Source organism: Shimia sp. R9_2 (assembly GCF_017743735.1).
GTDB lineage: Bacteria > Pseudomonadota > Alphaproteobacteria > Rhodobacterales > Rhodobacteraceae > Shimia.
Genome location: NZ_JAGHRO010000004.1, coordinates 166428 through 394387, shown reverse-complemented (window position 1 = coordinate 394387; position 227960 = coordinate 166428). Strand labels below are relative to the sequence as shown.

Annotated in this window: 209 protein-coding genes and 5 tRNA genes (1 of these 214 only partly in view); 117 read left to right on the top strand and 97 right to left on the bottom strand. The window is 59.4% G+C overall.

Annotated elements, in window-relative coordinates:
- From accC to J7400_RS12785, 6 genes are all read right to left on the bottom strand, one after another.
- Positions 1–957, bottom strand: the 5' portion of a protein-coding gene (gene accC, locus J7400_RS12810; protein WP_209063796.1) for an acetyl-CoA carboxylase biotin carboxylase subunit. The gene continues 396 nt to the left of window position 1, outside the view; only the first 957 of its 1353 coding nucleotides appear in the window; the start codon lies at positions 955–957; the stop codon falls past the left edge of the window.
- A 10-nt stretch (positions 958–967) separates the two neighbouring features.
- On the bottom strand, positions 968–1471 hold the full coding sequence (gene accB, locus J7400_RS12805) for an acetyl-CoA carboxylase biotin carboxyl carrier protein (protein WP_209063793.1): 504 nt from the start codon (positions 1469–1471) through the stop codon (positions 968–970).
- 334 nt (positions 1472–1805) lie between these two features.
- The gene (locus J7400_RS12800) at positions 1806–2348 is read right to left on the bottom strand and encodes a helix-turn-helix transcriptional regulator (RefSeq protein ID WP_209063791.1); all 543 of its coding nucleotides are present in this window, start codon (positions 2346–2348) and stop codon (positions 1806–1808) included.
- A gap of 104 nt (positions 2349–2452) precedes the next feature.
- Positions 2453–2692 carry a hypothetical protein gene (locus J7400_RS12795; protein ID WP_209063789.1) on the bottom strand — a complete coding sequence of 80 codons (240 nt, stop codon included), beginning with the start codon at positions 2690–2692 and terminating at the stop codon, positions 2453–2455.
- Between the two features lie 263 nt (positions 2693–2955).
- Positions 2956–3585: a CoA transferase subunit B gene (locus J7400_RS12790; protein ID WP_209063787.1), complete on the bottom strand. Its 630-nt coding sequence runs from the start codon at positions 3583–3585 to the stop codon at positions 2956–2958.
- Between the two features lie 2 nt (positions 3586–3587).
- Positions 3588–4310 (bottom strand): CoA transferase subunit A, encoded by a 723-nt coding sequence (locus tag J7400_RS12785; protein WP_209063785.1) that lies wholly within the window; start codon positions 4308–4310, stop codon positions 3588–3590.
- A 250-nt stretch (positions 4311–4560) separates the two neighbouring features.
- Between J7400_RS12785 and J7400_RS12780 the strand changes: the two genes are divergently transcribed.
- Entirely contained in the window at positions 4561–5022 is a 462-nt protein-coding gene (locus J7400_RS12780; protein WP_209063783.1) for an NUDIX domain-containing protein, read from the top strand.
- Between the two features lie 99 nt (positions 5023–5121).
- Here J7400_RS12780 and topA read toward each other — a convergent pair whose 3' ends face one another.
- The 3 genes from topA to tldD form a co-directional block, all read right to left on the bottom strand.
- The gene (topA, locus tag J7400_RS12775) at positions 5122–7725 is read right to left on the bottom strand and encodes a type I DNA topoisomerase (RefSeq protein ID WP_209063781.1); all 2604 of its coding nucleotides are present in this window, start codon (positions 7723–7725) and stop codon (positions 5122–5124) included.
- Positions 7726–7904: 179 nt separating this feature from the next.
- Entirely contained in the window at positions 7905–9065 is a 1161-nt protein-coding gene (gene dprA / locus J7400_RS12770) for a DNA-processing protein DprA (protein ID WP_209063779.1), read from the bottom strand.
- Between the two features lie 133 nt (positions 9066–9198).
- Positions 9199–10620, bottom strand: a complete 1422-nt coding sequence (gene tldD / locus J7400_RS12765; protein WP_209063777.1) for a metalloprotease TldD — start codon at positions 10618–10620, stop codon at positions 9199–9201.
- 179 nt (positions 10621–10799) lie between these two features.
- Here tldD and coxB point away from each other — a divergent pair, with 179 nt between their 5' ends.
- From coxB to J7400_RS12710, 11 genes are all read left to right on the top strand, one after another.
- Positions 10800–11648: a cytochrome c oxidase subunit II gene (gene coxB / locus J7400_RS12760; RefSeq protein WP_209063775.1), complete on the top strand. Its 849-nt coding sequence runs from the start codon at positions 10800–10802 to the stop codon at positions 11646–11648.
- Between the two features lie 95 nt (positions 11649–11743).
- On the top strand, positions 11744–12682 hold the full coding sequence (cyoE, locus tag J7400_RS12755; RefSeq protein ID WP_209063773.1) for a heme o synthase: 939 nt from the start codon (positions 11744–11746) through the stop codon (positions 12680–12682).
- 2 nt (positions 12683–12684) lie between these two features.
- Positions 12685–12852 (top strand): hypothetical protein, encoded by a 168-nt coding sequence (locus J7400_RS12750; RefSeq protein ID WP_209063771.1) that lies wholly within the window; start codon positions 12685–12687, stop codon positions 12850–12852.
- Entirely contained in the window at positions 12852–13451 is a 600-nt protein-coding gene (locus J7400_RS12745) for a cytochrome c oxidase assembly protein (protein WP_209063769.1), read from the top strand. The genes J7400_RS12750 and J7400_RS12745 overlap by 1 nt, the downstream gene beginning before the upstream one ends.
- 48 nt (positions 13452–13499) lie before the next feature.
- Complete coding sequence (locus J7400_RS12740; RefSeq protein WP_209063767.1) at positions 13500–14300, top strand: cytochrome c oxidase subunit 3; 801 nt, start codon at positions 13500–13502, stop codon at positions 14298–14300.
- Between the two features lie 110 nt (positions 14301–14410).
- On the top strand, positions 14411–15097 hold the full coding sequence (locus J7400_RS12735; RefSeq protein WP_209063765.1) for an SURF1 family protein: 687 nt from the start codon (positions 14411–14413) through the stop codon (positions 15095–15097).
- On the top strand, positions 15094–16482 hold the full coding sequence (gene thrC, locus J7400_RS12730) for a threonine synthase (protein ID WP_209063763.1): 1389 nt from the start codon (positions 15094–15096) through the stop codon (positions 16480–16482). The genes J7400_RS12735 and thrC overlap by 4 nt, the downstream gene beginning before the upstream one ends.
- Positions 16479–17741, top strand: a complete 1263-nt coding sequence (locus tag J7400_RS12725) for a pitrilysin family protein (protein WP_209063761.1) — start codon at positions 16479–16481, stop codon at positions 17739–17741. Before thrC ends, J7400_RS12725 begins: the two co-directional genes overlap by 4 nt.
- Positions 17741–18331 carry a GNAT family protein gene (locus J7400_RS12720; protein WP_209063759.1) on the top strand — a complete coding sequence of 197 codons (591 nt, stop codon included), beginning with the start codon at positions 17741–17743 and terminating at the stop codon, positions 18329–18331. Before J7400_RS12725 ends, J7400_RS12720 begins: the two co-directional genes overlap by 1 nt.
- 179 nt (positions 18332–18510) lie before the next feature.
- Positions 18511–19332 carry an MBL fold metallo-hydrolase gene (locus J7400_RS12715; RefSeq protein ID WP_209063757.1) on the top strand — a complete coding sequence of 274 codons (822 nt, stop codon included), beginning with the start codon at positions 18511–18513 and terminating at the stop codon, positions 19330–19332.
- 73 nt (positions 19333–19405) lie between these two features.
- The gene (locus tag J7400_RS12710) at positions 19406–20809 is read left to right on the top strand and encodes an FAD-binding oxidoreductase (RefSeq protein ID WP_209063755.1); all 1404 of its coding nucleotides are present in this window, start codon (positions 19406–19408) and stop codon (positions 20807–20809) included.
- A gap of 116 nt (positions 20810–20925) precedes the next feature.
- On the opposite strand, the gene J7400_RS12705 is transcribed toward J7400_RS12710, so the two are convergent.
- Positions 20926–21465 (bottom strand): adenine phosphoribosyltransferase, encoded by a 540-nt coding sequence (locus J7400_RS12705; RefSeq protein ID WP_209063752.1) that lies wholly within the window; start codon positions 21463–21465, stop codon positions 20926–20928.
- A gap of 72 nt (positions 21466–21537) precedes the next feature.
- Positions 21538–21666: a hypothetical protein gene (locus J7400_RS21340; protein WP_280637739.1), complete on the bottom strand. Its 129-nt coding sequence runs from the start codon at positions 21664–21666 to the stop codon at positions 21538–21540.
- A gap of 110 nt (positions 21667–21776) precedes the next feature.
- On the opposite strand from J7400_RS21340, the gene J7400_RS12700 reads away from it, so the two are divergent.
- Positions 21777–22001, top strand: coding sequence for a hypothetical protein (locus tag J7400_RS12700; RefSeq protein WP_209063943.1), 225 nt, complete (start codon positions 21777–21779; stop codon positions 21999–22001).
- A gap of 36 nt (positions 22002–22037) precedes the next feature.
- On the opposite strand, the gene J7400_RS12695 is transcribed toward J7400_RS12700, so the two are convergent.
- From J7400_RS12695 to J7400_RS12680, 4 genes are all read right to left on the bottom strand, one after another.
- On the bottom strand, positions 22038–22667 hold the full coding sequence (locus J7400_RS12695) for a LysE family translocator (protein WP_209063750.1): 630 nt from the start codon (positions 22665–22667) through the stop codon (positions 22038–22040).
- 79 nt (positions 22668–22746) lie between these two features.
- Complete coding sequence (locus J7400_RS12690; RefSeq protein ID WP_209063748.1) at positions 22747–23586, bottom strand: hypothetical protein; 840 nt, start codon at positions 23584–23586, stop codon at positions 22747–22749.
- Between the two features lie 63 nt (positions 23587–23649).
- Positions 23650–24546, bottom strand: coding sequence for an S-methyl-5'-thioadenosine phosphorylase (locus tag J7400_RS12685; protein WP_209063745.1), 897 nt, complete (start codon positions 24544–24546; stop codon positions 23650–23652).
- A 312-nt stretch (positions 24547–24858) separates the two neighbouring features.
- Positions 24859–25431: an invasion associated locus B family protein gene (locus tag J7400_RS12680; protein ID WP_209063743.1), complete on the bottom strand. Its 573-nt coding sequence runs from the start codon at positions 25429–25431 to the stop codon at positions 24859–24861.
- Between the two features lie 335 nt (positions 25432–25766).
- Here J7400_RS12680 and J7400_RS12675 point away from each other — a divergent pair, with 335 nt between their 5' ends.
- The gene (locus tag J7400_RS12675; RefSeq protein ID WP_209063741.1) at positions 25767–27440 is read left to right on the top strand and encodes a SulP family inorganic anion transporter; all 1674 of its coding nucleotides are present in this window, start codon (positions 25767–25769) and stop codon (positions 27438–27440) included.
- An 80-nt stretch (positions 27441–27520) separates the two neighbouring features.
- Here the strand turns inward: J7400_RS12675 and J7400_RS12670 are convergent, their stop codons facing one another.
- The gene (locus J7400_RS12670) at positions 27521–27901 is read right to left on the bottom strand and encodes a DUF805 domain-containing protein (RefSeq protein WP_209063739.1); all 381 of its coding nucleotides are present in this window, start codon (positions 27899–27901) and stop codon (positions 27521–27523) included.
- A gap of 125 nt (positions 27902–28026) precedes the next feature.
- On the opposite strand from J7400_RS12670, the gene J7400_RS12665 reads away from it, so the two are divergent.
- Complete coding sequence (locus J7400_RS12665) at positions 28027–28938, top strand: AEC family transporter (protein ID WP_209063737.1); 912 nt, start codon at positions 28027–28029, stop codon at positions 28936–28938.
- Between the two features lie 167 nt (positions 28939–29105).
- Here J7400_RS12665 and J7400_RS12660 read toward each other — a convergent pair whose 3' ends face one another.
- The gene (locus tag J7400_RS12660) at positions 29106–29738 is read right to left on the bottom strand and encodes a CatB-related O-acetyltransferase (protein WP_209063735.1); all 633 of its coding nucleotides are present in this window, start codon (positions 29736–29738) and stop codon (positions 29106–29108) included.
- 21 nt (positions 29739–29759) lie between these two features.
- Positions 29760–30368, bottom strand: a complete 609-nt coding sequence (locus J7400_RS12655; protein ID WP_209063733.1) for a flavin reductase family protein — start codon at positions 30366–30368, stop codon at positions 29760–29762.
- A 93-nt stretch (positions 30369–30461) separates the two neighbouring features.
- On the opposite strand from J7400_RS12655, the gene J7400_RS12650 reads away from it, so the two are divergent.
- The 3 genes from J7400_RS12650 to J7400_RS12640 are packed head-to-tail and all read left to right on the top strand — an operon-like array spanning position 30462 to position 32978.
- On the top strand, positions 30462–30950 hold the full coding sequence (locus tag J7400_RS12650; RefSeq protein ID WP_209063731.1) for an N-acetyltransferase: 489 nt from the start codon (positions 30462–30464) through the stop codon (positions 30948–30950).
- A gap of 44 nt (positions 30951–30994) precedes the next feature.
- On the top strand, positions 30995–32152 hold the full coding sequence (locus tag J7400_RS12645; protein WP_247738777.1) for an amidohydrolase: 1158 nt from the start codon (positions 30995–30997) through the stop codon (positions 32150–32152).
- Positions 32153–32210: 58 nt separating this feature from the next.
- The gene (locus J7400_RS12640; protein WP_209063729.1) at positions 32211–32978 is read left to right on the top strand and encodes an EcsC family protein; all 768 of its coding nucleotides are present in this window, start codon (positions 32211–32213) and stop codon (positions 32976–32978) included.
- A 76-nt stretch (positions 32979–33054) separates the two neighbouring features.
- Here J7400_RS12640 and ptsP read toward each other — a convergent pair whose 3' ends face one another.
- From ptsP to J7400_RS12615, 5 genes are all read right to left on the bottom strand, one after another.
- Positions 33055–35298: a phosphoenolpyruvate--protein phosphotransferase gene (gene ptsP, locus J7400_RS12635; RefSeq protein WP_209063727.1), complete on the bottom strand. Its 2244-nt coding sequence runs from the start codon at positions 35296–35298 to the stop codon at positions 33055–33057.
- A gap of 387 nt (positions 35299–35685) precedes the next feature.
- A complete protein-coding gene (locus tag J7400_RS12630; RefSeq protein ID WP_209063725.1) occupies positions 35686–36921 on the bottom strand; it encodes an aspartate kinase in 1236 nt (411 codons plus the stop codon).
- 187 nt (positions 36922–37108) lie between these two features.
- Positions 37109–37753 carry an SDR family NAD(P)-dependent oxidoreductase gene (locus tag J7400_RS12625; protein ID WP_209063722.1) on the bottom strand — a complete coding sequence of 215 codons (645 nt, stop codon included), beginning with the start codon at positions 37751–37753 and terminating at the stop codon, positions 37109–37111.
- A gap of 20 nt (positions 37754–37773) precedes the next feature.
- A complete protein-coding gene (locus J7400_RS12620) occupies positions 37774–38244 on the bottom strand; it encodes a DUF1178 family protein (RefSeq protein ID WP_209063720.1) in 471 nt (156 codons plus the stop codon).
- Between the two features lie 87 nt (positions 38245–38331).
- The gene (locus J7400_RS12615) at positions 38332–38820 is read right to left on the bottom strand and encodes an NUDIX hydrolase (RefSeq protein WP_247738776.1); all 489 of its coding nucleotides are present in this window, start codon (positions 38818–38820) and stop codon (positions 38332–38334) included.
- Positions 38821–39584: 764 nt separating this feature from the next.
- Here J7400_RS12615 and mraZ point away from each other — a divergent pair.
- The 8 genes from mraZ to murD all read left to right on the top strand — a co-directional run bounded on the left by mraZ (position 39585) and on the right by murD (position 48791).
- Entirely contained in the window at positions 39585–40076 is a 492-nt protein-coding gene (gene mraZ / locus J7400_RS12610; RefSeq protein WP_280638009.1) for a division/cell wall cluster transcriptional repressor MraZ, read from the top strand.
- A gap of 2 nt (positions 40077–40078) precedes the next feature.
- On the top strand, positions 40079–41071 hold the full coding sequence (gene rsmH, locus J7400_RS12605) for a 16S rRNA (cytosine(1402)-N(4))-methyltransferase RsmH (protein ID WP_209063716.1): 993 nt from the start codon (positions 40079–40081) through the stop codon (positions 41069–41071).
- Positions 41072–41419: a cell division protein FtsL gene (locus tag J7400_RS12600; RefSeq protein ID WP_209063715.1), complete on the top strand. Its 348-nt coding sequence runs from the start codon at positions 41072–41074 to the stop codon at positions 41417–41419.
- Positions 41416–43200: a penicillin-binding protein 2 gene (locus J7400_RS12595; RefSeq protein ID WP_209063712.1), complete on the top strand. Its 1785-nt coding sequence runs from the start codon at positions 41416–41418 to the stop codon at positions 43198–43200. The genes J7400_RS12600 and J7400_RS12595 overlap by 4 nt, the downstream gene beginning before the upstream one ends.
- 22 nt (positions 43201–43222) lie before the next feature.
- Positions 43223–44704: a UDP-N-acetylmuramoyl-L-alanyl-D-glutamate--2,6-diaminopimelate ligase gene (locus J7400_RS12590; RefSeq protein WP_209063709.1), complete on the top strand. Its 1482-nt coding sequence runs from the start codon at positions 43223–43225 to the stop codon at positions 44702–44704.
- On the top strand, positions 44701–46143 hold the full coding sequence (murF, locus tag J7400_RS12585) for a UDP-N-acetylmuramoyl-tripeptide--D-alanyl-D-alanine ligase (RefSeq protein WP_209063707.1): 1443 nt from the start codon (positions 44701–44703) through the stop codon (positions 46141–46143). The genes J7400_RS12590 and murF overlap by 4 nt, the downstream gene beginning before the upstream one ends.
- Positions 46143–47225, top strand: a complete 1083-nt coding sequence (mraY, locus tag J7400_RS12580) for a phospho-N-acetylmuramoyl-pentapeptide-transferase (protein ID WP_209063705.1) — start codon at positions 46143–46145, stop codon at positions 47223–47225. The genes murF and mraY overlap by 1 nt, the downstream gene beginning before the upstream one ends.
- A gap of 159 nt (positions 47226–47384) precedes the next feature.
- Positions 47385–48791, top strand: a complete 1407-nt coding sequence (gene murD, locus J7400_RS12575; RefSeq protein ID WP_209063703.1) for a UDP-N-acetylmuramoyl-L-alanine--D-glutamate ligase — start codon at positions 47385–47387, stop codon at positions 48789–48791.
- Here murD and J7400_RS12570 read toward each other — a convergent pair.
- Positions 48788–49984, bottom strand: coding sequence for an NAD(P)/FAD-dependent oxidoreductase (locus J7400_RS12570; protein ID WP_209063701.1), 1197 nt, complete (start codon positions 49982–49984; stop codon positions 48788–48790). The genes murD and J7400_RS12570 overlap by 4 nt on opposite strands.
- A gap of 232 nt (positions 49985–50216) precedes the next feature.
- On the opposite strand from J7400_RS12570, the gene ftsW reads away from it, so the two are divergent.
- From ftsW to J7400_RS12495, 15 genes are all read left to right on the top strand, one after another.
- On the top strand, positions 50217–51383 hold the full coding sequence (ftsW, locus tag J7400_RS12565; RefSeq protein ID WP_209063699.1) for a putative lipid II flippase FtsW: 1167 nt from the start codon (positions 50217–50219) through the stop codon (positions 51381–51383).
- Complete coding sequence (murG, locus tag J7400_RS12560; protein WP_209063697.1) at positions 51380–52477, top strand: undecaprenyldiphospho-muramoylpentapeptide beta-N-acetylglucosaminyltransferase; 1098 nt, start codon at positions 51380–51382, stop codon at positions 52475–52477. The genes ftsW and murG overlap by 4 nt, the downstream gene beginning before the upstream one ends.
- A gap of 1 nt (position 52478) precedes the next feature.
- Positions 52479–53888 (top strand): UDP-N-acetylmuramate--L-alanine ligase, encoded by a 1410-nt coding sequence (murC, locus tag J7400_RS12555; RefSeq protein ID WP_209063695.1) that lies wholly within the window; start codon positions 52479–52481, stop codon positions 53886–53888.
- Positions 53889–53956: 68 nt separating this feature from the next.
- Positions 53957–54226: a DUF2484 family protein gene (locus tag J7400_RS12550; protein ID WP_209063693.1), complete on the top strand. Its 270-nt coding sequence runs from the start codon at positions 53957–53959 to the stop codon at positions 54224–54226.
- Positions 54223–54468, top strand: a complete 246-nt coding sequence (locus J7400_RS12545; protein ID WP_209063691.1) for a DUF2484 family protein — start codon at positions 54223–54225, stop codon at positions 54466–54468. Before J7400_RS12550 ends, J7400_RS12545 begins: the two co-directional genes overlap by 4 nt.
- Positions 54465–54791 carry a hypothetical protein gene (locus tag J7400_RS12540; protein ID WP_209063689.1) on the top strand — a complete coding sequence of 109 codons (327 nt, stop codon included), beginning with the start codon at positions 54465–54467 and terminating at the stop codon, positions 54789–54791. The genes J7400_RS12545 and J7400_RS12540 overlap by 4 nt, the downstream gene beginning before the upstream one ends.
- A gap of 96 nt (positions 54792–54887) precedes the next feature.
- Positions 54888–55814, top strand: a complete 927-nt coding sequence (gene murB / locus J7400_RS12535) for a UDP-N-acetylmuramate dehydrogenase (protein ID WP_209063687.1) — start codon at positions 54888–54890, stop codon at positions 55812–55814.
- Positions 55815–56052: 238 nt separating this feature from the next.
- The gene (locus J7400_RS12530) at positions 56053–56967 is read left to right on the top strand and encodes a D-alanine--D-alanine ligase (RefSeq protein WP_209063685.1); all 915 of its coding nucleotides are present in this window, start codon (positions 56053–56055) and stop codon (positions 56965–56967) included.
- Complete coding sequence (locus J7400_RS12525; RefSeq protein WP_209063683.1) at positions 56955–57848, top strand: cell division protein FtsQ/DivIB; 894 nt, start codon at positions 56955–56957, stop codon at positions 57846–57848. The genes J7400_RS12530 and J7400_RS12525 overlap by 13 nt, the downstream gene beginning before the upstream one ends.
- Positions 57845–59179: a cell division protein FtsA gene (gene ftsA / locus J7400_RS12520; protein WP_209063681.1), complete on the top strand. Its 1335-nt coding sequence runs from the start codon at positions 57845–57847 to the stop codon at positions 59177–59179. The genes J7400_RS12525 and ftsA overlap by 4 nt, the downstream gene beginning before the upstream one ends.
- Before the next feature lie 370 nt (positions 59180–59549).
- Positions 59550–61235 (top strand): cell division protein FtsZ, encoded by a 1686-nt coding sequence (ftsZ, locus tag J7400_RS12515; RefSeq protein ID WP_209063679.1) that lies wholly within the window; start codon positions 59550–59552, stop codon positions 61233–61235.
- 212 nt (positions 61236–61447) lie between these two features.
- A complete protein-coding gene (gene lpxC / locus J7400_RS12510; protein ID WP_209063677.1) occupies positions 61448–62371 on the top strand; it encodes a UDP-3-O-acyl-N-acetylglucosamine deacetylase in 924 nt (307 codons plus the stop codon).
- 108 nt (positions 62372–62479) lie between these two features.
- A complete protein-coding gene (locus J7400_RS12505; RefSeq protein ID WP_209063675.1) occupies positions 62480–63334 on the top strand; it encodes an outer membrane protein assembly factor BamD in 855 nt (284 codons plus the stop codon).
- Positions 63335–63368: 34 nt separating this feature from the next.
- On the top strand, positions 63369–65015 hold the full coding sequence (gene recN, locus J7400_RS12500) for a DNA repair protein RecN (RefSeq protein WP_209063673.1): 1647 nt from the start codon (positions 63369–63371) through the stop codon (positions 65013–65015).
- Between the two features lie 154 nt (positions 65016–65169).
- Complete coding sequence (locus tag J7400_RS12495; protein ID WP_209063671.1) at positions 65170–66858, top strand: chloride channel protein; 1689 nt, start codon at positions 65170–65172, stop codon at positions 66856–66858.
- 12 nt (positions 66859–66870) lie between these two features.
- Here J7400_RS12495 and J7400_RS12490 read toward each other — a convergent pair whose 3' ends face one another.
- From J7400_RS12490 to J7400_RS12455, 8 genes are all read right to left on the bottom strand, one after another.
- Positions 66871–67527, bottom strand: a complete 657-nt coding sequence (locus J7400_RS12490; RefSeq protein ID WP_209063669.1) for a DUF3299 domain-containing protein — start codon at positions 67525–67527, stop codon at positions 66871–66873.
- Positions 67528–67873: 346 nt separating this feature from the next.
- On the bottom strand, positions 67874–68218 hold the full coding sequence (locus J7400_RS12485; RefSeq protein WP_209063667.1) for a DUF427 domain-containing protein: 345 nt from the start codon (positions 68216–68218) through the stop codon (positions 67874–67876).
- A gap of 83 nt (positions 68219–68301) precedes the next feature.
- Complete coding sequence (locus J7400_RS12480) at positions 68302–70098, bottom strand: aminopeptidase P family protein (RefSeq protein ID WP_209063665.1); 1797 nt, start codon at positions 70096–70098, stop codon at positions 68302–68304.
- A 229-nt stretch (positions 70099–70327) separates the two neighbouring features.
- Positions 70328–72202, bottom strand: coding sequence for a cobaltochelatase subunit CobT (gene cobT / locus J7400_RS12475; protein WP_209063663.1), 1875 nt, complete (start codon positions 72200–72202; stop codon positions 70328–70330).
- Between the two features lie 96 nt (positions 72203–72298).
- Positions 72299–72715, bottom strand: a complete 417-nt coding sequence (locus J7400_RS12470; protein WP_209063661.1) for a hypothetical protein — start codon at positions 72713–72715, stop codon at positions 72299–72301.
- 221 nt (positions 72716–72936) lie between these two features.
- On the bottom strand, positions 72937–73923 hold the full coding sequence (gene cobS, locus J7400_RS12465) for a cobaltochelatase subunit CobS (RefSeq protein WP_209063659.1): 987 nt from the start codon (positions 73921–73923) through the stop codon (positions 72937–72939).
- Positions 73924–74116: 193 nt separating this feature from the next.
- Positions 74117–75679: an adenylate/guanylate cyclase domain-containing protein gene (locus J7400_RS12460; protein ID WP_209063657.1), complete on the bottom strand. Its 1563-nt coding sequence runs from the start codon at positions 75677–75679 to the stop codon at positions 74117–74119.
- A 164-nt stretch (positions 75680–75843) separates the two neighbouring features.
- A complete protein-coding gene (locus J7400_RS12455; RefSeq protein ID WP_209063655.1) occupies positions 75844–76467 on the bottom strand; it encodes a J domain-containing protein in 624 nt (207 codons plus the stop codon).
- Positions 76468–76541: 74 nt separating this feature from the next.
- On the opposite strand from J7400_RS12455, the gene J7400_RS12450 reads away from it, so the two are divergent.
- Positions 76542–76808: a BolA family protein gene (locus J7400_RS12450; RefSeq protein WP_209063653.1), complete on the top strand. Its 267-nt coding sequence runs from the start codon at positions 76542–76544 to the stop codon at positions 76806–76808.
- A 15-nt stretch (positions 76809–76823) separates the two neighbouring features.
- Here the strand turns inward: J7400_RS12450 and J7400_RS12445 are convergent, their stop codons facing one another.
- From J7400_RS12445 to J7400_RS12435, 3 genes are all read right to left on the bottom strand, one after another.
- On the bottom strand, positions 76824–77255 hold the full coding sequence (locus J7400_RS12445) for a DUF4177 domain-containing protein (protein WP_209063650.1): 432 nt from the start codon (positions 77253–77255) through the stop codon (positions 76824–76826).
- 49 nt (positions 77256–77304) lie between these two features.
- The gene (locus J7400_RS12440; protein ID WP_209063648.1) at positions 77305–77898 is read right to left on the bottom strand and encodes a class I SAM-dependent methyltransferase; all 594 of its coding nucleotides are present in this window, start codon (positions 77896–77898) and stop codon (positions 77305–77307) included.
- Between the two features lie 112 nt (positions 77899–78010).
- On the bottom strand, positions 78011–78523 hold the full coding sequence (locus J7400_RS12435) for a thioesterase family protein (RefSeq protein WP_209063646.1): 513 nt from the start codon (positions 78521–78523) through the stop codon (positions 78011–78013).
- A 552-nt stretch (positions 78524–79075) separates the two neighbouring features.
- Between J7400_RS12435 and J7400_RS12430 the strand changes: the two genes are divergently transcribed.
- Positions 79076–80605 (top strand): tetratricopeptide repeat protein, encoded by a 1530-nt coding sequence (locus tag J7400_RS12430; RefSeq protein WP_209063644.1) that lies wholly within the window; start codon positions 79076–79078, stop codon positions 80603–80605.
- Positions 80606–80837: 232 nt separating this feature from the next.
- Here J7400_RS12430 and gatB read toward each other — a convergent pair whose 3' ends face one another.
- From gatB to pepN, 4 genes are all read right to left on the bottom strand, one after another.
- Positions 80838–82346: an Asp-tRNA(Asn)/Glu-tRNA(Gln) amidotransferase subunit GatB gene (gene gatB, locus J7400_RS12425; RefSeq protein WP_209063642.1), complete on the bottom strand. Its 1509-nt coding sequence runs from the start codon at positions 82344–82346 to the stop codon at positions 80838–80840.
- 74 nt (positions 82347–82420) lie between these two features.
- Positions 82421–83752: a hypothetical protein gene (locus J7400_RS12420; protein WP_209063640.1), complete on the bottom strand. Its 1332-nt coding sequence runs from the start codon at positions 83750–83752 to the stop codon at positions 82421–82423.
- Positions 83753–83865: 113 nt separating this feature from the next.
- A complete protein-coding gene (locus J7400_RS12415; protein WP_209063638.1) occupies positions 83866–84300 on the bottom strand; it encodes a hypothetical protein in 435 nt (144 codons plus the stop codon).
- Entirely contained in the window at positions 84297–86858 is a 2562-nt protein-coding gene (gene pepN, locus J7400_RS12410) for an aminopeptidase N (protein ID WP_209063636.1), read from the bottom strand. The genes J7400_RS12415 and pepN overlap by 4 nt, the downstream gene beginning before the upstream one ends.
- A gap of 208 nt (positions 86859–87066) precedes the next feature.
- Between pepN and J7400_RS12405 the strand changes: the two genes are divergently transcribed.
- The 4 genes from J7400_RS12405 (at position 87067) to J7400_RS12390 (ending at position 92283) form a co-directional block, all read left to right on the top strand.
- Positions 87067–89199: a malate synthase G gene (locus J7400_RS12405; RefSeq protein ID WP_209063634.1), complete on the top strand. Its 2133-nt coding sequence runs from the start codon at positions 87067–87069 to the stop codon at positions 89197–89199.
- 51 nt (positions 89200–89250) lie between these two features.
- The gene (locus J7400_RS12400) at positions 89251–89676 is read left to right on the top strand and encodes a heme-binding protein (RefSeq protein ID WP_209063632.1); all 426 of its coding nucleotides are present in this window, start codon (positions 89251–89253) and stop codon (positions 89674–89676) included.
- Positions 89677–89741: 65 nt separating this feature from the next.
- Positions 89742–90521, top strand: coding sequence for a gamma-glutamyl-gamma-aminobutyrate hydrolase family protein (locus J7400_RS12395; protein ID WP_209063630.1), 780 nt, complete (start codon positions 89742–89744; stop codon positions 90519–90521).
- Between the two features lie 265 nt (positions 90522–90786).
- Positions 90787–92283 carry a diguanylate cyclase gene (locus J7400_RS12390; protein ID WP_209063627.1) on the top strand — a complete coding sequence of 499 codons (1497 nt, stop codon included), beginning with the start codon at positions 90787–90789 and terminating at the stop codon, positions 92281–92283.
- 57 nt (positions 92284–92340) lie between these two features.
- On the opposite strand, the gene J7400_RS12385 is transcribed toward J7400_RS12390, so the two are convergent.
- Positions 92341–93093, bottom strand: a complete 753-nt coding sequence (locus tag J7400_RS12385) for an SDR family oxidoreductase (RefSeq protein WP_209063625.1) — start codon at positions 93091–93093, stop codon at positions 92341–92343.
- A gap of 302 nt (positions 93094–93395) precedes the next feature.
- On the opposite strand from J7400_RS12385, the gene J7400_RS12380 reads away from it, so the two are divergent.
- The 13 genes from J7400_RS12380 to J7400_RS12320 all read left to right on the top strand — a co-directional run bounded on the left by J7400_RS12380 (position 93396) and on the right by J7400_RS12320 (position 105514).
- Positions 93396–93863 (top strand): isoprenylcysteine carboxylmethyltransferase family protein, encoded by a 468-nt coding sequence (locus J7400_RS12380; RefSeq protein WP_209063623.1) that lies wholly within the window; start codon positions 93396–93398, stop codon positions 93861–93863.
- A 134-nt stretch (positions 93864–93997) separates the two neighbouring features.
- Positions 93998–95569, top strand: coding sequence for a Re/Si-specific NAD(P)(+) transhydrogenase subunit alpha (locus J7400_RS12375; RefSeq protein WP_209063621.1), 1572 nt, complete (start codon positions 93998–94000; stop codon positions 95567–95569).
- A 13-nt stretch (positions 95570–95582) separates the two neighbouring features.
- Positions 95583–97022, top strand: coding sequence for an NAD(P)(+) transhydrogenase (Re/Si-specific) subunit beta (locus tag J7400_RS12370; protein WP_209063618.1), 1440 nt, complete (start codon positions 95583–95585; stop codon positions 97020–97022).
- 832 nt (positions 97023–97854) lie between these two features.
- Positions 97855–98220 (top strand): VOC family protein, encoded by a 366-nt coding sequence (locus tag J7400_RS12365; protein ID WP_209063616.1) that lies wholly within the window; start codon positions 97855–97857, stop codon positions 98218–98220.
- Positions 98221–98422: 202 nt separating this feature from the next.
- The gene (locus tag J7400_RS12360; protein WP_209063614.1) at positions 98423–99703 is read left to right on the top strand and encodes a DUF3422 domain-containing protein; all 1281 of its coding nucleotides are present in this window, start codon (positions 98423–98425) and stop codon (positions 99701–99703) included.
- A 291-nt stretch (positions 99704–99994) separates the two neighbouring features.
- Positions 99995–100276, top strand: coding sequence for an integration host factor subunit beta (gene ihfB, locus J7400_RS12355; RefSeq protein WP_209063612.1), 282 nt, complete (start codon positions 99995–99997; stop codon positions 100274–100276).
- Between the two features lie 3 nt (positions 100277–100279).
- Entirely contained in the window at positions 100280–100630 is a 351-nt protein-coding gene (locus J7400_RS12350) for a LapA family protein (RefSeq protein ID WP_209063609.1), read from the top strand.
- Between the two features lie 39 nt (positions 100631–100669).
- Positions 100670–101314: a phosphoribosylanthranilate isomerase gene (locus tag J7400_RS12345; RefSeq protein ID WP_209063606.1), complete on the top strand. Its 645-nt coding sequence runs from the start codon at positions 100670–100672 to the stop codon at positions 101312–101314.
- Positions 101315–101381: 67 nt separating this feature from the next.
- The gene (locus tag J7400_RS12340; RefSeq protein WP_209063604.1) at positions 101382–101747 is read left to right on the top strand and encodes a hypothetical protein; all 366 of its coding nucleotides are present in this window, start codon (positions 101382–101384) and stop codon (positions 101745–101747) included.
- Positions 101748–101842: 95 nt separating this feature from the next.
- On the top strand, positions 101843–103096 hold the full coding sequence (trpB, locus tag J7400_RS12335) for a tryptophan synthase subunit beta (protein WP_209063601.1): 1254 nt from the start codon (positions 101843–101845) through the stop codon (positions 103094–103096).
- 200 nt (positions 103097–103296) lie between these two features.
- Positions 103297–103554 carry a hypothetical protein gene (locus J7400_RS12330; protein WP_209063599.1) on the top strand — a complete coding sequence of 86 codons (258 nt, stop codon included), beginning with the start codon at positions 103297–103299 and terminating at the stop codon, positions 103552–103554.
- Positions 103555–104356: 802 nt separating this feature from the next.
- The gene (locus tag J7400_RS12325) at positions 104357–104986 is read left to right on the top strand and encodes a hypothetical protein (protein ID WP_209063596.1); all 630 of its coding nucleotides are present in this window, start codon (positions 104357–104359) and stop codon (positions 104984–104986) included.
- A 42-nt stretch (positions 104987–105028) separates the two neighbouring features.
- Positions 105029–105514 (top strand): helix-turn-helix transcriptional regulator, encoded by a 486-nt coding sequence (locus J7400_RS12320; protein WP_348540177.1) that lies wholly within the window; start codon positions 105029–105031, stop codon positions 105512–105514.
- 314 nt (positions 105515–105828) lie between these two features.
- Here J7400_RS12320 and J7400_RS12315 read toward each other — a convergent pair whose 3' ends face one another.
- Together J7400_RS12315 and J7400_RS12310 are read right to left on the bottom strand one after the other, a co-directional pair.
- Positions 105829–106149: an antibiotic biosynthesis monooxygenase gene (locus J7400_RS12315; RefSeq protein WP_209063592.1), complete on the bottom strand. Its 321-nt coding sequence runs from the start codon at positions 106147–106149 to the stop codon at positions 105829–105831.
- Between the two features lie 166 nt (positions 106150–106315).
- The gene (locus tag J7400_RS12310; protein WP_209063590.1) at positions 106316–106690 is read right to left on the bottom strand and encodes a DUF2237 domain-containing protein; all 375 of its coding nucleotides are present in this window, start codon (positions 106688–106690) and stop codon (positions 106316–106318) included.
- 113 nt (positions 106691–106803) lie between these two features.
- Here J7400_RS12310 and J7400_RS12305 point away from each other — a divergent pair, with 113 nt between their 5' ends.
- Positions 106804–108168: an FAD-dependent oxidoreductase gene (locus J7400_RS12305; protein WP_209063588.1), complete on the top strand. Its 1365-nt coding sequence runs from the start codon at positions 106804–106806 to the stop codon at positions 108166–108168.
- 65 nt (positions 108169–108233) lie between these two features.
- Here J7400_RS12305 and J7400_RS12300 read toward each other — a convergent pair whose 3' ends face one another.
- From J7400_RS12300 to J7400_RS12285, 4 genes are all read right to left on the bottom strand, one after another.
- Positions 108234–109400, bottom strand: coding sequence for a serine hydrolase (locus tag J7400_RS12300; protein WP_209063586.1), 1167 nt, complete (start codon positions 109398–109400; stop codon positions 108234–108236).
- Positions 109401–109472: 72 nt separating this feature from the next.
- Entirely contained in the window at positions 109473–110510 is a 1038-nt protein-coding gene (locus J7400_RS12295) for a DUF2332 domain-containing protein (RefSeq protein ID WP_209063584.1), read from the bottom strand.
- On the bottom strand, positions 110507–111226 hold the full coding sequence (gene pth / locus J7400_RS12290; protein WP_209063582.1) for an aminoacyl-tRNA hydrolase: 720 nt from the start codon (positions 111224–111226) through the stop codon (positions 110507–110509). Before pth ends, J7400_RS12295 begins: the two co-directional genes overlap by 4 nt.
- A 60-nt stretch (positions 111227–111286) precedes the next feature.
- On the bottom strand, positions 111287–112378 hold the full coding sequence (locus J7400_RS12285) for a fatty acid desaturase (protein ID WP_209063580.1): 1092 nt from the start codon (positions 112376–112378) through the stop codon (positions 111287–111289).
- 392 nt (positions 112379–112770) lie between these two features.
- On the opposite strand from J7400_RS12285, the gene J7400_RS12280 reads away from it, so the two are divergent.
- From J7400_RS12280 to J7400_RS12270, 3 genes are all read left to right on the top strand, one after another.
- The gene (locus tag J7400_RS12280) at positions 112771–113778 is read left to right on the top strand and encodes a DctP family TRAP transporter solute-binding subunit (RefSeq protein ID WP_209063578.1); all 1008 of its coding nucleotides are present in this window, start codon (positions 112771–112773) and stop codon (positions 113776–113778) included.
- Positions 113779–113880: 102 nt separating this feature from the next.
- Entirely contained in the window at positions 113881–114546 is a 666-nt protein-coding gene (locus J7400_RS12275) for a TRAP transporter small permease (RefSeq protein ID WP_209063576.1), read from the top strand.
- On the top strand, positions 114546–115925 hold the full coding sequence (locus J7400_RS12270; protein ID WP_209063574.1) for a TRAP transporter large permease: 1380 nt from the start codon (positions 114546–114548) through the stop codon (positions 115923–115925). Before J7400_RS12275 ends, J7400_RS12270 begins: the two co-directional genes overlap by 1 nt.
- 222 nt (positions 115926–116147) lie before the next feature.
- Here J7400_RS12270 and tpiA read toward each other — a convergent pair whose 3' ends face one another.
- The 5 genes from tpiA to J7400_RS12245 form a co-directional block, all read right to left on the bottom strand.
- Positions 116148–116891, bottom strand: coding sequence for a triose-phosphate isomerase (tpiA, locus tag J7400_RS12265; protein WP_209063572.1), 744 nt, complete (start codon positions 116889–116891; stop codon positions 116148–116150).
- Between the two features lie 79 nt (positions 116892–116970).
- A complete protein-coding gene (locus tag J7400_RS12260) occupies positions 116971–117369 on the bottom strand; it encodes an iron-sulfur cluster assembly accessory protein (protein ID WP_209063570.1) in 399 nt (132 codons plus the stop codon).
- A gap of 28 nt (positions 117370–117397) precedes the next feature.
- Complete coding sequence (locus tag J7400_RS12255; RefSeq protein ID WP_209063568.1) at positions 117398–117772, bottom strand: SUF system Fe-S cluster assembly protein; 375 nt, start codon at positions 117770–117772, stop codon at positions 117398–117400.
- A gap of 210 nt (positions 117773–117982) precedes the next feature.
- A complete protein-coding gene (locus tag J7400_RS12250; RefSeq protein WP_209063566.1) occupies positions 117983–118258 on the bottom strand; it encodes a hypothetical protein in 276 nt (91 codons plus the stop codon).
- Positions 118259–118262: 4 nt separating this feature from the next.
- The gene (locus tag J7400_RS12245; RefSeq protein WP_209063564.1) at positions 118263–119144 is read right to left on the bottom strand and encodes an SPFH domain-containing protein; all 882 of its coding nucleotides are present in this window, start codon (positions 119142–119144) and stop codon (positions 118263–118265) included.
- Between the two features lie 134 nt (positions 119145–119278).
- On the opposite strand from J7400_RS12245, the gene tgt reads away from it, so the two are divergent.
- A complete protein-coding gene (gene tgt, locus J7400_RS12240; RefSeq protein ID WP_209063562.1) occupies positions 119279–120409 on the top strand; it encodes a tRNA guanosine(34) transglycosylase Tgt in 1131 nt (376 codons plus the stop codon).
- A 13-nt stretch (positions 120410–120422) separates the two neighbouring features.
- Here tgt and J7400_RS12235 read toward each other — a convergent pair whose 3' ends face one another.
- Positions 120423–120677 carry a hypothetical protein gene (locus tag J7400_RS12235; RefSeq protein ID WP_209063560.1) on the bottom strand — a complete coding sequence of 85 codons (255 nt, stop codon included), beginning with the start codon at positions 120675–120677 and terminating at the stop codon, positions 120423–120425.
- Positions 120670–122223 (bottom strand): hypothetical protein, encoded by a 1554-nt coding sequence (locus tag J7400_RS12230; protein WP_209063558.1) that lies wholly within the window; start codon positions 122221–122223, stop codon positions 120670–120672. The genes J7400_RS12235 and J7400_RS12230 overlap by 8 nt, the downstream gene beginning before the upstream one ends.
- Before the next feature lie 357 nt (positions 122224–122580).
- On the opposite strand from J7400_RS12230, the gene lon reads away from it, so the two are divergent.
- Positions 122581–124983: an endopeptidase La gene (gene lon, locus J7400_RS12225; RefSeq protein ID WP_209063556.1), complete on the top strand. Its 2403-nt coding sequence runs from the start codon at positions 122581–122583 to the stop codon at positions 124981–124983.
- 179 nt (positions 124984–125162) lie between these two features.
- Positions 125163–126395: a hypothetical protein gene (locus tag J7400_RS12220; RefSeq protein WP_209063554.1), complete on the top strand. Its 1233-nt coding sequence runs from the start codon at positions 125163–125165 to the stop codon at positions 126393–126395.
- Between the two features lie 280 nt (positions 126396–126675).
- Here J7400_RS12220 and J7400_RS12215 read toward each other — a convergent pair whose 3' ends face one another.
- The 3 genes from J7400_RS12215 to phaZ form a co-directional block, all read right to left on the bottom strand.
- On the bottom strand, positions 126676–126933 hold the full coding sequence (locus J7400_RS12215) for a hypothetical protein (protein WP_209063552.1): 258 nt from the start codon (positions 126931–126933) through the stop codon (positions 126676–126678).
- A gap of 10 nt (positions 126934–126943) precedes the next feature.
- On the bottom strand, positions 126944–130636 hold the full coding sequence (locus tag J7400_RS12210) for a vitamin B12-dependent ribonucleotide reductase (RefSeq protein WP_209063550.1): 3693 nt from the start codon (positions 130634–130636) through the stop codon (positions 126944–126946).
- A 601-nt stretch (positions 130637–131237) separates the two neighbouring features.
- Positions 131238–132509, bottom strand: a complete 1272-nt coding sequence (gene phaZ / locus J7400_RS12205) for a polyhydroxyalkanoate depolymerase (RefSeq protein WP_209063549.1) — start codon at positions 132507–132509, stop codon at positions 131238–131240.
- A 108-nt stretch (positions 132510–132617) separates the two neighbouring features.
- On the opposite strand from phaZ, the gene phaC reads away from it, so the two are divergent.
- The 8 genes from phaC to J7400_RS12165 all read left to right on the top strand — a co-directional run bounded on the left by phaC (position 132618) and on the right by J7400_RS12165 (position 139275).
- Positions 132618–134411, top strand: coding sequence for a class I poly(R)-hydroxyalkanoic acid synthase (gene phaC, locus J7400_RS12200; RefSeq protein ID WP_209063547.1), 1794 nt, complete (start codon positions 132618–132620; stop codon positions 134409–134411).
- Positions 134412–134557: 146 nt separating this feature from the next.
- Positions 134558–135004, top strand: a complete 447-nt coding sequence (locus tag J7400_RS12195; RefSeq protein WP_209063545.1) for a phasin, PhaP — start codon at positions 134558–134560, stop codon at positions 135002–135004.
- A 129-nt stretch (positions 135005–135133) separates the two neighbouring features.
- Positions 135134–135688 (top strand): polyhydroxyalkanoate synthesis repressor PhaR, encoded by a 555-nt coding sequence (gene phaR, locus J7400_RS12190; RefSeq protein ID WP_209063542.1) that lies wholly within the window; start codon positions 135134–135136, stop codon positions 135686–135688.
- A gap of 153 nt (positions 135689–135841) precedes the next feature.
- Complete coding sequence (locus J7400_RS12185) at positions 135842–136339, top strand: HU family DNA-binding protein (RefSeq protein ID WP_247738773.1); 498 nt, start codon at positions 135842–135844, stop codon at positions 136337–136339.
- Positions 136340–136358: 19 nt separating this feature from the next.
- Positions 136359–136433, top strand: a tRNA-Val gene (locus tag J7400_RS12180).
- A 133-nt stretch (positions 136434–136566) separates the two neighbouring features.
- Positions 136567–137148, top strand: coding sequence for a histidine phosphatase family protein (locus J7400_RS12175; protein ID WP_209063540.1), 582 nt, complete (start codon positions 136567–136569; stop codon positions 137146–137148).
- A gap of 69 nt (positions 137149–137217) precedes the next feature.
- Positions 137218–137293: transfer RNA gene (locus J7400_RS12170), tRNA-Val, on the top strand.
- A 323-nt stretch (positions 137294–137616) separates the two neighbouring features.
- Complete coding sequence (locus J7400_RS12165; RefSeq protein WP_209063539.1) at positions 137617–139275, top strand: DMT family transporter; 1659 nt, start codon at positions 137617–137619, stop codon at positions 139273–139275.
- A gap of 82 nt (positions 139276–139357) precedes the next feature.
- Here J7400_RS12165 and J7400_RS12160 read toward each other — a convergent pair whose 3' ends face one another.
- Positions 139358–139549: a hypothetical protein gene (locus J7400_RS12160; RefSeq protein ID WP_209063537.1), complete on the bottom strand. Its 192-nt coding sequence runs from the start codon at positions 139547–139549 to the stop codon at positions 139358–139360.
- A gap of 225 nt (positions 139550–139774) precedes the next feature.
- Between J7400_RS12160 and J7400_RS12155 the strand changes: the two genes are divergently transcribed.
- Positions 139775–139851, top strand: a tRNA-Asp gene (locus J7400_RS12155).
- 66 nt (positions 139852–139917) lie between these two features.
- A tRNA-Asp gene (locus J7400_RS12150) sits at positions 139918–139994 on the top strand.
- A 139-nt stretch (positions 139995–140133) separates the two neighbouring features.
- Here J7400_RS12150 and J7400_RS12145 read toward each other — a convergent pair.
- Positions 140134–141516, bottom strand: a complete 1383-nt coding sequence (locus tag J7400_RS12145) for a M20/M25/M40 family metallo-hydrolase (protein ID WP_209063535.1) — start codon at positions 141514–141516, stop codon at positions 140134–140136.
- A gap of 224 nt (positions 141517–141740) precedes the next feature.
- Here J7400_RS12145 and hemA point away from each other — a divergent pair, with 224 nt between their 5' ends.
- The 3 genes from hemA to ispG all read left to right on the top strand — a co-directional run bounded on the left by hemA (position 141741) and on the right by ispG (position 145582).
- The gene (gene hemA / locus J7400_RS12140; protein WP_209063533.1) at positions 141741–142964 is read left to right on the top strand and encodes a 5-aminolevulinate synthase; all 1224 of its coding nucleotides are present in this window, start codon (positions 141741–141743) and stop codon (positions 142962–142964) included.
- Positions 142965–143075: 111 nt separating this feature from the next.
- Positions 143076–144284, top strand: a complete 1209-nt coding sequence (locus J7400_RS12135; protein WP_209063531.1) for a helix-turn-helix domain-containing protein — start codon at positions 143076–143078, stop codon at positions 144282–144284.
- Positions 144285–144451: 167 nt separating this feature from the next.
- Positions 144452–145582 carry a flavodoxin-dependent (E)-4-hydroxy-3-methylbut-2-enyl-diphosphate synthase gene (gene ispG / locus J7400_RS12130; RefSeq protein ID WP_209063529.1) on the top strand — a complete coding sequence of 377 codons (1131 nt, stop codon included), beginning with the start codon at positions 144452–144454 and terminating at the stop codon, positions 145580–145582.
- Between the two features lie 203 nt (positions 145583–145785).
- On the opposite strand, the gene J7400_RS12125 is transcribed toward ispG, so the two are convergent.
- The gene (locus J7400_RS12125; protein WP_209063527.1) at positions 145786–146532 is read right to left on the bottom strand and encodes a DsbA family protein; all 747 of its coding nucleotides are present in this window, start codon (positions 146530–146532) and stop codon (positions 145786–145788) included.
- A gap of 14 nt (positions 146533–146546) precedes the next feature.
- Entirely contained in the window at positions 146547–147893 is a 1347-nt protein-coding gene (locus tag J7400_RS12120; protein WP_209063525.1) for a M48 family metalloprotease, read from the bottom strand.
- Between the two features lie 41 nt (positions 147894–147934).
- Between J7400_RS12120 and J7400_RS12115 the strand changes: the two genes are divergently transcribed.
- The 5 genes from J7400_RS12115 to J7400_RS12095 all read left to right on the top strand — a co-directional run bounded on the left by J7400_RS12115 (position 147935) and on the right by J7400_RS12095 (position 154795).
- Complete coding sequence (locus tag J7400_RS12115; RefSeq protein ID WP_209063523.1) at positions 147935–149086, top strand: aminotransferase class I/II-fold pyridoxal phosphate-dependent enzyme; 1152 nt, start codon at positions 147935–147937, stop codon at positions 149084–149086.
- A gap of 188 nt (positions 149087–149274) precedes the next feature.
- A complete protein-coding gene (locus J7400_RS12110) occupies positions 149275–150537 on the top strand; it encodes an N-acetylmuramoyl-L-alanine amidase (protein ID WP_209063521.1) in 1263 nt (420 codons plus the stop codon).
- 149 nt (positions 150538–150686) lie between these two features.
- Positions 150687–151118, top strand: coding sequence for an NUDIX hydrolase (locus J7400_RS12105; RefSeq protein ID WP_209063519.1), 432 nt, complete (start codon positions 150687–150689; stop codon positions 151116–151118).
- 33 nt (positions 151119–151151) lie between these two features.
- Positions 151152–152000 carry a hypothetical protein gene (locus J7400_RS12100; protein ID WP_209063518.1) on the top strand — a complete coding sequence of 283 codons (849 nt, stop codon included), beginning with the start codon at positions 151152–151154 and terminating at the stop codon, positions 151998–152000.
- A 239-nt stretch (positions 152001–152239) separates the two neighbouring features.
- Positions 152240–154795: a PBP1A family penicillin-binding protein gene (locus J7400_RS12095; protein WP_209063516.1), complete on the top strand. Its 2556-nt coding sequence runs from the start codon at positions 152240–152242 to the stop codon at positions 154793–154795.
- An 86-nt stretch (positions 154796–154881) separates the two neighbouring features.
- On the opposite strand, the gene J7400_RS12090 is transcribed toward J7400_RS12095, so the two are convergent.
- Together J7400_RS12090 and J7400_RS12085 are read right to left on the bottom strand one after the other, a co-directional pair.
- Positions 154882–155997, bottom strand: coding sequence for a Hint domain-containing protein (locus J7400_RS12090; RefSeq protein WP_209063514.1), 1116 nt, complete (start codon positions 155995–155997; stop codon positions 154882–154884).
- Positions 155998–156414: 417 nt separating this feature from the next.
- Complete coding sequence (locus tag J7400_RS12085) at positions 156415–158244, bottom strand: sensor domain-containing diguanylate cyclase (protein ID WP_209063512.1); 1830 nt, start codon at positions 158242–158244, stop codon at positions 156415–156417.
- A 214-nt stretch (positions 158245–158458) separates the two neighbouring features.
- Between J7400_RS12085 and prfB the strand changes: the two genes are divergently transcribed.
- The 3 genes from prfB to J7400_RS12070 all read left to right on the top strand — a co-directional run bounded on the left by prfB (position 158459) and on the right by J7400_RS12070 (position 162175).
- A complete protein-coding gene (prfB, locus tag J7400_RS12080; protein ID WP_209063510.1) occupies positions 158459–159586 on the top strand; it encodes a peptide chain release factor 2 in 1128 nt (375 codons plus the stop codon).
- A 192-nt stretch (positions 159587–159778) separates the two neighbouring features.
- Positions 159779–161221: an amidase gene (locus J7400_RS12075; RefSeq protein ID WP_209063508.1), complete on the top strand. Its 1443-nt coding sequence runs from the start codon at positions 159779–159781 to the stop codon at positions 161219–161221.
- A 228-nt stretch (positions 161222–161449) separates the two neighbouring features.
- Entirely contained in the window at positions 161450–162175 is a 726-nt protein-coding gene (locus J7400_RS12070) for a DUF2189 domain-containing protein (RefSeq protein WP_209063934.1), read from the top strand.
- Between the two features lie 21 nt (positions 162176–162196).
- Here J7400_RS12070 and J7400_RS12065 read toward each other — a convergent pair whose 3' ends face one another.
- The 3 genes from J7400_RS12065 to J7400_RS12055 all read right to left on the bottom strand — a co-directional run bounded on the left by J7400_RS12065 (position 162197) and on the right by J7400_RS12055 (position 164559).
- The gene (locus J7400_RS12065) at positions 162197–162421 is read right to left on the bottom strand and encodes a hypothetical protein (protein WP_209063507.1); all 225 of its coding nucleotides are present in this window, start codon (positions 162419–162421) and stop codon (positions 162197–162199) included.
- The gene (locus J7400_RS12060; RefSeq protein ID WP_209063505.1) at positions 162418–163602 is read right to left on the bottom strand and encodes an aromatic ring-hydroxylating dioxygenase subunit alpha; all 1185 of its coding nucleotides are present in this window, start codon (positions 163600–163602) and stop codon (positions 162418–162420) included. The genes J7400_RS12065 and J7400_RS12060 overlap by 4 nt, the downstream gene beginning before the upstream one ends.
- Positions 163603–163743: 141 nt before the next feature.
- Complete coding sequence (locus J7400_RS12055) at positions 163744–164559, bottom strand: helix-turn-helix transcriptional regulator (protein WP_209063503.1); 816 nt, start codon at positions 164557–164559, stop codon at positions 163744–163746.
- Between the two features lie 265 nt (positions 164560–164824).
- Here J7400_RS12055 and J7400_RS12050 point away from each other — a divergent pair, with 265 nt between their 5' ends.
- Entirely contained in the window at positions 164825–165223 is a 399-nt protein-coding gene (locus J7400_RS12050) for a hypothetical protein (protein ID WP_209063501.1), read from the top strand.
- A gap of 192 nt (positions 165224–165415) precedes the next feature.
- Here the strand turns inward: J7400_RS12050 and ilvN are convergent, their stop codons facing one another.
- Together ilvN and J7400_RS12040 are read right to left on the bottom strand one after the other, a co-directional pair.
- Positions 165416–165979, bottom strand: coding sequence for an acetolactate synthase small subunit (gene ilvN, locus J7400_RS12045; RefSeq protein ID WP_209063499.1), 564 nt, complete (start codon positions 165977–165979; stop codon positions 165416–165418).
- 11 nt (positions 165980–165990) lie between these two features.
- Positions 165991–167745, bottom strand: coding sequence for an acetolactate synthase 3 large subunit (locus J7400_RS12040; protein ID WP_209063490.1), 1755 nt, complete (start codon positions 167743–167745; stop codon positions 165991–165993).
- A 304-nt stretch (positions 167746–168049) separates the two neighbouring features.
- On the opposite strand from J7400_RS12040, the gene J7400_RS12035 reads away from it, so the two are divergent.
- The gene (locus J7400_RS12035) at positions 168050–168433 is read left to right on the top strand and encodes a VOC family protein (RefSeq protein ID WP_209063488.1); all 384 of its coding nucleotides are present in this window, start codon (positions 168050–168052) and stop codon (positions 168431–168433) included.
- A 7-nt stretch (positions 168434–168440) separates the two neighbouring features.
- On the opposite strand, the gene J7400_RS12030 is transcribed toward J7400_RS12035, so the two are convergent.
- Together J7400_RS12030 and J7400_RS12025 are read right to left on the bottom strand one after the other, a co-directional pair.
- Complete coding sequence (locus J7400_RS12030; protein WP_209063486.1) at positions 168441–169100, bottom strand: response regulator transcription factor; 660 nt, start codon at positions 169098–169100, stop codon at positions 168441–168443.
- Positions 169097–170524 (bottom strand): cache domain-containing protein, encoded by a 1428-nt coding sequence (locus J7400_RS12025; protein WP_209063484.1) that lies wholly within the window; start codon positions 170522–170524, stop codon positions 169097–169099. Before J7400_RS12025 ends, J7400_RS12030 begins: the two co-directional genes overlap by 4 nt.
- Positions 170525–170772: 248 nt before the next feature.
- On the opposite strand from J7400_RS12025, the gene J7400_RS12020 reads away from it, so the two are divergent.
- The 4 genes from J7400_RS12020 to J7400_RS12005 all read left to right on the top strand — a co-directional run bounded on the left by J7400_RS12020 (position 170773) and on the right by J7400_RS12005 (position 175969).
- Positions 170773–171855 carry a TRAP transporter substrate-binding protein gene (locus J7400_RS12020; protein WP_209063482.1) on the top strand — a complete coding sequence of 361 codons (1083 nt, stop codon included), beginning with the start codon at positions 170773–170775 and terminating at the stop codon, positions 171853–171855.
- A gap of 118 nt (positions 171856–171973) precedes the next feature.
- Positions 171974–172888 carry a TRAP transporter small permease subunit gene (locus J7400_RS12015; protein ID WP_209063480.1) on the top strand — a complete coding sequence of 305 codons (915 nt, stop codon included), beginning with the start codon at positions 171974–171976 and terminating at the stop codon, positions 172886–172888.
- Between the two features lie 17 nt (positions 172889–172905).
- Positions 172906–175260, top strand: coding sequence for a TRAP transporter large permease subunit (locus J7400_RS12010; protein WP_209063478.1), 2355 nt, complete (start codon positions 172906–172908; stop codon positions 175258–175260).
- A 64-nt stretch (positions 175261–175324) separates the two neighbouring features.
- Positions 175325–175969, top strand: coding sequence for a hypothetical protein (locus tag J7400_RS12005; RefSeq protein ID WP_209063477.1), 645 nt, complete (start codon positions 175325–175327; stop codon positions 175967–175969).
- 242 nt (positions 175970–176211) lie between these two features.
- Here J7400_RS12005 and J7400_RS12000 read toward each other — a convergent pair whose 3' ends face one another.
- The 3 genes from J7400_RS12000 to J7400_RS11990 all read right to left on the bottom strand — a co-directional run bounded on the left by J7400_RS12000 (position 176212) and on the right by J7400_RS11990 (position 177859).
- A complete protein-coding gene (locus J7400_RS12000; RefSeq protein ID WP_247738772.1) occupies positions 176212–176691 on the bottom strand; it encodes an RDD family protein in 480 nt (159 codons plus the stop codon).
- A gap of 99 nt (positions 176692–176790) precedes the next feature.
- Entirely contained in the window at positions 176791–177216 is a 426-nt protein-coding gene (locus J7400_RS11995) for a DUF2852 domain-containing protein (RefSeq protein WP_209063475.1), read from the bottom strand.
- 175 nt (positions 177217–177391) lie between these two features.
- Complete coding sequence (locus J7400_RS11990; protein ID WP_209063473.1) at positions 177392–177859, bottom strand: YbaK/EbsC family protein; 468 nt, start codon at positions 177857–177859, stop codon at positions 177392–177394.
- A gap of 56 nt (positions 177860–177915) precedes the next feature.
- Between J7400_RS11990 and J7400_RS11985 the strand changes: the two genes are divergently transcribed.
- From J7400_RS11985 to J7400_RS11960, 6 genes are all read left to right on the top strand, one after another.
- Complete coding sequence (locus tag J7400_RS11985) at positions 177916–178302, top strand: nuclear transport factor 2 family protein (RefSeq protein ID WP_209063471.1); 387 nt, start codon at positions 177916–177918, stop codon at positions 178300–178302.
- A 130-nt stretch (positions 178303–178432) separates the two neighbouring features.
- Positions 178433–181231, top strand: coding sequence for a glutamine-synthetase adenylyltransferase (locus tag J7400_RS11980; RefSeq protein ID WP_209063469.1), 2799 nt, complete (start codon positions 178433–178435; stop codon positions 181229–181231).
- A 1-nt stretch (position 181232) separates the two neighbouring features.
- Positions 181233–181505, top strand: coding sequence for a hypothetical protein (locus J7400_RS11975; RefSeq protein WP_209063467.1), 273 nt, complete (start codon positions 181233–181235; stop codon positions 181503–181505).
- A gap of 173 nt (positions 181506–181678) precedes the next feature.
- Positions 181679–182353: a DUF6778 family protein gene (locus J7400_RS11970; protein ID WP_247738771.1), complete on the top strand. Its 675-nt coding sequence runs from the start codon at positions 181679–181681 to the stop codon at positions 182351–182353.
- 46 nt (positions 182354–182399) lie between these two features.
- Complete coding sequence (locus tag J7400_RS11965; RefSeq protein WP_209063465.1) at positions 182400–183620, top strand: class I SAM-dependent rRNA methyltransferase; 1221 nt, start codon at positions 182400–182402, stop codon at positions 183618–183620.
- A 24-nt stretch (positions 183621–183644) separates the two neighbouring features.
- Positions 183645–184190 carry a PIN domain-containing protein gene (locus tag J7400_RS11960; RefSeq protein WP_348540176.1) on the top strand — a complete coding sequence of 182 codons (546 nt, stop codon included), beginning with the start codon at positions 183645–183647 and terminating at the stop codon, positions 184188–184190.
- Positions 184191–184265: 75 nt separating this feature from the next.
- Here J7400_RS11960 and J7400_RS11955 read toward each other — a convergent pair whose 3' ends face one another.
- Positions 184266–184958: a M48 family metallopeptidase gene (locus J7400_RS11955; RefSeq protein ID WP_209063928.1), complete on the bottom strand. Its 693-nt coding sequence runs from the start codon at positions 184956–184958 to the stop codon at positions 184266–184268.
- Between the two features lie 107 nt (positions 184959–185065).
- On the opposite strand from J7400_RS11955, the gene J7400_RS11950 reads away from it, so the two are divergent.
- Positions 185066–185554, top strand: coding sequence for a GFA family protein (locus J7400_RS11950; RefSeq protein WP_209063463.1), 489 nt, complete (start codon positions 185066–185068; stop codon positions 185552–185554).
- Positions 185555–185578: 24 nt separating this feature from the next.
- Here the strand turns inward: J7400_RS11950 and J7400_RS11945 are convergent, their stop codons facing one another.
- From J7400_RS11945 to J7400_RS11925, 5 genes are all read right to left on the bottom strand, one after another.
- Positions 185579–186763, bottom strand: a complete 1185-nt coding sequence (locus J7400_RS11945) for a VWA domain-containing protein (protein WP_209063461.1) — start codon at positions 186761–186763, stop codon at positions 185579–185581.
- A 6-nt stretch (positions 186764–186769) separates the two neighbouring features.
- A complete protein-coding gene (locus J7400_RS11940) occupies positions 186770–186937 on the bottom strand; it encodes a hypothetical protein (protein ID WP_209063459.1) in 168 nt (55 codons plus the stop codon).
- A 6-nt stretch (positions 186938–186943) separates the two neighbouring features.
- Positions 186944–188320, bottom strand: a complete 1377-nt coding sequence (locus tag J7400_RS11935) for a DUF2927 domain-containing protein (RefSeq protein ID WP_209063457.1) — start codon at positions 188318–188320, stop codon at positions 186944–186946.
- The gene (locus J7400_RS11930; protein ID WP_209063455.1) at positions 188320–188784 is read right to left on the bottom strand and encodes a GNAT family N-acetyltransferase; all 465 of its coding nucleotides are present in this window, start codon (positions 188782–188784) and stop codon (positions 188320–188322) included. The genes J7400_RS11935 and J7400_RS11930 overlap by 1 nt, the downstream gene beginning before the upstream one ends.
- A 233-nt stretch (positions 188785–189017) precedes the next feature.
- Positions 189018–189857 (bottom strand): MoxR family ATPase, encoded by an 840-nt coding sequence (locus J7400_RS11925; protein WP_209063453.1) that lies wholly within the window; start codon positions 189855–189857, stop codon positions 189018–189020.
- Positions 189858–190041: 184 nt separating this feature from the next.
- Here J7400_RS11925 and dksA point away from each other — a divergent pair, with 184 nt between their 5' ends.
- The 5 genes from dksA to J7400_RS11900 all read left to right on the top strand — a co-directional run bounded on the left by dksA (position 190042) and on the right by J7400_RS11900 (position 194371).
- Positions 190042–190464, top strand: coding sequence for an RNA polymerase-binding protein DksA (gene dksA / locus J7400_RS11920; RefSeq protein WP_209063450.1), 423 nt, complete (start codon positions 190042–190044; stop codon positions 190462–190464).
- A gap of 72 nt (positions 190465–190536) precedes the next feature.
- Positions 190537–191718: an NAD(P)/FAD-dependent oxidoreductase gene (locus tag J7400_RS11915; RefSeq protein ID WP_209063448.1), complete on the top strand. Its 1182-nt coding sequence runs from the start codon at positions 190537–190539 to the stop codon at positions 191716–191718.
- Between the two features lie 140 nt (positions 191719–191858).
- Entirely contained in the window at positions 191859–193349 is a 1491-nt protein-coding gene (gene glpK, locus J7400_RS11910) for a glycerol kinase GlpK (protein ID WP_209063446.1), read from the top strand.
- 57 nt (positions 193350–193406) lie between these two features.
- Positions 193407–193934, top strand: a complete 528-nt coding sequence (locus tag J7400_RS11905; RefSeq protein ID WP_209063444.1) for an alkylphosphonate utilization protein — start codon at positions 193407–193409, stop codon at positions 193932–193934.
- Positions 193935–193996: 62 nt separating this feature from the next.
- Positions 193997–194371 (top strand): VOC family protein, encoded by a 375-nt coding sequence (locus J7400_RS11900; RefSeq protein ID WP_247738770.1) that lies wholly within the window; start codon positions 193997–193999, stop codon positions 194369–194371.
- 18 nt (positions 194372–194389) lie between these two features.
- Here J7400_RS11900 and dtd read toward each other — a convergent pair whose 3' ends face one another.
- The 3 genes from dtd to metF form a co-directional block, all read right to left on the bottom strand.
- Positions 194390–194824 (bottom strand): D-aminoacyl-tRNA deacylase, encoded by a 435-nt coding sequence (gene dtd, locus J7400_RS11895; RefSeq protein WP_209063441.1) that lies wholly within the window; start codon positions 194822–194824, stop codon positions 194390–194392.
- A 150-nt stretch (positions 194825–194974) separates the two neighbouring features.
- Positions 194975–195469 carry a PaaI family thioesterase gene (locus J7400_RS11890; protein WP_209063439.1) on the bottom strand — a complete coding sequence of 165 codons (495 nt, stop codon included), beginning with the start codon at positions 195467–195469 and terminating at the stop codon, positions 194975–194977.
- 70 nt (positions 195470–195539) lie between these two features.
- Positions 195540–196406 (bottom strand): methylenetetrahydrofolate reductase [NAD(P)H], encoded by an 867-nt coding sequence (gene metF, locus J7400_RS11885; protein WP_209063437.1) that lies wholly within the window; start codon positions 196404–196406, stop codon positions 195540–195542.
- Between the two features lie 98 nt (positions 196407–196504).
- Here metF and J7400_RS11880 point away from each other — a divergent pair, with 98 nt between their 5' ends.
- Together J7400_RS11880 and J7400_RS11875 are read left to right on the top strand one after the other, a co-directional pair.
- The gene (locus J7400_RS11880) at positions 196505–197410 is read left to right on the top strand and encodes a LysR family transcriptional regulator (RefSeq protein ID WP_209063924.1); all 906 of its coding nucleotides are present in this window, start codon (positions 196505–196507) and stop codon (positions 197408–197410) included.
- A 167-nt stretch (positions 197411–197577) separates the two neighbouring features.
- Entirely contained in the window at positions 197578–198612 is a 1035-nt protein-coding gene (locus tag J7400_RS11875; protein ID WP_209063435.1) for a Hint domain-containing protein, read from the top strand.
- Between the two features lie 220 nt (positions 198613–198832).
- On the opposite strand, the gene J7400_RS11870 is transcribed toward J7400_RS11875, so the two are convergent.
- Positions 198833–199873 (bottom strand): NADP-dependent oxidoreductase, encoded by a 1041-nt coding sequence (locus J7400_RS11870; protein WP_209063433.1) that lies wholly within the window; start codon positions 199871–199873, stop codon positions 198833–198835.
- Positions 199874–200057: 184 nt separating this feature from the next.
- Between J7400_RS11870 and J7400_RS11865 the strand changes: the two genes are divergently transcribed.
- Entirely contained in the window at positions 200058–200849 is a 792-nt protein-coding gene (locus J7400_RS11865; RefSeq protein ID WP_209063431.1) for an inositol monophosphatase family protein, read from the top strand.
- 71 nt (positions 200850–200920) lie between these two features.
- On the opposite strand, the gene J7400_RS11860 is transcribed toward J7400_RS11865, so the two are convergent.
- From J7400_RS11860 to putA, 3 genes are read right to left on the bottom strand one after another with little or no spacing between them, the layout of a single operon-like run.
- Positions 200921–201301 (bottom strand): GFA family protein, encoded by a 381-nt coding sequence (locus J7400_RS11860; protein ID WP_209063429.1) that lies wholly within the window; start codon positions 201299–201301, stop codon positions 200921–200923.
- On the bottom strand, positions 201298–202044 hold the full coding sequence (locus J7400_RS11855) for a rhomboid family intramembrane serine protease (RefSeq protein WP_209063427.1): 747 nt from the start codon (positions 202042–202044) through the stop codon (positions 201298–201300). The genes J7400_RS11860 and J7400_RS11855 overlap by 4 nt, the downstream gene beginning before the upstream one ends.
- A gap of 31 nt (positions 202045–202075) precedes the next feature.
- On the bottom strand, positions 202076–205492 hold the full coding sequence (gene putA, locus J7400_RS11850) for a bifunctional proline dehydrogenase/L-glutamate gamma-semialdehyde dehydrogenase PutA (protein ID WP_209063425.1): 3417 nt from the start codon (positions 205490–205492) through the stop codon (positions 202076–202078).
- 103 nt (positions 205493–205595) lie between these two features.
- Here putA and J7400_RS11845 point away from each other — a divergent pair, with 103 nt between their 5' ends.
- The 3 genes from J7400_RS11845 (at position 205596) to J7400_RS11835 (ending at position 206880) form a co-directional block, all read left to right on the top strand.
- The gene (locus J7400_RS11845; RefSeq protein WP_209063423.1) at positions 205596–206069 is read left to right on the top strand and encodes an Lrp/AsnC ligand binding domain-containing protein; all 474 of its coding nucleotides are present in this window, start codon (positions 205596–205598) and stop codon (positions 206067–206069) included.
- Between the two features lie 37 nt (positions 206070–206106).
- Positions 206107–206661 carry a tetratricopeptide repeat protein gene (locus J7400_RS11840; protein WP_247738769.1) on the top strand — a complete coding sequence of 185 codons (555 nt, stop codon included), beginning with the start codon at positions 206107–206109 and terminating at the stop codon, positions 206659–206661.
- A gap of 132 nt (positions 206662–206793) precedes the next feature.
- Positions 206794–206880: transfer RNA gene (locus tag J7400_RS11835), tRNA-Leu, on the top strand.
- Positions 206881–206948: 68 nt separating this feature from the next.
- Here the strand turns inward: J7400_RS11835 and J7400_RS11830 are convergent.
- From J7400_RS11830 to J7400_RS11820, 3 genes are all read right to left on the bottom strand, one after another.
- Positions 206949–207107 carry a hypothetical protein gene (locus tag J7400_RS11830; RefSeq protein WP_209063413.1) on the bottom strand — a complete coding sequence of 53 codons (159 nt, stop codon included), beginning with the start codon at positions 207105–207107 and terminating at the stop codon, positions 206949–206951.
- A gap of 225 nt (positions 207108–207332) precedes the next feature.
- Positions 207333–209048 carry a methionine--tRNA ligase gene (metG, locus tag J7400_RS11825; protein ID WP_209063411.1) on the bottom strand — a complete coding sequence of 572 codons (1716 nt, stop codon included), beginning with the start codon at positions 209046–209048 and terminating at the stop codon, positions 207333–207335.
- A 158-nt stretch (positions 209049–209206) separates the two neighbouring features.
- Positions 209207–210454 (bottom strand): MFS transporter, encoded by a 1248-nt coding sequence (locus J7400_RS11820; protein WP_209063409.1) that lies wholly within the window; start codon positions 210452–210454, stop codon positions 209207–209209.
- A gap of 141 nt (positions 210455–210595) precedes the next feature.
- On the opposite strand from J7400_RS11820, the gene J7400_RS11815 reads away from it, so the two are divergent.
- Complete coding sequence (locus tag J7400_RS11815; RefSeq protein ID WP_209063407.1) at positions 210596–211159, top strand: hypothetical protein; 564 nt, start codon at positions 210596–210598, stop codon at positions 211157–211159.
- A gap of 118 nt (positions 211160–211277) precedes the next feature.
- On the opposite strand, the gene J7400_RS11810 is transcribed toward J7400_RS11815, so the two are convergent.
- Positions 211278–212177, bottom strand: coding sequence for a hydrogen peroxide-inducible genes activator (locus J7400_RS11810; RefSeq protein ID WP_209063405.1), 900 nt, complete (start codon positions 212175–212177; stop codon positions 211278–211280).
- A gap of 110 nt (positions 212178–212287) precedes the next feature.
- Here J7400_RS11810 and katG point away from each other — a divergent pair, with 110 nt between their 5' ends.
- Positions 212288–214471, top strand: coding sequence for a catalase/peroxidase HPI (gene katG, locus J7400_RS11805; protein ID WP_209063403.1), 2184 nt, complete (start codon positions 212288–212290; stop codon positions 214469–214471).
- Positions 214472–214535: 64 nt separating this feature from the next.
- Here katG and J7400_RS11800 read toward each other — a convergent pair whose 3' ends face one another.
- Positions 214536–214979, bottom strand: coding sequence for a MarR family transcriptional regulator (locus J7400_RS11800; protein WP_209063401.1), 444 nt, complete (start codon positions 214977–214979; stop codon positions 214536–214538).
- Between the two features lie 102 nt (positions 214980–215081).
- Here J7400_RS11800 and J7400_RS11795 point away from each other — a divergent pair, with 102 nt between their 5' ends.
- Positions 215082–216512, top strand: a complete 1431-nt coding sequence (locus J7400_RS11795; RefSeq protein WP_209063399.1) for a multicopper oxidase domain-containing protein — start codon at positions 215082–215084, stop codon at positions 216510–216512.
- Positions 216513–216569: 57 nt separating this feature from the next.
- Here J7400_RS11795 and J7400_RS11790 read toward each other — a convergent pair whose 3' ends face one another.
- The 4 genes from J7400_RS11790 to xylF all read right to left on the bottom strand — a co-directional run bounded on the left by J7400_RS11790 (position 216570) and on the right by xylF (position 220759).
- Positions 216570–217496 carry a glucokinase gene (locus J7400_RS11790; protein WP_209063397.1) on the bottom strand — a complete coding sequence of 309 codons (927 nt, stop codon included), beginning with the start codon at positions 217494–217496 and terminating at the stop codon, positions 216570–216572.
- A 51-nt stretch (positions 217497–217547) separates the two neighbouring features.
- Positions 217548–218312, bottom strand: coding sequence for an ATP-binding cassette domain-containing protein (locus tag J7400_RS11785; protein WP_209063395.1), 765 nt, complete (start codon positions 218310–218312; stop codon positions 217548–217550).
- 22 nt (positions 218313–218334) lie between these two features.
- A complete protein-coding gene (locus tag J7400_RS11780; protein ID WP_209063393.1) occupies positions 218335–219600 on the bottom strand; it encodes a sugar ABC transporter permease in 1266 nt (421 codons plus the stop codon).
- 145 nt (positions 219601–219745) lie between these two features.
- A complete protein-coding gene (gene xylF, locus J7400_RS11775; RefSeq protein ID WP_209063392.1) occupies positions 219746–220759 on the bottom strand; it encodes a D-xylose ABC transporter substrate-binding protein in 1014 nt (337 codons plus the stop codon).
- A gap of 209 nt (positions 220760–220968) precedes the next feature.
- On the opposite strand from xylF, the gene J7400_RS11770 reads away from it, so the two are divergent.
- Both J7400_RS11770 and J7400_RS11765 read left to right on the top strand, forming a co-directional pair.
- A complete protein-coding gene (locus J7400_RS11770; protein WP_209063391.1) occupies positions 220969–222162 on the top strand; it encodes an ROK family transcriptional regulator in 1194 nt (397 codons plus the stop codon).
- Positions 222152–223693, top strand: coding sequence for a CRTAC1 family protein (locus J7400_RS11765; RefSeq protein WP_209063389.1), 1542 nt, complete (start codon positions 222152–222154; stop codon positions 223691–223693). Before J7400_RS11770 ends, J7400_RS11765 begins: the two co-directional genes overlap by 11 nt.
- Positions 223694–223711: 18 nt before the next feature.
- Here J7400_RS11765 and J7400_RS11760 read toward each other — a convergent pair whose 3' ends face one another.
- From J7400_RS11760 to xylB, 3 genes are all read right to left on the bottom strand, one after another.
- Positions 223712–225013: a cytochrome c peroxidase gene (locus J7400_RS11760; protein ID WP_209063387.1), complete on the bottom strand. Its 1302-nt coding sequence runs from the start codon at positions 225011–225013 to the stop codon at positions 223712–223714.
- Between the two features lie 81 nt (positions 225014–225094).
- On the bottom strand, positions 225095–226399 hold the full coding sequence (gene xylA / locus J7400_RS11755) for a xylose isomerase (protein WP_209063384.1): 1305 nt from the start codon (positions 226397–226399) through the stop codon (positions 225095–225097).
- Entirely contained in the window at positions 226396–227850 is a 1455-nt protein-coding gene (gene xylB, locus J7400_RS11750; protein ID WP_209063382.1) for a xylulokinase, read from the bottom strand. The genes xylA and xylB overlap by 4 nt, the downstream gene beginning before the upstream one ends.
- Between the last annotated feature and the right edge of the window lie 110 nt (positions 227851–227960).

Below are 227960 nucleotides of genomic sequence, written 5' to 3'. Positions count from 1 at the left end.
GGGCTCGCCTGCGGCCACGAGGATTTGCTCGCGCACAAGGTCGACACCAAAGATGCCTTCGGTCACCGGGTGTTCCACCTGCAGGCGGGTGTTCATTTCGATGAAATAGAACTCGCCGTTTTCATAGAGGAACTCGATGGTGCCCGCGCCGATGTAGTTGATCTTGGCAACCGCATCCGCACAGATTTTCCCGATGCGCGCGCGTTCTTCCGGTGTGATCGAGGGGCCGGGGGCCTCTTCAAACACCTTCTGGTGACGACGCTGCAGGGAGCAGTCGCGCTCGCCCAGATGCACCGCATTGCCCTTGCCGTCGCCAAACACCTGAATTTCGATGTGACGCGGGGTGGTGAGGTACTTCTCGATATAGACTTCATCGTTGCCAAAGGCGGCTTTGCCCTCGGCCCGTGCGGTCATAAACGCGCTTTCCATGTCCGCGGCGGTTTGCGCCACTTTCATGCCGCGACCACCCCCACCGGCGGTGGCCTTGATGATGACCGGATAGCCCATCTCTTCGCCAAGCTTCTTGGCCGCGGCCAGATCCGGCACACCACCGTCAGAGCCGGGCACGCAAGGCACGCCGAGTTTGATCATCGTGTCTTTGGCGGTGATCTTGTCACCCATCACACGGATGTGCTCGGCGGTTGGGCCGATGAAGGTCAGGTCGTGATCTTCGACGATCTGCACAAAGTTCGCGTTCTCAGACAGGAAGCCATAGCCCGGGTGGATCGCCTGAGCGCCGGTGACTTCGCAGGCCGCGATGATGGAGGCCATGTTCAGATAGCTGTCTGTGCCCGGCGCAGGGCCGATACAGATCGCCTCATCCGCCATCCGCACGTGCATCGCATCCGCATCGGCGGTGGAGTGCACCGCGACCGATTTGATGCCCATTTCGCGGCACGCACGGATCACGCGCAGGGCGATTTCTCCGCGGTTGGCGATCAGGATTTTGTCAAACATTACAGAACCCTTATTCGATGATCACCAGCGGCGCGCCGTATTCCACGGTGTCGCCATCTGCCACCAGAATGCGCTTCACGGTGCCGGATTTGGTGGCCGGGATGTGGTTCATGGTTTTCATCGCTTCCACGATCAGCAGGGTGTCGCCTTCGTTGACGGTCTGACCGACGCTGATGAAGGAGGCCGCGCCGGGTTCCGGCTGCAGGTACACGGTGCCAACCATCGGCGAAGTCACAGCGCCCGGGTGGCTTGCTGGATCTGCTTCTGCTGCGGCAGGGGCAGCGGCTGCCGCAGGGGCTGCCGCTGCGGCGGCTGGGGCTGCGGCTGCGGGGGCAGCGACGGCGACTTGGGCCGGTGCGGCGACCACTTGGGTCTGGCGGCTGACACGCACGTTCAGGCTGTCGTCCTCGCCATATTCGCGCATGACTTCCAGCTCGGTCAGGTCGTTTTCGCGCAGGAGCTCTGCCAGTGCAGAGATGAAGGCCACATCGGAGTCGTGATTTTTCTTGCTCATTTCCGTTTTCTATCCTCTTCGCGCAAAGCGCGGTTGAGTCTTATTCTGGTTTCCCTTGCGGCGCTTATAGAGAAAAAGCACCCTGTAGGAAAGCTGAACTGGCCTTTCAGATGGGGGGAAAAGACGTTGTTTTCCAGCCTTGAACGGGCTTTCGTGGCCAATTTTACGCGCAGCGCTGTCCTGAGATGTCAACGCAGCGCTGTCCGTGTGCAGTGACTCGGTGACGTTGGGTCACAATTTGACCTGTCAAATGGGCGCGCGTGCCGCAGATGTCGGGCAGTGTTGGCCTGTGTCGGGCAATGCAGCTGAGCGGCAAGAGCCGGCGCAGAGGGCGCTAGAGCGGCATGCCGGCAAGTTTCGCCACCAGTTCGGCCAGCTTGCGGGCGCCAAATTTGCGCAGCAGGCGGGCGCGGTATTCCTCCACCGTGCGATAAGACAGAGCCAGCTCCAGACCGATTTCCTTGGAGGTCATGCCGCGGCAGGTGAGGATGGCCACTTCGCGCTCGCGCTGGGTGAGCTCGACCACGGGGCGGTCCTCAGATAGGTCTGCAAAAGACCAGACGCTTTTCTGAAACGGGTTGTCGGGTGAGGTGGACTGGCCGCGTACGCGGCACCAAAACAGCGTGCCATCGCTGCGGCGCATCACGCGCTCATCACTGTAGCGCCCGGTGTCGGCAATGGCGGAATAGACCCGCTCGCCAATGGTCCGGTAGTCTTCCTGAGAGGCGTAGAACTCGGCAATGGAGCGTGCTGCGCAGGCCTCGGCAGACAGGCCAAACATCTCGCCAAAGCGCAGATTTGCGCGCGAAATGATGCGGTTCTGAAGAATGCAGAGCCCGACAGGGGCGTGATCAAAGGCCAGTGCGTGAAGTTCCATGGGGCGCAGTGATGGCACAGGTGTAGGGAAAGGGGAAGGGGGGCGTTAGGGCTTGGCTGTACGGCGTATTTCAGGTTTGGTTTTTGAGCAAAAAAAGAGGCCGATCAATCGCCTCCGTCGCCGTCTCCATCGCTGTCCCACGCACCGCCCGCTGCGGAGGGATCAGTGTAAGAGCTTCTCTCGCCGCCATGCCATTCTATCCAGACGTAGAGGCCGTCTTCTTGTCGTCGCAGGGATTTCCTCCGAACTCGGTTTTGATAAAGGGAGAAGGCGATGAAAGTGATCATCAAGGCGCCTTGAAAAAAATGGGATACCCAGCCGGTATCCGCACTGTAGCTCAGCATATGCTGTTTCCATCTGTTGTTTCGGAAGGTCAGACGAGAGCGCGTTGGGAAGCTTTGGCGAGGTCAGAGCAGTCCAACCCCTTTTGATCTTAGCAACCTGTAAAATCGAAACACGTCTCATTTCTGTCTCAATTGTAAGACGCGCAATGTAACGATCTCATGACAGGTGGCGAAGTGACGTGATGGCCTCGGGCGCACAGCATGAAAAAACGCCCCGCCAGAAGCTGGCAGGGCGTTGAGATCTTTGTAAAGTCGCGCGCTGTTTAGTTGACCAGCGTGGCCTCGGTTGCGGCGCGGAACTCTTCTTCCGTGACACCATCAGCCAGCTCCACGAGCTTCAGGCCGCCTTCAACCACATCGAGCACACCGAGGTTGGTGATTATGCGATCCACCACGCCTTTGCCGGTGAGCGGCAGGGTGCATTCCTTCAGCACTTTGGATTGGCCGTGTTTGTTGGCGTGATCCATCACCACCACCACACGGCCCACACCAGCCACCAGATCCATCGCGCCGCCCATGCCTTTCACCAGCTTGCCGGGGATCATCCAGTTGGCCAGATCGCCGTTTTCCGCGACTTCCATCGCGCCAAGGATGGCCATGGCGATTTTGCCGCCACGGATCATCGCAAAGCTCTGCGCGCTGTCAAAATAGGCGGTCTGCGGCAGCTCGGTGATGGTCTGTTTGCCAGCGTTGATTAGGTCTGCGTCCTCATCCCCCTCAACAGGGAACGGCCCCATGCCGAGCATGCCGTTTTCAGATTGCAGTGTGACTTCAACACCTTCGGGGATGTAGTTGGACACCAGCGTCGGGATGCCGATGCCGAGGTTCACATACCAGCCGTCTTGCAGTTCCTGTGCGGCGCGTGCCGCCATTTGATTGCGGTCCCAAGCCATTGTTATGCCTCCTCGCGCGGGCGCACGGTGCGCTGTTCGATGCGTTTTTCGTGATCACCCTGAATAATGCGGTGCACATAGATGCCGGGCAGGTGGATCGCGTCCGGATCCAGCGAGCCAGTGGGCACGATTTCCTCAACCTCGGCGATGCAGATCTTGCCGCAGGTGGCCGCGGGCGCATTGAAATTGCGTGCGGTTTTGCGGAACACCAGATTGCCGGTTTCATCGGCTTTCCAAGCCTTCACAATGGCCAGATCGGCAAAGATGCCCTCTTCCATGATGTAGTCTTCCATCGCGCCATCCAGCCCGGTGGGGAACTGCTTTTCCAGCTTGCCTTCGGCAATCACGGTGCCCACGCCGGTCTTGGTGAAGAAGCCCGGAATGCCCGCACCACCGGCGCGCATGCGCTCGGCCAGCGTGCCCTGCGGGTTGAACTCCAGCTCCAGCTCACCGGAGAGATACTGGCGCATGAATTCAGCGTTTTCGCCCACATAGGAGCTGATCATCTTTTTGACCTGTTTGGTCTGCAGCAGGATGCCGATGCCAAAATCATCCACACCTGCGTTGTTTGAAGCGAAGGTCAGATCTTTGACGCCGCTGTCTTTGATGGCGTCGAGCAGAAGCTCGGGGATGCCGCAGAGGCCAAAGCCGCCTGAGGCGATGAACATGCCGTCAGACAGCACGCCCTCAAGCGCGTCTGCGGCATTGGCATATACCTTTTTCATGGGTGTCTCTCTCCCTAGGGTCAGCAAATTGCGCAAAGTTGTGACGGCGCGTCACAAGGGAGTCAACGATCGCAGGGGCAAAGGCGTATTACTACGGGGGGCGTTTGCGGGACGGGGCGAGGGGCCAGCCCCTCGCGCTCCCCGGAGTATTTGGCGCAGAATGAAGTTTGGATGGGGGGTATATCAGATGTTGGTAAATGGGCGGTGACGGTGTTCACTGAGAAGGCCGCGCCACGAGGATATCTGAGCCATGCCAAACATCCCTATTTGCACCGATTTTGTCTCGCTGCTGGCGATCAGGACCACGGCGCGTGGGGCAGAGGTCTTGCTATTGAAACGCAATTCCTACCCTGCGGACAGCTGGTGTCAGGTCGCGGGGCGGATTGAGGCGGGGGAAACCGCGTGGCAAGCGGCGCTCAGAGAGCTGCGTGAGGAAACCGGGCTGGTGCCTTGTGCGCTCTATTCCGGCGACATTTGTGAACAGTTCTATGAGCCCAAGCAGGATGCGTTGATGATCGCACCGGTGTTTGTGGCGGTGATTGATCCGGAGGCGGAGGTTGTTTTGAACCACGAGCACAGCGCTTTTTGCTGGGCAAGTTTTGATGCGGCGCGGGAGATGGTTTCTTTCGGGGGGCAGCGGCGGGTGTTGCAGGCTGTGGAGGAGGAGTTTGTGAAACGCCTTCCGAGTTCTGACCTGCGGATCGAGATCTAAGGCCGGGCGCGTTCTGGTCCCCAAAAGGGTGCTCGGTTTTGCAGAGCAGGCCTCAAAAAACAAAAGGCCCCTCGTGGGGGCCTTTCTTTGGGGGGCAGCTTATTCTGTGTCAGCCGCTTTTTTTGTTGTGGTTTTCTTGGCCGCTGTCTTTTTGGCGGGCGCTTTCTTTTTCGCAGCGGCTTTCTTGGTGGCTGCTTTCTTGCGCGTGGGCTTTTTCTTGGCCGCTTTTTCCGCGATCCACTGGACCGCCTGTTCCATGGTCACGTCGGCCACTTCCACCTCTTTGGGGATGGTGGCGTTGACTTTTTCCCATTTCACATAGGCGCCGTAGCGGCCGTCCATGATGTTGACCGCGCCGCCGTCATCGGGGTGTTCGCCCAGCTCGCGCAGCGGTTTGGCGGCTGCGCCGCCGCCGCGACGGCCCGGGTTGTTGCGCTTTTCAGTCAGCAGCTCGACCGCGTGGTTCATGCCGATTTCAAAGACATCGTTGGGGTCTTTGAGGTTGGCGTAGACCGGCTTTGCGTCGTCGGGCAGCTGGTGCATAACGTAAGGGCCGAAACGGCCAAAGTTCGAGGTGATCATGCCGCCTTCGGGGTGCATGCCGATTTCACGGGGCAGGGACAGGAGCGTCAGGGCCTTGGCGAGGTCCATGTCGTCCTTGTTCCAGCCGCGGGGCAGGGAGGCACGTGGCGGCTTCTTGTTCTCAGGCGTTGGCTCACCACGTTGCACATAGGGGCCAAAGCGGCCAGCCTTGAGCCAGATTTCATCCCCTGCGTCTTCGCCAAGCACACGTTCATCGCCATCAGCGCCTTCGCCTGCAATCGGGCGGGTGTAGGTGCATTCGGGGTAGTTGCCGCAGCCGACAAAGCCGCCGGTGCGGGAGCTTTTGAGGTGCAGCTGGCCGTTGCCGCATTTCGGGCAGACGCGTGGATCGGAGCCGTCTTCGCGCGGCGGATAGAGCTGTGGAGCCAGTGCGTCATCCAGCACGTCGAGCACCTCGGAAATGCGCAGCTCGCTTGTTTCGCCGATGGCGGCGGAGAAATCTTTCCAGAAGCGCGCAAGCACGTTTTTGTAGTCGCGGTTGCCTGCGGAGACGTCATCAAGCTCTTCTTCGAGGTTCGCGGTGAACTCATAGCCGACATAGGTGCGGAAGAAGTTCAAAAGGAAGATCGTGACGATGCGGCCTTTGTCCTCTGGGAAGAGGCGGTTTTTGTCTTTGCGGACGTATTCGCGATCCTGAATGGTGGTGATCACGGAGGCATAGGTGGAGGGGCGGCCGATGCCGAGCTCTTCCATCTTTTTCACCAGTGTCGCCTCGGTGTAGCGGGGCGGTGGCTGGGTGAAATGCTGCTCCGGGGTCACGGTGCGTTTGTCGGCCTCTTCGCCCTGCATGATCTGGGGCAGGCGCTTGTCGTCGTCATCGACAACCTGATCGTCGCGGCCTTCTTCATAGACGCGCATGAAGCCGTCAAACAGCACCACCTGACCGGTGGCGCGCAGCTCGACCTGTTGATCGTCAGAGGCGATGTCGACCGTGGTGCGCTCCATGCGGGCGCCAGCCATTTGGCAGGCCAGCGTGCGCTTCCAGATCAGGTCATAAAGCTTGCGCTGATCGGCGTCGGTGACTTTCAGGTCATCGGGTTTGCGCATCATATCCGTTGGGCGGATACATTCGTGCGCTTCCTGTGCGTTTTTGGCTTTGTTTTTGTAGATGCGCGGCTCGGCGGGCACGTAGTCATCGCCATAAAGCGTCTGGATCGCGTCACGCGCTGCGGCCACGGCTTCGGGCGCCATGTCGATGCCGTCGGTCCGCATATAGGTGATGTAGCCGGCCTCATAGAGGCGCTGGGCGGCGCTCATGCACTGACGTGCGCCCATGGAGAATTTGCGGCTGGCCTCCTGCTGGAGCGTGGAGGTCATGAAGGGCGCAGATGGGTTGCGGGAGGCGGGCTTGGCCTCTACGCGCGCCACAGAGAGGTCGCGGGACTGGATCGCCTGCACGGCCAGTTCGGCGGCGGTGCTGTTTTCCAGCGCGTATTTGTCGAGCTTCTCGCCGCCCAGAACGGTGAGGCGGGCCTCAAACTCTTTGCCACGCGGGGTGGCGAGCAGCGCTTTCACGGACCAGTATTCACGGGCGTTAAACGCCTCGATCTCCATCTCGCGCTCAACGATGAGGCGCAGGCAAACCGATTGCACGCGGCCCGCAGAGCGCGCGCCGGGCAGTTTGCGCCAGAGCACGGGAGAGAGGTTGAAGCCCACAAGATAGTCGAGCGCGCGGCGGGCGAGATAGGCATCCACCAGCGGCTGATCCACCTGACGCGGGTTTTGCATGGCCTCGGTCACGGCGGTTTTGGTGATCGCGTTGAACACCACGCGAGACACAGGCGTGTCTTTCTTGATGGCGCGGCGTTTGCGCAGCGCTTCCTCAAGGTGCCAGCTGATCGCCTCTCCTTCGCGATCGGGGTCGGTTGCGAGAATGAGCGCGTTGTCTTCTTTCAGCGCATCGGCGATGGCTTTGACATGTTTGCGGCTGTCGGTGCCGACCTCCCATGTCATGTCAAATTCATTGTCGGTGTCGACCGAGCCGTCTTTGGCCGGGAGGTCGCGCACGTGGCCGTAGGACGCCAGAACAGTGTAATCTGAGCCAAGATACTTATTGATCGTTTTGGCTTTGGCTGGGGATTCTACGACAACTACTGGCATTCAATTTCCTCTCGACTCGGCGCGAGCCTTATGGCGGCGAAAAATGTGGGGCGAAAGGGGGGATTGTCAATCCATGGTGGTTTTTGTTGTTACTTTGAGGTGAACAGGGCGTGAGTGTGATGTGGGGTGCAGGGCATTTGCGTGCAAGGTTTGGGCGGCTGCACAAAACACATGCGGGCTCAGTTTTTGCAGAGCAACCCACCGGAGAGGCGGGTGATTTTGCCGCTGACCTCCAGATCCAGAAGCGCGGGTGTGAGCTTTTGCGGGGACAGAGAAAGGTCGCGCACCAGCTGATCTTCGCTGAGCGGCGAGGGGCCGAGGCGGCCCAGGATTTCAGAATGCAGCGCGGCGGTTTCACGCAAATTACGTTCGCGGCGCGGCGTGGGATCTGCGGGGATGTCGGCGGGTATGTCGGTGGGGGCGGCCTGTGGCTGTGCGCGCAGGGGCAGGGTGGTCAGCACCTCAAGCACATCCTCCGCACCGCGCACGAGCGTGGCCCCGTCGCGAATGAGGATATTGGCTCCGGCGGCGCGGGCATCAAAGGGATGGCCGGGCACGGCCAGCACGTCGCGGCCCTGATCGAGCGCTATGCGCGCGGTCAGAAGGCTGCCGGATTTGGAGGCGGCCTCCACCACCACAACGGCGCGGGTCAGGCCGGAGATGATGCGGTTGCGGGCCGGGAAGTGGCGGGCGCGGGGCTCCATGGCGGGGGGCTGTTCTGACAGGCACAGGCCCTGCGCGGCAATGGCGCCCGCAAGCGACAGGTTCTGCGCGGGGTAGGGACGGGAAAGACCGCCTGCGTAAACGGCGATGGTGCCGGTTTCCAGCGCGGCGGCATGGGCGGCGGCGTCAATGCCGCGTGCAAGGCCTGAGACAATGGTGAAGCCAGCCTCACCCAGCTCTTTGGAAAGACGCGCCACCATGCGCAACCCCAAGGAAGAGGCGTTGCGCGCTCCGATCACGGCGATGGTGGGTTTGTGCAAAAGGTCCACTTGCCCCTGCGCCCACAGCATTGGCGGAGCATCGGGAATGTCGGCCAGAAGCGCAGGATACTCCGGTTCGCCAAAAAAAATCGGCCGCGCTCCTGTGGCACGGCCGTCTTTCAGCTCTCGCTCTGCATCTTGATGGGAGGCGGCGCTATAGCGCGCAACACCAGCGGATCTGGCAATGCCCGGCAGCGCCTCCAGCGCAGCCTCCGCTGTGCCGTATTCTGTCATCAATCTGTGGAAAGTGGTGGCCCCGACGCGTCGGGATCGCAAGAGGCGAAGCCGCAGCAATCGCGCTTCCTCCGTGGTGGGTGGGATTTGGGGGTGAGTGGAAGAAATTCGATCTTCGGTCATCCGCAACTCCGCCTGCTTGCAAGAGAATGTTTATGTCTTCAGTGGTTAACAGGGCGTAAACCAACGCATGAAAATCGAATTTTTCTCAAAATTATTTTCTAGCTCTGATTGGAAGCCCTTGTTTTGTTGACGTTCAGGCAGCTGAGCCCCCGACGGTCAATCCGTCCATGAGAACAGTGGGTTGGCCGACGCCGACCGGAACCCATTGACCGGCCTTGCCGCAGTTACCCATGCCCGGGTCCAGTGCCATGTCATTTCCGAGCCCTTTGATCTGCATCATGGCGGTGGCGCCATCCCCGATCAGCGTGGCGCCTTTGACGGGCGCGCCGACTTTGCCGTTCTCCACGCGGTAGGCCTCGGTGCAGGAGAACACAAATTTGCCGTTGGTGATGTCCACCTGACCGCCGCCAAAGCCGACGGCGTAGATGCCATCTTTCAGCGAGGCCACCAGATCGGCCGGATCAGAGGTGCCGCCCTCCATATAGGTGTTGGTCATGCGCGGCATGGGCGCATGGGCGTAGCTTTCGCGGCGGCCGTTGCCGGTGGGGGCGACTCCCATCAGGCGTGCGTTTTGGCGGTCCTGCATGTAGCCCACGAGAATGCCGTCTTCGATCAGCGTGGTTTTGCCAGAGGGCGTGCCCTCGTCATCCACGGTGATGGAGCCGCGGCGGTCGGGTATGGTGCCGTCATCAATCACCGTCACGCCTTTGGAGGCGACCTGTTGGCCGATCATGCCGGCAAATTTGGAGCTGCCTTTGCGGTTGAAGTCGCCCTCAAGGCCGTGGCCCACAGCCTCGTGCAGAAGAATGCCGGGCCAGCCGGGGCCAAGCACCACTTCCATCGGGCCAGCGGGGGCTGGGACCGCAGAGAGGTTCACGCAAGCGATGCGCAGCGCTTCGCGGGTTTTGGCCTGCCAGTCCGCCGGATCGAGCAGACCGTCAAGGCCAAGCCGCCCGCCACCACCGGCAGAGCCGCTTTCGCGGCGGCCGTTTTCCTCAACGATCACGGAGACATTCACACGGGTCATTGGGCGCACATCTGTGATCTGGGTGCCGTCAGGGCGCAGGATCACCACTTCCTGATGAGAGGCAGCCAGAGTGGCAGAGACCTGAACCACACGCGGATCAAGATAGCGGGCAAAGGCGTCGATCTCGCGCAGGGTTTCGATTTTCACCGGGAAGTCGATGCCGCCAATGGGATCTGCATCCGTATAAAGCCTGCGGTTGGTGGGCGTGGGGCCTGCGGCCAATGTGCCGCCGCCCGCGCCAACGGCGAGCCTTGCGGTCTCTACCGCGCGCTTGATGGCGGATTCGCTGATCTCTGAGGCATGGGCATATCCGGAGACTTCGCCGTTCACAGCCCGCAGGCCGAATCCCTCTGCGGCGTCATAACTGGCGGTTTTCAGGCGTCCATCATCAAAAACCAAAGCTTCGGAGCTGCGACGCTCCAAAAACAGCTCTCCGTCTTCGGCGCCATCGGTGGCTGCGCGCAAAAGTCGCAGGGCGGTGCCCTCATCAACTTTATTTTCAAAGGGTTGGAAGTGGTTTTCGGCCATAGCCCATCATGCCTCTTAATTTGATCTAGATCAAAAAAGCGTCCGTTTGCCGCAAGCTTCGATCTTTATTTGAGTCTTAGAATATGGTTTCTAAGCCTAAAACAACAGCGGGGATGTGTTTGAGAGCACAGCGCTTCCGCACAATTGAAAAAACAATACGCAACCGATCAGGGTGAGACATGCGACTTCTATCGACATTCCTGGGCCTAACGGCAGCTATTTCAGCGTCCTCCGCGCTCGCGCAAAGTGCTGAGACCATTGGCAAGCCAGTCCCCAATGCCACAGGGTTCCAGCCCGCAGCGACCGAGCTGGCACGGCAAATCCAGTCTCTTGATTGGTTGATCCTGGTGATCATCACGCTGATCGTGATTTTTGTGACCGCGCTGATCGTCTACTGCATGGTGCGCTTCAACCGCCGCTCCAACCCGACGCCATCTGCGTTCACCCACAACACGCCGCTGGAAATTGCCTGGACGCTCGGTCCGATCCTGATCCTGCTGTTCATTGGTGTGAACAGCCTGCCGGTTCTGTTCAACCAGCAGGAAATCCCGGAAGGGGACGTGCACATCAAAGTAACCGGCTACCAGTGGTACTGGGGCTATGAGTACACCGACCACGAGTTCGAGTTTGACAGCTTCCTGTTGGGCAAAGAGGCGCTGGCGGATTACGGCTACAACGAAGACGAGTATCTGCTGGCAACCGACACCAAAGTGGTTGTGCCTGTTGGCAAGACCGTGGTGATGGATGTGACCGGCGCGGACGTGATCCACAGCTGGACCATCCCGTCCTTCGGCGTAAAGCAGGACGCGGTGCCTGGCCGTATCGCGCAGCTCTGGTTTGAAGCGGAGCGTGAAGGCATCTTCTTTGGCCAGTGTTCCGAGCTTTGCGGCAAAGACCACGCCTATATGCCGATCACGGTTCAGGTGGTGTCTGAAGAAGAATACAATGAGTGGCTGAAAGGCGCGATCGAGGAATATGCGGGCGACATGTCCACGCTGCCAGGCGTGCAAGTTGCTTCTGCTGACTGATCTTACTCAGGTGCGCGGCACGCTGCGCACCCTTCCAATACCAAGGCCATATCTGTAGGGGGTGCGCTCGGCGCACACCTCAGACGGAGACAAGAATGAGCGACGCAAGCATCAACACGCAAGCCGGCACCGGTGATGCAGAATTTGGCGACTATTTTGCGCTGCTGAAGCCGCGCGTGATGTCGTTGGTTGTGTTCACTGCTGCGGTGGGCCTGCTGGCGGCGCCCGGATCAGTGCATCCTTTTGTGGCCTTCTGCGCAATCCTGTTCATCGCCGTGGGCGGCGGCGCGTCTGGCGCGCTGAACATGTGGTATGACGCGGATATCGACCGTGTGATGAAGCGCACCCAGAGCCGTCCGATCCCTGCGGGCAAGGTGACTGAGGGAGAGGCGCTGGCCTTTGGCGTGGCGCTCTCCGGGTTCTCCGTTGTGATGCTGGGGCTAGCGGCCAATTGGATGGCTGCCGGGCTGTTGGCCTTCACCATCTTTTTCTATGTGGTGATCTACACCATGTGGCTGAAGCGCTGGACCCCGCAGAACATCGTGATTGGTGGTGCAGCTGGTGCTTTCCCTCCGATGATCGGCTGGGCCGTAGTGACCGGCGGGGTGTCCATTGAAAGCGTGCTGATGTTCACGCTGACCTTCATGTGGACGCCTCCGCACTTCTGGGCGCTGTGTCTGTTCATGAAGTCTGACTACAAAGACGCGGGCGTGCCGATGCTGCATGTGACCCATGGCCGCCGCGTGACGCGCAACCATATTCTGGTTTATACCCTGCTGCTGGCCATTGTGGCCATTGGCATGGGCTTCACCGATGTGGGCGGCCCGATCTATCTGACCACCGCGCTGGTGCTGAACGCGCTGTTTGTGCTCGGTGCCTTTGCGATCTGGCGTCGCGATGAGGCTGCCTCGGAAGCCGATGACTATGCGCGGGAAAAAGGGTTTTTCAAACTCTCGCTTCTATACCTCTTCTTGCATTTTGGGGCGATCCTCGCAGAGGTTGCTTTGGCCCCATACGGCTTGGGAGGCTGGTGAGCATGAGTTTTCGGGAGGAGCATGAACTACACAAGCGCAGATTTGGGCGGAACCTCGGGGTGGCGCTGGTGCTTCTGAGCTTCATTGTGATCGTCTTCGGCCTGACGGTCGTGAAGGTGACACGCGGCGATTATGAGCCGGAGAATGCCAGCATCCAGAGGGGGCAGTGATGGCGATGGACCCAAAAACGAAGACGCTGGTGCAGACCGTTGGCGTTGTGACGTTGATGGGCGCTCTCGCGTGGGCATCGGTGCCGTTTTATGACTGGTTCTGCCGGGTGACCGGATTTGGCGGGGTGACCAACACCGCTGAGGCGGGCAGTGATGTCATTCTGGACAGGACCATCAAAGTGCGGTTTGACGCCTCGCTCGATCGGGATATGCCATGGGATTTCAAGCCCATGCAGCGCGAGATGGAAGTGCGTATCGGCGAGACCGGACTGGCGTTTTACGAAGCCTACAACCCGACCGACCGTCCGGTGGCGGGCACCGCGAGCTACAATGTGGCGCCTTATGATGCCGGTGGGTTTTTCACCAAGATCGACTGTTTCTGCTTTGAGGAGCAGGTGTTACAGCCCGGGGAACGGGTGACCATGCCAGTGAGCTTCTTTGTGGATCCTGAGATCGTGGACGACCGCGACGCGAAATACATCAAGGTGATCACCTTGGGGTACACTTTTTATGAAACCGAATTGCCCGAGGAACTCGCCGCGCTGGCGGGGGAGGCTTCTGTCGATCTGACAGATGTGGGCGCAACTGAACGAAACTGACGGGCAAATCGACAAGAAAGCAAGCCGGCCAACGAGGGAATAACTATTATGGCGCACGCTAAAAATCACGATTATCACATTCTGGCCCCCTCCTGGTGGCCATTCCTGGGCTCTGTGGGCGGCTTCTTCATGCTTTTTGGGGCTGTGCTCTGGATGCATGACAGCGGCCCTTGGGTGTTCCTGATCGGTCTGGTGGCCGTGCTTTACGTCATGTTTGGCTGGTGGGCCGATGTGGTTGCGGAAAGCAAAGTTGGCGATCACACACCGGTTGTGCAGATTGGTCTGCGCTACGGCTTTATCCTGTTTATCATGTCTGAAGTGATGTTCTTTGCCGCTTGGTTCTGGACCTTCTTCAAACATGCGATGTACCCGATGGGGCCGGAAAGCCCTGCTGTGGATGGCGTGTGGCCACCTGCGGGCATCGAGACTTTTGACCCGTGGCACCTGCCGCTGATCAACACGCTGATCCTGCTGTGTTCCGGCTGTGCCGCCACCTGGGCGCACCACGCGCTGGCGCATGAAGACAACCGTGAGGACATGAAGTGGGGCCTGATCATCGCAGTGGCACTGGGCGCGATCTTCACCGTGTTTCAGGCTTATGAGTACAGCCACGCGGCCTTCGGCTTTGCCGGCAACATCTATGGCGCGACCTTCTTCATGGCGACCGGTTTCCACGGCTTCCACGTGGTTATCGGCACCATCTTCCTGCTGGTCTGCCTGCTGCGTCTGAACGCGGGCCATTTCACCAAGGAAAAGCACGTCGGTTTCGAGGCCGCAGCCTGGTACTGGCACTTTGTGGATGTGGTCTGGCTGTTCCTTTTCGCAGCCGTCTACATCTGGGGCCAGTAAGCCGCTCCGGTATACCGCGCCACAAAAGGTTGATCCTGTAGCGCGGATGAGATTAAAGCAAATCGCGGTGGGTGTTCCTGCCGCGATTTTTCTTTGAAAGGACCACCTCTTTGCGCCGTCTGATCCTGCCGCTGTTCTTTGGCATCTTGGGCACGGTTGTGCTGGTGTCGCTGGGCACTTGGCAGTTGCAACGGCTGACGTGGAAAGAGGGGGTTCTGGCCGACATCGCGGCGCGGATTGCAAGCGCGCCGGTGGCTTTGCCAGAGGCTGTGGATCCCGAGCAGGACCGCTATCTGCCGGTTGCCGTGCAGGGCAGGGTCACGGCGGATGAAATCCACCTGCTTGCCAGCACCCGTGAAGTGGGGGCGGTTTACCGGATTGTCAGCGCCTTTGAGACCGCCGATGGTCGCCGGATCATGGTGGATCGCGGCTGGGTGAAGGCGGAAAACAAAGAGATGGCGCGGCCGTCCTTTGATGCAGAGATCACCGGCAACCTGCACTGGCCGGATGAGCGGGACAGCTTCACCCCTGAAAATGATCAGGCGGTAAACATCTGGTTTGCCCGAGATGTGGCAGAGATGGCGGCAGCGCTGGATGCAGAACCGGTGCTGGTTGTGGTGCGCGAGATCAGCGAAAATGCGCCCAAAGTCACGCCGCTGCCGGTGGATGGCGCTGCCATTCCCAACAATCACCTTGAATATGTCATCACATGGTTCGGACTGGCGATTGTCTGGGTGGCGATGACGCTGTATTACCTGCGCCGGATGCGCAAAACCAAAAAGGCTGAAGAGACGTGAAATACATTTCGACCCGCGGAAACGCCCCGGAGCTGAGCTTTGAGGAGGCGATGCTGACCGGTCTCGCGCGTGATGGCGGGCTCTATGTGCCTGAGACCATCCCGACGCTGAGCGCGGAAGAGATCGCGGCCATGGCCGGGAAGACTTACGAAGAGGTGGCTTTCACCGTGATGCGCCCCTTTGTGGGTGATGCCTTCACCGATGAAGAGTTCAAAGGCATCATCGCGCGGGCCTATGCCAACTTCCGCCATGAAGCGCGCGCGCCGCTGGTGCAGCTGGCCCCCAACCACTTCCTGATGGAGCTGTTTCACGGCCCGACACTGGCGTTCAAAGACTTCGCCATGCAGCTGATTGGGCAGCTGTTTCAATTCTCGCTGGCGCGCCGCAATGAGCGTGTGACCATCGTGGGCGCGACCTCTGGCGACACCGGCTCTGCCGCGATTGAGGCCTTCCGGGGACTGGACAATGTGGATGTGTTCATCCTGTTCCCGCATGGCCGTGTGTCTGACATTCAGCGCAAGCAGATGACCACGCCTGAAGACAGCAATGTGCACGCCCTGGCGCTCGATGGTGACTTTGACGATTGTCAGGCGCGCCTGAAAGACATGTTCAACGATTTTGAGTTCCGCGACGGTGTGAAGCTGGCCGGTGTGAACTCGATCAACTGGGCGCGGGTGCTGGCGCAGGTGGTATATTACTTCACTTCTGCTGTGAGCCTTGGCGCGCCGCACCGCAAGGTGAGCTTCACCGTGCCGACCGGCAACTTTGGGGACATCTTTGCAGGCTATATCGCCAAGAAGATGGGCCTGCCGATTGACCGGCTGGTGATTGCGACCAACCAGAACGACATTCTGCACCGCACCATGGAAAGCGGGGCCTATACCAAAGAGGGTGTGACCCCGTCGATCAGCCCCTCTATGGATATTCAGGTGAGCTCCAACTTTGAGCGCGCGCTGTTTGATGCCTATGGCCGTGATGGCGGTGCCGTGGCGCAGCTGATGGAAGAGCTGAAAGACGGCTCCTTCGCGATCAGCCAGGGCGCGATGGAAGCGCTGCGCGAGAACTTTGACAGTGGCCGTGCCTCTGAAGAGGAGACCAACGCGACCATCACCGGGGCCTTTGGCGCCTGTGGTGAGGTGCTCTGTCCGCATTCTGCGGTTGGCGTGAAGGTTGCGAATGCCTATCTGGGCGAAACCCCCATGGTCACGCTGGCCACGGCCCATCCGGCAAAATTCCCGGATGCGGTGGAAGTGGCGATGGGGGCACGGCCCGCACTTCCGCCACATATGGCGGATATGATGGACAAAGAGGAGCGCGTGACCCGCGTTCCAAATGATCTCAAGGCGCTGGAAGCGCTGGTACAGGAACGGATTGCACAACGTTGACAGTTCAACTTCACACCCTTTCCAACGGGTTTCGCATCGCAACAGAACACATGCCGGGGCTGGAAAGCGCCTCGATTGGCATCTGGGTGAGCGCAGGCGGGCGCCATGAGCGCGCGCCGCAAAACGGCATTGCCCATTTTCTGGAGCATATGGCGTTTAAAGGCACCAAGCGGCGCAATGCGCTGGAGATCGCGGAGACGATCGAGGATGTGGGCGGCTATATCAACGCCTACACCAGCCGTGAGGTCACGGCCTATTACGCCCGCGTTCTGAAAGACGATGTGGCGCTGGCCATGGATGTGGTGGGCGACATTGTGCTGAACCCGATCTTTGATCCCAATGAGATCGAGGTGGAGCGCGGTGTGATCCTGCAGGAGATCGGTCAGGCGCTTGATACGCCGGATGATGTGGTCTTTGACTGGCTACAGGAGCGCGCATATCCGGATCAGCCGATTGGCCGCACCATTCTGGGCGAAGGCGACCACGTGCGCCGTTTTGGCCGCGAAGACCTCGCAGGGTTTGTGGCAGAGCACTACCGGCCCGAACGCATGATCCTTGCGGCAGCGGGCGGGGTAGACCACGAAGAAATCGTGCGCCTCGCAGAAGAGATGTTTGGCCATCTGGAGCGTGGACCGGCGATTGAGGTGGTTCCGGCGCAGTTTGCCGGTGGCGAATACCGCACCGAAAAGGCGCTGGAGCAGGCGCATTTTGCGATTGGATTTGAAAGCCCGGATTATTGCAGCCCGGATATCTACACGGCGCAGATCTATTCCACGGCGCTTGGTGGCGGCATGTCGAGCCGTCTGTTCCAAGAGGTGCGCGAGAAACGCGGCCTGTGTTATTCGATCTTTGCCCAGACTGGCGCTTATGCGGACACTGGCATGACCACGATCTATGCGGGCACCTCTGGCAGCCAGATTGCGGAGCTGGCCGAGATCACCATTGATGAGCTGAAGCGCGCGGCGGAGGACATGTCCGCCAAAGAGATCGCGCGCGCACGTACACAGATGAAAGCAGGGCTGCTGATGGGGCTTGAGAGCCCCTCAAGCCGCGCGGAACGTCTGGCGCGGATGCTGGCAATCTGGGGCAAGATCCCGGGGCTGACAGAAACCGTAGCGCGGATTGATGCGGTGAGCGACGCGGATGTGCGCGCCTTTGCCGAGCAGATGGCCACCAAGGCCCGCAGCGCCATGGCGCTTTATGGTCCTGTGTCCGATGCACCGGCGCTTGAGGCGCTGGAAGAAAGGCGTGCTGCCTGATGTTGATGACGCGGCGCAAGGTGCGGATCGAGACCGATCGGCTGACCCTGCGTCCGCCGATTCATGCGGATTTTCGCGAATGGGCCGCGCTGCGCAGCGAGAGTGAGGACTTCCTCACTCCATGGGAGCCGGTCTGGGCCAGCACCCATCTGAGCCGGAAGAGCTTTACCAATCGGGTCTACTGGGCGCAGCGGTCGATCTCCGGCGATACGGCGGTGCCGCTGTTTATCTTTCGCCGGGCGGATGAAACGCTGGTGGGGGCGATCACGCTCGACAATATCCGGCGCGGGCCTGCACAGGCGGGCACGCTGGGCTATTGGGTGGGGCAGGCCTTTGCCCGCAACGGCTATATGAGCGAGGCGATTGAGGCGGTGGTGCATCACGCGTTCACGCGGCTTGATCTGAGCCGCATCGAAGCCGCCTGTCTGCCTGAAAACGTCGCCAGCCGTGGGGTGCTGGAGAAATCCGGTTTCAAATACGAAGGTGTGGCGCAAAGCTATCTGCAGATCAACGGGCGCTGGCGGACCCATGTGCTTTACGCCGCGCTGCGCCATGACCGCCGTGGGCGCACTCTGGCGGGGCAGGTCTGAGGGCTTGGGCGCGTTTGGGGCTTTGCTCCCGCCACATCTGCGATGTGTATCCACACGAAAATGCTAAGTACCTAGAGGCAGAATGAAGGTGTCTCAGACAACCTGAAATGCAGGCGCGCGAGGTCGCGCGATTTCTGCTATGCTCCGGTTCAATGGCGAGCCACAGGGAGGCAGGCAGAATGCGAATTCTCATCGGATTGGGCGCGGCATTGGCGCTTTGGGTCGGAGCCGCAGAGGCGCAGGATCGACGGTCAAGCCATTGCATCGCTTTGGCAGAAGCACCGGGGATCACCTATCTGCACAAAGCTTCCTTTCGCGATCCAGTGGCCGAACATGCGGTGCGCATCAGCTATATCTCCCACGCCTCTTTCCTGATCCAGAGCCATGACGGCATTGACGTAGTGACCGACTACACCGGATTTCTGGGCGCCACGGATTTTGTGCCCGATGTGGTCACCATGAACCACGCGCACAGCACCCATTGGACCGCCAATCCCGATCCCGCGATCCCGCATGTTTTGCCGGGCTGGGGAGACTATGGGCTGGGCATTGAGCACCACCTTGATCTGGGCTCCATGCTGGTGCGCAATGTCTCAACCGACATTCGCAGCTATGGCGGGATTGAGGAAAAGGGCAATTCGATCTTTGTCTTTGAGGTGGCGGGGCTGTGCATTGGTCATCTGGGCCATTTGCATCACGAGCCAAATCCGGCGCAATACGCGGCCCTTGGGCGGATGGATGTGGTGATGGCGGCGGTGGATGGCGGCATGAGCCTTGATGTGGTGACCATGATGCGGGTGCTGCGCAATCTGAAAGCGCAGGTGGTGATCCCGATGCATTGGTTTGAGAGCTGGACGCTGGAAGCGTTTTTGACCGGCATGTCAGATGAATACCTTATTGAGCGCAATGCCGGGTCTTCGCTGACCGTGAGCCTGAGAGATTTACCGAAACAGCCGACCATCAAGGTGCTGATGCCCCGCTTTCTGCAGGACCCGGAGTGACGGCAAGCGGGGTGGCGCGCTCTTTGCAGGCTGTGCTCTGGACGAGGGAGGCAGGCTCCCGTAAGTCTTTGGCATGACATTACAAGCCGCCACCCCCGCCTTTGCTGACCGTCTCGCCACCACGCTGCCTGCAGACACCCTGCGTGCGCCTGATGAACGGTATCTGGAAGAGCCGCGGGGGCGGTTCTTTGGCGGTGGCGGTGTGTTGGCCCTGCCGCGCAGCACTGAGGAAGTCTCCGTCATTGTGAAAGCCTGTGCGGCGGTGCAGGTGCCGCTGGTGCCATATGGCGGCGGCACGGGGCTTGTGGGCGGGCAGATCAAAACCGAGGGACCGGCACCGGTGGTGCTGTCGCTTGAACGGATGAAACGCATCCGCGCCGTGCATCCGTTGGAGAATGTGCTGGTCGCGGATGGCGGTGCCATTCTGGCCGAGATCCAACAGGCTGCAGAGGCTGCGGACCGGCTGTTTCCGCTCTCGCTGGGCTCTGAAGGCTCCGCCCGGATTGGTGGCAATCTCTCGACCAACGCCGGTGGGCTCAACGTGCTGCGCTATGGCAATACACGCGACCTCTGCCTTGGGCTGGAGGCGGTGCTGCCCAATGGCGAGATCTGGAACGGGCTGACGCGGCTGCGCAAGGACAACACGGGCTATGACCTGCGCAATCTGCTGGTGGGGGCAGAAGGCACCTTGGGGGTGATCACCGGCGCGGCGCTGAAGCTTTTTCCGCGACCACGTTCGGTTGGCACGGCGATCTTGCAGGTCAGAGATCCGGAAGCGGCGCTGCGACTGCTCGCTTTGGCGCGTGATCAGGTTGGCGAAGGCGTGAGCGCCTTTGAGTTGCTGAGCGCTCAGGGGATGCATTTTGTGGCGGAGACCTTGCCGGATGTGCGCCTGCCGTTTGAGACGCCGCCCGCGTGGTCTGTGCTGATCGAGCTGGGCCTGCAAAACGGCGCGGATGCGGCGCTGGAGGCGTTGTTTGTGGCAGCACTGGAAGCGGGGCTGGTGCGCGATGGGCTGATCGCGCAAAGCGAAACGCAGCGCGCAGAATTCTGGAGCCTGCGGGAGCATATCCCGATTGCCAACAAGAAGATCGGCTCAGTGGCGAGCCATGACATTTCGCTGCCGCTGAGCGCCTTGCCGGATTTCATTGTGGAGGCGAATGCCAAGGTTGAGAGTTTTGGCCCATTCCGGATCAACTGTTTTGGCCATCTGGGTGACGGCAATTTGCACTACAATGTCTTTCCACCCAAAGGTGGCAACCGGCATGACTATGACAACATTCGCCACAGCGTGAGTGAGGCGGTCTATGACCTCGTGCACAGCTATGGCGGCTCGTTCAGCGCGGAGCACGGGGTAGGGCGGATGAAAGTCGCGGCCTTGCAGAAATACGGTGATCCCGCGCGACTGGCGGCGATGCGTGCCATCAAGGCGGCGCTGGATCCGGCCGGGATCATGAACCCCGGCGCGGTGCTTTAGGGCGCGCCAGGTTTCCTCTTGCCCCAAATATCCCGGGGTAGACACATCGCAGATGTGTCAGGGGCAGCGCCCCTCACTTTACGTAAGGGCGCGCCGCCTATCCGTTTTGGGTGGGCTCAGAGGCCTTCAAACTCGCAAAGCACGGAGACATCCATGCCCATGGCTTCGAGCTTTTCGCGGCCGCCGAGTTCGGGCAGGTCGATGATGAAAGAGCAGCTGATGATTTCGCCGCCCAGACGCTCGATCAGCTTGATGCCTGCCTCAGCGGTGCCGCCGGTGGCCAGCAGATCGTCCACCACCAGAACCTTTTCACCTGGCTGGATGGCGTCATCGTGGATTTCCACGATCGCTTCGCCGTATTCCAGTTTGTAATCCTGAGAGATGGTGGTGCCGGGCAGCTTGCCTTTTTTGCGGATCGGCACAAAGCCGACGCTCAGCTGGTGGGCAATCGCGCCACCGAGGATGAAGCCGCGGGCTTCAAGCCCGACCACCTTGTCGATGCGCGTGCCCGCATAGGGGTGCAGCATCTGGTCAATCGCCATGCGAAAGCCGCGCGGGTCGGCAAACAGCGTGGTGACATCGCGGAACATGATGCCCTCATGGGGGAAGTCCACGATGGTGCGGATGTAGTCTTTGACATTGGCGGCTTTGGGCATGAGGTCCCTCAAAAATGGTGCTTATGTGACGGCTCACATCTGCCCAATACCGCAAGATTTCGCAAGAGGAGGTTACTGACGTTTTGCCGAGCCTTTGTAGCGGCGCAGGCGGTACATGGCGTTGGTGAGCCAGCGGGCGTGCGGTTTGTGCCAATCCAAGCGATCATTCACCAACAGAGTTTTGGCGGTGTAGAGATTCATCGCATGTCCTTTCGTTAACTGCTTCTGCTTTTTAGAATTTTCTGGACTATGTATATTTAACGTATATACGCTTCTCAGGATATCAAGGTATTCCTTACCAGGGGGTTAAGGTGGCAGATCAAGGTGCATCAGAGGCAGGTGCTGCGTCTTCGAGCAAGAAGACAAAAGCGAAGGCCAAGGAAAAGTCCAAAGCCAAGAAGGACAGTCAGCTGATTTTGCGGCTTGATAAAGAAGAGCGCGACGCCTTCGTGGAGCTGTGCAAAGAGCTCGACACCAGCGCCGCGCGGGAGATCCGCGGGTTTATCCGCAAGTTTCTCAAGAAAAACAGCGCCTAAGGCGGGGCGCTTCGTCTGGGGTTATTGCCGGGTGCTTTAGCTTGCGCGCTTCAAGGTGGCCGTGAGCAGGCCCATACCCATGAGGGTTGCCCCACCCAGGCGGGTGAGAGTGCGTAACACGGCGGGGCGCGAAATGCGGCTGCGCATTTTGTCTGCCAGAAGCGCATAGGCCAGCGCGTTGAGCGCGGCGAGGGTGACAAAAGTTACGATCAGAATGGCGAATTGCGGCAGCATGGGCGCGGTCGGCGTGATGAACTGCGGCACAAAGGCGATGAAGAAGCCGATGCTCTTGGGGTTGAGGGCAGTGACGGCGGCGGCATGGCCAAACACGCCGCGCGCCGGAAGCTCGCTGCTTTTGGCGAGGTCGCCAAGATCGGTTGTGCCCGCACTGCGCAGCATCTTGAAGCCGAGCCACAGCAGGTAGACGGCCCCGACCCATTTCAGCACCGTGAAGGCGGTTGCGGAGGCCAGTACAATGGCGCCAAGTCCCAAGAGAGAGGCCGACATGGCGATCAGATCGCCCAAAGCGACACCGGCTGCCGTGGCCACCGCCACCTGCCGCCCTTGAGTGAGCGCGTAGCTCAGCACCAGAAGGATGGTGGGGCCGGGGATCAGCAAGAGCGCGGTGGAGGCCGCGACAAAGGTCAGCCAGAGATCAAAGGGCATGGGGCAACCTGATTTGAGGGTGATGTTGTGTTCGGGCAAGAAACAACATCACATCCGCGGCGTCCAGCGCAGATTGGGGTTAGGGCAGTTTGATGGCTTGGACATGCATCCAGTCAAAGTTCTTCTCGCGCCCGAGAGATAGCCAGCCTTCTTCTTCCCAGAAGCGCCAGAAATCGAGGCAGTCTGCGCGGGCGAGGCGGGCGCGATCCCAGCCCCATTTCAGCTTGTTGCGGCCCGGATCAAAATCGATCGCGCAAGCGAAGGAATGGGTCGACCATGTGGAGCCGCCGCGTTTTTTGCGCACGTTCAAGCAACCGCCATAGATGTCCAGACCGAGAAGTTCGCGCGCAGACTCGTCGTAATGCTCTGCGATGTTCGTGAGCACTTTTTCCAGGCTTTGGGCCACTTTGGGGTGGCAACCAATCTTGGTGGTTTTGACCGAGCGGTCCCAAGCGAGTTTCAGCGTCCAAGGCGCTCGCACGGAGGTGGTTGCCGGTTGCCCGCCGTTGTTGGGGTTGAAGTCAAAAAAGTCAAAGAGTTCAGCTTGTCCCGAGCGGTCTGTTGGCCAACCGTTTGGGTTGGCATTGAGCGGTTCAATGTCGCGGAAACTGAGAGGGCGTTCGCCGGTCTCTTTGAAAAATCGAAAGTCAGAATAGGCCGACTCTGTCATGGTGCCCCAGAGTCCATCAGCCGGGCCTGGATCAAACTCTGCGTCTTTGCAAATCAGTTGAAAGGCGGCGACCCGTTTGCGGGCCGCGCTCCAGCCGTCGGGCGATTTGCTCAAGTCGCTTTTGCGCGCTTCAATAAGGCCGCCGACGGATTTGTCGAGCGCTGCGTTGAGAGTACCGTTGATAGGGCCGGTGTACTTTCCAGCCCGATCCAATTCGTCTTGCAATATGCGAATGGCGCCTTGTTTCATAAGCGTTCTCCCAAAATAACTTGTCTGAAATTGGGAGGATCATAGCACAAAGCGCCCTGTGTTTTAAGCGACGGGGCTGAGGACCCGCCCGGCCACTGCGTTGAGTTTCTCGACCATGGCCGGGTCGCGTTTGTCCGGGGCTGTCAAAATCGCAAATTCCAGCGCGCGGTCACAGCCGTGTTCGCAAGGCGCACGATCGGCACCCAGAAGGGCGGGGAGGCGGCGCACCATGTTGCGGCCTTTGTCGGCGTTGCCCATCAGAATCTTGATGATCTCGGAAACATCCACCTCGCCGTGCTCGGGATGCCAGCTGTCATAATCGGTGACCATGGCGACAGAGGCATAGCAAAGCTCTGCTTCGCGGGCGAGTTTGGCTTCAGGCATGTTGGTCATTCCGATCACATCGGCGCCCCAGCTTTCGCGGTACATTTTGCTTTCCGCGAGTGTGGAGAACTGCGGGCCTTCCATGGCGAGATAGGTGCCGCCTTTGTGCACATTGATGCCCGCGTCTTTGGCCGCTGTGAAACAGGCTTCAGAGAGGCGTGGGCAGGTTGGGTGTGCAACGCTGACGTGGGCCACAAGACCGGGGCCAAAGAAGGATTTTTCACGTGCAAAAGTGCGGTCAATGAATTGATCCACAACAACAAAATCGCCCGGTGCCATCTCTTCGCGGAAAGAGCCTGTGGCGGAGACAGAGATCACATCGGTGGCGCCAAGGCGTTTGAGCGCGTCGATGTTGGCGCGGTAAGGTACCGAGGAGGGCGTGTGGACATGGCCGCGGCCGTGACGCGGCAGGAATGCCATTTTGACGCCATCCAAACGACCGGTGAGGATTTCGTCAGACGGGGTGCCGAAGGCGCTGTCTACCGCCTGCCATTTGGCGTCTTCCAGCCCATCGATGTCATAAATTCCGGAGCCGCCGATCACGGCGATCATGGTCTCTTTGGTGGCCTCAGTCATGGCTGTCTCCCAGTTCCAGATGTTGGAGGCAGTCTTGGGCGGCGGGCCGCGGAATTGCAAGGAAAAGGCGCGGGTGTTACCGCTCTGTCAGAGGCTTTGGTGCGCGCGCCATCACATGGCGCTGTTTAGATCACCGTCCAACAAATCTGCAACGACAGTATCGGATCACATAGGCCAGCCCGCGACCCTGGGTGGGGCTGAAGCCCCCTCCCATGGGGAGGGTCGGGGGCTGGACGGCTTCGCCGTCTGCGCGTTGGTGGAGACCGTGCGTGTCAGATTTTAACGTGCATGTCTGATTTTAAGGAGGATGCTTTAAGGCGTTTGCAACCCGCGCTCAGAAAGCTGGGCGACATAGTCCGTATAAGCGGCTTCAAAACCGGTGAGTGGCCATGTCAGATCCTGCGAGGTGCCGTGGCGGTCGCGGAAGGTGAAGCGCAGATCACCGCCGGTGCGCATTTCTTTGACCAGCGTATCGGCCGCTGCGCCATCAAAGCGGCAGCCAGCACCGGTGAGGCAGCCCACGCGGTTGGTGTGCCAGACGGAGGTTTGATCGCGCTCAATCCGGAAGTTGCCGGGGGCGGTCAAAGTGCCGAGTTCCATGCCAAATTCGATGTCATAGCCGCTCTCAGCCCCGGGGGTGAGGAAAAAGAACTGCGCGGCAAATTTGGGGTGTGGGGAGAAGACATCGACGCGGCGGATATAGCAGCGCTGGGCGAGCGTGCCGCTTTCGTCGCGCTCGTCACAGATGGTGTTCCAGATGTCGTGGATCTCATGATGGGTGACGCGCCAGTTGGAGGGGCGGTCGTTGCCGTCCTGATCCTGAGCGGCCAGGGGGGAAGTGGCCAGGGGGGAAGCGGCGAGAAGCAGTGCGATGAGCCAGCGCATGGTTGGTCCTTTGGCAAGACGGGTAGGGCGTGAGTGGTGGGGGCGTGAGTGGTGGGGGCGTGAGTGGTGGCAGTGTGAGTGGGCGAAACTGGCGACAGCTTCTCCCCAAAGGCGTGCATTGTCCAATCACGTGACAACAGGAGTTTGTGATCAGGGCCGCGCTGTGCGCCCGAGAGGATGCCGGTTTTGGCAGCAGAGCCAAGCCTATGTGCCCTTAAGCGTTGTGGAAATGCCCACCCGAGCCTGCGCCACAGGTGCCCGCTATTGTTTGCAAGGCTCAAACCCGTTAGGGAGGCCCCAACAGCGAACATTCCCTGACAGACGTAGGTAGCCATATGAGACGCGCGGCGTTGGCCATGCTGGCCAAGAATATTTCTCCTCCCAACCTTTCCATCATGCAAGATGAGGGGTTCACCCCGAGCCGGATCAAGACCGAGGTGCTTTCGGGCCTGACGGTTGCGCTGGCGCTGGTGCCTGAAGCGGTGGCCTTTGCCTTTGTGGCAGGGGTGCACCCGCTGGTGGGCCTTTATGCAGCCTTCCTTGTGGGCCTGATCACTGCGCTGATCGGTGGCCGCCCGGGCATGATCTCCGGTGCAACCGGCGCGTTGGCCGTGGTGATGGTCGCCTTGGTGGCCGAACATGGCGTGGAATACCTCTTTGCGACCGTGATCCTGATGGGGATCTTGCAGGTCTTTGCCGGAGTGATGCATTGGGGCAAGTTCATCCGCCTTGTGCCGCATCCGGTGATGTTGGGCTTTGTGAACGGTCTGGCGATCGTGATTTTCCTCGCGCAGCTGACACAGTTCAAAGATCCGGACACCATCGTGAACACAGGCCATGGCGCCGGTGGCGGTGAGTGGCTGGCCGGGCCGCAGCTGTTTATGATGCTCGGGCTGGTGGCGCTGACCATGGTGATCATCTGGGGGCTGCCCAAACTGACCAAAATTGTTCCGGCACCGCTGGCGGGCATTGGCATCACGGCGATCCTGGTGATTGGTCTTGGCATTGACGTGCCAACCGTTGGCGATATGGCTTCCATCTCCGGTGGTCTGCCGAGCTTCCACATCCCGTTTGGCGAAGGTGAAGGCATTTACCCACCTGCGATGCTGGCACCGTTCAACCTTGAAACGCTTTACATCATCCTGCCTTACGCGGTGATCCTCGCGGCGATTGGCCTGATCGAGAGCCTGCTGACCCTGAACCTTGTGGGCGAAATGACCGGCAAGCGCGGTGGCGCGAGCCAGGAATGTATCGCGCAAGGGACAGCCAATGTGGTGACCGGCTTCTTTGGTGGCATGGGCGGTTGTGCGATGATTGGTCAGTCGATGATCAACGTGAAATCCGGTGGCCGCACACGGATCGCCGGCATCGCGGCGGCGCTGTTTCTGCTGGCCTTCATCGTGGTGGCAAGCCCGCTGATTGAACGTATTCCGCTGGCCGCGCTGGTGGGCGTGATGTTCATGGTGGTGATCGGCACTTTTGCCTGGAACAGCTTCAAAATCATGCGCCGCGTGCCGCGTATGGATGCCTTTGTGATCGTGCTGGTGACGGTTGTGACCGTGCTGGAAGACCTCGCTGTGGCGGTGGTTGTCGGGGTGATTGTGAGCGCGCTGGCCTACAGCTGGCAGAACGCGCGTCGCATCCATGCCCACACCCGCGAGAGCGAGTCTGATCCCGGTGCGAAGGTCTATGAGATCGAAGGGCCGCTGTTCTTTGGTTCTGCGGATGGCTTTGCCGAGCTGTTTGAGATCGAGAGCGATCCGGCGCATGTGATCGTGGATTTTGCCCGCTCCCGTGTGGTGGACCAATCTGCGTTGCAGGCCATCGAGGCCGTGGCGGCAAAGTATGAAGAGGCGGGCAAGCAGCTGGTGCTGCGTCACCTCAGCCGGGATTGTCATGAGCTGCTGAGCAAAGCAGGCCACCTGATGGTGGATAGCGATGATGACCCGGAATATGAGATCGCTGTGGATTACTCGGTGCGCACGGGCGTGCTGAGCGGCGGACACTGACCGCTTCTGAGCGGAAACAGTGCAGAAAAGAAGAAGGGCTGGCCGATGGGCCAGCCCTTTTTGTTTGGAGAGGCTTTAGATTATGCGGCCTGAAGATCGCCACCGGCGGAACCGCCGAGTGGGTCCGGGCCGTAGCGGTTGTCGCCTTGTGTGCCAGGGACAAACAGAAGCGCGAGGGCAAACAAAATGCCGATGCCCGGAATGATGGTGATCAGGATGGCCCAACCGGTCCAGCCAAAGTCACGGCAGCGCTGGCTGCCAACGGCCCAGCTTGCCACGAAGAGCGGCAGGATCAGCACCAGAAGGATGAGGCCGAGGCCCGCGGTTGCCGTGGCCAAAGCGGCAATAACGGCACTAAGAACCATGGAGATGATCACCATGGTCAGAACGAAAAGGAAGTAGCTTTTGCGGTTGCGGCGACCGGAAAAGGAAAAGATATCTTGAAAGACGGGCTTGGACATTTCTGCTCCTAATAGTTGAATATTTTGGTCATTAATATTTTTTTAATACATGTGCTAGTGCAAATTCCCGTAAGTAAAACGCTCTAAAATCCGCTACACAGCTCGTGTAGGTCTTGGGAGGCATGATGCCGTTTTTTGCTATTCTGATCGGGCTGTTGCCGTCGTTTCTTCTGGTGGTTTTGGGCGGTGTGGTGCGCGGGCGTCTGTCGGAGAATGCCTGGCAGGGGCTGGACAAGCTCAACTTTGAAATCCTCTTTCCAGCGCTGCTGTTTGTGGCGGCCAGCCAGCGCCCGCTTGAGCTCGCGCAGGTGGCGGCGATTGCGCCCATCGTCTGGGGGCTGCTGGCGGTGGCGCTGGGCGTGGGCTATCTGGCGCGCCCGTTTGGGCCGGAGGCCTTTCGGGATTTTGCGGCCGGGTGGCAGACCTCCTGGCGGACCAATACGGCACTGGCGTTTATCGCGGTGGCCAACACCGACACGGCGGGCGCGGGCGCAATGGCTGTGGTGGTGGGCATGGGGGTGCCGATGGCCAATGCGCTGGCGGTGATTGTGCTGAGCCGGGGCGGCAGCCTTGGGCTCTGGGGGACGTTGCGCAAGGTGGCGCTGAACCCGTTTCTGCTGGCGTCGCTGAGCGGTGTGATCGTGGGCTTGTCAGGATTGCGCATTCCGGGGCCGGTGCTGGCACCATTGGAGTTGCTGGCGGCAGCGGCCATTCCGATTGCGTTGATTTCAGTGGGCGCGACGATGAATTGGGGGGCGTTGGCGCGGTTGGACCGGTTCAGCGGGGCGATATGTGCCGCCAAGCTGGTTGTGATGCCTGCAAGCGCGCTGGCGGTCGCTTCGGGCTTGGGGCTTGAGAGTGGCGTGGCCGCGGCCATGGTGATCTGGGCAGCCCTGCCCACCGCAAGTGCGGCGCATGTTCTGGCGGCGGGCTTTGGCGCGGATCGGGAGCTGGCGGCCACTTTGGTGGCGCAGACAACGCTGCTGGGTGCGGTGAGCCTGACGCTTTGGATCACCTTGGTGGAGGTGGTGTTTTAGCCCGGTACAAAGGCGCGAAGCGCCGCCGGGCATCGCCCGACCGACCGCATGGGCGGGCGATTTTGCAAGGTCTCGGCATCCTGAAAACGCCAGAATGGGTAGAGAGATAAAGTGTCAGTTTGGGCCAGAGGGTCGCCCACCCTCGGTCGGGCGATGCCCGGCGAAACTCAAGCGCGTTCTAGTGCTTCAACATCTCCCGCCATGATCGCGGGGACGGCGGCTTCGATCCGGTCCTGTGGCCAATCCCACCAAGCGACCTCCAAAAGACGGGCGATTGTGGCCTCGTGAAAGCGTTTGCGTTCCACTGTGCCGGGATTGCCTGTCACGATCCCATAGGGCGGGACTGAGCCACGCACCACCGCGCCTGCGCCAATGATCGCGCCATGTCCGATCTGCGCGCCGGGCAGCACCATTGCACCGTAGCCGAGCCAGACGTCATGGCCCACAATCGTGTCGCGCTTATCGGGCTGATAGCCTTCGGGCACGGTTTCGCCGAAAATCGGGAAGGGATAACAGCTCAGCCCATCCATGGCGTGATTGGCTGAGGCGGTGATGAAGCGCACCCCATGGGCGATCTGGCAGAATTTGCCGATCTGCAGCTCTTCCTGCGAGAAAGGGAAGAGGTAAGGGGCCAGATGGGTGGCCCAGTCCTCAGGCGGTGCAAAGTCGGAGGCATAGGTGAAGTCTCCGACCGAGAAGTTTGGCTGTTCAATCACGGCGGAGAGCAAAACCGTGCCTGCGTGGCATGATCCGTCCGGGAGCACGATGGGGTGCGGCTGGGTTGGATCGGGCAGGGGCATGGGGCTCTCCGTGTGTTGGGGTCAGCCTTGGCCGGGGCGGGCCAGCGTGAATGTGTTGTCGACCACCGAGTAATCCTTGTAGCCAAGGCGGGCGAGGGGGCGGAAGGTGGTCACGTCAAAGATGCCGTCCACAAGGCAGTCGTCGCGCAGATGCACGCCGGTGACTTCGCCCAGCACCATGAAGTTGTTTTCCCCCAAGAGCGGCACGATCTGGGTCATGCGGCACTCGAGTGAGGCCGGTGCACCGATGAGACGGGGGCAGGCGATGGTGTCGCACTCGGCCGCTTCAAGACCGGCTTTTTCAAACTCGTCCACGTCTTTGTCAAACCCATCGGTGGAGATGTTCATCGCATCGCGCATGTCAGAGGCAACGATGTTCACACAGAAAACTTCGGTGGCGCGGATGTTGGAGAGGCTGTCTTTGCCCTCGGCCTGATCGGGTTTTGCCCCGGTGGAGGCGAACATCACCTGCGGCGGGTTGTCCGCAAGGCCGTTGAAAAAAGAATAAGGCGCAAGGTTGCGCACGCCGTTTGTATCTTGCGTCGATACCCATGCAATCGGGCGCGGGGTGATGATCGCTTTGAACGGATTGTGCGGCAGGCCGTGGCCGTCCTTTGGCTGATAGAACATGAGGTTTCCCTTATTGGTTTGCAGGAAGTCGTAGCGCCATGTTAGGGGCGAGGGAACCGTAAAAAGACGTCACAATCGGGCAGGGAGCGGGCGGTGTTCACGCTGGCAGTGGAGACAGGTGAGGATTGGTGGGAGGTAGAGGCGCTGTATGACCTCTGCTTTGCGCCGGGGCGTGAAGCGCTGAGTTCTTACCGTTTGCGCGATGGGGTGGACCCTGTGGCCGGGCTGTCGCTGGTGGCGCGGGATGTGGATGGCATTCTGGCGGGCGCGATCCGGTACTGGCCTGTGAAGATTGGCGACGTAAAGGCCTTGCTCTTGGGGCCTGTGGCCGTGCACCCGACCCATCAGGGCGAAGGGCTGGGCGGTTTGCTGATTGAAGACAGCCTGAGCCGCGCCGCGCCCTTGGGCTGGGAGCGGGTGATGCTGGTGGGCGATGCGCCTTACTACCGACGCTTTGGGTTTGAGAAGCTTGCAGATGTTGTCATGCCGCCGCCGACCAACCCGGAGCGTGTGCTGGGGCGGGCGCTGGTGGACGGCTCCTGGGAGGACATCGCGGGGGATGTTGAAAGCGCGGCTGGCTGAGACTCAGGAAACGCGCAATTGGGGCCAAAATAGGGGGCAAACCCATGTCATATGAGCTGACCACCAAGCAGATTGCAGAGCTGACCGCGCTGCGCCACGCGCTCCATGAGACGCCTGAAATCTCCGGTGAAGAGGCGCAGACCGCCGCGCATATCGCGGAGGCGTTGCGCCAAGCGGGGGCGGACCAGATCTGGACCGGCCTTGGCGGGCATGGGGTGGCAGCGGCTTTTGAAGGCCAGGAGGCGGGGCCGACAGTGATGATCCGCTGTGAGTTGGATGGCCTGCCGATCCATGAGATGACCGATCTGCCTTACCGTTCACGCATTGATGGCAAAAGCCATGTGTGCGGGCATGACGGGCATATGACAATGGTGATGGGCTGCGCGCTTGCGCTGGTCCGCCGTCCGGCGCGCGGCCGCGTGATTTTGCTGTTTCAGCCCGCTGAAGAAACCGGCAGGGGCGCACCTGCGGTGGTGGATGATCCACGTTGGTCTGCGCTGAAGCCGGATTATGCCTTTGCCATTCACAATCTGCCGGGCTTGGCGCTGGGCACGGTCGGGCTTTGTGCGGGCACGGCCTGTTGCGCCTCACGCGGGATGCAGATCAGGCTGGCAGGCAAAAGCTCCCATGCGGCCATGCCGGAGGACGGCGTGTCCCCCGCAGGGGCGATGGCGGAGCTGATGACCGCATTGCCCGCGCTGAGCCGTGGGGCCGCGCTGGATGAAGCCTTTCGCCTTTGCACGCTGACCCATTGCAGCCTCGGGGAGCCGACCTTTGGCATTGCACCGGGCGATGGTGAGATCCGCTGCACGCTGCGTTGCGTGAGTGATGCCACCATGCAGGGGCTGATCGAAGAGGCGGAAGCAGCGGTGACGGAGGCCGCCGCGCGCCACGGGCTTCAGGCCGAGATCACCTGGCATGATGTTTTTGCCGCAACGGTCAATGCAGATGAGGCCGTTCAGCTGACACAGCGGTCCGCGCAGGCGACGGGGCTGGCGGTGGAGATGTTGCCGGAGCCGATGCGGTTTTCTGAGGATTTTGGCTGCTTCGGACTGGATGGAGCGACCGTGGCGATGATTTTTCTGGGCTCCGGAGAGGATCAGCCGCAGCTTCACAATCCTGACTTTGACTTTCCCGATGCTTTGATCCCGCGCGGCACACATCTGTTCCTCGACCTGATCACACAGCTGCTGGAGGCGTGAGCTTAAGCGGGCCTACAGCATAGGTTGAAGCCTTGGGCGGGATGCCTACCTATTCTTCATGACCAAAGTAGAGATTTTGCCGGACGCGCCGCTGTGCGAGATTGATCTGGAACGCGAGTTGGATGCGCTGGCCAAGCGGTATCAGGGCGCAAGCGGTCTTGGGATGAAGGTGCTGGGTGTGCTTGGCATCCCTGTGGGTGGCTTGCTAAAATCGCTGCCGCAAGAGGTGCAGACCGGGCTTGGCGGCGCGACGGAATTCGCGCTGACGCAGGCGGTGAAATGGGCCGATGGCAGCCGTGGGGTGATTAAGGACCAGCCGGATTGGATCAACGCCTCAATCACTGCGGCGCTGGGCGCGGCGGGCGGCGCGGGAGGCGTGACCTCGTCATTGGCGGAGTTGCCGATCACGGTGACAGTATTGCTGCGCGCCATTCAAGGCGTGGCGGTGCAACACGGGTTTGATCCGTCCAAAGAAAGCGTGCGCTTTGATTGCGTGCGTGTGTTGGCGGCCAATGGGCCGTTTGAGGAAGACCGCGGCGCGGATCTGGCGATGTTGGAGCAGCGCGCGGGGCTGGCGGTGGGCGGCGCCAAATGGGTGACATCGGTGATTGTGCCCCGTCTGGCGCCCGTGCTGGGGCAGAAGCTGGCAGCGCAGGCCGTGCCGGTGATTGGCGCCGCTGCCGGCGCGGCGACGAACTATGCCTACACCAGCTATTACCAAGACATCGCCCATGTGCATTTTGGCCTGCGCAAGCTGGCTGTGGAGGCGGATGTTGCACCGGACGTGCTGGTGGCTGGGATGCGGAAGCGGCTGGGGACGGACTAGGTCTTTCATTGGCCCGGAACAAAGGTGCGTAGCGCCCGACCGCCCCCACGGGCAGGCGATTCTCCGAGCCCAAGCCTTAATTTCCGTTGCGCAGATACTCCATCACGGCGGGCCGGACGGATTGGTCACCTTGTTCACGCGCCTGATGGATCACGCGGCGCACCTCGCTGAGGTCCACGCGGCGCAACAGGCTTTTGACCGGACCGATGGAGGCCGGGCGCATGGAGAGGTGGCGCAGCCCCATGGCGGCCAAGCAGACAGCCTCAATCGGGCGGCCTGCGTCTTCGCCGCAGAAGCTGAGCGGCGTGCCGGTGTCGATACAGCGGTTCACGATGCCCTCAAGGAAGGTCAGGAAGCTCACATTCAGCGTGTCATAGCGGCGGCGGACCCGTTCGTTTTCCCGGTCTGCCGCGAAGAAGAACTGCTTCAGGTCGTTGCCGCCGATGGAGAGGAAATCCACCTCCTCGTAGAACTTCTTGGGGGCAAAGCCGAGGCTTGGGGTTTCCAGCATCGCGCCCACTTCCAGCGTTTCGGGAAGAGGGTGGCCAAGGATGCGCTCGCGCTCCATCGCTTTGTCCACCTCAGCCCGGGCTGCGGTGTATTCCTCATATTGGGCGATGAAGGGGAACATGATGGTGAGCGGGCGGCCATTGGCCCCGCGCAACAGCGCCTGAAGCTGCATGCGCATAACGCCGGGTTTGTCGAGCGCGACACGCACGGCACGCCAGCCAAGCGCCGGGTTGGGCTCATCTTGGGGCGCCATATAGGGCAGCACCTTGTCAGAGCCGATGTCCAGCGTGCGAAACACCACGCGCTTGCCCTCTGCCGCATCCATAACCCGGCCATAAAGCTGCGCCAGTTCGGTTCGTTTGGGCATCTGGTTGCGGATCAGGAATTGCAGCTCGGTGCGGAACAGGCCGACCCCTTCCGCACCGGATGTGGGCAGGGAGGGCAGATCGGCCATGAGGCCTGCGTTCATGTGCAGATGCACCAGTTGGCCGTCCCGGCTTTCCGCATCCTTGTCGCGGATCGAGGCGTAGCGTTCCTGGGCCTGGGTCGCCATGGCGATCTTGTCGCGGAAGGCGGTGACCACCGTGTCATCCGGGCGCAGGTGCACAATGCCCTGATCCCCGTCGACCATAATGTGGTCGCCATTGAGCGCTTCGGTCGTGATTTTGTCGGCGTGGATCACCAGCGGGATCGCCAGCGCGCGGGCCACAATGGCGGCGTGGCTGCCAACAGAGCCCTCTTCGAGCACGATGCCTTTGAGCTTGCGGCCATATTCCAACAGTTCGCCGGGGCCGATGTTGCGGGCGATCAGGATCGGGTCAGAAGGCATTTCCGCCCCGGTTTCGCTGCCCTGACCGGTCAGGATGCGCAGCAGGCGGTTTGAAAGATCATCGAGATCATGCAGGCGCTCGCGCAGGTAGGCATCGGTCACCTGTTCCATGCGGGATCGTGCGGCGGATTGCTCCATCTCCACAGCTGCCTCAGCAGAGAGACCGCGGGAGATGTCCTGCTCCATGCGGCGCATCCAGCCTTTGGAATTGGCAAACATGCGGTAGGCTTCGAGCACGTCGAGCTGTTCTTTGTCGCCGCGCGCCGCCGTATCAAGCATCTTGTCCACGCCCACGCGCAGCTCTTCGACCGCATCATTCAAGCGCTTGAGTTCGACCTCGGGATCATCGGCCACGGGGTTGGTGACCACCACGCGCGGCTCATGCAGCCAGACATGGCCCTCAGAAGCCCCCTCCTGACCGGAGGTGCCGCGAAACATCTCTGATTGCTGGTGCAGGGCGCTCATGGCCGCGCCTTCGCCGATGAAGGCGCCAAGCTCGGTCATTTCCGCAAGCACCATGGCGACAACTTCCAGCGCGTAGACTTCGTCCAGCGAGAAGGTGCGCTTTTCCTTGGATTGCACCACCAAAACGCCAAGGTTGTCGCCGAGTCGCTGCACCGGCACACCGCAGAAGCTCGAAAAGATCTCTTCGCCGGTTTCCGGCATATAGCGGAAACCCTTGGCGTTGGGCGCGTCGTCGGTGTTGACCACGGAGGAGGCGCGAGCCACGCGGCCCACAAGCCCTTCGCCCACGCGCATGCGGGTCTGGTGCACCGCTTCGGGGTTCAGGCCTTCGGTGGCGCAGAGCTCAAGCGTTTCATCATCGCGAAACAGATAGATCGAGCACACTTCGGTGCCCATCGAACTGGCGATCAGGCTGGTGATCTTGTCGAGGCGTTCCTGACCGGCACTGTCTTCGGCCAAAGCGTCTCTGAGCCGCCCCAGCAGTTTGCGGCTTTCCGTCTGGGTGTCTTGCGCCATAAACGGTGTGGTCCTTGGTTGTCGCTCACCTTGCGAATAGACCACAACCGATGCGAATGCCAAATGGTTTATAGGCGTTCCCAAGCGGCAAATCGCTGCTGCGGCGCAGCAGGCAAATATGTATTTCGCTCAGATATTTGATGCCGATGCAGCTATCGCGCGCCTGAGAGGGGCGCTGAGCGTTGAAAACGCATGGATCAGGGGCAATGCTGCAGTGAAGCAAGTGACGCGGTGTCAGGGCTGAGGCGGTGCATGGCTGACGTGATTGTTTTTTGTGCAACGCGTTCATTTGATCGGCAAATTGCCCTTGGCCGCGAGCGCGTGCGGCAAAAGAAAAGGCCACGCCGGAGGGGGCGTGGCCTTCTTTTCGTTCTGGAGGGCTTAGCCTCAGGCTTTCTCAAGCTCAAAGGCGTCATGCAGGGCCTGCACGGCCAGTTCCATGTATTTGCGCTCGATCAGCACGGAGATTTTGATCTCGGAGGTGGTGATCACTTTGATGTTGATGCCTTCGTCAGACAGCACCTTGAAGGCCTTGGCGGCAACACCGGACTGGCTGCGCATGCCGATGCCGACCACAGAGACCTTGGCGACCTCTTCGTCGATGACCAGCTCGGCAAAGTTCAGGCCGCCGGAGGATTTCAACGCGTCCAGCGCGGCTTCGGCGCGTTTCACCTGATCGGTGGGCAGGGAGTAGGTCATGTCGGTGCGGCCATCTTCAGAGATGTTCTGCACGATCATGTCCACATTCACGCCCGCATCTGACAGGCAGCCAAAGATGATGGATGCGATGCCGGGGCGGTCGGCCACGGACAGCAGGGTCATTTTGGCTTCGTCGCGCGAATAGGCGACACCGGAGACGACGTTGGATTCCATAATTTCCTCCTCATCGCAGACCAGCGTGCCTGCTTCATCGGATTGTTCTTCAAAAGAGCTGAGAACCCTCAGCCGGACTTGGTTGCGCATGGCCAGCTCCACGGAGCGGGTCTGAAGGACCTTGGCGCCGAGGCTGGCCAGCTCGAGCATTTCTTCAAAGGCGATTTTGTCGAGTTTGCGCGCCTTCTGGCAGATGCGCGGGTCGGTGGTGTAGACGCCGTCCACATCGGTGTAGATGTCGCAGCGCTCCGCCTCAAAGGCGGCGGCAAAGGCCACGGCTGTGGTGTCAGAGCCGCCACGGCCCAGGGTGGTGATGCGGCCTTCCTCGGAGATGCCCTGAAAGCCTGCCACAACGGCAACACGCATGCCTTCGCCAAATTTGGCGTTGATGTTGTCGGTCGGGATTTCCTCGATGCGCGCCTGGCTGTGGGCGGAGGTGGTCTTGAGCGGCACCTGCCAGCCCTGCCAGCTGCGCGCCGGTACATCCATTTCCTGTAGGGTGAGCGCCATCAGGCCTGCGGTGACATTCTCGCCGGAGCTGACCACGGCGTCATATTCGCGTGCGTCATAAAGTGGGGAGGTTTCATCGACATAGCCCACAAGCTTGTTGGTTTCCCCGGACATGGCAGAGACGATGACGATGACGTCATAGCCTTTGGCCACTTCCACGCCGACGCGTTTGGCGGCGCGGCGGATGCGGTCAAGGTTGGCAACAGAGGTGCCGCCGAATTTCATCACAAGTACGGGCATGGCGCGTCCTTAAATCGTAAGTCGGAGGGGGTTTACGCGGTTGGGGGGCGAGAGGCAAGCTTGATTGACTTTATCGGCCCTTGAGGTGGGCGTGAGAGGCGGGGGCGGCATGAGGGGCCAGCCCCTCTGGCGCAGCGGACTGCGCCATTCACCCCGGGATATTTTGTGAATGAGAAGACTGGCGTGCTTAGTAGGCGTGGGCGCGGCCGTCCCAGGTTTCAAAGCAGCCGGTGGTCTCAAGAGACAGGGCGTCAAACCGGTTGATCAGGCCGGAGGCGCTTTCCTCCAAGGTGATGTCGGCCTGTGTGCCGCCCATATCGGTTTGCACCCAGCCGGGGTGGTAGATGCCAACGGCAATGCCGATGTGGGCCAGATCGGTTGCCAGATTGCGCCCCAGGTTGAGCGCGGCGGCTTTGGAGGCGCGGTAGATGTAGGAGCCCCCCGGCGCGCGGGTGTGGGAGGCCATCTGCGAGGAGATGATCGCGATTTTTGGCGCTTCAGAGAGTTGCAGGTTCGGCAGCAGGTTCTGCACGGTCAAAAATACGCCGGTGACATTGGTGGCAAAGCTGTCCGCCCACATGTCGGCCGGATAGCCGTCTGCGAGGTTTTGGCCCTTGTCCAGATAGACGCCGGCATTGCAGATCAAGAGATCGATGGGCTGGGCATCCAGTGCAGCGGCCATGGTGGCCTGACTGCTTGCGTCGCGCACATCCAGAGGCAGGAAATCCCCTCCGGCTCGGCTGGTGCCGGTGACTTTGTGACCTGCCTTGCGATAGTGATCAGAAAGCGTTGCGCCAATGCCTCGGTTGGCGCCGGTGATCACGATGTGCATGGGAAGGTCCTCTCTGAGTGTCAGTTGGTTTTGCGGCCGATGGAAAAGGGCAGGGGCGCGACCGGCACGCCCTCTTCGATCAGGGCCTTGGCTTCTTCGGGCTTGGCTTCGCCGTAAATGGCCCGCTCCGGCGCGCTGCCTTCGTGCATGGCGCGGGCCTCAGAGGCAAAATTCTTGCCGACATAATCGGAGTTGGCCTCAACATGCTGGCGCAGCTCGCGCAGGGCCTGCTCTGCCGGGGAGGCCGGAGCAGAGAGGGCGCCGGGGTTGGGCTTGGGCGCCTCTGCCGGTTGTTCCTGTGGTGCTGGCGTGGTGGCTGCTTTGCGCGCCGGGCGTACGCGGGGCGCCATCATTGCCTTGGTGACATCCGTGTTGCCGCATAGGGCGCAGGCGACCATGCCGCTGGCCTGAAGTTTGTCGAAGGCTTCTGCGGATTGAAACCAGCTGTCAAACCGGTGGTCGTTGGCGCATTTTAAGGTGTAGTTGATCATCGCGGTGGCGTGTCTTGGTCAGCTCTTGGGTGGCGCGAACATATGGTGCGTGTTTGGGGTGATCAAGCGTGGCGCGGCTGTTCGGGCCTATGGCCTTGCGCGTTTCTTGAGCTGTTTGGTGTCAAAGTTGCGCACGATCTCTGCCAGTTCCGGAATGCGGATGTGTTTGGCGGCCTTTTTCGGGCGCATCCATTTGCGGCGGCGCTGGCCTGCTTCGGGGTAGTGTTTGGCGAGTTTGTCGACCTCCAGAGCAAACGCCATCACGCGGATTTTCTGGCCGCGCAGCGGGCCGCGGGTTTTGCGGTAGCGGAACTGGCCAATGCTGTGCTTGCCGATCGCGCCGGTGATGCCGGCCTCTTCCCAGGCTTCCTGTGCCGCAGCTTTGTGGGGTTTCATCCCATCCATGGGCCAGCCCTTGGGGATGATCCATTGCTGGGTGCCGCGGGAGGTGACCATCAGGATCTGTGGTTTGCCCTTGCGGATGCGGTAAGGCAGCGCGGCAAATTGCAGGTTTTTCCCGGTTTTGCGGGCTTTCTGGATCATGGCCTCAAGGGCCGAGGGGGCGAGGAGGCCCATCAGCCAACTCCTTGGTTCACGACACGCGCATGAGAGCGTTTGTGAGGAAGGTAGCGCAGATTGGTGAGGGGGCAAGCGCATAGTCGTCGCAGCCCGCGATTTCTCGTGGAGGGTGTGGTTTGGGTCGCGTTTGGGACTTCATGGGACGCGTGGCCGGTGAAATGTGGGAATGAATGGGATCGATGGCGATTTTCATGGGAACTCACTGCGAATCACGTGGGCGTGACGGCGATTTGCGGGGGCGATGCGGTGCATTTTGAGGCGTTTTGAGCGCTAAATGAAAATTTTTTGGGATTTCTTGGGAAGTCGATTTCTGTGGATAAATCATACATTATTTGGTGTTCAAAGGTAAGTGTCTGTGGATATGTGGTGCTAGTCGAATCGATTGGTGTCAATTCAGCGCGATTTTTGAGGTGCGAAAATCGTGTATATAGACTCTGTGGGGCAAAATTTGTGTTGCCTTCCATAAATTCCCATGGCATCCCTAAACCCACGATGAGGACGGGAATAAACGAGGCGCTAAGACCTCAAATCCCAAGTCAGGTTTCATACAGGCACCCGCTTTCATCGAAAAAAAGAGATCCGGTGCGTGGGCGAGCAGAACATCCCCCCAGGTGGCACGCGCAACTGGACACCCGCACAAGCGGGACGAGGGCGGCGGATTGATCAGTGGCAGCAGATCAATCCGCCGTTTCGCTTCCGCCGGACCCATTCCGGGTGGTGGAGCAGGCAGAGGTTGAAAGGGGCCATAGGCAGTGGCGCTTATGTTTCGCGGCGAGAGCCGTAACAAGGTGGATACGAAGGGACGGATGTCGATTCCGGCCAAGTTCCGCCGTGTGCTTGAAGCAGGCGATCCTGACTGGAAAAGTGGCGCAAATCCCAACCTCGTGATCGTATACGGCGGCAAGACCCGCGATTATCTGGAGTGTTTCACGGTAGAGGCGATGGATGATGTGGTGGCCCGCATCATGAAAATGCCCCGTGGCAGCAAGAAGCGCCTTGCGCTCTCCAATCTCTATCTGACCCTGTCGATTGACGCCTCGGTGGATGACACCGGGCGGATCGTGCTGCCCAAAGAGCAGCGTGACAAGATCGGTCTCGCGGACATGGCGGTGTTTGCCGGTAAAGGCGACACCTTTGAGATCTGGAATCCGGAGACCTATGAAGCCACCCAGGCAGAAGCGCTTGAGGCGGATGACGATTTTGATCCGGATGCCGATCCTTCAATTTACCTTGATGGCGACGAGGGGTTCTAAGGATGGCGACCCCTGAAGATCCCGCCGCCAAACGCCCTCACATTCCTGTTCTGCTTGCGCCTTTGCTTCGCGCGGTGGCACCTGTTTCGGGGCGTTGGCTTGATGGCACATTTGGCGCGGGTGGCTATACCCGTGGGCTGATTGAAGCCGGGGCCAGCAAGGTCTATGGCGTGGACCGTGATCCGCTGGCCTTTGAGATGGCAGCCTCTTGGGTGGGCGGCTATGGCGATCAGATCGAGCTGGTGGCCGGTGTGTTTTCCAAGATGGATGAGTATGCCGAAGATCTGGATGGCGTGGTGCTCGACCTTGGGGTCAGCTCTATGCAGCTGGATCTGGCAGAGCGCGGCTTTTCCTTCATGAAAGACGGTCCACTGGACATGCGGATGAGTCAGGATGGACCTTCTGCCGCGGATCTTGTGAATGAGGCCGGTGAGGCCGAGCTGGCGGATATCATCTACCAGTACGGGGAAGAGCGGGCGAGCCGTCGGATTTCCAAGGCGATTGTGCGGGAGCGGGCGGCTGCGCCGATCACCACCACATTGCGTCTGGCGGAGATTGTCGAAGGTTGCTTGCCGCGCCCGAAGCCGGGGCAGAGCCACCCAGCGACACGCAGCTTTCAGGCGCTGCGGATCGCGGTGAATGATGAATATGGCGAGCTGTTCCGTGGGCTGATGGCGGCAGAGCGGGCGCTGAAGCCCGGCGGACTTCTGGCGGTTGTGACCTTCCATTCTGTGGAAGACCGCATGGTGAAGCGGTTCTTGCAGTCGCGCGCGGGCAAAACCGGCAACGTCAACCGCTATGCCCCTGAGACAGAACAGGAAAAGCCCGCGTTTGAATTGATCACCCGCAAGGCGGTTGGACCTGATCCGGAAGAGCTTGAAGACAACCCGCGTGCGCGCTCTGCGAAACTGCGGGTGGCGCGGCGCACCGATGCGCCAGCGGGTGAGATTGCGGGCAAGGCGATTGGAATGCCAACCCTTGGAGGGCGGAAGTAAATGCGGACGGTGTTGTTTGTTTTGGCGGCTGGTATGGTGATTGCGCTGTCCGTGTGGGCCTATCAGGAGAACTATCGCACGCAGGCGATGATCGGCGAGACCGAACGTTTGCAGCGTGAGATTGGCGAGGCGCGGGCGCGTCTGTCGGTGCTGAAGGCCGAGTGGGCCTATCTCAACCGCCCCGACCGTCTGCGCGATCTGGCCGAGATCAACTACAACGATCTGCAGCTTTTGCCGCTGCGCCCCAACCAGTTCGGGCGCGTGGAGCAGGTGGCCTATCCGGCCAGCGGCGTGCTGTTTGACATTGAGAATGCAGTTGAGGTCTCCGCTGAGGAGGTCACACCATGACACGCACACCGCTGAGACCGCTTGCGTCGATCCTGCGGGCGCGGGATGTGGGGGAGAACCCTGACAGTATTGAGCGCGCCAACCTGCGCGCGCGCCATGAGGAAATGCGCAGCAAGGGGCGTGCTCGTGCAGAGGGGCGTCTGCTGATCATGGCGGTTCTGTTCACCGGCGCGTTTATCACTGTGGGTGCGCGGATGGGCGTGGTCAGCATGTCTGAAGCCACCGAGCCGCGCACAAGCTATGCCGGGAGCCGCATTCAGGCGGAGCGCGCCGATATTGTCGACCGGCATGGGCGCATTCTGGCGACCAACCTTGAGACCCACGCGCTTTATGCGCAGCCACATCACATGATCGACAAGGAACGCGCCGCAAAGGAGTTGGTCGCGATCTTTCCGGATCTGGATGAAGAACGTCTGATTAAGGATTTTACAGGAAAGAGAAAATTCCTCTGGATCAAGAAGAAGATCAGCCCTGAGCAACAACAGGCTGTGCATGATATCGGTGAGCCGGGGCTGCTGTTTGGCCGCCGCGAAATGCGGCTTTATCCAAACGGGCGTTTGGCGGCGCATATCCTTGGCGGGGCGAGCTTTGGCAAGGAAGACGTGCATGACGCCGAGCTGATCGGTGTCGCGGGCGTTGAAAAGTACTTTGACGATGCGCTGCGTGATCCGGCCAATGGCGACAAATCGCTGACCCTGTCCATTGACCTCACCGTGCAGGCCGCGGCTGAGCGCGTGCTTTGGGGCGGCATGAAGCTGATGAATGCCAAAGGCGCAAGTTCTGTGCTGATGGATGTGAAAACCGGTGAAGTGATCTCCATGGTCAGCCTGCCGGATTTTGACCCCAACAACCGCCCGCGCCCTCCGGTGCAGGGGCAGGCGGCGGACAGCCCGCTGTTTAACCGCGCGGTGCAGGGGCTTTATGAGCTTGGCTCGACCTTCAAGATTTTCACCGCGGCGCAATCCATCGAGCTGGGGATTGCCGCGCCTGAGACGCTGATTGACACCAAAGGGCCGCTGCGCTGGGGCAAATTCCGCATTCGGGATTTCCGCAACTACGGTGCGCAGTTGACGCTGACCAAGGTGATCGTGAAATCCTCCAACATCGGCACCGCGCGGATTGCGCAGCTGATCGGGGCGGCGCGTCAGCAGGATTTCCTGCGCAACCTTGGTTTCTTTGAGCCGACACCGGTTGAGGTGGTTGAGGCGCGCGGCGCGCAGCCATTGCTTCCGCGCAACTGGTCTGAGCTGTCGACCATGACGATTTCCTACGGCCACGGCATGTCGGCCAGCCCGCTGCATCTGGCGGCTGGCTATGCGGCGATCGCCAATGGCGGCACCAAAGTCACGCCAACCCTGCTGAAACAGGATGATGTCGAAACCGGCCCGCGCGTGATGAGCGCAGAAAGTGCCGAAGCCGCGCGCACCATGTTGCGCAAAGTGGTGAGCGAGGGCACCGCCTCCTTTGGCGAAGTGCCCGGCTATGCGGTGGGCGGCAAGACCGGCACGGCTGATAAGCCGAAAGAAAACGGGCGCGGGTACTATGAGGACAAGGTGATCGCAACCTTTGCGGCGATGTTCCCGACCCATGATCCGAAATATGTGCTGATCCTGTCGCTGGATGAGCCGGTGGAAACCACAGGCGATGAGCCGCGCCGCACAGCAGGCTGGACCGCAGTCCCTGTGGCGGCTGAAATGATCGCGCGCGTCGCACCGCTTTTGGGGCTGCGTCCCGAAGTTGAACCCACGGAGTTGGCTGATATAACGCTGACATCAAACTAAGCCGAGCAAAGGCGGGGCACGGATGGCAGTGGGCGCAAAACATCTTTCTGAATTGGGCCTGACGGCCATTGGCGGGGCAAATCCGGCGATCACCGGCTTGGCGGTGGACAGCCGCGACGTGAAAGAGGGCTTTCTGTTCGCAGCGATGCCCGGCACGCGGGTGCATGGGGGCACTTTCATTCAATTTGCTTTGCGCATGGGCGCGTCTGCGATCCTGACCGACGCGGCGGGCGCAAAGATTGCGGAGCAGGAGCTGGCGGCAAGTGATGCCGCTGTGGTGATTGCGGAAGACCCGCGTCAGGCGCTGGCCTATACGGCGGCGCTGTTTTTTGGCGCACAGCCCGGCATTATGGCGGCGGTCACCGGCACCAATGGCAAAACCTCTGTGGCAACCTTCCTGCGGATGATCTGGCAGGAGATGGGGCTTGAGGCGGTGAACCTTGGCACCACCGGTGTGGAGGGCGATTTCACCGCTCCGCTGCATCACACAACGCCGGAGCCGATCACCCTGCACCGCACCTTGGCGGCTGCGGTGGAGGCGGGCATTGGCTTTGCTGCGATGGAGGCTTCTTCGCACGGTCTGGCGCAATGCCGTCTGGACGGGGTGCAGCTGAAGGCGGCGGGGTTCACCAACTTCACGCAGGATCACCTCGACTATCACGAGACCTTTGATGAGTATTTCAACGCCAAGGCCGGGCTTTTTGCGCGCGTATTGCCGGAAGACGGCACGGCGGTGATCAATGTGGATGACCCGCGCGGCATGGATATGGCGCTGATCGCGGGCGGACGGGGACAGGGCGTTCTGACCGTTGGCAAAGGCGACGCGGATCTCGCGCTCACAGCACAGAGGCTGGATGCGACCGGGCAGGATGTGCGCTTCACCTTTCGTGGCAAAAGTTATCAGACGCGGCTCAATCTGCTTGGCGGATTTCAGGCGGAGAATGTGCTCTTGGCGGCTGGTCTGGCTGTGGCCTGTGGCGCGGAGCCGGAGCGGGTGTTTGAGGTGCTGCATGAGCTGAAAGGCGTGCGCGGTCGGATGCAACTGGCGGCGACGCGGGCCAATGGGGCGGCGGTTTATGTCGACTATTCCCACACGCCTGACAGCGTGGCGACAGCGCTCAAGGCTCTGCGTCCCCATGTGATGGGCCGGCTCATCATTGTGGTCGGCGCAGGCGGGGATCGCGACAAAACCAAACGCCCGCTGATGGGGCAGGCGGCCGCAGAACACGCCGATGTGGTGTTTGTCACCGATGACAATCCGCGCAGCGAAGATCCTGCGGTGATCCGCGCAGCCGTGATGGAGGGCGCGCCGGAGGCCACCGAAGTGGGTGATCGGGCTGAGGCCATCCTGCGCGCGGTGGATGCGCTGGGGCCGGGCGATGCGCTGTTGATTGCGGGCAAAGGGCATGAGACCGGGCAGGAAATCGGCGAGGATATCCTGCCGTTTGATGATTGTGAGCAGGCCAGCGTGGCCGTGGCCGCTTTGGATGGAGGTCTGGCATGACGCTTTGGAGCTCTGTCGCCGCTGCCGAGGCAACCGGTGGGCGCAGCACGCGCGACTGGACCTGCAACGGTGTGTCAATTGACACGCGCACCCTTGAGGAGGGCGATCTGTTTGTGGCCCTCACCGCGGCGCGGGATGGCCATGAATTTGTGGCGCAGGCTTTGGAAAAAGGTGCGGCTGCTGCTTTGGTGAGCCGCATTCCGGACGGCCTCACGGAAGATGCGCCGCTGTTGATTGTCGACGATGTGCTGGAGGGGCTTGAGGCTTTGGGCTGTGCTGCACGCGCCCGCACAGAGGCGCGGGTTGTGGCGGTCACCGGCTCGGTAGGCAAAACCTCGACCAAGGAAATGCTGCGCGCCATGCTTGCGGGGCAAGGGCGCACCCATGCCTCCGTGGCGAGCTACAACAACCATTGGGGCGTGCCGCTCACCTTGGCGCGGATGCCCGAAGATACAGACTATGCGGTGATTGAAATCGGGATGAACCACCCCGGCGAAATCTCGCCGCTTGCCAAAATGGCACGGCCGCATGTGGCGCTGGTCACAACGGTTGCCGCTGTGCATCTGGAAGCTTTTGAGAATGTCGCGGGCATCGCACAGGAAAAAGCGGCGGTGTTTGACGGGTTGGAGCCGGATGGCATTGCCATCGTGAACGCGGATATCGACACCGCAGATGTGTTGCGCGCCCATGCGGCAGCCCTCGGATTTGGCAGGCAGGAGTTTGGCGAGAGCGCAACAGATTGGCAGCTGGGCGAGATCAAGCTGCAGGGCAATGTGACCGTGGCGCGCGCCAAGCAAGGCGACGAGGCGCTGCTCTTTAAAGTGCAAAGCGCAGGGCGCCATTTTGCGATGAATGCACTTGGCGCTTTGGCCTCGGTTGATGCGATGGGCGCAGATTTGGCGCTGGCGGTGGCTGATCTTGGCCGCTGGACCCCGTTTGTGGGGCGCGGCGCACGCGAAACGCTGGTGCTCGATCCGGTGGAAACTGACCGCACTCTGGAGCTGATTGATGAGGCTTATAATGCCAATCCAACCAGCCTTGGTGCCGCGCTTGAGGTTCTCGCCGCAGCAGAACCCAAAGACGGTATTGGCCGCATCGGCAAGGGGCGGCGGATTGCCTTTGTCGGGGACATGAAGGAACTGGGGGGCGAGGAAGTCGTCATGCATGCTGAGCTTGCGGCGCACCCGGCGATGGCTGAGATCGACATCGTGCATTGCGTTGGTCCGCTGATGCAGCACCTGCACGCCGCGCTGCCCGATGAGAAACGCGGGCTTTGGGCGGAGACCAGTGCGGAGCTGGCGGCGGAGGTGCGTCGGCTGGTTGATGCCGGTGATGTGGTCATGGCCAAGGGCAGCCTGTCGATGGCACTGGCGAAGGTGGTTGACGCCATCCGCAAACTGGGTCATCCCGCCCCGCAATCCAAAAACGAGGACCTGTAATGTTCTATTGGCTGACCGCGCTGTCGGATGGCGGTGATTTCTTCAACCTGTTCCGCTACATCACCTTCCGCGCGGGTGGTTCCTTCATGACGGCGCTGATCTTTGGCTTTATCTTTGGGCGTCCGCTCATCGATGTACTACGCCGCAAGCAGGGCAAAGGCCAGCCGATCCGCGATGACGGCCCCGAAGGGCATTTCGCCAAAGCGGGCACACCCACCATGGGGGGGCTGCTGATTGTGGGCGCTTTGGTCACCTCCACCCTGCTTTGGGCGCGTTGGGACAATAGCTTTGTCTGGCTCGTGCTGTTTGTCACGCTGGCCTATGGCCTCATCGGTTTTGCCGATGACTATGCCAAAGTGTCCAAGCAGAACACCAAAGGTGTGTCGGGCCGCGTGCGCCTGTTGCTGGGCTTTGTTATTGCAGGGATTGCAGGGGTTTGGGCGACATTCTTGCAGCCCGATACGCTGCAGTTTCAGCTTGCTGTTCCGATCTTCAAAGAGGTGCTCATTAACCTCAGCTGGGCCTATGTGCCTTTTGCCATGTTCGTGGTAGTGGGCGCGGCCAATGCGGTGAACCTGACCGATGGTCTGGACGGGCTTGCCATCATGCCGGTGATGATCGCCGCCGGCGCGCTGGGTGTCATTGCCTATGCGGTGGGCCGTGTCGACTTCACCGAGTATCTGGATGTGCATTATGTGCCGGGCACCGGTGAAATCCTGATCTTTGTGGCGGGTCTGATCGGCGGCGGTCTGGGCTTTCTGTGGTACAACGCCCCGCCCGCAGCGGTCTTCATGGGCGACACCGGCTCGCTGGCGCTTGGCGGCGCGCTTGGCGCGATTGCCGTGTCCACCAAACACGAGCTGGTGCTCGGCATCATTGGCGGCCTCTTTGTGGTTGAGGCGCTCAGCGTGATCATTCAGGTGCTCTACTTCAAGCGCACCGGCAAGCGGGTCTTTCTGATGGCGCCGATCCACCACCACTATGAAAAGAAAGGCTGGTCGGAGCCGCAGATCGTGATCCGCTTCTGGATCGTGGCTGTGATCCTCGCGATGATTGGTCTGGCGACGCTGAAGCTGCGCTAAACGGACCTTACAGGTGAGACAATGAGAGGCGTGCCGATTTTGGCGCGCCTTTTTGTTTCTCATTCTCCAAATATCCCCGCCGGAGGCATCCGACGTCTGCGGCTTGTGCCTCCCTCACGATCGAGGCACTGTTGGCGCGGAACTTTTTGGGGGTGTCGGATGATTCCAGTACAGGGCTTTGAGGGCGCGAAGGTCGCCGTTTTGGGCTTGGGGCGCTCAGGCCTTGCCACGGCGCGGGCGCTGCGTGCGGGCGGAGCAGAGGCGATCTGTTGGGACGACAACCCCAAAGCGCGCGAAATCGCAGAGAGCGAAGGGTTTCTCTGTGCCGATCTGCTCAAACAGAATGCCTTTGACGACATCGCCAGCCTGATCGTCAGCCCCGGCATACCGCATCTTTACCCAACGCCAAATCCCGTGGTGGCGGCAGCTTTGGAGGCGGGTGTCGCGGTGGACAATGACATCGGACTGTTTTTCCGCTCGTTCGCCAATGGCGGCTGGGAGATGTTTGAGACCATGCCCAAAGTGGTTGCGGTCACAGGCTCCAACGGCAAATCCACCACCTCCGCACTGATCCACCATGTGCTGAGCGAGGCCGGGCGGCGCACGCAGCTCGCAGGGAACATTGGACGTGGGGTGCTGGATCTGGACCCGGCGGAAGATGGCGATGTGATCGTGCTGGAGCTGTCGAGCTATCAGGCCGATCTCGCGCGCAGCCTCACGCCGGATATTGCCGTCTTCACCAACCTCAGCCCCGATCATCTGGATCGCCATGCGGGCATGGGGGGCTATTTCGCCGCCAAGCGCCGCCTCTTTGCCGAAGGTGGGCCGGATCGCGCTATTGTTGGCGTTGATGAGATCGAAGGGCGCTATATGGCAGCGCAGCTTTCAGAAGGCCCCTCTGATGACCGGGTGATGCGCATCTCGACCGATCGCAAGCTGTCTGGGCCGGGGTGGAACGTTTTTGCCCGAAAAGGATTTCTGAGCGAGTACCGCAAAGGGCGGCAGGCCGGCTCGATTGATCTGCGCGCCATCAAGGGGCTTCCCGGCGCGCACAATCATCAGAATGCCTGTGCCGCCTATGCGGTGTGCCGTGCGTTGGGCCTTGCGCCACGCGTGATCGAGGCCGGTTTTGCCAGCTTTGGCGGCCTGCCGCATCGCAGCCAGATTATCTCAGAGGCACATGGCGTGACCTATGTGAACGACAGCAAGGCCACCAATGTGGATGCGGCGCAAATGGCGCTGGCGGCGTTCAAAAAAATCCGCTGGATCTGTGGCGGGCTGGAGAAAGAAGGCGGTCTGGGCGATCTCGCTGAAAGCGCGGGCGAGGTGGTGAAGGCCTATGTCATCGGGCGTGAGGCGGCCAATTTTGCCATGCAGCTCAAAGGGGTTGAGGCCGAGGTCTGCACCACGATGGAACAGGCGGTGGCGCGCGCCGCGGCGGAGGCGCAGCAAGGCGAGACCGTTCTGTTGGCCCCGGCGGCGGCGAGTTTTGATCAGTACGACAGCTTTGAAAAACGCGGCGAGGATTTTGTGGCGCAGGTACAGGCGGCGACAGGCGCAGCTTAACCCCGCTTGGCCGCAATCGCCTGCCCTGCGGCCCAGCCCGAACTCCAGGCCCATTGGAAATTGAAGCCGCCGAGCCAGCCGGTGACATCCATGGCTTCGCCAATCACATAGAGGCCGAGCACGGCTTTGGCTTCCATGGTTTTGGAGGAGAGGCCGTCTGTGTCGATGCCGCCAAGGGTCACTTCGGCAGTGCGGTAGCCTTCGGTGCCTGAGGGCAGGAGCTCCCAGTTTTGCAGCTGGTCACAGAGCGCTTGCAGGGCAGCGTCGGACTGATCGGCGAGATTGCCGGACAGATCCATGGTCTCGCTGAGGTGATCCACCAAACGGGAGGGCAGCAGCGTGGCCAGCTCTGTGGTGAGATTGCGGCGGCCCTGTTCCTGACGGCGGTTGCGCAGGGTGTCAAACGGGCTGCCGTCTGGGAAGAGGTTCAGGGAGATCGGCTGACTTTCCCACCAATAAGAGCTGATTTGCAGCATGGCGGGGCCGGAGAGGCCGCGATGGGTGAAGAGCATGGCCTCCTCAAAGCTGGTGCCATTTGCCGCCGCACGCACCGGATGCGCCACGCCGGAAATGGCTTTGAAGCGGCCATCAGAGAAGGTGAAAGGCACAAGCCCCGCGCGGGTGTCTGTGACGGTCAGGCCAAACTGGCGCGCGACGTCATAAGCCAGCCCCGTTGCGCCCATTTTGGGAATGCTCTTGCCACCGGTGGCCAGCACGAGGTTGGTGCAGGTGAGGCTCTCGCGTTTGCCGCTCTTTTCGACTTCGACATTGAAGGTCGTGCCGTCATGGGTGACGTTGACGATCTGGGTTTCAAGCCAGAGCGCAGCGCCTGCTTGTGTCATCTCTGCCTGCAGCATCGCGATGATGTCTTTGGCGCTGTTGTCACAGAAAAGCTGTCCGAGGGTTTTCTCGTGATAGGCGATGCCGTGGCGCGCCACCATGTCGATGAAATCCCATTGCGTATAGCGGCTGAGGGCGGATTTGCAGAAATGGGGGTTGGCGGACAGGAAGTTTTCAGGGCCTGCATACATATTGGTGAAGTTGCAGCGCCCGCCTCCGGAGATACGGATTTTCTCGCCCGGCGCTTTGGCGTGATCCAGCACCAGCGTGCGTCCGCCGCTCTGTGTGGCGCACATCATGCCTGCCGCACCCGCGCCCAGAATGATGTTGTCCCAATGTGTCTGTCTGCTCATGTTGGCGGGGTGCCTGATGATGCGGCCTTGGTCAAGAGGGGCGCTGCCCCTGCCACATCTGCGATGTGGCTACCCCGAGATATTTTGAGAATGAGAAATCCCTGAGAGCTCTCTGGGGCTCAGAGGGCGGGTAAATCGGCCATCTCTATACTTTTCATAAAGCCTGTTGGGTGTTAGACTTTCACCCAGACCCGGAAAACGGGCGTTTTGAGGCAGAGATCGGCGTATTTCGATGACAGAGATGGTTTATGGCGCGTTGCCCGTTCGGGCGCGTGAGCCCGTGCTTCCGAAATGGTGGCAAACACTGGACAAATGGACGATGACATCCATTGTGTTGCTGTTTGTGATTGGCTTGATGTTGGGCATGGCAGCAAGCCCCCCTTTGGCGGCAAAAAACGGGTTTGAGCCGTTTCACTACGTCAAAAAACAAGCTTTCTTTGGCGGATTGGCGATGGTGACCATGGTTGTCACCTCGATGATGTCCCCCACATTGGTGCGCCGTCTTGCGGTGGTTGGCTTTGGCGTGTCCATGGTCGCGCTGGCGCTGTTGCCGGTGTTTGGCACGGATTTTGGCAAAGGCGCGACGCGCTGGTATTCGCTGGGGTTTGCCTCCTTGCAGCCGTCTGAGTTTCTGAAGCCCGGATTTGTGGTGGTCGCCGCCTGGTTGATGGCGGCCAATGAGGAAATCAATGGCCCTCCGGGACGGCGCTGGTCCTTCCTGTTGATGATGACTATTGTGCTGATGCTCGCCATGCAGCCTGACTTTGGCCAGGCCTGTCTGATCCTGTTTGGCTGGAGTGTGATGTATTTTGTCTCCGGGGCACCGATGATGCTAATTGGTGGGATCATCCTGTCGCTGATCCCGGTTGCGAATTTTGCCTATAACAACTCAGAGCACTTTGCCCGCCGGATTGACGGGTTTCTGGATCGCTCGGTCGATCCGACCACGCAGATCGGCTATGCCACGGAGGCGATCCGCGAAGGCGGACTGTTTGGCGTAGGTGTGGGCGAAGGGCAGGTGAAATGGTCCCTGCCGGATGCGCATACCGATTTCATCATCGCGGTGGCGGCCGAGGAATACGGGCTGATCCTTGTTTTTGCGATTCTTGCACTCTACGCGACCATTGTGCTGCGCTCGTTTTTCCGCCTGATGCGGGAGCGTGATCCGTTCATTCGGCTGGCGGGCACCGGCCTTGTGGCGATTTTCGGCGTACAAGCGCTCATCAATATGGGCGTTGCGGTGCGGCTATTGCCTTCCAAAGGCATGACTTTGCCGTTTGTGAGCTATGGCGGCTCTTCCCTCATCGCCGGGGGGATTGCAGTTGGCATGATTTTGGCGTTTACCCGCAGCCGTCCTCAAGGTGAGATCGGGGACATTCTGCGGGGGCATGGTAGATGAGTAGACAGCCACTTTTGGTGATTGCGGCAGGTGGCACGGGCGGCCATATGTTTCCGGCGCAGGCGTTGGCGGAGGTGATGCTGCGCAAAGGCTGGCGGGTCAAACTTTCCACGGATGCACGTGGCGCCCGCTACACCGGAGGCTTTCCCCATACGGTGGAGATTGAGGAGGTCAGCTCGGCCACCTTTGCGCGCGGCGGGGCGCTGGCCAAGCTGGCGGTGCCGTTTCGCATTCTTGGCGGCGTGTTTGGCGCTGCGCTGAAGATGCGCAAAGACCGGCCCGATGTGGTGGTCGGTTTTGGCGGTTATCCGACCATTCCGGCCATGGGGGCGGCCTGGTTGTTGAAGCTGCCGCGGATGATCCATGAGCAGAACGGTGTGCTGGGCCGGGTCAATCAGGTGTTTGCCAACCGTGTGGATGTGGTGGCCTGTGGCACCTGGCCAACGGCGTTGCCGGACGGTGTTGAAGGCACGCCGGTGGGCAACCCTGTGCGCAAGGCGGTGATGGATCGCGCGGGCGCAGGCTATATCGCGCCGGGGGATTACCCCATGTCGGTGCTGGTGATTGGCGGCAGTCAAGGCGCGCGCATCTTGAGTGATGTGGTGCCTGCGGCGATTGCCGCTTTGCCGTCTGACATCCTGGGCAACCTGCGCGTGGCGCATCAGGCGCGCGATGAGGATTTTGATCGGGTGTCGGCCTTTTACGCAGAGGCGGGCATTGCGGCGGATGTGCAGCCGTTCTTCACCGATGTTCCGGCACGGATGAGCGAAGCACAGCTGGTGATTTCACGTTCCGGCGCGAGCTCGGTGGCGGATATTTCCATCATTGGGCGGCCGTCGATCCTTGTGCCATTTGCCGCAGCGGCGGGCGATCACCAGACGGCCAATGCGCGGGGTCTGGCAGAGGCGGGCGGGGCGATTGTTGTGCCCGAGAGCCTTCTGACGCCGGAGTCACTGACCGAACAAATCACAACTATTTTGAGCAACCCGCAGGGCGCGAGCCAGATGGCGCAGGCCGCGCTGTCGGCGGGCAAGCCGGACGCGACTGAGGCGCTTGTGGCGCTGGTCGAGCAGCTGGCGAACAAGGACCAATAAGATGAACGCAGCAACCAAACTTCCCGGCGACGTGGGCGCCATCCACTTTGTGGGGATCGGCGGCATTGGCATGTCCGGCATTGCCGAGGTGCTGGTGAACCATGGCTATACGGTGCAGGGATCGGACCTGAAGACCACCAAGATCACCCAGCGTCTGGCAGGCATGGGCGCGACAGTGTTTGAAGGCCAGCGCGCGGAAAATCTGGAAAACGCCGAAGTGGTGGTGATTTCCTCTGCCATCAAACCGGGCAATCCGGAGCTGGATGAAGCACGCCGCAAAGGCCTGCCGGTTGTGCGCCGCGCGGAAATGCTGGCCGAGCTGATGCGGTTGAAATCGAACATCGCTGTGGCGGGCACCCATGGCAAGACCACCACCACCACCATGGTTGCGGCGCTGCTGGATCATGGTCATTTTGACCCGACCGTGGTGAATGGCGGGATCATTCACGCCTATGGCTCTAACGCACGTGTGGGCGAGGGCGAATGGATGGTTGTGGAGGCTGATGAGAGCGACGGCACGTTCAACCGTCTGCCTGCGACCATTGCGATTGTGACCAATATCGACCCAGAGCATATGGAGCATTGGGGCACCGAGGAGGCGCTTCATAAAGGCTTTTATGATTTTGTCTCCAACATTCCGTTTTACGGGCTGGCGGTCTGCTGCACCGATGATCCGGATGTGCAGACGCTGGTGGGCAAGATCACCGACCGGCGCGTGGTGACCTTTGGCTTCAATGCCCAAGCGGATGTGCGCGCGGTGAACCTGACCTATAAAGCGGGCGTGGCGCATTTTGACATCGCGCTGCAAGCTGAGGGCAAGGTGATCGAAGGCTGCACTTTGCCGATGCCGGGGGACCACAATGTGTCCAATGCGCTTTCGGCCGTGGCCATCGCCCGTCATTTGGGCATGAAGCTTGAGGAAATCCGTGCAGCACTCGCGGCCTTTGGCGGCGTGAACCGCCGTTTCACCAAAGTGGGCGAAGTGCTGGGTGGCGTGCCGGTGATTGATGACTATGGCCACCATCCTGTAGAGATCGCCGCCGTGCTGAAAGCCGCGCGGCAGGCGATTGGCGACAGCGGCGGTCGGGTCATTGCCGTGCATCAGCCGCACCGTTTCACACGCCTGCATTCGCTGTTTGAGGATTTCTGCACCTGCTTCAATGAAGCCGATGTAGTTGGCATTGCCGATGTCTTTGCCGCCGGTGAGGCCCCGATTGAAGGGGCAAGCCGTGATGATCTGATCAATGGGCTGGTGGCGCATGGGCATCGTCATGCGGTGCCCATCTCTGAGGAGAGCGATCTTGTCGCTTTGGTCAAAGACACCGCGAAACCCGGTGACATCGTTGTCTGCCTTGGAGCAGGGTCGATCAGCGCCTGGGCCAATGGGTTGCCGGGGCATCTGGGCGCATAAGCTGTGGTGGCTTGCGCGCGCCTCACAGCGCATTAGAGTGCCTCTGAAAGAGATATGAGGGACATGACGTGAGCCTATCTTTGACCCTTGCCTGCGTTTGGGTGCTGGCCGCCGCCGTGGTGGCCATGCTGCCGTTGCAGAAACAATTCGCCGTTGGCTGGGCCTTGTTTGTGGCCGCGATGATCCTGATTGCGGTGATCTTTTATGAGCATGGTTGGCTGTTTGGCGGGCTGGCGCTTTTTGGCTTTGTCTCCATGTTCCGCCGGCCGTTGAATTACTATCTGCGCAAATGGATGGGGCTGCCCGTCGAGAGCGACATTGCCGAGGCTGAGGAATGAGCCTGTCGCTGACCTGTGCCTTTGTCTGGCTGATTGCGGCCAATCTGCGTGCGATGTTTCCGTCCAAGGACAATCTCTGGTCCTTTGCTTATGTGATGATTGCGCTTGGTGTGCCGATTGTGATCGGCGTGGCCATTCAGCATAACATCTGGCTGGCGCTGGTGCTGGTGGGGATGGGCGCTTGGATCATGCGGTGGCCGGTGATCTACCTGTGGCGCTGGGTTAAAGGGAAGATCGAATGATCGCCGATCTGATCCTTGATGTGACCCTTGGGCTGAATGCGCTGGTCTGGTTTGCGGTGATGCTGATGCCGCTTTATGGCGCGATCACCGGATTTCGCCGCACCCGACCTCTGCTAAAACGCGCAAGTCTGATCCTGATCTGTCTGGCGGTTCTGCTGGCCTCGTTGCTGGTGACGCTCAGCACCTTTGACACCGTTTCTGATCCGGAGTCATTGGCGGCGCTTTATGCCTATAGCGGCTGGCTGTTGCTGGCTTTGCCAGGCGTGCTGGCGATGGGCTGGGGGCTGCATTTTGCAATCTTCCGACTGCGCAACCGCCCTTAGGCGGGAATTGGCGCCGCGCCAGAGGTCAGGGGCTTGCCGGGATAGGGTCGCTTCGGTATCGGTGCAGGGACCACAAGACCCCGAAGGACCCCTGACATGACTGATCTGCCCACACCGCGCGGCAAGCTAACGCCTGGCAAGGAACTGTCTGGGCTGACGTGGCTGCGTGTGGGTGGCCCGGCGGATTATCTGTTTCAGCCCGCGGATGTGCAGGATCTGGCGGATTTCCTCAAAGCGCTGCCCAAAGATGTGGCGGTTTTCCCGATGGGGGTTGGCTCCAATCTGATCGTGCGCGATGGCGGTTTGCGCGCCGTGGTGATCCGTATGGGGCGGGGCTTTAATGCCATCGAAATTGAGGGCAATCGCGTGCGCGCCGGTGTGGCTGCGCTGGATGCGCATGTGGCGCGCAAGGCGGCTGCCGAAGGCGTTGATTTGACCTTTCTGCGCACCATTCCCGGCGCGATTGGCGGGGCGGTGCGTATGAATGCCGGATGCTACGGCAGCTATACCGCAGATGTGTTTGTGCAGGCGACGGCTGTCACGCGCGAGGGCGAGATCGTGGCGCTCACCGCTGAAGACCTGAATTTCCAATACCGTCAGACCGACCTCCCCGAGGGCTGGGTGATTGTGGAAGCGGTTTTGGAAGGCCCATCCGGTGATCCGGAAGAGTTGGCCGCGCGCATGGAGACGCAATTGGCCAAGCGCGATGCGACACAGCCCACCAAAGACCGCTCCGCTGGCAGCACCTTCCGCAATCCGGCTGGCTTCTCCTCTACCGGGAAGGCGGATGATGTGCATGACCTCAAAGCCTGGAAGGTGATTGATGATGCGGGGATGCGCGGCGCACGCATAGGTGGCGCGCAGATGAGCGAGATGCATTCCAATTTCATGATCAATACCGGCGACGCCACAGCGGCAGATTTGGAAAATCTGGGCGAGGAAGTGCGAAAAAGGGTTTTCCAAAACAGCGGAATAGAGCTACAGTGGGAAATCATGCGGGTCGGGGAACCGTCCGCTGATTAACTTCTTACCAAATGCTTAATAACAGGCACAAAAAAGCGGTTTGAAGATATCACAACAAGGGCGCAAAGTCCGATAAAACAGGGCAAAGCCCGAACTGAGAGCAGGGCACAAAGCCCAATCCGAGCAGGCATCCCTTGCCTGAATAAAAATGCGGCTGAACAAGGCCGCGATAACGAGTCCGAAGGGCTCAAACCAAAACAGGGCCGAAAACGGCTCGGGACATTGAGGCACGTTGGGTATGTCAGAGCAGACAAACCCCAAAGTTGCAGTTGTGATGGGCGGACCCTCTGCAGAACGCGAGGTTTCGCTTTCCACAGGGCGTGAATGCGCTGCTGCGCTGCGGGAAGCAGGATATGAGACCGTCGAGCTTGATGCCGGGTCGGATCTTGTTGCGCGCCTTAAAGAGATTTCTCCGGATGTGATTTTCAATGCGCTGCATGGCCGCTGGGGCGAAGACGGCTGTGTGCAGGGCATTTTTGAATGGATGCGCATCCCCTACACCCATTCCGGTGTGCTTGCCTCGGCCCTTGCCATGGACAAGCAGCGCGCCAAAGAAGCTTTCAAAGCCGCCGGTCTGCCGGTGGTGGAAAGCGTGATTGCAGACAAAGCCGATGTGGGCGCGCGTCATATGATGGCACCGCCCTATGTGGTGAAGCCCAACAATGAAGGCTCCTCGGTCGGCATCTATATCGTCAACGCCGGAGCCAACACGCCGCCTAAACTGGCGGAGACCATGCCGGATGAGGTGATGGTGGAAACCTATGCGCCTGGCCGTGAATTGACGACAACCGTGATGGGCGACCGCGCGCTAGGTCTGACCGATATCATCACCGATGGCTGGTATGACTATGAGGCAAAATACGCCGAGGGCGGATCGCGCCATGAAATCCCTGCGCAGGTGCCGCAAGAGATCTATGACGCCTGCATGGAATATGCCGTGCGCGCGCACAATGCGCTTGGCTGTCGGGGTGTCTCGCGCACCGATTTCCGCTGGGATGAAGCACGCGGATTGGATGGGTTGATCCTGCTGGAGGTCAACACCCAGCCGGGCATGACCCCGACATCGCTGTCACCGGAGCAGGCGGCGCATTGTGGCATGTCTTTTGCAGAGTTCTGCAGCTGGATGGTGGAGGACGCCTCATGCGATCGCTGAGCGTGCCAAAGCGCAAAAAGCCGCGCCACGATCCGGCGCCGAGCCGGTGGGCCTATCGCTTTGAGCGGCTGATGCTGACGCCGTTCTTTCGCTTTTGCCTGCGTACGGTTGTGCCGTTTGCTGTTGTGGCTGGTGGTGCGCTGATCTATTTCTCTGACGAGGACCGTCGCGAGGCGCTGAGCCTTGCGATCAATGATCTGCGCCGCGAGATTGCGACACGCCCCGAGTTCATGGTCAGCGCGATGGCGATTGATGGCGCCTCCGATGGCACCTCCGAGGACATCCGCGATATTCTGTCGTTGAGCTTTCCGGTGAGCTCCTTTGATCTTGATCTGCCCGCCATTCAGGCGCGGGTCAGTGAGCTGCCGTCTATCGCAAGCGCCTCCGTGCGGGTGCGCACCGGCGGGGTGCTGCAGCTTGATATTGCCGAGCGCACGCCGGTTGTTGTTTGGCGCACCCATGAAGGGCTGACGCTTGTGGATCCGGATGGTCATGTGACCGGCCCGGCCGTGTCGCGCAATGCCCATGCGCAGATGCCGCTGATTGCGGGCGAGGGCGCTGAAGGTCATGTGCGCGAAGCGTTGGAGCTTTTTGCTGCGGCTGATCCGATCGCGGATCGTGTGATCGGCCTTGTGCGTGTCGGAGAGCGGCGCTGGGACGTGGTGCTGACCCGTGAGCAACGGATTTTGCTGCCGGAGCAGGGGGCTGTGCAGGCGCTTGACCGTGTGGTCGCGCTCAACAGCGCGCAGGAGCTTCTGGAGCGCGATATTTCGGTGGTGGACATGCGGCTGACCCGTCGTCCGACCATCCAACTTACAGAAAATGCCGTTGAGGACTGGTGGCGCACCAGTCAGATAACCTTGGGGACAACAGGACAATGACAGAGCTGTATCAAAGCCAGCGCGCCATGCGTGCGATGCGCAAAGCGGCCATGCAACGCGGTGTGATTGCGGTTCTGGATGTGGGAACGTCCAAGATCGCCTGTCTGGTTCTGCGCTTTGACGGCACGGATCGGCTCGCCAGTGTTGAGGGCATCGGCTCCATGGCGGGGCAAAGCGGTTTTCGGGTGATCGGCGCCAACACCATCATGTCCCGTGGTGTGAAATTTGGCGAAATCGACACCATGCAGGAAACCGAGCGCGCCATTCGCACGGTGGTGCAGGCTGCGCAGAAGATGGCCAAGATCCGCGTGGATCACGTAATCGCCTGTTTTTCCGGCGCGGAGCCGCGCTCTTATGGTTTGGACGGGCAGATTGATGTGCATGGCCAAATGGTTGGCGAGCAGGATGTGGCGCGCGTGCTTGCCGCCTGTGATGTGCCCGACTACGGCGCGGACCGCGAAGTTCTGCACGCACAGCCGGTGAATTTTGCGCTGGATCACCGCTCCGGTCTCAATGACCCGCGCGGGCAGGTGGGGCAGGTGCTGACCACCGACATGCATATGCTGACCGTCGACAAGGCGGCGGTGCAGAACCTTGTGCATTGTATCAAGCGTTGTGATCTGGAGCTCGCGGGGATTGCCTCCTCGGCCTATGTCTCCGGTCTGTCCGCACTGGTGGAAGATGAACAGGAGCTTGGCGCGGCGTGCATCGACATGGGCGGCGGGGCGACCAGCCTGTCGATCTTCATGAAGAAGCACATGATCTTTGCTGACACGGTGCGCATGGGCGGCGATCACGTCACCGGCGACATCTCCATGGGGCTTCAGGTGCCCATGGCCACGGCGGAACGGATCAAGACCTTCTATGGTGGCGTTGTGGCCACCGGGATGGATGATCGCGACATGATTGAGCTGTCCGGGGACACCGGCGATTGGGAGCATGATCGGCGCACGGTGAGTCGCGCAGAATTGATTGGAATCATGCGCCCGCGTGTCGAAGAAATCCTCGAAGAAGTGCGCGCGCGGCTCGATGTTGCCGGGTTTGAGCACCTTCCGAGCCAGCAAATTGTGCTGACTGGCGGCGGCAGCCAGATCCCTGGATTGGACGGCCTGGCCTCCAAAATCCTGGGTCAGCAGGTGCGCCTTGGCCGCCCGATGCGCGTGCATGGGCTGCCGCAGGCAGCGACCGGACCGGGCTTTGCCGCCACGGTTGGCATGTGCCTTTTTGCAACCCATCCGCAGGACGAATGGTGGGATTTCGACCTGCCGGTGGATCGCTATCACTCGCGCACCATCGGGCGCGCGGTGCGGTGGTTCCGGGAAAATTGGTGAGGCTTTAGTTGGGGATAAAGTGACGAAAGTGACTTTTTGGGGGTGACCTCTTCGGACTGCGCCGTTAAGGTTTTCGTAACCGCCAGAGAACGCGGATCAAGCAGGCCGAGCAGTGGTCTCCGATATCATAGTAGCCAGTCTCGTGACGCCAGAGGTGTCTCGGATGGTTCCGTAGTGTTGTGCTGCGCATGGATTGCCCCGCAAAATATCGCGGTTTCGGCAAGATGCCGCTAGTTTTATAATTTTTCCTCCACATTTTGTGGCGAAATGCGCTTTTTGGGATGACGATTCCGGAAAGCGTGTTTAATAATGTGTTGGAGTAGGCAGAAAATGGCCCGCTGTGGCGGGTAAACAACAGGCGGACAGTTCTATGGCTTTGAATCTGACGATGCCCGATGAGGGTGATCTGAAACCCCGTATCACCGTTTTTGGTGTAGGCGGCGCAGGCGGCAACGCGGTCAACAACATGATCGATAAAGCGCTGGAAGGCGTGGAGTTCGTTGTGGCGAACACCGACGCGCAGGCGTTGCAGCAGAGCAAATCTGACAGCCGTGTGCAGCTGGGCGTAAAGGTCACCGAAGGTCTGGGCGCTGGGGCGCGCGCAACCGTTGGCGCCGCGGCCGCTGAAGAAAGCATCGAGGAGATCGTGGATCACCTCGCAGGCGCACACATGTGCTTCATCACCGCAGGTATGGGCGGCGGCACCGGCACCGGTGCGGCACCGATCATCGCACAAGCCGCGCGTGAACTGGGTGTTCTGACGGTGGGTGTTGTTACCAAGCCGTTCCAGTTTGAAGGCGCCAAGCGTATGCGTCAGGCCGAAGAGGGCGTGGAGCAGCTGCAAAAGATGGTCGACACGCTGATCATCATCCCGAACCAGAACCTGTTCCGCCTCGCCAACGAAAAGACCACCTTCACTGAAGCCTTCTCCATGGCGGATGACGTGCTCTATCAGGGCGTGAAAGGTGTGACCGATCTGATGGTGCGTCCGGGCCTGATCAACCTCGACTTCGCGGACGTGCGCGCCGTGATGGACGAGATGGGTAAAGCGATGATGGGCACCGGCGAAGCAACCGGCGAAGATCGTGCGATCCAGGCGGCAGAGAAGGCGATTGCCAACCCGCTGCTGGACGAGATCTCCCTGCGCGGTGCCAAAGGTGTTCTGATCAACATCACCGGCGGTCACGACCTGACCCTGTTCGAACTGGACGAAGCGGCCAACCGCATCCGCGAGGAAGTGGACGCCGACGCCAATATCATCGTGGGCTCCACCATGGACGACACGCTGGAAGGTGGCATGCGCGTATCCGTTGTTGCCACTGGCATCGACGCTGCAGAAGCCAACGCGGCCATGCCGCTGCCGCGCCGCTCCATGAAAGCGCCGCTGCCACAGGCCGAAGTTGAAGCAGCACCGGCTGCCGCAGCCCCTGTTGAGCAGGCACCGGTTGCCGCACAGGCCGCACCAGCGGCTGCGCAACCTGCCGCAGCGGCCCCGGCAGAGCCATCCCTGTTCCCGCAGATGGACGCGCAGCGCGCCGCAGCGGAAGAGCAGATGGAAGACATCTTTGAAGCGCCAGCCGCACAGGCCGCAGCACCGGCCGCGCCGACCTTTGATGCCGCTTCCGCAGGTGCCGATGTGCCTCCACCGGCTTATCAGCCGACCGCCGCACAGCAGGTGCAGCCGCAGACGTTTGAGGAAGAAGAGCCTCAGGATTTCGTTGCGCCACAGCGTCCGGCTCCGGGCACACCGACACCACAGCTGATGCAGCGTCTGCAGGCCGCTGTTGAGAAAGCGCCCGCCGCACCGGCCCGTCCGGCCGCAGCAGCGCCTGTGCAGGAGCCGCGTGCCGAAGAGCGTCCGCGCTTTGGTATCAACTCGCTGATCAACAAGATGACCGGCCACGCTGCTGAGCAGCAACCAGCCGCACGTCCGGCACCTGCCGCACCAGTGGCGCGCCAGCAACCTGCGGTTCAGTCGCAGGCACCGGCCACGCAAATGGACGAAGATCAGGAGCGTATCGAAATTCCGGCCTTCCTGCGCCGTCAAGCGAACTGATTTATTCAGCTTAACACGTGAAGAGGTCGCCTTTCGCAGGCGGCCTTTTTCTTTTTGTTTGCAACGGCTTGTGTGGTTCGTGGCGGGGTTTTGCCGAACTGTTACAAACATGTTTCAGTCCGTTGCAAAGCTTTATTTGAGGTGACGGGCGGAACCAACTACCTCACTATTGCGGCCAAATGGGGTGTGCCGCGTAACCTTTGAGGATCACCGTGCAAGCCACTTTGAAAACACCAGTTCATTTCGTTGGAACCGGCCTACACTCCGGCGCTGAAGTGCACCTGACCGTGCGCCCGGCATCGGCAGATTACGGCATCTGGTTCAAGCGGACGGACATTCTGGTGGGCGATGCGATGATCCCGGCACGCTGGGATGTGGTTGAGCAAACCGCACTCTGCACCCGCATTCTCAACACCGCAGGTGTGGCTGTGTCCACCATTGAGCACCTGATGGCGGCTCTGGCGGGCTGTGGCATTCACAATGCGTTGATCGAGATCGATGCGCCTGAAGTGCCGATCCTTGATGGCAGTTCTGCGGAGTTTGTGCGTGGCTTTCTGAAAGCGGGCATCGTGAGCCAGCATGCGTCTGTCTGGGCCATCGAAGTGCTGAAGCCTGTATCGGTCACCCGCGGCGATGCGGTGGCCGAACTGCTGCCAGCAGATGAAATGCGCATCGATTTTCACATCGACTTTGTTGATGAAGCCATTGGTCAACAGACCAAGACCCTGAGCCTTGCCAATGGCAGCTTTGTGCGTGAGCTGTGTGACAGCCGTACCTTCTGCCGTCAGGCGGATGTCGAAGCCATGCAGGCCAATGGTCTGGCGCTGGGGGGCGACCCAACCGAGAACGCTGTGGTGTTTGACGGTGCTAAAGTCAGTGCGCAGGGTGGTCTGCGCCACTCCGATGAGCCTGTGCGCCACAAGATGCTGGACGCGATGGGCGATCTCTATCTCGCGGGTGCGCCTCTGCTGGCGCAGTATCGTGGCCACCGTGCCGGTCATGCGCTGACCAATGCGCTTCTGCGTGAACTTTTTGCGGATCCATCAGCATGGCGTCTGGTGGAATGCACGGCCGCACAGGCGGCACGTTTGCCTGGTGCGGGCGTGCATATGGGCGAGGTTCCTGCGGTCGCCTAAATGTGATTGCAAGATTTGAAGCCAAAGACGTTTTGCCCCGGAAAATTCTGTGCTAACAGCATTCTGGAAGGGTGGGTAAATCCCGCGATGAAGAAAAGGTTGAGCACTATGTCAGGCATCGGGTCGCGGGCACGTCTTCTGGGATCGGTTCTGGCACTGGCCGTTGTGGTGGCCTGTGGCGACAATGACGCAAGCGACGCACGCCGGGGTTTGATCGATCTGGAACAATTCACACCGGAACAGATTTACGAGCGTGGCGAATTTGAGCTTGCACGGAATCGCGGCACGGATGCGGCCTTCTTCTTTTCCGAGATTGAGCGGCTTTACCCCTACTCAGAGCTATCACAGCGCGCCTTGATCATGCAGGCCTTCTCTTATCACGCGGATAAGAGCTATCCCGAGAGCCGGGCAGCGGCGCAGCGGTATATCGACTTTTATCCGGCGGATGAGGATGCGGCCTACGCGCAGTATCTTCTGGCGCTGAGCTATTATGATCAGATCGACGAAGTGGGCCGTGACCAAGGCCTGACCTTTCAGGCCCTGCAAGAGCTACGCAAGGTCATCGAGATTTATCCGGACAGCGAATATGCCCGCTCGGCGGCGCTGAAATTTGATCTGGCCTTCGACCACCTCGCCTCCAAAGAGATGGAAATCGGCCGCTATTACCTGCGCCGGGATCACTATGCGGCGGCGATCAAGCGTTTCCGTGTGGTGGTAGAGGATTTCTCCACCACGACCCACACGGCAGAAGCGCTGCACCGTTTGGTTGAGGCGTATCTCTCGCTGGGTCTGGTGCAGCAGGCACAGACCGCAGGGGCCATTCTCGGTTACAACTTCCAGTCCACCGAGTGGTATGAAGACAGCTACAAACTGTTGACCGGACGCGGGCTTGAGCTTGAGGCCGCAGGCGACGGCTGGCTCAACCAGGTCTATCGTCAGACCTTGAAGGGGCAATGGCTGTAACGGCGCGCAGGTTGCGCCCTGCCAACTGACCCACATGCTGCGCTCTCTTGATATCCGCGATATGCTGATCATTGATCGGCTTGAGCTGGCGTTTCAGCCGGGCCTCAATGTGCTGACCGGTGAGACCGGGGCAGGCAAATCCATTTTGCTTGACAGTCTGGGCTTTGTGCTGGGCTGGCGCGGGCGTGCCGAGTTGGTGCGCGCAGGGGCGGAACAGGGTGAGGTTGTCGCAGAGTTTGATCTGCATGAAGGCCATCCTGCGCACGCCATTCTCGAAGAGGCTGGGCTGCCCGGGGGCGAAGAGTTGATCCTGCGGCGGGTGAACCGCACCGATGGCCGAAAGACGGCCTGGGTGAACGATCGGCGCGTGTCGGGGGAAGTGCTGCGGCGCTTGTCTGAGACCTTGGTGGAGCTGCACGGTCAGCATGATGACCGGGGTCTCTTGAACCCCAAGGGCCACCGCGACCTGCTCGATATTTTTGCGGATACCGAAAAACTGCGCGGCAAGACCCGCAGCACATGGAGCGCGGTGACCAAGGCGCGCAAGGCGTTGACCGCAGCCGAGGCAGCGCTGGCGGAGGCAAAAGCCGAAGAGGACTTCCTGCGCCATGCGGTGGCTGAGCTTGATAAGCTTGATCCCCAACCGGGAGAAGAAGCCGAGCTCGATACCCGCCGTCGCATGATGCAGGGTGCTGAGAAGGTGCGCGAGGACGTCAGCCGCGCCCATGCGGCGCTTGGCAATGGCGGTGCGGAGAGCGCCATGGGCGACGCCCTGCGCTGGCTGGATGGTGCTTTGGCGGAAACCGGCGGGGCTCTTGACGCGCCGGTCGCGGCATTGGAGCGTGCGCTCAATGAGGTGAGCGATGCGGTCGATGGCATCGAGCGCTGCCTGGAGGCGTTGGATTTCAACCCCCATGAGCTGGAAGAGATCGAAGAACGCCTGTTTGCGATCCGCGCTTTGGCACGCAAGCATGGCGAAGTGCCGGATGAGCTTGGCACATTTGCGCAAAACCTGCGCACGCGCCTGGCCGCTTTGGATGCGGGCGAGGGCAATATTGCGGCGCTGACCGCAGATCTTAATGCGGCAGAGAGCGCTTATGACGCCGCTGCAAACGCCCTTACCAAGGCGCGCCAGACCGCGGCCAAAGGGCTTGATAAGGCCGTCATGGCTGAGCTTGCGCCGCTCAAGATGGAGCGCGCGGTGTTTGAGATCCGCATCAGCGAAGGCGACGCCGGTCCGGAAGGCCGCGACGCGGTGGAGTTTGTGGTGGCCACAAACCCCGGCGCGCCGGCAGGCCCGCTGGCCAAGATCGCCTCGGGCGGTGAATTGAGCCGGTTCCTTCTGGCGCTGAAAGTATGCCTGACCAGCGACATCAGCGGCATGACCCTGATCTTTGACGAAATCGACCGTGGTGTGGGCGGCGCAACTGCGGATGCGGTGGGCCGACGCCTGAAGGCATTGGCCGATGGCGGGCAGGTGCTTGTCGTGACACACTCCCCGCAGGTGGCCGCGCTTGGCGCGCATCACTGGCGCGTGGAAAAGAGCGTGAAAAACAACCAGACCCTCAGCCGTGTGGTGCCTTTGAGCGCGGATGAGCAGATTGACGAAGTGGCCCGCATGATCTCTGGTGACACGATCACCAGCGAAGCCCGCGCTGCGGCCAGAGCCCTTCTGGGCTGACACAACGGGTCGCGCTGCCTCAGGCGTGGCAGCTGTCGCACAATTGTCCACATTCACGTGAAATGCGGCGCTTACCCCTTTGCTATGACAGCAAAACCCGCGTAGAGCAGAGAAGACCCCCTATGGGTCTGACTCCCGGAGATTTTGCGGCCCAATGGCGAAATCGGTTGGCTCCTTTCTGGCGGAAAGCGCTCAAGACGCGGCAAACACTTGTCGTGGAGGATGGCGCGTGCTGGTCACCAAGGGGCCAAGTCAGTTTCAGTTCTGGATCATCGCGCTTTGCATCGGGATTGCCGCCGGTTTTGCGGCTTTGTTCTTTCGCAAAGGCATCCATTGGCTGCAGTCCACGCTTTATGGCGCTGAGGATCTGACCAAGCTGCACAGCTTTGCCTACACGCTGCCATGGTACTGGCTGCTGGTGATCCCGACCGTCGGCGGCTTGGTGGTTGGATTGATCTTGCACCACTTCACGCCGGATGGGCGGGTGCGCTCTGTGGCGGATGCGATCGAAGGCGCCGCACTGCATGAAGGGCGCGTTGAGAAACGGGCCGGGATTGCCTCTGCCTTTGCTTCGCTCATCACCCTGTCCTCTGGCGGCTCCACCGGGCGTGAGGGCCCCGTTGTGCATGTGGCAGGCGTGATTTCCAGCTGGGTCAGCGACCGCATCAATGCCAATGGCATCACCGGGCGCGATCTGTTGGGCTGTGCGGTGGCTGCGGCGGTCTCTGCCTCCTTTAATGCGCCGATTGCCGGGGCGCTCTTTGCGCTGGAGGTGGTGCTGCGCCACTTTGCCGTGCATGCTTTTGCGCCCATCGTGATTGCCGCCGTGGCTGGCACGGTGATCAACCGGCTGGAGTTTGGCGATGTCACGGAGTTCATGCTCAACACCGGCACCGAGCTGCAATTCTATCAAGAGCTGCCCGCCTTCCTGATCCTTGGCGGGATTTGCGGACTGGCGGCTGTGGCGCTGATGTGGACGATCTTTTGGGCCGAAGACATGGCCAACCACGTGCAGGAAGAGCTGCGCATCCCACGGTGGCTGCGTCCGGCGATTTCGGGCATTTTGCTGGGCATTCTGGCGATCTGGTTCCCGCATATTATTGGCGTCGGTTATGAGACCACCTCTGCGGCCCTGACAGGGCAGTTGCTGTTGCATGAGGCGGTGGTCTTTGCGGTGTTGAAGGTGATTGCGGTCTCCATCACCATGGCGGGCCGTATGGGCGGGGGCGTGTTCTCACCTGCCTTGATGCTGGGCGCGCTGACCGGTTTGGCCTTTGGCATGATTGCCACGGCGATCTTCCCTGATGTGTCCGGCACCACCACGCTTTATGCGCTGGCCGGGATGGGGGCCGTGGCCGCCGCCGTGTTGGGCGCGCCGATTTCCACCACACTGATCGTGTTTGAAATGACCGGCGACTGGCAGACAGGGCTGGCGGTGATGGTGGCGGTTTCGATCTCCACCGCGCTCAGCTCCCGCCTTGTGGATGGGTCGTTCTTCCTCACCCAGCTGGAGCGGCGCAACGTGCATATCGCAGCAGGTCCGCAAGCCTATCTGCTGGCGCTTTGTGGCGTGGCCAAGGTCATGCGCAGCAATGATGATCCCAAAGCCGCCCCGGAGGAGCGCTGCTGGGAGATGGTTGCCGAGGGCTGTTATGTGAGCGGCAATGCCACGCTGGAAAGCCTGATGCCGATGTTTGAAGCCACAGGGGAGGCCTTTATCCCTGTGGTTACGGTGGTGGGCGAGGATGCCTCGCCAGAGCTGTTGGGGGCGGTCTTTCACGTGGATGCGCTGCGGGCCTACAACAAGGCGCTGGCGGAGACCGCAGCCGAAGAGCATTCCTGAGCGCAGGCGCGCTTACTCGTAAAACTCGACAGAGGTTGCCCGCAGTTTGTAGGTCGCGCTGACATCAGAATCTCCGTCGACCAGAAACAAAGAGCTTATCGTCGGATCGTTGCGCAGCTCGCCCGTTATCCAGACCGGGGTGTAAAGCCCCTCTGGCTCAAAGCCTTCGGGATAGCTCACATGCACAATCTGATTGGCAGGGGGCGGGGGCACGTGGATACAGGCGCCGACTGTTGGCACCAGCAGGAATTCGGTGGCCTTGTCGCCGTTCATCTCAAGCGGCAGCAGGTAGCCGGGCAGGCGGATGGACTGGCCAACCACCGCGTCATTGGGTGCGCTGGCCTCTGCCTCCAGCTGCGCCATGATGCGCAGGCGCTCAGACAGCAGGAAATCCACCTTCACACCCTGATCATATAGCACCCCACGCAGAGCTTTGGCGTCGGCGGCGGCGTCTTTGTCATTGTCCTCTTCGGCGATGGTGTCGAGCCGCAGCACGCGGGCGAGGTTTTCCATCTGTTCGTTGGTGAGAGTTTCAAAGGGGTTTTTGATCGGCGTGGTTGGTCCCACCAGATCATCCCAGCCCAGCTCACGCGGCTCTGAAGCAAGGCTTGCGGTGCTCAGGCCCGCACAGATCAGCGCTGCTGCGGCTGCGGTCAATAGCGGTTTCATCGTTGGTGTCCTCACACTCAAAGCCGTGTTGCCAGCCCATCTGCCAACGCCATGCGATATGCATACCAAGCTGGCAGAAAACCGGCCAAGAGGCCAAAACAAAAGATCGCGATCAGGAGGCGCAGATCCGACGCCGAGATCGTTGAAAAACCAATGCGGAAGCCGACAGACGGGTAGATGTTCTGCTCCTGTGCAGGGGCACACGTTCGCCAGCCTTTATGCAAAGCGACACCTGCGTGATCGCAGGTGTCTTCTTGTCCGGCCACCCTTAGGCAAGCCTCTCAGTCTTCATGCCCGCCATCGTTCCGGCCTTCTTGGCGAGAAGACTTGGGGCGGAAAGGTGAGATCAGACGCGCTCGACCGTCACCAAATCGGAGCCGTGAAAGGCAATATGAGCCTTGATCCGCTCGACCGCTTCAATCGGGGCCTCATAGCTCCAGGCGGCATCCTTGATGGTCGTGCTCTTGGTCACGATGGAATAATAGGAGGCGTCGCCCTTATGCGGGCAATGCGTGGTTTTTTCGCTGTCGTCCAGAAAGGCAGTCGCGATATCGGCGCGGGGGAAATAGATCACAGGGGCATGGCCCTCTTCGCTCAGCTCCAGTGCCGCGCTGCTTTCGCCCAAAATGGCGCCGCCAGCCCGCACAACCCAATTGCCGTCTGCCTTGCGAATGGTGATATTGCCGCTCATCAAATTTCCCCTTTTCCTCATCCTGTTGCCACTATCGCCGCTTTGTGACAGCGCTATGTCAGCTCAAACGACCTGCCGCACAGTCAAAGCGGCGCAGTTGCGCCATCCAACCACACATTCTCCTCTGGTGCGAGACGTGGTGACAAAAGCTGACGACACGTCGCATGGTAGTCATTGAGCCAGTCACGCTCATCAGCGCTCAGCATGTCGCGCACGATCAGCTCGCGGGAAATGGGGGTGAAGGTCAGGGTACGGAATTGCAGCATTTCGCGGTGATCGTCGCCACCGAGCAGTGCAGGGGCCTCCTCAACCACAATCAGGTTTTCGATGCGAATGCCAAAGGCACCGGGGCGGTAGTAGCCTGGCTCGTTGGACAGGATCATACCTGCCTCAAGCGGCACGTCGCTCACCCGGCTGAGGCGTTGGGGGCCTTCATGCACGCAGAGATACGCGCCAACACCATGGCCCAACCCGTGATCAAAATCCTGCCCGGCCATCCAGAGGGGCAAACGGCCAATGGCCTCGATATGGCTGCCGGCGACGCCTTTGGGGAAGCGCATGCGCGACACGGCGATCATGCCCTGCAGCACACGGGTGAAGGCCACTTTGGCCTCAGTGTCGACCTCGCCAACCGGCAAAGTACGGGTGATATCCGTGGTGCCATCGGCATATTGTCCGCCGCTGTCGAGCACCATCAGCTCGCCCTCTTGCAGCTGGCGGTTGGTGTCTTCCGTGACGCGGTAATGCATGATCGCGCCGTGCGGGCCGGAGCCGGCAATGGTCTCAAAGCTGATGTCCAGCAGCGCATTGGTGGCGCGGCGGCTGTCTTCCAGTTTGCGCACCACATCGATCTCGGTGAGGGCGGTTTTCTCCTGCGCGTCAAACCAGCTCAGGAAGGTGCTGACGGCCGCGCCGTCCCGCAGGTGCGCCTCCACCATGCCTGCAATTTCTGCGGCGTTTTTGCGCGCCTTTGGCATCACGCTGGGATCCTGATCATAGGCGATCTCTGCCGCGCTCTGGGCGACGGCGGCCTGCACTGCGATTGGTGCGCTTGCTTTGTCCAGTCGCACGGTGCCGCTAGATTTGGTCAGATGCGCAATAAAGCCCGCTGGATCATGCACACGCACCTCTGCGCCCAGATGGTCCTGAACCGCTGCAAGCTTTGCCTCTGCCATGAAAAGATCCACGTTGGCATCTGCGTTGAGGATGGCAAACCCATGGGCCAGCGGGTTGCGCGGAATGTCGGCGCCGCGGATGTTGAGCAACCAAGCGATGCTGTCCGGAAGCGTGATCACCGCAGCGTCATGGCCTGCGGAAGACAGCTCGGCGGCCAAACGGGCGCGTTTCTGGGCGTGGCTTTCTCCTGCAATATCAGCGGGATGGGCTTTTACGGCGGCCATTGGCGCGTCAGGCTGATCCTCCCAGATTGCGTCAATCGGGTTGGCCATGGGCACAAAGGTGATGTCGGTGCCAGCCACCGCTTTTTGCAGGGCTTCAAGCTGGCCGATGGTGTAGAGCCAAGGGTCAAAGCCAACGCGCCCCGCGCCCAGATGCTCCACAATCCAAGGCCCTGGCAGCACCTCAGGCCAGTCCACTGGGGTGTAGCAGTCCGCCACCTGTTCTTTGACCTGTGTGCGGTAGCGCCCGTCGACAAAAACACCGGCGATGTCGCTCAGCACCACGCAGAACCCGGCTGAGCCGGTAAAGCTCGTCAGCCAGGCCAGACGATCGTCACGCGGCGCGACATATTCCCCCTGATGGGCATCCGCGCGCGGCACCAGAAACCCGTCCAGCCCTTGCGCCTTCAGAACGCCGCGCAGTTTCTCAAGCCGGGCAGGGCCTTGTTCCGGGCGTGCGGTGACGTTGAAATCCTGAAACATGGTGAGGCTCCGTGGCTATAGGTTGAACGCGCGTTCAGTGATACGCAATCGCTCTGCAATGGCAAGTCAGTAAGAGGGGGAACTGGCATTGGGGGCGCGGGGAGGGGGCAGCCCCTCAGCCCCAGGATATTGGGTGGGACATTTGGCGTATGAGAAAACCGGCTTCTCATTCGTCAAATATCCCGGGGTGGGCACATCGCAGATGTGACAGGGGCAGAGCCCCTATCCCTTAACCCGCTTTGCGCATGCCCATCACACGTGCACGCGCACGCGGGTCGCTGTCAAACAGGGCCGCCAGCTGTTCAGTCATGGCGCCGGCCAGCTGTTCCACATCGGTGATGGTCACCGCGCGGTCGTAGTAGCGGGTCACATCGTGACCGATGCCGATGGCCAGCAGTTCAACAAGCTTGCGTTTTTCCACCATCGCAATCACGTCACGCAGGTGTTTTTCCAAATAGTTGGCCGGGTTGACCGACAGGGTGCTGTCATCCACCGGCGCGCCGTCCGAAATCACCATCAGGATTTTACGCTGCTCTGGCCGCATCATCATCCGCCGGTGCGCCCACTCCAGCGCCTCCCCGTCGATGTTTTCCTTGAGCAGGCCTTCTTTCATCATCAGGCCCAGATTTGGGCGCACGCGCCGCCATGGGGCGTCGGCGTGTTTGTAGATGATGTGGCGCAGATCGTTGAGACGACCGGGCTGTTGCGGACGGCCTTCATTGAGCCATTTCTCCCGGGCCAAACCGCCTTTCCAAGCGCGCGTCGTGAAGCCGAGGATTTCGACCTTCACGTTGCAGCGCTCAAGCGTGCGCGCAAGCACATCGGCGCAAATCGCGGCAATAGAGATCGGGCGGCCACGCATGGAGCCCGAGTTGTCCAGAAGCAGCGTCACGACAGTGTCGCGAAATTCGGTGTCATGCTCCATTTTGAAGCTCAGAGGTGTGGTCGGGTTGGCCACAACCCGCGCCAGACGGCCCGCATCCAGCGTGCCTTCCTCCAAATCAAACTCCCAGCTGCGGTTCTGCTGGGCCTGCAGGCGGCGCTGCAGGCGGTTCGCAAGGCGGCTCACCGCGCCTTTGAGCGGCTCAAGCTGCTGGTCGAGATAGGCGCGTAGGCGCTCAAGCTCGACAGGCTCGGCCAGATCTTCGGCTGCGATCTCTTCGTCGTTGGTGGTGTCAAAAACCACATAGTTCGGGTCAGCCTCAGACACCGGAGGGGGCGGCGGCGGATCAAGCGGAGCCTCGCCATCAGGCATTTCCGCCTCATCAGACATTTCGTCTTCGGCCATGTCATCCATTGTGACCTGAGCTTCGGACATGTCCTGCTGCTCTTCCTGAGACTGCTCAGGGTTGGCTTCCGCGTCTTCTTCGTCCTGATCGTCCTCGCCGGTGCTGTCCGGGTTGTCCTCTTCCTCGGATTCCGGTTCCGCCTCGTCCTGATCATCCTCAAGATCGTCGGGGTCGTCGCCAAGCTGGTCGCCGTAGCCGAGGTCGTCGATGATCTGACGGGCGAACTTCGCAAAGGCCTGCTGATCTGACAGAAGATCCTGCAGATCATCCAGATGTTCGCCAGCGTTTTGTTCGATATAGCCGCGCCACAGTTCCATCACATTGGCCGCCGCCGGGGGCAGATCGCGGCCGGTTGCCAGATAGCGGATCAGATAACCTGCGGCGGTGGCCAGAGGGGCCTGATCGCGGGCGGTGATCTCACCATAGCCGCGGCCTGCAGCCTCATGGCTGATCTTGACGTCAATATTGGTCGCGGTGCCCGGCATCTCGCGCGCGCCCATGGCCTCGCAGCGCGCGGTCTCCATCGCCTCATAGAGGTCACGTGCCATGCCTTGACCGGGCGCATAACGCAGGTGGGTCGCGTCATCGTGATATTTGTGCTGCAGCGCCAGCGCATCCGCCGTGCCGCGTGCCAAAAGCACCTCATCGCGGGTCATGCGACGGCTCACTTGCGGCAGGCGCACGCTGTCGCCGGAAATGCCGGAGGGATCAACCGTGTAGGTCACCGACAATTCCGGATCGTCGGCCATCACTTTGGTGGCCTCTGCCAAGGCCTTTTTGAACGGATCAGCGGGGTTGTCGGACTTCTTGATCATGCCTGTGATTAATCACGGGAGCGGCGGCATGTGCAAGGCGTGAATGCGATTTCCTATGGTCTGAACGTCGCGGCCAAAATGGCAACACTGCCACGCTCACAGCACCATGTTGCGGCAATCGGCAATACGCTGGACAAGCGCCGCCTCGGCGCGTTCTGCCACACCGCGATCAAAGCTGTAGAAAGAATGCGCGAGCAGACCGGCGACTTCGCTCCAGCCCTGCGCGCGCCACTGCACGGACACCTGCGTGCCATCCTCGTCTGGCAAGGCATCGGGCAACACCGCTTCAAGCATCAGATCAAAGGTTTCCACCAAGGCGGCATTGCCGTCGGCCTCGGGGTTTTGAACCGCACGCTGATGTGTGGTCAGCGCCGAGATGCGCCCGGAGCAGGTGGCAAAGGCCTGCGCTTGTTGGTGCGGCCAGATTGGCAAAGAAGATGCAGCGGTGCCCATGGTCAGCAGGGCGGCGCCACAGAGAAGGCTGCGGAAGGTCGTGCGTGCTGAATATGTCATGTAACAAGTTTATGACGCTTCGCCGGTCAGTCAATGCTGTATATACAAATGATAGTGCAAATATATCTCACGTATGGGTGAGTGTGCCTGAGGTATGGACGTTCTGTGGCTTCGATCTGGAGGCTTTGCTAAACGCGCAACATTCAAGCCGCAGGTTGGGCGTCATGCCAACAAAAAAAGCCGCCTCAAGGAGGCGGCTTCTAAAATCTCTGACAGCAGGCTTAGCCGAGGCTGACGCTGGCTGCGCTTTCTGGCAGTTCTTCGTCAAAGCAGCGCTGGTAGAACTCTGCAACGGTCTGGCGCTCCAGCTCGTCACATTTGTTCAGGAAGCTCAGGCGGAAGGCATAGCCGACATTGCGGAAGATTTCCGCGTTCGCGGCCCAGTTGATCACGGTCCGTGGGCTCATCACGGTGGAGAGGTCGCCGTTCATGAAGGCTGTCCGGGTCAGGTCTGCGACGGTGACCATCTGGTTCACAATCTTGCGGCCCTCAGCGGTGTTGTAGTGCGGCGCTTTGGACAGAACGATGGCGGCTTCAGCGTCATGGCTCAGATAGTTGAGCGTGCTGACCAGCGACCAACGGTCCATCTGGGCTTGGTTGATCTGTTGGGTGCCGTGATAGAGGCCGGTGGTGTCACCCAGACCAACGGTGTTTGCGGTGGCAAACAGGCGGAAGTAGGGGTTCGGCTTGATCACTTCGTTTTGGTCAAGCAGCGTCAGCTTACCGTCGGCTTCCAGCACACGCTGGATCACAAACATCACGTCCGCACGGCCCGCATCATATTCGTCAAAAACGATCGCAGTCGGGTTGCGCAGCGCCCATGGCAGGATGCCTTCGTGGAATTCAGTGACCTGCTTGCCGTCGCGCAGCTTGATCGCATCCTTACCGATCAGGTCGATACGGCTGATGTGGCTGTCGAGGTTCACACGCACACAGGGCCAGTTCAGACGCGCAGCAACCTGCTCGATGTGGGTGGATTTACCGGTGCCGTGATAGCCCTGAATCATCACGCGGCGGTTATGGCCAAAGCCTGCGAGGATCGCCAGTGTGGTTTCGGGATCAAACTTATAGGTCGGGTCGATTTCCGGCACACGGTCTGTACGCTCTTCAAAACCCTTGATTTTCATATCGCTGTCGATGCCAAAGACTTCGCGCAGATCAATGTCTTCAGTGGGCTTTGTGTTGCTGTCCATGATGCCGTCAGCCATGCTCGTTGTCCTTCCATGTGCCGCGCAATCAGGGGCGGCTGAAATCTACCGGCCTTTGGTGCATCAAATTGAAAAGGATCACAAGCGAAACCACAAAAAAGACGCGGCGTTGTGCATTGGCTGCAAGAGGCCGCTCTTTTGGCGCGCTATTGATCGGGCAATAGTGCCACCCAAAGGCGCTTGCGTTGCGCCTTTAAACCTCGTCCAGCGCGGCGCGCACTGCTGCTGTGATTTTCTCGCGGCTCGCAGCATCCAGCCCCTGCATTTCCACCACAAGCTTGTCGCCTTGCTCGGTGGCGCTGGCGGCGCGGCGGTTGGTGCCGTGGCGCAGCACACGATAGGGGGTGATGGCGCGCGAGATGCCTTTGAAGTGTTGTGGCTCCAGCGGCTCGGCATCGACCAGATCACGGGCATGGGCGTAGGTTTCATAGCTCATTACAATGCCGCCGGGCTCCGCAATGCCTTCCAGCCGCGCGGCAAGATTGGCCTCCGCGCCGATGATCGTGTAATCCATGCGGGTTTCTGAGCCGAAATTGCCCACGTTACAGTAACCGGTATTGAGCCCCATACGGGCGCGGAACGGGTGTTCCACGCCGCGTGCCCGCCAGATCTGTTCCAGCTCATCCAAACGTTGCTGCATTTCGAGCGCCATGCGCACACAGGCACGCGCGTCTTCGGACACGCCTTGGGTGGAGGGATCCCCCACAAAGGCAACAATCGCATCGCCGATAAACTTGTCGATGGTGGCACCGTGCTTGGCAGCGATCAGCCCCATTTCCGAGAAGTATTCATTCAGCAGCGCAGTCAGCTCTTCGGGCTGCATCCGTTCCGTGGTGGCGGTGAAGTCTTTGATGTCGCTGAAGAACACCGTCAGCTTTTTGCGCTCAGTGCTGATGGAGGCGTCTTTCTCCCCCTCAAATATCGAGCGGTAGACCTGCGGTTCCAGATATTTGGAGATTTTGAGGGAGACATCGGCCAGAAAGGCGTTGTTCTCTGTCAGCTCTTTGTTGGCGTCGCGGAATTTGCCGGCCAGTTGCAACTGGTGGCGGGCAAAGGTCACCACCAGAAAGCCAGCCACCAGCATATAGGTCAGCAGGAATTTGAATGAGCTCAGGTTCAGAGAAAGCGGCTGGCGTACATGCACGATTTGCAAGCCACGCACCGCTTCAGGAGGCCAAGAGGCTGCAGTGTCGGTGCCGCCAACCGCCACACAATCCGGGCAATCTTCAGCATGGATCAGCGGCGTCGCCATGGTCAGACGGTGACCAAAGAGGCCGCCTTGTTCCTGCACAAGATGAGGGCGCTTGTTGTCAGGATCACGCAGGGTGGTGAGCGCATTGCGTTCAAACGGGCTCAACTCTGAGGCTGATGCCTCGGTCCCCAAATCATCAAACACATAGCGGAAAGTCACACCGGGCAGGATTTCTGAAAAGCGTTCTGACAGCGCGATCGCGGCGGTTTCCGCTGACGGGACACCGGCGTCAAGCTGTTCCGGACCTGAGACCTCTTGACGGTAGAGCAATGTCGCCTGTTGTGCGCCATCTGCATCGCGCACAAAGACCTCAACATTGCTGGCGTAGTAGCTGCGGATATTGTCCATCAGCCGGTTCAGACCGGTCGCCTGCCGATGCAGGTTGTGGTGGGACAGGCTGTTCAAATCGAGCCACAGGGCCACAGGCAAAAGCGTGATCGCGGTGGCCGCCGCCAGATAGAGCTGTCTTGGGTGCGCTGTCAGGTGGTCGATCAGTTTCTGCATAAGTGTCCCCAACTGGATAAGGGTGGTGCGGCGGGTGGTGCGGCAAAGGCCTCTTGCCATCGTAGCGGGACTTTGGCGCGGGTCCACCGGTGAAAGAGCACAGGAGGACAAACGCAAAAGGCGCGGCCAATCGGCCACGCCCTTTGGTGAAGCTTGCCATGCAACTATTTGAAGTTGCGGCTTTCCTTGATCTGATCCCAGGCCCAGACAACTTCTTGAAGCTGCTCTTCCTGGCTCCGGTCGCCGCCGTTCATATCCGGGTGCAAAACCTTGATGAGCTTTTTGTAGGCTTTGCGCACCTCGGCCTTGGTCCAATGGTCTTTGGCGTCCAGAATTTCGATTGCGCGGCGCTCTGTCGGGGGCAGGCGCCGTCCACCGCCGCCACCTTTGCCGGGGTTCTGAGTGGCGTTGCCGCCCAGCACCTGATGCGGGTCTTCAATGCCCAGCCGCGCCCAAGCGCGTGTCTCTGGGTCAACAAACTTCTTGGTTTCGCGCTCCCAGACTTTGTCCTTGGAGTTCTGCGCGTTCATTTCGGCTTCGGTCTTGCCGTCAAAGAAGTTCCACTTGAGGTTATACTCGCGCACGTGGTCCTTGCAGAACCACTTGAATTCATCAAGCACATCCGGCGCGCGTGGGGCGCGGTAGGCGCCAGCCTCTTCGCAGCCGGGGTGCTCGCAGGTGCGGGTCGATGTCTCTGACGCACCAGTCATGCCACGGCGGCCGCGCGGGTTTTTCTTCTTCGCCGACTTCACGGACATATCGAAACCAAAGGGATCTGATTTGGTCATGAACTCACCTTTTCGACTCGGAGCAGAGAGTTTACCCTAACCAGAGGCAGATTGAAGAGGCTGGACGTAGAAAAATGAGCGTTGCACAAGAAATTCACAATAAGTTGGTGAGCGCTTTTTCGCCTGCTGAACTTGAGGTCGTTAATGACAGTGCGCGTCACGCTGGCCATGCGGGTGCCCCTGATGGCGGGGAAAGCCATTTTAATGTGCGTATCCGCGCATCGGCCTTTGCAGGCAAGTCCCGACTTGCGCGTCACCGCGCCATTCACGCGGCTTTGGGAGAGGCGCTGATCGGCCGTATTCACGCGCTGGCCTTGGACGTTGATACACCCAAAGACTAGGCGTTTGGCTGCCGCTCACTCTTGCTTGAGGGACTGCACGCCAGCACGCACCACTTCGTCCTGATCCCGCTCGGCAGGTTCCTCCGCATCTGTTTCCGGTGCTTCGGATACCGTGTCTTCCTGCGCATCAACCGCCTGATCGGCGGAGTCTTCTGACTGCTCCGGAGAGGGCAGTGCGGCGGGCTCCGGTGTTTCCGTCTCATCGAGCGGTTCCGTGAGGGCGGGGCGGCGATACACAAGAACCGTGCGATAGGTGGTCGAGGTGCTGGTCAACCCGCTGCGTTCTTCATGGGGCAGGGTTTCAGCGCGCACAAACTCCCATCCCTCACCGGCAAGGTAATTCATGTGCAGCTCAAGCGCATTGGCAAACCGGCCCTCAGGCCCTTTGATGCCTTTGCCCTTCTGTCCGCGGGTTGGGGAGGGGACCACCTTATATTCGTACGTCATATGTGTATTCCAGCGCCTAAAATAACTTGATCAGATCCGTCTGCGGCCGCTAGCCGCGCATTTTCTTGGGCAAGAGGCGCAGCCGCTCCGGGTAGTCGGGCACCTCTGCATGTTCTTTGAAGAGCGCCCAGCTGGGGAATTTGTCCTGCGGGTCGCGTTTCTTGGACAGGGCCGTGCGCATGACCGACTGACCGAGCTCTTTGGCCAGCGCGTCAACGCAGATCTGCACAAGCGGCCACTTCTTGTGGTAGTCATGCCCGGCGATCATGCCGCCGACTTTCACCTTGGCGAGCCAGTCAAACATGGTTTTGCCGCGCTCTTCGCCCGTATGGGCATAGCCATCAATATAGACAAAATCGAAGAACTCATCAGGGAAAGCATCAAGCGCGTCCTCAAAGCTCATGCGCAGCAGCCAGTAAGGCTTGCCCATCCCAACGTTTTTGAGCGCGTCGATGTATTCCTTGGTGTCGTGATGATCTCCGTAAAGATCCACACCATAGAGTTCTTTGAAAAGGCCGCTTTCCATCAATCGTTTGGAATACCAGCCCCTTGCGACGCCAAGTTCAATGCCGATCAGCCCGTCACGTTCCAGGAACTGCGGCAACTCTTTGCGCTCTTGCAGAATGTCGATCACGTCTACCATTTGAAGTCAGCTATTCACGTAATTTCACCAAGGGTCCAGCATGCAGGAGACCGTCTGCGGCCTTTGCGCCAAAACGTGGCGCGGCTGCATCGTCCTCATAAAGAGGCCTCACTTAAATCCGGTTGATTTTGCCGCGGTTTTTGCGGTTTTTTCGGCGAATGCCCATCTGCCGGCCGACCCGCTCCGGACGGCGCATTTTGCTATGGGCCTCCGCAAGCTTGGCAAAGTTGGCTCGTATGTCCTCAGGCATCGCGGTGACGTTTGGGCCGGACCGATCAATATGAAGCCCGAGACCTTCGCCTGTGGCCGCAAGCCAGCCATCTTCGTGCCAAAGCTCCTGATAGAAGTGGAAGCTTTTCTCATCATGATCGAGCAGCTGGAATGTCGCTTGCACCCAGTCGCTGACATACAGCTCACGGATATAGCAAAGGTGGAACTCTGCTGAGAAGGTCGTATTGCCCGTCGCGGTGCGATACTCCGCGTTCAATCCCAATTGGTCAAAAATCTGATCCACGCCGCGATCAAACAGAACATTATAAAACGCCATGTTCAGGTGGCCGTTAAAGTCGAGCCACTGCGCCTCGACAACCATCGGGGTGGAGAAAAATGGGGCCTTAAATGTCATGCTTAGGTTCCTCAAAACGTGGCAGAACTTATGCGGCGCTGGGGGCGATGCATCAAGAGAAAGTCGCCTTTTACGGGCGGACAAGCTGGCGGTTTTGATGCGAACAACGGTTCTGTCACGCGCAACTCTTCTGGAACAACGATCCGTAGATCGTGCCGTAGCTGAACACAATTCTGAGAGGAGTTTCAAATTGGTTAATTCGTGTCTTGATATAGGGCTGGGCCGCTCTATACCATCTCTCACTTATTGGAGCAGGTACATGACTTACTTAAGGTTTTTCTTTCCGTGGACGTCAGGAATAGCGCCCAAGATTGACGTATCTCTGCTCCGAAAGCAGATCCGCGCCACCTAACGCGCGATCTCAGGCTATGAGCGCTTTCGTCTCAGCGGGTGTTTGAATGAGACCCGCTGCAGAGGAGACACTCCCGCACTTTCTCTCAGGCACAGCCACCTCAAATGGTGCGTTTTTACCCAGGAGGACTTTGCGTCAGCGACACATGTCTTCGATACGCTGGCGTGTAACGGTACTAAGATTAAAGAGGAAATCACTGAATGTTTGACCTATCTTATGCGCGGTTTTGGTCCGCCGCTGCATTTTGTGCGATGGCAGGGGCGTCACAGCCCGCGCTGGCGCAAGACACCGCCATGAGCAGTGAGGCGGTCGCCTTGCAAGAGAGCTGTGAGGCGGGGGAAATGGAGAGCTGTTATGAGCTTGGCCATCTGTTCTACAGCGGCGAGGGTGTCGAGTGGGACGAAACCAAGGCTGCGGAACTTTATGTTCAGGCCTGCGACGCAGGGTTTGAGCGCAGCTGTGCAGATGCCGGATACATGTATCGCCACGCGCGCGGTGTAGAACTCGATTTGACACGCGCAGCGGGCTACGACGTGAGAGGGTGCGAAGCTGGAGAAGCTTGGGCCTGTACGTCGGTTGGTCGCAGCTATGAGCTTGGCAACCGTGTCGACGAAGGCGATGTTGCGCAGGATATCGCGAAGGCGGCACATCTGTACAATCTGGCGTGTGAAGGCGGTCGGGCCGAAGGCTGCGCATACCTCGGCATCTTGCAATCAGAGGGGCGCGGCGTTGCGCAAGACTATGATCTGGCGATAAAAAACTTTGAAGCGGCTTGCTATGATGCGGGCAATTCCCTTGCTTGTTCCAAGCTTGGGTTTCTTGCCATTGAAGGGGACGGGATGAAGCAAGACTTCACCCAAGCCACGATCCTGCATTCCTATGGGTGTGACAGCGAACAATGGGCAAGCTGTCGTGCGCTGGGGCAGGTTTATGAACATGGATACGTGGGAATTGAAAACAAACGTCTGGGACTGAGCAAGTATATCCAGGCCTGCGAAGGGCGCTATGGCTATGATGCTGAAGGCTGCGCCTATGCGGGTATCGTGTATGATTTCGGCAGAGGCGTTCCCGTGGATGACCAACGGGCGGTTCATTATTATGAACGCGGCTGCGAAGGTGGATCGGCCACTGGGTGCGCAAGTCTTGGTGGTGCCTATGCCAAAGGGGAAGGTATCGAGCAAGACCATGAAAAAGCACTGCATTACTCGGTGATGGGCTGTGAGTTGGGCAGTGAATATGGCTGTTTCAACAGTGGCCTCGCATACATGTTGGCAAACGGTGTCGAGGAAGATCCAGTGGTTGCGGCGAATTATTTTGATCAAGCTTGCCAAGGCGGCCACGTTTCGGGCTGCAGCAATCTCGGAACCGCTTATCGGGACGGGGACGGTGTAGAGCAGGACTTTCAGAGAGCGTATGAGCTCTATGAGTCCGCCTGTGAGAAAAATGATGGTCTCTCTTGCAGCAACATAGGCTGGCTCTATCGGAACGGCCAAGGCGTCGAGCGGGACTATGAAAAGTCGCTGGAGATCTTTCTGGACGCTTGTGAGAAAGACTATGCCCATGGCTGCTATGTGGTGGGTTTCCAGTATCTGAAAGGGGAAGGGGTCGACAGAGACAAAGAGGTCGCTGAGACCTACCTCAATCAAGGCTGTGAGATGGGCGAGGAATATGCCTGCGAACTGCTCGAAGACGAATTTGGTGGTTTCAGATTGAAAAAGAAGAAACGCTAAACTGTCTGACAGACCGGTATGCGGCCCGCTGGTTTTCACCGGCGGGCCGTTTTCTTTGGTGGTACCTCCACGCGGACGTGTTGGCGATGTTTCGGCTGCTATGCCTTCCCCAAAAGCGGGGCAGGTTTAGCGCGCAGGCGGTTGGTGCATTAACCTTTGAAATGCAAAAACGCGCCGGTTTTTACACCGACGCGTTAAAGTCGCGATACAGACGCAATACCGACGTTGCTGTTTAGCCGTTCAGCTTCTGCGCCACCAATTGGTTAACAGCCTTCGGGTTGGCCTTGCCGCCGGTGGCTTTCATGACCTGACCCACAAACCAGCCCGCCAGTTTCGGGTTCTGTTTGGCTTTCTCCACCTGAGCCGGGTTGGCTGCGATGATCTCATCCAGCGCCGCTTCGATTGCGCCGGTGTCGGTCACCTGCTTGAGGCCTTTTTCTTCAACGATCTTCGCAGGATCGTCTTTGGTTTCGATGTGGATCTCAAGCACGTCTTTGGCGATCTTGGTGCTGATTTCATCAGAGGCGACCATGGCAAGAATGGCGGCGTTGGCTTCGGGTGCGACCAGCTCCTGTGGGCGGACCTCAGCTTTATTGGCACGGCCCAGAACTTCGTTGATCACCCAGTTTGCGGTCTTCTTGCCGTCACCTTTGCCCACGGAGGCTTCAAAGTAATCGGCCAGATCAACCTCAGCCGTCAGCACGGAGGCATCATATTCGGTCACGCCGTAGTCTTTGATAAAGCGTGCTTTTTTCTGATCGGGCAGCTCCGGAAGGGTCTTGGCGATATCGTCCACCCAACTCTGTTCGATCTCCAGCGGCAGGAGGTCAGGATCGGGGAAGTAGCGATAGTCATGCGCTTCTTCTTTTGAGCGCATGGAGCGGGTTTCGTTTTTGTCCGGATCATAGAGACGGGTCTCCTGATCGACAGAGCCACCGGCTTCGACAATCGCAATTTGACGGCGGGCTTCATATTCGATCGCCGCCTGAATGAAGCGCATGGAGTTCATGTTCTTGATTTCGCAGCGGGTGCCGAGATGCGAGAAGTCCTGTGTTTCCATGTACTTCTCATACTGGCCCGGACGGCAGATGGAGACGTTCACATCTGCACGCAGGTTGCCGTTCTGCATGTTGCCATCACAGGTGCCCAGATAACGCAGGATCTGGCGCAGCTTGGTGACATAGGCGGCGGCCTCTTCGGGGCCACGAATGTCGGGGCGGCTGACGATTTCCATCAGCGCCACACCGGTGCGGTTCAGATCCACAAAGGACATATTCGGGTCCATGTCGTGCACGGATTTGCCGGCATCCTGCTCAAGGTGGATACGTTCAACACGCACCAAGCGTGCAACGCCGGGGCCCATGTCCACGAGGATTTCGCCTTCGCCGACAATGGGTTCATAAAGCTGGGAAATCTGGTAGCCCTGCGGCAGATCCGGATAGAAGTAGTTTTTGCGGTCAAAGGCGGATTTCAGGTGAATTTCGGCGTTCAGGCCAAGACCTGTGCGCACCGCTTGCTCCACGCAATACTCGTTGATGACAGGCAACATGCCCGGCATCGCGCTGTCCACGAAAGCCACATTGGCGTTGGGCTCTGCACCAAAGGTAGTGGAGGCACCGGAGAACAGTTTCGCATTGGAAGAAACCTGCGCGTGCACCTCCATACCAATGACCAGTTCCCAGTCATGTTTGGCACCCGCGATCACTTTGGGCTTGGGGGTCTCATATGTCAGGTCGAGCATCGCTCACGCTCCTTGAATATCTGGCTGGTCTGCGTTCTAGGCCAGCCGGAAGTGAGGAGCAAGGGGGCAGCCGCCTATGGGTTGGCCTGAGTGATGCCTTCGGGCGTGAAATGCACGGTTTGTCCGGCTTTCAGGCTGCTCATGAAAGGCATGGCCACGGCCTGAAGGGCCACATCGCGCCCCTTTTCAGAGAGGCGCTCTTTGGAAATCACACGTGAGGTGTTTTCAAAGCCGATTTCCGCATGGCCCCAAATCAACGGGTGAATTTCGCGCAGGTGGTCATGAACCACCATGTCAAAACCCTTGCGCAGAGCGGGCGGCAAGTCGCTGTTGAGCGCGCCGGTGTCATATTGCCCGCGGGCATATTGCCAGCTGCGATAGAGGTGGGCCGCCATGAGATTCGCCGCGTGTTGATCGCCTCGGCGTTTCAAGGCGTCGGAGACCCCATCAAGGAAGTATTCAATTTCAATGACTTCCAACCCGCTTGGGTCAACAAGCAGGGAGTCAAACCAAACCCAAGCATAGGCGCCTGCGCCCCATATGTCATAGGTTTGTGCCGCGATCCGGCGGGCTTGCAGGTCGAGCTGGTCAAAATCGCCGTACCAGCGGGGCAGCAGGTAGTTCCCCAAGGCCCGCATGTGCCGTGGGTTAAACGGGTCGAGCGCGATCAGCGATTCATATTCGGTGCAAAGCGCCTTTGTCGGGTCTTCCAACCCGGGGAGCAACGCGCAGCGGGCCGCTGACAGCGCGGAAGAGTGGTGGATCTTGGGGCAGAAGCGATCCAGAATTTCCGTTGCCCGCGCAAAATGGGAGTGAAACGCCTCGCGATTGATTTCCCGTGTGTCGTCTTTTGCGATTGCGCCGCGCCACGCCCAGCCGATGTCGATGTGCACATGGGCCACAACCAAGGCAATCGGATAGCTGTCAGGGAAGTCTTCCAGCAGATACTCCATGGCCTCGATGCCATGGAAAAAATCCGCGTCTGAGGCGGGTTTGCCGTGCAGCAGCGCATGTTCCGCCGCACGCACCACATCGGCGCGCGCACCAAACAGCATGAGCTCCGACAAGGGGGCACCGGATGTGGTGGCCGCGCGGTTCTGATCATGTGTGCGGATCAGATCTTCGAGTTCTTCCCAGCGCTCTTGCCGGGCAAGAAACTGGCCCTGCGCGCGGGTGTCTTCGCTCTCCACTTGATCTGGCGTTTCGGCGTTGACCGGAATTTGCAAGCGCGTGAGCAGGTCGCGGTAGGTCTGCTGAGTGTCAGAAGAGCGACCTGCTGCCTGTGTGGCGCGGGCAGGGGCAAAGGCCTCATTCAGCTTGCGCAGCGCTGGAGCCGCAAATGCGGACGCAGGGCGAACGTTTTGAGGTGTTCGCTTGCGTGTCCGTTCTTTGAGAAAGAATTTCATTGTGGCTCCGTGATCTAACAGAGCCCACTATGATTTCGCTTTCAGGCTAAAAAAGGGCATCAACTTGAAATCATGCCGTCAAGTCGGCGTCGATTTTCAAGCAAGGTTTGCGGCTAGATCAGCCGCAAGCGGTCATGTTCGACCGCAACGCCAAGTGTTTGCAATGCCGCCTCCAGATCTGCTCTGGGTGGTAAAACATCCTGTGGTATCCGCACCTTAGCGCCATCCTGCATGACAAATGTCATGCGAAAAGCCACGTTCAGGCGGGTCGCGATCTGGATGGATTTGATCTGCCCCAGCTCTATTTCCGCCTCCTGAGTGGCGTTTTTCCAGCGCACCCCGGCCTCAGAGAGGGCAAAATTTGCGACCGGATTAAAGAGCACATCCACCAGAGTGGGGAGCGCAAAGAGCGACAAGAAGGCGACGATGGCCCAATAGGCGCCTGTCAGCAGCATGCCGCCAAGCGCCATCACCGCCAAAATCAAGACGGTGATGCTGCGCGCGTTGCGGCCCTGCGCTCTGTGCGTGAGGATCGGCTCTGCTGTCATGCGTTTAGGATGCGGGTCACCATTTCGGTGGTGTCCCGGCTGAGGCCGTCTTGACCTGCGATGCGCTCAAGTTCGGTGCGGATTTTGCCCTGGCGTGTTTCATCATAGCGCTTCCATGTCTGGAAAGCGCTGCACATGCGGGCGGTGGTTTGCGGGTTCACCGGATCAAGCTTGATCAGCCAATCCGCCAGCAGGGTGTAGCCTGCGCCATCCTCAAAGTGGAAACCCGCGTGGTGCATGGCCAAAACGCCCATCACTGCGCGGAAGCGGTTCGGGTTTTTCCAATCAAAATCCGCGTGTTGGGTGAGCGCTTGAGCGGTTGTGGCGACATTTTCAGGCTTGGTCTGCATGATCTGCATGGAGAACCATTTGTCGATCACAAGGCGATCGTATTGCCACTGATCATAAAATGCGCTGAGCGCGTCCTCGCCTTTACCAGCATCAAGCAGTGCGCCAAGCGCGGAAAGTTGCAGAGTCATATTGTCCGCTGCATCATATTGCTTGGCGGCTGTTTCGCCACCGTCCAGACGTGTCAGCAGCGAGAGTGCAGCATTGGCAAGGCTGCGTTGACCGGCCGGGCCAGCATCCGGGCGATAGGGGCCTTCTACCTGATTGGCAGCATAAAGCGCGGGCAGCAGATCTGCGAAACTCTGTGCTTTGGCTTCGCGCAGGGCTTCGCTGGCGGCGTGGATGGCCGCAGGATCGGGTGTTTCGCCCATCTTGTGCAGGGTTGCGGCGAGTTCGGATTGGGACGGCTGGCCCAGCATCAGTGCGCGGTAGGCCGGATCAAGGCTGTCATCACGAAGAAGCGCTTTGAGGCCGTCAAGGTAGGCCGCGCTGGGCGCGTCGCCCTGCAGGATCGCTTTCAGCAGGCTGTCACGCGCCAGATCGCGACCGGCTTCCCAACGGTTGAAGGCGTCTGTGTCATGGGCCAGCAGGAACGCGCGGCGGTCATTGTCGATGTCATGGGTCAGCGTGACCGGCGCCGAAAAACCACGCAGAACGGAGGGGATCGGGCGGGTGGCGTGGCCGGGGAAGGTGAAGCTTTGCTCTTTTTCCGTCAGTTCAAGCACCTGCGTGGGCAGCACTTCGTCGCCGTTATCATTCAGAAGGCCAACTGCCACCGGGATAACCTGTGGTGCCTTTTGATCCTGCCCGGGTGTGGGCGCGCTTTTCTGGCTGAGGTGCAGCGTGAAGGTGTCGCCCTCATAGTCTTCGCGCACGGTCACCTCTGGCGTGCCGGATTGGGAATACCAGAGTTTGAATTGGCTCAGATCACGGCCCGTGCTGTCTTCAAACACCTGTATCCAGTCCTCAATGGTGCAGGCCTGACCATCGTGGCGGTCAAAATAAAGGTCGAGCGCCTTGCCGTAGGCCTCATCCCCAACCAGTGTTTTGAGCATGCCGATGACTTCGGCGCCTTTTTCATAGACGGTCGCTGTGTAGAAGTTGTTGATTTCCTGAAAGCTTTCCGGCCGCACAGGGTGGGAGAGCGGGCCCTGATCTTCCGGGAACTGGCGCGCACGCAGGGCGATGACGTCGTCGATCCGTTTGACCGGCTCAGAGCGCATGTCTGCGGTGAACTGGGCGTCGCGGAAAACGGTGAGGCCTTCTTTGAGACAGAGCTGAAACCAGTCGCGACAGGTGATGCGGTTGCCTGTCCAATTGTGGAAATACTCATGGGCGATGATCGCCTCGATGCGCTCAAAGTTGCCGTCGGTAGCGGTTTCCGGGGAGGCGAGCACGCAGGAACTGTTGAAGATATTCAGCCCCTTATTCTCCATCGCCCCCATATTGAAATCATCCACCGCGACGATGTTGAACTCATCAAGGTCATATTCGCGGCCATAGACCTCTTCGTCCCAGGTCATGGATTTTTTGAGTGCTTCCATGCCGAAGGCACATTTGTGCTCGTCACCCGGACGGACCCAGATGGCCAGCTTGACCGGTTTGCCGGACATGGTGGTGAAGCTGTCTTCATGCGCGATCAGATCGCCGGCGACCAAGGCAAAGAGATAGGCGGGTTTGGGCCAAGGGTCTGTCCAATTTGCAAAACCTGCGCCGCTTTCTGCGCCATTGCCGTTGGAGAGCATGACCGGTGTATTGTCGCCGTCAGCCTCGATCCGCACATCAAAGGTGGACATCACATCGGGGCGGTCGGGGTAATAGGTGATCTTGCGGAAACCCTCGGCCTCACATTGCGTGCAATACATGCCGTTTGACATATAAAGCCCCTCCAGTGCGGTGTTGGCCTGTGGGTTGATCTCGACCTCGGCTTCCCATGTGAAGGGTGCATTTGGCACGTCTGCCTCAATGCCCCCCGCGACAGGGCGTGTTGTCACAACGGTGCCGTCAACTTTGGCAGAAATCAGCGTAAGCTGTTCGCCATGAAGGAAAAAACGGTTGTCTGTTGCATCCGGATTTGGACGGAACCGGATTGTGGAAAGCACACGTGTCGCCGTTGGGTGCAGGCGGAACGTGAGCGCGACGCTGTCCACGATGAAGCCAAAAGGCGTGTAGTCTTTCAGGTAGATCGTTTGCGGCGCGGCGTCTTTCATAGGGCTCTCCATCCATTGATTGCCTCTTGGTGTAATCCATCCGTGGCTGCCTGCAAGGGCAGAGTGTATTGGATTTACTTACGAAGACAGGGGCGACTGTTCGGTTTTGCCTGAAAATATCTTTGGTAAAAAAAGATAACCAATTTTGTTGCCTATCGGAAACCCATGCACTAATTGAAGTTCATCACAAGCCAAATGGAGAGCCGCGATGACCGATCGGGTGGAGAAACACGGGCTGCAAATTGCGCAGGAACTCTATGATTTCATTGTAAATCAAGCGTTGCCGGGAACGGATGTTGCGGAGGATACCTTTTGGGAAGGGCTGAGTGCGCTTGCGCATGATTTTGGTCCTGAGAACCGCGCGCTGCTGCAAAAGCGCGAAGAAATTCAACAGAAACTGGATGGCTGGCATCTGGCTCACAAAGGCCAAGCGCATGATGCCGAGGCCTATAAAGCGTTTCTGACCGAGATCGGTTATCTGGTGCCGGAAGGCGCGGATTTCGCGGTTGAGACAGGCAATGTCGATCCTGAGATCGCGGCGATTCCCGGCCCGCAGCTGGTGGTGCCGATCACCAATGCACGCTTTGCGCTGAACGCGGCGAACGCGCGTTGGGGCAGCCTTTATGATGCACTTTATGGCACCGATGCGATGGGCGATCTGCCTGCCGGTGGCGGCTATGATGTGGAACGCGGTGCGCGTGTGATCGCCTGGGGCCGGGACTTCCTGGATCGCTCTGTGCCGCTGGCCGAAGGCTCCTGGAGCGATGTCTCTGCATTGAGCGTTGTCGAAGGTGCCCTGCAGCCTGCACTGAAAGACGCTGGCGCATTTGCCGGTCACGTGGGCGATGCCTCAGCTCCGTCGCGTATCCTGCTGAAAAACAACGGCCTTCACGTCATTGTCGAGATCGATCCGACCGGCAATATTGGTGCAACCGACGCGGCCAACATCAACGACATCACGCTGGAAAGCGCACTTTCCACCATCATGGACTGCGAAGATTCCGTGGCCTGTGTGGATGCGGAAGACAAGGTTGTCGCCTATGGCAACTGGCTTGGCCTGATGAAACGTGACCTCGCAGAAGAGGTTGCCAAAGGCGGCAAAACCTTCACGCGCGTGCTGAATGGTGACGTGACCTTTACCGCAGCGAACGGTGCGGAAAGCGTTCTGAAAGGCCGCTCGCTGATGCTGGTGCGCAACGTTGGCCATCTCATGACCAACCCTGCCATTCTGGATCGCGACGGCAACGAGATTGGCGAAGGCCTGATGGACGCTTTGGTCACAGTGCTGATCGCGATGCACGACCTGAAGCAAGAGGGCGGCAACTCGGTGCATGGCTCGGTTTACATCGTGAAGCCAAAGATGCACGGCCCCGAAGAGGTTGCCTTCTCTGACCGTATCTTTGCGAAGGTCGAAGATGTGCTTGGCCTGCCGCGCCACACGGTGAAAATGGGCATCATGGATGAGGAGCGCCGCACCTCGGCCAACCTCAAAGAATGTATCCGCGCGGCGAAGTCCCGTGTGGCCTTCATCAACACCGGCTTCCTTGACCGGACGGGCGATGAAATCCACAGCTCGATGGAAGCAGGCGCTTTCCTGCGCAAAGGCGAGATGAAGACCACCCCTTGGATCCTGTCTTATGAGGATCGCAATGTGGATATCGGTCTGGCCTGCGGTCTGCAGGGCAAGGCGCAAATTGGTAAAGGCATGTGGGCCATGCCGGATCTGATGGGCGCGATGCTGGAACAGAAGATCGGCCATCCGAAATCCGGCGCGAACTGCGCTTGGGTGCCATCGCCAACCGCAGCCACGCTGCACGCCACGCACTACCACGAAGTTGACGTGCTGGCACGTCAGGACGAGCTGAAAGCCGGTGGCGCACGCGGCACGCTGGATGACCTGCTGACCATTCCTGTGATGGACGGGCAAAACCTCTCTGAAGAAGAGATCGCGGCGGAAGTCGAAAACAACGCACAGGGCATCCTGGGCTACGTTGTGCGCTGGGTGGATCAGGGCATCGGCTGCTCCAAGGTTCCGGACATCAACAATGTTGGCCTGATGGAAGACCGCGCAACCTGCCGTATCTCCAGCCAGGGTCTGGCAAACTGGCTGCACCAGGGCATCGTGTCTCAGGAGCAGGTGATGGAAGCTATGCAGAAAATGGCGGCCGTTGTTGATGCGCAGAACGCCAATGATCCGCTTTACGTGGCGATGGCGCCGGGCTTTGACGGCGTGGCATTCCAGGCAGCATGTGATCTGGTCTTCAAAGGACGTGTGCAGCCATCGGGTTACACTGAGCCGGTGCTGCATGCGCGGCGCCTGGAACTTAAGGCACAAGCATAAAATTCAAGGTCAGGGCCATGCCCTGACCTTTCTTTATGGGAAGGAAACACCATGACAATCTCTCTGCGCCGCGCGCGTACAATCATCCGTAAGGCGTTGGAAAAAGGCCGTGAAATGGAACTCAAGCCACTGTCCGTTGTGGTTCTGGACGCAGGTGGCCACGTGCAGGCGTTTGAACGCGAAGATGGTGCCGCGCCCGGGCGCTTTGCCATCGCGCACGGCAAAGCTTACGGCGCTGTGATGCTGGGCATGGCGGGCACCGCACAGATGGCACGTGCCGAGCAGCAGGCTTATTTCATGGCGGCGGTAAACGGCGTTTATGGCGGTCAGGTTGTGCCTGTGCCGGGTGGCGTTCTGCTGCGTGACAAAAAAGGTGCTGTGATCGGCGCTGTGGGCGTGACCGGTGACACGTCTGATAATGATGCAATTGCTGCAATGGCAGGCATCGATGCGGTTGGTTTGACCGGCGAAATCTGATCGGGGCTTTCTCTTGAGCTGCGCAGCGCCTATGTTGAGCTGCGCAGCAAGACAAAGAGGCCTACATGACGCGTCCTGTCGTCGGGATTATCGGAAACCACCACCTTATCAATGACGAGTATCCGGCACATGCTGGCGGATCCATGAATTCCGAAGCGGTTTCAATGGTTTCGGGCTGCATGCCACTGCTTATCCCAGCGGACCCGCGCTACCTCTCGGTGGAGGAGTTGCTGGCCACATGTGATGGGTTTCTGCTGACCGGCGGCAGGCCCAATGTTCACCCAGAAGAATATGGCGAAGCGGCCACGGAGGCGCATGGTGCGTTTGACCGGGCGCGGGATTCGATTGTGCTGCCATTGGTGCGGGCTTGCGTGGAAAGCGGGCAACCGTTTTTTGGAATTTGCCGGGGATTTCAGGAGGTTAATGTTGCCATGGGTGGCAGTCTTTACCCCGAAATTCGCGATCTTCCCGGGCGAGACAACCACCGGATGCCTCCGGATGGGACGCTGGAAGAGAAGTTTGCCCTGCGCCATATTGTGACCTTCAGCGAGGATGGGCCGTTTCATAAGCTGATGGGCGCGCGGGAAGTGATGACCAACACGCTGCATGGTCAGGGCATCAAACGCGCCGGAAACCGTGTGATCATAGATGGTTACGCCCCTGATGGCACACCGGAGGCGATCTATATTGATGGCGCGCCGGGGTTCACCATGTCTGTGCAATGGCATCCGGAATGGGAGGCGGGTGTTGACCCTGTGAGCCGCCCGTTGTTTGAGGCCTTTGGTGAGGCCGTGCGTGCCTGGGCAGCCAAGAAAGAAGCGCGGCCGGTCCTGAAATCCGCTTGATTTTGCGCAAAGGTTAACGCCAGATTCCGGCTGTTTTGAACGTCGGTATCGCGTCTGTATCACGGTGGTATTGCGTAGGTGCGAAATTCGGGGTGTAAAAACCTTAACGTGCCGACATCGAGACGTCATTTCGACCGGCTGGTGGTGCAGCTGCGGCCCGCCATTAATACAATTTTCAGAAATTTAGAGCGCTGAATTTAGCGCGGTTTCAAGAATTTAATGCCTAGTGTTGGTCTGACTTTAAAAGACCAGCAAGGACCGGGCCATGCTTGAACAACGCGCGCCACTCATGGCCGAAAGATCAGTAAATACAGATGTGATCCGGCGCGAGCAGATGCTGGAGATCCTCAACAAGATGGAGCAGGGAATCGTTGTCTGGGACAGCGACGAAAACTGCTTGATGTTCAATGAGAGGATCTTTGTGATTCTGGAGCTGAACCCGACGGATCTGCATATCGGGATGAAGCGCGAGGCCTTTCTGGAGACAGCGGTCAGGTTGCAGGTGATTACGGCGGAGAGCAAAGAAGAGGCGCAGGCAAAGTTTAAGTCCGGCCAGCCCTTCAGCTTTGATCGCAGCCTGCCGTCGGGCAAGGTCATTTCCTCCTTTGCGCGGCCGATTTCGGGGGGCGGTTATGTGGTGACATTCACGGATGTGACCCAGTTTCGCAAAGATGCCGCCGATCTGGTTGAGGCCAAAAAGACGGCGGAGAGAGCGGAGACCAAGGCGCTGAAGATGCTTGCCAAGGAGCAGGCCTGGCGCGAGGAGGCCAAGCTTCTTGGGGATCTGGATGAGTGGTTGCAGAGCTGCAAGTCGCTTTCTGAGCTGTTTGAGGTGGTCACTCAGTTTATGACCAAGCTGCTGCCGGACACGGCCGGGGAGCTTTATCTTTATTCCAACTCGCGGGACGTTCTTGACGGGGCCTGTGTGTGGGGCGGTGGCGAGGTGCATGAGCATATTGCGCCAGACAGCTGCTGGGCTCTGCGTCGCGGACGCGGCTATCGCTATGATGCGGCGGGCCTTGGGCTGCAGTGCAGCCATGTGAGTGATCATCCCAGAGACAGCAAAGTCGACAACTCCCTTTGTGTGCCGATTGTGGCCCATGGCGACACCGTGGGGCTGATGCATGTGGTCTATCCCGAAGGGGCGTCAGAGGCTGAGGTCAAGCAGGGCTATGAATTTGCCCTGCAGTGCGGGGAGCACATCAGCCTTGCGATTGCCAATGTGAAACTGCGCGATGAGCTGCATGACCAGAGTACGCGGGATTCGCTGACCCGACTGTACAACCGGCGCTATTTCCTTGAGGCGATGCGCACCGAGGCCAGTATGGCGGCGCGCAAACGCACGGATTTCTCGCTGTTGTCTTTTGATGCGGATAAATTCAAATCCTTCAACGATAACCACGGCCATGATGCCGGTGATATGGTGCTGCGCGCCATTGCCGACAAAATGCATGAGATGTTCTCGGAAGGGGCGACGCCGTGTCGTTTTGGCGGCGAGGAGTTTTCGGTGCTGTTGCCCAATGTGGCAGCCGAAGAAGCCTACGGAGTGGCAGATGAATTGCGCCGCGCTGTCGAGGAAACAACGGTGCGCTACGGGGCAGGGGAGCTGCCGCCGGTGACGATTTCGATTGGGGTTGCCAGCTTTAGCAACCATGGGCCGCTGTTGCAGGACATTATCAACGCCGCAGATCGCGCGCTCTATCAGGCCAAGAAAGACGGGCGCAACTGTGTGCGCTGCGCCAGCGCGCTTGAAGCGGGCTGATCCGCGCTGAACCTTATTGAGGAGGGCGGGCCCGGCGATGGGCGCGCCCTTTGTTTGTCAGACTTCGCCGCCGGAGACCTGGATCATCTGACCGCGGATCGAATCCGCGAAATCGGAGCAGAGGTAGAGCGCGGAGTGTGCGACCTCCTCTGGGGTGATCAGGCGGCCATGTGGATTGACGCCGACCATCATGTGACGGGCTTCTTCCTCGGTGCAGCCGGTGCGCGCCATGATGCTTTCGATGTTCTGGTCGATGATGGCGGTTTCCACATAGGCCGGGCAGATCGAATTGAAGGTGATCGGCTTGGTCGCATAGTCCGCTGCCAAGGATTTGATCATCCCGTTCACCGCATGTTTGGTGGTGGAATAAGCCGGCGCACCTTTCAGGCCGCGCAGGCCCGCGATGGAGGAAATCACCATGACCCGGCCCCAGTCGGTCTGGTTCATGGATTTGAGGCTCTCGCGGATGGTGAGAAAGACGCCATCAATGTTGATGGACATCATCTTGCGCCAAAATTCCATATCGGTTTTGTGCAGCGCGCGGCCCTCGGCGATGCCTGCGTTGGCCACACAGATCTGGATCGGCCCGCGTGCGGCAACAGCAGCGGCAACCCCTTCGACCACGGAGGATTCTTCTGCCACATCCATGGCAAGCGGGTGCAAACCCTCGGTGGCGGCCTCCTCAAGCACATTGAGACGGCGCCCGGTGATGGTGACCTGCGCGCCCTCGGCGGTGAGAGCTTTGGCGATGGCGAGCCCGATGCCCGTGCCGCCGCCGGTGACCAATGCGTGTTTTCCTTGCAGTGACATTGTGATGCCTCCCTCATACGATTTGACAAGGAGACTAGCGGGCTGAGGAGGGCAGACAAGCGTGCCGCCCGCAAACGCCGCGCCGTCATTTGGTGCAGAGCGCCGGAACGGCAGCGCGATTCTGCAGAATTTTGTGCGGTTTACGTTTCACTTCGTTGAAAACAGCAGACATTCTGTCCTTTTTGGGGCTTGTGGCATTTTGTTTCGTTGCGCCGACGCCAGACATCGCTAAACCGAAGTGGACGCTTTTGCGTCGGATCCAGACGCACGAAGCGTCGCAAGCCAGTATGAGGAGCCTGTGCATGACAACGACCGCAAGACGGCTGTTTTTTGACCTGCCGCCGGTCTGGCTTGTGTTGGCCCTGCTGATTGCTTGGATTCAGGCGCGATATTTTCCTTTCGGATTGAGCTTTGGCCTGGTGTGGGCAGATCTGCTTGGCGGGCTGCTGGTGGGTGGCGGTGGCGTCCTGATTGTGTTGGCGCTTGCGGAGATGCGCCGTCATCAGACCACCGTTCACCCGCATCACACGCCTGCCCATCTGGTGCAGAGCGGGATTTTCAAACGCTCGCGCAATCCGATTTATCTGGCGGACATGTGCATTCTGACGGGGTTTATCCTGTATTGGGATGCGGTGTTGTCTCTGCCGCTGGTGCCGCTGTTCCTTTGGATGCTGGAGCGGCGCTTTGTGATCCCGGAGGAAAACGGGCTGCGCCGTCAATTCCGCATGGATTTCGCGAAATACTGCGAAAAAACGCGTCGGTGGCTGTGATGCCGTTGCGTCGCAGCAAGATCAGACGCCCCTGTTTGCTTGTGCAGCATAAAAGGTGGCGTTAAAACTTTATGCAAGTGCAGCATGTTCTGCGTGAAACATTATTGCTCTGACTCTTAAGGGGGATAAGAAAAGTGAAAATAGGTACACCAAAAGAGGTGTTTGAGGGCGAAAACCGGGTCGCGATGACTCCGGACTCGGCCAAACAGCTCCAGAAACTGGGCTACGACTGTGCCATCGAAAGTGGTGCAGGCGCAGGTGCAGGGTTTTCCGATGCGGCCTATGAGGCGGCGGGTGTCGAGGTGATCAAAACCGCGGCAGGCCTTTGGAAAGAGGTCGATATTGTTGCCAAGGTGCGTCAGCCCGATGCGACCGAACTCAAGCGTCTGACCAGCGACAAAACGCTGATCTCCTTCTTCAACCCTGCGGGCAATGAAGAGGGCATGGAAGCGGCCAAAGCCAAGGGCGCCAATGTGATCGCCATGGAAATGGTGCCACGCATCAGCCGCGCCCAGAAGATGGACGCGCTGTCCTCCATGGCCAATATCGCGGGCTACCGTGCGGTGATTGAGGCGGGCAACAACTTTGGCCGATTCTTCACCGGTCAGGTGACCGCTGCAGGTAAAGTGCCGCCAGCCAAAGTGCTGGTTGTGGGCGCCGGTGTGGCCGGTCTGGCCGCGATTGGTACCTCCACCAGCCTTGGTGCCATCACCTATGCGTTTGACGTGCGCCCCGAAGTGGCGGAGCAGGTTGAGAGCATGGGCGCCGAGTTTGTCTATCTCGACTTTGAGGAAGAGCAGGCGGATGGCGCGGCCACCGGCGGCTATGCCTCTGTTCAGTCTGATGAATTCCGCGAAGCGCAACTGGCGAAGTTCCGCGAGCTGGCCCCGGAAGTGGACATCGTGATCACCACCGCGCTGATCCCGAACCGCGCAGCACCAATCCTTTGGACCAAGGATATGGTTGAGGCGATGAAGCCGGGTTCCGTGATTGTTGACCTCGCAGCAGAGCGCGGCGGCAACGTGGAAGGCACCGTAGCTGATGAGAAGGTTGTGACCGACAATGGCGTGACCATTGTGGGCTACACCGACTTCCCAAGCCGGATGGCGGCGCAGTCCTCCAGCCTTTACGCGACCAACATCCGTCACATGATGGCCGATCTGACCCCTGAGAAGGACGGCCAGGTCAACCACAACATGGAAGACGATGTGATCCGTGGTGCGACGGTGACCTTTGAAGGTGAGATCACCTTCCCGCCGCCCCCTCCGAAGGTGCAGGCGATTGCGGCCAAGCCCAAAGAGGTGGTGCCGGAACTGACCCCGGAAGAGAAGCGCGCAGCCGAAGTGGCGGCGTTCAAAGCGCAGACCAAACAGCAGGTGACCCTGCTGGGTGTGGGTGGCGCGCTGATGCTGCTCGTTGGTCTGGTGGCCCCGGCAAGCTTCATGCAGCACTTCATCGTGTTTGTGCTGGCGTGTTTCGTGGGCTTCCAGGTGATCTGGGGCGTGGCGCACAGCCTGCACACCCCGCTGATGGCGGTCACAAACGCGATTTCGTCGATCATCATTCTGGGTGCTTTGATGCAGATCGGATCGGGGAGCTTCCTCGTGATCCTGCTCGCGGCGCTCTCTGTTTTCATGGCCGGGATCAATATCTTCGGCGGTTTCCTCGTGACACGGCGCATGCTCGCCATGTTCCAGAAATCCTAAGGAGTAGAGAACCATGATTGGATTTACTACTGCGGCCTATGTTGTTGCCGCTGTCCTTTTCATCCTCTCTCTGGGTGGTCTGAGCAATCAGGAAAGCGCGAAACGCGCTGTGTGGTATGGCATTGTCGGCATGGCGCTGGCGGTGTTTGCGACCCTCATCGGGCCGGGTTCCGGTCTGTGGCTCCTGTCGGTGCCGCTGATCATCGGTGGTGGCCTGATCGGCTATCAGCTGGCGTCCAAGGTTGAAATGACCCAGATGCCGGAACTGGTGGCAGGCATGCACGCGCTGGTCGGTCTGGCCGCTGTGTTTGTGGGCTTCAACGCGCACTTTGAGATCGGCAACGCGGCGGCAGCTGTGGCTGCTGGCGGCGATGCGGTGAAAGAGCTGGGCGCCTTTGGCCAGCTGATCGCAAAGAAGTCTGCGGCGGAAATCAATATTCTCTATGTTGAGCTGTCCCTTGGTGTGTGGATCGGTGCGGTGACCTTCACCGGTTCCGTGATCGCCTATGGCAAGCTGTCTGGCCGTGTGACCTCTGCAGCCGAAAAACTGCCCGGTGGCCATATGCTCAATGCCGGTGCGGCTGCGCTCTCGCTGCTCTGCCTGATCTGGTATCTGAACTCCGGCGGCATCTTCCCGCTGTTGATCCTGACCATTGCGGCGCTGTTCATCGGCTACCACCTGATCATGGGCATCGGTGGCGCGGACATGCCGGTGGTTGTCTCCATGCTGAACAGCTACTCCGGCTGGGCGGCAGCGGCGATCGGCTTCTCCCTTGGCAACGATCTGCTGATCGTTGTGGGTGCGCTGGTGGGCTCCTCGGGTGCGATCCTGTCCTACATCATGTGTAAGGCGATGAACCGCTCCTTTGTGTCGGTGATCCTGGGCGGCTTTGGTGGCGCATCCGGTCCGGCCATGGAAGTGGAAGGCGAGCAGATCGCGATTGAGGCTGACGGTGTGGCCGCAGCACTGGATGACGCAGACAGCGTTGTGATCATCCCGGGCTACGGCATGGCGGTGGCACAGGCGCAGCAGAATGTGGCGGAGCTGACCCGTCGTCTGCGCGCCAAGGGCAAGAACGTGCGCTTTGCGATCCACCCGGTTGCAGGCCGTCTGCCAGGCCACATGAACGTGCTGCTGGCGGAAGCCAAAGTGCCTTATGACATCGTGCTGGAGATGGATGAGATCAATGATGACTTCCCGGAAACGGATGTGGCCATCGTGATCGGTTCCAACGACATCGTGAACCCGGCAGCCCAAGAAGATCCGAACAGCCCGATTGCAGGCATGCCAGTTCTGGAATGCTGGAAAGCGAAACAGGTGTTTGTCTCCAAGCGGGGGCAGGGCACCGGCTACTCCGGCATCGAGAACCCGCTGTTCTTCAAAGAGAACACCCGGATGTTCTACGGTGACGCGAAAGCGAGCCTGGACAAGCTGCTGACCATGATTGAGTGATCAATCGGTACAGTGAAGATAAGGAAGGCGCTCCGGTTGGGGCGCCTTTTCTTTTGGCGGGTCTGCGCCGCGCTGTGGGATGCCTCCGGCGGGGATATTTGGGGAATGAGAATGCGCTGGGGGCGGCGGGGCCACGCGTTGTAAGTCGATGTTTGTTCGCACTCTTCAGAGAAGGAGACGCAATAGCTCTACCTACTCTGCTCTTGTCTCAGAATTCGCGCGCTGAACGCGACGGTTGCCGTGTCCCTGAAGGACCATCCTCCAGGATTGAGAAGAAGGCGCGGCTCTTTTAACTTCATCTTTAGCTGCCCTCCTTTTCCCGTAGATTTTCCTACGCAGCGGATTTTTTCTATTTGGTCCGCTGCAAAGTATACGCCCAGAGGCTCGATGCGGATGCCAGTACTATCGACCAAAATCTCGCGGAGTTTTCGGTATTGGATGAAAAACATCCAGGCAGCAAGCGGAGAGCAAATGACAACAAAAAACTGCTTAGAACGTTCGTAGTTCGAGGTCGGGGGATCTATTAACAGACCAATTCCTAGGCTTAGGCCAATAACAACAAAAAACAAAAAATAACCTAAAGAAACGCGTCTAAACCATGTGCGGTATACATATCTTCCCTGAATTTCTTGAAGGAATTCTGCAGCGTTTGTCGAGGGTTCCGGGGTGGGAGGCATGGGGTCTACCAACTTTCATTCGGGTATAACGTCGCCCTTATTGCAAGAGAATGTGGCAATAATTTGGGCGAACTACCCTCAATCGGTTTCATCTATAGGTTTTATTTTGCCAAGTGGGGAGCAATCAGCGCTATCCTCCTGACAGGAGGTGCATCATGGAGAAGGTGAATGGCATAGGCGGCGTGTTTTTTCGGGCGCGCGATCCTGAGGCGTTGGGGGCGTGGTATGAGACCCATTTGGGGGTGAACCAGCTCAACCCCATGCCCTGGAAACAGCGTGAGGGCTTTACGGTGTTTGCGCCCTTTGCGCAGAACACAGATTATTTCGGCAATGACGAAAAGCAGTGGATGATCAACTTTCGTGTGGATGATCTGGCGGCCATGACGGCGCAGTTGGAGGCGGCGGGGATCGCGGTGGAGACCCATACGGACTGGGACAGCGAGGTGGGCAAATTTGCCCGCATACATGACCCGGAAGGCAATCCGATTGAGCTTTGGGAGCCGACGGCCCCTACGGCGTGAGCGGCAAAACCTGTTTGCGATTATGCGCTGTTGGGTGGTGCTTCACGCGGCTTGATGTCTTCGGCCGCGGCAAAACATGCCCAAATCAAGGGGATAGCGCGGTTTGTATACTGCGGTATTCACGTAACATGCTGAAATAAAAGAGTAATTGATGTCTTGGGTTTCTGTCGTATAGTGCGCCGACTGTCACACGGAGCCCGCCATGACGCCGATCAAGGATGACCCTTTGCGCTACAAGCTTGCCAATGAGCTGCATGCGCGCCCGTTTCCAACTTTGGATGTGCCTTGCCGCGCGGTTTTTGTGGCGTGGCGGATCGCGCCGGATCATCTGGGCACCGGGGGAGAGGCCGCGCGGGCGCATCTGATTGATCTGCTGGACCGGTTTGGGGTGGCGCATCCCAATCCGGAGGCGACCCATTTCACCTGTCAGATTGGACGGGACACGTTGAAGTGGGAGCAGCATGCGGAGTTTGTGACCTACACGGTGTTTTTGCCGCAGCTGAGCGCGCGGGCGTTTGATCCGGTGGATTTTGATGTGTTTCCAACAGATTGGCTGGCGGCTGCACCGGGGCAGCGGGTGACCTCGGCAATGATCCGTGTGGCGCCGATGCCCGATGAGGCCGAGATCAATACGCAGATCGACAGTTGGTTTCTGCAGGAAGCGGTGGCCATGAACTATGTGCTGGATGGCTCCTGCGTGGTGGCGACGGATTTTCGTATCGCGGCCAATGGCCATCAGTGTATGGCGGTGTTTGTGGCGCCTGACACCGGTGCGCGGCGCGTGGGCCGTGTGGTACAGCGTTTGTGCGAGATAGAGACCTATAAGTGCATGTCGATGCTGGGCTATTTCCGGGTGAAGGCCATTTCCGGAGAGCTGGGAGCGCTGGAGGCGGATGCGGGGCGTCTGATGGGGCGGTTGCGCAGTGAGGAAGGCGACGCGGCGGCGACGCTGCAAAGCCTGCTGGAGCTGTCCGGTGATCTGGAGCGTCTGATCGCGGACACCTCTTTCCGGTTTGGGGCCACCGGGGCTTATGAAACGATTGTGTTTCAGCGGATTGATGTGCTGCGGGAGGAGCGGTTTCAGGGGCGGCAGACGTTTCGGGAGTTTATGACGCGGCGCTATGATCCGGCGATGCGGACGGTGAAACATAGCCAGAGCCGCTTGCAATCTTTGGCGGAGCGCGTGGGGCGGGCGGCGCAGCTGTTGCGCACCAAGGTGGAGGTCGCCCGTTCGGCGGAAAACCAAGCTTTGCTGGCCAGCATGGACCGGCGTGCGGACCTCGCGCTTCGGTTGCAGGAGACTGTGGAGGGGCTGTCGGTGGTGGCGATCAGCTACTATGCGGTGTCGCTGGCCGGATATGTGGTTTACCCGCTGTCGGGGCCATTGGGCCTGAGCAAAGGCATGATGACGGCCATGCTGACCCCGGTGGTGGTGGCGCTGGTTTGGTGGATGGTGCGGCGGATCAAGGCGTGCATGCATTAAACTACGATCACCTCTGCTTTATCACAGAAGAGGGTAACCCTGCGGAAAGCGCGGCTTTCTGTTGCGAATCAAAGGGTTCTTGCCGCGCTGCGGCAGAGGGTGGGTGTCAAAAGGGGGCTTGCGCTTTGTTGGAAACTGTCAGAAATAGCGGCCTGACCATGCAATTTCTGTGGATTTGAGCGGTTTTCCACCATCGGGCATCGGGTTTCCGTTTCCGTTGAGCCGCTTTCTTCCTATAGTCAGAGAGATGCACGCGGTAAGACCTGCACGCCCTCAGGGAGATAGACACCGATGATCCGTTCGGAATTGATTCAAAAAATTGCAGACGAAAATCCTCATTTGTTTCAGCGCGATGTTGAGCGCATTGTAAACACCATATTTGACGAAATCACCGAAGCCATGAGCCGGGGAGACCGCGTGGAACTGCGCGGTTTTGGCGCTTTTTCCGTAAAACAGCGCGAGGCCCGCACCGGGCGCAACCCGCGCACGGGGGAGTCGGTGGACGTAGAAGAAAAGCACGTGCCGTTCTTTAAGACCGGCAAGTTGTTGCGGGACCGACTAAACGGAAAGTAAGCCATGCGCTACATTCGCTATGCCTTTCTCGGCGCCCTTGGCGCCGCACTCATCTCGGTGGCGTTGGCCAATCGGGATCTCGTCACGCTGACGCTCTTGCCACAAGCATTGAGCGATCTGGCGGGGCTCAACCACAGCATCGAATTGCCTTTGTTCCTCGTGATCCTCGGGGCAATTGTGGTCGGCCTGCTGGTCGGCTTTGTCTGGGAGTGGATGCGGGAGCACCGCATGCGGTCTGACAAGACCAAAGCGGAGCGCGAGCTGCACCAGACCAAACGCGAAGTGCGTCGTCTGAAAGGCCGTGAGGCTGAAAAAAAAGACGAAGTTCTGGCGCTGCTGGATGAGGCAAGCTGAACCCTTTGCTTTGCGTGGCAACTGCGGTAGGGCGGTCTCATGGATATTCGGGTCAAGATTTGCGGGCTGAAAGAGCCTGAGCATGTGGTCGCGGCGGCTGAGGCGGGCGCGGCCTATATCGGTCTCAACTTTTTTGCCAAATCACCACGCTATGTGGATTTTGAGCGGGCGCGTGAGCTGTGCCTTGCGACGCCTGTGGGCGTGGGCAAAGTGGGACTTGTGGTGAATGTGGACGACGCTTTTCTGGAAGCGCTTGTCGACAAGGTGCCGCTCGATTTCCTGCAGCTGCATGGCAAAGAAACTCCGGAGCGGGTGGCCGAGGTCAAAGCGCGGTTTGGTCTGCCGGTGATCAAGGCGATTGGCATCGCAGAGGCGGCGGATGTGGCGCAGATTGAAGCCTTCGGCAGCGTCGCAGATCAGTTGCTGGTGGATGCCAAAGCCCCCAAAGATGCGGTCTTGCCCGGCGGCAACGGGCTGGCCTTTGACTGGCGGCTGGTGAACCGGAAGTACTGGCCTTGCCCATGGCTGCTGGCCGGTGGCCTGACGGTCGACAATGTGGCCGAGGCGATCCGGATGACCGGTGCGCGGCAGGTGGACCTCTCCTCCGGTGTGGAAAGCGCGCCCGGTGTGAAAGATGTCGGCATGATGCAGGCCTTTATGAAGGCAGCGCTGAGCGCCATTTAAAACCCGAAAAAATTCTATGGTCTGAGCGCCATGCCGCTGCGTATTCCCAGCAAAAGGGGATGCGCAGATGGTGATGGTGGCGATCGGGGCGGCAAAGCTCAGACATTGGTGGGATACGCCGCGGTTTGTGGCGGTGGCGATCCTGTCGCTGCGCCATACGAAGCGTTCTGCGGGCAACCTGCATGCCGAAGTGTTCCCCTATGCGAGCCATTTCTTTTCTCTCACCGTCTGGCAGCGCGCGGAAGACATCAAACGCTTTGCCACCACCGGGCCACATCGGATGGCGCTGCGGATGCGGGAGCGGCTCACCGAGGCCTCGCGGTTTCATGTCTTTGAAAGTGAGGCCATGCCGGAGCGCGAGGTGGCGTTGTCGGCATGGTATGCCGCCCTGCCAGCGCCTTTGCAGCGGCAAATGCCTGTGATGATGGTCTGACACCTCACGTTACCAGCGGGATCGCATCCAGATTGGGGTGGCAAATCCCGATCCACCCCCCTAAGAACAATTCAAACACCGTGGGAGAGACCTGAATGTCCAACGATCTTTTCAACAGCTTTATGACTGGCCCAGACGAAAACGGCCGGTTTGGCGATTTTGGCGGGCGGTTTGTCAGTGAGACGCTGATGCCGCTGATCCTGGATCTGGAAGCGGAATATGAAAAGGCCAAGGATGATCCGACCTTCTGGGCGGAGATGGATGACCTGTGGAAACACTATGTGGGCCGCCCAAGCCCGCTGTATTTCGCCTCCCGCATCACCGAAGAGCTGGGCGGCGCGAAGATCTATCTGAAGCGTGACGAGCTGAACCACACCGGCGCGCATAAGGTGAACAACGTGCTGGGCCAGATCATTCTGGCGCGCCGCATGGGCAAGACCCGCATCATTGCTGAAACCGGTGCAGGCCAGCATGGTGTGGCGACCGCCACTGTCTGTGCGAAATTTGGCCTCAAGTGCGTGGTCTATATGGGCGCGCATGATGTGCAGCGTCAGGCGCCAAACGTGTTCCGCATGCGTCTTCTGGGTGCGGAAGTGGTACCTGTGACCTCCGGCCGTGGCACGCTGAAAGACGCTATGAACGATGCGCTGCGTGACTGGGTGACCAATGTGCGCGACACATTCTACTGCATCGGCACGGTGGCTGGCCCACACCCCTATCCGGCGATGGTGCGTGATTTCCAATCCATCATCGGCAAGGAAGTGCGCTGGCAGCTTGCAGAGCAGGAAGGCGAAGGCCGTCTGCCGGACACTGTGATTGCGGCAATCGGTGGCGGCTCCAACGCGATGGGCCTGTTCTACCCGTTCCTTGATGATCCATCCGTCAACATCATCGGCGTTGAGGCCGGTGGCCGTGGTGTGGATGAGAAGATGGAGCACTGCGCGTCGCTGACCGGTGGCCGCCCGGGCGTGCTGCATGGCAACCGCACCTATCTGTTGCAGGATGACGATGGTCAGATCCTTGAAGGCTATTCGATCTCTGCTGGTCTCGATTATCCGGGTATCGGGCCGGAGCACAGCTGGCTGAATGACACGGGCCGCGCGCAGTATGTTTCCATCACCGACAAAGAGGCGCTGGAAGCGTTCCAGTTCTCCTGTGCGATGGAAGGCATCATCCCGGCGCTGGAGCCAAGCCATGCGTTGGCCCATGTGATGAAGATCGCAGGTGACATGCCCAAGGACCATATCATCGTGATGAACATGTGTGGTCGGGGCGACAAAGACGTGCAGACCGTGGCGCGCCATCTGGGCTTTGACATGTCTGACACCGAAGGCCGCACCGCCGACTGATCCGGCGGATCTCGTGGTTTGAGTTTGGAGCGTCCTTCGGGGCGCTCTCTTCTTTTGTATAGGCGGCTATGCTGAAGCGATGGCTGCTGATCTCCGGTGTGTGTTGGCGCTAAGGCACAACTTGCTAGGGTTTTGAGACAGGCTGTGATGCGGTGTTGAGGTTGCAAGCAGCTGTCCGATCTGCTGGGAAGGAGAGCCAGATGACACAGACCAATGAACAAATCGGCGTGCGTATTTCAGAAAACACCGGGCTTGATCGCGCCAAGCGGCTTGCGGAGCGTGTGGTCACCTCGATGCAGGCGCAGGGCTATCAGGACATTGAGTATATTCTCACGGATTGCCAGCTGACCGTGGTGGCCAGCGCATCGGGCAAGATGCCGAAGACGCAGTACCTGACCCTGCCGCATGGATCACGTCGGGAGCGGAAAGCGCCCTATGAGCACAGGTTTGTGCTCTGAGCGGAGTGCCTGCGCGGCGCGCGCCAGACTGAGGCGCGCCTTGGCAAGCAGGGCGTCCGAGGGTGCATAAACCTGAGTTTATGCGCATAAACCCGCAGGTTATGCAGGGTTAATTAAACCGAAGTTCTATAGCGCACCGTGCCGCGCTCAGGCAATTCAACCCTGCGCTTCCTATGAAAGGGAGGCCACTTCTTCGCAATCATACTCACGGAGTTGTCGATGAACCGAGCAGAGCAGAATGCCGCACCACTTGGACCTCGAGTGGAACATCCAGGTTTCGAATTTAAAGCTGGGAAGCGGTTATCTACTGCGATGCGCGCTAGCGGATTTTCGGAGGCGCGCGTCGGCTGTATCGATGGTGAATTGAGAGTTTCGGGACAACGCGCAGGTAAAGAAGCTGTCGCCATGACAGTGAGTTTCCCAGCATCTTGGCGCAGGAGTGGCCCAAGAGCTCATGCGGACACCGACGATAGTGCAGTTCCGTTGGCAGGAGGTGGCACAGAAAAAGTGGGCTGAGAGTGACTATTCGCAAACCCAAAGCGCAAGGGCGCGCGGAGACTACAGCGATCGCTAAGACAGAGGAGGCACTTGTTTAGAAGCGCAGACAACCATTTTTGGAAGTCTTGAAAGCGTGTTGCAGAATTTGCCCTCTGCGGATCAGTGTTTTGCCATCCACTCACGGACATATTACATGTAGGACACGATAGACGCTTTCAGGTGGCCGGCGCTTTGGGAGAAAGCGCCGGCACTATTGGATTGGTAGATGGCGACAAGAGAGTTGAAATTTTTGTTGAGTGCGGCTTTGCTGATTTCTTCAGCCGGGTCTCTTGCTGCTGAAAGTCGGGCTCAGTCTATCGCGCGACAGCTTAACCAGCAGGGCTACTCCGAAATAACCGTCAGCCGGACGTGGCTTGGGCGCATGCGCATTGAGGCCCAAAAGGGTGAGGTTGAGCGCGAGATTATCGTCAATCGACGCACCGGCGAGATTTTGCGTGATTACACGCACACTGACCGTAGTGATCAAACGCTCCCCCGCGCGCAGCGCGACAGCAGCACTGACGCGCGCAGAGGGAACATTGGCACAGAAGCTGGACAAGACCGCCGTGGCGCTCAGCGCTCCAGGACGCATGACGATGACATGTACGAAGACACCGATTTTACAGCAGATGCCATCGGCGGTGACGATGGGGCCTATGGCGGTTTATTCAGTGGCGATGACCCTGATTATGATTACGGTGGCTCACATCATGAGACCGACAATGCATTTGGCGACGATTTTGGTGATGTAGACAACGACGACTGGGACGGAGGCCATGCCGAGAGTTGGGATGGCGGTCACGACGGGGGAGATCACGGAGACTATGGCGGAGGTCATGATGGGGGCCATGACGGAGGTCAAGGAGATGATGACACGGGTGGTTGGGACAACTAACATGCGGTGCGGCATATGGGGCTGCCGCTGTGGGGGGCATGTGTGAAGTCTTCAGGGGTGTTGTTGGCGCTCCTGGCGCTACAGTCGTTTTGTGCGCTGTTCTTTCTGTTTGAGATTCTGGCCTCGATCTTGGGGATCAGAAGTGTGCCGATCCCATGGCATGTGCGCGAACTTCTTGAAATCGGCGCAGCCTTGGGGCTGCTGCTCGGCGCGATCCTGGGCGCGGTTGCGCTGCGTCAGGCGTTTCGTGCGCGGGCGAGGGCAGAGGCCAACCTGGCTCAGGTTCAGAAAGCCTTCCGCGAACATATTGATGCCAGCTTTGCGCATTGGGAATTGACCCCGGCAGAGCGGGATGTGGCGCTATTTTCGATCAAAGGCCTGTCTATTCAGGAAATCGCGGGGCTGCGGGAAACTTCAGAAGGCACGGTCAAGGCGCAGTGCAATGCGATCTACCGGAAGGCAGGCGTGAGCGGACGCGCCCAGCTTATGAGCCTGTTTTTGGATGATCTTCTGGCTGAAGAGGCCTAGGGCCTATGGGCAATCAGGGGTTCGCATCAGTTTCAGTCCAAAATTGCTCAGTTCTAGGAATTTGGGCGCAATAATAGTCAACTATTTCAAGGCCAAATGACGACGAAGAGGGCAATTCTGGCGAAACCCCTTCGGGGCACGGCCCATTTTGCTCCGGCCTGCGCAAATTTGCCCTTCCGATCAACCAGATCGCTGCGATCAAATTAGCTTGGCAGAAGCAAAATGGATCTCGCGCTGATACGATCTCCTGATTGTCCACAGGCCCTAAAAGATCACGGAGCGCCCGACTGCAGGCGCTCCGATAATATTTGCGCTCAGGCCTCGTGCAGCACGGTTTCAAAGCCTTCAAATTCCGGGCGGCCGATGATCACGCCTTCGGTCTTGGAGTTTCCGGAGTTGCGGTGGGCGTCGCGGAACTGCTCCGATTTGGTCCAGGCCTGAAAATCAGCCTGTTGGTCCCACAACACATGGCTGGAATAGAGGGTGAAGCCGTCGCCCTGCGGACCTTTCAGCAGGCGAAACTCACGAAATCCCTTGAGCTCTTTGAGGCGGCTTTCGCGCGCTTTCCAGACCTCTTCAAAATCCGCTTCGCGGCCCTCGGCGATTTTGAAGCGGTTCATAGCGATATAGCCCATGGCAATGCCTTTCTGATGCGTGTGTTCACTGGGGGAATGCAGGCTTGCTGGCCGGACAAAGCGGCGGGGCTGGCGCAGAGGCGCAGTAGTGGCACAACTCGCGCGCGCAGGTCAATCGCTCAAGATATAGGGCATATTGGCGCGCCGCAGATCGGGCGCCACTGTCTCAGGGCAGGGAGTGTTCCTGCAGAACGCGCAAAGGCACGATATCAAGGGCCTTTTGATGGGTGGCCGCCAGATTGGCCTTGGGCGCGCAGCCTTCGTCATGGGCTTGCAGGAAGCGGGCCGCACACAGGCACCAGTGATCCCCGGGTTTGAGGCCCGCAAAGTTGAACTCGGGCCGCGGGGTGGACAGGTCGTTGCCGACATATTTGGAATAGGCGAGGAATTCGGCTGTCATCACCGCACACACGGTGTGGCTGCCCTGATCCTGTGCGCAGGTGTTGCAATGACCGTCGCGAAAGAAACCGGTGACCGGATTGGTGGAGCAGGGGGCAAGCGTGCCGCCCAGCACATTTACGGAAGCGTCTTTTTCGATCATGGACTTAGCATTGCATACGTGATGCTCACGGGGCAATGCGCAGTCTGAAAAATTGAATAGCCATTCAAGAAATGAATTGACCCATCGGGGCGGCTGCGCGAAGCATGGCGCCTATGAAACAGATTACCGAACCCGCCCGCCAGATTGATGTGATCCACGAGACCGATGTGCTTGTTGTGGGCTCAGGCCCCGGCGGCTTGTCGCCTGCCTTGGCCGCGGCCCGCGCCGGTGTGGAGGTCACGCTGGTGGAGCGTTTTGGCTGCTTTGGCGGCAATATCACCGTGGTCGGTGTGGAAGGCATGCACTGGTATCGCCACGAGCAAACCGTGGAGAGCATGGGCATCCCCAAAGAGTTCGAAGACGCCGCCAAAGAGGCAGGTGCCGCGGTGCCGGAAAGCCAGTCCTTGAGCTATGAAATTGACAGCGAAGGCTTCAAGCTGGTGGCGGATCAGATGGTGCAGAAGGCGGGCATCCACCCGATGCTGCACCGCGCCTTTGTGGCCCCGATCATGGAAGGCGATGAGATCAAAGGCATCATAACCGAATCCAAGGCAGGCCGTGAGGCGATCCTGGCCAAAGTGGTGATTGACGCCACCGGCGATGCGGATGTGGCGCATCGCGCAGGCGCGCCTTGTCAGATGGCCCCGCGCGAAGATCTGATGGCGGCCTCGGTGATGTTCCACCTCGCAGGTGTCGACAAAAGCGCTTTTATGGAGGGCATCAAGGCCGATCCGCAAACCTATGCGGATTGGGGCGGCGGCGGGGAATGGAACATCGAAACCTCCGGCAAAGAGGATCAGATGTTCTCCCCCTTCCTCTACAAGCCTTTTGCGCAGGCGATTGAGGCCGGACTGATCCCGCCCCATCTCAACACCATCGCAGGCACCTGGGGGGCGATGCATGACACCGGCGAGCTGACCTATATGAACCTCATCCATCTGGACGGGATTGACGGCACCGATCCGGACAGCCTGACCTATGGCGAGATCGAAGGTCGCCGCCAGACCATGCTGGCGATTGAGGCGCTCAAACGCTTCCTGCCGGGCTGTGAGAACGCGCGCCTCAGAAACTTCGGCATGACCTTGGGCATCCGCGACACCCGCAAGGTGGACACGGTCTATGCGATGAGCGAGCTGGATGTGCGTGAACAAGGCCGCTTTGAAGACAGCATCGGGATTTTCCCGGAGTTCATCGACGGTTATGGCGTTTTGATCCTGCCCACCACGGGGCGCTATTTTGAGGTGCCTTACCGCAACCTTCTGCCCCAAGGGGTGAAAAACCTGCTGATTTCAGGGCGCGCGACTGCGGGGCATAAGATTGCCCATGCGGCCACCCGAAATATGGCCTGCTGTGCGGTGATCGGGCAGGGGGCAGGCGTGGCCGCAGCGCTGGCGGTGAAGCAAAACCGCGCGCTCGATGCGCTCAATATCTCAGAGATACAGGCTGGCTTGGAAGCACAGGGCGCGCGAGTCCACTAAGGCTTCATTCTGCTAGAAATTCTCGCGGGGGTGCGGGGGCAGCCAGCCCCCGTCCGTCCACTTTATTACTGAGCGGTTTTCGCAATCTCGCGGAATAGGGCGATGTTGCTGTCGGTCACGCCGCTTTCCTTGAACTTCCGGTCCGCAGAGTTCACCGCAATCACCACGCCCTCAGCGCGGTTGATGTAGATGTATTGCCCATAAACACCGATGCCAAAGAACTCTCCCTCGCGCGGGTCCTTGGGCATCCACCACTGATAGCCATAGTGCAGCTTGCCGGGCTGGGTGTTGGCGCTGGGCACGGTGGCGGCGGCCAGCCAGTCAGCCGGCACGATCTGTTCGCCGCCATATTGGCCCTCTTGCAGGACCATCTGACCAAAGCGGGCATAGTCACGCGTGCGGATATTCAGCCCGCCCAAGACAAAGGCCACGCCTTCGCCATCGGTGACGTAGTAAGGCATCTGCTCATAGCCGAGCTTGGAGATGATCTTTTCCCCCAGAAGATCGGGGATGGACCGGCCGGTGGCGCCACGGATCACCATGCCGATGACATGGGTGTCAATCGAGACATATTGAAACTGCGTGCCCGGCGCGACAAAGGTTTCGCTGAGACCGGCGGCAAAGCCATCCAATGTGCCACCCAAGGCAAGAACGCGGCCCATACGGTTGATATCAGAATGAAAATCCAGATAGTCCTCGTTGAAAGTCACCCCCGAAGACATCTGAAGCACGTTCTTGATGGTTGCGCCGTCATAGGCGGAGCCTTTGAGCAAAGGCGCGTATTTGGTGACCGGATCGTCAAGGCTCTCGATGTGGCCTTCCGCCAGCACAATGCCCATGAGCGAGGACAGGTAGGATTTGGCCACCGACCAGCTGATCTTCAGATCCTCAGGCGTGGTGTCCTGATGGTAGCTCTCATGCACAACTGCGCCATTTTTGAGCACAACGACGCTGGTCACAGCGCGCTCCTTGAGCCAGCTGTCAAAGCGGACTGGCATTTGCATGGCAGTGCCGTTTGGCAGGGGGCCGACCGCAGCGTCGCCCTGTGCGATGTCCGCAGTGAGGAACAGCGTGTCCATGTTTGAGAAGTTGGAGACGATCTTTTCTTCCGAAAAGAGGGAGTTCACCGCCAGAAGCCGGGTGATCTCTTCGCGTTTGAGAAAATAGACCGCCACGGCCGCCAGAGCGAGCATCAGCAATATGCGGCCCAGCCACTTCCCGAATGTGCGCATTTTTTCCTCCCCGAAATGCCTCACCTTTTAAATAAGTTGAGCATCTTGCGGGGCCGGGCTGCAATGCTGACGTTAGGTGAGCTTCTCTGGGGCCTGCCAATCCACCCAGCGGCCGTGAAAATCGGCGCGGCCGAGATTTATGGTCACATCACCGGGCCAAAGGCGGAGTGTGAGCGCTGCGCCGGGTGTCTGCTCATCGGCCTCATAGGAAAGCCAGGCGAGGGGGGCGGCTTCGGTGGCCTTGGCCCCTGCGGCCTCCATGATCTTAATGCCGCGCGTCTGGCTTTGTGGCGGAAAATACTGCCAGGCCACGGTGGAGTAGACCAGATGCAGCGCGCCGCTCTGTGGGCCGGCAACGCGAGCCTCCAGCCAGTCTATGGCATCGCTGGCATCTACCTCGGCGTCTTGCACGGCGATGGCGGCGCGGGTGCGGGTGATGCGCTCTGCCTGATCGGCCCAGAGATAGGCTTGCAGCCGCAGCGCGTGATCGGGATCATGGCTGTTGAGCGGGTGCAGGTCGACGCCGCGGCGATCCACCACCGAGAGCGTATCTTGTGGTGGCAGCACGCCGTGCCAGTCGGGTGTTAGTACCACGTCGCTTTTGGGGCCATAGCCATCACCCACCGCGAGGTGGAACTGGTCAAACATCAGGTTGAGACCGGCAGAGGCGCCAAGCTCGGAGAGTTTCAAAGGCAGGCCGAAACGCGCGGTCAGCAGCTGTGCTGTGGCGATCAGAACGGCGCTGCGGCGCACTTCGTTGGTTTGCGGCGCATTTGTGATCCAGTCACACAAAAAGGCGTCATGGCGGTGCAGGGCGGCGAGGACCGCGTCTTGCAGCTCTGGGTCCGCCGGTGCGTTGGGCGGATAGACCGTTGCCAGCGCTGGATCTGTTTGTTTCAGCACCAGTGCATGCAGGCCGCTGGCGATGCGCAAGGGTAGGCTGTGGCCTTTGGGGCCGATGTCGCCCGCAAATGTGGCGCATTTTTTGGCAAGTGCGGTGTCTGTGGGGCAGTTGGCAGAAAGCATGCGCAGCAGACGACCCATAAACGGGCTGTCCAAGGCGTCGCAGCTGTCCGCCTGCTCCAAAAACGCCGCACTCAGGGCGTTCATGAGAACTTGTCCATCAGTTTTTGCAAAGGGCTGCGGCTGTCCTCTTCGGGGGCGGGCTTGGCCTCTGCCTTGGGTTTTGAGGTTTCCGCTTTGGCAGGGGCGGGGGTGCCACCCGCTTTCGGGCCTTTGGTGCCCGTAGAGGGCCGTGGCGGGTTCAGCCGCATGGCGACCGCATTGGAGAATTTCGCGGTGTCCCCTTCTGCCAGATGCGCTGCGCCATCAGAAATCCCGCGCAGCATGTCATCAAGCCAATCCTGTTCCGCCTTGGCAAAATCGCGCAGCACATAGCCGCTCACCAGCTCTTTGCGGCCCGGATGGCCAATGCCCATGCGCACGCGGCCATAGGTTTCGCCAATGTGCTGGTGGATGGAGCGCAGCCCGTTGTGCCCGGCATGGCCGCCGCCCATTTTGTACTTGAGCTTGCCCGGAGCGAGATCCAGCTCGTCATGAAAGACAACCACATCCTGAGAGGTCAGCTTGTAAAACCGCATCGCCTCGCCAACCGATTGGCCGGAGAGGTTCATGAAGGTTTCAGGCTTCAGCAGCAGCACCTTCTCACGCCCCAGTCGCCCTTCGGTCAGCGCACCCTGAAACTTGCCTTTGAAAGGCGCAAAGCCGTGGTCAGAGGCGATCTGATCCATCGCCATAAAGCCGATGTTGTGGCGGTTTTGCGCGTATTTGGCCCCCGGGTTGCCAAGGCCGACGAAGAGTTTCATGAGATCTGCTCGCTGTGATTTCTGCGCTGCAGTATAGGGATGCTGCGCGGCTGAGGCAAATCACTCCGCGGGTTTGATCTCTCCGCCCTGACAGCGGGTCAGGTGATCTTCGTCATGCAGTTTCAGGCGGCGGGAGGCGGTGAAATCATGGCGCACATGATCCCACCACGCGCCAATGTAGCTGCGCTCGGCTTCGGCATGAAACACCTCCGGTGCCACACGGCGGAGGGTGGGCAGGCGCGTCCAAGGGACATTGGGGAAGGAGTGATGCTCGTTGTGATAGCCGGTGTTGAACAGCAGCCAGTTGATTGGCCCATAGGTCGAGCGCGTTGGGTTCACATCATCGTCGCCGGGATGCTCGGTGAGGGATTGGCCAAGGTTGGTCACCCCCAGTTTGCCGAGGAAAAAGGACAGGGACCAGAGGTGATAGAGCAGCGCCCAAGGGCCGAGCAGGGCGAGCATCACGAGATTTGAAATCACAGAGGTGATGATGAACGGGCGCATTTCGGCCATGTCAGGCGAGGTGCCGGTGAAGCGCGGTTGCGGATCGCGCACCGGGCGGCCAGAGGCCCAAGCGTAAAGCGGCGGCAGAATCTTGTCCGCAATGAACACAGAGCCCAGCGGCAGAGCGTGCAGGATGAGCGTCAGAACTGTCAGCGCATGTTGCAGGGCGGGGCTGGTCTTGGCGATGGCAAAGCGCGCCTGCAATGCGCAGAGATCTTCGTGCTCATAGTCGTTGTCATAGTCGCCGATGAAAGGATGGTGGCTGGTGACATGCTGATGCTGATAGGTGAGCTGTTTGCCGTAAGAGGTGAGGATGAATTCCAGCCCCAGATCAAAGGCCAGCTTGGGCCGGACTGCGCGGAACACCAGCTTGTGGCAGGTTTCATGGATCAGCGAGGCGGCGGAGTGGTAGACCAGCTGCCCGATCAAAAAGGCGGCGAGGCCGATGACCCAAATCGGTTGATCCGAGATCAGCGACGCGATGCCCCAATGCATCGCCAACAAGACCGGCAACGCGAGCGCAGTCAGAGGCTGTGGCCGGGACAGGGCGGCCAGCTCTGGGTGCGCGGCCAAAGCGGCTTTGCGCATTTCATTGTGGCGTCGGGAGTGCGGAGAGATCCCCTTGGGGCGCGGTGCGGTATCAGACATCGGGTTTTCAGCGTTCAAAATGGTGTTGTCGCCAGCCTAAGCTGCGCAGGGGGAGCGTCAATGTGCAAATCGCCTGCGAAGGGCGCTCACACCGTAACCAGCGTTAACTTGGCGGTTCATAGGGCTTCTAGCCGCTTTCTCGGTTGTGCGGATTTCCGCACAACCCCTGTCTGGCCTGTGCGGGATTTCGCACGTTTTTGAAGGCCGCCTATCGGGGTAATTGGGTATTTTGCCGATAACCATTTGTTATTGTGATGAAAAAATTTCAAGAGGGGACATATGCAAGAAATTGTTGAGCGATCTCTTCGCTAAGGCCACAGTCCTGTCATCCAGCGCTTTGAGCACTTCTGGGCGCTGACGGCACTTGAACGAATATCTGGGAGGAAAAAGATATGAAATTCTTGACCACTGCGGCCACAGCGATGGCCCTGACTGTCACCGGCGCGAGCTTTGCTGCGGCATCAGCCTGTGACGATGGCGAAATCGTCGTTAAATTCAGCCACGTGACCAACACCGACAAGCACCCAAAAGGGATTGCTGCGTCGCTCTTGGAAAAGCGCGTGAACGAAGAGATGGACGGCAAGATGTGCATGGAGGTCTTCCCGAACTCCACACTCTATAACGACAACAAAGTGCTGGAAGCGATGCTGCAGGGTGACGTGCAGCTGGCCGCGCCTTCGCTGTCCAAGTTTGAAAAATTCACCAAGCAGTTCCGTCTGTTTGACCTGCCGTTCATGTTCAAAGACATCGCGGCCGTGGATGCGTTCCAAGCCTCTGACAAAGGCCAGGAGATGCTGGACAGCATGCAGCGCCGTGGTCTGCAGGGGCTGGGTTACTGGCACAACGGCATGAAGCAGATGTCTGCAAATGTGCCGCTGGAAACCCCAACCGATGCAAACGGCCTGAAGTTCCGCGTTCAGTCCTCTGATGTGCTTGTGGCCCAGATGGAAGCCATGGGTGGCTCCCCGCAGAAGATGGCCTTCTCCGAAGTTTACGGCGCACTGCAGCAGGGCGTTGTGGACGGTCAGGAGAACACCTGGTCCAACATCTACGGCAAGAAGTTCTTTGAGGTTCAGGACGGCATCACAGAGACCAACCACGGCATTCTGGACTATCTGGTTGTGACCTCTGTCGACTGGCTCGACAGCCTGCCAGAAGATGTGCGCACCCAGTTCATCACCATCTTCCAAGAGGTGACCCACACCCGCAACAAAGAAGCGGAAGCGGTGAACCAAGCGGCGCGTCAGTCCATCATCGATGCAGGCGGCACCATTCGTGAACTGACCCCAGAACAGCGTCTGGCTTGGGTTGAAGCCATGAAGCCGGTTTGGGAGAAATTCACCGACGATGTTGGCCAAGACAACATCGACGCAGCGCAGGCGATCAACGCCGCAGGCTGATTTCAGGGCGTAAATCCTGATGAAATTTGAGCGGGCGGGCCGCCAATGGCCCGCCCGTTTTGCAACCAAAATCCACTCAAAACACAAGCGGGACGCAGGACAATGCAAACCAAGCATAGCTTTGTGGACCGGATCGAAGAGACGCTGATCGCGTTTCTTCTGGGCAGCATGACATTGATCACCTTTGCCAATGTGATTGCCCGGTTCGGTTTCAACTCAAACATTCTCTGGGCGCTGGAGGCGACGGTTTTCCTGTTTGCCTGGCTGGTGCTTTTGGGCGCCTCATATGCCGTCAAGAAACACAGCCATCTGGGCGTCGATGCGATCCTGAACATGGTGAGTCCGGCAACGGCGCGTGTTCTTGGCCTGATCGCGGCTGCGGCATGCCTGATCTTCTCGCTGCTGATGCTGAAAGGTGCCTATGACTATTGGGCGGTCTTTGCGGATCTGCCGCCGACTTCGGGCCGCTGGTTCCCGACCGGCTTTGATCTGAAGGCGCGCAGCCAGTCCTTCTATGAGGTGCAGGACGTGCCGATGGTCAGCGCGTTCAAGTTTCTGGAAGACCTGATCAACTACGGCGACGAATACGAAAAGCTGCCCAAGGTGGTGCCTTACATCGTGCTGCCGATCTCCATGTTCCTGTTGGTGTTCCGGTTTGCACAGGCCTCCATCGCGATCTGGAAAGGCGACACCGACCGTCTGGTGGCCAGCCACGAAGTTGAAGATGAAATTGAAGAAGTGCGCGCACTTCAAGGGGAGCACGACTGATGGCTGTTGTTCTACTATTTGCCATGGTGATTGGTCTCTTGCTGATCGGGGTGCCGATTGCGGTCTCCCTGGGTCTAAGCTCGATTCTGTTCCTGCTGATTTTTGGCGATGCGACGCTGGCCTCGGTGGCGGGCACGCTGTTTGAAGCCTTTGAGGGGCACTTTACGCTGCTGGCGATCCCGTTCTTCATTCTGGCAAGCTCCTTCATGACCACAGGTGGTGTGGCCCGCCGCATCATCCGCTTCTCCATCGCTTGTGTGGGGCATCTGCCCGGCGGTCTGGCCATTGCTGGCGTGTTTGCATGCATGATGTTTGCCGCGCTCTCCGGCTCCTCTCCGGCCACCGTTGTGGCGATTGGTTCCATCGTGATCGCTGGCATGCGCCAGGTCGGCTACTCCAAAGAGTTCGCCGCAGGTGTGATCTGTAACGCAGGGACGCTCGGCATTCTGATCCCACCTTCCATCGTGATGGTGGTCTATGCGGCGGCTGTAGAAGTCTCCGTGGGCCGTATGTTCCTTGCGGGTGTGATCCCGGGCCTTTTGGCGGGGCTGATGCTGATGGTGACCATCTATGTGATGGCGAAGGTGAAGAACCTGCCCAAAGGCGAATGGCGCGGCTTTGGTGAGATTGCACAGAGCGGCATGGAGGCGGGCTGGGGCCTGTTCCTGATCGTGATCATTCTCGGCGGCATCTACGGCGGTGTGTTCACCCCAACCGAAGCAGCGGCTGTGGCGGCGGTCTATGCCTTCTTCATCGCCTGCTTTGTCTACAAAGACATGGGGCCGCTGGCGGCAGACAACAACGGTGGCCAGAAGGTTTCCCTGTTTAAGAAGCCGCACGCGCTGATCACATCCTTCTTCCATGCAGACACCAAACACACGCTGTTTGAGGCGGGCAAACTGACCGTCACGCTGCTGTTTGTGATCGCCAATGCGCTGATCCTGAAGCATGTTCTGACCGAGCAGCAGGTGCCGCAGACCATCGCGAACGCCATGCTGTCTGCAGGCTTTGGCCCTGTGATGTTCCTGATCGTGGTCAACGTGATCCTGCTGATCGGTGGTCAGTTCATGGAGCCCTCAGGCCTTCTGGTGATCGTGGCGCCGCTGGTGTTCCCGATTGCGATTGAGCTCGGCATTGATCCGATCCATCTGGGCATCATCATGGTGGTGAACATGGAGATCGGCATGATCACACCGCCGGTGGGTCTCAACCTCTTTGTGACCTCCGGTGTGGCCGGGATGCCAATGATGGGCGTGGTGCGGGCGGCGCTGCCGTTCCTTGCAGTGCTCTTCGTCTTCCTGATCATGATCACCTATATCCCGTGGATTTCCACCGTGCTGCCCAATGCGGTCATGGGGCCGGAGATCATCACCAACTAGGGGAAGTAAGCGGTGCGCTTCCGCGCGCTCTTATCCTGAAAACAGCAAAGGCGACGCTCCGATCTCGGGGCGTCGTTTTTTTGTGGGGAGTTGGGAAGTTTTGCTGAGAAGCGGTTCAGGGGCAGGTCTGCCCTGAACGCGCCAATCCCAGTGTCAGGCTTGCGCGGCCCGCCTCAAGGCCAAGCCGCTGCGCGGGCGCTGTCGCGCGCCACCCAAGCGGTTTTAGGCCGCGTCAAGCGCGGTGATGATGGCGCTGAAATCCGCTGCTTTGAGGCTTGCGCCGCCCACCAGAGCACCGTCCACGTTGGAAACCGCAAAGATTTCTGCCGCGTTTGAAGGTTTTACGGAGCCGCCGTAGAGCAGGCGCACGGAGCGGCCAACGCCTTCGCCAAAGCGCATTTCCAGTTGGGTGCGCATGAAATCATGGACCTCACCAATCTGGGACATGGTGGGCACTTTGCCGGTGCCAATCGCCCAGATCGGCTCATAAGCCACCACGAGGTTTTCGCCGGTCGCCTCATCCGGGATGGAGCCGGCCAGCTGGCCACCGATGATGTCGAGCGTGTTGTCGGCCTCACGTTCCGCGAGGCTTTCGCCCACGCAGATCACTGAGATCAACCCGGCTCCCCAGGCGGCGGTGGCTTTGCTGCGCACGTCTGCATCGGTTTCGCCGTGGTCTTCGCGCCGCTCGGAGTGGCCCAGGATCACGTGGCTTGCGCCTGCGTCCTTCAGCATGTCTGCTGCGATATCCCCGGTGTGAGCACCATTGGCATTGGCGTGGCAATCCTGACCGCCGATGGCGACAGACCCGCTGATCGCGGCAGCACGGGAAATCAAGGTGGAGGGGGGGCAGATCAGCACATCGGTTTGCGCCTGCGCGCCTGCGGCGGCGAGCGTTTCCAGCTCCGCCAGCGCTGTGGCGGTGCCGTTCATTTTCCAGTTTCCTGCTGCCAGTTTGCGACGCATTTCTGCCCCTCCGTGTGTTGACCCGAGCTATCTAGTGTTAGCGCAAGTCATGGGAGTATGGGCGGCTTACGTCAAGCGCTCAGGTGAGTTTCGGCGCTCCGTTAGCGGCAACCTGTTCCGCCAGCTCATCCATGTCTTTGAATTTGATGGATTCGCCGCAGCCACAGGCATCGGCCACATTGGGGTTGTTGAATTGAAAGCCGCTTTCCAGAAGCGAAACGCGGTAATCAATCTCGGTGCCAAAGAGAAACATCTGCGCCATCGGCGCAATCATCACCACGGCGCCGTCCTGTTCCACACGTTCGTCATGCGGGTCGGACTCAGTCACGTAATCCATGGTGTATTCCATGCCCGCGCAGCCGCCTTTTTTGACGCCAATGCGCAGGCCTGCATGGCCTTCTTTGGCCATGAGCTTGGAGATCTGCGCGGCGGCAGATTTGGTCATGGTGACCGCTTGTTTTCCGGGAATGCCAAACATCAGCTTTCCTTTCTAACCCGTTGTGAAATCACATGAAGCCCAGCTCAAGCCGTGCTTCATCGCTCATCATTTCCATACCCCAAGGTGGCGACCAGACAAGCGCCACCTCAACCGTGCGCACACCGCCGACACCGGCGACAGCTTCCTGCACCCAGCCTGGCATTTCGCCAGCCACAGGGCAACCGGGCGCGGTGAGGGTCATGATCACATTCACGTCGTTCTCGCCATTGACCAGGATCGTGTAGATCAGGCCCAGATCGTAGATATTTACCGGAATTTCAGGGTCATAGACGCTGCGGCACGCCTCCACGATCTGCTCGTGCAGCGGGTGATCCGTGCTTGACGGAGTGATCAGCGGCGCGCCTTCGACGGGATCGGTGGCGGGATCGGGAGCCTGTGTCATGCTGTGTCCTACATAAATCCTGAGGTTTTCATATAGGAAATTCCCATTCGGAGGTCCAGAGGGGGGAAGGGGCGAAAATGCAGGGTTGGTATCGCTAAGATGGGTGCGACCCACGCGCCTCGGCGTTTTTCTTTAGAGGGATGCAAACAAAAAAGGCTCCGACCGTGGGGTCAGAGCAGAAGTTTTTCGTTAGCGACAAGCCCCGGCTGATCAGTCGTTGATGTCATGCTTGAAGGTTTTGACCTGGCCTTTGGGCAGCGCAAACAGGCGGCGCAGGATGAGCCAGGCGGCCAAGCTGACGGCGGCGAAGATCAAGAGCAGCATGGGCACCGATAGAAGTTGCAGCGGGCCGAGGAGGGCGAGGCCGACCACGGCGGCGGCAATTGCGAAGCCGAGGAAGACAAAGCCCGGGGCGAGCACTTCGAGGATCGCGAGCACCAAGGCGGCGGCGAGCCAGACCCACCATGTTGTCATGAGGTCGGCCATATCCTTATCCTTTCAAGAGCTTAAAGGCGTCGCCAAAGGCTTCGATCGCGGCGGCGGGCAGCACGATGGTCTGTTTGCCTTCGCCATTGCCAAGCGCGTTGAGCGACTCGACCTGTTTGAGCGCCACCTGATATTGCGCGGCCTCGATGCCGTTGTTTTTGATCGCTTCGGCCACAACGCCAGTGGCGTAGGCTTCGGCCTCCGCCTCAATGCGGCGGGCTTTGGCGGATTGCTCGGCGGCGTACAGCTCCGCATCAGCCTGCAGTTCGACCGCGCGTTTCTGGCCTTCGGCCTCGGTCACCTGCGCGCGGCGGGCGCGTTCGGCGTTGAGCTGTTGCAGCATGGCGTCGCGGGTGGCTTGGTCGAGGTTCACGTCAAGGATTTCGGCGCGGGTCACTTCGATGCCCCAGTCATCCACGGCGGTTTCGACCATGGCCTGAATGGAGGCGATCAGGCTGGCGCGGTTGGATTGCACCTCGTCCAGATCCATTTTACCGATCTCGGCCCGCACGATCCCGGCGACGGTGGTGGCAATGGCGCCGTCCACATCGCGGATGCGGTAGACGGTCTTTTCCGGCTCCAGAATGCGGTAGAACACGGAGGTGTCGATCTGCACCAGCACGTTGTCTTTGGTGATCGCGTCCTGTGTGGCGTTGGGCAGCTGACGCTCCAGAATGGAGATCTGGTGGCGGACCACATCAAGGAAGGGCACAACGAAGTTGATGCCCGGCCCAAGCACCGAATGCAGGCGGCCAAAGCGCTCGACCACGTGTTTTTCGCTCTGCGGCACGATGCGCACGCCTTTCAGAACGACGATGATCAGGAAAATAGCGCCCAAAATCAGGACGATGTTTTGTGATAGCAACGATAAAATCAGATCTTCCATATGTGGTCTGCTCCCCAAAAAATGCTTGTGTTTCTGTGGTTTGCAATATGGGCATTGGGGGGTGTTTTACAAGCGAAACGCGAGGGCGTATGGAGGGGGAAAATACGTCAAATGTCCCCGAAAGAAGGTGTGTGATGTCAGAGAAGTTTTCGTTCTCGCTTAAGGCCACGGATGGCAAAGCCCGTACGGGTGTGATCGACACGCCGCGCGGCGAAATTCGCACGCCCGCGTTTATGCCGGTGGGCACGGCGGCAACGGTGAAGGCGATGATGCCGGAAAGTGTGCGCGCGACCGGGGCGGATATCCTGTTGGGCAACACTTATCACCTGATGCTGCGCCCCACAGCGGAGCGGATTGACCGTTTGGGTGGGTTGCACAAGTTCATGAACTGGGAGCGCCCCATTCTAACCGACAGCGGCGGGTTTCAGGTGATGAGCCTTGCCGGGCTGCGCAAGCTGACGGAGAAAGGCGTGACGTTTAAGAGCCACATTGACGGTTCCAAGCACGCGCTGACGCCGGAGCGGTCGATGGAGATCCAGAAGCTCTTGGGCACCGACATTGTCATGTGTTTTGACGAATGCCCTGCGCTGCCTGCGGATCGGGACCGGATTGCAGAGAGCATGCGGCTGTCAATGCGCTGGGCGCAGCGCTCGCGCGATGCCTTTGGGGATCGCCCCGGCCATGCGCTCTTTGGCATTCAGCAGGGCGGTCTGGAGCAGGATTTCCGCGAAGAATCCGCTGAGGCGCTCAAAGAGATTGGCTTTGACGGTTATGCCGTGGGTGGCCTTGCGGTTGGCGAAGGGCAGGAGGCGATGTTTGGCTGTCTGGACTATGCGCCTGACATGCTGCCGGTGGACAAGCCGCGCTATCTCATGGGCGTGGGCAAACCGGATGACATCGTCGGCGCGGTGAAGCGCGGGATCGACATGATGGATTGCGTGCTGCCGTCCCGCTCGGGCCGGACGGGGCAGGTGTTCACACGCCACGGGGTGGTGAACATCAAAAACGCACGCCACGCGGATGATCCGCGCCCGCTGGATGAGCAGTGCAGTTGCCCGGCGTGTTCCAACTATTCGCGCGCTTACCTGCATCATGTGTTCCGCAGCAACGAGATGATCTCTGGCATGCTGCTGACCTGGCATAATCTGCACTATTTCCAAGAGATCATGCAGGGCATGCGGGATGCCATTGCGGCGGGCACATTTGCGGCCTGGGAAGCGGATTTCCACGCGCAGCGCGCGCAAGGGGACATCGAGCCACTGTAAGGCTTGCGGTTTGCTAAGTTTGTTGGCCCTCGCCCTCGGCGGGGGCTTTTTCGTCTGCGCCGCTTTCTGCGTCTTCGTTTTGGCGGTCAAAGATCAGATCGATCAGCATCCCGATTCCGCGCAGGATCAGGGTGAAAAAGAGGAATGAGACAATCACCAGCGCGATGTCACCGTCGCGGGTGGTGGGGTCAACCCACATCATCATGCCAAGTGCCAGAAGCAGCGCGGCGATGGAGGCGGATTTGAGGGAGGTGAGTTTCTTAAGCATCGTCGCTGTCCCCTTCGCCTAAGAGCACATCCGTGATCATTGCCCGTATGGCCCCAATGATGCGCGCGCCGTGATAGTCGCTGTAAAGCCGCAAGGTGCGGCGCAGCTCATACCGGTAAATCGGGCAATCCCAGCAGGTTGCAGCGATCTTGCGTTTCCACGCGCGGAAATCAGCCTCGGCCTGTTGTTTGGTCACAACGAGGCTTAGGTTTTTGCTCAGTACCGGCGCACCGATGGTGCCGATGGAATGGCCGGGGTTCCACGCCAGCAGGAAAGGGCCGCGATCTGAGCCGATGTTTTCGCCTGCGGCGCGGGCGGCATCCATGAAGAAGTCGCTGTGGGGCAGATTGTAGTGTTTCGCTGCCAGTTCGCATTTTTGCCCGTTCGGGCTTGAGTTCAGTTCATTTGCGATCTCTGCGCTGGAGACCGGCCAGATCGTCACAACCTGTCGGGCCGAAGGAAAGGCCGCTGTGGCCCCCGCGACGGAGGCGATGATGCCCTGAAACGCGCGGCACAGCATGGCGAAGCGCGCCTCTGTGTCCGGTGTCGGATTTTGCGGGAAGGCCACCACGCCATAGGCCAGATAGCCCTCGGGCGGGAATTGGCCTGGTGCGGCAAACAGATGGGTCGGGATGATGCGGTCAGACGGAGGCGGACCAGCGGCGGTTGCTGGCAGGAGCTCGCTGAGATCTGCGCCTTGCTCCAGCGCTTCCAATAAGGCGTCGACCTCCTCAGAGTCTGTCTCAGCGCGTTCCTCCGCGCCAACCGTGTCAGAAGCCGCGTCCACGGAGATGGTTTCCTCCGCAACAGGGGCGGCAGCGGCCTCTTCAGTGGCGCTGAGGTCCATTGTTGCGAGCTGTTCGAATGCGCCCTCTGCTGGGATGCCTGAGACGCTTTCAAACTCGTCAGGAGCCTCTAACACCATCTCAAGCGGGGTATCAAAATCTTCGATCACCGGTGGCTCTTCGGAGGCAAATGGTTCGGGATTGCCTTCGATGCTCAAGAGCGTGCCCGGCTGGATTGAGATCGCTTCGTCAAAGGGAGCGCTTGTTGGGCTGTCTGGTTGAGCGGTGGTGGTCGAGGGCGCGGCGATGCTTCCCGTGGGAATGTCCATTTGCGCAAGGGCTTCCGGCGTTATCGCGCCGTCCTGGATCATCTGCTCCACCGTGCTTAGGGCGAGGCCACGGGTGCTTTGTTGTGTGGATTGGGCCTGTTGTTGAGCGTCGCCAATCTCAGCGCGTAGGGCCGTCATGGCCCGTTGAGAATTTGACGCTTCAGCGCTGGGCTCTGGCACGGTCTCGGGCAAACTTGGTGCGGATGCCGCACTTTCTGTTGCCGGAGCGACCTCTTGTTCCGGGGGCGGGCTTGTAGGAACGCTGGCCACCTCTGACTCGGTGGCCGTCTCTGATGCCTCAGGCGGGATGCCGGACATCGTGATCACAAGCGGAGCATCGTCCTCTGTCGGGCTGGGGCTGAACATGCCAAGCGCGAGGAAGCCGCCAAGCAACACAACGGCCAAAATCCCAACGATCGCAAACCTGCGCATAAAATCACCTCAAAACCGGATACTTAGCAAATACCCAGAAACATTAGCACAAATACCTTCTATTACCTAACTTCCAGCGCCGTGTGGGATGCGGGGGATCCCAGCTGTGGCGTGGTTGCTGCTACGGCAACTTTTTGCCGATCAGACAGCGCAAATCTACGTCACGAAAAATCACTTGAGATGGGGCTTTCCGCCTTGTTCCTTACGCTCTGTAAAGGCATTGTGTGCTCCAACGAGCAAAACGCTGTTGAAAGCGGAGGCATCGGCCCCCAAATCAATAAGCCGAGGAAACGGAAAGTGGCCGAGTGGCTGCCTCAAAGAGGGGCCTGTGTCGCTTTGCTAGAACAAGGAAAACTCATGCAAGAGCCTCTCAACACATCTTATCCTGTCCTGCCGCTGCGCGACATTGTGGTCTTCCCACATATGATCGTGCCGCTGTTTGTGGGCCGGGACAAATCGGTCCGCGCGCTGGAAGAGGTGATGGCCGATGACAAGCAGATCCTGCTGTCGAGCCAGATGGATCCCGCTGAGGATGATCCCAACATTGATGGCATCTATCGCACTGGCGTTCTGGCGAATGTGCTGCAGCTCCTGAAGCTGCCCGATGGCACTGTAAAAGTGCTGGTCGAAGGCCAGAGCCGTGTGACAATCACCGACTTTTTGGAAAATGACGATTTCTTTGAAGCGACGGCTAAGCCGCTTGAAGAAATGCCAGGCGACGCCGCCACCATCGAAGCGCTTCTGCGCTCTGTTGGCGATGAGTTTGAGCGTTATGCCAAGGTCAAAAAGAACATCCCCGAAGAGGCGCTGAGTGCGGTGGAAGAAGCCGCTGAGCCGGCGCGTCTGGCCGATCTTGTGGCCGGGCATCTGGGCATTGAGGTGTCTGAGAAGCAGGAGCTTCTGGAGACCCTGTCTGTGAGCGAGCGCTTGGAGAAGGTCTATGGCCTTATGCAGGGCGAGATGAGCGTTCTGCAGGTTGAGAAAAAGATCAAAACCCGCGTCAAATCCCAGATGGAGAAAACCCAGCGCGAGTACTATCTGAATGAGCAGATGAAGGCCATTCAGAAGGAGCTGGGGGATGGCGAAGAGGGCGAAGGCGAAATTGCCGAGCTCGAAGAGAAGATCGCCAAGACCAAGCTCTCCAAAGAGGCCAAGGAAAAGGCTGACGCGGAACTCAAGAAGCTCAAGAACATGAGCCCGATGAGTGCCGAGGCCACCGTGGTGCGCAACTATCTGGATTGGATGCTCTCCATTCCATGGGGCAAGCGCGGCCGCGTGAAAAAAGATCTCAAAGGCGCGCAGGCGGTGCTCGACAAAGACCACTACGGCCTGGAGAAGGTGAAAGAGCGCATCGTCGAGTATCTCGCGGTGCAACAACGCTCCTCCAAGCTCAAAGGCCCGATCTTGTGCCTTGTTGGCCCTCCCGGTGTGGGTAAAACCTCGCTGGGCAAATCTGTGGCCAAAGCGACCGGTCGTGAATTCATCCGCATCAGCCTTGGCGGCGTGCGTGATGAAAGCGAGATCCGCGGCCACCGCCGGACTTACATCGGCTCCATGCCGGGTAAGATCATTCAGGCGCTGAAGAAAGCGAAGACCACCAACCCGCTGATCCTGCTCGATGAAATCGACAAGATGGGTCAGGACTTCCGCGGTGATCCGGCCTCTGCGATGCTCGAGGTTCTCGACCCAGAGCAGAACGGCACCTTCGTGGATCACTACCTTGAGGTGGAATATGATCTTTCCAACGTGATGTTCCTGACCACGGCGAACTCCTACAACATGCCGGGGCCTTTGCTGGACCGGATGGAGATCATTTCGCTGGCCGGGTACACCGAGGACGAAAAGCGTGAGATCGCGCGTCAGCACCTGATCGACAAGCAGATCAAGAACCACGGCCTGAAAAAGGGCGAGTTCGAGGTCTCTGACGAGGCGCTGCAGGAGGTGATCCGCACCTACACCCGCGAGGCGGGCGTGCGGAACCTTGAGCGTGAGCTGGCGAAGCTGACCCGGAAGGCGGTCACACAGATTGTGAAAGGCGACGCCGAAAGCGTGTCTGTCACACCTGAGAATCTGGATGATTTCCTTGGCGTGAAGAAATACCGCTACGGTCTTGCGGAAGAAGAGCATCAGGTCGGTGTTGTCACCGGTCTGGCCTGGACCAGCGTGGGCGGCGATCTGCTGCATATCGAAGGTTTGAAACTGCCCGGTAAGGGGCGGATGAAAACCACCGGTAAGCTCGGCGATGTGATGAAAGAATCCATCGATGCAGCAAGCTCCTACGTGCGCTCGATCAGCCCGCAGATTGGTGTGAAGCCAACCGTCTTTGACAAAATCGACATCCACGTGCACGTGCCAGATGGGGCCACCCCGAAGGACGGCCCCTCTGCGGGCCTTGCGATGGTGACCTCGATTGTGTCTGTGCTGACCGGCATTCCTGTGCGCAAAGACATTGCCATGACCGGCGAGGTCTCTCTGCGCGGCAATGCGATGCCGATTGGCGGCCTCAAAGAGAAGCTCTTGGCGGCACTGCGCGGCGGCATCAAAACCGTGCTGATCCCGCAGGAGAACGAGAAAGATCTGGCGGATATTCCGGACAACGTGAAAGACGGTCTGGAAATCATCGCGGTGAAACATGTCTCCGAAGTGCTGAAGCTTGCGCTGATTGAAGAGCCAGAAGCGATTGAGTGGGACGAGGCGGCAGAAGAAGCCGCAGCGGCAGCGCTGAAATCTGAAGAGGGCACAGGCGCCCGCGCGCACTAAAAAGCCCGCTTAAAGTACGAGAAAACGCGTCAGCAATCTGGCGCGTTTTTTTATGCGCTAGATGTATCCAATTTTAAGAAAAAATCGTGTGATTTTAATCGGTCACAGCGGGGTTTTGATCCACTGATCATTAATCATATTCCGGCATCCCAGAGGGGCATTTTACATCAGGAGCCAGAATGGAACCTCAAACACGACTCGGCCTTGCGCGGCTGACGAAGATGGCCTTTGACGGAATCGATTTGATGCCGCTGCGGGCTGAACTGCTCACACAATCGGAGCAGAGTGATGACACCGACGGCATTTTTATGGACCTCTCGGTGATTGATCAGCTGCATGGAAATCAGGAGATGGGGCTGGAGTGGCAGGCCAAGGCGCTGAAGGGCCATCGCATGTTCTCCATCAACCGGCGCGAAACGGCGCAACCCAAGCTCTTGGTGTTTGCGGAGCCGAGCCATGTGGGGGGCAATACGCCGATTGAATTCCTGCTGGAAACCTCTGATTTTGAGATCATCACCTATTATCCTGACCTGACACCCGGCGCGCAGAATGTGCTGCCGGAGCATGATGTGGCGTTCTGTGCGGTGCCGACCGATTCCGACATTGCCACACCGTTTTTTGAGACCGTGCGTGGGCTGACAGCACAGAGCGGCGTTCATACGTTCAACCTGCCTGACGGGCCGGTGGATCTTGATCGTGACGTGCTGGCACGCATCTTCCCTTACGTGCGCGGGCTGCGCTTCCCGAAGACCACCCGGATCACACGCGACGCGCTGATTGGCGCGCTGGTTGCGGGGCAGGAGGAAGCGATGCTGGCCGGGGTAGGGGGCTATCCCTACATCATCCGTCCGGTGGGTTCCCATGCCGGTCTGGGGCTTGAGAAAGTGGATGATAAGGACGCGCTGGTGGATTACCTGCTGCGTCAACCTGCACCGGATTTCTTTGTCTCTGAATATGTGAACTATGCGACGCCTGCTGACAGCCAATTCCGCAAATACCGGATTGTCTTTGTGAACGGCAAAGCCTTCCCCTGTCATATGGCGATCGCGGATCAGTGGGACGTTTGGTATCTGAACGCGAAGATGGAGCAGCATCCAGAGAAGCGCGCGGAAGAGGCCGCCTGGATGGAAGCGTTTGACACAGGTTTTGCGGCACGCCACAGCCATGCGTTTGAGGCGCTGACCACGGGTATCGGGTTGAACTACTTCGGCATTGATTGCGCCGAAGACCGTGACGGCAATCTGGTGGTGTTTGAAGCGGACAATGCGCTGATCGTGCACGACATGGATTCAGATGCGATTTTCCCATACAAAAGCAAACACATGCACGAGATCTTTGCGTCCTTTGAAGCGATGCTGAACGCCTATCGCAAAGACGACAAAGCAGCGATTTCTACCAGTGTTCCGCACTGAGTGAGACACAGGTTTGAGATTGAGAGCGTGCCCTTTAAGTGGCGCGCTTTTCTGTTTCTCAAATAGAAAAAAATTGGGGGGCGCTTGGCCCCCCAGTTTCGCCATTCAGGCTCACTCTATATACCGCTCGATGTTTTTTGCCTGCGGCCTGAATGTCGTCGGAGCGAGCGCACCCGCTCCGGGTATCACCACCACCTGAAATAGGGACGATGGCGGGATATTTCGTCGGGGGCCTCTGCCCCCTACCCAGGTCCCCCCGGGATCTCATGTGGCGGCGGGGTCAGGCCCGGCGCTTGCTGGCCGCGTAGAGCAGCTGCTCTGCGTAGCCGTTGTCTTTGACTGCTTTGGGGGCGGAGGTCTCCGCACCCAGCAGTTTTTCTTTGGCCCCCTGACGGACCTGCTTGGCCCATTCGCGCCGGACAGAAATACGTCCGACGACGGCGAGATCATCCGTGAGTGGCTTTTCAACAGGTGAGATCTCGTGAATGCTGGCTGTCATGTCTTCGGCTCGAAGGCTTCTGCGCTTCGTGGTAGTCACATTCTTCTCCTTAGCTGCAGCCGCTTGTCGCGCCACAGGTGTTGCATTTCATGCAGGTGCCGTTGCGCACCAGCGTGTAGTTTCCGCAATCGCCGCAGGGGTCTCCCTCATAGCCCTGCATCTTTGCCTTGGACCGAGCGTCCATCGACAGGGTTGCGACAGGTGCAGCTGCCGGCGCGGCCACCGTTGCGGCGGAGGCGCTGGATGCCACGTCTGATACGCCCGCGCTAGCGGTTTCCGGCACAAGCGTGTTCAATTTTTGGATAGGATCGCCCATTTCCGGCGAGGTCCCGCCACCGCCGTTCAGAACCACAAGTTCCTGTGGCAGGCGCTTGCGCAGATACCCTGTAGAGGAGATCTGTTTCAGCACTTCCAGAGACCGGCTTGCGGCCGATTCTGAGAGCTCTGAGAGGTTGGACACGCCTTCCTCTTCGCCGCGGCCCATATCGTCAAAGCTGGTGCCTTGAGGCTTGATGTGGGCGAGGTCGGTGCGGTCGAGATAAGACACAGCCAGCTCGCGGAAGATGTAGTCCAGGATCGAGGTCGCGTTCTTGATGCTGTCGTTGCCCTGCACCATGCCCGCAGGCTCAAATTTGGTGAAGGTGAACGCATCGACAAACTCTTCAAGCGGCACGCCATATTGCAGGCCCACGGAGACCGCGATGGCGAAGTTGTTCATCATCGCGCGGAAGCCAGCGCCTTCCTTGTGCATATCGATGAAGATTTCGCCCAGCGAGCCGTCGGAGTATTCGCCGGTCCGCAGGTAGACCTTGTGGCCGCCCACAACTGCTTTCTGAGTGTAGCCTTTGCGGCGCTCTGGCATCTTCTCCCGACCGCGGGCTACTTCTTTGAGCACGATCTTCTCGACGATTTTCTCCGCCAGCACCTGTGCTTTTTCAGGCATGGAGCCTGTTTCGAGCACTTCGGCGGCTTCGTCATCATCTTCCACCAGCGCAGCGGCCAGCGGTTGGGACAGTTTGGAGCCGTCGCGATAGAGCGCATTGGCTTTGATGCCGAGAGACCAGGAGAGCTCATAAGCCTTCTGGCAGTCTTCGATGGTGGCATCATTTGGCATGTTGATCGTCTTGGAGATCGCGCCGGAAATGAAGCTTTGCGCGGCGGCCATCATGGTGATGTGGCTGTCTACGGAGAGGTAGCGCTTGCCTTTCTTGCCGCATGGGTTGGCGCAGTCAAAGATCGCATAGTGCTCTTCTTTGAGGTGCGGTGCGCCTTCCAGGGTCATGGTGCCGCAAACGTGGTCATTGGCGGCTTCAATGTCGGCTTTGGTGAAGCCGAGGTGGGCGAGCAGCTCAAACGACGGATCGTTGAGTTTCTCCGCCGGAATGCCAAGCGCATTGGTGCAGAACTCTTCGCCCAGCGTCCACTGGTTGAAGACAAAGCGGATGTCGAATGCAGAGCCAAGCGCCGCTTCGATCTTGTCGATCTCATTGGTGGTGAACCCATGGCCAATGAGAGAGGTGTGGTTGATGCCCGGCGCGTTGCCGATGGAGCCGTGGCCCACGGCGTAAGACACAATCTCTTCGATCTGGGCGGAGGAATAGCCAAGCTTTTCCAATGCGCCAGGGACGGAGCGGTTGATGATCTTGAAGTAGCCGCCGCCTGCGAGCTTCTTGAACTTCACCAGCGCGAAGTCAGGCTCGATCCCGGTGGTGTCGCAATCCATCACCAGACCAATGGTGCCGGTGGGAGCAATCACGGAGGTCTGCGCGTTGCGGAAGCCGTTTTTCTCGCCAAGCATCAGCGCTTCGTCCCAGCTGGACTGTGCAAGCGCGACCAGCATCGGATCCGGGCAGTTGGCGGTGTCGAGTGCCACCGGCTTGACCGCAAGGCCTTCGTAGCCTTCGGTTTTGCCGTAGGCGGCGCGGCGGTGGTTGCGGATCACGCGCAGCATGTGCTGGCTGTTGCGGGCATAGCCGTCAAAGGCGCCCAGCTCACCGGCCATCTCGGCGGAGGTGGCATAAGAAATGCCGGTCATGATCGCGGTGAGGGCACCGGCCAGCGCGCGGCCTTCGGTGCTGTCATAGCCCAGCCCCATGTTCATCAGCAGGCCGCCAATGTTGGCATAGCCCAGACCCAGCGTGCGGAAATCATAGCTGAGCTGCGCAATTTCCTTGGACGGGAACTGCGCCATGGTCACGGAGATTTCCAGCGTCACCGTCCAGAGGCGGGTGGCGTGGATGTAGTCTTCTGCCTGAAACTGGCCGTCTTTGAGGAAGGTCAGCAGGTTCATGGAGGCCAGGTTACAGGCCGTATCATCCAGGAACATATACTCAGAGCAGGGGTTGGAGCCGCGAATCTCGCCGTCTTCGGGACAGGTGTGCCACGCATTGACGGTGTCGTGGTACTGGATGCCCGGATCGGCACAGGCCCATGCGGCGTGGCCCACATCTTCCCAAAGCTTGCGCGCCTTGATGGTTTTGGCGACCTCGCCGTCGGTGCGGCGGATCAATTCCCAATCGTCGTCATTCTCAACCGCCTTCAGGAAGGCGTCGGTGACACGGATCGAGTTGTTGGAGTTCTGGCCCGACACGGAGGCGTAGGCTTCAGAATCCCAGTCGGTGTCATAGGTCGGAAATTCGATACTGGCGTAGCCCTGTTTGGCATAATCCAGCACGCGCTTGATGTAAGTCTCCGGGATCATGACGCTTTTGGCGTCACGTACCGCAGCTTTCAGCGCCGGGTTGACCTTGGCATCATAGGCGTCTGCCTCCGCGCCATCCCAGGAGCCGATCGCGGCAAAAATGGCGTTGAGCTTCTGCTCGTGCATCTTGGAGCCGGCCACGATGGAGGCAACCTTCTGCTCCTCTTTGACCTTCCAGTTGATGTATTCTTCGATGTCCGGGTGGTCCGCATCCACGATCACCATCTTGGCTGCGCGCCGCGTGGTGCCGCCGGATTTGATTGCGCCAGCAGCGCGGTCACCGATCTTCAGAAAGCCCATGAGGCCGGAGGATTTCCCGCCGCCGGAGAGAGATTCGCCGTCTGCGCGCAGCGAGGAGAAGTTGGTGCCGGTGCCGGAGCCGTATTTGAAGAGGCGTGCCTCGCGCACCCAGAGGTCCATGATGCCGCCATCACCCACCAGATCATCGGCCACGGACTGAATGAAGCAGGCGTGGGGCTGTGGGTGCTCGTAGGCGGATTTGGATTTGGTCAGCTTGCCGGTTTTATAGTCCACATAGTAGTGACCCTGGCTTGGCCCATCGATGCCATAGGCCCAGTGCAGACCGGTGTTGAACCACTGTGGAGAGTTTGGTGCTGCGCGTTGGGTTGCGAGCATAAAGCGCATTTCGTCGAAGTAGGCGCGGGCGTCTTCCTCGGAGGAGAAGTAGCCGCCTTTCCAGCCCCAATAGGTCCACGCACCGGCGAGGCGGTCAAAAACCTGTTTAGCGCTGGTCTCGCCGCCTAGTTGTACGTCATCATTTGCAGGCACAGAGCGCCACAGGAACTCAGGCACGTCCTTTTCACGCACTTTGCGCAGCTTGGCAGGCACGCCGGCTTTGCGGAAATACTTCTGGGCAATCACATCGGAGGCCACCTGAGACCAGCTGGCAGGAACTTCAACATTGTCGAGGCGGAACACGATGGTGCCATCCGGGTTGCGGATTTCCGATTCGGTGGTCACGAAGTTGAGGTCCGCGTATGCGTCCTGTCCGGTCTTGGTGAAACGCCGTTGAATTTTCATGCCCTGCCTCGTTCCCAGTTCCAAATTAACCCCGACACATCACCTGTGCCCTTGCCCTCAGCGGCCTAAAAACATGCGGTTTGGACCACCGGACGGGGTCTCACTTCGAAAGGCAAAAGGAACCGGCGTGCGCACCACACAATATCTGGTGTCGCTAATGGCCTTAATTGGCGCTGATTTCCGAATTGTCCCTGCCGCCCCTCGCGCCACAACATGTAGTGTGTTTTCTTGGCTGCCCCCACAAACTGGCGTAAATTTGCATAGAGGGTCAACGAATTTATTTACAAAAAAGTAGGATTTTCTCTGTTGACCGAATGCGGGCGAGAGGCGGTTTTTGGCCCGTCTACGATTCCTCCACAGAAGGTTAATAGAAGGTTAAAATCGGCTGGCGCCGGTAACCATCTGAAAAACCTTTATGAATCACAGGATCGTGATCTAAGGGCTTGTATTTCTCACTAGATGTTGTGTTGACCTGCGCGGAAATGACAAAAATGTAGAAATTTTTCCCGATCTGCCCGGATCTGCTCCGCTGGACCTTACGTCAAACAAAAACAGGCCGCCCGAAGGCAGCCTGTTTGATCAAAACTTCAGCGCTGAGGAATTAGGCTGCGGTATTTTTGTTGGCCGGCTTGCGAGTCTGAGGCTCAGAGTTTGCATCAATGAACTCCAGAACCAGCGGGCGGATGTTGTTGCGCCAGCTCTTACCGGCAAAGATACCGTAGTGCCCAGCGTCAGGCTCGACGTGGCTGGCCTTCTTGCTGTCTGGCAGTCCGGTGCACAGATCGAGCGCTGCCACACATTGGCCTGGCGCGGTGATGTCGTCTTTCGCGCCCTCAACGGTCTTGATCGCAACGGTGGTGATTTTGCCCACATCCACAGGGCGGCCTTTCACCGTAAAAGTGTTTTTGGCGATTTCGTTGTTTTTGAAGATTCGCTCTACGGTAGAGAGGTAGAACTCTGCGGTCATATCCATCACCGCGAGGTACTCATCATAGAATCGGTTGTGCTGATCGTGGTCGGAGGCTTCGCCGCGGGTCACGCGCATGATCTGGTCGGTGAAGGCCTTGGAGTGGCGCTCCGCATTCATGGACATGAAGGAATGGAGCTGCAGCAGGCCCGGATAGACCATGCGCCCCACGCCGGGATATTTGAAGCCGACACGCTGGATCATGGTTTCCTTAAGCTGGCCCATAGTCACGCGGTGGCCGAAGTCTGTGACCTCAGTGGCTGCGGCCTCGGTGTCAATCGGCCCGCCGATCAGCGTCAGGGAGCGGGGCTGGGCCTTTGGATCTTCTCCGGCCAGATAGGCGGTCGCAGCCAACGTCAGTGGCGCGGGCTGGCAGACGGCCATCACATGGATGTCCGGGCCGAGGTGTTTCATAAAATCGACAAGGTAGAGGGTGTAATCCTCAACATCAAACTTGCCTTCGCTTACCGGGATGTCACGCGCGTTATGCCAATCGGTGATATAGACTTCGCAATCGGAAATGAGGCTTTTGACGGTCGAGCGCAGCAGGGTGGCGTAGTGGCCGGACATGGGCGCGACCAGCAGCACCTTGCGTTTCATCGGCGCGCGGCCGGAGACGTCAAAATGGATCAGATCGCCAAACGGGCGCTCAACCAAAGTGTTGATGTTGACGATATGGTCCTTGCCGTCCTCGCAAGTGAAGCTGTCGATGCCCCAGTCAGGCTTCACAACCATTCGCTGGAATGTGCGCTCTGTGACTTCGCCCCAGGCCCGCATCCATTGCAGGGCCGGGTTGGGAACCAATGCCATCGCAGGGTAGGAGGCCATGGCCGAGGCGGTTGCGCCGAGCCATTGGTTGGTATTGCGCATGGTTTCCATAAGATCATACGTGGCCATGTACCGCATGTGTGTATTCCTTACCTTGGGGTATCCAGTAACTTGTTTCCCCATTAGTATTACAGGGGCGGATGTTTTTATGCTGCGTAGCAGCGAGAATAGGACGAATGGGTTAATATGACAACAAATGAGACCGAAGCAGGTGAAAAAATGGAACGCCTGAACGCCAACCTCGCAAAAGTTGAGGCGTTGTCATTAAAGCTCGCGGACGTCATGAGCCGCCATAAACCCCTGAGAAATGAACTGAACAGCCCGGAACCCGAAGTCTTTCTGAATGCCGCAAGCGCCTATTGGCAAGGTATGTTGGATAATCCGGGCAAAGTGCTCGAAAACCAGCTCGATCTCTGGAGCAAATCGGTCAAAGGCTTTGTCGATGCGCAGAATATGATGCTGAAAGGACAGTTTGCTGCTCCGCAGGATGATACGCCCACCGATCGCCGATTCTCCCATCCTCTGTGGAAGAGCCACCCCTATTTCAACCTGCTCAAACAGCAATATATGCGCAATGCGCAGGCCATTCAGACTGCGGTGTCTGAATTGGAGGGGCTTGCCCCCAAAGACAAGCAACGCATTGATTACTTCTCCCAGCAGATCATAGATATGATGTCGCCGACCAATTTTCTGGGCACCAATCCGGAAGCGCTGGAGCGTGCCGTGGAAACCGAAGGCCAGAGCCTTGTGGACGGGCTGGAGAATCTGATCTCGGATCTGGATGCTAACAACGGCGAGTTGCTTGTGAAGCTTGCGGATGAAAGCGCCTTTGAGATTGGCGGCAACATCGCTACAGCGCCGGGCAAGGTGGTGTACCGCTGCCGCATGTATGAGCTGCTGCAGTTTTCACCCAGCACCGAGACCGTGTATGAAACGCCGCTGGTAATCTTCCCGCCGTGGATCAACAAATATTATATCCTCGATCTCAAAGAGCAGAACAGCCTGATCCGTTGGGCCGTGGCGCAGGGCTACACGGTGTTTGTGGTCAGTTGGGTCAATCCGGACCGGTCTTTGGCGGATGTGGGGCTTGATGATTACATTGAGGAAGGCTTCCTTGATGCGATTGCACAGGTCAAAGAGATCACGGCGCAGCCACAGGTGAATGTGGTCGGCTACTGTATTGCTGGCACCACCATGCATCTGACCCTGTCTCTGATGAAACAGCGTGGCGATGAGTCTGTGAAATCTGCCACTTTCTTCACCACGCTGACGGATTTTGGCGATCAGGGCGAATTCACACCTTTCCTTCAGGATGACTTCATCGACGGGATTGATGAGGAAATTGAAGAAGAGGGCGTGCTTCGGTCGTTCATCATGCAGCGCACCTTCAGCTTTCTGCGCTCAAATGACCTGATTTATACGCCTGCGATCAAAAGCTACATGATGGGGGAGGCCCCGCCTGCGTTTGATCTGTTGTTCTGGAACGGGGATGGCTCCGGCCTTCCAGGCAAGATGGCGCATCAGTATTTGCGCGATCTGTGCCAATCCAACAAGTTTGTTGGCGAAGGCCTTGAGCTGTGCGGCGAGACGCTGAAGATCTCTGACGTGGACATTCCGACGTGTTCGGTGACCTGTGAGACCGATCACATCGCGCGTTGGAAAGATTGCTATCACGGCTATCAGCAGACCAAGAGCCGCTCCAAAACCTTCATCGTGTCCCAGTCCGGCCATATCGCCGGGATTGTGAACCCGCCGAGCAAAAAGAAGTACGGCCACTACACCAACAGCAAGCTGAGTTTGTCCGCGGATGAGTGGATGGAGGAGGCCACGTTCCACGAAGGCTCATGGTGGCCGCGGTGGGACACATGGTTGTCAAAGAAATCTGGCAAACAGGTGGAGGCGCGGGTTCCAGGAACAGTCACGCATCCTGCGATCTGCGACGCGCCTGGCGAATATGTCCGGAAAAAAGCATTGAAATAATAGAGGCTTAATAGGTTTTTGCTGCAATGCAGCAAAAAATCCTTGAAATGCCGCAATGCAGCACGCATATTGTTTTCAGAGACTAGACGCGCAGCCCTGATCATCTGTTTCTTCCTTGGGCTGTTATTCAATTAAGGAACTGAAAAATGGCTAAAGCAGCACAGGACGTAACTGCAATGTTCAAAGACGCGATGGGCTCCTTCCCAGTTGATACCTCGGCTTTTGAAGATGCGTTCAAAAACACCGCAGCGCTGAACGAGAAACTCGCCGCTGTGGCGCTTGGTGCAGCAGAGAAGTCTTCTGAGATTTCTTCCAAATGGACCAAAGACACTCTGACAAAGCTGGGCGACATGTCCAAAGCCAAAGCAGAGCCGGCCGATTACGCCAAAGCGCTGACCGATTTTGCTTCCGCACAGGCCGAAGTTGCTTCTGAAAACATGGCCGCTTTTGCAGAAGTTGCGAAAAAAGTTCAGATGGAAACCGTCGAGTTGTTGATGTCTGCGGGCAAGGAAGCCAGCGAAGAGGCGACCGCAGCTGTCAAAAAAGCCACCTCTGAGGTGACTGCCGCTGCGAAAAAAGCGACAGCAAAATAAAAACTACGCAAATCTCGCGCTTCTCCTCCTCCCCGATGCGCGGTTTGCAAGGGCAGGCTTCAGGCCTGCCCTTTCTTTTTGTTCTGCAGTCGCATAGGCTTTTTTCTGCACTGCATGAATATTGGGGAGATGGACGTGGGTGACGATAATAAACCATTGCTGATCAAGCGCTATGCGAGCCGCCGGCTCTACAACACCGAAACCAGCGACTATGTGACGCTTGAAGATATCGCCGGATTTATCCGATCCGGGCGCGAAGTTCAGATCGTGGATCTAAAAAGCGGCGACGACCTGACGCGGCAATATCTGCTGCAAATCATTGCCGAGCATGAGAGCCGCGGCGAGAATGTTCTGCCGGTGAATGTGCTCAATGATCTGGTGCGGGCCTACACCACGCAAGCAACCTCCATGGTGCCGCAATTCCTTCAGACATCCTTTGAGATGCTGCGTGAAGGACAGGAAAAAGTCATGGAGAGCATGGGCGGCGGCATGAAGATGCCCGGGCTTGAGGCGATGCAGGCGCAGCAGGAAGCTTTCATGAAAGCGATGACCGGTGGCATGGCCTGGCCGGGCAGCTCCTCACCGGCGCCAGAAGCGGATGCGGACAGTGGCGAGGGCGAAGATCTGGACGCGATCAAACGCCAGCTGGCGGATTTGCAGGACAAGCTGTCCAAGCTGAAGTGACGCGGGCGATTCTGTCGACCCAAATCGCCTAGATTATTTTGTGCGCATGATGTGAGTCGTGCGCACATATTGTATGTGAATGTGGAATTTCCTGTTGTTTTGCACGGTCGGTTGTTAAGCTTTTGCTGTCGAGCAGACCAATGAGGGACCAAAATGGCCAAATCCACCACAGGGACAAGCACACGCAAACGCACCACAATGCGGGCGAAAGCCACAACCAAAACCCGTGCACGCAGCACCTCTACCCGCAAAACCAGCACCAGCCTGCGCGACGCCCCCAAGGGCGCCAAAGCGATTGCCGAAGAGGCTGTGGCACCGGTTGTAGAGGAAGCCGCCGCCGCTGCAGAAGAAGCAGAGGCGTTTCGCAAGCGGGATCTGATCGAAGCGGTGGTGATGCGCTCCGGCGTGAAAAAGCGCGATGTGAAGCCTGCTGTTGAGGCGGCACTGGCGATTTTGGGGGAAACCCTGGCACAGGGGCAGGGGCTCAATCTGCCGGAATTGGGCAAAGTCAAAATCCAGAATCAGAAGTCGGTTGGCGATGTGCAGGTGCTCAATCTCCGTCTGCGGCGCAAGCTTGCGGATGCGGAAACAGAGACCAAGTCCGGGGATGCAGAAAGTGACAAAGAGGGCCTTGCAGAGGCCGCGGAGTGAGGATAGAAGCCGCGTCACCGGGTGATTAGCTCAGTGGTAGAGCGCTTCGTTCACATCGAAGATGTCAGGAGTTCAAATCTCTTATCACCCACCATTCTTCCAAACGGGCGCTCCCCTAAACGGGTTGAGCGCCCGTTTTTATTTATAAATCTGATCTCCTTGCGCGGTGGGCGCGTGCGGGGCTAGGCTCCGCCAAAAGGCGCGATGTGCGCCATATGAGGCAGCAGATGACAGAGTTTCCGACAATTTGGTTTTTGCGCCATGGGCAAACCACGTGGAATGCGGTGCGGCGGGTTCAGGGGCAGTTGGAAAGCGATTTGACGGAGCTGGGGCGGGCACAGGCGGGTCAACAGGCCGATTTGATCGCGCCGATTCTGAAGGCGCACAAACCGCACTGCCTTGTGTCTCCATTGCGCAGGGCACAGCAAACCGCAGCGATTGCGCTAGGTGGGCATCCCATGGTGCGCGATGCAAGATTGGCTGAGGCGCAGGCGGGTGTCTTTCAGGGCATGACCATGGATGAGATCGACGCGCGCTATCCGGACATCTATGGGGCGAATCCCAAAGCGCTAGATCTTTTCTGTGCAGCGCCGGAAGGGGAGGGCTATGCCGCCTTTGAGGCGCGGGTGCGTGCGGTGTTGGCAGGCTTGGACGGGCCCACGGTGATGGTGGGGCACGGATTGTGGGGACAGGTGCTGCGCGGGCTGATCTGCGGGTTAAGCCATGCGGAGACGGCGGCACTGCCGAATTTACAGGGCTGCGTCTATGAGCTGAAAGGCGGCCGGGAACGGGTTTTGCAGGTGGAATGAAAATTTCTGGAGATTTTCTCAAATCCCCTCTTGCGCTCCCCCGCGGTATTCTCTAAATCCGCCCTCACCGGGTCGTTAGCTCAGTTGGTAGAGCGCTTCGTTTACACCGAAGATGTCGGGAGTTCGAGCCTCTCACGACCCACCATCCAACCTCATGAAAAAGCTCGAAAAGTTCTACCAACACGGTGGGTTTGCGAAGTGTTCCTAAGTTCACTTAACCTAACTCCGCTTCCGAATGTTCATAAAGCCGAGCCCTTCAGCAGCATCTTGCATATTTTCAGGTGTGAGATGTGCCTATAGGTCGTTGCGTAGTCCCCACGCCCTTCACGTGGTCGCATCTATTCACCTGAGTCTCTCTTGCGTTTTTGCAATAAAACCTTGCGTTTACGTTCGCTGACAGGCTTTCCTGCCAAACAATATGGAGCTGGATTACAGGGTTTCAAAAGTGGGTAGTACGCGAGGTAAAGAGTGCTGGCATCACCCTTGTTTCTGATGGGGCTGTCCATCTTGGCCTATAGCCTATTCCCCCTTATGGGCGCTTTGGGCATCCGGTCAATGCCACCGTTGCTGTTCATCGGGTTTGCGCATGTGGTGTCTTTTGTAACTTTTGTGCTGCTTGTGCGCGTGCGTTCGCGAGGGGGCCAAAACATTCGATTGGTTCTGCAAGAGCTTCGCACGAACGCAGATTTGCGCCTCTATATTCTTCTGGATGCGGCCTTGAACTTGGCGAGCCACTCCTTGCTTTTCTATGCCTTTCTGTTTGTAAGTCGTACCAACGCGACGGTGATTTTTGAGATTTGGCCGTTGTTTGGAATGATCGGAACTTCGATTTTGTTGCGGGATCATTTCGACACGTTATCTCAGCGCAGTTTTGTCCTTGGCCTCGTGGCGATGCTGGGATTGGCGCTGGTGGTTTGGGCAGGGCAGGCTTATGACGCGGACCCCCAAGTCGCTTCTGAACCTTGGCGGGGGGCGCTTTCAGCGATGGGGTCTGCTGTGGCCATGGCAATAAGTGTCGCGCTACATGTAAAATCTCGCCTTATTGTGGGCAACATCAAGGGAATCACAGATGCAGCGATTGTTGTGAACATCCCCACAAAGGCATGCAGTAGCGCATTTTTTGTTTTGTTGCTTTTGGTCTTTCAACCTTGGGAAAGGATCGCAAGCGTCGGTACGGAGTTTTGGATTTATGTTGTGCTGACGGGCGCATTTGTGGTCTCCACGGGATCGGCCGCCTACAGCGAGGCACTAGCGCGTAGTAAACGGTCTGAGATTATCCTGTTCTGGTATCTCACACCCTTGATTGCGGTGTTCTGGCTTTGGTTATTTGGATTGGACCAGATTTCGGAAACACTCGTATTAGGTGGGCTTTTCATTCTCTCGGCGAATCTGTTGCTGCATGTCAAAGCTGACGAAGGTCCGGCTTATGTTGCGGTGTTCTTGTCGCTTTGCGTCGCAGGGACGATCGTTCATTTGATACCCTCGGTTCCGATCAGGGACTATTTCCCCAATTCAAGTTTGGTTGAGTTGTTAAGTCTACCACTTGGAATATTCGGGATACTGACCGGTTTTGTATTGGGGCGGCAGTTTTCAAGGCGGCAAGAACTGGAAACGGTTTTGGTCGATGTCGCTCCCACATTAGATGCCGCGGGTGTTGAGGCGTTGGAAGATATCCTTGCGGAGCCAAGGCAGTATAGGTTGGATCGCATGTTTGCAGCGCTGCTCAAAAGGTTGCGCCCTGAGCAAGCGGATTTGCGCAAAGGGCTGCTAACACTACGCGTGAAGCTCAGTCGACCAGTTTCTCATGGCGAGTTGATTGTGCTTTGGGCGCTGAGTTTGATGGGGTGTGTTAGCGTTGTGTTTTTTCGCGCCAAGGGATTTGCCGGTGACATAGTTACCTTCATCACGGTGCCCGCTCTGGTCTATCTTGCGATGCTTATCAGTACCGGGGCTGGGGCCGGTTTAGGCGAAACGTTGCGCAGGATCGTTGCCCCGTCTGCGCCTACGATGCGGTCACGTGTTTGGGACAGGCGTGTGGCGGGACTCACAATTGTAGTGGTTTTCTTGACGCAGATTGTTCTTGCCTTTGAGCGTGACGGGCTGACCAACGTTTTTCTGGGGCGCTGAAACAAAGTTCACACAGGGCAATTCAACAAAAAAGCGGCCCCAGAGGGCCGCTTTAAGGTGTGAAACACGTCTTGGCTCTGAATTAGCCTGCGACGATTGGGGAGCAGATCAGCGCGCCGGTTTCGGTGCTCTGCAGCTCATAGCCACCTGGGCAGCTTGCGTCGCCTGCTTTGTCAAAGCTTGGCTGTACAGTGATCGGGGCCGGCTCTTCTTGTTGGCCACAAGCTGCAAGGGTCAGGCCGGCGATGCAAAGGGCAGCATAAATCGGTTTCATTTTGTTTTGTCCTTCAAAAAGCAATTGAATCGAGTGCGCCTATCTAATCACAAAACCGTCATTGCTCAAAGCGAACCCGACGTCGTGCATAACGGAAAAAATACGGGTTGGCAGGGGCTTGTGAAATTTCTTCGATTTTCGTGCGGATATCCGCTTGACGCGCCTAAGCGCTCAGCATAAACCCCACCACACGCTGAGGGGCACACGCCAAACAGCGAGCAGCGAGCGGTTGTAGCTCAGTTGGTTAGAGTACCGGCCTGTCACGCCGGGGGTCGCGGGTTCGAGCCCCGTCAACCGCGCCACCGCTGCCAGCCCCGACCTTGGGTGCCTTCGGGCAAAGGGTCATGCCGAAAGGCGAAGATATATGCGCGGTTGTAGCTCAGTTGGTTAGAGTACCGGCCTGTCACGCCGGGGGTCGCGGGTTCGAGCCCCGTCAACCGCGCCACTTCTTCCTCCCTCAAAAGTTGGTTGATTTGGTCGCTTCTAAGTGCGCATTATCTGCGCCTTGTTGCGCCGTTTTTAGCCCGCCACAGAAAAAACGCGCCCAAGGGGCGCGTTTCTGATTCTTGCATGTTTCTAGTGTCTTATCGTGTGAGCGCTTCAAGGATTCGCGCCCAGGAGCGGGTGCCTTTGTGAAAGCTCTCCACATCATATTTTTCGTTGGGAGAATGGATCTGGTCATCATCGCGGCCAAAGCCGATCAGCATCGAATCCATGTCGAGAATCTCTTTGAAGTAGCCTGCGATCGGAATCGAGCCGCCACAGCCCACATAGGCGGCAGGCCGGGGCCATTCGTCGCTCAGTGCGCTGCGGGCTTTTTCAAACGCCGGATCGTCAATGGACATGTGGGAGGCACCAGAGCCTTTCTCGGTGCGATACTCCACGGTGAAGCCCTCAGGCAGATTGCTCTCCAGATAGCTACGGAAGGCGGCGCGGATTTTGTCCGGATCTTGCTGGCCGACCAGACGGAACGACAGCTTTGCAGAGGCCTGAGAGGGCAGAACCGTTTTAAAGCCATCTCCGGTGTAGCCGCCCCAGATGCCATTCACATCACATGTCGGGCGGGACCAGATTTGCTCCAACGGTGTGCGGTCCTGCTCGCCAGCCGGTGCCTTCAGGCCCACATCTCCCAGATAGGTGGCATGGTCAAAGTTCAGCCCCTGCCACTGCGCGCGGATGTCGTCAGGCAGTTCGGGCACATCGTCATAAAACCCGTCCAGCGTCACTGCGCCGGTTTCATCATGCAGGCTCGCAAGGATTTTGCTCAGCACGCGGATCGGGTTCATCGCGATGCCGCCGTACATGCCCGAGTGCAGGTCGCGCGATGGGCCGGTGATGGTGAAGTCTTCGCCCAAGAGGCCCCGCAGCATGGTGGTGATCGCAGGCACGGCGCTTTCAAACAGGCCGGTGTCACAGATCAGCGCGATGTCACAGCTCAGCTCTTCGGCGTTTTCCTGCAGGAAGGGCACAAGGCTTGGCGAGCCTGATTCTTCTTCGCCCTCAAACAGGAACGTGATTTTGCAGGGCAGGGCGCCATGTTCTGCGATCCAGGCGCGGCAGGCTTCCACGAAGGTCATCAGCTGACCTTTGTCATCAGAAGCGCCGCGGGCACGGATCACTTGGCCTGCGTCAGTGTCTTCAAGTGCTGGATCAAATGGATCGCGGTCCCAGAGTTCCAGCGGGTCCACCGGCTGAACATCATAGTGACCGTAAAACAGGATATGGGGGCTGTCGTCGCTGGGGCCGTCCACATGGCCTACGACCATTGGATGGCCTGTGGTCATGCGCTTTTCTGCTGCGATGCCAAGGCTTTGCAGATCTTTCACCAGCCAGTCGGCGGCGGCTTCGACATCCGCATCAAAAGCCGGATCGGTTGAGATCGACTTGATGCGCAGCAAATCGAACAAACGCTCGATGGCCTCAGGCATATTTGCGTCAATCCGGGAGAGGACTGGATCAAGTGTCATGGGAACTCCTTTTCTATGCGCCACGGGTGCAGCGATTTGCGCAAACCGTAACATTCGAATCTGGGGTGTCCAGAGCGGTGCGTTAACACATTGATCGATATCAAAGTGCTACACTTTGTCAGTTTGCTACCCATTGCCCAAGACGCTGTTGAGGTTTAGAACAGCTCTAATATTCAGTCAGTTCCATCCCCGTGATGATCTGGCCGGGAAAAAGGAAAGCCACTGTGGATTACACTGCAAAGCTAGATGACGCTCTCAATCGTTTGCACGAAGAAGGGCGCTATCGCACGTTCATTGATATCGAACGTCAGCAAGGTCATTTCCCGCATGCCACATGGACCCGTCCAGACGGCACCCAGCGCCCGATCACCGTGTGGTGTGGCAACGACTATCTCGGCATGGGGCAGAACCCTGTGGTGCTGGAGGCGATGCACGAGGCTGTTGATGCCACCGGTGCAGGCTCTGGCGGCACCCGCAATATCTCCGGCACGACCGTCTATCACAAACGCCTTGAGGCGGAGCTGGCGGATCTGCATGGCAAAGAATCGGCACTGCTTTTCACCAGCGCCTACATCGCAAACGATGCAACTTTAAGTACTTTGCCAAAACTCTTCCCGGGGTTAATCATATATTCCGACGAATTGAACCACGCCTCCATGATCGAAGGTGTGCGTCGCAACGGCGGGGCGAAGCGTATTTTCAAGCACAATGATGTGGACCACCTGCGCAGCCTGCTTGAGGCCGATGATCCGGCAGCGCCCAAGCTGATCGCCTTTGAATCTGTCTACTCCATGGATGGTGATTTTGGCCCGATCGAGGCGCTCTGTGATCTGGCGGATGAATTTGGCGCGCTGACCTACATTGATGAGGTGCACGCGGTCGGCATGTACGGCCCGCGCGGCGGTGGCGTGACCGAGCGTGACAACCTTGCCCATCGCATCGACATCATCAACGGCACCCTTGCCAAAGCCTATGGCGTGATGGGTGGCTACATCGCCGCATCCGAAAAAATGTGTGACGCCGTAAGGTCTTATGCGCCAGGCTTTATCTTTACAACATCTCTGCCGCCTGCTGTGGCAGCCGGTGCTGCGGCCTCTGTTGCGCATCTGAAAACCGATCAGGCGCTGCGCGAACGTCACCAGACGCAAGCAAAGATCCTGAAGCTACGCCTGAAAGGTCTGGGCCTGCCGATCATCGATCATGGCAGCCATATTGTGCCTGTGATTGTGGGCAATCCGGTGCACACCAAAATCCTGTCTGATCACCTGCTTGAAGACTATGGAATTTACGTGCAGCCGATCAATTTCCCGACGGTTCCGCGCGGCACAGAACGCCTGCGTTTCACGCCGTCGCCTGTGCATGGTCCGAAAGAGATTGATGCGCTTGTGCATGCTTTGGATGCACTCTGGAGTCACTGTGCGCTGAATCGTGCCGACCTGGCAGGTTAACCAACACATATTGTTCTCAATTATACCACATATGGTATAGTATTGTTTAACAAGGGGATCGGTCCGAATCGGGGGAAGAACGGACCGGCGTTGCTAAACGAGGCATTTGGGATGATCGGGCGCAGATCCAAGCGCGATACCGAAGAGGTATCCGAGGGACCGAAAGGTTACGACGACTTTGCCGTGAGCCTAGGCGATATGATGCGGGGCGAACGGGCGACTTTGGGCAAGTCGCTGCTGGATGTACAACGCGAGCTCCGAATACGCGCAAGTTACGTCGCTGCCATCGAAAACTGCGATCCATCCGCTTTTGAAACGCCGGGCTTTATTGCGGGTTATGTGCGCTCTTACGCACGTTACCTCGGCATGGACCCTGAGCAGGCGTTTGACACCTTCTGCGCAGAAAGCGGTTTCACCACCGCGCATGGCATGTCTGCGGAGGCCTCCGGCGCGCGCAAAACGGAGAAGGCGGCACCTATTGTGTCAAGTGATCCGTTCTCTGGTGCCAATGCCCCCTTCACACCGATCCAGGAATCCCTGCTGTCCCGTATAGAGCTGCGTGCCATCGGATCATCGGTGGTCTTGCTCGCGCTGATTGCAGGGATTGGCTATGGCGGCTGGTCGGTGCTCAATGAAATTCAACGGGTGACTTTGGCCCCGGTGGAGCAGACGCCTGTTGTGCTGAGTGATCTGGACCCGCTGGAAGGCGCAGCCCGTGCGGCTAATGATGGCGATGATCTTGAAGGCGCAGAACTTGCGGAAGCCGGGGCAGGCGTGTTTGCGCCATCTGAGGCGCTGGACCGTCTCTATCGCCCTCAGGCCTTGGATGTTCCTGTGCTGGTGGCGCGTGATGCGCCGATTTCCCAGCTGAACCCGGACAACATCGGTGTGTTCACGCCGGAAGTGCCGGAGCTGGTCGCAGCTGTGGTGCCCGAAGAAGATCGCCCGATCCCGATTGTGGTTGAGGAAGAAGCACCGGAAATCGTTGTGATGGCGGTGCGCCCGGCTTGGGTGCGCGTGCGCGGCGCGGATGGCACGGTGCTGTTTGAGAAAATTCTCAACGCCGGTGAGGAATATGTGCTGCCCGCCACCGAAGAAGCGCCAATCCTGCGCGCGGGCATGAGCGGCTCTGTTTACTTCAAACTCAACGGCGAAATCTACGGACCAGCTGGTGAAGGCACCAGTGTTGCGCGCGATCTGCCGCTGGCGATGGATGCTCTGAAAGAGGGGTATCAGGTTGCGGATCTGGATGACGATCCGGAGTTGGCCCGTATTGTCGCTCTGGCGGCAGCAACCGATGTGGTGGTGGGCGAAGAATAAGCGCCCCGCCGCCGCCAAAACGTCGCAAAATCCTCTGACTTTTCAGCGGTATAACATCGGCAGAGCGCAGCTTGGGCTGCGCTTTTCTTTATCGTGCATTGCCCCGACTGTGCAGAGCGACTAGATAGGCAGAAAGCTGTTTCCATGCTCTGATGAGGGGGCCTGCCATGTCGATGAACCACATTCGCCCTTGGCGTAATATCGAGCGACGCAAGTCGCGCCAGATCATGGTGGGCAATGTGCCTGTGGGCGGCGATGCCCCGATTGCGGTGCAGACCATGACCAACACCGACAGCGGTGATGTGAAGGCCACCTTGGGGCAAGTGCTGGCCGCAGCAGAGGCCGGAGCGGATATCGTCCGTATCTCAGCACCTGATGAGGCTGCCACCAAGGCCTTGAAAGAAATCACAAAAGAAAGCCCTGTGCCGATCGTGGCGGATATTCACTTCCACTACAAACGTGCGATTGAGGCGGCGGAGGCCGGTGCGGCCTGCCTGCGGATCAATCCGGGCAACATCGGTGATGAGAAGCGCGTCAAAGAGGTGATTGCGGCGGCCAAGGATCACGGGTGCTCTATCCGTATCGGGGTGAATGCCGGCAGCCTTGAGAAACACCTTTTGGAAAAATATGGTGAGCCGTGCCCGGATGCGATGGTGGAGAGTGGTCTCGACCATATTAAGATCTTGCAAGATAACGATTTTCACGAGTTCAAAATCTCGGTGAAAGCCTCTGATGTCTTTATGTCGGCAGCCGCCTATCAGCTGCTTGCGGACGCGACAGATGCGCCGATCCACCTTGGCATCACCGAGGCGGGCGGCTTTGTCAGCGGCACGATCAAATCCGCGATTGGCCTTGGCCAACTACTGTGGATGGGGATCGGCGACACCCTGCGCGTGAGCCTGAGTGCCGATCCGGTGGAAGAGGTGAAGGTCGGCTTTGAGATCCTCAAAAGCCTTGGCCTGCGTCACCGTGGGGTCAATATCATCAGCTGCCCAAGCTGCGCCCGCCAAGGGTTTGATGTGATTAAGACCGTGGAAACATTGGAAGAAAGGCTCGCGCATATTCACACGCCGATGAGCCTGTCGATCATTGGCTGCGTTGTGAACGGTCCGGGTGAGGCGCTGATGACCGACGTGGGCTGGACCGGTGGCGGCAATGGCAACGGCATGGTCTATCTTGCCGGGAAGCAGAGCCACCGGATGTCCAACGACGATATGGTGGAACATATCGTTGAGCAGGTGGAAGCCAAGGCGGCAGAGCTGGAAGCGGCGAAGGCCGCAGCAGAGGCTGCGGAATAAGTTCCGATTTTTGCGCCAAAGGTTAACGGCGCCAGACGGGGCCAAAACGGGACGTCGGTATCGCGTCGGTATCCCTACGGTATTGCGTAGGCGCAAAATCGCGATTTTGGCGGTTTAACGCGCCGCACGTTGCGCAACACTGCACCACAAAAAAAGCAGCGGCCGGGCCGCTGCTTTTGTTTTTGGAAAGAAGGCAGGGCGGATTAGCCGCGTTTGTCAGCCACGATGGAGCGCATGCCTTCCAGTGGAACGTAGCCGCGCAGCATCTCGTCTTGCATCACAAAGGAGGGCGTGCCGGTGATCCGCATGTCACGTGCGAGCAGGCGGGTGGTCATGATCTCCTCAGTGACCTCGTCGCTGTTCATATGCGCAAGCAGCGGGGCGGCGTCAAAGCCGAGGCCTTTGGACAGGCGGGTCAGGGAGCGCTCGGTCACGTCACCGCGCATTTTGATCAGCGCGTCATGGGCCAGCTTGTAGGACTCATTGCCCAGCTTCTGCTTCACGGCGATGGCAAAGCGGGAGCTCAGCTCGGAAGCTTCGCCCAGGATCGGGTATTCTTTGACGATGAAGCGGATGTTGCCGTCAGATTTGATCAGCTCTGCCACCTCGTCATGCGCCTTACGGCAGTAGCCGCAGCGGTAGTCGACAAATTCCACCAGCGTGATGTCGCCCGCAGGGTTGCCACCTTCCCAGCTGTAGCCGTCGTTGAACAGGCGCTCGGTGTTGGCCGCGACCAGCGCGAGGTCATCCTGCTCCTGCGTCTGCTCCTGACGCGCCTGAAGGATGGCGACGGCCTCCATGATCACTTCGGGGTTTTCGAGCAGGTAGGCGCGGATTTCATCGCGAAACGCGCCGCGCTCTTCTTCAGACATGCTGTCGATGTCAAAGGCCATCGCAGAGGTGGCGCTGAGCCCGAGGGCGACGAGGGCGGGGGCGAAAAGGTGTTTCATCTGGGGTTTCTCCATCACTTTTTCTTTTGGGCACGCTTTGCAGCGGACACGATGTCTTGAGCACGGCGTGCGGCGCTTGATCCGCGCGGCAGGCGGGTCAGGGCGCGTTGGGCGTGTATGTCGGCATCTTTGAGGCGGTTGGCAAGGGCATAGCGCTCTGCCGTGGCCAGAGAGGCCATGCCGGGCTGGCCGGTCTGGGCATAGGCGGAGCCGAGATCGCGAAGCAGCTTGGCATTGCGGAAGTCACGCGCCCGCGCATTCTCCAGATGTTTGAGCGCCTCTTTGGGGCGGTTCACCGTCAACAAGGAGCGCCCCAGCCCGCCAAGGATCAGCGGATTGCGCGGTTCAAGCTCTGCGGCCTTGCGATAGGCGGTCACCGCGCTTTGGAACTGGCGGCTTTCCAGCAGGATCTGGCCTTTGAGTTCGTAGTAGAAGGCATCATTGGGGCGCAGCGCGATGGCCTTGTTGATATGGGCCAGCGCCTCAGAGCTGTTCTGCTGGCGATGATAGGCCACCGCAAGGCGCATGTGGCGCACGTCGTCAGCGCGGCTTTCACTGGCGCGTTGCAAGGTCCATTTGGTCGGGCGCATGAACGCGGTGATCTTGGAGCGCGCCCGGTCGTACCAATAGTCCATTTCCGGCTGCGGGCGGCTTTTGCCGGTGTAGGCGGCGACAAAGCGTTCCATGGCGCGCACCCGGTCACGCGACAGTGGGTGGGAACGCATGTAAGGATCCTGGCGGGAGACATTCAGCAGCTCCTGGCCAACAAAGAGCTGGTGCACATCGACAGCGCCCGCAGGGTCGATCCCGGCAGAGGCCATGTAGCGCACGGCGGATTGGTCGGCGGAGGCTTCTTCTGCCCGTGTGTGGGCGAGAAATTGCCGAAGGGCAGAGCTTTGGGTGCCAAGCGCGACACCGGCGGCGACATCGCCGCGGCCCGACGCCGCAGCGGCAGCCAGCGCAAGGGCCAAACCAAGGGTTGAAGCATTGCGTGCCGAATCAAGGTTGGCGATGCGGCGGGTCAGGTGACCGTTGGCGATATGGGCCGCCTCATGGGCGATCACCGCCTGCAGCATCTCCGGCGTTTCCATCCGCATGATCATGCCGGTGTGGATGAAAATATGTTGCGGATCAACAACAAAGGCGTTGAGGCTGTTGTCGTTCACCAGAAGGATTTTGACGTTACCACCAAGGCCCGCAGCCGTCAGAATGGGGGCGGCCATTCTGCTCAGGGCGTATTCGATATCCGGGTCGCGGATCAGCGAAACCGCCCGGGCCATCGGGGTGGTGATCAACAGGGCAAGCAGCGTCACCAGAGTGACGGCATGGATGCGCAAAGCGGTGATTGACGGCGCCGTCATTTCGCGGTGAAACCTCATGAGCGACACTAGGGAACAAATTCATGCGGAACTCAAGACGTGGGGCGGTTGATCCCTTCATTGTGATGGATGTGATGGAAGCGGCGCGTCAGGCCGAGGAAGCCGGACGCCACATCATACATATGGAAGTGGGCCAGCCGGGCACCGCCGCGCCGCAAGCCGCGCGCCATGCGCTGAGCCAACAGATGGAGCAAGGCGCGCTTGGCTATACGGTGGCCTTGGGCATTCCGGAGCTGCGTGCGCGCATCGCCAAGCTTTATGGCGACTGGTACAATGTGGATCTGAACCCCAACCGTGTGATCGTGACGCCGGGCTCTTCGGGGGCGTTTGTGCTGGCGTTTTCTGCGCTGTTTGACGCGGGCGAACGTGTGGCGATTGGCGCGCCGGGCTATCCGAGCTACCGCCAGATCCTCAAAGCGCTGAGCCTTGAGCCACTGGATATCCAGACCGCACCGCAGAACCGCCTGCAGCCGGTGCCTGAGGATCTGCGCGCAATGGATTTTGAGGGGCTGATGGTGGCCTCTCCGGCCAACCCCACAGGCACGATGCTCGACACAGCCGCGATGGAGGCGCTGATTGACCTCTGTCAGGAGAAAGACGCCGCCTTCATCAGCGATGAGATCTATCACGGCATTGAGTATGAGGCCAAAGCGGTCACCGCGCTGGAGCTGACCGATGAGTGCTATGTGATCAACTCATTCTCCAAATATTTCAGCATGACCGGCTGGCGTGTGGGCTGGATGGTGGTGCCGGAGGACCACGTGCGCAAGGTGGAGCGGCTGGCGCAGAACATGTTTATTTGCGCGCCACACGCAAGTCAGGTGGCAGCATTGGCGGCGATGGATTGTCACGACGAGCTGGAAGCCAATATGGCGGTCTACCGCGCCAACCGCGCCATGATGATCGAGGGACTGCCCAAAGCGGGCTTTTCCAAATTCGCGCCACCGGACGGGGCGTTTTATGTCTATGTGGATGTGAGCGATTACACCAACGACAGCCGCGCCTTTGCGCAGGAGATCCTGGAGCAGGCCGGAGTCGCGGTGACGCCGGGGCTCGATTTTGATCCCGTGCGCGGGCATCAGACGCTGCGCTTTTCTTATGCGCGCAGCACAGAGGACATCGCGGAAGGCTTGGCGCGCTTGCAACGCTTCATGGCGGCGCGCGGGGCGGTTTAGCATCGCCTGAATTAAGGTATCGAACGGGCAGGGAGGGGCCAGCCCCTCTTGCCCCTTCGGGCCAATTCACCCCGGGATATTTTCGGCAAGAGGAAGGCCGCGTGAGCTGCGCAAGTCTGTCGTGGCGAGCGGCGCGCGGCTGGTGTAGGCTCTGGCCAACAAGAACGCGCAAGAGCGGTGAGACGAGCATGATTTTTGGCAAGAGAGCGGGCGGCATTCAGGCTTTGGCACGTGGGGCGGCTTTGGCGCTGACTGTGTGTCTGGCACCGGTGGCAGGGGCTGCGCAGGAAGAGGGCTTCTCGGCGCTGGCACGGCTGGATGTGGCGCAAAGCGGCCTGTCTGACGCACGCCGCGGGGCCGCGGCGTTGGAGTTGAGCCTGAGCCAGGGGGTGCCCTGGCGGGTGTTCACGCTGGATGCGCCGCGCCGCGTGGTGCTGGATTTCCGCGAGATTGACTGGGGGCAGCTTGAGGCGGCCGAGCTTGGGGCTGCCGAAGGGGTCGAGGCGGTGCGCTTTGGGGCCTATCGCCCGGGCTGGAGCCGCATGGTGCTGGATCTGGCTGCGCCGTTGAAGGTGCAAAGCGCTGAGATGTCGGTGGCGGAGGCCACGGGGCGCGCACGCCTGTCGCTGCTGCTGACCCCAACCGAGGCGGCTGCGTTTGCCGCAGAGGCAGGGGCGCCTTATGATCCGCGCTGGGATCTGCCGGCCCCGGCCACGGAGCCTGCGCCTGAGGCACGGCCGGATTGGGCGCCAACCAAAGTGATGATTGATCCGGGCCATGGCGGGATTGATCCGGGGGCGGAGCGGGGCGAGACGCAGGAGAAAGACCTGATGCTGCTGTTTGCGCGCGAGCTGCGGGATCTTCTGCGCCGTTCGGGTGGCTTTGAGGTGGTGATGACGCGGGATGCGGATGAATTTGTCTCGCTGGAGCGCCGCGTCGCGCTGGCGCATCAGCATCAGGTGGATGTGTTTTTGTCGCTGCATGCCGACAGTCTGAGCCAGGGCAATGCCAAGGGGGCTACGATCTACACCCTGTCTGACGATGCCAGCGATGCGGCCTCAGCCCTGCTGGCGGAGCGCCATGACCGGGCGGATATCCTCTCCGGTGTGGATCTGTCCGGTGCGGATGATGAGGTGACCGATGTGCTGCTTGATCTGGCGCGTATGGAGACCGAGCCGCGCACCGACAGGCTGGCGCGCTCCTTGGTGGATGCGCTGAAGGAAAGCACCGTAACTTTGAATCGTAAGCCGATGAGGGAAGGGGCTTTTTCTGTCCTTAAGGCGGCGGATGTGCCCTCGGTTCTGGTGGAGCTGGGCTTTATGTCATCGCAACGTGATCTGGCCAATCTGCAGGATCCGGGCTGGCGCGCGGCGATGGCGGCGGGCTTGCGTGACGGGCTGATGGCCTGGGTGGAGGACGACAAGGCGGCGCGGGCGTTGGTCCGGCAGTGAGCGGCGCGGCAGTGAACGGGCTGGACGCGGCAGGGCGGATCGGCGAAGCTTTGCCCATGCACGGAGATTTGAAGGCGTGCGGCTTTCCTTTCCGGGCAGAAGCCCGTCGAGTGATAGGCTGGGGTAGTTGAACATAAGAGCGGGCTGCGATGCGCGAATTTACCGATTTTGAGGGGGCCAAGCTGGCCATTTTGAAAGGCGATCAGCTGGTCTCGATCCTGCGCGATGACACGGCGGATATTCCCTTCCCGAACATGTGGGATTTCCCCGGCGGCGGGCGTGAGAAGGGGGAAAGCCCGGAGGCTTGCGCGTTGCGCGAACTGCGCGAAGAGCTGGGACTGCGGCTCGATGAAGAGGCGCTGACCTATCGGCGGCGCTATGCCTCAGGCCGGCAGGGCGAGGTGGTGACGTGGTTCTTTGTCGCTGAGGTGCCGGATCTGGATATCAACCGGCTGCGGCTGGGGGAGGAAGGACAGGCTTGGCGCATGTGGGATGTTTCCCGCTATCTGCGGATGGCCAATGCGGTGCCCAATATGAAAACGCGTCTGGCGGAGTATCTGGAGCAGCGCGACGCTGGGTGAGGCGCGGGGATCATTGATTTAGGGGTTCTAAGAGTGAACCAAGATGAGCGCGAAATAGTTGTCCTCAACTCGGCTTGGACCATGATTGATGATATGGTGAATTGGGGGAATTTTGTTAAGTTTGAAGGGGCTCAAGTAGGAAACCTCTTATTTGAGAGCTCCTTGCATCATCGACTATTTTCGATCCTCTTAAATGATTTCTTGTCGCCAGTAGTCGGCGATGGGAAGAGTCATCCGCCCTTGGGATTGAAGCGCATTCCACATTCCGTCAATGTTATTGACCGAACGTTCTTAGTCCATCTTAGTGATGTTTGCAGTGAACCTAAATTTGGTGCGGATACGACCAATTTGCGCGAGGCCGTTGACGAGTTTTCTGGGTGGCTCAGAGGATCCTTTGTTAAGGAAGATGTACATCTCTGCTCAATAGATATTGTGGCCGACTTGAAGGTTACGAGAATTGAGTACCTCAAGATGTGTGGTGACATTTCCAAACATCACTTGGGACGTCTGTCACGGAATGTAGGCAAGCTAGATAGGCTTTTAAAGACAGCGGGTTATGATGTTAGTCTAGACGCTGCTTATCTAGCAGTTGAACCTTTCTACGAGTGCTTCTTTGATGATGTGTTCGTGTATCATTCAAGCCAAATAGCAGAGTACCTGAATAACATTTGTTGGGCTATTTTTGAGTACCTAGAAGAAGAGTTTCTGAGATCTCATCATTTTAGGGATGATCTACCGCATCCCGCCTATAGCTTTAGTGTTCCGGCCTCTCTATCGGACCCGATCGCTAAAGGAATGTACTGGGAGCTGATGAACAAATGCAGGCGTAAGCCAATCGTTCATCGCTTTGAAATTATTGACTTGATGAAGGCACGCTACTGACATCAGTTATTGAGTTCTGCTGCAGATGCCAAAGCCCTGCTTTGGCAGCGCCCGAACCGCCCCCACGGGGCGGGCGCTTTGCTTCCTGCCCCTCGGTTCGGGCGCGGATCGTGGCAATCTGCGAAATCCCGCCCGTTGACGCAGCGCATATTCGCGCGTTGAAACGGAGAGGTGTTTTGACCCGCCTCCCGGGCCTCTATATAGAGAGGCTAGCAGACCCGACTTAAAAGGCCTTCGGCGTGATACGATTTATCCTGTCTTTCTTTGGAACCATTTTCACCTTTGTTACCATGGGGCTGGCCGTTGTGGCGCTCTCCATTGGGGCGGTGTTCTGGATCTATGGCCAAGAGCTGCCAAGCCATGAAAGCCTGGCGCAGTACAAACCGCCGACCATCAGCAGGATCTATTCCGGTGAAGGCCATATCATTGACGAGTTCGCCAAGGAGCGGCGTCTGTTTGTGCCGGCCGAGGAGATCCCGGATCTGGTCAAAGAGGCCTTTATCTCTGCAGAAGATAAGAACTTTTATCACCACTCGGGGTATGATGCCCGCGGGATTGCAGCGGCGGCTGTGGAGGCTGTGCAAAGCCGGGGGTCCAATGTGCGCGGGGCCTCTACGATCACCCAGCAGGTGATGAAGAACTTCTTGCTTGATGGCAGCCGGCGCATTGAGCGTAAGATCAAAGAGATCATTCTGGCCACCCGTGTCGAAGAGACATTGAGCAAGGATCAAATCCTTGAGCTCTATCTGAATGAGATTTTCCTCGGACAGAATTCCTACGGCGTGGCTGCCGCCGCGCAGACCTATTTCAACAAGACGTTGGAGCAATTGGCCCCGCATGAGGCGGCTTATCTCGCGTCTTTGCCCAAATCGCCGTCAAACCGACATCCGGTGCGTGACCAAGAGGTCGCGATTTTCTGGCGCAACAATACGCTGCGCGAGATGGCGGAGAACGGGTACATAACACAGGCCGTCTATGAGGCCGAAAAGGAGCTGCCGCTGCGCTCGGTGCAGAACGGCGACTATGCAAGCTTCAAATCGACCCTGCCGCCACGGGATTACTTCACCGATGAGATCCGCCGTCAGCTGAGCCGGGATTTTGGCGAAGACGAGTTTTTCTCTGGCGGTATGACCGTGCGCTCCACCGAAGACCCTGAGATGCAGAAGGTTGCCGCCAAGGCGCTGCGCCGCGCGCTTGAGAAATATGACCGCAGCCGCGGTGTCTGGCGCGGCACGGGGCAAGTGATTGACGCGGGCCTTCTGGAAGATGAGATCGCATGGCGCGGGGCGCTGGCGGAGGTCTCTCTGCCACGGGATGTGGACCTTGAGGGGCAGTGGTATCCGGCCGTGGTGCTTCGGGTTGGCAACAATGACGCGCGCATCGGGATCGAAGGCATCGAGGATGATGAGGACGGTCACTGGATTGCCGCCAATGACGTGACCTGGGCGCGCAAGCGTCAGGCGGATGGCTCGCTGGGCCGTCAGGCGCGGGTGGCCGGGGATCTGGTCTCCGTGGGCGATGTGGTGCTGGTGCGCGCGATCACCAAAGATGACACCGGCGAGTTCGTGCGCTGGTCCCTGCGGCAGGTGCCGGAGGTGCAGGGCGGCTTTATGGCGATGGACGTGAACAACGGCCGCGTGATCGCCATGCAGGGCGGCTTCAGCTATCAGGACACGGTGTTTAACCGCGCCACACAGGCCAAGCGGCAGCCGGGCTCCAGCTTCAAGCCGTTTGTCTATGCCTCTGCACTTGATAGCGGGTATTCGCCTGCGACCATCGTGATTGACGCGCCGATTGAGATCGACACCCCGCAGGGGGTGTGGCGTCCGAAAAACTCCACCAACAAGTTCTATGGCCCGACGCCGATGCGCACAGGCATCGAGCAGAGCCGGAACCTGATGACCATCCGTCTGGCGCAAGAGGTGGGGATGGAGACCGTGGCGCGCTATGCGGAGCGCTTTGGTGTTTATGAAGACATGGGGCCGTTTCTGGCGAACTCGCTGGGGGCGGATGAGACCACGCTTTATCAGATCGTGGCGGCCTATGCGATGTTTGCCAATGGCGGCGAGCGGGTGGAACCCACGCTGGTCGACAGGGTGCAGGACCGCTACGGCAAGACCATCTATCGCCACGACCAGCGCGAGTGTACCGATTGTCTCGATGCGACGATCCCGGCCACCCGTGGCCCGCGCATCGTGACCAACCGCGAGCGCGTGATGGATGCGGTGACCGCTTATCAGCTGACCTCGATGATGGAAGGCGTGGTCACACGTGGCACCGCCAGCAGTCAGATCAAACTGCCGGTGCCAGTGGCCGGTAAGACCGGCACCACCAATGAGGCCAAAGACGTCTGGTTTGTTGGCTTCACCAGCAACATCGTGGCAGGCTGTTATATCGGCCATGACCGTCCGCGTCCGCTGGGCCGTGGGGCCTTTGGCGGCACCACCTGTGGTCCTGTGTTCCAGGAGTTCATGGAAGAGGCGATCCAGAAATACGGCGGTGGCAAGTTCCGGGTGCCGCCCGGTGGCCATTTCATCAAGATCGACCGCTACACCGGCGCGCGTCTGGATGGGGACGCGAGCGGCACAAATGTGGTGGCGGAGTACTTCCGTGATGGCGAGGAACCGGTGTTTGGCATCACCTATGACGGTGGCTTTGCCATGGGGCAGAACCTGCCGCTGGTGGAAGAGGTTGCCACGTCGCAGGGCCGTGAGGTGACCACCTCCTCAGGGGGCACCGGCATTGTCGGCCCGAAAGCCGACTTTGGTACGGTGAGTTCCGGCGGGCTCTACTAAGTTCAGCGCCCCCGTTGATCGGGGGCGTTGCTTGAGGCTCTTCTTCGAACGCTGAAGCAGGGGCCGCACTGGCGGCAGTGCAGCGCTCAGAAGTGGCAGTACAAAGGCTTGTTGTTGGCCTGATGCCGCTCGATCATCTTTTTGACCTGCTTGCCTTTTTCCGGAATGTGCCGGGCCGAAATAGGCTTGAAGTCCGGTTGGCAAATCTCTGGGAACAGGCTTTGGATTTCCGCGCGGCCCTCAGGGGATAGTGCCTTGAGCGCCTGCGGGCCGGTGTAAAGGCTTTCTGAGGGCGCACCGTTGGACCAGACCACCTGATGGCTGTCAAACAGGATATGCCAATACTCCAGACCCTCCGTGGTGTCGCCCACCACCTCAATGCCATCCATCGGCAGCAGTTTTTGCGCGGGGATCAGCACGTCTTTGGAGCCGAACATGCGCATGGCAACCTTTGAGGACACCAGAAGGCGGTGCTGCGGGGAGACCTGCAAATCCTGTTTCGGGTATCCCAGCCCCAGCGCGTTGGCGCGGATCAGGATCGGCTTAAGCTTGGGCATGGCACGCAGCTGCGCCGCGGTGACCTTGCGCGAGCCAATCCAGCGGATCGGTTCATAATCACAATCATAGGTCAGGACCATGTCGCCCACCTGCAGGCTTTCAATTGGCTTGGGACCAAACAGGGTGTCAATCAATGTGCCGGTGGTGAAGCAGGGCACATCGACAAATTCGCCGCTGGCGTTTGTGGGGCCGGTGACGATCTGATCCACGACAATTGTGTTTGAGCCGCTGTCGTTCCACGCGGCGGCCACCGCTGCGGAGTTCACAGAGAGCCCGTTGAAGAGCTCCAGCGGCTCCAGCGCGCCGCCGTTGGACTTCACACCAGAAAGCGTGACCGTGCCGTCCGGGTCCACCTGCAGCCGGAAGATGGGGTTTGCGGCGGTGCCGTTGAGCTGCCAGATTTCTGGCGTGTCGCTGGCGTAGCGGTCGCCATCGGCAAATCTGACGGTCTGGCCAGCGGTCGCAGCGGTCTGAAATTGCAGCTCCGTTGCCGCGCCACCGGGGCCGCCGACAAACAGATTAACCCCGTTGATCTGCACATTCAGGCTGTTGTCGAGCCGCACAAAATCAATGACGAAACCGCCATTGGGCGTCGTATCCGTGAACGTCGTGGAGTTCCCCCCGACGATACTAAAACTAGGCATCTAAAAACACTTCTCACAGGGCAGACACCCGATCTTTGTCGCTTCTCAACAAGGGTGCCTGTTAACCAAAATTCTCAAAAACCTGAGGTTCTCCTCGGTTTCTGGGAAAAAACTACTAATCAATTCGGGCGAAATTTAGATAATTTGAGGCGCATGCCATGGCGATTGTAGCACATTTTTAGCGAGACCGCATGGCGTGTTAGTCGACCCTGCAAACGCAGGTAAGCCGCCCTTGCAGGAGGCCAGGACGGGCGCGGGCTTGGGGTCCATGCAGCGCTGAAGAGGGTGGTGATCCGGGAAGGATTGTGTCGCGTGCGCAATGACGCTGGGTGGTCAGTAATGCGCCTTGAGTGCGCGGCTGTAAGGCGCTGATCGCACAAGAAGAAACGGCCCTGCCGGGGCAGAGCCGCTGTTGTTTTAGCTGGCTTTTTTCTTGGGGGCGTCTTCTGCCCGATCTTCTGGGGGGGTGTCCTCAGATGTTGGCGTGTCCGGAGCGGCGGCGGGCAGGGCGGTGGGCATGGTCTTTTCCCAAAGTTCGCCTTCGTGTTCGCCGGTTTCCAGCGCGTCCGCCACCACCACGCGGTTGCGGCCCTGCGCTTTGGCCTGATAGAGCGCGTCGTCCGCGCTGCGCAGCAGCATCTGCGGCAGGGTGCCATGCGCCGGATAGGTTGCGATGCCGACTGAGATGGTGATGCGCGGCAAGGTCTTTTCGCCATAACGCACTTTGATATTCTCCACCGCGCGGCGCAGGGTTTCGGCGCGCTCTTGAGCGGTTTCAAGATCGCTGTTTGGCAGAACCACGGTGAATTCTTCGCCGCCGGGGCGGCAGGCCACATCGTCGCGGTCACAATCCTGCTGCAGCACCGAGCCAACCGCGCGCAGCACCATGTCGCCTGCGTCATGGCCGTGGGTGTCGTTGAACTTCTTGAAGTGGTCCACGTCGATCGCCACCACAGAGAACGGGTCCGTGCTGCGCTGGCTGTCGCTGATGGTTTTGCGCAGGGTTTCATTCATATGGCGGCGGTTGAACAGGCCGGTGAGCGGGTCGCGCACTGATTGGTCATGCAGCTCGTCGCGCATGCGCACATTGGCAATCGCCATGGAGATCTGTTCCGAGCACATCTGCGCCAGATCGCGGTTGGCGTGAAACACCTCGGCGTCTGCGCTCTTGGCGCGCAGATGCAGCAGGCCAACGGTTTCGCCATGCGCCAGAATGGGGAAGCAGAAATAGGGGTGGTCGTTGTGGGGCTCAGCATGGGAGCAGGTGAAGTTGATTTCGCTGTCGCCAAATTCATAGGTGCGGCCACGGCGCAGGCCCCAGCATTCATCGGGATGAATGTGATCCTTGTGCTCACCACCGTTCCAGCTGGCCCAGCCATCCAGAACATCGCGGGAGTTGGAATAGACGTAAATGCTGCCCTCAGAATCCGGCAGGATGTGGGTCATGAAGCGTTTGACCATATCAAACAGCTCTTCCAGAGAGCGGCTGGATTGCAGCCATTCGTTCAGCTCGCCCAGCAGTTTGACGTTTCGCGCCAGCTTGAGCTGTTCGTTCAGCAGATCTTTTTCTTTGGCGCTGCGGTTGGTGAGGGTCTGATACTGGCGGCGATTGGCGCGATAAAGCAGCACGGCCACGATGCTGACCGTGGCAATGGCCAGCGTGGTGAGCGCGGTGAGCAGTACACGGACGCGGAACAGGAAGCTTTTGCGCACATCGGTGATGTCGGTGTAAAATTCAAGCGCCCCGATCACCCGGCCGTTGGAAATAACCGGTTCATAGAGTTCCGCCACCTCATGCGTTGCGACATCTTCTGACAGGGCATGTAGAGCCAGCCCGTCAATCTCAGAGGCAGGTTTTTGCTCGCGACGGTAGGAGGTGATCCCTTGCATGATTTCATCTGCGGGGAAGGTATCCGCGTCCGACAGACCTCTTTCTCCGGGGCGAGTGGACCAGACCACAGTGCCCTCGGTGTCATAGATTTTGAAGCGGTACACATCGGAAGCTTCGGGGAGAAGTTCGAAATAGGTGATGTTGTCGCTTGTCAGCTCTCCATACAGGAAGGTGCGGGACGGGTCATCAAGATGCAGGACCACGCGGCGGTGCCAGAGCTCTGACTGTTTGCGCAGGTCGGCCTCCATCAGTTTCTCAACGATGGGCACAGAGACCTGCATCACGCCAAACAGGGCGGCAGCAGCCCCGGAGAGGCCAAAAAGGGCGGTGAAAGAGATCTTGGCGAGCGTGCGCATAGGGGTGGTCCTAGAGTGAGGTTCGGGGCGAGTGTCGCAAGAAAGGTTAAGTGTTCGGTAAAACCCGCTCCGGCTTTCAACCGACAATTTGTTGCAAAACAGGTGGGGATTTTATCGGCTAGGCGCTGCAATTGGCCCATGACACGCCTGCCACCTTGCCCCCCTAGCGGCTCTACGCTATCACCCTGATCTGAACCGGAATGAGGCTAAGAACATGCGCGCGGACGCTCAGAACACAGTTACAGAGATCGAGAAATCCCTGACCCTTTTGCGCCAGCGTATGGATTGGGAAACGGCTGCCTATCGCTTGGAGGAATTCAACGCGCGGGTGGAGGATCCGGACCTCTGGAATGACGCCGAGGGCGCGCAGAAGCTGATGCGCGAGCGTCAGTTGCTGGTGGACGCCATGGACACGGTGAAATCCATCGAAACCGAACTCTCTGACAACGTCGAGCTGATCGAGCTTGGCGAGATGGAAGAGGATGATGAGGTTGTGGCCGAGGCCGAAGCGGCGCTGAAGGCGCTGGCGGAGAAGGCTGCGGAGAAAGAGCTGGAAGCGTTGCTGGATGGCGAGGCGGATGGCAATGACACTTTCCTTGAGATCAACTCTGGCGCGGGTGGCACGGAGAGCTGTGACTGGGCCTCGATGCTGGCGCGGATGTATGTGCGCTGGGCGGAGAAAAAGGGCTATAAGGTTGAGCTGCAGTCTGAGACCGCGGGCGAAGAGGCGGGCATCAAATCCGCCGCCTACAAGATCTCCGGGCACAATGCCTATGGCTGGCTGAAATCCGAAAGCGGTGTGCACCGTCTGGTGCGGATTTCGCCTTATGACAGCGCTGCCAAGCGCCACACGTCTTTCAGCTCGGTCTGGGTCTATCCGGTAGTGGATGACAACATCGAGATCGAAGTGAACCCGGCCGACATCCGTGTGGACACCTATCGCTCCTCCGGTGCCGGTGGTCAGCACGTGAACACCACGGACTCTGCGGTGCGGATCACCCACATGCCGACAGGCATTGTGGTGACCAGCTCGGAAAAATCGCAGCACCAGAACCGTGACATCGCCATGAAAGCGCTGAAATCGCGGCTGTATCAGATGGAGCTGGACCGTCGGAACGCCGACATCAACGCGGCGCATGAGGCCAAAGGTGACGCGGGTTGGGGCAACCAGATCCGTTCCTATGTGTTGCAGCCCTACCAGATGGTGAAAGACCTGCGCACCAGCCATGAGACCAGCGACACCAAAGGCGTGCTTGATGGCGATCTGGACGGGTTTATGGCGGCCACTCTGGCGATGGATGTGGCGGGCATGAGCCGCGCGGACGCGCAGGCGGACGACTGAGCCTGACCTTGCGGGCGTGAGCTGCGCTGAGCGGGAAAGGAGGGGCGTTGCCTCTGCCACCGCAAGCGGTGGCCACCCCAGGATATTTGAGGAATGAGAAGACGGCGTGTCCTTTGAGGGTGCGCCGTTTGCGCTTTGAGGCTTGCGGTTGTGGGCGGATCGTGCTGCGATTGCCTTGGAGGGTGAAAGCAGATGAGCGATTTTCTCGATTGGGATGCAGGGGTTCTGAGTGCGGCGCTGCGGGAGGGGCGGTTGACCGCTGAGGCGGTGATGACGGCCACGCTGGAGCGGATTGCGGCGCGCAACGGTGCGGTGAATGCGATTGTGGATCTGCGCGACACAGAAGCGCTTCTGGCGGAGGCGCGCGCGGCGGATGAGGTGCCTTATGAGGCGCGCGGCGCGCTGCATGGCATGCCCATGGCGATCAAAGCGCTGGCCCATGTGAAAGGCACGCGCAACACCGAAGGCAGCCCCTTGTTTGTCGAGCGGATCTCGGAGGCGGACAGCGCCTTTGTGGCGCGGATGCGGGCGGCGGGTGCGATCTTTATCGGCAAGACCAATGTGCCGGAATTTGGCCTTGGCAGTCACAGCTACAATCCGGTGCATGGGGTCACACGCAATCCGTTTGATGCCGCCCGCACCGCCGGGGGCAGTTCCGGCGGGGCCGGGGCGGCGCTGGCGTTGGGGCTGGTGGCGCTGGCGGATGGCAGTGACATGATGGGCTCGCTGCGCAATCCGGCGGGTTGGAACAATGTTTACGGCTTTCGCCCCAGCTGGGGCGTGGTGCCGCGGGAGGTCGGGGCGGAGAGTTTCTGGCAGCAGCTCTCCACCATTGGCCCGATGGGGCGCAGCCCGCGCGACTGCGCCTTGCTGCTCAAGGTGATGGCGCAGGCAGAGCAGGGCGTGCCCTTCAACATGCCCGCGCAGGACTGGGAGGTGCCTGAGCTCTGCGCCGCTGACGGTCTGCGGATCGGCTGGCTGGGGGATTGGGGCGGCGCGATGCCCATGGAGGAGGGCATTCTGCCGCTCTGTGAGGCGGGGCTGACGGTGCTCGCGGGCGCGGGGGCGGAGATTGCGCCTGTGGATCCGCCCTTTGATGCGGAAGCGATGTTTCAGAGCTGGAGCGCGTTGAGGGCCTTTGCCCTGGCGGGGGAGCTTGCGCCGCTCTATCAGGAGGAGGCAACCCGCGAACGGCTGAAACCCGAGGTGCAATGGGAGGTGCGGCGCGGCATAGAGATGGACGCCATGGCGCTGCATCAGGCCACCCGTGTGCGTTCCGCCTGGTTTGCCGCTGCGGCAGAGATGTTTGCGCGGTTTGATGCGGTTGTCCTGCCGGTGGCGCAGTGTTTCCCCTTCCCGGCGGAGTGGGACTGGCCCAAAGACATCGGCGGCCAAGAGATGGACACCTATCACCGCTGGATGCAGGTGATGGTGCCCGCAAGCCTGTTGGGGCTGCCCGCGATCAGCGTGCCGGTGGGCTTTGATGGGCGCGGATTGCCCATGGGAATGCAGATCATTGGCGCCAAAGGGGCCGACCGCAAGGTGCTGGAGATTGCGCAGGCCTACCACGGTGCAACCCACTGGCCGCAGCAGCATCCGCCGCAACCGCGCGAGGTTGGGGCAGCAAGCGGTTGATTTGACGCGGCAAAGCCGCTTTCATGGCAGGTGGCGGAACAGGCGCGGGGAGGGCGCATGTCTGAGGAGAGCACTTTTGGTGGTGAGGCACCAAACACCCAAAACACAGCCACGCAAAGCACGGCCACGCAAAGCATAGCGATAGAGGAAACCAAGCTGTCTGCCGCGCGCTCTGCCAATGGCGAGCGCGAACATGGCGCGCCGCCTTTGGGCGCGGTGCGCTTTGCGATGCTGGGCGCGGCCTTGCGGCTGGGTCTGCGGGATTTTGTGAAAAAGCCGGTCTACGGGCTTGGATTTGCGCTGTTTTACGTGTTGGGCGGCTGGGCCATGGTCTGGCTGACGCTGGCCAGTGGGCAAAGCTACTGGCTGACCTTTGCGGCGATTGGATTCCCGCTGTTGGGGCCGTTTGCGGCTGTGGGGCTTTATGAGGTATCGCTCAGGCTGGAGCGCGGCTGGGAGATGAACTGGCCGTTGATTGCCGGGGTGGTGATGCGCCAGAGCAAGCGGCAGTTGCCGTCGATCTGTGCGGTGATCATCATTGTGTTTCTGTTCTGGTTTTTCCTTGGCCATATGATCTTTGCCCTGTTTCTGGGGCTTTCGGTGATGACCAATGTGTCAAGCTCGCTGGAGGTTTATTTCACCGCTAATGGCATGATGATGCTGGGCTTTGGCTCGGTTGTGGGCTTTCTCTTTGCGCTGTTGCTTTACATGATCACGGTGCTGTCGCTGCCGCTGCTGCTGGACCGTGAGCTGGATTTTGTGACCGCGATGATCACCAGCTTTCAATATGTGCAGAGCCATTTTCTGGTCATGCTGATCTGGGCCGGGATGGTGGCCGGGCTGACCTTTGCGGCGATGATCCCCGGCTTTCTCGGGCTGTTTGTGATCTTTCCTGTGGTCGGGCATGCGAGCTGGCATCTTTATGCGCAGATCAAGGCGGCGGGGGCGGCGTAAACCACCTGCCTCTCAATCCTCTCAGTCCACTTGCCCCTGTTCGCGGCCAAGGGCCTGCAACTGCGTCCTGAGCCCTTCGGTGGCGGCGTGCCCGCTTTCCAGAGCATAGACATAGGCCTGCGTGAGGTAGAAGCCCTGCGCGTCCATGTCAGGCGCGGCATTTGCGGCCTCCTGATAGAGCGCGACGAGGGCTGCTGCGTCTTCGCCTGCATGGGCCGCCAGAAGGCGCTGGTGCAGATCGCTCATTCCGCAGCGGCGGGAGTGGCCGGCGCGCGATGTGCCATCATGCGTGCGGCGACCCAGTCATGAAAGCAATGGGTTGGCCCATCCATGGCCGGAGAGAAGCGGCCGCCGTCAAAACCCGGGGCATGGCGGCCTTTCTGCATGCCTTCCACCACAAAGATGTCCTCTTCAAAGACCTCTTTCCACTGGGCGGCGTTTTGCGCGCGCAGGGCGGGATCGGTCTCTGAGGCGGCATAGTAGAGATGCACATGTTCGCGGGTTTGGTCACAAGAGACCGGCTCCAGCACGATGGCAAAGCTGTGGTCGCGCTGGGCGCCCAGAAGCACATTGGGGTAAAGCGCGACATATTCCGCACCCTCATCCCAGAAGGCAGGCAGATCGGCAAAATCAGGGAAACAGGTTCCGTCCTCAGCCTTCAGCTGCCGGTACACATGGGTGCCTTGGCCGGAATAGTGGCTGGGGACGGTGATGTTGTAGTGATCTTCCAGCCGGGAATAGCTGTTCAGCCCCGGATGCACCCATGGCAGGTGGTAGCTTTCACAGTAGTTTTCGACCGCAAGCTTCCAGTTGGTCTGCACATCCAGCGTGAAGCGGCTCTCTGCGCCGCCGTGATGTTGTGGTTGATCCAGTGCGGCCCAGCGGGTGATGAGATCGGCATGGACCTCCTCAAAGGGTGGCGCGGTGCCGTCGATGTTCACAAAGACCACGTCGCGCCAGATGTGGCTGCGCACTTCGATCAGGCCAAGGGTGCTCCGGTCGATATCGGCGTGGGTGTTCTGCCCCGGGCCACCCACATGCGGGGTCGTCACAAGGCGGCCGTCGGTGGCGTAACACCAGCTGTGATAGGGGCAGCGCAGCGCGCCCTCGATCTTGCGTGGCTCCTCCACAAGGATCATGCCCCGGTGGCGGCAGACATTGTTAAAGACCCGCACAACGCCGGCCTTGTCGCGCAGCAGCAGGAGCGGCATGCCGAGGAAATTGACCGGCTTGGCATCCCCGGGCTCGGGCACATCGGCGGCAACGCCGAGACCGGCCCAGGTGGATTTTAGGAGCGCCTCTGCCTCTTCCTCAAACAGGGCAGGGCTGGTGTAGTGCCTGTTGGGCAAGCCTTGGGCCTGCGCCACAGGCGCGCGCACCTTGTGCAGCGCTGTGGCCGAGGGGGGCGTGGGGCGGCTGTTGGACATGGCGGCACTCCTCCTGATCATAGTGATCAGTCTAGGCCCCGCTCTCAGCGGCGCACTGGCCTGTCTGCGACCTTTGATGACGGAGACAAACCAGTCTGACTACCCGATGCTGGGCCTGGGGCTGGCTTAGGCGTGCGCGCGTCAGCTAAAGGGCGTGCCCAGGCGCAGGTGGCGCTGGTGCATCTCGGGGATCTCGCTGAGGGGGACATAGCCGGTGCTTTTGGCCACTGCGCGCACGTCAGAGAAGGAGCCGTTTATCTTTTCATACACCAGCCGCGTAACCCGGCGTTTGATCACATTGTCCCGTTCGGGGCGGGCGGAAAATCCGACCCAGACATTTTGCTGCAGGGCGCTCGCGCGGCTGAGGTAGTTGAAGACCGTGGCGATGTTGTTGCGGTGGGAGATGGTGAAATGCACGCCTTCTTCCTGAGGAATCAGCACGCCGCGGAATTCGCGGATGGGGCTGTTGGTGGGCAGGGCCAGATCCCGCATGATGCTGCGGCTGGCATAGCCGCGGATGAAGGCAAACCCGTCCCGCCGAAAGACATAGACCAAGCCGTTCATCACCAGATCCGTGTCCAGAAAGCTGCGGCGGCTGAAGCGGTAAAAGCCTGAGGGAAAGCGCTCTTCGCTCACCGTGTCAGGCTTGGGGCCGACAAATTCGTCCAGAAACGGATGCTCCCGCCCGATCTGTGCTTTCTTTCGGCGAACAAACGGCCCCAGCAGCGTTTGGGCGTCAACCTCAAAAAAAGCGCAAATTTGAGCTAGAATTTCAGGACGGGGAAAACTCTCGCCAGCGAGGTAGCGATTGAACTGCGTCCGGTTGATGCCAAGCTCACGGCAGAGACCGGAGATCGAGCGGTAAGGTTTTGTCAGTTCACGCAGATTGCGGCCGAACGTCTGACGCAATTCGGCTGGGGACAGTTCCAGATCATTCTCAGAATTGATGTTCTTCACAGTGCTCTTTCATTGATCATTGTCAAATTAAGTAGTTACCGAGGACACACTCATTCAATTTTCGCTGGATTTTACCCAACATCAGACGCTAACGTGAGGCAGTTGATGCATATTAGCGTCAACTTTGCGCCAGAATGGCGCGATTACAAACCCTGACGGCCAGAAGGCAGTATTTAATGGGGGGCGCCTGTGTGCAAGCCCCCGCCAGGACGAAAGGAAATGTGTGTGACTACACGGGGTAAATGGGACTATTGGGGAGTACGGGATGCTCGGTTTGGTACTTTGGAGCAATCCAAAGCGCCGAAAGGCCCTGATCTGGTGCGAAGATCAAAGAGATCTTGCGTATTTTGATGGGGCTGACGAAGGCGATAACGTTGCCCAATTTGGCACAGGGGACACTTCGGTGGTGCCAGTTGTGGGTGATATGTTGATTTTTGATATCTGCAGTAGCAGCGAAATGCGCCGCGCAATCAATGTGCGGGCTTTGGCTAACGGTGCAGTGGACGATCTGATCGCGCGGCTGAAAGCGGCCGGGCGTCGGGCAAGTGGCGCGGATATTGACGCGCTGGTGGCAGAGTCTGCCGCCAACAAGGACAATGTGGTGAGCTTCCCGTCTGGGGCGCGCTCACGCAATCCGGCACCAAATCTGGTGACGGTCGGTTAAGGCAATCGCGCCCGTGGGGGAGCGGTCTGGTCAGAAAGCGTCTGGTGTGGACCAAAGTTTTCTGGCCGGATCAGCGGGTCGATGCCGAGGAATTCGGAGGCGGGATCCTCCGTTTACTGCGACCACTCACGAACCAAAAAGGGAGGCAAGCTGCCTCCCTTTACTGTTTTCACCTGTGAGAATGTGGCGGCGTTATTCCGCGCCGCGGGACAGGGCCGCAACACCGGTGCGCGCCACCTCAATCAGGCCGAGCGGGCGCATGAGCTCTGCAAAGGCGTCAATTTTCTCAGGCGCACCAGTGAGTTCAAAGACAAAGCTCTCCAGCGTGCTGTCCACCGCATTGGCGCGGAAGATATCGGCCAGACGCAGGGCCTCCACACGTTTGTCGCCGGTGCCTGCCACTTTGAAAAGCGCCAGTTCACGCTCAACAGAGGGGCCTTCCACGGTCAGGTCATGCACATCATGCACCGGCACGATGCGGCCCAGCTGTGCCTTGATCTGTTCGATCACCTGCGGTGTGCCGGTGGTCACAACGGTGATGCGCGACAGCTTGCCGGTGTGATCCACCTCAGCCACGGTGAGGCTCTCGATGTTGTAGCCACGGCCGGAGAATAGGCCAATCACACGCGCCAGAACGCCCGGCTCATTGTCGACCAGAACCGCCAGTGTGTGCGCTTCCTGTGTGTCCGAGAAATTGGGACGTAGGTTGTAGGCAGAGTGGCTCGTGGAGCCTTTCTTGATTTTTAGAGCAGCCATGATCTTTCTCCTTACACCAGTACCGCGCCGCCGGCCTCGATTGCGCCCTGCGTGCTGGCTTCGCCCAGAAGCATTTCATTGTGCGGCTTGCCTGATGGGATCATCGGGAAGCAGTTCTCGTGTTTCTCTACCAGACAGTCAAAGATCACCGGACCGTCGTAGTTCAACATTTCCATGATCGCCTCATCCAGATCATCCGGGTCAGAACAGATGATGCCTTTGGCGCCAAAGGCTTCGGCGAGCTTTACAAAATCAGGCAGCGCCTCAGACCAGCTGTGGCTGTAGCGTTCGCCGTGCAGCAGTTCCTGCCACTGGCGCACCATGCCGAGGCGCTCGTTGTTGAGGATGAACTGTTTCACCGGCAGGCGGAACTGCACCGCGGTGCCCATTTCCTGCATGTTCATCAGCCAGCTGGCCTCACCTGCCACGTTGATCACGAGGCTGTCGGGATGTGCGACCTGCACACCCACGGACGCCGGTACACCGTAGCCCATGGTGCCAAGGCCCCCGGAGGTCATCCAGCGGTTGGGATCTTCAAAGCCGAGATACTGCGCGGCCCACATCTGGTGCTGACCAACCTCGGTGGTGATATAGCGGTCGTGGTCTTTGGTCAGGGCCTCAAGACGCTCCAGCGCGTATTGAGGTTTGATGACTTTGCCTTCCTGCGTGTACTTCAGGCATTCGACCTTGCGCCAATCGCTGATCTGGCCTTGCCAGTTGGCAATCGCCTCGCGGTTCACAGTGCGGCCACGGGCTTTCCAGACTTTCAGAATGTCGGTCAGCACGCTTTCCACATCGCCCACAATCGGGATGTCCGCCTTGATCACTTTGTTGATCGAGGAGGGGTCGATGTCGATATGCGCTTTGATGGAGTCTGGCGAGAAGGCCGAGATCAGGCCGGTGATGCGGTCGTCAAAGCGCGCGCCGATGTTGATCATCAGGTCGCAGTCATGCATCGCCATATTTGCCTCATAAAGACCGTGCATGCCAAGCATACCAAGCCAGTTCTCACCGGACGCTGGATAGGCACCCAGCCCCATCAGGGTGGAGGTGATCGGAATGCCGGTGGCATCCACCAGCTCACGCAGCAGCTGCGAGGCCTTCGGGCCGGAGTTGATCACCCCGCCGCCGGTGTAAAACACCGGACGCTCTGCCTTTTCCATCGCCTCAACCAATTCATTGATCGCAGTGATGTCGCCTTTGGTCTGCGGCTCATAGATCGAGGTGTCCGACTTCTCCGGGGCTGTGTAGGTGCCGGAGGCAAACTGCACATCTTTGGGGATGTCGATCAGCACAGGGCCGGGGCGGCCGGAGCGCGCCACGTGGAAGGCCTGATGCAGGGTTTCGCTCAGGGTTTCGGTCTCTTTGGCGAGCCAGTTGTGCTTGGTGCAGGGGCGAGTGATGCCCACGGTGTCTGCTTCCTGAAAGGCGTCAGAGCCGATCATGAAGGTTGGCACCTGTCCGGTGAGCACAACGATTGGAATGGAGTCCAGCAACGCATCGGTCAGGCCGGTCACCGCGTTGGTGGCGCCGGGGCCGGATGTCACCAGCGCCACACCCACCTTGCCGGTGGAGCGGGCATAGCCCTCTGCCGCATGCACCGCGCCCTGCTCGTGACGCACGAGGATGTGGCGGATGTCATTTTGCTGAAAAATCTCGTCGTAAATCGGTAGGACGGCTCCCCCCGGATAGCCAAAGACTGTGTCCACACCCTGATCCTTCAGGGCTTGAACAACCATTTTTGCTCCGGTCATCTGACGTGTCATCACTCTCTCCGTTACCGACGTCATTTCACATTCGTTGCGCACAAAAAAACCCCCGCTTTTGGCGAGGGCGCATGGGGTACCATTATGGTGTCCGTTACCGGCCCATGCGCCAATTTCTTAGAATGACGACTAGCTGTTGCATTGCGTCGGTCCTCAAGTTGGGTTCCATTGTGTTCGAACCGGACCTTATGTGTGCTGCACAGCGGCGTCAACCGCGAATGGTAAGAGAAATGCATATTTTGGGTCGAAAATCTTTTCATTTGTTGCGCGGAGTGCGGGTCTCCGTGAAATTTGAGGAAAAATCATGGGTGCATTTCAACTGATTCAGATCACACCGTTTGTTCCGTGCCGCAATTTGGAGCGTCAAATCGGCTTCTATCGGGATGTGTTGGGCTTTGAGCTGGGCTTTCAGGCGGAGAACTACGCCTTCCTGCGGGCAGGGCCCGTGGCGATCCGTTTGATTGAGGTGGAGGAGGGGGAAGACCTCGCTGCCGCGGGCAAGGAGACTTCCTTTTATATCGATGTGGTTGGCATCGACGCGCTTTATGAGCGGCTGCGCCCGCAGCTTGAGACTTTGGCGGAAGGCCGATTGCGCGCGCCCTTTGATCAGGATTACGGCCAGCGCGAATTCCACGTGAAAGATGAGGATTGCACGCTGGTGTTCTTTGGCGAGGCTATTGCGGGCTGAGCTGCTGTTATAGCCCGACGCCGGTGCCTTGCAGCACGCCGTGTTCCATGGCGTAGCGCGTCAGGCCTGCGGTGGACGAAATCCCCAGCTTGCGTTTGATGTTCTTGCGGTGGGTCTCCACTGTGCGCACAGAGATGTTCAGATCAATCGCAACCTGCTTGTTGGATTTGCCCTGCGCCAGTTGCAGCAGAACGGTCTGCTCGCGGCTGGTGAGCGGTTCGCGCCCTTCGCCATCCGCAGGCGAGAGCGATCCGGCCGCACCGGTGCAGAGATAACGCTCGCCCTGCATCACCGCATCAATCGCGGTTTTGATTTCCTCGGTGGGCACATCTTTGAGCACATAGCCCATCGCACCATGGCTGAGGGCGGTGTTGATATACTCGGGGCTGTCGTGCATCGACAGGATCAGTACCCGCAGATCCGGGTTCATTTCCAGCAGCATCTCGGTGGCGGTCAGCCCGCCGATCTCCGGCATGTTGAGATCCATCAGCACCACATCAGGCGCAAGTTCCGCAATCTGATCCACCGCTTCGCGCCCATTGGAAAGCGTGCCCACCACGGTGATGTCATCATAGCTTTCCAGAATGCTCTCGATGCCTTCGGCGACCATCGGGTGATCGTCTACAATCATGACTTTGGTGGCGGGGCTGTCGGAAGGGGCGGTCATGCGCGGGCCTTTCTACTGTTGTCGGTCCCCTCGCTTTCAGGGGGGAGAATGTGACTTAGCGGGACTTCTGCCACAATCACGGTTCCGGTGCGAGATGAGAATATGCGCAGGGTGCCTTCCAGCTGCTCGACCCGCTCCTGCATATTGCGCAGGCCAAGCCCGCCGCGCTCTGAGGGCGGGGCATCCTGAGGCAGGCCGCAGCCATTGTCGGCGATGCGCAGGGTGGCACCGCTTTTGTGGCCGCGCAGATCCATGGTGACTTTGCTGGCGCCGGAGTGGCGCTCGACATTGGTCAGCGCTTCCTGCGCGATGCGATAAAGTGCGATCTTGGATTCCTGATCGAGCCGGTTGCGGAACACCACGGTCTGGAAATCCACCTCAATGCCGGTGCGCGCGGCATATTCATCCGTCAGCACCTTCAGCGCGGGCCCAAGGCCCAGATCATCCAGCACACCGGGGCGCAGATCACGCGAGATGCGGCGCACCTCCTGAATGGCACCTGACAGGTGGTCGATGCCTTTCTCCAGCGATTGCAGCCCCCGTTCATCGCCGGATTTCACCCGCCTGCGGGCGCTGTCGAGCGCATAGCGCACGCCCACCAGCAGCTGGGAAATCCCGTCATGAAGCTCACGCGCCACGCGTCCGCGCTCTTCTTCCTGAGCGTCAAACACCCGCTGGGTCAGCGCCTTCAGCTTGGTGTCCGCCAGCCTGCGCTCGCGCACGGTGATCACAAAGCCGGAAAAGAACACCAAAAGCAGCGCGGCCACGGTGATCACGAGGATATAGAAGGAGGTGCGCTGCACGCGCTCTTCCACATCCGCCCGCGCGGCGGCCACGCTTTCCAGCACATCGTCAATGAACACCCCTGTGCCGACCACCCATTGCCAGTCCTGCAGACCCACCGCATAGGTGACCATGCGCGCGGTTTCATTGGTGCTGGGTTTGGTCCAGTCAAAGCTGTGATAGCCGCCGCCAGAGCGCGCGATCTGAATGAGCGGATCCGTGATTTCCGTGCCGTTGAGATCGGTCAGCCCCCGCCAGTTCTTGCCAATCAGATAGGTCTGGCGCGGGCTCACCAGATTGGTGCCCTCATAATCAAAGACAAAGAAGTAGCCGTCCTGACCATAAAGCATGGAAGACAGGATCTGGGTGACCGACAGCTTGGCCTGATCATCATCCGGCGCGGCGCGGCCATAGATGTTCACAAAAGCGGTGCGGGCAATCGAGATGTAGTTTTTCAGCTCTGCCTTCTTGGCTTCGATCAGCTGGGATTCCAGCGCGCGGATTTCACGCTCGGCCAGTTGCCGTGATTGGTTGGCCACCAGCACGGAAATCGCCGCCACCGCCAGCAGAAGCGGCAGGGTCGCCAGCAGGAAGAGCTTTTGCCCGTAGGAGGGGCGCAACAGAGACAGGAGGAGGCGCATACCCGATTCGTTACGGAATTTTTGCAGCGAATCAAACCCAAGAATCACGTGATACAACCTATGCGTACAGAGATTCGCAGGCTGTTAACCCCAGACTGGCCAGTATTTTTTACCATTTGCCGCATTTCTACGCGGTAGTGGGTATTTCTTCTACGTAGGGGCAAGGCTAGGCTCTCCCCACTTCAACGATCCGCTCGGACTCTCTGGAGGGAGGGCCGGGCTGAACAAATTCTGGGAGGAATACATAAATGGATCGTCGTTCTTTTCTGAAGACTTCTGCTCTGGGCGGCACCGCAGCCGCGGCAACCACTCTGGCCGCACCTGCATATGCTTCCGGCAAGCGCACCCTGACCATGGTGACCTCTTGGGGTCGTGGCCTGGCAGGCGTGTTTGACGCCGCGCAATACGCTGCAGACACCATCACCGCGATGTCTGACGGTGACCTGACCGTGGAAATCAAAGCAGCTGGCGAACTCGTTGGCGCATTTGAAGTATTTGACGCCGTGACCGCAGGTCAGGCCGACATGTACCACGCCGCTGACTACTACTTCGTCAGCCAGCACCCAGGTTACGCCTATTACACCTCTGTTCCGTTCGGCATGACCGCACAGGAACTGGTGAACTGGTACTACCACGGTGAAGGCGCGGCTCTGCATGACGAGCTGGGCGAAATCTTCGGTCTGAAATCCTTCCTCGCAGGCAACACCGGCGCGCAGGCAGGTGGCTGGTTCTCCAAAGAGATCAACGGCCCGGAAGACTTCCAAGGTCTGAAGTTCCGTATGCCAGGTCTCGGTGGCCAGGCGCTGGGCAAAATGGGTGCATCTGTTCAGAACCTTCCAGGTTCCGAGGTGTATCAGGCGCTGGCATCCGGTGCGATCGACGGCACCGAGTGGATCGGCCCATGGGCTGACGAGAAAGCCGGTTTCCAGGAAATCACCAAGTTCTACTACACCGCAGGCTTCCACGAGCCAGGCGCGGGTCTGTCCCTGGCGACCAACCGCGAAGTCTTTGACAGCCTGTCCCCTGCGCACCAGAAGATCATTGAGACTGCAGCAGCAGCGTCCCACCAGTGGAACCTCGCTCAGTTCCTCAACAACAACGGTGCCGCGCTTCAGCGTCTGCAGGCCGGTGGCGTGAAAACTCTGGAATTCCCAGACAGCGTTTGGGACGCCATGGGTGCAGCTGCGAAAGAGACTCTGGACAGCTACATGGACGACGATCTCTTCGTGAAAATCCGCAGCTCGGTCGAAGCAAGCATGAAGGCTTCTTCTGGCTGGCTGGTGAAATCTGAAGGTGTGTATCGCGCTCAGCGTGACCGCATCCTGGGCTAAGCCCATCTATCGCTAAAGACATTGACCCCTCGGTACTCACTCCGAGGGGTCTTTTTCTAAAATCTGTCCGGCGGTCTGGCGGTGCCGTCTTTTCGAACAATAAGGGGATGAGGGGACAATGCTGGACGGTCTGGTCTGGTTTTTTTCCAACATTGGCCAAGCTTTTGTGAACGCCGCTTACGCGATCACACATCCAAGCAGCTGGCTGAGCTGGATAGGCGGCCTTGAAACCACCGAGGACAAACAGGCGCTGATGCGCTTTGTCTACTACGGTGGCTCGGTCGAGTTTTTCTTTGTGGTGTTTACACTCTTCCTGATCGTGACCGCGGTCGGGTTCTGGCGGAACGGCTTCATGTGGGGCTGTGTGCGCGTGCTGGAAGGTCTTGCCAACTCGGTGGGCCGTTTCTTTGCATGGGCGGGCCTTCTGATGGTGCTGCAGCAGATCGTGATCGTTTTCATGCAACGGATCTTCACCGTGGCGGAAATCTCGCTGATCTGGAAGGCGGACTGGCTGACAGCGGATGTGAGCTGGTGGGCGGAAGAGCTGAAGCTCTATAACGCCATGATCGTCTGCCTCTGTGCGACCTACACCTTTGTGCAGGGCGGCCACGTGCGTGTGGACCTTGTCTACTCCACGATCAGCCACCGCGCCAAACGTGTGATCGACATGCTGGGCTCGCTGATCTTCATGATGCCAGCGGCTGTGCTGACATGGATGTACGGCTGGTTCTTCATGTGGCGCCACCTTGTGACACCGAAGGTTTCGGCGTCTGACAAGCTGACACTGCTGGAGAAAAAGGCGCGTATCCTGAAATGGAACGTGGAAACCATTGGCTTCTCGCCAAACGGGTTTAACGCCTATTTCCTCTTCAAAGTGCTTCTGGTGCTCTTCGCCGGCATGGTCTTCTTGCAAGCCATCGCCTTCTTCTACCGCTCCTTCCTTGAATTCAAAGAAGGTGCAGGCAGCGCAGGCAAATACCTCGACCGCGACACGCTGGGCGAAGGTGAAGAAGCCTACGAAGGCACACACTGATCTAAGGGGCAGAACTTATGCTATTTGGACTTGATGGGGTCGAGGTCGGCCTGATTATCGTCTTCCTCTGCCTCTTTGGGGGCATTCTTTCCGGCTTCCCGGTGGCCTTTGCCATTGGCGGGGCAGGGGTGATCTCTTTCGGGATCATTGCTGCGCTCGACAGCGCCGGTATTCTCATTCACCAGGCCATTGATACGGGCTCGGCCATGTATGGCGATCTGATCTCGCAAGGGATCAAGGCTGATACAATCTCGATCTTCCGCTACCCGGACTTGCCGCGCATTGCGGAACCGGTGTTCCCGGGCGGTTGGGAACAGGCCATGGACCGCAACCTGAGCTTCATCGTGAACCGGATGAACGAGCGTGTGCTTGCCGGTCAGTCGATTGAGACCCTGCTGGCGGTTGTGATGTTTGTTCTGATGGGCATCACGCTGGAACGCTCCAAGATCGCAAACGATCTGCTGACCACAATGGCGCGCGTCTTTGGCCCGCTGCCCGGTGGTCTGGCTGTGTCGGTTGTGGTTGTGGGTGCTTTCCTTGCGGCCTCCACCGGTATTGTGGGCGCAACCGTTGTGACCATGGGCCTTCTGTCGCTGCCAACCATGCTCAAGCACGGCTACAACCCGAAGCTGGCAACAGGTGTGATCGCAGCTTCCGGCACATTGGGGCAGATCATTCCGCCTTCCATCGTGATTGTTCTGCTCGGCACGCTGGCGGGCGACCTCTACTCTGCGGCACAGGAAAACCGTGCGCAGGTGGCAGGTTGTTCTGACGCGCTGACCTTCCTCGGCGAACCGGCGGTTGTCTCTGTGGGCACATTGTTCCAGGCGGCGCTGATCCCCGGCATTATGCTGGCGGTGCTCTATGGTCTTTATGCCTTTGGCTATGCCCTGCTGAACCCGAAAGAAGCGCCTGCCGTGGAATTCGGCGAAGCCTCTGGCGAAGCCGTCACCCGTGGTGAAAGCCTGACATGGTTCCTCGCGGTGCCTGCGGGACTGATCGCCGGTGTGATCCTGCTGGGGCAGGTGAACTTCATTGGCGACCAGAACGTCACCGTGGACAGCTTCTCTGATGCGGGCAAAACCGCAAGCCTGCGCACAAACGTGAGCGAGGAGTGCCGCGCCTCCATGATCGATCTGCACGGGCAGCTGGCGTGGGATACCGCCGTGGCCGAGCAGGCAGCGATTGATGAGGCCGGTGGTGTGGCAGAAGCCCGCGCGCTGACCGAGGACGAACGCGCCGAGCTGCGTGCCGAGAAGATCGCCGCAGCCGCGCCGATCGGCTCCGGTATCGCGATTGGCTTCCTGCTGCTGGCGCTGGTCATCACCACCGCACGTGGTGTGTCGCCAAGTGCCGACAGAACGCCTCTGATGGTTGGGGCGGCCGGCATCGTGCTGGCGCTGGCGGTGGACACGATCCTGATCTCGCCGGTGACAACACCGGGCTGGACGCTGATCTATCTGGCGATCCCGCTGGCGCTGACGCTGTATGGCGTGCGCTATGCGGCCGGTCTGCTGGGCAAGAATGATCTGTTGCGCGTGGTCTTCCCGCCGCTCGTGCTGATCATTGCGGTGCTTGGCTCGATCCTGGGTGGCATCACCAACCCGACGCCCGCAGCGGCGCTGGGCGCAGGTGGCGCGATCATGCTGGCGGCCTACCGCAAGCTGAAGGATCAGGAACGCTCCGGTGCGATCATCATCTGGGCCACATTTGCGGTGATCATCATGATCCTCGTTGGTGTGAACTTTGATCTGCGCGTGAACCAGGCTGAAGTCGAAGTCGAGAACTACATCGCCTTCTTCGTGGCCAAAGGGACCTACCTCTTTGCCATGTTTGGTCTGCTTTATGGCTGTTGGGTGCTGTTCCGCGGCAAGGTGCTGACACCGATCGTGCGCGAAACGGCCAAGGTGACCTCCATGGTCTTCACCATTCTGATCGGCTCCCAGCTGCTCAATCTGGTGGTGATCAGCTTTGGTGGGGAACACTATATCCAGCAGTTCCTGCAGTCCTTTGACAATGAGTTCAAAGTCTTCCTGATCGTGATGCTGGTGCTGTTTGTGATGGGCTTCGTGCTCGACTTTCTGGAGATCATCTACATCGTGATCCCAATTGTCGGCCCGGTCATCTACGGCGGCACCTTTGATCCGAAATGGGTGACCATCATGATCGCGGTGAACCTGCAGACCTCGTTCCTGACGCCACCCTTTGGCTTCGCGCTCTTCTATCTCAGAGGCGTGGCGCCCAAGGAGGTCACGACCGGGCATATCTACAAGGGCATCATCCCCTTCGTACTCATCCAGGTCGTGGGTCTGGCGATCCTGTGGTACTTCCCCTCCATCGTGACGATCCTGCCGGATCTGCTCGGCGGCTGAGGATAGCGACATTTGACAGAATATTTGGGGGCCTTCGGGCCCCCTTTTTGTTGGGGGGAGTTGAATGGTGCTTGAGGTGAGAGAGTTTGGGGGGAAGGTCGGCAACGAGCCCAATTTACCGGATGCTGCAGCCCCCATGAATGACCGCTTTTCTTGCAAAATTGAATTACACACTCTACTAATCGACGTGTTGAATCCTCAAGGTTTTACAGAGACGGGACTGCTGGAATTGGCACGACACGTTCACAGCCCACCAAAAGTAACTAAGCCGCAACTTGGCGAGGGGCCAAGTTGGTGGTCTCAATTCACTGGCATTCGTTGTCCAAATTGTGGTCGCCCTCAGCCTCCAGGACGAATGTCAGCTACTAACCCCAGTCGGGGCCATAACCGTTCTGATTTCCATATGTGCGGCGGTTGTGGCCGCTACCTCTTTCTTACCGGCGAAAGACGTCTCAGGCGATTTTTCTTGCTGCACCTTCCAGTGTTTTTCGGGGTCGGCCAAACAGGCTTTTCTGTTATCAGAAATATTGACGGCCTCAATATTTACCGTGGTGCAAGGGAAGCATACGAACCAAACTTCCTAGGCTTTCTCATCATCTGCGTCTCAATCTACATTGCTCTAAACCTTACTGGACGATTTGAAATTGTCGGCACCGCTACATCGCCTGAAACGGACAAACTTGATGCCCAAGGCGATCAAGAGAGCTGATCGCCCCACACTTGGCGTTACTCCAAAACAAGCTACAGAAGCGCACAGACACTGAACAGAAGATCGACAATGCGGTCATTGACGCAAATGCAGCGAAAGGTAGCAAAGTCCCGCAAAGCAGGCATTCTCAGGTTTAAAAGCGCCGCAATACGCCCATGTAAATTCGCGCCTGCTCAGCCAGCCATTGGGCTACCCAAAGCCCAATTCTCCCCTCACAGCGCCGAGCGCCCTCACACCTCAGCTCAGTACCGCGCCGCCCGGTTGATCAGGACAGACCCCATCACGTGATCGGTCAAACCCTGTTTGCGCGCGGTGGTGATCATCAAAACAATCGAAATGATCTGCAGGATCGGAAAGGCCACTGAGATGGTGAAACCCAGCGTGTGCAGGAAGGCCGCGCCAAGGCCAAAGCGCGCGCCGTCTGACTGGCGCAGCTCAATCGACATCAGGCGCATGCCCCAAGTGGCGGAGCCGGTGGCGATGGTCACCACGCGATAGGCAAACCCGAAGAAAAACAGCAGCGCCCCAAAAAACAGGATCCCGGTGAAGGCCGTGAACGGCAGCACCAGCACACAAAGCACAAAGATCACAGCGGTGTCGATCAACCAGGCCAGAAGCCGTTTGAAGGTCACGTCCTCATAAAACTCCGCCTGTATGTCAGGGTCGGGCAGGGCATAGCTGCGGGTGTTGGCGTTGTGTTGTGACATATCGTACTGTGTCATGACCCTCTCTCCGGGGTGAACATCAAAAACAGGCTACTTCAAAACAGCAGCGCGGAAGAAGCCTCCCGCGCCACGATTTTTAAGATTGCCAAAGCGCGCTCAGGCGTCTTCGGTTTCCTGTTTGGCATTGGCTGCTTTGGTGGCGCGCTCGTCCATGAACTGGTCAAACTCTGCCTTGTCCTTGGCCGCACGCAAACGCTCCAGGAACTCCTCAAAGCTTTTCTGCTCGTCTTCCAGACGGCGCAGGGTCTCGTCGCGGTAGGAATCAAAGGCGCTGTTGCCGGTTGGGGTCATCACATGCATCCGACGCGAGCAGCTGCGGCTGCGGTGAGATTTCTTGAACATATCCTTGCTCCAGATCATGTAAAACAGAAGGGCCAGGCCAATCGGCCAGAAGAACACAAAACCAAGCACCATGGCGGCGATCCAGGCACCTTTGCCTTTGCTGTCAAGCCATGCCTCGCTTTTGCCAAACCAGCCAAGATGGCGCGTGTCAGCGGAATATGCGGTTGCGGCAGGGGTCATTTGGGTCTCCGAAGTTGGTGTTTCTAGCTACGCTGTGGCGGGGTATGTAAATCCCTTTCACATTACCTAGATTGGCACTGCGGGCCTCTAATGCAAGCGCAAATGTGAATAGTTTTTACATTTTCGACTTATGTGGCTGATTTTGGTTGGATTTTTTATCAGAATGAAGTTTGGATCAGCTGCTGAAGGCGCTGATTTCCGCGCCGGTCAGCTCTTGTAACACCTGCGGCGCAAGGCAAAACACATGGTTGGGCGTGCCTGCGGCGGCCCAGATCTCCTCAAATCCCATCAGATGCGCATCCATAAAGCTGCGGATCGGGGAGAGATGGCCCAAAGGGCTGACCCCGCCGATGGCAAAACCGGTCTGGCTGCGCACCACAGCGGCATCCGCGCGCGCAAGCGGCCCGCCGGCCAGCGCTGCGGCGGCCTCAAGATCGACCTGCCGCCCGCCAGCTGTCAGAAACAACAGCACATCGCCGCTGTCTTGCAGCTGAAAGACAATGGATTTGGCAATCTGATCCACATGGCACCCCACCGCTGCGGCGGCCATCTCAGCGGTGCGCGCGCCCTCTGTTTCGCGGATGTCGATGGCGGCCCCTGCGGCTTCCAGCGCGGCGCGCACCCGTTTCAGACTTTTGCTCATGACAGGCCCCTCTCGTTTGGGTTGATTTCTAGCGCAGCTCGGCGCAGCTTGTCATCATGAGAGCAGTGGATATCCAGAAAGACGCGCTTCTGGCGCTGGAAACCCGCGTGTGGACAGCCCTGGTGCAGGGTGACGCCGCTGCGGATGGCGCGCTTTTGACGGCGGATTTTCTTGGCGTGTATTCCGATGGCTTTGGCGACAAGGCGGATCACACCGGCCAGCTGGCCCATGGGGCCACCGTGGTGGATTTTCGCCTCAGCGACGTCAAGCTGCGCCAGATCTGCGAAGACGCGGCCCTGCTGATCTACCGCGCGGATTATCTGCGCGTGGGCGGCGCGGATTGGGAAGCCATGCTGATCAGCTCGCTCTGGGAGAGGCGGGACGGGGAATGGCGCAACAGCTTCAGCCAAGACACCCCGCTGACCGGCTACACCCATCCTTAAGACCCGCGCCTAAGCGCTTCTCATTCCTGAAATATCCCGGGGTATCCACCGCTTGCGGTGGCAGGGGCAGCACCCCTTTTTCCATCACGCCGCATTGACCTTCGCGGCGTGCGGGTTTCAAAGTCCCCCCATGACGTTTGCATCCCAAATCACCCGCCTGCCACATGCTTATGATGCTGATCTCGGGGCGGAGGCCTGCGCCGCCGTGCCGGGCCTGTCCGGCGATCTGGCCAAGCTGATCACCGGCACCGCAGGCTCCAGCCCCTATCTCAAAGGTCTGATCCACAAAGAGGCGGATTGGCTGCCCGAAGCGCTCACGGATGCGGATGCGGCGCTGGCACAGCTGATTGCCATCTTGAAAGAAAGCGCACCGGATCAGCGGCCCACAGCACTGCGCGCGGGCAAGCGCAAGGTGGCGCTTTTGACCGCTTTGGCAGATCTCTCCGGAGCGTGGTCTCTGGAGAAGGTCACCGGCACCTTGACCGAATTTGCCGATCTGGCCAGCCAGTTGGCGATGGAGGCCACCATTGGTGCAGAAATCCGGCGCGGCAAGCTGCCCGGCGCCACCGAAGACGATATTCCCACGGCGGGCGGCATGGTCACGCTGGCGATGGGGAAAATGGGCGCGCATGAGCTGAATTACAGCTCCGATATTGATCTCATCTGCCTGTTTGATGAGACCCGCTTTGATCCCGATGACTACCACGATGCCCGCGCCAGCTTCATCCGCGCGACCCGCAAGATGGCGGCGATGCTGAATGATCTGACCGGCGAAGGCTATGTCTTCCGCACCGATCTGCGCCTGCGGCCCGATCCGGCGGTGACACCGGTCTGCATCGCCATGGAAACGGCAGAGCGCTATTATGAAAGCCTCGGGCGCACGTGGGAGCGTGCCGCCTATATCAAGGCGCGGCCCTCCGCGGGTGATCTCGACGCCGGGGCGCGTTTTCTGAAAACCCTCACGCCCTTTGTGTGGCGGCGGCATCTGGATTTTGCCGCCATTCAGGATGCCCATGACATGCGCCTGCGCATTCGCGAGCACAAAGGCCTTGGCGGGGAGATCACGCTGGACGGCCACGACATGAAGCTTGGCCGCGGCGGCATCCGCGAGATCGAGTTCTTCACCCAGACCCGCCAGCTAATCGCCGGGGGGCGCGATCCTTATCTGCGCGATCGCCATACGGTGCCGGGGCTGCGCAAGCTGGCCTCCAAGGGCTGGGTGCCCGATGAGGTGGCCGAGGGGTTGTCTGATCACTACCGGTTCCATCGCGAGGTCGAGCACCGCGTGCAGATGGTGGCGGACGCCCAGACCCACCGCTTGCCCAAAGGCTCGGAAGGCTGGGGCCGCATTGCCGGGCTTATGGGGCGCGATATTGACGATCTTCAGGCCGAGCTGCGCGCCCGCCTGACCGAAGTGCATGACATGACCGAAGGCTTTTTTGCGCCGGATGCCTGCGCGCCGGAGGCGGTCAGCGATCACAGCTTTGATCCGGATGTCTTGGGCCGTTGGCAGACCTATCCGGCCTTTCGCAGCGCGCGGGCGACGGAGATCTGGGGGCGGCTGCGTCCGGAGATCCTGCGGCGTCTGGCGCAGAGTCCACGGCCTGATGAGGCGCTTCTGGCGCTTGATGGCTTTCTGCGCGGCTTGCCTGCGGGCGTGCAGCTGTTCTCGCTGTTTGAGGCCAACCCGCAGCTGATTGATCTGCTGATTGATATTGTTGGCACCGCACCGGCACTGGCGCAGCATCTGTCGCGCAATTCCGGCGTGTTTGATGCGGTGATCGGCGGCGGCTTCTTTGCGCCCTGGCCGGGCAAGGCGGCGCTGTCAGAAGAGCTGGCAGAGCGGCTGGCGCAGGAAAGTGACTATGAGACCCAGCTCGACACCACCCGCCGCTGGGCCAAGGAATGGCAGTTCCGCATCGGTGTGCATCACCTGCGCGGGTTGATCGGGGCCGAGGAGGCCGGACAGCATTATGCCGATCTGGCAGATGCGGTGCTCGCGGCGCTGTGGCAGCCGGTGGCCGATCAATTTGCCGCCAAACACGGCCCCATGCCGGGACGTGGCGCGATGGTTCTGGGCATGGGCTCGCTTGGCGCGCGCCGCCTCAATGCCACCTCCGATCTGGATCTCATCGTGATCTATGATGCCGATGGGGTGGAGGCCTCTGAGGGGCGTCGCCCGCTAGCGGCGCGGCCTTATTATGCACGCTTCACGCAGGCGCTGGTGACCGCGCTCAGCGCCCCCATGGCGCAGGGGCGGCTTTATGAAGTGGACATGCGCTTGCGCCCCTCTGGCACGCAAGGGCCGGTGGCCACCTCGCTGGCGTCGTTTCAGAACTATCAGCAAAATGAGGCCTGGACCTGGGAGCACCTCGCGCTCACCCGCGCGCGGCCAGTGACCGGCACGCCGGAGCTGATGGCAGAGGTCGAAGCCTTCCGCCAGGAGGTGCTGAGTGCGCCCAAAGTACCGGAGACAGTGGCGCAGGACGTGGCAGACATGCGCGCGCGCATCGCCGCAGCCAAAGCGCCGGATGGGCCTTGGGATGCCAAGATCGGGGCAGGCCGCCTGCAGGATATTGAGCTGTTGAGCCAGGCAGGCGCGCTTCTGGCGGGCAGCCCGCGCCGCGCGGTCACGCAGGGCCTGCAGGCCGGTGTCGCAATTGGATGGCTGAACGGCGACATTGTGACAGAGCTGGCCAGCACCTATCGGCTTTGTTGGCAGGTGCAGCTTGCCTCCAAACTGCTGTCTGGCCAGACCATTGATCCGGATCAGATCGGCGAGGGCGGGCGCGCATTCCTGTTGCGCGAAACCGGCGCGGCAGACATAGAGGCGTTGCAGACGCGGCTGAATGAGGCCTGCGCCCGCGCGGCGGCGGCGATCACAGCGGCGCTGGCGGACACAAGTGAGATCGCCAAAAGGGAGGCGTGAGATGGATCTTTCAGAGTTTGACCCCAAGGGGCTGATCCGGGAAAGCTACCGGATCGAGGGAATCCAGTTGCCTGAATGCCGCTCGATCTTTCTGGATTGGGCGCTTTCCTTGCCGGTGGGTGCGGACACGCAGGTCGCGATCGAAGCGCTGCGCAAGGCCTATGGCACAGATCATCCGGACCACCCGATGACCGAGGTTCTGAAAAACGGGCAGGTGCAGATGAGCGGTACCCCGCGCCGTCGTGGCGGCTGGCGCAGCCGCGAGCGCGGCTGAAGCGCGCCTACGCAAATCCACCCGCGTTGCGCGGGGGAAATTCCGGGCTGAGAGGGCTTTGACAATTTTATTCAATTCCCTCGAATCGTCCTGAGCCCGCCCCAATCGCGCCCCAATTGCCGCGCATCTTGATTGACATACAGAACAGGCGAAATCCGCCGAAGGAGTCGATCATGTCTATGAAGCGTGTGTTTGCAGCAATGGTTTTGGGACTGGGTGTCAGCGCCTGTGCGTCCGTGGATACCGCGAGCCGGAACGCGCCGTTTGACGTGCCTCCCACCGAGATCGCAGCGCCTGCGCCGTCTTATCAGATGGCCAACTTTGAGGTTTCCGTGCCGCGCAGCCTGCGGGTGTCTGAGGCGAATATGTATTACCCCGGCGGCGACATTGTCTGGCGCGGAGATGGCTATGGCGACCGCTACAAACAGGTACAGGCGATATTTGAAGAAGGGCTGCGCATTGGCGGTGGCCCGCTGGAAGGCGCCCGTCCGGTTTCGGTGCAGATCGAAGTCACCCGCTTTCACGCGCTGACCGAAAAAACCCGCTACACCGTGGGCGGCGTACACTCCATTGAGTTTGTCATGACCATTGTGGACGCCCAGACCGGCACCGTGCTGCGCGGGCCCAAGCCGATCAAGGCGAGCCTTGTGGGCTATGGCGGTCAGAAAGCCGTCGCGGCAGAGGCCCGTGGCCTGACGCAGAAATACCGCATCACCCAGCATCTGGCCTATGTGCTGCGCGAGGAATTGACCAAAGCGGAAGGCTTTGTTCCGCCCTCACGTGGCGCAACCAAGACCATCACGCCGCTATCTCCGGTTGGCGCAGAGCAGGTGGCACAGCTGAACTGATCCGTCAGGGCTTTTCACATCCCACAGAACACAGTAGGAGGGCGGCATGTCTATGCCGTCCTCTTCTGTTTCCGCCACCGGTGATCTGCCGGTTGTCCGCCTCAAGCCCAAAGCCAATGCGCGCGCAATCCGCCATGGCTTTCCCTGGGTCTATGACAATGAGCTGGTGACCGACCGGCGCACCAAAGCGCTCACGCCCGGTACCCTGGCCATTCTGGAAGACGACACCCGCGCGCCCATCGGGCTGGTCGCCACCAACAGCCAGAGCAAGATCTTCTGCCGGATGTTGGATCGTGATGTCACAACCGTGGTGGATCAGGCGTGGTTTGAGGCCAAATTTGCCTATGCGCTGGCGATGCGGGAACGGCTTTACGACACGCCTTATTACCGTTTGATCCATGCCGAGGCGGACGGGCTGCCCGGTGTGGTGGTGGACCGCTTTGGCGACACCGCCGTGATCCAGCCCAATGCCGCCTGGGCGGATGCGCGTCTGGACATGATGGTCGCGGCCTTGGCCAAGGTTACCGGTGTCAGCACCATCCTGATGAACGGCTCCGGTCGTGCGCGCAGCCTTGAGGGGCTGGAAGAGCACAGCGCCGTGATGCTGGGCACCGCCCCTGCGGCACCGGTGCCGGTGGTGATGAACGGCGCCACTTATATGGCGGATCTGACCGGCGGTCAGAAAACCGGGCTTTTCTACGATCAACGTCCCAACCACGGATTTGTCGCCGGGCTTTGCAAAGATGCAAAAGTGCTGGATGTGTTTTCCCACGTCGGGGGCTTCTCATTGGCCGCGCTTGCGGGCGGAGCTTCTGAGGCCATGGCGGTGGATGGCTCTGCCGCGGCATTGGAGCTGGCGCAGGCCGGAGCCGCGGCTGCGGGCGTGGCGGAGCGTTTCTCCACCCGCAAGGGCGATGCCTTTGAAGTGCTGACAGCCTTGGCAGAAGAAGGCGCGCAGTTTGATGTGGTGATCTGTGACCCACCGGCCTTTGCGCCCTCTAAACCTGCGCTTGAGAAAGGTTTGCGGGCCTATGAACGTGTGGCGCGACTGGCCGCGCCTCTGGTGGCAGAAGGCGGCTATCTGGGCCTCTGTTCCTGCTCCCATGCCGCCGATGTGGCGCGCTTCCGTGGCGCGAGCTTGCGCGGGATTGGCCGGGCAGGGCGTCAGGCACAGCTGTTGCACACTGGCTTTGCCGGGCCGGACCACCCGCTGATGCCGCAGCTTGCGGAAAGCGGTTATCTCAAATCCCTGATCTTCCGCCTGTGAGGCGCGCGCAGTGAGGATCATACTGTGAAGCGGCTCTTGCTTGACGCCTGTGTGCTGTACCCCACGGCGATGCGCGAGGTGCTGCTTGGTGTGGCCAAAACCGGTGCGTTTGAGCCGCAATGGTCTGCCCGCATTCTGGAAGAATGGGCGCGCGCGGCGCGCAAGATCGGCCCCACCGGCGAAGCGCAGGCGCGCAGCGAGATTGCCCTGATCCGCGCCGACTGGCCCAAGGCAGAGGTCACATGGCCCCAAGGTTTGCAGGACCGTCTCTCTCTGCCTGATGAAAACGACACCCATGTGCTGGCCGCAGCAATCGCAGGCTCTGCAGATGCGATTGTCACGATGAACGTGAAAGACTTCCCGCGCCATATTCTGGCCGAGGAAGGCGTCGCGCGTCTCGGGCCGGATGAGCTGTTGCGCAAGTGCTGGGAGGACGATCCCGACGGCGTGGCGCAGGTCTGTGAAACCGTGCGGCAACAGGCCGAGCGGCTCAGCGGGGAGGCGTGGGAAATGCGCGGGCTTTTGAAGAAAGCGCGGTTGCCCAAATTGGCGAAAGCGGTGAGCCTTTAGGGCAGGCAAGGGCGCTGCCCTCGTCACAACGGAGTTGTGACTTCACCCGGGATATTTGCAGAATGAGAAGCGCGCTCAGGCCTTTGTAAGACCCCAGTCGGTTTCAAGCTTCTCGATGGCCTTGATGCGCTCTTCGGTCTTTGGGTGGCTCAGCAGCCAGGCGGGCACACTGGCACCGCGCGCGCCGGTCAGATGGCTGAGTTTTTCAAACAGCGCCTTCTGCGGGGCGGTGCCAATGCCGGATTTCACCAGCAGGGCAGCGGCATAGGCATCGGCCTCAAACTCATCAGAGCGGGACAGGCGTGCCATCAGCAGCGACAGCGCTGCGCCGGAGATCACCGCGCCCAGCCCGGGCAGAAAGCGGTTGAGCACCATGGCGAGCGCCGTGCGCAGGGCGTTCTGACCTGAGAAGTCGATCATGCGGCGGCGCGAATGGCCAAGCGCCACATGGCCCAGCTCATGGGCGATCACGCTGGCCATCTCCTCCGCGCTGACTGCGCCCTGACGGTAGCGTTCATAAAAGCCTCGGGTGAGGTAGATTTTGCCATCCGGCGCGGCAAGGCCATTCACCGGCTCGATTTCGTAGATGTGTACACGGATGCGCGGCAGATCGAGCGCCTTGGCCATATCCTTGATCAGGGGCGTCAGACGCGGGTCGGCCAGTTCCGTGGAGCGCGCCTTGAGCTCCTTGGCGGTGCGCCATGCGGAGAATTTGAAGGACACAAGACCCATGATCAGGGCCAGCAGGATGGGCATGAATTTGATCATGCAGAAGATATGGGGCGCAGAGGGCAGTGGCGCAAGCGGCAAAGCGCCCCTTACGTCATCCGGATGTGGCGTTGACGGGGAAAGCGCGGCGCGCTTAGGGTGGCGTCATGCAAGAGATTAAGACAAGTTGTGGGTGTGGCGCGGCCGGGGTTTCCATCCGCGTTGCCCCACGTGTGCGCTTTCGCTGCCATTGCAGCAAATGCCAGTCGGTTTACCGCGCGGCCTATGCCGATGCGCTGATGTTTCGCCGGGGGCAGGTGAAGCCTCTCGATCCGGCCAAGCTTAAGTGGATCCGCACAAAATCGCCTTCGCCACTGGTGCGGGGGGTATGCAGGTCCTGTGAGGCACCGGTGGTCGCGCATCTGTTTGGCGGCGTGAGCATTGTGCCCGCTGCGACTTTGCCTGATGCTTCAAGTGGTGCAGGGGCGTCTATCGCGCTGCCTGAGGTGGCCTGTGACATCTACTATGACACGCGGGTGCAGGATCTCTCTGACGCGGCCCCCAAATATGAGGGCGCTTTGGCGGCCTATGTTGGGCTGACCCCCTCTGTCACCAAGGTGCTGGCCTTGCCGGGGCGGGCGCTCTCTGCCGCTTGAGGGGGCAGGCTGAAGGGTAGGGGGTTAGCGCGTCAGCTCCCGCATGCCGCGCTCCAGCCCCTCAAGGGTCATGGGCACCATGCGGTCTTCAAAGATTTCGCGGATCATGCCGATGGAATGGGTGTATTGCCAATGGCTTTCAGGCACCGGATTGATCCAGAGGTTGTCGCGCCACTGATCACGCGCCCGCTCCAGCCAGACCTGACCGGCTTCCTGGTTCCAATGTTCATTGGCCCCACCGGCATAGGCGATCTCGTAAGGGGACATGGAGGCGTCCCCAACAAAGATGCATTTGTAGTCCGGCCCATAGGTGCGCAGCACCTCATGGGTGGGGGTCTGGTCGTTCCAGCGGCGCTGGTTGTTGCGCCACACGCCTTCATAAAGACAGTTGTGGAAGTAGTAATATTCCAGATGTTTGAACTCTGCCCGCGCGGCGGAGAACAGCTCTTCCACCACTTTGATATGCGGATCCATCGAGCCGCCCACATCCAGAAACAGCAACACTTTCACAGCGTTATGCCGCTCAGGGCGGGTTTTTACGTCCAGATAGCCATGTTCGGCTGTGGCGCGGATGGTGCCGTTGAGGTCCAGCTCATCGGCCGCACCCTCACGCGCCCAGCGGCGCAAGCGTTTGAGCGCCACCTTGATGTTGCGGGTGCCGAGCTCCACCGTGTCGTCAAAATTGCGGAACTCGCGCTTGTCCCAGACTTTTACCGCGCGGCGATGGCGGCTTTCTTTCTGGCCGATGCGCACGCCTTCGGGGTTGTAACCATAGGCGCCAAACGGGCTGGTGCCCGCGGTGCCGATCCATTTGTTGCCCCCCTGATGGCGGCCTTCCTGTTCTTTCAGGCGCTCCTGCAGGGTCTCCATCAGCTTGTCAAAGCCGCCCATGGCCTCTATCTCGGCCATTTCTTCGGCGCTCAGATGTTTCTCGGCCATCTTGCGCAGCCATTCCTCGGGAATGTCCACGGCCTCCAGCACATCCTGCGCGGAAATCTCTGCCAGCCCGTCAAAGGTCATGGCAAAAGCGCGGTCAAACTTGTCGATGTTGCGCTCGTCTTTCACCATCACCGTGCGGGCGAGGTAGTAAAAGCTCTCCACATCATAGGTGGCAAGCCCCGCGCGCAGCCCTTCCAGAAAGCCCAGAAATTCGCGCAAAGAGACCGGCACACGGGCCGCACGCAGGTTTTCAAAGAAGGGTAGAAACATGAGGTTTTACAGCGCCATACGGTGAATGATTAAAGTGACGAACAGCCCAAGCATAGCAAAAATCATTGCGTAGACACCGACATATTGCAAGATATCCAGCCGTTTGCCGCCACGTCTTTTGGCGATCGTGCCGCCCAGAATTGCGCCCAGAAGCGCTCCGATAATCACGAACATATGGTCTTATGATCCCCCTCTGATCGGGCTGAGCGTCGCGATCTCGCGCAGTTTTGCGCGCACCGCCCAGTCCGGACCAAAGCCGTAGCGTGCCCAACCCAGACTGTCCAGACGCAGGCTGGCCGCATCGTTGAACTGGCCCTCAAGGTCCAGCGCTTCGGCCTGAAGCAGCATCAGCGTGGACAGCAGGGCCGCGTTTTCATATTGCGCCGCCGGGGTGAGCTGCGGGCCGATGATGTTGAGCGCTTCGCGGCTCTGGCCTGCGCTGATGGCATAGGCCGACAGCTGGGTGGCGACAAAGGCGCGGTGCGGCCCGAACCCTTCGGTGCTGCGATAAGCGCGGTCTGCGGCGCGGAACTGTGTCAGCGCGGCGCTGATGTCTTGGGATTGCAGCAGGCGCCCCAGCGCGTAGTGGGAAAAGCCCAGCCGGTGATCACGCCAGCCCTCAGCCTGCGCAATCGCCAGCGCCTGACGCGCGGCAACGCGGCGTCCCGCCGGTGTGGTGCCCGGCCCAAGCGCGGTTTGCACCGCGTCAATCCAGCTGCGCGGTGTGGCGGGCAGGGGATTGGAGGAAAGCTGATCGCCGCGCGGGTTGATCCGTGTCAGGATCGCAGGCAGGCGGTTGGCCACCTGATTGCGGCTCATGCCATTGACCAGTGTGGGGTCATAAAACGCCCGCAGGATGGTCATGTCAAAGCCGGTCAGAACCGCGTGGATATTGTCGTCGTTAAAGACACTGTCGGGCAGGCGGTAGAGATCATTGAGCGGCCCAAGCGCCTGTGCCAGCTCTTCATGCAGGCAGTCGCGGGTTTCCTGCGGGCTGGTGTCATTGGGCAAGAAGATGGCGATTTTCTCGCGTTTCTCCAGCAGCGCCCAATTGGCCGCGCCGGTGCGGCGGGCAGAGCGGTACTGGTTGAGCGAGGAGATATTGGGGACCACAAAGCAGGCTGCCTGAGGCAGCGCTTTGCGAATGTCGCGGCGGGATACGGCCTGAATGGTGATATTGGCGGAGGGCGCGCTGGTCAGGCTGATGTCGATGCGGGCCTCATTGCGCAGGCGCGACAGCAGTGCGCGCAGATCGGTCATCATCCCGGGCGGTGGCGCGCCGGTGACACGCACGGTGATCGGCCCTTCAAACCGGGTCAGACGGTCCAGATTGCGCCCGCTCTCAAGCTCAAAGGTCAGATCCAGAAAGTCCCGCGCAATATCGCGGTTGGAGCGTGCCGGCGGCTGTGGGCGTGGGGTGGCAAAGCCTTTGACCGGGGGCAGGGTGGTGTCTGCCACCGCAGCGCGGGTGGAGGTGCCGCTCTCGCCAATCGGCGCGCAGGCCCCCAAAGCCAGGGCGCCCAAAACCGAGGCGACAGGAAGCAAAAATCGAAACATCAGGGCCTTTGATACTTAATAAACGGGGTGACCTTGCCAATGCGATCATAAAGCTGGCGGGCCGTTGTGTTAAACTCTTGGGTCAACCAATACACTGCGGGCGCGTCTTTTGCATCTGCAGCGGCATAAACCGCTTCAATCAATTTGCGCCCGACACCGGTGCCACGCACCTCTGGGTCGGCATAGAGGTCCTGCAAATAGCAGACATTTTCGACGCGCCATGCGTGCCGATGAAACAGATAATGGGTGAGGCCGACCAGAACGCCGCCTTTCTCGGCCACCAGACAGGAGAAATCCTGCGGGTCGTCCCCCAGCAGCCGCGCGAAGGTCGAGACATAGACCTCTTCCGCCACGGAGCTTTCATAAAACGTGAGATAGGCGGTCCAGAGCCTGCGCCAGTCGTCGTGATCTGAGCGCTCAAGCGGGCGAATGCGCACATCATCGGTCGTGGGGGCAGTGGTCATGGGCCTCGTTTGCTCCTTGTGGTCCGCACCTTGTGGTCTGCGCCGGTGGCGCGGTTTGGACAAGTGGTCTGCTCAGACTACGGCAAGAATAGGGACAAGGGACGTGAAATTCTGGGCCAAGCCGAAATTTTTGAGGTCTTGCGCCTGAGGTTGTGGCTCTCAGGCGCGTTTTTTGTCGTTCGCGCGCTTTGCAGCGTGCATATGCCAACGGCAATGTGCCGAGGGGCAGGTGCTTACCGTCCGGAGCGCGCCATAAAGGCCAGACGCTCAAACAAATGCACATCCTGTTCGTTTTTCAAAAGCGCGCCATGCAGCTTGGGCAGGGCGTTTGCACCATCGCGCTTGAGGTCTTCCGGAGAAAGATCTTCCGCCAGCAGCAGCTTCAGCCAGTCAATCACCTCGGATGTAGAGGGTTTTTTCTTCAATCCGGCGGTTTCGCGGATTTCAAAAAACTGTGTCAGCGCGGTGGTCAGCAGGGACTCTTTGATGCCCGGATGGTGCACTTCGACGATCTTTTTCAGGGTCTCCACGTCCGGGAAGCGGATGTAGTGGAAAAAGCAGCGGCGCAGGAAGGCGTCAGGCAGCTCTTTTTCGTTGTTGGAGGTGATGATGATGATCGGGCGGTGCTTGGCGGTGACGGTTTCCCCGGTCTCATAGACGTGGAACGCCATCTTATCGAGTTCCTGCAGCAGATCGTTGGGGAATTCGATGTCGGCTTTGTCGATCTCATCAATCAACAGCACGACTTTCTCATCGCTCTCAAAGGCTTCCCAGAGTTTGCCGCGCTTGATGTAGTTGGAGATGTCATGCACGCGCTCATCTCCAAGTTGACTGTCGCGCAGGCGGGACACGGCGTCATATTCGTAGAGACCCTGCTGCGCCTTGGTGGTGGATTTCACGTTCCACTCGATCATTTTCAGACCCAGTCCACGGGCCACCTGCAGCGCCAGTTCGGTCTTGCCGGTGCCTGGCTCACCCTTAACGAGCAAAGGGCGCTCGAGCGCGACCGCGGCATTTACCGCCACAGTCAGATCGTCGGTGGCCACATAGTCTTTGGTGCCTGAAAACTGCATAAAATTTCTCCGCCCGTTCGCCAATTTTTCGCCGCACCCTATCGTGAACATATTTTGTCCGCAATGTGCCATTATGAGGTAGTGACATTCCCGCTCCAAGGGAGTATTTGCAGGCATTAGAGAAGGGGGTGGCATGTCTGACTTGAATAGCACCACGGACGTTGACCACGGTAAGGGAGCACAAATGAAAGCAGAAACTTTCCTGCCGGATGACTATCGTCCCGCAGAGGATGAGCCGTTCATGAATGACCGGCAGACTGAGTACTTCCGTCGTAAATTGCTGAACTGGAAAGAAGAGCTTCTGGCCGGCAGCCGCGACACCATTGAGGGCCTGCAAGACAGCACACGCAACATTCCTGATGTTGCTGACCGCGCAAGCGAAGAAACCGACCGCGCCTTGGAATTGCGCACCCGGGACCGCCAGCGCAAACTTGTTCTGAAAATCGACAGCGCCCTGCGCCGCATTGATGAAGGCGAATACGGCTACTGCGAAGTGACCGGCGAGCCGATTTCCCTGCGCCGTCTGGATGCCCGTCCGATTGCGACCATGAGCCTTGAGGCGCAAGAACGGCACGAGCGCCGCGAAAAAGTACACCGCGACGACTGATTTTTTTGAATTGCGGAAAAAAACAGCACGTCGGGGCTTTTGCCCCGGCGTTTTTTTGTAGATACGGCCGCAATGAATTTGAGTGAACAGAAAGTTTGCGTCATTGGCGCCGGGATTGGCGGGCTGACGGCGGCTCTGGTGTTGCGTCAGCTTGGCGCCCGCGTATGCGTGCTGGAGCAGGCCGAGGCGATCAAAGAGGTCGGTGCCGGTCTGCAGGTCAGCCCCAATGGTCTGGCGGTGCTTCGCGGCTTGGGGTTGGACAAACATCTTGAGGCGCGCGCCGTGCAGGCACAGGCGGTGGAGCTGCGGGATTACGCCGCCGGTCGTCTGGTTGCCAATCTTGATCTGTCTCTGATCAAAGCAGGCTCTCCCTATCATTTTGTCCACCGCGCCGATCTGATTGATCTGCTGGCACAGGCGGTGCGGGCGGCAGGCGTGAAGGTGCTGCTGCTGCAAAAGGTCGACACGGTGCATCCCGGTGCAAACGGAGAGCGCGCCCGTGTGGTGATGGCCAATGGCTCTGAAATGCGCGCGGATCTTGCTGTTGGCGGCGACGGGCTGCATTCGCGGCTGCGCGGCGTGATCAACGGCACAATCGCACCCTTCTTCACCCGACAGGTCGCCTGGCGCGCCACGGTGCCCAACACCATGGGACATGGCAATCTGGTGCAGGTCCACATGGGCCCACATCGGCATGTGGTCAGCTATCCGCTGCGCGGCGGCACCATGGTCAATCTGGTGGCGGTGCAGGAACAGATGGGCTGGGCCGAGGAGGGCTGGCACCATGTGGATGCGCCTGACAATCTGCGCAGCGCATTTGCCGATTTTGGCGGAGATGTGCCGCGGATCATGGCTGAAGTAAAAGAGGTTGGCCGCTGGGGCCTGTTCCGTCACCCGGTTGCGCCCCGCTGGCATCAGGACAATTGCGCCCTTCTGGGGGATGCGGCCCACCCAACGTTGCCCTTCATGGCGCAGGGCGCGGTGATGGCGATGGAAGATGCCTGGGTGCTGGGTGACGCCATCCAGAAAGCCGACACCATTCCCGAGGCGCTCGCCGCCTATCAGGTTCGCCGCGAAGCGCGGGTGAAACGGATTGTGGACACCGCCAGCGGCAATGCGTGGAAATACCACCTCGCCAACCGACCGTTGCGGATGGCGGCTCATATGGGTATGCGCATGGCGACCCGTTTTGCGCCGCAAAAGCTGATGGGACAGTTTGACTGGATCTACAGCCATGATGTGACCAAGGGCTAGCGCTGCTGAGCCTTCCCACCTGATCTGCCGCATCTATCTACGAAAAAAATAGTAGGTTGACGCGGCGCGGGTTATCTTGCTGATTGCGGGGACAGAATGCGCGGCCTAATGTGCCCGCCAAGACCAGCAGGGAGGCCGTCATGACACATATTCTCGCCATTGATCAGGGCACCACATCCAGCCGCGCGATCGTCTTTGACGGCGACATTCGCCCTGGCGCGAGCGCGCAGGTGGAATTCACCCAGCATTTCCCGCAATCGGGCTGGGTGGAGCATGATCCGTCCGACATCTGGACCACCACGCTCAGCACCTGCAAAGAAGCGCTCAGTTCTGCGGGCCTCAACGCCGCAGATGTGGCCGCCATCGGCATCACCAACCAGCGCGAAACCACCCTTGTGTGGAACAAAAACACCGGCGAAGCGGTCTATAACGCCATCGTCTGGCAGGACCGCCGCACCGCTGCCATCTGTGACGAGCTGAAAGCCGCAGGCCACGCCGATTTGGTGCAGCGCACCACCGGCCTGCTGCTTGATCCCTATTTCTCCGGCACCAAGATCAAATGGATTCTGGACACCGTCGAAGGCGCGCGCGCGGCTGCAGAGGCGGGCGATCTGCTCTTTGGCACCGTGGACAGCTACCTGATCTGGAAGCTCACCGGCGGCAAGGTCCATGCGACAGACGCCACCAACGCCGCCCGCACCCTGATCTACGACATCCATCAGGGCGCTTGGAGCGCGGAGATCTGTGAGATTCTCGGCATCCCCATGTCGATGCTGCCAGAGGTCAAAGACTGCGCCGCCGATTTTGGCGACACCGATGCCGAGATCTTTGGCGCGCCCATCCCCATTCGTGGCGTGGCAGGAGACCAGCAAGCCGCCACCATCGGGCAGGCCTGTTTTGCACCGGGCATGCTGAAATCGACCTATGGCACCGGCTGTTTTGCTCTGCTGAACACTGGCGACACGCCAGTGACCTCGCAAAACCGCCTGCTCACCACCGTGGCCTATCAGCTCGACGGCAAGCCCACCTATGCGCTCGAAGGCGCGATCTTCATCGCCGGTGCGGTGGTGCAATGGTTGCGCGACGGGTTGGGCATCATCGAGGATGCCGCCGCCACCTCCGGTCTGGCCGAAGCGGCTGATCCGGGGCAGGAGCTGATCATGGTGCCCGCCTTCACCGGCCTTGGCGCGCCCTATTGGAGCCCACAGGCCCGCGGCGCGGTCTTTGGTCTCACCCGCGGCTCCGGCCCTGCCGAGTTCTCCCGCGCCGCCTTGGAAAGCGTGGGCTTCCAAACCCGTGATCTGCTCGAAGCCATGCAGGCGGATTTTGACTTCGCGGGCGACACCGTGCTGCGCGTTGATGGCGGCATGACCGCCTCGGACTGGACCATGCAGTTCCTCTCTGACGTGCTGGGCGCGCCGGTGGACCGCCCCGTGGTGGCCGAAAGCACCGCCAAAGGCGTGGCCTGGCTCGCGGGCATGCAGGTCGGCGTCTACCCCGATATGGAAGGCTTTGCCGCCACTTGGGAGAAAGAGCGCGAATTCACCCCGGCCAAAGACGCAGCCTGGCGCGACGGGCGTTATGCAGGCTGGAAGAAAGCGATTGACGCCACCCTGTCGATGACCGATTGAGCGGGCCTCACACACCGATCCACACAGCCCCGCCTGTGTCCTGTCAGGAGGCCCCAAATGTCAGAAACCTGTGTGCTCTGCGGAGCCTCCGAAACCCTCGCGCCCATCGCTGTTGCGCCGGAAGACACCACCGTCACCCTCTGCGCCACCTGCGCGGAGGGCGTCGCCAATGGCCCCAAAGACGCGCCGCATTGGCAATGCCTGCATGACGCCATCTGGAGCGAGACCCCGGCAGTGCAGGTGCTGGCGTGGCGTCTGCTCAACGGCCTCACCGAAGCCCCGTGGGCCCGCGATCTGCTGGACATCGCCTATCTCGCGCCCGAGGTGCAGGCCTGGGCAGAGGCCGGTCTTGCCGCTGAGGGCGAGGACACGGTCATTCACCGCGACAGCAACGGCACAGTGCTGGCCGCCGGAGACACGGTGGTGCTGATCAAGGATCTGCCGGTCAAAGGCGCAGGCTTCACCGCCAAACGCGGCACCGCCGTGCGCAATATCTCACTCGTGGCCGACAACGCCGAGCACATCGAAGGCCGCGTCGAAAGCCAACGCATCGTGATCCTGACAAAATTCGTTAAAAAGAGCTGAGGGCAGGCGGGGCAGGGCGCGCCTGTCGCCGCAACTCCGCCCTTGACGGATCTGGACAAAACATGAACATTGAGGATGTGCCCTATGAAAAGGACCCCGGGATGCCCCTCAATCTGAAACTGGACTACGTCGAATTTTACAGCGCAGAGCTGGAGGCCACCGAAGACTTCTTTGCCAAAGCCTTCGACTGGAGCTTTGTGGAATACGGCCCGGATTACCGCGACATTCAAAACGCAGGCCTCGGCGGCGGGATTGAACGCAGCGGCCCTCAAGCCCCTTTGATTGTACTCAAAACCGCAGATCTTCAGGCCGCTTATCAGCAGATTTCCGAGGCAGGTGCGGAGATCACCAAAGAGATTTTTGAGTTCCCCGGTGGCAAACGGTTTGAGTTCCGCGAACCGGGCGGCACCGCCATGGCGGTCTGGTGCCCGGCGTGAATGCTCGATTAAGGGCGTTCAGATCTCCATCGGAATGGTCACCGGCCCATCGTTGATCAGAGAGACCTTCATATCCGCGCCAAACCGCCCGGTCTCAACCGGCACATATTGGCGCAACTCCTTGGCAAAGAGCTCATAAAGCCGATTGCCCTCCTCAGGCGCGGCGGCTGTGGAAAATCCGGGCCGGTTGCCGCTGCGCGTGTCTGCAGACAGGGTGAACTGGCTCACCACCAACGCGCTGCCGCCAATATCCACCACGGATTTGTTCATCTTGCCGGCCTCATCCTGAAAGATCCGGCATTTCGCCACTTTGCCCGCCAGCTTGACCACCTGCGCCTCGGTGTCGCCCTGCATCGCACAGACCAGCACCATCACGCCTGCACCACAGGCTCCGATGACTTCTCCGTCCACGCGCACCTGCGCCTCGCTTACCCGCTGTATCACTGCCCGCATGTTCTGCCCCTTTGTGGCCCTATTGTTTCCCCGCGCAAAATGCGCCAGCGGGCAGGGCGCTGCAAGCCGCGCTTCTCATTCGTAAAATATCCCGGGTGAAGTCACATCATTGATGTGACGAGGGCAGCGCCCTCCCGCGCCGCGCCGCCGCTAGCGCTTGGGTCCCGCCATCACGATGCAGGTGGTGGAGCCGGTGGCATAGAGCTTGCCGTCCTCAATGCCGCGGATCTCGCCGTTGGCAATCCCGGTAGAGCGCCCCACATGCTGTACCTTGCCCACCGCGCGCACTTTCATGCCCACAGGGATCGAACGCAGAATGTTGATCTTATATTCCAGCGTTGTGTAGATCTGCCCCACCGCCAGCGTGCTCTGCACCGCGCAGGCCATGCAGCTGTCCAGAACCGTACCGTACCAGCCGCCATGCACCGTGCGGATCGGGTTGAGCACGCCAAACTCCGGCGCGCCTTCAAAGGTCACGCTGCCATGTTCCGCATGTGTCGGCAGAAACCCCATGGTCTTGCCAATCGGCGCACCGGGCAGATCGCCGTCGATGATCGCCTGCATAAACTCCAGCCCGCTCATCGACAGGATGTCGTCAAAATTGGCCATCTCTTCAAGCGACTGGGCGTAGCGATGTTCCGGCATTGGGGCCTCCTCTGTGTTACTCAAAGAAGGCCGCAAGCGGGTGCTTGGCGCAAGAGCGCAGGGGCGCGGGTTACGCGACGTTTTGCAGCTTCACTTCCGGCACCACGCCAAGCGCATGACACACATCGCGGGTCAACTCGGGCCGGTTTAGCGTGTAAAAATGCAGCGCATCCACACCCTCATCCAACAGCTCAGAGCACATCTCGGTGCAGACCGCCGTGGCCAGCAGATCCTCGCGGTCATCGCGCACCGCCTTCTCAAAAGCATTGGCCAGCCATGTGGGCACCGAGGTGCCGCAGCGCGCGGCAAATTTCTGCACGCCTTTCCAGTTTTCAATCGGCAGCACACCGGGCAGGATCGGCGCGTCAATACCGGCTTTCACACAGGCATCGCGGAACCGCAGGAAGGTCTCGCTTTCAAAGAAGAACTGGGTGATCGCCTCACTGGCCCCCGCATCAATCTTGCGCTTGAGCCACTCTACATTGGCGGCCATATCGGCGGCCTCCGGGTGGCTCTCAGGATAGGCGCCTACACGGATGGTGAACTTGCCGGTGGCGGCCAGCGCTTCAATCAGCTCCACAGAGGAAGCGAAGCCTTGCGGATGCGGCGTAAAGCCCGCGCTGCCTTTGGCGGGATCCCCGCGCAGCGCCACAATCTCGCGCACCCCTACGGCAGCAAACTCTTCGGCAATGCGCAGGGTCTCGGCCTTTGAGGCCTCCACACAGGTCAGATGCGCCGCCACATTCAGTCCGGAGGATTTGTGCAGCGTCGCCACAGCGTCCCGTGTCAGGTCCCGCGTGGTGCCACCGGCGCCATAGGTGACAGAGACAAACCGCGGATCGAGCGGTGCCAATGTCTGCACCGTGTCCCACAGGCGAAAGGAAGCTTCCAAAGACTGCGGCGGGAAGAATTCAAAAGAAACTTGAGGCGTGGTCATAACGGGCATCCTGTAACTTGCTGTTGTCCTCATGTCCCATGCGTGCGATCATTACGCAAATTCATAATACTCAAGAAGGTCATGAGCTTCATATGAAGATGCACATTGAATTCCGTCACCTGCGCACCGTGCGGGCGATCCATGAATGTGGCGGATTGGCGCGCGCGGCAGATCAGCTCAATATCACGCAGTCGGCATTGTCTCACCAAATCAAAGGCTTGGAGGAGCAAGCTGGCGTAGAGCTCTTTGTGCGCCGCTCCAAACCGATGAAGCTCTCCGCCGCGGGCCTGCGGCTGTTGCGGCTGGCCAATCAGGTTCTGCCGGAGGTGGAAAAACTTGAGGCGGAATTTAACGGTTTGCGCGACGGCAGCTCCGGAAGGCTGCACATCGCCATTGAATGCCACGCCTGTTTTGAATGGCTCTTCCCTGTGCTGGAGCAATTCCGCAAGAACTGGCCGGATGTGGATGTGGACATTCGCCCCGGATTGGCCTTTGACGCCATGCCTGCGCTGCAGAAAGAAGAGGTGGATTTGGTGGTGAGCTCTGATCCGGAAAACCTGCCCGGCGTCTCCTTCAGCCACCTGTTTGATTATGCGCCGGTCTTTGTCGCGTCCTCCCAGCATCCGTTGGCTCAGAAAGACTATGTGGAGGCCACTGATTTCCGCGGGGAAACGCTCATCACCTATCCGGTGGAGCGCTCCCGTCTGGATGTGTTCTCGCAGCTCCTGATCCCGGCGAAGGTGGAGCCCGGTGCCGTGCGTCAGGCGGAGCTGACCGCCGTGATCCTGCTGCTGGTCGCCTCAAACCGCGGTGTCTCTGTGCTGCCTGACTGGGTGGTGCGTGAGGTCAAATACTCCTCTGATTATGTGACCCGCCCGCTGACCGCCGAAGGGCTCACACGCCAGCTTTTTGCCGCCACCCGTGTTGAGGATTTGAGCAAGCCCTATATGCAGGACCTGATCCAAATGGCGGGCAAAGAGGCCCGCAGGTTGCAAGAGACTTAAAAAAGAGTTGATAATACATCTAAGATTTTCCCCTTTAAGAATCGCTTAAGGGAGATCAAAGAAGCGCGCACTACGTTCATCTGTGACTGGGAGGGGGCTCTGAGATCATAGATTGGTCATGTTGCCTGGCAGCTGATTGGATCTTGGTTCGGCCCTCATGTGTAAGTATGTCGACCACCTTTAATGCGCTCTCGATTGGCCAGCTGGCCGAGATTGATACGTTCGAAGGCAATTCCTTTGCCGAAAACGCCTCCGCTCTGGTGGGGCTGACCTTTGGCGGCCCCGGTGCGGCTTTGCTAAACAATTTTGTCGAAGTCTCTGCCACCGGCGGCGTTGGCGCGTTCTACGCGATGAACAACAATCCAAACGACCGCTTCCGGATTGACGGCGGTGCGCCGCAGCAGTTTGACGGCGTGGCGGTCTATAACGCCACCATCACCTATCTGGATGGCAGCACGGCGACTTATTCAGCGGTGTTGTTTCAGGATGTGGACGGCAACAGCTATCTCGCACCGGAACTGACCAACAACACGGATCAGGCCACACTGGAAGCAGGCCCGATCCAATCAATCTCGCTGGACAGTCTCGCGGCCGATCGCGTGCGGGGGCTGGCGGCAAACCGTCAGGAATGGGATTTTGTGCCCTGCTTCGCGGCAGGCACGCCGATTGTCACCCAACAGGGCGAGCGCGCGATCGAAACGCTGCAAGCGGGCGATATGATTTTGACGCTGGATCACGGCTTTCAGCCGTTGCGCTGGATTGGTCAGCGCACGGTGGCCGCGCAAGGCGCGGTCGCCCCGGTGCGCTTTGCCGCCGGAGCGCTGGGCAATGACGTGCCTTTGATGGTCTCACCACATCACCGGATGATGCTGCGCGGCTGGCGCGTGGAGATGCACTTTGGCGAAGCCGAAGCGCTGGTGCCTGCGATCAGTCTGGTCAATGGCGACACCATCTGTCAGGTCGAGGGTGGAGAGATCACCTATGTCCATCTGATGTTTGACTGTCATGAAATTGTCTATGGCGGCGGCGTGCCAAGCGAGAGCTTCCTGCCGGGGGCGCAGGGGCTGAACGCTCTGGAGCGTTCGGTGCAGGAAGAGATCTTTGCCCTGTTCCCGGAATTGCGGGACGGGGGATTGCAGGCTTACGGCGCCGAGGCGCGGCCTGCATTGCGGGTGCAGGAAGCGCGCTTGCTGGTGGCCTGAACGGGCGGCCTACCTAAGCCAGAACCCGCAGCCAAACGCATCGAAAATCAAATGAAAAACCCCGCGCAACGCACGCAGGGTTAAGATGTTGCGGCGCTGAAAATCGCGCCTACGCAATACCACCGCGATACAGACGCAATACCGACGTTCCAACACGGCGGCTTTTGGCGTTAACCAATTACCGCCGCTACGCAACAGCGCGCGTGTTTTTGGGGGCGGATCAGATCAGTTTGACGATCTGTTTGCCCTTGTTGCCGCCGGTCAGCATGGAGCGGAATGCGGCAGGCGCATTTTCCAGCCCTTCGGCAATATCCTCCTGATAGGCGATCTTGCCTGCGGCCAGTTGCGGGCCGACCTCACGCAGGAAATCGCCGTAGCGGTCGTAGTGGTTTGAGATGATAAAACCGTTTACGGACAACTGACTAACCAGAATGGTGCGCCACAGGCGTGGGCCGGTCAGAGCCTCCATCGCTGCATCCGCGCCAAGGCCACCGGCGTTGTACCAGGAGATCATGCCACACAGCGGAATGCGCCCGGCCCGGTTCATCATCGGGAGCACCGCATCCAGAACCTTGCCACCCACGTTTTCAAAATAGATATCAATGCCTTGCGGGCAGTGCTCTTTGAGGGCGTTGCGCAGGTCCCGGGCGGTCTCATAGGCGTGGTGGTCCAGACAGGCGTCAAAGCCGTAAGTCTCTGTTGCGGTTTGACATTTCGCCGCACCACCGGCGATGCCCACCACCCGCAGGCCGTGCAGTTTGGCGATTTGACCAACCATGGAGCCCACAGGGCCGGTTGCTGCTGCCACAACCAGCGTTTCACCGGCCTTGGGTTTGCCGTGTTCCGTCAGGCCAAACCAGCCGGTAAAGCCCGGCATGCCCATCACGCCAAGCGCTGTGGTGATCGGGGCGAGATCGGGGTTAAGCTTTTGCATTTCCTCGCCTTTTGCCTTACCATGGCTGGCCCAGCCAAACATGCCAAAGGCAAAATCACCCACACTGAAGTTGGGGTGGTTGGAGGCGATCACCTCGCCCACGGCACCACCTTCCATGGTGCCGCCAATCGGCACCGGATCCGCGTAGGATTTGGCATCATCCATCCGGCCGCGCATATAGGGATCAAGCGACATATAGTGGCTGCGCACCAGCACTTCGCCGTCGCCGATTTCCGGCAAATCCGCTGTTTCCAAACGAAAATTCTCGTCCTGCGGCGCGCCGGTCGGGCGGCTGGCCAGCACCATGCGTTGCATTTTCTCTGTCATCTGGGGTGTCCTCCGAAGCTCTGCTTTCAGCTTGCGCCCAGTGCCCCGCTCTTGCAAGCAATGGCCCCTGACAGGTGATTTTCGTGACGCGGCGTTTCAAAAGGGGCTGCTATGCGCCCATTGGCCCTTGGCAAAAAGGGTTTGGCGGCGTATACGCCCGCTCTGAGCCAAAAGGAGCCGTGCCATGCCGGGCAGCGCAAATCTGAACATCATGATGAAGGCCGCTCGCAAAGCGGGGCGGTCACTGGTCAAAGACTTCCGCGAGGTTGAGAACCTTCAGGTGTCGATGAAAGGGGCAGGGGACTTTGTCAGCCGCGCCGACATCGCTGCCGAAAAAATCCTGAAAGAAGAGCTGCTTGGCGCGCGTCCGACCTATGGCTGGATCGCTGAGGAAGGTGGCGAGATTGCGGGCAAAGATCCGACCCGTCGCTGGATCGTGGACCCGCTGGACGGCACCACCAACTTCCTGCACGGCCTGCCGCACTGGGCGATTTCCATCGCGCTGGAGCACAAGGGCGAGATCGTTGCAGGCGTGGTGTTTGATGCCGCCAAAGACGAGATGTTTTATGCCGAGCGCGGCGAAGGTGCCTGGCTGAACGACAGCCTGCGCCTGCGTGTGTCCGGCCGTCACCGCATGATTGAATCGATCTTTGCCACTGGCCTGCCGTTTGGCGGCCGTGCGGATCTGCCGGAAACCCTGCAGGATCTGGCGCGCCTTCTGCCTGCCACCGCAGGTGTGCGCCGCTTTGGTGCCGCCTCTCTGGACCTCGCCTATGTGGCCGCTGGCCGTTATGAGGGCTTCTGGGAACGTGGCCTGCAGCCATGGGACGTCGCCGCAGGTCTGCTGATCGCCAAAGAAGCCGGTGCGCTGGTTGAGCCGGTCAACCCGGATGGCGATATGGTCGAAGATGGCGAAGTGATCGTGGCCAACGAGCCGATCTTCTCGCAGTTTGCAAAGGTCATCCGCAAGGACTGATCCACGCAACGCACGCTGCCCTAAGTCCGCTTTGATGCGCTTAAGATAATTTGAAACCTGGCCCGATTGGGTCAGGTTTTTTGTTTGGTGTCCTCATCAAGGGCGAAATTGACGCCATCAACCCAGTCAAACGGGGCATAATCGGCAGGGTTCACGCCTTCGAGTGCCCCGATGTTGACGCCATAGACGTTGGGGTTGGAGCGGCGCTGGTGGTGGGTGTAAATTCCGCAATGGCGGCAGAAGTAGTGCTGCGCGGTCTTTGTGCCCCAGGTGTAGAGCGACAGGCTGTCCGCGCCTTTGATGATGGTGAGATCCTCAAGCGCCACATCCACGTTTGGCGCAGCGCGGCGTCGGCAAAACGAGCAATCGCAGGAACGTGCTTCGCTCAGGTCTTGTGCGAGGGTCACCTGTATCTCAACAGCCCCGCAATGGCAGGTCAGTTTTTGGCTCATCGGCGTCTCCTGACACGTGGAATGGAACTCTGGCTAAGACGATAGCGGGTCTCAGGGTGTGGCGGATGTCCGTGGGTGCGCTGCCAAAATCCGGTGCCGCCAAGGCGGAGCCAGACCGGAATGGAAAGCACCACGCCGATCACAAACCCGCCCGCATGGGCCCAATGGGCCACGCCGCCGGTTTCCGGATCACTCAGCACCCCGTTGAACAGTTGAAGGCCAAACCAGAAACACAGCATGATCCAGGCAGGGATGGTGAAGATGCGGAAAATAATGATGAGAATCAGCAGGATGTCGACGCGCGCCTTGGGGAACAGCAGGAGATAGCCGCCCATCACACCGGCGATGGCGCCTGAGGCCCCCACCATGGGAATGATGCTGTCAGGATCCGCCGCGATCTGGGCAAAGCCTGCACCAAGGCCCGACAGGATGTAGAAGACGAGAAAGCCAACATGGCCCATCTCGTCTTCGAGGTTGTCGCCAAAGATCCATAGAAACAGCATGTTCCCAAGCAAATGCATCCAGCCGCCGTGCAGGAACATGGAGCTAAAAAGCCCATGCAGGCGCTGGCCCTCGGTGACAGCGGCGGGGATCAGCGCCCATTGATCAAAGAACAGCGCAAGGCGGTAATCATCGCCCATAATCGGCTGATAACTCAGGAAGATCCCGATATTGAGGATGAGCAGCGCATAGACGACAAACGGCGTGCGGCCTGACGGATTGTGATCGCGGATTGGAAACATGCGGCCAAGCTGCGGTGAATTGCGGGGGAGGTCAACCGCCCCCACTCAAAAGCGCTGCGTTACCGCCGGCGGCCGTGGTGTCCACGCAGACGTGGCGCTCCCCTAGAACCCGTGCGGCATCCGGCAGGCCGGTGATCAGCGGCAGGATTGGGCCTTCGCGCTTGGCCAAAGCCTGCTCCATCTGGCGTCCGGTCTCGTCATCCCCCCACCAGATCGCGCCTGAGAAGTCCATGAGATCACTCAGAGCCTCTGGTCGCAGCAGGCCATCGGAAACAACTACCCGCCCGCCCAAATTGATGACAGCCTGCGCTTGGGCTTGCGCGGTTTCTGCACCGGGGCCAAGACATAGGACCGGTGATTTGGCAAATGTTGTCAGTCGGTTGGACTCGCCTGTTGGTCCGGGGAGGGATGTTGTGTGAGGCGCGACCGCTTCGCCTGCTTGATCCAGCTGTGCCTGCACATGTTCGCGCGCGACCTCTGTGTGCCATTGGCCTGAAGGCTGGCTTTGCGGTTTGGTAAAGCGGGACAGGTAATGCGGCCCACCTGCCTTGGGGCCGGTGCCGGAAAGGCCCTCTCCGCCAAAGGGTTGAGAGCCGACGATTGCGCCAATCTGGTTGCGGTTCACATAAATGTTGCCTGCTTTGATACGATCAGAGACATGCTGCACACGGTCATCAATCCGAGTTTGCAGACCGAAGGTCAGCCCGTAGCCGGTGGCGTTGATGTCGTCGATCACCTGATCCAATTCACTGGCTTTGAAGGTTGCCACATGGAGGACTGGGCCGAAGATCTCCCGCGTGAGATCGGCAATGCCTTGCACGCGGATCAATGTGGGGGCAATGAATGTGCCGGTTTGCGGCGTTGGCAGTTGATAAAGAACGCGTTTTTCTGCCTCAGCCTGCGCAATATGTGCGGCGATGGTGCGATGCGCGGCGGTGTCGATCACAGGGCCACTGTCCGTGGACAGCTCCCAGGGATCGCCCAGTGAAAGCTCCTTCATCGCGCCTTTGAGCATGTCGAGCAGAGTGTCGGCGATGTCTTCCTGAACATAGAGGCAGCGCAGGGCCGAACATCGCTGACCAGCCGATTGGAAGGCGCTTTCGACAATTGCGGTCACAGCCTGCTCAGGCAGAGCGGTGGAGTCTACGATCATCGCGTTCAGGCCGCCCGTTTCCGCAATAAGCGGGGTGCCGGGCGCGAGGTTGGCGGCCATGGTCTGGCGAATGCGCAGCGCTGTGGCCGTGGAACCTGTGAAGGCCACGCCGTTGATGCGCGGGTCCGAAGTGAGCGCTGTGCCAACAGTCGCGCCTGCGCCCGGGAGCAATTGCAGCGCACTGCGCGGCACTCCGGCCTTATGCAGCAGCTTGACGGCTTCATGTGCAATCAGCGGTGTCTGGTCAGCCGGTTTGGCCAAAACCGCATTGCCTGCCGCCAGCGCGGCTGAGATCTGACCGGTGAAAATGGCTAGCGGGAAGTTCCAGGGAGAGATGCAGGTGAAGAGACCTGCGGGCGGGGTTTCTGGCGCGTTGGCCCCGTAATAGCGCAGGAAATCAACTGCTTCGCGCAGCTCGGCCACAGCATCCTTCGGCGTTTTGCCGGCCTCCCGCGCGAGCAGGGCAAAGAACATGCCAAAGTTTTCTTCATAGAGATCTGCCGCGCGGGCCAAGATGGCACCACGCTCCTCACTTGAGGCATCCCAAGGCGCGGCAGCGCTGAGCGCGGTCTCGATGTCCTTCTGGCTAGCATGGGCGACGGTGCCCGGGCTGTCGGTCGGCAGGGTTGGGTTTTCAACGGCTACGGCAGGCACGGGCTGCGTTGGGCCATCAATGAGCGGCGCTGCGGCCCAAGTGGTTTTGCGATACGGTTCGCGCGCCGTGTCGATGGCATCCAATGTGGGCAGATCGGTCAGATCAAAGCCTTTGGAGTTTGGCCGTTCAGGGGCAAACAGCGCGGGGCCTGTGAGCAGCTTGGCGGTTGGATTGAGCGCTTCGCGGAACGGGTCACGGGCAACCACCTCTGCCGGCACGTCTTCGTCTACGATCTGATTGACAAACGAGCTGTTTGCGCCGTTTTCCAGAAGGCGGCGCACAAGGTAGGCAAGCAGATCGCGATGTGCGCCAACAGGTGCGTAAATGCGGCAACGGGTGCTTTCATCGGTGAGCACAAGATCATGCAAAGCTTCACCCATGCCGTGCAAGCGTTGGAACTCAAAGGAAGATTTATCCTCAGCCATATGCAGAATAGCGGCAACCGTATGGGCGTTGTGGGTGGCAAACTGCGGGTAGATGAGATCGGTCATGCCCAGAAGTTTGCGGGCGTTGGCGATGTAGGAGACATCGGTGGCGGCTTTGTTGGTGAAGACCGGAAAGCTCTCCAGCCCTTCAACCTGAGCGCGCTTGATCTCTGTGTCCCAATAGGCGCCTTTCACCAGCCGCACCATGATCTTGCGCTCACATTTTTGGGCAAGCTCATAGAGGTAATCAAGCGTCGCGCCCGCGCGTTTGCCGTAGGCTTGGACCACGACGCCAAAGCCGTCCCAGCCCGCCAGCGCTGGTTCTGCCAGAACCGCGCTGATCACATCCATGGAGAGTGAAAGACGGTCGGCCTCTTCAGCGTCGATATTTAGGCCCATACCTGCGGATTTGGCCAAGAGGGCGAGGGAGCGCAGGCGGGGGACAAGCTGTTCCATGACACGCGCGGATTGCGCGACCTCATAGCGGGGATGAAGGGCCGAGAGTTTGACCGAGATGCCGGGGTTTTGACGGATGTCGTCGTGAATACAGGCGGTTGCGATGGCGGAGATCGCGCGGGAGTAGGCGAGGTGATAGCGCATCGCGTCCGCGTCGGTTTTCGCCGCTTCACCGAGCATGTCGTAAGAATAGGTGTAGCCTTTGGCCTCCATATGCGCTGCGCGCTCCATGGCGGAGGTGATGGTTTCTCCGAGCACGAACTGGCGACCCATCTCTTTCATGGCGCGGCCCACGGCGGTTCGGATGACCGGTTCGCCCAGACGTTTCACTGCGCCGCGCAGGGTGCCGATCAGGCCGGGATTGCTATCCTCCATCACCTTGCCTGTCAGCAGCAGCGCCCATGTGGAGGCGTTGACCAGAGGCGAGGTGGATTGCCCCAAATGCTTGCCCCAATCTGAGGGGGCCACTTTGTCTTCGATCAGCGCGTCGATGGTTTCGGCGTCTGGCACGCGCAGCAATGCCTCGGCCAGACACATCAAAGCGACGCCTTCATCTGTGGACAGGCCATATTCTGCGAGAAAGACCTCCATCAGGCCGGGGCGTGTTTCTTCGCGGATTTTTGTCACCAGCTGTGCGCCGCTCTGGCAAATGGCAGCGCGGTCGCTGTCAGACAGCGCTGCCTGTTGCACCAGCTCTGCAATCAAGGCGGTTTCGTCCCGGTAAGTCGTGGTGTCGATAAAATCGCGCTTATTGGTCATGTCGCCTCCTGTCTTTTGTGTAGTATATCTTGGTATATATGGTCATATTCTCCTAAGGAGGATGTCTGAGTAGTCTAAATGTGCAAAAATTTGGGGTCATGATATGCAAAGTGAAAATGTCGCGTTTGATAGCTATGACCGGGCGATTCTCGATGTGCTGTCACGTGATGGGCGCATTTCGATCACAGATCTGGCGCGCGAGATCGGCCTCTCCAAGACCCCGACCCAAGCGCGGTTGCGACGTATGGAGCGCGAAGGGGTGATCACAGGCTATCGCGCCTTGCTGGATCCGATACGGTTGGGGCTTGATCATGTGGCCTTTGTCGAGGTGAAGCTCTCAGAGACCCGAGAGCGTGCTCTGCAGGCCTTCAATGAAGCCGTTGCCGAGGTGCCGGAGATCGAGCAGGCGCATATGATTGCCAGCCATTTTGACTATCTACTCAAGGTGCGCACGGCGAGCATGTCGGCTTATCGACGGGTGCTGGGGGAGAAGATTTCCGCTTTGCCCTATGTGGCCAGCACCTCGACCTATGTGGCCATGCAGGCGGTGAAAGAGACTGGCCTCGCAGAGATGTGACTTGGCGCAATGCGGGATGCCGTGTCAGCCTTTGCGGATGTTGAGATATCTTGCCGCGATTTGCCTCTGTCACCCCGCATTTGCTGCGGATTGTCCCGCGCCACCTGACCATACTGTGGCCTTGGATGCCCTGATTGAGCGGGTTCAAAGGGCGCCGGATCAGGCTTCGGCACAGATACTTTCCGGGGAGATGTGGCAATATTGGGCGGATGCGCCGGATGACACCGCGCAGGAGATTTTGAACCGGGGAATGCGCAAGCGTGAGTCCTGGGATTTGTTGGGTGCGCGGTCAGATTTTGATGCGTTGATTGCGTACTGTCCAGATTACGCGGAAGGGTACAATCAGCGGGCGTTTGTGAATTTTCTGAGCCAGAATTTTGAGGCGGCATTGCCCGATCTGGAGCGGGCGCTTGATCTGTCGCCGCGTCATGTGGCGGCGCAGTCCGGGCTGGCGTTGACGCTGATTGGTCTGGGACGGGAGGCTGAGGCGCAGGATGCTTTGGCTGCGGCTTTGGAGCTTAATCCCTGGCTGCCGGAACGCTCACTTTATCGGGCGCCGGGCGTGTCAGACAAGCCGGGAGAAGACCTGTAACCTGTGCGCGGCGATTGGGATCTAGCGGCTTTGGTGATGTGCAAAAAACTTTGCATTTTGACGGGCAAACCCTCTTCACACTGACGGCCAACACGCTATTGTCGCGCCGCTGACGTTATGTTCGCGCTGCGTGCCCGCGTGGTGGAATGGTAGACACAGGAGACTTAAAATCTCTAGGCCGTATAGGCCGTGCCGGTTCGAGTCCGGCCGCGGGTACCAGATAAATCTCTGATAATTCGAAGTTTTGCAGGCGGTTTTTCTGAACGCGCAGCTGATGAGAGGCGATGTCAGTTCGCTTTGTTTTCGCGGCGCATGGCCAGCACAGCCACGAAGAGGCAAAGGAGTGCACCTGCAAACGCGCTGATGCCCAGCATCATGATGGATGCCGTGATGACGGGTGGGATGATCTCAATGATATTCCAGATCACGTTCAGGATGGCTTCCATTTCTTGGTCTCCTTTTGCGTCGGTCAAACATCACGTCAGAGCACGCATCGCGCGCGGTTGACATCAGCTTACTATGAAATACCGCAAGGTCGCGCTTTGATCTTGGTCAGATTCGCAGGGCAATGGATGAGGGCCCACGACGCTTGAGGGTAAGAGCGCAAAAAGAAAGGGGCCGCACCAACGTTTAAGAAGGTGCAGCCCCAAGGATTTCAGTGCAAGTGCGGTTTAGCTCTCGCGTTTGCCCGCGAACTTTTCCTGCCACTCTTCGCGCTCTTCATCAGAGACTTTGCGGAAGGTGACGTCGGGCACTGTGAAGGCGTGACCGGGGGCGAGGGTGTCCAGCGCTGCAGCCACATCTTCTGGCCAGCTTGTGTCCTCAGTCTGCATCGCCGCCATCAGTTGGGCTGAGGCATCTGGGATGAAGGGCGCAGACACAATAGCGTAGAGACGGATCAGATTGAGCGCGAGGCGAATTTGCGCTGCGGCTTTCTCAGGATCTTCCTTGAAGGTGGACCAAGGTGCTGCCGTCTGCAGGTACTCGTTGCCCGCAACCCAGATGGCGCGCAGCTCCTGAGCGGATTTGCGCACTTCCATGTCCGCCATATGGCCTTCGTAAGCGCGCAGACGGGTTGTGAGTTCGTTGATCAGCGCGGTCTCGGTTTCGCCGAGTTCGCCACCTGCAGGGATCTCTTCGCCAAATTTGGAGCGGCAGAATTTGGTGACGCGGCTGACGAAGTTTCCGAGTACGTCTGCGAGGTCTTTGTTCACCGATTGCTGGAAATTCTCCCAGGTGAATTCGCTGTCAGAGCTTTCCGGCGCATGGCTCAGCAGCCACCAGCGCCAGTAGTCGGACGGCAGGATTTCCAACGCCTGATCCATGAATACGCCGCGCCCGCGCGAGGTGGAGAACTGGCCGCCGTCATAGTTCAAGTAGTTGAAAGATTTGATGTAATCCACGGCTTTCCATGGCTCCTCAGAACCGAGAATGGTGGCGGGGAAGGACAGCGTGTGGAAAGGCACGTTATCCTTGCCCATGAACTGGGTGTAGGTCACATCCTCCGCGCCTTTGTCGGTGCGCCACCAGCGTTCCCAATCGTCGCCCTTACCGGCGTCGACCCATTCCTGGGCGCAGGCGATGTATTCGATGGGTGCGTCGAACCAGACGTAGAAGACTTTGCCTTCCATGCCGGGCCAGTCTTCGCCGCCTTTCTTAACGGGCACACCCCAGTCCAGATCACGGGTGATGCCGCGGTCTTGCAGGCCATCGCCGTCGTTCAGCCATTTGTTGGCAATCGAGGTGGTCAGAACCGGCCAGTCGGTTTTGCTATCAATCCAGGCCTGCAGCTTGTCGCGCATTTGCGACTGACAGAGGAAGAGGTGTTTGGTCTCCCGCTCCTCGAGATCGGTGGAGCCGGAGATGGTGGAATAAGGGTTGATCAGATCGGTTGGATCGAGCTGCTTTGTGCAGTTGTCACATTGATCGCCACGCGCGCTTTCAAAGCCGCAGTTGGGGCAGGTGCCCTCGATGTAGCGGTCTGGCAGGAAGCGCCCGTCTGCGTTGGAATAGACCATCTTTTCAGTGACTTCGCGGATTAAGCCCATGTCGGCAAGGCGGCCTGCGAAGTGCTGGGTCAGCGCATGGTTCTGCGGGCTGGACGAGCGGCCGTAGTGGTCAAAGCTGAGGCGGAACCCTTCGGCGATTTTGGTTTGAACCTTATGCATTTCGGCGCAGTAATCTGCGACGTCTTTGCCCGTCTTGGCAGCCGCGAGTTCAGCCGGGGTGCCGTGCTCGTCGGTGGCGCAAAGGAACAGAACTTCATGGCCGCGCGCGCGCATGTAGCGGGCAAACAGATCGGCGGGCAGCTGGCTGCCAACGAGGTTGCCGAGGTGTTTGATGCCGTTGATATACGGCAAGGCCGAGGTGATCAGATGGCGCGCCATTTTGGGTGTCCCTTAACTGTTTCGACCCCAATTAGCTCAAAGGGCGGAGCAATTCCACAGGGGAAATCGCACGTCGGTAACGCGTCGGTATTGCATCTGTATCGCGGTGGTATCGCGGGAGTGCATTGTCGGTGGATTTTGGCGCGGGTTTTTGCGCCTCAATTTCCTGTTTCGTCAGTCTTGGTTGGCTGTTCGCGCTGTCGTTTGGTAATGCGCCCCACGGTGAACGATGTGCGGGGGGCATAGACGTAGCGTGTGCGGTCGGCGACGGTTGGGCGGGCGAGCATCCGGGCGAGGCCAAAGACGATCAGAAGCAGATGGCCTGCGGCGATCATGATGAAGAGCGCGGAGGGGCCGAAGCGCTCAATCAGGCCAGAGGCAAAGAGCGGGGTGCCAATGGCGCCAACGGCAAAGAAGAACATCAGCGCGGCGGAAAGCTCGACCCGTTCCTCAGACGTGGCAAAGTCATTGGCGTGGGCGGCGGCCACCGAATAGATCGGGAAGGAGGTAAAGCCAAAGAAGCCTGCGTTCAGCATCACCATGGCGGTGCTGCCCCCGCCCAGGGTCACGGTGGTGGCGCAGCTGAGCACGGCAGCGGCAGAGAGCCAGATCAGCACCCAGCGGCGGTCATATTTGTCTGCAAGCCAGCCCACGGGGTATTGCGCGATGGCGCCACCCAGCACAAAGGCGGCCAGAAACCATGCGATCTGGCTGACCTGAAGGCCGACCTCGGTGCCATAGACCGGGCCGACCATGCGGAAGGAGGCGGAGCTGAGTGCGGCGACAATCACACCGGCCACGGCGAGCGGTGAGCGCTCATAGGCGAGCTTGGGGCGCAGGCGCGGGGCCGCAGGGGTTTTGGGTTGTGGTGAGGTTGTGAGGGTGATCGGCAGCAGGGCGACACAGCATAGCAAGGCCAGCAGATTGTAGGAGACATATGAGGCAGGCTCCAAAACGCTGATCACCAGCTGCGCGGCGAGGGAGGCGACCATATCCACCACGCGGTAGGTGCCCATGGCGCGGCCGCGGGTTTCATTGGTGACTTTGGATTGCAGCCAAGCCTCCACCACGGTGAAACAGCCTGCGACACAGAGACCGGATGCGATCCGCATGATCGCCCAAGCGGTGGGGTCAACAATGATGAAATGGCCCAGAAGGCCCATGGCCCCAAGCGCGGTGAAGGTGGCAAAAGCGCGGGAATGGCCGACGCTGCCCATGAGGCGCGGCGACCACCAGCAACCGATAAAAAAGCCGAGGAAGTGGGCGGAACCCAAAAGGCCGATTTGTTCGGTGGAAAAGCCAAGCGCAATGCCTGAGAGTGCATCCAATGGCCCCACGCCGCCAGAGCTGAGCTGCAGGAGGATGACGGAGAGGAAGAGGGCCGAGAAGGTCAGGATCATACGCATGAGGGCAGAATGCCGCAAAGCGTTGGGAATGCTAGGGGAAAGTAGACGCTGGCCCACTCTGTTTTAAATTTAGCGTGGTTGCTTGATGGTGAATGCCCGTTAAAGTAGTTTCAAGAAAGGTAACACTTCGAAGTGAGATCAATGAAGCGCCGTATCTACCTACTTTTAGCCGCATTGCTGCTTTGCCCCGTCTCAGCGGTATCCCAAATGCACCCGGATCAGGGGTATACCGATCTGAAAAAGGGAACAATTTTCTTATACGAACGAAGTGATAAGGGAGATTTTTTGTTGCGCTTTGAGCGTATCAAAAACGGGCTGCACGAGTTTCAGGCACATCTAGTCGATGGCGATAAGTCAACTTATGAACGAACTATTTTTAGAAACTCCAGAGGTCAAACGGTTCGTATAGAATGGCCGAATGGCAAACAGGTGAGATACGAACCTCATGACTGTAGATACGTGGTGGGCGAGTGCAGTTATGTCTTTTATGACAGAAAGGGTGTTCCGGGAGAGTATCGGTCTTCAGGAAGTTGGTCTGGTGCAACCTACCGGCAAGTTACAGAGATTTTGAGGGGCGCGAAGTATGCGCCTTTTTCCGACGTTCGTTTCAAGTTTGATAAAAACGGGTTGGAAGTTAGTCGGAGTGTTCGACAAGGCAAAACACGCGGGAAAATTAAGTTGAAGAGATTTCTTCCTCCCGAGTAGCTCTAAGCAATTAACTCTGCTTAGCTGCATTCATTGGTGCATTTCCTCTATCTATTGATCCATAAGTGTACCAATTAATATTTAGCTCATTGGTCATGCAAAATTCGGCGGTATGAGATTAGCTTGTCTTAAGCGCCGCACTTGTCTGAACCGAGTACCCAATCCTTTGCAGCTGCGGCCCAAGCGGGCTGCTTTTGCGCCAGATCATGCCGATTTTGCGGTTGGGCTCGACGCCTTTGAAGCGCGCGACGGTGACCTCTGCGGAAGGGGTTTCGACCGGGACCGCCATTTCCGGGATCAGGGTCACGCCCAAACCTGCGCCGACCATTTGCACCAAGGTCGAGAGTGAGGAGCCGTCCAGCCCTTCATGGGCGCGGGCGGTGGGCATGCCGCAGAACGAGAGTGCCTGATCGCGAAAGCAATGGCCTTCTTCCAAAAGAAGCAGACGTTCGCGCTCCAGATTTTCCGGTGCTGGTACGGGGGCATCGGCCTCGGACTTGGGGCGAACCAAGACGAAGTTTTCCGACAGAAGCGGCATTTCCTCAAAGGTCGGTTCTGAAACGGGCAGGGCGACAATGGCGGTGTCGATGCGGCCTTGACGCAGCTCTTCAATCAGCGTGGCTGTCATGGTTTCGCGCACGTGCAGTGTGAGATCGGGGAAATCGGTCTTCAGCCGACGCAGCAGATTGGGCAGCAAATAGGGCGCGATGGTGGGGATCACCCCAAGCCGCAAACGCCCTACGAGACCCGATTGCGCCATCCGCGCCATTTCGCCGATTTCCTCCACGCTGCGCAGCACGTTCCGGGCACGTTCTGCCATGTCTTCGCCAAAAGGCGTGAGGCGGATTTGGCGGCTGGAGCGCTCAAACAGGGGGAGGCCAAGATCTTCCTCCAACTCTTTGATTTGCAGGGACAAAGCCGGTTGGGAGATGGCGCAGGCGTCAGCGGCCCGTCCGAAGTGGCGGTGCAGTGCAAGGGCTTCGAAGTAGCGCAATTGGCGGAGCGTGAGGTTTGTCATTTGTTTTACTTATTAAACCGATTGGAAAATGCAACTTCTTTAAATACCCGCCCTGGGCGTAGACTGCCTTCAGAGAATCGAAAAACCCATCTATCCGACAGGAGACCGATATGGACGGAGATATGAAAACAGGTGGTTGCCCGGTGATGCATGGCGCCACCAGCAACAAGACACGTGGCAACCGCGACTGGTGGCCAAACCAGCTTAACCTGCGGATTTTGCACCAGAACTCTGCCAAATCTGACCCGATGGGCACCGCGTTTGACTATGCGGAAGAATTTAAGAAACTGGACTACAAGGCGTTGAAGGCAGATCTGACGGCGCTGATGACAGACAGTCAGGACTGGTGGCCTGCGGACTATGGTCACTATGGCGGTCTGTTCATCCGTATGGCGTGGCACTCAGCCGGGACCTACCGGACAGCGGACGGCCGTGGCGGTGGTGGCACCGGACAGCAGCGTTTTGCGCCGCTGAACTCCTGGCCTGACAACGGCAACCTCGATAAGGCGCGTCGTCTGTTGTGGCCGATCAAGCAGAAATACGGCAACCAGATCAGCTGGGCGGACCTCTATATCCTCGCGGGCAACGTGGCGATTGAAAGCATGGGTGGCACCACCTTTGGCTTTGCCGGTGGCCGTGCAGATGTTTGGGAGCCGGAAGAGGACGTTTATTGGGGCGCGGAAGCGGAATGGCTTGCGAGCTCTGATGCGGACAACTCCCGCTACTCGGGTGAGCGCGATCTGGAGAACCCGCTGGCTGCAGTGCAGATGGGTCTGATCTATGTGAACCCGGAAGGTCCTGACGGGCAGCCGGACGTGCTGGCCTCCGGTCGTGACATTCGCGAGACCTTTGCGCGGATGGCGATGAACGACGAGGAAACTGTTGCGCTGGTGGCTGGTGGCCATACTTTTGGTAAGGCGCATGGCGCAGGCGACCCTGAGCTGGTTGGCCCGGAGCCGGAAGCGGCCCCGATCGAAGCCATGGGCTTTGGTTGGATCAACAAGCACGGCAGCGGCAAGGGTGGCGACACCACCACCTCCGGCATCGAAGGCGCGTGGACGGCAAACCCGATCCAGTGGGACAACGGCTACTTTGATCTGCTGTTTGGTTATGAGTGGAACCTGACCAAGAGCCCGGCGGGTGCGTGGATCTGGGAGCCAATCGACGTCAAAGAAGAAGACATGGCGCCAGCGGCCCATGACGCGAGCCAGAAGGTGAAGACCATGATGACCACCGCCGATATGGCGATGCGTCTGGATCCGATCTATGGCCCGATCTCCAAGCGGTTCCATGAGAACCCAGAAGAGTTCGCCGATGCCTTTGCGCGCGCCTGGTTCAAGCTGACCCACCGCGATATGGGCCCACGTGCCCGGTATCTGGGGGAAGAAGTGCCAGCCGAAGAGCTGATCTGGCAAGATGTGGTTCCGGCCAGCGAAACCGACCTGTCTGACGACGATGTGGCTGCACTGAAGGCGGCTGTGATCGGCTCCGGTCTGTCGGTGAGCGATCTGGTGAAAACCGCTTGGGCGTCTGCCTCCACTTTCCGTGGCAGCGACATGCGTGGCGGGGCCAATGGCGCCCGTGTGCGTCTGGCACCGCAGAAAGACTGGGCGGCCAACGAGCCAGAAGAGCTGGCGCGGGTTCTGGACAAGCTGGAAGAGATCAAAGCTAGCTTTGGCAAGCCTGTCAGCACAGCCGATTTGATCGTGATCGCGGGTGCCGCGGCAGTGGAGAAGGCTGCTCTTGATGCAGGGCATGACGTCTCCGTGCCGGTCTCCCTGGGTCGTGGGGATGCGACCCAGGAGATGACCGATGTGGAAAGCGTTGGCATGCTGGAGCCACAGGCAGACGGGTTCCGCAACTATCAGCGGGCGCAGTTCACGATCTCTCCGGAAGAGCTGCTTGTGGACAAGGCACAGCTGCTGACCCTGACCGCACCGGAAATGACCGCATTGGTCGGTGGCCTGCGTGTGCTGGGTGCCAACCACGGCGGCAGCCAGCACGGTGTCTTCACCGACCGCGTTGGCCAGCTCAGCAACGACTTCTTTGTGAACGTGCTGGACATGGGCACCGAGTGGTCTGAAGGCGAAGACGGCGTCTATGAGGGCAAAGACCGCGCCAGCGGCGACGTGAAATGGACCGCCACCCGCGTGGATCTGGTGTTCGGCTCCAACTCACAACTGCGCGCAGTGGCTGAGGTCTACGGCCAGAGCGACGGTGAGGCCAAGCTGGTCAGTGACTTTGTCGCGGCTTGGACCAAAGTCATGGACGCGGATCGCTTTGATCTGAAGTGATCTGAGCGGATAAAACATGAGAGAGGCGCAGCTTAGGCTGCGCCTTTTTTGTTTGGGGTGGGGATCACTTATCGCTGGCGAGTGTGATCAGGTGCCGACGCAGGCTTTCCTTGCCATCTGAACCGATAGCCTCACCTATCTCGGTTTCTATTCTTCGAATTTGCTCTGCTGCGATCGTGCGCCACCGGTGGCCCTTGGGCGTGATGGAAACGAGCTTGTCGCGTTTGCTATGAGGATCAGGCTGCACTGTGATCATACCGTGACCAATCAGACGCTCTACGGCCTGCTGCGCTGCCTGCCGCGAAAAGCCCATCTCGCGGTGTATTGTCGACAGTTTTACGGTGCGCCCCCGCAGTTGTGCAAAAACCCGAATGTCTGCCGGGCGCACATCTGCAAACTCTGTCTCTGCGCGTGCCTCATCCATTTCAGCATTCCAGCGCGCGATCAGCGTCATCATCATGCCTTTGATGTTTTGCCCGAGAAAGGCGTCGTCTTTTTTATCAATCACGGTTGACAAATCACTTCTTGCTACCTCTATATCAACCATAGTTGACGTTCTTTGGGGGTTTCAATGGATCGTAGAACTTTCTTGAAGTCCACTGGAGCAGGAATGCTTCTTACCGGTGGTGGTCTCGGCTGGGCACAGCCTGCGATGCGTCCACTTCCACTCATCCCTTTGACTGACTTAACGGGTGGGATCGAAGATCGAGTTTCTCTCTCCCTGGGCTTAGGTCGTCATGATTTTGGAACCGGGACTGCGAGTGACACCTTTGGGATCAATAACGCCTACCTCGGTCCCGTTCTGAGGGTGAAGCAGGGGCAGACGCTTCCTTTTGATGTCGCCAATAATATTGGTGATACCTCGACAATTCACTGGCATGGGCTGCACATTCCCGGAGATGTCGATGGCGGACCTCATCAAGAGATCGCGCCCGATGCCGTTTGGTCGCCGGATGTCCCGATTGTCCAGCACGCCTCAATGAACTGGTTGCATTCGCACATGCACGGCAAGACGGCACGTCAGACCTACAATGGTCTGGCGGGTGTTCTGCTGGTCGAAGATGACGCCAGCTTGTCGGCCGACCTCCCCAAGACCTACGGGGTGGATGATTTCACGCTGGTCCTGCAGGACAAGATGTTCGACGCAAATGGGCGCATGACATATGAGCTGTCCGCAGCCGTCTTTGAGGACGGGTTTGAAGGGGACACGTTGGTGATAAACGGAGCCATCGCCCCTGTTGGTCAGAATGTACCTACGGGTCTTGTCCGGCTGCGCATTCTGAACGCCTGCAATGCGCGGTTTCTCGGGCTTTCGATGGAAGCCGGGCCAATCACCGTGATTGCATCAGATGGCGGGTTTCTTGCGGCTCCGGTTGCTGTTGAGAGCATTTTGATGTCGCCGGGCGAACGTTATGAAGTGTTGGTCGATATGAAGACCTTTGAAACGAACACCTTGAACGTGAACCTGAATGGGGACGGCGGTGGTTTCTTTGAAAACCTCTTTGGCGGAGGTCAAACCGTTCCAGCTCTGTCGCTTACCCGCACCGCAGACAAAGGGTTTGATGGGGCGATGCCGACGCAATTGGCCAACCTTGAACCACCAAAGCCGGAGGATGCCACTGTTACGCGCTCTTTCCAGTTAGAAATGGATGTGGGAGCCGACTTGGCGGCGCTCGCTCTGGCGTGGGACAATTTTTGCGGCGATGCTGGGGCAATGGCAATCAACGGCCAGCCAATGAAAATGGATCGGATCGACGAAGAGGTGCGCAAAGGCGATACCGAGATTTGGCGTATCTCGGTGGATGACCAATTACATCCATTTCACATACATGGGTGTTCTTTCCGCATCCTCAGTCAAAACGGTGCCCCGCCGCCAGCATATGCCGCTGGTTGGAAGGACATGGTTCACGTGGAAGAAGGGTGGTCGGAGGTTCTGGTCCGGTTTGACTATGAGGCCACGAAGGACGCGCCTTATATGTATCATTGCCACATCCTTGAACATGAGGACTGCGGAATGATGGGGCAGTTCACGGTCAGTTAGATATTGGTGGTGTCAAACACATAAAGCCGTGGGTAACCCTTACAATCTGACAAAGCTTCAGCGCGCGGTTTGCACCAAATGCTGCAGGCAGCCTTGCAGGGCTGCGGCGTCGTCGGTGATGACGCTGAGCGGAATGGTGGCTGGGGCGACGATGCCGGGGCCATCGGATTCCAGTGTCTCTACAAACAGCGGTAGGGCGCGGCTGCCGAGAACGCCTCGGGCGGCGCTGCCGGCGAAGACGATGCCGTCACGTGGCAAGTATTGGTGGATCAGGGCGCGGGTGAGGTAGGCCAGCGCTTTAGTGAAGAGCTCTACCGTGACTGTCGCGGCAGCGTCCTTTGCCTCATAGGCGGCGATGATGCTGCCACCGTCCAGCGCTGCGCCGCTCAGAAGACTGTGCAGACGTTCAAGGCCGGGGCCGCAAAAGAGGTCTTCGACGGTTTTGAGGGGGGCGGCCCCTTCACCGAGGGCGTCTTGCATCAGCTGGCCAATGCTGTGGGGCACTTCGGCGTGACCGAGCTCGGCCTCAATCACCAGAGTATCGCCGTGGCGGGTCTGTTTGGTGAGGCTGACGTTAAAGCCCGTGCCCAGACCCGTGACCAGAGATTGACCATTGGTGGGGGCGACGCGGGTGCCAAAGATATGTTCAGGCGTGATGCGGGGCAGGGCATAGCCAAGGGCGGCAAGATCATTGATCAGCTCGGCACGCGCCGCGCCGGCTTGTACGCCAAAGCCTGCGGCAGAGAGCGCCCAATTGCGGTTGGTGAGGCGGCCTTCGCCCGCCTGCACGGGGCCAGCGATGGCGATGCAGATGCCATCAAGGTGACCGGTTTTCTGGGTCGTGAGGAAATGCGCGAGGACAGCGTCAAAGCTGTCAAAGTCGTCATTGCGGGCGCGCAGTATCGTTTCCTGGTGCACGCCTTCCGGTCCGGCCAGTGCCAGACGGGTGTTGGTGCCTCCGATATCGCCGACAAGGTAGGTCATGCGCCCGCAACTTTCTTGGTTCATCTGTTTTGGTTCGTTTAGCGAATTTATTCAGCCCTGAACAGGGACGCCCTCTGGACGTTTGCCCAGGATGATCATGCCCAGCAGGTCGTCATCGGTGACGTCTTTCACGTCCACCGTGCCCACAAGCTGGCCGTTTTTCATCACCGAGGCGCGGTCACAAAGCTCCATGACATCGTGGATGTCGTGGCTGATCAGGAAGATGCCGATGCCTTCGGCCTTAAGCTGCTGGATCAGCTCAGACACCATCTGGGTCTCATGCGGGCCAAGGGCGGCGGTCGGTTCGTCCATGATAAGGATCTTGGCGTCAAAATAGACCGCGCGCGCAATGGCAACCGATTGGCGCTGACCACCCGAAAGGGCAGAGACAGGCTCGGAGAACTTCTGGAAGTTCGGGTTGAGCTTGCCCATGATCTTGCGGGTCTCGGCCTCCATCGCGTCGTCATCCACAGTGCCAAAGGCGGTGGTGAGCTCGCGCCCCAAGAAGAGGTTGGAGGCCGCATCGAGGTTATCGGCCAGCGCAAGGGTCTGGTAGATGGTCTCGATGTTGTATTTACGCGCATCACGCGGGTTGTGGATCTCTGCCTTTTCACCGTTGATGTAGATCTCGCCGCCGTCAGCCTGGTAGGCGCCAGACAGGATCTTGATCAGCGTAGATTTGCCTGCGCCGTTGTGGCCCAGAAGGCCAACCACTTCGCCGGGGTGCAGATCAACAGAGACATGGTCGACCGCTTTGATTCCACCAAAGGAGATGTGGATGTCGCGCATGTCTACGAGAGGGGTTTGCTTGTCCATAATAGAACTCCTTATGCGCCGGTTACGCGCCAGTACGGCGGCGGTAGACGATGTCGACATAGACGGCGAAGACCAGAACGATGCCCACAACGATGTTTTGCAGCGGGGCGTCCACACCCACAGAAGCCATACCCGATTGCAGGGATTGCATGATCAGGGCGCCGATGACCGCACCGTAGATGGTGCCTGCTCCGCCTGCCAGAGCTGTGCCGCCGATCACGGCTGCTGCGATCACGCGCAGCTCGTCCAGTGTGCCGAGGCCCACGTCTACCGCGTTCAGGCGGGCTGAGGCGATGATGGAGGCGATGCCGGTCAGTGCGCCCATGAGTGCAAAGATCTTCACGGTCAGCAGGCGCGTGTTGATGCCGGAGAGCTCTGCCGCTTCAGGGTTGCCGCCGGTGGCGTAGACATAACGGCCAAAGCGGGTGCGGGTGGCGACGATGGTCATTACAATCGCGACACCCAGAAGGATCACAACAGGGATGGCAACACCGTGGTTCCAGACCAGACCGTCGGTGTATTCGATGCCCTGTGCTTCGGTCATGCGGCGCATGGCGCCTTTGGGGATTGGGTAGCTGTTCATGATCCAGACAAAGCACATGATCAGACCGGCCGCGATCGCGATCAGGACGCCTTCGGCCCAGACCGGCTTTACGGTAAAACCGTGGCTCGCCTTGTTGCGGCGGCTCATCAGCATGAGGGCGACGGCCACAACGGATGCAAAGATGCCAAAACCCCAGCTGAGCGTTTCGCCCAAAGTGCCTTCTGCGCCGCCGCCAAGGAGGCGGAAGGTCGGATCAAGCGGTGCTTGGGTCTGGCCTTTGGTGACCCACCACATGGCACCGCGATAGACGAGGAAGCCACCCAGGGTCACGATGAAGGCTGGCACGGTGAGATAGCCGATGATCCAGCCTTGAAACGCGCCCAGCAGCGCCCCCATGAACACCGCGGCAAACACAGCGATGATCCAGATCGACCAATGGCCGAGGCCAACAATCTGTGGCAGCCATTGCACCTGAAGCGCGGCGACGGTCATGCCGATGAAGCCCAGCATCGAGCCGACGGACAGGTCGATGTTGCGGGTCACGATCACAAAGACCATGCCGGTGGCCATAACGGCGACAGAGGCGGTTTGGACCGAGACGTTGAAGAAGTTACGTGGAGACAGGAAGCGGCCATCGGTGAAGATGCCGAAAACAACCCAGATCACCACAAGCGCGCCGATCATGCCAAGCAGGCGGACATCCAGCCCAAGCTTGTCGATCAGGTTTTTGGCTTGTTTTTGCATTGTGCGTTACCTTTTTGAGCGCCGGAATTTGGGTGTACAGGACCAGCCTGTGCGACCCGGGCCGCGACAGCAAAGTCTTTTGCAGTTGTGTGGGGGGGGGAGTGAGGTGTGCCCCCCTGACGGGTCAGGAGGGCAGAGTGTCAGATCAGTTGCAGGCGGCGTTGGAAGAGCCTACGCAGAGCACGTCTTTGGCAATCCAGCCAGCGTCCAGAACAACGTTCAGGTTGTCGGCGGTGACAGGCACCGGTGCCAGGAACATGGAGGTCATTGTGGTGCCGCCCGGGGATGTCCAGTCGGAAGCACCGTCAACCGCTTCGCCTTTGGCCAGAGACACAGCGATCTCGCCAGCCGCTGCGCCAAGTGCGCGTGCGTCTTTCCAGACAGACACGGTCTGGGTGCCGGTGGCAACGCGGTTCAGAGCGGCATGGTCACCGTCCTGGCCGGAAACCGGAATGCCTTCCATGCCTTGAGCGGTCAGAGCAGCCACAACGCCACCAGCGGTGCCGTCGTTAGAAGCCACAACCGCGTCCACTTTGTTGTCCACGGAGGTCAGGATCTGCTCCATGTTGCGCTGTGCGTTGGCTGGAACCCAGCCGTCGGTGTAGGCTTCGCCAACGATCTTGATGTCGCCGGAGTCAATTGCTGCCTGCAGCACTTCCTGCTGACCGCCGCGCAGGAAGTCTGCGTTTGGATCGGTTGGGGAGCCTTTGATCATCACGTAGTTGCCCTTTGGCATCGCTTCGAGCACGGCGCGGGCCTGCATGCGGCCAACTTCAACGTTGTCAAAGGTCAGGTAGAAGGCGCGACTGTCTTCGATCAGGCGGTCATAGGCAACGACAGGGATCTCTTCGTCAGCTGCGGCCTGCACGGCTGGGCCAACAGAGGAGGCGTCCTGTGCAAGGATGATCAGCGCGTCTGCGCCCTGAGCAATCAGGCTTTCGATGTCAGACAGCTGCTTGGCAGAGGAGCTCTGCGCGTCGGCGGAAATATATTTGGCGCCAGCTGCGTCCAATGCGCTTTTGATGGCGGCTTCGTCGGTTTTCCAGCGCTCTTCCTGAAAGTTGGACCAGCTCACGCCGATTACCAGATCTTCGGCAAACGCCGCTGTGCTCATAAAGGCGCCGGCGATGATGGCCGTCGCAGAAGCGAATAGTTTCATGGTTTCCTCCCAAAGGTTTTCCCCGGCGGTGGCCGATGTGAATCGGTTTTGCTCCGGGTTGACCCATTGTTAGCAAAATAAATTTGTAAATCAAATTAATTCAGCTAAGCTTGCATGAAGGCACAGAACGCCGCCATGGTGGTGGGCCAGTTCAGCGCTGTATTCCACGACCGGAATGACGCAATGCCTGATGGGAGGGAGGTCCGTAAATGTCTGTTAATCAGAGGGAAATTGGTCGCCGTGTGCTGCTGGGAGAAATCCGCAGACATCAGCGCATCCCGCGGATCAACCTCAGTGAGATTACCGGCATTAGCAGAGCGACCGTGACCACGATCACTGCAGAGTTGTTGCGGGAAGGATTGATTGAGGAGGTCACCAGCGAATCTCCTGACAAGGATGCGCGCCGGGGACGGCCCAAAGTGGACCTTAAGATTCGCGGTGCGGCGCGATTGATTGCCGGGGCGAAGATCTCAAACCGGACGGTGTCTTTGGTGCTGCTGGATTTTGAGGGCAATCAGCTGGCTTCCCATGAGGCGGAACTTGAACATGCGGTGCAACCCGCCAAAGACTTGGCGGACATTCTGGCTGAACTGGTCGAGGCTCTGGCGCAGAAGATCGACAAGTCGCTGACAGATGTCGCGGGGCTTGGGCTTGGCATTGCGGGCATTGTTGATGCGCCACAGGGCTTCGTGCATTGGTCGCCGTCTTTGAGCACGCGCAATGTGCAGTTTGGTTCGGTTCTGGAAGCAGCGCTGGGCATTCCCGTATTTCTGGACAACGATGCCAACCTTGTGGCGATGGCGGAGAAGAGTTTTGGCCTGGGGCAGGGGCATCGCGATTTTATTGTGGTCACCATCGAGAGCGGTGTGGGGATGGGGATCGTCATCAATGATGAGATCTACCGAGGGACGCGCGGCTGCGGTGCGGAATTTGGCCACACCAAGGTGCAGCTTGAGGGCGCTTTGTGCCGCTGTGGGCAGCGGGGGTGCCTTGAGGCTTATGTTGCGGATTACGCGCTGATGCGTGAGGCGATGATTGCGACCGGTGAAATGGCCGAGCGGCAGGTGGTGGATATTCTGGCCTCCGCCAAGCAGGGCGATGAGGTGGCGGCCTCCATTGTGGAGCGCGCCGGGCGGATGTTTGCAATGGGGCTGGCCAATCTGGTGAACATCTTTGATCCGGAACTGATCATCCTTGCCGGAGAGCAGATGCAATCCAGCCACCTTTACGCCGAAGAGGTGATTGATGCGATGCGCAAGTCGATTGTGCAAATCGACAAGGCCCCACCGGAGGTGGTGATCCACAAATGGGGCAACCTGATGTGGGCGCGAGGTGCGGCGGCCTATGCGCTTGAAAATGTTTCGGAAACCGCGCTGCAGGGGATGGTAGATCATGTTGGATAAGCTTGTGACAGGCTTGGCTGTGTTGGCGGCAAGTGGTGCTGGGGCAGAGGTGAAATTTGCGCCGGTGGATGTGGCGCCGCACAGCTATGATGGCGGCTGGGAGTTTTTTGTCGGCGGGGGCGTGGCCGCCTTTGATTGTGATGGCGACGGGCTGTCGGAACTGGTGGCGGCAGGCGGGGTAAACCCACCTGTGTTGCTGCGCAATCGCAGTGACCTTGGTGGCGCTGTGGTGCTTGAAGCGACCTTGCCTGAGGCACTGAATATCACGGAGATCACCGGGTTTTATGCGCTCGATATCAATGGCGACGGGTGGCAGGATCTTGTGGCGCTGCGCGTCGGAGAGAACAAGCTGTTCAAAGGCGGCCCTAAATGCAGTTTCACACCTATGGATGTGCCGGGCTTTGAGGGCGGCGATGCCTGGACCACGGCGTTTTCGGCCACTTGGGAGGGCGAGAACGCACTGCCCACGCTGGCCTTTGGCAATTATGTGGATCGGGAAAATCCGGATGGGCCGTTTGAGGCCTGTGATACAAACGATCTGTTCCGACCTGATGGCGAAGGCTACGCACACAGCGCGTTGGAGCCGGGTTTTTGCCCTCTGTCGATCCTGTTCTCAGATTGGGGGCGCAACGGGCGTGCTGATCTGCGGATGAGCAATGACCGGCACTATTACGTGCGCGGCGGGGCGGAGCAGCTTTGGGCGATGGAGGCCACACCGCGGCTCTATGGCGAGGCGGACGGCTGGGCGACCCATATGCTTTGGGGCATGGGGATTGCCGAACGTGATCTGGATTTTGATGGCGTGAGCGAAGTGTTTCTCTCGTCCATGGGAGATCAGCGCCTGATGCGGCGCACGGATGGGGCGCTGCCGACCTATGAAGATGTGCCCTATGCGCTGGGCACCTCGGCGCATCGGCCCTATGTGGGCGATGACGGGCGGCCCTCAACCGGTTGGCATATCGCCTTTGGGGATGTGACCAACGATGGGTTGGATGATGTGTTTATTGCCAAAGGCAATGTGGAACAGATGCCGGATGCGGCGATGGAAGATCCCAACAACCTGTTGATCCAGCAGGCAGATGGCAGTTTTGCCGAGCAGGGGAGCACTGCTGGGATTGCCACATTGGCGCGCAGTCGTGGGGCGGCCTTGGTGGATCTGAACGGTGATGGCTTATTGGATCTGGCGGTGGTCAACCGACGTGCGCCGCTGGAGGTGTATCAGAACGTCAGCGAAGCGGCGGGCAACTGGCTGTCGCTGAGTCTGCAGGATGACGGGCCAAATCGCGATGCGGTTGGCGCGGTGATCGAGTTGCAGGCCGGAGAGCGGGTCTACACCCGTGAGATCACACTGGGCGGTGGCCATGCAGGCGGCGTGTCTGGCGCGGCGCACTTTGGGCTTGGAGAATCTGAGGCCGCGAAGGTACGGGTGATTTGGCCTGATGGCGCGGTGGGGGCTTGGCAAGAGGTGCCCCTAAATGGGCACTGGCGGATTGAGCGCGGTGCCGGACTAGTTGTCTGGCCAAAGAGCTGAGCGGGGCGGCTTTCTCGATCAGTTGTCGAGCGGCAGACCTGAGGGAACTGATGTGGGCACGCCGAGGCGACCTTTGATCGCGTCATAGTCCGTAAGACTTTCCAGGAATGCGAGGATTTGGGCGACCTCTGCATCTGAAAGCGACACCGAAGGCAGATCGCTGGCCTGGGCGATTTGGCTGACTTCAGGAGCGTCGTTCATCAATTTGAAATCATTTGAAAATGTTCCGTCAGAGAAGGTGGCCGCCGCAAGGGTGTAGGCGCTGAGCGAAGCTTCCGGGCTCAGGTGGTGGCGCACGATGCCTTCGAGGCTTGTGAAAGCCCCGTTGTGCCCATAGGGGGCAGTTTGCGTGATGTTGCGCAGCGATGGTGTGCGGAAGCGATAGAAATCCTCGGCTGCACCGGTCACGCGACCGCGACCGACGTCGCGATTGTGACGTTCAAAGCGGGCAGCCTTGCCCGGGCCGATCTGCGGCAGGGCGATGGCGTGGAAGCCGTGATCGGTCTGGAATTGGCCGCTGTGACAGGTGCTGCACTGTGCCTTGCCGTAAAAAAGCTCCATGCCGGCGGTGGCATCCTCGGGGAGAGGCGTGCCATCGCGCAGATAGGCGTCGAAGGCGGAGGCATCTGCGCGCCATTCAAAGGCGATGAAGGCCGCCATGACATTGGCGATGTCGTGGAACTTGATTGGTTGCGCGCCAATGACGTCGTCAAATGCCGTGCGATAAGCGGGGATGGCCTCTACGCGTTTGGCCAGTATGTCCCAGGCACCTCCGGGGCCGGTGAGGCGACCGAGGCGGACAGCTTGAGAAACATCGTTTTCGGAGTAGTGCCCGGCCATTTCGTCGCCTGATAGCACAGGGAACATGGCTTGGGCGGCGAGCGCATTGTCAAAGCCCATTTCCATTTCGGCGCCCAGCGGGGTGCGGATGCCAGAGGGGCGGGTTGGGTCGTCTTCCAAGCGCCCGTCATGGAAGAAGACGTTAAATTCCGTAGCGCCGAGATTCCACAGTGCGGGGGCGTTGCGTGGGATGCGTTGCTCTGGAGGATTGTCCGGATTGATTTTGCGGTTGAGCCCAAGGCCGGTTGCGCCGTCGCCGAGCCCCAATGAGACCCCATCAGAGGTGCCGAGATCTGGATGGTGGCAGGAGGCGCAGGAGACAGATTTGTTTCCCGACAGAATGGGATCATAGAAAAGAAGTTGGCCAAGTTTGACCTCCGCCATGTCCTGTTCCGGGAAGGTCGCATCTGCTTTGGGCAGCGGTGAAGCGTTTGCCAAAGCGGGCAAGATGGCGACGGTGCAGAACAGGAGATGGCGCATGGCTGATCTTCCTTGGCTGTGTCTCTCCCCACCTCGTAGGGCAAGGTGAGGAGAGTGGTTAAATTTTATTTAAACAGCATCTTAGACGAAGCGGTTCACGTAGTTTTCAAGGATTTCCTGACGGCCTGATTTGGGCGCAGGGTTGATTTTACCGCTCATCACATCGGCGAATGTGCTGTCCAGATCACCGGCGAGCATGGCTTTGGCTGCATCGCTTTCCCAACCGGCGTAGCGTTCGTTGAGCGCTTGTTCCAAGCCGCCGTCCTCAATCATCGCTGCCGCCGCTTTCATGCCACGGGCGCAGATATCCATGCCGCCCACATGGGCTGCGATGAGGTCTTCGGCATCAAGCGACTGGCGGCGTAGCTTGGCGTCAAAGTTGGTGCCGCCTGTGGAGAAACCGCCCACTTTCAGGATGTGATAGTAGGACAGAGCCACCTCGGGCACGTTGTTGGGGAATTGGTCGGTGTCCCAGCCGGACTGGTAGTCGTTGCGGTTCATGTCGATTGAGCCCAGCACGCCAAGGGCGGCGGCGGTGGCGATTTCGTGTTCAAAGCTGTGACCGGCGAGGATCGCGTGACCTTGTTCTAGGTTCAGCTTCACCTCGTTTTCAAGACCGTATTTCTGCAGGAAACCATAGCAGGTGGCGGCGTCAAAATCATATTGGTGCTTGGACGGTTCCTGAGGTTTGGGTTCCACCAGAATGGCGCCCTCAAAGCCGATCTTGTGCTTGTAATCCACCACCATGTTGAGGAAGCGGCCCATGTGATCAAGCTCGCGCCCCATGTCGGTGTTGAGCAGGGTTTCATAACCTTCGCGGCCGCCCCAGAGCACGTAGTTTTCACCGCCCAGACGTTTGGTCGCGTCCATGCAGGTTTTCACGGTGGCGGCAGAATAGGCAAACACTTCCGGATCGGGGTTGGTCGATGCGCCTGACATCCAGCGGCGGTGGCTGAACATATTGGCGGTGCCCCAGAGCAGTTTGATTTTGCGTGTGCTCATCTTTTCTTCAAAGTAATCAATGATCTCTTCGAAGTTCTTCAGGCTTTCGGCAAAGCTGTCGCCTTCGGGGCGCACGTCTGCGTCGTGCCAGCAGAAGTAAGGCTGGCCGAGAATGTCAAACATCTCAAAGGCGGCATCTGCTTTGACTTTGGCCATGTCCATGCGGGTTTGCGGATGCCAGGGGCGCTCAAAGGTCTGGCCGCCAAACGGGTCGCCGCCCTCCCATGCAAAGGAGTGCCAATAGGCGATGGCAAAGCGCAGGTGATCCTCCATGCGTTTGCCCATAACAACTTCATCGGGGTTGTAGTGGTGGAAAGCCATTGGATTGGTGCTGTCGGCGCCCTCAAACTGGATGGGGGCGATGTCTTTGAAGAAGTCGGTCATTGTGTCAGGGCCTTTATGCCGGGGTAAGTTTTGACGAAGGCAGCGTAGGCCGCCTCGTAAGCGTCGCGCAGCTCAGTGCGCGGGGCGATCGTGGTTGCGATGTCGGGTTTGGTCATGATCTCTTCGGGTGCGGCGCCGGTGGTGGCGCAGATGGCAAGGCGGGCGGCCCCCAAGGCTGCGCCAAATTCGCCCGCTGCGGGCAGGGAAATCGGCAGGTTCAGAAGCGTGGCGATGAGTTCGACCCAATAAGGCGATTGTGCGCCGCCGCCGATGGCGATTAGGCTGTCGAGCTCTGCGCCCGTGGATTGGAGGGCCTCGTAGTTGTCACGCAGGGCAAAGGCCACGCCTTCGAGCACCGCTTGTGTAAGCGCTTCGGGGCCGGAATTTATGTCGATGTTGAGGAAGCCGCCGCGGATTTCGGCGTCATTGTGCGGGGTGCGCTCGCCAGACAGGTAGGGCAGGAAACGGATTTGGCCGGGGCCTGTGATGCTGTTGCCCAAGGCGCTGGTGAGGTCGGCTGGGCTTTGGCCCAGATTGTGGGCCAGCCAGTTGAGGCTGTCGGTGGCCGCAAGGATCACTCCCATCTGATACCAGCGGCCCGGAATGGCGTGGCAGAAGGTGTGCACAGCGCTTTCGGGTTTTGGCGCATAAGCGCCGCGCCCGGTGAGCAGCACGCCGGAGGTGCCAAGGGAGACAAAACCGTCCCCTTCGTTCAGCGCGCCAATGCCACATGCGGCGGCGGCGTTGTCTCCGGCCCCTGCGGCGACGATCACGCCCTTGGGCAGGCCAAGTTCTGCGGCGATGTCGTCGCGCACCACGCCGATGGCCTCTGAGCCTTCAAAAAGTTTGGGCATCCGATCGGCGCGCATGCCGGAAGTTGATAGCAGCGTGTCTGACCAATCGCGTGCGCCAACGTCGAGCCAGCTGGTGCCCGCGCTGTCAGACATGTCCGAGGCATAGATGCCGGTGAGCCAGAAATTCAGATAGTCCTTTGGCAGCAGGACTTTGGCGGTTTTGGCAAATGTCTCAGGCTCATTGTCGGCGACCCAAGCAACTTTGGGGGCGGTGAAGCCCGGAAAAACCATGTTACCTGAGAGCATGCGTACATGATCGGTGGTGTCCAGACGGGCGGCCTGATCGACAGAGCGGGTGTCGTTCCACATCATGCAGGGGCGCAGAGGCCTACCGGTTTCGTCCAGCAGGTTGGCGCCGTGCATGTGGCCTGAGACGCCGATGCCTTTGATCGCGGCAACCTCATCAGGGAAATCGGCAGCCAGTTGGGCGAAGACCTCTTTGGCGGCGCGGGTCCAGTCAGATTGCGCCTGTTCGCTCCAGCCAGCATGGGGGCGGGCGGTGTCATAATGCGCCTCACGCGCGGCGATCACATTTTGGCTCGCGTCAACCAACAGCGCACGCAAGCCAGACGTGCCCAGATCCAATCCCACAAACATGGGGGTCCTCCCTAAGTCTCCTCGACTTAATTTTTGCGTCAAATTAAATTGGAGATCAAACAGAAAATTGCGGTCGGCGCAGTTTTCATTGCGTGTAGGTTCGCAGGGAG

Excerpts from the sequence above, each read along its gene's own strand:
- accB (WP_209063793.1), bottom strand. The coding sequence starts at position 1,471 with ATGAGCAAGAAAAATCACGACTCCGATGTGGCCTTCATCTCTGCACTG.
- J7400_RS12800 (WP_209063791.1), bottom strand. The coding sequence starts at position 2,348 with ATGGAACTTCACGCACTGGCCTTTGATCACGCCCCTGTCGGGCTCTGC.
- J7400_RS12795 (WP_209063789.1), bottom strand. The coding sequence starts at position 2,692 with ATGCTGAGCTACAGTGCGGATACCGGCTGGGTATCCCATTTTTTTCAA.
- J7400_RS12790 (WP_209063787.1), bottom strand. The coding sequence starts at position 3,585 with ATGGCTTGGGACCGCAATCAAATGGCGGCACGCGCCGCACAGGAACTG.
- J7400_RS12785 (WP_209063785.1), bottom strand. The coding sequence starts at position 4,310 with ATGAAAAAGGTATATGCCAATGCCGCAGACGCGCTTGAGGGCGTGCTG.
- J7400_RS12780 (WP_209063783.1), top strand. The coding sequence starts at position 4,561 with ATGCCAAACATCCCTATTTGCACCGATTTTGTCTCGCTGCTGGCGATC.
- topA (WP_209063781.1), bottom strand. The coding sequence starts at position 7,725 with ATGCCAGTAGTTGTCGTAGAATCCCCAGCCAAAGCCAAAACGATCAAT.
- dprA (WP_209063779.1), bottom strand. The coding sequence starts at position 9,065 with ATGACCGAAGATCGAATTTCTTCCACTCACCCCCAAATCCCACCCACC.
- tldD (WP_209063777.1), bottom strand. The coding sequence starts at position 10,620 with ATGGCCGAAAACCACTTCCAACCCTTTGAAAATAAAGTTGATGAGGGC.
- coxB (WP_209063775.1), top strand. The coding sequence starts at position 10,800 with ATGCGACTTCTATCGACATTCCTGGGCCTAACGGCAGCTATTTCAGCG.
- cyoE (WP_209063773.1), top strand. The coding sequence starts at position 11,744 with ATGAGCGACGCAAGCATCAACACGCAAGCCGGCACCGGTGATGCAGAA.
- J7400_RS12750 (WP_209063771.1), top strand. The coding sequence starts at position 12,685 with ATGAGTTTTCGGGAGGAGCATGAACTACACAAGCGCAGATTTGGGCGG.
- J7400_RS12745 (WP_209063769.1), top strand. The coding sequence starts at position 12,852 with ATGGCGATGGACCCAAAAACGAAGACGCTGGTGCAGACCGTTGGCGTT.
- J7400_RS12740 (WP_209063767.1), top strand. The coding sequence starts at position 13,500 with ATGGCGCACGCTAAAAATCACGATTATCACATTCTGGCCCCCTCCTGG.
- J7400_RS12720 (WP_209063759.1), top strand. The coding sequence starts at position 17,741 with ATGTTGATGACGCGGCGCAAGGTGCGGATCGAGACCGATCGGCTGACC.
- J7400_RS12715 (WP_209063757.1), top strand. The coding sequence starts at position 18,511 with ATGCGAATTCTCATCGGATTGGGCGCGGCATTGGCGCTTTGGGTCGGA.
- J7400_RS12710 (WP_209063755.1), top strand. The coding sequence starts at position 19,406 with ATGACATTACAAGCCGCCACCCCCGCCTTTGCTGACCGTCTCGCCACC.
- J7400_RS12705 (WP_209063752.1), bottom strand. The coding sequence starts at position 21,465 with ATGCCCAAAGCCGCCAATGTCAAAGACTACATCCGCACCATCGTGGAC.
- J7400_RS21340 (WP_280637739.1), bottom strand. The coding sequence starts at position 21,666 with ATGAATCTCTACACCGCCAAAACTCTGTTGGTGAATGATCGCTTGGAT.
- J7400_RS12695 (WP_209063750.1), bottom strand. The coding sequence starts at position 22,667 with ATGCCCTTTGATCTCTGGCTGACCTTTGTCGCGGCCTCCACCGCGCTC.
- J7400_RS12690 (WP_209063748.1), bottom strand. The coding sequence starts at position 23,586 with ATGAAACAAGGCGCCATTCGCATATTGCAAGACGAATTGGATCGGGCT.
- J7400_RS12685 (WP_209063745.1), bottom strand. The coding sequence starts at position 24,546 with ATGACTGAGGCCACCAAAGAGACCATGATCGCCGTGATCGGCGGCTCC.
- J7400_RS12680 (WP_209063743.1), bottom strand. The coding sequence starts at position 25,431 with ATGCGCTGGCTCATCGCACTGCTTCTCGCCGCTTCCCCCCTGGCCACT.
- J7400_RS12675 (WP_209063741.1), top strand. The coding sequence starts at position 25,767 with ATGAGACGCGCGGCGTTGGCCATGCTGGCCAAGAATATTTCTCCTCCC.
- J7400_RS12670 (WP_209063739.1), bottom strand. The coding sequence starts at position 27,901 with ATGTCCAAGCCCGTCTTTCAAGATATCTTTTCCTTTTCCGGTCGCCGC.
- J7400_RS12665 (WP_209063737.1), top strand. The coding sequence starts at position 28,027 with ATGCCGTTTTTTGCTATTCTGATCGGGCTGTTGCCGTCGTTTCTTCTG.
- J7400_RS12660 (WP_209063735.1), bottom strand. The coding sequence starts at position 29,738 with ATGCCCCTGCCCGATCCAACCCAGCCGCACCCCATCGTGCTCCCGGAC.
- J7400_RS12655 (WP_209063733.1), bottom strand. The coding sequence starts at position 30,368 with ATGTTCTATCAGCCAAAGGACGGCCACGGCCTGCCGCACAATCCGTTC.
- J7400_RS12645 (WP_247738777.1), top strand. The coding sequence starts at position 30,995 with ATGTCATATGAGCTGACCACCAAGCAGATTGCAGAGCTGACCGCGCTG.
- J7400_RS12640 (WP_209063729.1), top strand. The coding sequence starts at position 32,211 with ATGACCAAAGTAGAGATTTTGCCGGACGCGCCGCTGTGCGAGATTGAT.
- ptsP (WP_209063727.1), bottom strand. The coding sequence starts at position 35,298 with ATGGCGCAAGACACCCAGACGGAAAGCCGCAAACTGCTGGGGCGGCTC.
- J7400_RS12630 (WP_209063725.1), bottom strand. The coding sequence starts at position 36,921 with ATGCCCGTACTTGTGATGAAATTCGGCGGCACCTCTGTTGCCAACCTT.
- J7400_RS12625 (WP_209063722.1), bottom strand. The coding sequence starts at position 37,753 with ATGCACATCGTGATCACCGGCGCCAACCGAGGCATTGGCGCAACGCTT.
- J7400_RS12620 (WP_209063720.1), bottom strand. The coding sequence starts at position 38,244 with ATGATCAACTACACCTTAAAATGCGCCAACGACCACCGGTTTGACAGC.
- J7400_RS12615 (WP_247738776.1), bottom strand. The coding sequence starts at position 38,820 with ATGGGCCTCCTCGCCCCCTCGGCCCTTGAGGCCATGATCCAGAAAGCC.
- mraZ (WP_280638009.1), top strand. The coding sequence starts at position 39,585 with ATGTTTCGCGGCGAGAGCCGTAACAAGGTGGATACGAAGGGACGGATG.
- rsmH (WP_209063716.1), top strand. The coding sequence starts at position 40,079 with ATGGCGACCCCTGAAGATCCCGCCGCCAAACGCCCTCACATTCCTGTT.
- J7400_RS12600 (WP_209063715.1), top strand. The coding sequence starts at position 41,072 with ATGCGGACGGTGTTGTTTGTTTTGGCGGCTGGTATGGTGATTGCGCTG.
- J7400_RS12595 (WP_209063712.1), top strand. The coding sequence starts at position 41,416 with ATGACACGCACACCGCTGAGACCGCTTGCGTCGATCCTGCGGGCGCGG.
- J7400_RS12590 (WP_209063709.1), top strand. The coding sequence starts at position 43,223 with ATGGCAGTGGGCGCAAAACATCTTTCTGAATTGGGCCTGACGGCCATT.
- murF (WP_209063707.1), top strand. The coding sequence starts at position 44,701 with ATGACGCTTTGGAGCTCTGTCGCCGCTGCCGAGGCAACCGGTGGGCGC.
- mraY (WP_209063705.1), top strand. The coding sequence starts at position 46,143 with ATGTTCTATTGGCTGACCGCGCTGTCGGATGGCGGTGATTTCTTCAAC.
- murD (WP_209063703.1), top strand. The coding sequence starts at position 47,385 with ATGATTCCAGTACAGGGCTTTGAGGGCGCGAAGGTCGCCGTTTTGGGC.
- J7400_RS12570 (WP_209063701.1), bottom strand. The coding sequence starts at position 49,984 with ATGAGCAGACAGACACATTGGGACAACATCATTCTGGGCGCGGGTGCG.
- ftsW (WP_209063699.1), top strand. The coding sequence starts at position 50,217 with ATGACAGAGATGGTTTATGGCGCGTTGCCCGTTCGGGCGCGTGAGCCC.
- murG (WP_209063697.1), top strand. The coding sequence starts at position 51,380 with ATGAGTAGACAGCCACTTTTGGTGATTGCGGCAGGTGGCACGGGCGGC.
- murC (WP_209063695.1), top strand. The coding sequence starts at position 52,479 with ATGAACGCAGCAACCAAACTTCCCGGCGACGTGGGCGCCATCCACTTT.
- J7400_RS12545 (WP_209063691.1), top strand. The coding sequence starts at position 54,223 with ATGAGCCTGTCGCTGACCTGTGCCTTTGTCTGGCTGATTGCGGCCAAT.
- J7400_RS12540 (WP_209063689.1), top strand. The coding sequence starts at position 54,465 with ATGATCGCCGATCTGATCCTTGATGTGACCCTTGGGCTGAATGCGCTG.
- murB (WP_209063687.1), top strand. The coding sequence starts at position 54,888 with ATGACTGATCTGCCCACACCGCGCGGCAAGCTAACGCCTGGCAAGGAA.
- J7400_RS12530 (WP_209063685.1), top strand. The coding sequence starts at position 56,053 with ATGTCAGAGCAGACAAACCCCAAAGTTGCAGTTGTGATGGGCGGACCC.
- J7400_RS12525 (WP_209063683.1), top strand. The coding sequence starts at position 56,955 with ATGCGATCGCTGAGCGTGCCAAAGCGCAAAAAGCCGCGCCACGATCCG.
- ftsA (WP_209063681.1), top strand. The coding sequence starts at position 57,845 with ATGACAGAGCTGTATCAAAGCCAGCGCGCCATGCGTGCGATGCGCAAA.
- ftsZ (WP_209063679.1), top strand. The coding sequence starts at position 59,550 with ATGGCTTTGAATCTGACGATGCCCGATGAGGGTGATCTGAAACCCCGT.
- J7400_RS12505 (WP_209063675.1), top strand. The coding sequence starts at position 62,480 with ATGTCAGGCATCGGGTCGCGGGCACGTCTTCTGGGATCGGTTCTGGCA.
- recN (WP_209063673.1), top strand. The coding sequence starts at position 63,369 with ATGCTGCGCTCTCTTGATATCCGCGATATGCTGATCATTGATCGGCTT.
- J7400_RS12495 (WP_209063671.1), top strand. The coding sequence starts at position 65,170 with ATGGCGAAATCGGTTGGCTCCTTTCTGGCGGAAAGCGCTCAAGACGCG.
- J7400_RS12490 (WP_209063669.1), bottom strand. The coding sequence starts at position 67,527 with ATGAAACCGCTATTGACCGCAGCCGCAGCAGCGCTGATCTGTGCGGGC.
- J7400_RS12485 (WP_209063667.1), bottom strand. The coding sequence starts at position 68,218 with ATGAGCGGCAATATCACCATTCGCAAGGCAGACGGCAATTGGGTTGTG.
- J7400_RS12480 (WP_209063665.1), bottom strand. The coding sequence starts at position 70,098 with ATGTTTCAGGATTTCAACGTCACCGCACGCCCGGAACAAGGCCCTGCC.
- cobT (WP_209063663.1), bottom strand. The coding sequence starts at position 72,202 with ATGATCAAGAAGTCCGACAACCCCGCTGATCCGTTCAAAAAGGCCTTG.
- J7400_RS12470 (WP_209063661.1), bottom strand. The coding sequence starts at position 72,715 with ATGACATATTCAGCACGCACGACCTTCCGCAGCCTTCTCTGTGGCGCC.
- cobS (WP_209063659.1), bottom strand. The coding sequence starts at position 73,923 with ATGGCTGACGGCATCATGGACAGCAACACAAAGCCCACTGAAGACATT.
- J7400_RS12460 (WP_209063657.1), bottom strand. The coding sequence starts at position 75,679 with ATGCAGAAACTGATCGACCACCTGACAGCGCACCCAAGACAGCTCTAT.
- J7400_RS12455 (WP_209063655.1), bottom strand. The coding sequence starts at position 76,467 with ATGACCAAATCAGATCCCTTTGGTTTCGATATGTCCGTGAAGTCGGCG.
- J7400_RS12450 (WP_209063653.1), top strand. The coding sequence starts at position 76,542 with ATGAGCGTTGCACAAGAAATTCACAATAAGTTGGTGAGCGCTTTTTCG.
- J7400_RS12445 (WP_209063650.1), bottom strand. The coding sequence starts at position 77,255 with ATGACGTACGAATATAAGGTGGTCCCCTCCCCAACCCGCGGACAGAAG.
- J7400_RS12440 (WP_209063648.1), bottom strand. The coding sequence starts at position 77,898 with ATGGTAGACGTGATCGACATTCTGCAAGAGCGCAAAGAGTTGCCGCAG.
- J7400_RS12435 (WP_209063646.1), bottom strand. The coding sequence starts at position 78,523 with ATGACATTTAAGGCCCCATTTTTCTCCACCCCGATGGTTGTCGAGGCG.
- J7400_RS12430 (WP_209063644.1), top strand. The coding sequence starts at position 79,076 with ATGTTTGACCTATCTTATGCGCGGTTTTGGTCCGCCGCTGCATTTTGT.
- gatB (WP_209063642.1), bottom strand. The coding sequence starts at position 82,346 with ATGCTCGACCTGACATATGAGACCCCCAAGCCCAAAGTGATCGCGGGT.
- J7400_RS12420 (WP_209063640.1), bottom strand. The coding sequence starts at position 83,752 with ATGAAATTCTTTCTCAAAGAACGGACACGCAAGCGAACACCTCAAAAC.
- J7400_RS12415 (WP_209063638.1), bottom strand. The coding sequence starts at position 84,300 with ATGACAGCAGAGCCGATCCTCACGCACAGAGCGCAGGGCCGCAACGCG.
- pepN (WP_209063636.1), bottom strand. The coding sequence starts at position 86,858 with ATGAAAGACGCCGCGCCGCAAACGATCTACCTGAAAGACTACACGCCT.
- J7400_RS12405 (WP_209063634.1), top strand. The coding sequence starts at position 87,067 with ATGACCGATCGGGTGGAGAAACACGGGCTGCAAATTGCGCAGGAACTC.
- J7400_RS12400 (WP_209063632.1), top strand. The coding sequence starts at position 89,251 with ATGACAATCTCTCTGCGCCGCGCGCGTACAATCATCCGTAAGGCGTTG.
- J7400_RS12395 (WP_209063630.1), top strand. The coding sequence starts at position 89,742 with ATGACGCGTCCTGTCGTCGGGATTATCGGAAACCACCACCTTATCAAT.
- J7400_RS12390 (WP_209063627.1), top strand. The coding sequence starts at position 90,787 with ATGCTTGAACAACGCGCGCCACTCATGGCCGAAAGATCAGTAAATACA.
- J7400_RS12385 (WP_209063625.1), bottom strand. The coding sequence starts at position 93,093 with ATGTCACTGCAAGGAAAACACGCATTGGTCACCGGCGGCGGCACGGGC.
- J7400_RS12380 (WP_209063623.1), top strand. The coding sequence starts at position 93,396 with ATGACAACGACCGCAAGACGGCTGTTTTTTGACCTGCCGCCGGTCTGG.
- J7400_RS12370 (WP_209063618.1), top strand. The coding sequence starts at position 95,583 with ATGATTGGATTTACTACTGCGGCCTATGTTGTTGCCGCTGTCCTTTTC.
- J7400_RS12365 (WP_209063616.1), top strand. The coding sequence starts at position 97,855 with ATGGAGAAGGTGAATGGCATAGGCGGCGTGTTTTTTCGGGCGCGCGAT.
- J7400_RS12360 (WP_209063614.1), top strand. The coding sequence starts at position 98,423 with ATGACGCCGATCAAGGATGACCCTTTGCGCTACAAGCTTGCCAATGAG.
- ihfB (WP_209063612.1), top strand. The coding sequence starts at position 99,995 with ATGATCCGTTCGGAATTGATTCAAAAAATTGCAGACGAAAATCCTCAT.
- J7400_RS12350 (WP_209063609.1), top strand. The coding sequence starts at position 100,280 with ATGCGCTACATTCGCTATGCCTTTCTCGGCGCCCTTGGCGCCGCACTC.
- J7400_RS12345 (WP_209063606.1), top strand. The coding sequence starts at position 100,670 with ATGGATATTCGGGTCAAGATTTGCGGGCTGAAAGAGCCTGAGCATGTG.
- J7400_RS12340 (WP_209063604.1), top strand. The coding sequence starts at position 101,382 with ATGGTGATGGTGGCGATCGGGGCGGCAAAGCTCAGACATTGGTGGGAT.
- trpB (WP_209063601.1), top strand. The coding sequence starts at position 101,843 with ATGTCCAACGATCTTTTCAACAGCTTTATGACTGGCCCAGACGAAAAC.
- J7400_RS12330 (WP_209063599.1), top strand. The coding sequence starts at position 103,297 with ATGACACAGACCAATGAACAAATCGGCGTGCGTATTTCAGAAAACACC.
- J7400_RS12315 (WP_209063592.1), bottom strand. The coding sequence starts at position 106,149 with ATGGGCTATATCGCTATGAACCGCTTCAAAATCGCCGAGGGCCGCGAA.
- J7400_RS12310 (WP_209063590.1), bottom strand. The coding sequence starts at position 106,690 with ATGATCGAAAAAGACGCTTCCGTAAATGTGCTGGGCGGCACGCTTGCC.
- J7400_RS12305 (WP_209063588.1), top strand. The coding sequence starts at position 106,804 with ATGAAACAGATTACCGAACCCGCCCGCCAGATTGATGTGATCCACGAG.
- J7400_RS12300 (WP_209063586.1), bottom strand. The coding sequence starts at position 109,400 with ATGCGCACATTCGGGAAGTGGCTGGGCCGCATATTGCTGATGCTCGCT.
- J7400_RS12295 (WP_209063584.1), bottom strand. The coding sequence starts at position 110,510 with ATGAACGCCCTGAGTGCGGCGTTTTTGGAGCAGGCGGACAGCTGCGAC.
- pth (WP_209063582.1), bottom strand. The coding sequence starts at position 111,226 with ATGAAACTCTTCGTCGGCCTTGGCAACCCGGGGGCCAAATACGCGCAA.
- J7400_RS12285 (WP_209063580.1), bottom strand. The coding sequence starts at position 112,378 with ATGTCTGATACCGCACCGCGCCCCAAGGGGATCTCTCCGCACTCCCGA.
- J7400_RS12280 (WP_209063578.1), top strand. The coding sequence starts at position 112,771 with ATGAAATTCTTGACCACTGCGGCCACAGCGATGGCCCTGACTGTCACC.
- J7400_RS12275 (WP_209063576.1), top strand. The coding sequence starts at position 113,881 with ATGCAAACCAAGCATAGCTTTGTGGACCGGATCGAAGAGACGCTGATC.
- J7400_RS12270 (WP_209063574.1), top strand. The coding sequence starts at position 114,546 with ATGGCTGTTGTTCTACTATTTGCCATGGTGATTGGTCTCTTGCTGATC.
- tpiA (WP_209063572.1), bottom strand. The coding sequence starts at position 116,891 with ATGCGTCGCAAACTGGCAGCAGGAAACTGGAAAATGAACGGCACCGCC.
- J7400_RS12260 (WP_209063570.1), bottom strand. The coding sequence starts at position 117,369 with ATGTTTGGCATTCCCGGAAAACAAGCGGTCACCATGACCAAATCTGCC.
- J7400_RS12255 (WP_209063568.1), bottom strand. The coding sequence starts at position 117,772 with ATGACACAGGCTCCCGATCCCGCCACCGATCCCGTCGAAGGCGCGCCG.
- J7400_RS12250 (WP_209063566.1), bottom strand. The coding sequence starts at position 118,258 with ATGGCCGACCTCATGACAACATGGTGGGTCTGGCTCGCCGCCGCCTTG.
- J7400_RS12245 (WP_209063564.1), bottom strand. The coding sequence starts at position 119,144 with ATGGAAGATCTGATTTTATCGTTGCTATCACAAAACATCGTCCTGATT.
- tgt (WP_209063562.1), top strand. The coding sequence starts at position 119,279 with ATGTCAGAGAAGTTTTCGTTCTCGCTTAAGGCCACGGATGGCAAAGCC.
- J7400_RS12235 (WP_209063560.1), bottom strand. The coding sequence starts at position 120,677 with ATGCTTAAGAAACTCACCTCCCTCAAATCCGCCTCCATCGCCGCGCTG.
- J7400_RS12230 (WP_209063558.1), bottom strand. The coding sequence starts at position 122,223 with ATGCGCAGGTTTGCGATCGTTGGGATTTTGGCCGTTGTGTTGCTTGGC.
- lon (WP_209063556.1), top strand. The coding sequence starts at position 122,581 with ATGCAAGAGCCTCTCAACACATCTTATCCTGTCCTGCCGCTGCGCGAC.
- J7400_RS12220 (WP_209063554.1), top strand. The coding sequence starts at position 125,163 with ATGGAACCTCAAACACGACTCGGCCTTGCGCGGCTGACGAAGATGGCC.
- J7400_RS12210 (WP_209063550.1), bottom strand. The coding sequence starts at position 130,636 with ATGAAAATTCAACGGCGTTTCACCAAGACCGGACAGGACGCATACGCG.
- phaZ (WP_209063549.1), bottom strand. The coding sequence starts at position 132,509 with ATGCGGTACATGGCCACGTATGATCTTATGGAAACCATGCGCAATACC.
- phaC (WP_209063547.1), top strand. The coding sequence starts at position 132,618 with ATGACAACAAATGAGACCGAAGCAGGTGAAAAAATGGAACGCCTGAAC.
- J7400_RS12195 (WP_209063545.1), top strand. The coding sequence starts at position 134,558 with ATGGCTAAAGCAGCACAGGACGTAACTGCAATGTTCAAAGACGCGATG.
- phaR (WP_209063542.1), top strand. The coding sequence starts at position 135,134 with ATGGACGTGGGTGACGATAATAAACCATTGCTGATCAAGCGCTATGCG.
- J7400_RS12185 (WP_247738773.1), top strand. The coding sequence starts at position 135,842 with ATGGCCAAATCCACCACAGGGACAAGCACACGCAAACGCACCACAATG.
- J7400_RS12175 (WP_209063540.1), top strand. The coding sequence starts at position 136,567 with ATGACAGAGTTTCCGACAATTTGGTTTTTGCGCCATGGGCAAACCACG.
- J7400_RS12160 (WP_209063537.1), bottom strand. The coding sequence starts at position 139,549 with ATGAAACCGATTTATGCTGCCCTTTGCATCGCCGGCCTGACCCTTGCA.
- J7400_RS12145 (WP_209063535.1), bottom strand. The coding sequence starts at position 141,516 with ATGACACTTGATCCAGTCCTCTCCCGGATTGACGCAAATATGCCTGAG.
- J7400_RS12135 (WP_209063531.1), top strand. The coding sequence starts at position 143,076 with ATGATCGGGCGCAGATCCAAGCGCGATACCGAAGAGGTATCCGAGGGA.
- ispG (WP_209063529.1), top strand. The coding sequence starts at position 144,452 with ATGTCGATGAACCACATTCGCCCTTGGCGTAATATCGAGCGACGCAAG.
- J7400_RS12125 (WP_209063527.1), bottom strand. The coding sequence starts at position 146,532 with ATGAAACACCTTTTCGCCCCCGCCCTCGTCGCCCTCGGGCTCAGCGCC.
- J7400_RS12120 (WP_209063525.1), bottom strand. The coding sequence starts at position 147,893 with ATGACGGCGCCGTCAATCACCGCTTTGCGCATCCATGCCGTCACTCTG.
- J7400_RS12115 (WP_209063523.1), top strand. The coding sequence starts at position 147,935 with ATGCGGAACTCAAGACGTGGGGCGGTTGATCCCTTCATTGTGATGGAT.
- J7400_RS12110 (WP_209063521.1), top strand. The coding sequence starts at position 149,275 with ATGATTTTTGGCAAGAGAGCGGGCGGCATTCAGGCTTTGGCACGTGGG.
- J7400_RS12105 (WP_209063519.1), top strand. The coding sequence starts at position 150,687 with ATGCGCGAATTTACCGATTTTGAGGGGGCCAAGCTGGCCATTTTGAAA.
- J7400_RS12090 (WP_209063514.1), bottom strand. The coding sequence starts at position 155,997 with ATGCCTAGTTTTAGTATCGTCGGGGGGAACTCCACGACGTTCACGGAT.
- J7400_RS12085 (WP_209063512.1), bottom strand. The coding sequence starts at position 158,244 with ATGCGCACGCTCGCCAAGATCTCTTTCACCGCCCTTTTTGGCCTCTCC.
- prfB (WP_209063510.1), top strand. The coding sequence starts at position 158,459 with ATGCGCGCGGACGCTCAGAACACAGTTACAGAGATCGAGAAATCCCTG.
- J7400_RS12075 (WP_209063508.1), top strand. The coding sequence starts at position 159,779 with ATGAGCGATTTTCTCGATTGGGATGCAGGGGTTCTGAGTGCGGCGCTG.
- J7400_RS12070 (WP_209063934.1), top strand. The coding sequence starts at position 161,450 with ATGCTGGGCGCGGCCTTGCGGCTGGGTCTGCGGGATTTTGTGAAAAAG.
- J7400_RS12065 (WP_209063507.1), bottom strand. The coding sequence starts at position 162,421 with ATGAGCGATCTGCACCAGCGCCTTCTGGCGGCCCATGCAGGCGAAGAC.
- J7400_RS12060 (WP_209063505.1), bottom strand. The coding sequence starts at position 163,602 with ATGTCCAACAGCCGCCCCACGCCCCCCTCGGCCACAGCGCTGCACAAG.
- J7400_RS12050 (WP_209063501.1), top strand. The coding sequence starts at position 164,825 with ATGCTCGGTTTGGTACTTTGGAGCAATCCAAAGCGCCGAAAGGCCCTG.
- ilvN (WP_209063499.1), bottom strand. The coding sequence starts at position 165,979 with ATGGCTGCTCTAAAAATCAAGAAAGGCTCCACGAGCCACTCTGCCTAC.
- J7400_RS12040 (WP_209063490.1), bottom strand. The coding sequence starts at position 167,745 with ATGACACGTCAGATGACCGGAGCAAAAATGGTTGTTCAAGCCCTGAAG.
- J7400_RS12035 (WP_209063488.1), top strand. The coding sequence starts at position 168,050 with ATGGGTGCATTTCAACTGATTCAGATCACACCGTTTGTTCCGTGCCGC.
- J7400_RS12030 (WP_209063486.1), bottom strand. The coding sequence starts at position 169,100 with ATGACCGCCCCTTCCGACAGCCCCGCCACCAAAGTCATGATTGTAGAC.
- J7400_RS12025 (WP_209063484.1), bottom strand. The coding sequence starts at position 170,524 with ATGCGCCTCCTCCTGTCTCTGTTGCGCCCCTCCTACGGGCAAAAGCTC.
- J7400_RS12020 (WP_209063482.1), top strand. The coding sequence starts at position 170,773 with ATGGATCGTCGTTCTTTTCTGAAGACTTCTGCTCTGGGCGGCACCGCA.
- J7400_RS12015 (WP_209063480.1), top strand. The coding sequence starts at position 171,974 with ATGCTGGACGGTCTGGTCTGGTTTTTTTCCAACATTGGCCAAGCTTTT.
- J7400_RS12010 (WP_209063478.1), top strand. The coding sequence starts at position 172,906 with ATGCTATTTGGACTTGATGGGGTCGAGGTCGGCCTGATTATCGTCTTC.
- J7400_RS12005 (WP_209063477.1), top strand. The coding sequence starts at position 175,325 with ATGGTGCTTGAGGTGAGAGAGTTTGGGGGGAAGGTCGGCAACGAGCCC.
- J7400_RS12000 (WP_247738772.1), bottom strand. The coding sequence starts at position 176,691 with ATGACACAGTACGATATGTCACAACACAACGCCAACACCCGCAGCTAT.
- J7400_RS11995 (WP_209063475.1), bottom strand. The coding sequence starts at position 177,216 with ATGACCCCTGCCGCAACCGCATATTCCGCTGACACGCGCCATCTTGGC.
- J7400_RS11990 (WP_209063473.1), bottom strand. The coding sequence starts at position 177,859 with ATGAGCAAAAGTCTGAAACGGGTGCGCGCCGCGCTGGAAGCCGCAGGG.
- J7400_RS11985 (WP_209063471.1), top strand. The coding sequence starts at position 177,916 with ATGAGAGCAGTGGATATCCAGAAAGACGCGCTTCTGGCGCTGGAAACC.
- J7400_RS11980 (WP_209063469.1), top strand. The coding sequence starts at position 178,433 with ATGACGTTTGCATCCCAAATCACCCGCCTGCCACATGCTTATGATGCT.
- J7400_RS11975 (WP_209063467.1), top strand. The coding sequence starts at position 181,233 with ATGGATCTTTCAGAGTTTGACCCCAAGGGGCTGATCCGGGAAAGCTAC.
- J7400_RS11970 (WP_247738771.1), top strand. The coding sequence starts at position 181,679 with ATGTCTATGAAGCGTGTGTTTGCAGCAATGGTTTTGGGACTGGGTGTC.
- J7400_RS11965 (WP_209063465.1), top strand. The coding sequence starts at position 182,400 with ATGTCTATGCCGTCCTCTTCTGTTTCCGCCACCGGTGATCTGCCGGTT.
- J7400_RS11955 (WP_209063928.1), bottom strand. The coding sequence starts at position 184,958 with ATGATCAAATTCATGCCCATCCTGCTGGCCCTGATCATGGGTCTTGTG.
- J7400_RS11950 (WP_209063463.1), top strand. The coding sequence starts at position 185,066 with ATGCAAGAGATTAAGACAAGTTGTGGGTGTGGCGCGGCCGGGGTTTCC.
- J7400_RS11945 (WP_209063461.1), bottom strand. The coding sequence starts at position 186,763 with ATGTTTCTACCCTTCTTTGAAAACCTGCGTGCGGCCCGTGTGCCGGTC.
- J7400_RS11940 (WP_209063459.1), bottom strand. The coding sequence starts at position 186,937 with ATGTTCGTGATTATCGGAGCGCTTCTGGGCGCAATTCTGGGCGGCACG.
- J7400_RS11935 (WP_209063457.1), bottom strand. The coding sequence starts at position 188,320 with ATGTTTCGATTTTTGCTTCCTGTCGCCTCGGTTTTGGGCGCCCTGGCT.
- J7400_RS11930 (WP_209063455.1), bottom strand. The coding sequence starts at position 188,784 with ATGACCACTGCCCCCACGACCGATGATGTGCGCATTCGCCCGCTTGAG.
- J7400_RS11925 (WP_209063453.1), bottom strand. The coding sequence starts at position 189,857 with ATGCAGTTTTCAGGCACCAAAGACTATGTGGCCACCGACGATCTGACT.
- dksA (WP_209063450.1), top strand. The coding sequence starts at position 190,042 with ATGAAAGCAGAAACTTTCCTGCCGGATGACTATCGTCCCGCAGAGGAT.
- J7400_RS11915 (WP_209063448.1), top strand. The coding sequence starts at position 190,537 with ATGAATTTGAGTGAACAGAAAGTTTGCGTCATTGGCGCCGGGATTGGC.
- glpK (WP_209063446.1), top strand. The coding sequence starts at position 191,859 with ATGACACATATTCTCGCCATTGATCAGGGCACCACATCCAGCCGCGCG.
- J7400_RS11905 (WP_209063444.1), top strand. The coding sequence starts at position 193,407 with ATGTCAGAAACCTGTGTGCTCTGCGGAGCCTCCGAAACCCTCGCGCCC.
- J7400_RS11900 (WP_247738770.1), top strand. The coding sequence starts at position 193,997 with ATGAACATTGAGGATGTGCCCTATGAAAAGGACCCCGGGATGCCCCTC.
- dtd (WP_209063441.1), bottom strand. The coding sequence starts at position 194,824 with ATGCGGGCAGTGATACAGCGGGTAAGCGAGGCGCAGGTGCGCGTGGAC.
- J7400_RS11890 (WP_209063439.1), bottom strand. The coding sequence starts at position 195,469 with ATGCCGGAACATCGCTACGCCCAGTCGCTTGAAGAGATGGCCAATTTT.
- metF (WP_209063437.1), bottom strand. The coding sequence starts at position 196,406 with ATGACCACGCCTCAAGTTTCTTTTGAATTCTTCCCGCCGCAGTCTTTG.
- J7400_RS11880 (WP_209063924.1), top strand. The coding sequence starts at position 196,505 with ATGCACATTGAATTCCGTCACCTGCGCACCGTGCGGGCGATCCATGAA.
- J7400_RS11875 (WP_209063435.1), top strand. The coding sequence starts at position 197,578 with ATGTCGACCACCTTTAATGCGCTCTCGATTGGCCAGCTGGCCGAGATT.
- J7400_RS11870 (WP_209063433.1), bottom strand. The coding sequence starts at position 199,873 with ATGACAGAGAAAATGCAACGCATGGTGCTGGCCAGCCGCCCGACCGGC.
- J7400_RS11865 (WP_209063431.1), top strand. The coding sequence starts at position 200,058 with ATGCCGGGCAGCGCAAATCTGAACATCATGATGAAGGCCGCTCGCAAA.
- J7400_RS11860 (WP_209063429.1), bottom strand. The coding sequence starts at position 201,301 with ATGAGCCAAAAACTGACCTGCCATTGCGGGGCTGTTGAGATACAGGTG.
- J7400_RS11855 (WP_209063427.1), bottom strand. The coding sequence starts at position 202,044 with ATGTTTCCAATCCGCGATCACAATCCGTCAGGCCGCACGCCGTTTGTC.
- putA (WP_209063425.1), bottom strand. The coding sequence starts at position 205,492 with ATGACCAATAAGCGCGATTTTATCGACACCACGACTTACCGGGACGAA.
- J7400_RS11845 (WP_209063423.1), top strand. The coding sequence starts at position 205,596 with ATGCAAAGTGAAAATGTCGCGTTTGATAGCTATGACCGGGCGATTCTC.
- J7400_RS11840 (WP_247738769.1), top strand. The coding sequence starts at position 206,107 with ATGTTGAGATATCTTGCCGCGATTTGCCTCTGTCACCCCGCATTTGCT.
- J7400_RS11830 (WP_209063413.1), bottom strand. The coding sequence starts at position 207,107 with ATGGAAGCCATCCTGAACGTGATCTGGAATATCATTGAGATCATCCCA.
- metG (WP_209063411.1), bottom strand. The coding sequence starts at position 209,048 with ATGGCGCGCCATCTGATCACCTCGGCCTTGCCGTATATCAACGGCATC.
- J7400_RS11820 (WP_209063409.1), bottom strand. The coding sequence starts at position 210,454 with ATGCGTATGATCCTGACCTTCTCGGCCCTCTTCCTCTCCGTCATCCTC.
- J7400_RS11815 (WP_209063407.1), top strand. The coding sequence starts at position 210,596 with ATGAAGCGCCGTATCTACCTACTTTTAGCCGCATTGCTGCTTTGCCCC.
- J7400_RS11810 (WP_209063405.1), bottom strand. The coding sequence starts at position 212,177 with ATGACAAACCTCACGCTCCGCCAATTGCGCTACTTCGAAGCCCTTGCA.
- katG (WP_209063403.1), top strand. The coding sequence starts at position 212,288 with ATGGACGGAGATATGAAAACAGGTGGTTGCCCGGTGATGCATGGCGCC.
- J7400_RS11795 (WP_209063399.1), top strand. The coding sequence starts at position 215,082 with ATGCTTCTTACCGGTGGTGGTCTCGGCTGGGCACAGCCTGCGATGCGT.
- J7400_RS11790 (WP_209063397.1), bottom strand. The coding sequence starts at position 217,496 with ATGACCTACCTTGTCGGCGATATCGGAGGCACCAACACCCGTCTGGCA.
- J7400_RS11785 (WP_209063395.1), bottom strand. The coding sequence starts at position 218,312 with ATGGACAAGCAAACCCCTCTCGTAGACATGCGCGACATCCACATCTCC.
- J7400_RS11780 (WP_209063393.1), bottom strand. The coding sequence starts at position 219,600 with ATGCAAAAACAAGCCAAAAACCTGATCGACAAGCTTGGGCTGGATGTC.
- xylF (WP_209063392.1), bottom strand. The coding sequence starts at position 220,759 with ATGAAACTATTCGCTTCTGCGACGGCCATCATCGCCGGCGCCTTTATG.
- J7400_RS11770 (WP_209063391.1), top strand. The coding sequence starts at position 220,969 with ATGTCTGTTAATCAGAGGGAAATTGGTCGCCGTGTGCTGCTGGGAGAA.
- J7400_RS11765 (WP_209063389.1), top strand. The coding sequence starts at position 222,152 with ATGTTGGATAAGCTTGTGACAGGCTTGGCTGTGTTGGCGGCAAGTGGT.
- J7400_RS11760 (WP_209063387.1), bottom strand. The coding sequence starts at position 225,013 with ATGCGCCATCTCCTGTTCTGCACCGTCGCCATCTTGCCCGCTTTGGCA.
- xylA (WP_209063384.1), bottom strand. The coding sequence starts at position 226,399 with ATGACCGACTTCTTCAAAGACATCGCCCCCATCCAGTTTGAGGGCGCC.
- xylB (WP_209063382.1), bottom strand. The coding sequence starts at position 227,850 with ATGTTTGTGGGATTGGATCTGGGCACGTCTGGCTTGCGTGCGCTGTTG.